The sequence below is a fragment of the Streptomyces sp. XM4193 genome (assembly GCF_023072595.1).
Classification (GTDB): domain Bacteria; phylum Actinomycetota; class Actinomycetes; order Streptomycetales; family Streptomycetaceae; genus Streptomyces.
In genome coordinates this window covers 1-230,686 of record NZ_JALLGK010000002.1, presented here as the reverse complement: position 1 = coordinate 230,686, position 230,686 = coordinate 1, and the positions used below count along the sequence as shown (strand labels likewise).

The 230,686-nt window shown below is 71.8% G+C and carries 187 protein-coding genes, 4 tRNA genes, 2 pseudogenes and 1 riboswitch (1 of these 194 cut by a window edge); of the genes and pseudogenes, 79 read left to right on the top strand and 114 right to left on the bottom strand.

What is annotated here, in order from left to right; all coding sequences use genetic code 11:
- The 3 genes from MTQ01_RS08260 to MTQ01_RS08250 all read left to right on the top strand — a co-directional run.
- Positions 1-508 carry the final stretch of a hypothetical protein gene (locus tag MTQ01_RS08260; protein WP_247488152.1) on the top strand. Its footprint begins 590 nt before the window's first position, so the window shows 508 of its 1,098 coding nt (coding positions 591-1,098); its start codon lies beyond the left edge, outside the window; it ends in the stop codon at positions 506-508.
- Positions 509-839: 331 nt separating this feature from the next.
- Positions 840-1,061 carry a hypothetical protein gene (locus tag MTQ01_RS08255; protein WP_247488151.1) on the top strand — a complete coding sequence of 74 codons (222 nt, stop codon included), beginning with the start codon at positions 840-842 and terminating at the stop codon, positions 1,059-1,061.
- An 86-nt stretch (positions 1,062-1,147) separates the two neighbouring features.
- Positions 1,148-2,122 (top strand): sporulation protein, encoded by a 975-nt coding sequence (locus MTQ01_RS08250; protein WP_247488149.1) that lies wholly within the window; start codon positions 1,148-1,150, stop codon positions 2,120-2,122.
- A gap of 315 nt (positions 2,123-2,437) precedes the next feature.
- Here MTQ01_RS08250 and MTQ01_RS08245 read toward each other — a convergent pair whose 3' ends face one another.
- The 5 genes from MTQ01_RS08245 to ychF form a co-directional block, all read right to left on the bottom strand.
- Complete coding sequence (locus MTQ01_RS08245; protein WP_247488147.1) at positions 2,438-3,370, bottom strand: M56 family metallopeptidase; 933 nt, start codon at positions 3,368-3,370, stop codon at positions 2,438-2,440.
- A 3-nt stretch (positions 3,371-3,373) separates the two neighbouring features.
- A complete protein-coding gene (locus tag MTQ01_RS08240) occupies positions 3,374-3,769 on the bottom strand; it encodes a BlaI/MecI/CopY family transcriptional regulator (RefSeq protein ID WP_247488145.1) in 396 nt (131 codons plus the stop codon).
- Between the two features lie 374 nt (positions 3,770-4,143).
- Positions 4,144-4,560, bottom strand: coding sequence for a PIN domain nuclease (locus tag MTQ01_RS08235; RefSeq protein WP_247488143.1), 417 nt, complete (start codon positions 4,558-4,560; stop codon positions 4,144-4,146).
- Positions 4,557-4,808: a type II toxin-antitoxin system VapB family antitoxin gene (locus MTQ01_RS08230; RefSeq protein ID WP_247488141.1), complete on the bottom strand. Its 252-nt coding sequence runs from the start codon at positions 4,806-4,808 to the stop codon at positions 4,557-4,559. Before MTQ01_RS08230 ends, MTQ01_RS08235 begins: the two co-directional genes overlap by 4 nt.
- A gap of 495 nt (positions 4,809-5,303) precedes the next feature.
- Positions 5,304-6,395 carry a redox-regulated ATPase YchF gene (gene ychF / locus MTQ01_RS08225; RefSeq protein WP_247488139.1) on the bottom strand — a complete coding sequence of 364 codons (1,092 nt, stop codon included), beginning with the start codon at positions 6,393-6,395 and terminating at the stop codon, positions 5,304-5,306.
- A gap of 410 nt (positions 6,396-6,805) precedes the next feature.
- Here ychF and MTQ01_RS08220 point away from each other — a divergent pair, with 410 nt between their 5' ends.
- Positions 6,806-7,360 (top strand): DUF6542 domain-containing protein, encoded by a 555-nt coding sequence (locus tag MTQ01_RS08220; protein ID WP_247488137.1) that lies wholly within the window; start codon positions 6,806-6,808, stop codon positions 7,358-7,360.
- Between the two features lie 114 nt (positions 7,361-7,474).
- Here MTQ01_RS08220 and MTQ01_RS08215 read toward each other — a convergent pair whose 3' ends face one another.
- The gene (locus tag MTQ01_RS08215) at positions 7,475-8,575 is read right to left on the bottom strand and encodes a 4-hydroxy-3-methylbut-2-enyl diphosphate reductase (RefSeq protein ID WP_247488136.1); all 1,101 of its coding nucleotides are present in this window, start codon (positions 8,573-8,575) and stop codon (positions 7,475-7,477) included.
- Positions 8,576-8,819: 244 nt separating this feature from the next.
- Between MTQ01_RS08215 and xseA the strand changes: the two genes are divergently transcribed.
- The 3 genes from xseA (at position 8,820) to MTQ01_RS08200 (ending at position 11,262) form a co-directional block, all read left to right on the top strand.
- Entirely contained in the window at positions 8,820-10,028 is a 1,209-nt protein-coding gene (gene xseA, locus MTQ01_RS08210; RefSeq protein ID WP_247488134.1) for an exodeoxyribonuclease VII large subunit, read from the top strand.
- Between the two features lie 114 nt (positions 10,029-10,142).
- Entirely contained in the window at positions 10,143-10,457 is a 315-nt protein-coding gene (locus tag MTQ01_RS08205; RefSeq protein ID WP_247488133.1) for an exodeoxyribonuclease VII small subunit, read from the top strand.
- 211 nt (positions 10,458-10,668) lie between these two features.
- Positions 10,669-11,262, top strand: coding sequence for a malonic semialdehyde reductase (locus tag MTQ01_RS08200; protein WP_247488131.1), 594 nt, complete (start codon positions 10,669-10,671; stop codon positions 11,260-11,262).
- A gap of 285 nt (positions 11,263-11,547) precedes the next feature.
- On the opposite strand, the gene MTQ01_RS08195 is transcribed toward MTQ01_RS08200, so the two are convergent.
- A complete protein-coding gene (locus MTQ01_RS08195) occupies positions 11,548-12,447 on the bottom strand; it encodes a DUF4245 domain-containing protein (RefSeq protein ID WP_247488129.1) in 900 nt (299 codons plus the stop codon).
- Positions 12,448-12,627: 180 nt separating this feature from the next.
- Here MTQ01_RS08195 and glpX point away from each other — a divergent pair, with 180 nt between their 5' ends.
- Entirely contained in the window at positions 12,628-13,662 is a 1,035-nt protein-coding gene (gene glpX / locus MTQ01_RS08190; protein ID WP_247488127.1) for a class II fructose-bisphosphatase, read from the top strand.
- A 411-nt stretch (positions 13,663-14,073) separates the two neighbouring features.
- Here glpX and MTQ01_RS08185 read toward each other — a convergent pair whose 3' ends face one another.
- A complete protein-coding gene (locus tag MTQ01_RS08185; RefSeq protein ID WP_211040838.1) occupies positions 14,074-14,436 on the bottom strand; it encodes a WhiB family transcriptional regulator in 363 nt (120 codons plus the stop codon).
- A gap of 146 nt (positions 14,437-14,582) precedes the next feature.
- Entirely contained in the window at positions 14,583-15,218 is a 636-nt protein-coding gene (locus MTQ01_RS08180) for a DUF1707 domain-containing protein (RefSeq protein WP_247488125.1), read from the bottom strand.
- Between the two features lie 236 nt (positions 15,219-15,454).
- On the opposite strand from MTQ01_RS08180, the gene MTQ01_RS08175 reads away from it, so the two are divergent.
- The 5 genes from MTQ01_RS08175 (at position 15,455) to MTQ01_RS08155 (ending at position 22,369) form a co-directional block, all read left to right on the top strand.
- Entirely contained in the window at positions 15,455-17,173 is a 1,719-nt protein-coding gene (locus tag MTQ01_RS08175; RefSeq protein ID WP_247488123.1) for a fumarate hydratase, read from the top strand.
- Between the two features lie 113 nt (positions 17,174-17,286).
- Entirely contained in the window at positions 17,287-18,681 is a 1,395-nt protein-coding gene (locus tag MTQ01_RS08170) for an aspartate ammonia-lyase (protein ID WP_247488121.1), read from the top strand.
- A 130-nt stretch (positions 18,682-18,811) separates the two neighbouring features.
- On the top strand, positions 18,812-19,501 hold the full coding sequence (locus tag MTQ01_RS08165) for a DUF402 domain-containing protein (protein WP_247488119.1): 690 nt from the start codon (positions 18,812-18,814) through the stop codon (positions 19,499-19,501).
- Positions 19,502-19,665: 164 nt separating this feature from the next.
- Positions 19,666-20,343 (top strand): class I SAM-dependent methyltransferase, encoded by a 678-nt coding sequence (locus tag MTQ01_RS08160; protein WP_247488117.1) that lies wholly within the window; start codon positions 19,666-19,668, stop codon positions 20,341-20,343.
- 13 nt (positions 20,344-20,356) lie between these two features.
- Complete coding sequence (locus MTQ01_RS08155; protein WP_247488115.1) at positions 20,357-22,369, top strand: SpoIIE family protein phosphatase; 2,013 nt, start codon at positions 20,357-20,359, stop codon at positions 22,367-22,369.
- A gap of 267 nt (positions 22,370-22,636) precedes the next feature.
- Here MTQ01_RS08155 and MTQ01_RS08150 read toward each other — a convergent pair whose 3' ends face one another.
- Together MTQ01_RS08150 and MTQ01_RS08145 are read right to left on the bottom strand one after the other, a co-directional pair.
- Positions 22,637-23,170, bottom strand: a complete 534-nt coding sequence (locus MTQ01_RS08150) for an alkyl hydroperoxide reductase (RefSeq protein WP_247488113.1) — start codon at positions 23,168-23,170, stop codon at positions 22,637-22,639.
- A 36-nt stretch (positions 23,171-23,206) separates the two neighbouring features.
- Entirely contained in the window at positions 23,207-23,761 is a 555-nt protein-coding gene (locus MTQ01_RS08145) for a peroxiredoxin (RefSeq protein WP_247488111.1), read from the bottom strand.
- Positions 23,762-24,113: 352 nt separating this feature from the next.
- Between MTQ01_RS08145 and MTQ01_RS08140 the strand changes: the two genes are divergently transcribed.
- Positions 24,114-25,301, top strand: coding sequence for a hydrogen peroxide-inducible genes activator (locus MTQ01_RS08140; protein WP_247488110.1), 1,188 nt, complete (start codon positions 24,114-24,116; stop codon positions 25,299-25,301).
- Between the two features lie 81 nt (positions 25,302-25,382).
- Here the strand turns inward: MTQ01_RS08140 and MTQ01_RS08135 are convergent, their stop codons facing one another.
- The 6 genes from MTQ01_RS08135 to MTQ01_RS08110 form a co-directional block, all read right to left on the bottom strand.
- Complete coding sequence (locus MTQ01_RS08135; RefSeq protein WP_247488108.1) at positions 25,383-25,751, bottom strand: VOC family protein; 369 nt, start codon at positions 25,749-25,751, stop codon at positions 25,383-25,385.
- 211 nt (positions 25,752-25,962) lie between these two features.
- Positions 25,963-26,238 (bottom strand): hypothetical protein, encoded by a 276-nt coding sequence (locus tag MTQ01_RS08130; protein ID WP_247488106.1) that lies wholly within the window; start codon positions 26,236-26,238, stop codon positions 25,963-25,965.
- Entirely contained in the window at positions 26,235-27,224 is a 990-nt protein-coding gene (locus tag MTQ01_RS08125) for an SPFH domain-containing protein (RefSeq protein ID WP_374207651.1), read from the bottom strand. Before MTQ01_RS08125 ends, MTQ01_RS08130 begins: the two co-directional genes overlap by 4 nt.
- 190 nt (positions 27,225-27,414) lie before the next feature.
- Positions 27,415-29,796, bottom strand: a complete 2,382-nt coding sequence (locus tag MTQ01_RS08120) for an FtsX-like permease family protein (protein WP_247488104.1) — start codon at positions 29,794-29,796, stop codon at positions 27,415-27,417.
- Positions 29,793-30,506 carry an ABC transporter ATP-binding protein gene (locus MTQ01_RS08115; protein WP_247488102.1) on the bottom strand — a complete coding sequence of 238 codons (714 nt, stop codon included), beginning with the start codon at positions 30,504-30,506 and terminating at the stop codon, positions 29,793-29,795. The genes MTQ01_RS08120 and MTQ01_RS08115 overlap by 4 nt, the downstream gene beginning before the upstream one ends.
- Positions 30,503-31,027 (bottom strand): PadR family transcriptional regulator, encoded by a 525-nt coding sequence (locus MTQ01_RS08110; protein ID WP_247488100.1) that lies wholly within the window; start codon positions 31,025-31,027, stop codon positions 30,503-30,505. The genes MTQ01_RS08115 and MTQ01_RS08110 overlap by 4 nt, the downstream gene beginning before the upstream one ends.
- A gap of 414 nt (positions 31,028-31,441) precedes the next feature.
- Between MTQ01_RS08110 and MTQ01_RS08105 the strand changes: the two genes are divergently transcribed.
- A complete protein-coding gene (locus tag MTQ01_RS08105; protein ID WP_247488098.1) occupies positions 31,442-33,244 on the top strand; it encodes an alpha/beta-hydrolase family protein in 1,803 nt (600 codons plus the stop codon).
- A 213-nt stretch (positions 33,245-33,457) separates the two neighbouring features.
- Here MTQ01_RS08105 and MTQ01_RS08100 read toward each other — a convergent pair whose 3' ends face one another.
- From MTQ01_RS08100 to MTQ01_RS08085, 4 genes are all read right to left on the bottom strand, one after another.
- On the bottom strand, positions 33,458-34,885 hold the full coding sequence (locus MTQ01_RS08100) for an AI-2E family transporter (protein ID WP_247488096.1): 1,428 nt from the start codon (positions 34,883-34,885) through the stop codon (positions 33,458-33,460).
- Between the two features lie 226 nt (positions 34,886-35,111).
- Positions 35,112-35,837 carry a transglycosylase SLT domain-containing protein gene (locus MTQ01_RS08095; RefSeq protein ID WP_247488094.1) on the bottom strand — a complete coding sequence of 242 codons (726 nt, stop codon included), beginning with the start codon at positions 35,835-35,837 and terminating at the stop codon, positions 35,112-35,114.
- Positions 35,838-36,556: 719 nt separating this feature from the next.
- A complete protein-coding gene (locus tag MTQ01_RS08090; protein ID WP_247488092.1) occupies positions 36,557-37,879 on the bottom strand; it encodes a PhoH family protein in 1,323 nt (440 codons plus the stop codon).
- Positions 37,880-38,330: 451 nt separating this feature from the next.
- Entirely contained in the window at positions 38,331-39,098 is a 768-nt protein-coding gene (locus tag MTQ01_RS08085) for an isoprenyl transferase (RefSeq protein WP_247489129.1), read from the bottom strand.
- A gap of 113 nt (positions 39,099-39,211) precedes the next feature.
- Between MTQ01_RS08085 and mgrA the strand changes: the two genes are divergently transcribed.
- Complete coding sequence (gene mgrA / locus MTQ01_RS08080) at positions 39,212-40,291, top strand: L-glyceraldehyde 3-phosphate reductase (protein ID WP_282613406.1); 1,080 nt, start codon at positions 39,212-39,214, stop codon at positions 40,289-40,291.
- 388 nt (positions 40,292-40,679) lie between these two features.
- Here the strand turns inward: mgrA and MTQ01_RS08075 are convergent, their stop codons facing one another.
- Positions 40,680-41,411, bottom strand: a complete 732-nt coding sequence (locus MTQ01_RS08075; protein WP_247488090.1) for an A24 family peptidase — start codon at positions 41,409-41,411, stop codon at positions 40,680-40,682.
- Between the two features lie 278 nt (positions 41,412-41,689).
- On the opposite strand from MTQ01_RS08075, the gene MTQ01_RS08070 reads away from it, so the two are divergent.
- Entirely contained in the window at positions 41,690-42,022 is a 333-nt protein-coding gene (locus MTQ01_RS08070; protein ID WP_247489126.1) for a DUF192 domain-containing protein, read from the top strand.
- A 95-nt stretch (positions 42,023-42,117) separates the two neighbouring features.
- Here MTQ01_RS08070 and MTQ01_RS08065 read toward each other — a convergent pair whose 3' ends face one another.
- Entirely contained in the window at positions 42,118-42,546 is a 429-nt protein-coding gene (locus MTQ01_RS08065) for an OsmC family protein (protein ID WP_211043626.1), read from the bottom strand.
- A gap of 693 nt (positions 42,547-43,239) precedes the next feature.
- Here MTQ01_RS08065 and MTQ01_RS08060 point away from each other — a divergent pair.
- The 5 genes from MTQ01_RS08060 to MTQ01_RS08040 all read left to right on the top strand — a co-directional run bounded on the left by MTQ01_RS08060 (position 43,240) and on the right by MTQ01_RS08040 (position 52,541).
- On the top strand, positions 43,240-43,650 hold the full coding sequence (locus MTQ01_RS08060; RefSeq protein ID WP_247488088.1) for a hypothetical protein: 411 nt from the start codon (positions 43,240-43,242) through the stop codon (positions 43,648-43,650).
- A gap of 212 nt (positions 43,651-43,862) precedes the next feature.
- Positions 43,863-44,612: a hypothetical protein gene (locus MTQ01_RS08055; protein ID WP_247488086.1), complete on the top strand. Its 750-nt coding sequence runs from the start codon at positions 43,863-43,865 to the stop codon at positions 44,610-44,612.
- Between the two features lie 302 nt (positions 44,613-44,914).
- Positions 44,915-46,453, top strand: coding sequence for a DNA polymerase Y family protein (locus MTQ01_RS08050; protein WP_247488085.1), 1,539 nt, complete (start codon positions 44,915-44,917; stop codon positions 46,451-46,453).
- Positions 46,446-49,781 (top strand): error-prone DNA polymerase, encoded by a 3,336-nt coding sequence (locus MTQ01_RS08045; RefSeq protein ID WP_247488084.1) that lies wholly within the window; start codon positions 46,446-46,448, stop codon positions 49,779-49,781. The genes MTQ01_RS08050 and MTQ01_RS08045 overlap by 8 nt, the downstream gene beginning before the upstream one ends.
- Positions 49,782-49,973: 192 nt before the next feature.
- The gene (locus MTQ01_RS08040) at positions 49,974-52,541 is read left to right on the top strand and encodes a SpoIIE family protein phosphatase (RefSeq protein WP_247488083.1); all 2,568 of its coding nucleotides are present in this window, start codon (positions 49,974-49,976) and stop codon (positions 52,539-52,541) included.
- 114 nt (positions 52,542-52,655) lie between these two features.
- On the opposite strand, the gene MTQ01_RS08035 is transcribed toward MTQ01_RS08040, so the two are convergent.
- Complete coding sequence (locus MTQ01_RS08035) at positions 52,656-53,546, bottom strand: LysR family transcriptional regulator (RefSeq protein WP_247488081.1); 891 nt, start codon at positions 53,544-53,546, stop codon at positions 52,656-52,658.
- A 68-nt stretch (positions 53,547-53,614) separates the two neighbouring features.
- Here MTQ01_RS08035 and MTQ01_RS08030 point away from each other — a divergent pair, with 68 nt between their 5' ends.
- Entirely contained in the window at positions 53,615-54,610 is a 996-nt protein-coding gene (locus tag MTQ01_RS08030; protein WP_247488079.1) for a DMT family transporter, read from the top strand.
- 24 nt (positions 54,611-54,634) lie between these two features.
- Here MTQ01_RS08030 and MTQ01_RS08025 read toward each other — a convergent pair whose 3' ends face one another.
- The 4 genes from MTQ01_RS08025 to MTQ01_RS08010 form a co-directional block, all read right to left on the bottom strand.
- The gene (locus MTQ01_RS08025) at positions 54,635-55,096 is read right to left on the bottom strand and encodes a signal peptidase I (RefSeq protein WP_247488077.1); all 462 of its coding nucleotides are present in this window, start codon (positions 55,094-55,096) and stop codon (positions 54,635-54,637) included.
- Between the two features lie 165 nt (positions 55,097-55,261).
- Positions 55,262-56,104 (bottom strand): hypothetical protein, encoded by an 843-nt coding sequence (locus MTQ01_RS08020; RefSeq protein WP_247488075.1) that lies wholly within the window; start codon positions 56,102-56,104, stop codon positions 55,262-55,264.
- 254 nt (positions 56,105-56,358) lie between these two features.
- Positions 56,359-57,165 carry a VOC family protein gene (locus MTQ01_RS08015; RefSeq protein ID WP_247488073.1) on the bottom strand — a complete coding sequence of 269 codons (807 nt, stop codon included), beginning with the start codon at positions 57,163-57,165 and terminating at the stop codon, positions 56,359-56,361.
- Positions 57,166-57,356: 191 nt separating this feature from the next.
- Positions 57,357-58,592, bottom strand: a complete 1,236-nt coding sequence (locus MTQ01_RS08010) for a winged helix DNA-binding domain-containing protein (RefSeq protein ID WP_247488071.1) — start codon at positions 58,590-58,592, stop codon at positions 57,357-57,359.
- A 98-nt stretch (positions 58,593-58,690) separates the two neighbouring features.
- On the opposite strand from MTQ01_RS08010, the gene MTQ01_RS08005 reads away from it, so the two are divergent.
- The 3 genes from MTQ01_RS08005 (at position 58,691) to MTQ01_RS07995 (ending at position 63,919) form a co-directional block, all read left to right on the top strand.
- The gene (locus tag MTQ01_RS08005) at positions 58,691-59,920 is read left to right on the top strand and encodes a DUF1266 domain-containing protein (RefSeq protein WP_247488069.1); all 1,230 of its coding nucleotides are present in this window, start codon (positions 58,691-58,693) and stop codon (positions 59,918-59,920) included.
- Between the two features lie 442 nt (positions 59,921-60,362).
- Positions 60,363-62,474, top strand: coding sequence for a prolyl oligopeptidase family serine peptidase (locus tag MTQ01_RS08000; protein WP_247488067.1), 2,112 nt, complete (start codon positions 60,363-60,365; stop codon positions 62,472-62,474).
- A gap of 323 nt (positions 62,475-62,797) precedes the next feature.
- The gene (locus tag MTQ01_RS07995; protein WP_247489125.1) at positions 62,798-63,919 is read left to right on the top strand and encodes a DUF418 domain-containing protein; all 1,122 of its coding nucleotides are present in this window, start codon (positions 62,798-62,800) and stop codon (positions 63,917-63,919) included.
- Positions 63,920-64,028: 109 nt separating this feature from the next.
- Here MTQ01_RS07995 and MTQ01_RS07990 read toward each other — a convergent pair whose 3' ends face one another.
- Positions 64,029-64,304 (bottom strand): hypothetical protein, encoded by a 276-nt coding sequence (locus MTQ01_RS07990; RefSeq protein WP_247488065.1) that lies wholly within the window; start codon positions 64,302-64,304, stop codon positions 64,029-64,031.
- Positions 64,305-64,611: 307 nt separating this feature from the next.
- Here MTQ01_RS07990 and MTQ01_RS07985 point away from each other — a divergent pair, with 307 nt between their 5' ends.
- The 3 genes from MTQ01_RS07985 (at position 64,612) to MTQ01_RS07975 (ending at position 66,621) form a co-directional block, all read left to right on the top strand.
- A complete protein-coding gene (locus tag MTQ01_RS07985) occupies positions 64,612-65,502 on the top strand; it encodes a Scr1 family TA system antitoxin-like transcriptional regulator (RefSeq protein WP_374207650.1) in 891 nt (296 codons plus the stop codon).
- On the top strand, positions 65,499-65,717 hold the full coding sequence (locus MTQ01_RS07980; RefSeq protein ID WP_247488062.1) for a DUF397 domain-containing protein: 219 nt from the start codon (positions 65,499-65,501) through the stop codon (positions 65,715-65,717). The genes MTQ01_RS07985 and MTQ01_RS07980 overlap by 4 nt, the downstream gene beginning before the upstream one ends.
- A 79-nt stretch (positions 65,718-65,796) precedes the next feature.
- Complete coding sequence (locus tag MTQ01_RS07975) at positions 65,797-66,621, top strand: alpha/beta fold hydrolase (protein WP_247488060.1); 825 nt, start codon at positions 65,797-65,799, stop codon at positions 66,619-66,621.
- Positions 66,622-66,753: 132 nt separating this feature from the next.
- Here the strand turns inward: MTQ01_RS07975 and MTQ01_RS07970 are convergent, their stop codons facing one another.
- The 3 genes from MTQ01_RS07970 to MTQ01_RS07960 are packed head-to-tail and all read right to left on the bottom strand — an operon-like array spanning position 66,754 to position 69,460.
- Complete coding sequence (locus MTQ01_RS07970) at positions 66,754-67,185, bottom strand: protein-tyrosine phosphatase family protein (RefSeq protein ID WP_247488059.1); 432 nt, start codon at positions 67,183-67,185, stop codon at positions 66,754-66,756.
- Complete coding sequence (locus MTQ01_RS07965; protein ID WP_247488058.1) at positions 67,182-68,165, bottom strand: ATP-binding cassette domain-containing protein; 984 nt, start codon at positions 68,163-68,165, stop codon at positions 67,182-67,184. Before MTQ01_RS07965 ends, MTQ01_RS07970 begins: the two co-directional genes overlap by 4 nt.
- The gene (locus MTQ01_RS07960; protein WP_247488057.1) at positions 68,162-69,460 is read right to left on the bottom strand and encodes a hypothetical protein; all 1,299 of its coding nucleotides are present in this window, start codon (positions 69,458-69,460) and stop codon (positions 68,162-68,164) included. Before MTQ01_RS07960 ends, MTQ01_RS07965 begins: the two co-directional genes overlap by 4 nt.
- 496 nt (positions 69,461-69,956) lie before the next feature.
- Here MTQ01_RS07960 and MTQ01_RS07955 point away from each other — a divergent pair, with 496 nt between their 5' ends.
- Positions 69,957-70,514 (top strand): GNAT family N-acetyltransferase, encoded by a 558-nt coding sequence (locus MTQ01_RS07955; RefSeq protein WP_247488056.1) that lies wholly within the window; start codon positions 69,957-69,959, stop codon positions 70,512-70,514.
- Positions 70,515-70,654: 140 nt separating this feature from the next.
- Positions 70,655-71,830 carry a S8 family peptidase gene (locus tag MTQ01_RS07950; protein WP_247488055.1) on the top strand — a complete coding sequence of 392 codons (1,176 nt, stop codon included), beginning with the start codon at positions 70,655-70,657 and terminating at the stop codon, positions 71,828-71,830.
- Positions 71,831-71,947: 117 nt separating this feature from the next.
- Here the strand turns inward: MTQ01_RS07950 and MTQ01_RS07945 are convergent, their stop codons facing one another.
- Together MTQ01_RS07945 and cutA are read right to left on the bottom strand one after the other, a co-directional pair.
- Positions 71,948-72,430 carry a gamma-glutamylcyclotransferase family protein gene (locus tag MTQ01_RS07945; RefSeq protein WP_247488053.1) on the bottom strand — a complete coding sequence of 161 codons (483 nt, stop codon included), beginning with the start codon at positions 72,428-72,430 and terminating at the stop codon, positions 71,948-71,950.
- Positions 72,427-72,744 (bottom strand): divalent-cation tolerance protein CutA, encoded by a 318-nt coding sequence (gene cutA / locus MTQ01_RS07940; RefSeq protein ID WP_247488051.1) that lies wholly within the window; start codon positions 72,742-72,744, stop codon positions 72,427-72,429. The genes MTQ01_RS07945 and cutA overlap by 4 nt, the downstream gene beginning before the upstream one ends.
- Before the next feature lie 140 nt (positions 72,745-72,884).
- Between cutA and MTQ01_RS07935 the strand changes: the two are divergent.
- Positions 72,885-73,491 (top strand): annotated as a pseudogene (locus tag MTQ01_RS07935) (vancomycin high temperature exclusion protein).
- Positions 73,492-73,561: 70 nt separating this feature from the next.
- Positions 73,562-74,020, top strand: a complete 459-nt coding sequence (locus MTQ01_RS07930) for a nitroreductase/quinone reductase family protein (protein WP_247488049.1) — start codon at positions 73,562-73,564, stop codon at positions 74,018-74,020.
- Positions 74,021-74,258: 238 nt separating this feature from the next.
- Here MTQ01_RS07930 and MTQ01_RS07925 read toward each other — a convergent pair whose 3' ends face one another.
- Genes MTQ01_RS07925 through MTQ01_RS07915 form a run of 3 tightly spaced genes read right to left on the bottom strand, consistent with a single transcriptional unit; the run spans position 74,259 to position 77,874 of the window.
- Positions 74,259-76,361 (bottom strand): xanthine dehydrogenase family protein molybdopterin-binding subunit, encoded by a 2,103-nt coding sequence (locus MTQ01_RS07925; RefSeq protein WP_247488047.1) that lies wholly within the window; start codon positions 76,359-76,361, stop codon positions 74,259-74,261.
- Positions 76,358-77,371: a xanthine dehydrogenase family protein subunit M gene (locus MTQ01_RS07920; protein ID WP_247488045.1), complete on the bottom strand. Its 1,014-nt coding sequence runs from the start codon at positions 77,369-77,371 to the stop codon at positions 76,358-76,360. The genes MTQ01_RS07925 and MTQ01_RS07920 overlap by 4 nt, the downstream gene beginning before the upstream one ends.
- The gene (locus MTQ01_RS07915; RefSeq protein WP_247488043.1) at positions 77,368-77,874 is read right to left on the bottom strand and encodes a (2Fe-2S)-binding protein; all 507 of its coding nucleotides are present in this window, start codon (positions 77,872-77,874) and stop codon (positions 77,368-77,370) included. The genes MTQ01_RS07920 and MTQ01_RS07915 overlap by 4 nt, the downstream gene beginning before the upstream one ends.
- Before the next feature lie 326 nt (positions 77,875-78,200).
- Here MTQ01_RS07915 and MTQ01_RS07910 point away from each other — a divergent pair, with 326 nt between their 5' ends.
- Positions 78,201-78,572 carry a VOC family protein gene (locus MTQ01_RS07910; RefSeq protein WP_247489124.1) on the top strand — a complete coding sequence of 124 codons (372 nt, stop codon included), beginning with the start codon at positions 78,201-78,203 and terminating at the stop codon, positions 78,570-78,572.
- Positions 78,573-78,753: 181 nt separating this feature from the next.
- Here the strand turns inward: MTQ01_RS07910 and MTQ01_RS07905 are convergent, their stop codons facing one another.
- Positions 78,754-79,515, bottom strand: coding sequence for a helix-turn-helix transcriptional regulator (locus MTQ01_RS07905; protein WP_247488041.1), 762 nt, complete (start codon positions 79,513-79,515; stop codon positions 78,754-78,756).
- Positions 79,516-79,891: 376 nt separating this feature from the next.
- Between MTQ01_RS07905 and MTQ01_RS25265 the strand changes: the two genes are divergently transcribed.
- The 10 genes from MTQ01_RS25265 (at position 79,892) to MTQ01_RS07855 (ending at position 93,016) form a co-directional block, all read left to right on the top strand.
- Entirely contained in the window at positions 79,892-81,997 is a 2,106-nt protein-coding gene (locus MTQ01_RS25265; protein ID WP_374207649.1) for an ATP-binding protein, read from the top strand.
- Complete coding sequence (locus tag MTQ01_RS07895; RefSeq protein ID WP_211041207.1) at positions 81,994-82,440, top strand: roadblock/LC7 domain-containing protein; 447 nt, start codon at positions 81,994-81,996, stop codon at positions 82,438-82,440. Before MTQ01_RS25265 ends, MTQ01_RS07895 begins: the two co-directional genes overlap by 4 nt.
- Positions 82,437-82,793, top strand: a complete 357-nt coding sequence (locus tag MTQ01_RS07890; protein ID WP_247488039.1) for a DUF742 domain-containing protein — start codon at positions 82,437-82,439, stop codon at positions 82,791-82,793. The genes MTQ01_RS07895 and MTQ01_RS07890 overlap by 4 nt, the downstream gene beginning before the upstream one ends.
- Positions 82,794-82,887: 94 nt before the next feature.
- A complete protein-coding gene (locus tag MTQ01_RS07885) occupies positions 82,888-83,568 on the top strand; it encodes an ATP/GTP-binding protein (RefSeq protein WP_247488037.1) in 681 nt (226 codons plus the stop codon).
- Complete coding sequence (locus MTQ01_RS07880) at positions 83,565-84,941, top strand: cytochrome P450 (RefSeq protein WP_247488035.1); 1,377 nt, start codon at positions 83,565-83,567, stop codon at positions 84,939-84,941. The genes MTQ01_RS07885 and MTQ01_RS07880 overlap by 4 nt, the downstream gene beginning before the upstream one ends.
- Entirely contained in the window at positions 84,938-86,188 is a 1,251-nt protein-coding gene (locus MTQ01_RS07875) for a cytochrome P450 (protein ID WP_247488033.1), read from the top strand. The genes MTQ01_RS07880 and MTQ01_RS07875 overlap by 4 nt, the downstream gene beginning before the upstream one ends.
- A 358-nt stretch (positions 86,189-86,546) precedes the next feature.
- Entirely contained in the window at positions 86,547-89,228 is a 2,682-nt protein-coding gene (nirB, locus tag MTQ01_RS07870; RefSeq protein ID WP_374207647.1) for a nitrite reductase large subunit NirB, read from the top strand.
- 116 nt (positions 89,229-89,344) lie between these two features.
- A complete protein-coding gene (gene nirD, locus MTQ01_RS07865) occupies positions 89,345-89,725 on the top strand; it encodes a nitrite reductase small subunit NirD (RefSeq protein WP_374207694.1) in 381 nt (126 codons plus the stop codon).
- Between the two features lie 553 nt (positions 89,726-90,278).
- Positions 90,279-90,457: riboswitch (cyclic di-AMP (ydaO/yuaA leader) on the top strand.
- A 2-nt stretch (positions 90,458-90,459) separates the two neighbouring features.
- Positions 90,460-91,677 (top strand): peptidoglycan DD-metalloendopeptidase family protein, encoded by a 1,218-nt coding sequence (locus MTQ01_RS07860; RefSeq protein WP_247488029.1) that lies wholly within the window; start codon positions 90,460-90,462, stop codon positions 91,675-91,677.
- A 178-nt stretch (positions 91,678-91,855) separates the two neighbouring features.
- Positions 91,856-93,016, top strand: a complete 1,161-nt coding sequence (locus tag MTQ01_RS07855) for an alkaline phosphatase PhoX (protein ID WP_247488027.1) — start codon at positions 91,856-91,858, stop codon at positions 93,014-93,016.
- Between the two features lie 218 nt (positions 93,017-93,234).
- On the opposite strand, the gene ppdK is transcribed toward MTQ01_RS07855, so the two are convergent.
- The 6 genes from ppdK to MTQ01_RS07825 form a co-directional block, all read right to left on the bottom strand.
- Positions 93,235-95,970 carry a pyruvate, phosphate dikinase gene (gene ppdK, locus MTQ01_RS07850; RefSeq protein ID WP_247488025.1) on the bottom strand — a complete coding sequence of 912 codons (2,736 nt, stop codon included), beginning with the start codon at positions 95,968-95,970 and terminating at the stop codon, positions 93,235-93,237.
- Between the two features lie 503 nt (positions 95,971-96,473).
- The gene (dusB, locus tag MTQ01_RS07845; RefSeq protein ID WP_247488023.1) at positions 96,474-97,610 is read right to left on the bottom strand and encodes a tRNA dihydrouridine synthase DusB; all 1,137 of its coding nucleotides are present in this window, start codon (positions 97,608-97,610) and stop codon (positions 96,474-96,476) included.
- A gap of 150 nt (positions 97,611-97,760) precedes the next feature.
- Positions 97,761-98,192, bottom strand: coding sequence for a transcriptional repressor (locus MTQ01_RS07840; protein ID WP_308294384.1), 432 nt, complete (start codon positions 98,190-98,192; stop codon positions 97,761-97,763).
- A gap of 88 nt (positions 98,193-98,280) precedes the next feature.
- Positions 98,281-99,186, bottom strand: a complete 906-nt coding sequence (locus MTQ01_RS07835; protein ID WP_247488019.1) for a metal ABC transporter permease — start codon at positions 99,184-99,186, stop codon at positions 98,281-98,283.
- Positions 99,183-99,959, bottom strand: a complete 777-nt coding sequence (locus MTQ01_RS07830; protein ID WP_247488018.1) for a metal ABC transporter ATP-binding protein — start codon at positions 99,957-99,959, stop codon at positions 99,183-99,185. The genes MTQ01_RS07835 and MTQ01_RS07830 overlap by 4 nt, the downstream gene beginning before the upstream one ends.
- Before the next feature lie 88 nt (positions 99,960-100,047).
- Positions 100,048-101,073 (bottom strand): metal ABC transporter substrate-binding protein, encoded by a 1,026-nt coding sequence (locus MTQ01_RS07825; protein ID WP_374207646.1) that lies wholly within the window; start codon positions 101,071-101,073, stop codon positions 100,048-100,050.
- Between the two features lie 164 nt (positions 101,074-101,237).
- Between MTQ01_RS07825 and MTQ01_RS07820 the strand changes: the two genes are divergently transcribed.
- Positions 101,238-102,620 carry a glycine--tRNA ligase gene (locus tag MTQ01_RS07820; RefSeq protein WP_247488014.1) on the top strand — a complete coding sequence of 461 codons (1,383 nt, stop codon included), beginning with the start codon at positions 101,238-101,240 and terminating at the stop codon, positions 102,618-102,620.
- A 127-nt stretch (positions 102,621-102,747) separates the two neighbouring features.
- Here the strand turns inward: MTQ01_RS07820 and MTQ01_RS07815 are convergent, their stop codons facing one another.
- The 3 genes from MTQ01_RS07815 to MTQ01_RS07805 all read right to left on the bottom strand — a co-directional run bounded on the left by MTQ01_RS07815 (position 102,748) and on the right by MTQ01_RS07805 (position 104,745).
- The gene (locus tag MTQ01_RS07815) at positions 102,748-103,584 is read right to left on the bottom strand and encodes an isoprenyl transferase (protein WP_247488011.1); all 837 of its coding nucleotides are present in this window, start codon (positions 103,582-103,584) and stop codon (positions 102,748-102,750) included.
- A gap of 89 nt (positions 103,585-103,673) precedes the next feature.
- Complete coding sequence (gene recO, locus MTQ01_RS07810; protein WP_247488010.1) at positions 103,674-104,423, bottom strand: DNA repair protein RecO; 750 nt, start codon at positions 104,421-104,423, stop codon at positions 103,674-103,676.
- A 43-nt stretch (positions 104,424-104,466) separates the two neighbouring features.
- The gene (locus MTQ01_RS07805; RefSeq protein ID WP_247488008.1) at positions 104,467-104,745 is read right to left on the bottom strand and encodes a protealysin inhibitor emfourin; all 279 of its coding nucleotides are present in this window, start codon (positions 104,743-104,745) and stop codon (positions 104,467-104,469) included.
- Between the two features lie 249 nt (positions 104,746-104,994).
- On the opposite strand from MTQ01_RS07805, the gene leuA reads away from it, so the two are divergent.
- Positions 104,995-106,767: a 2-isopropylmalate synthase gene (gene leuA, locus MTQ01_RS07800; RefSeq protein WP_247488006.1), complete on the top strand. Its 1,773-nt coding sequence runs from the start codon at positions 104,995-104,997 to the stop codon at positions 106,765-106,767.
- Between the two features lie 181 nt (positions 106,768-106,948).
- Complete coding sequence (locus tag MTQ01_RS07795) at positions 106,949-107,635, top strand: zinc ribbon domain-containing protein (protein ID WP_247488004.1); 687 nt, start codon at positions 106,949-106,951, stop codon at positions 107,633-107,635.
- Between the two features lie 91 nt (positions 107,636-107,726).
- Here MTQ01_RS07795 and era read toward each other — a convergent pair whose 3' ends face one another.
- From era to MTQ01_RS07760, 7 genes are all read right to left on the bottom strand, one after another.
- The gene (gene era, locus MTQ01_RS07790) at positions 107,727-108,665 is read right to left on the bottom strand and encodes a GTPase Era (protein WP_247488002.1); all 939 of its coding nucleotides are present in this window, start codon (positions 108,663-108,665) and stop codon (positions 107,727-107,729) included.
- A gap of 229 nt (positions 108,666-108,894) precedes the next feature.
- Positions 108,895-109,248 (bottom strand): cytidine deaminase, encoded by a 354-nt coding sequence (locus MTQ01_RS07785; protein WP_247488000.1) that lies wholly within the window; start codon positions 109,246-109,248, stop codon positions 108,895-108,897.
- Positions 109,241-110,047, bottom strand: coding sequence for a hypothetical protein (locus tag MTQ01_RS07780; protein WP_247487998.1), 807 nt, complete (start codon positions 110,045-110,047; stop codon positions 109,241-109,243). The genes MTQ01_RS07785 and MTQ01_RS07780 overlap by 8 nt, the downstream gene beginning before the upstream one ends.
- Positions 110,048-110,252: 205 nt before the next feature.
- A complete protein-coding gene (locus tag MTQ01_RS07775; protein WP_247487995.1) occupies positions 110,253-111,566 on the bottom strand; it encodes a hemolysin family protein in 1,314 nt (437 codons plus the stop codon).
- Positions 111,567-111,579: 13 nt separating this feature from the next.
- Positions 111,580-112,077, bottom strand: coding sequence for an rRNA maturation RNase YbeY (gene ybeY, locus MTQ01_RS07770; RefSeq protein ID WP_247487993.1), 498 nt, complete (start codon positions 112,075-112,077; stop codon positions 111,580-111,582).
- Positions 112,078-112,088: 11 nt separating this feature from the next.
- Positions 112,089-113,132 (bottom strand): PhoH family protein, encoded by a 1,044-nt coding sequence (locus MTQ01_RS07765; RefSeq protein WP_247487991.1) that lies wholly within the window; start codon positions 113,130-113,132, stop codon positions 112,089-112,091.
- A 177-nt stretch (positions 113,133-113,309) separates the two neighbouring features.
- A complete protein-coding gene (locus MTQ01_RS07760; protein WP_247487988.1) occupies positions 113,310-114,386 on the bottom strand; it encodes a carbohydrate kinase family protein in 1,077 nt (358 codons plus the stop codon).
- 334 nt (positions 114,387-114,720) lie between these two features.
- Between MTQ01_RS07760 and MTQ01_RS07755 the strand changes: the two genes are divergently transcribed.
- Positions 114,721-116,061: a 6-phospho-beta-glucosidase gene (locus MTQ01_RS07755; protein WP_247487986.1), complete on the top strand. Its 1,341-nt coding sequence runs from the start codon at positions 114,721-114,723 to the stop codon at positions 116,059-116,061.
- 256 nt (positions 116,062-116,317) lie between these two features.
- On the opposite strand, the gene MTQ01_RS07750 is transcribed toward MTQ01_RS07755, so the two are convergent.
- The 6 genes from MTQ01_RS07750 to hrcA all read right to left on the bottom strand — a co-directional run bounded on the left by MTQ01_RS07750 (position 116,318) and on the right by hrcA (position 121,840).
- Complete coding sequence (locus tag MTQ01_RS07750; protein ID WP_247487985.1) at positions 116,318-117,223, bottom strand: ribonuclease Z; 906 nt, start codon at positions 117,221-117,223, stop codon at positions 116,318-116,320.
- 3 nt (positions 117,224-117,226) lie between these two features.
- Positions 117,227-117,580: a histidine triad nucleotide-binding protein gene (locus MTQ01_RS07745; protein ID WP_247487983.1), complete on the bottom strand. Its 354-nt coding sequence runs from the start codon at positions 117,578-117,580 to the stop codon at positions 117,227-117,229.
- Between the two features lie 37 nt (positions 117,581-117,617).
- Positions 117,618-118,367, bottom strand: a complete 750-nt coding sequence (locus tag MTQ01_RS07740; protein ID WP_247487981.1) for a 16S rRNA (uracil(1498)-N(3))-methyltransferase — start codon at positions 118,365-118,367, stop codon at positions 117,618-117,620.
- Positions 118,364-119,545 (bottom strand): nitronate monooxygenase, encoded by a 1,182-nt coding sequence (locus MTQ01_RS07735; protein WP_282613403.1) that lies wholly within the window; start codon positions 119,543-119,545, stop codon positions 118,364-118,366. Before MTQ01_RS07735 ends, MTQ01_RS07740 begins: the two co-directional genes overlap by 4 nt.
- Before the next feature lie 153 nt (positions 119,546-119,698).
- A complete protein-coding gene (dnaJ, locus tag MTQ01_RS07730) occupies positions 119,699-120,823 on the bottom strand; it encodes a molecular chaperone DnaJ (RefSeq protein ID WP_247487980.1) in 1,125 nt (374 codons plus the stop codon).
- Positions 120,824-121,840 (bottom strand): heat-inducible transcriptional repressor HrcA, encoded by a 1,017-nt coding sequence (gene hrcA, locus MTQ01_RS07725; protein WP_247487978.1) that lies wholly within the window; start codon positions 121,838-121,840, stop codon positions 120,824-120,826.
- Positions 121,841-122,189: 349 nt separating this feature from the next.
- Between hrcA and MTQ01_RS07720 the strand changes: the two genes are divergently transcribed.
- From MTQ01_RS07720 to hemW, 3 genes are read left to right on the top strand one after another with little or no spacing between them, the layout of a single operon-like run.
- The gene (locus tag MTQ01_RS07720; protein ID WP_247487976.1) at positions 122,190-122,891 is read left to right on the top strand and encodes an MBL fold metallo-hydrolase; all 702 of its coding nucleotides are present in this window, start codon (positions 122,190-122,192) and stop codon (positions 122,889-122,891) included.
- Positions 122,892-122,930: 39 nt separating this feature from the next.
- The gene (locus MTQ01_RS07715; protein ID WP_247487975.1) at positions 122,931-123,761 is read left to right on the top strand and encodes a DUF3097 domain-containing protein; all 831 of its coding nucleotides are present in this window, start codon (positions 122,931-122,933) and stop codon (positions 123,759-123,761) included.
- Between the two features lie 56 nt (positions 123,762-123,817).
- The gene (hemW, locus tag MTQ01_RS07710) at positions 123,818-125,050 is read left to right on the top strand and encodes a radical SAM family heme chaperone HemW (RefSeq protein WP_247487973.1); all 1,233 of its coding nucleotides are present in this window, start codon (positions 123,818-123,820) and stop codon (positions 125,048-125,050) included.
- Between the two features lie 250 nt (positions 125,051-125,300).
- On the opposite strand, the gene MTQ01_RS07705 is transcribed toward hemW, so the two are convergent.
- Together MTQ01_RS07705 and lepA are read right to left on the bottom strand one after the other, a co-directional pair.
- The gene (locus MTQ01_RS07705; RefSeq protein ID WP_247487972.1) at positions 125,301-127,187 is read right to left on the bottom strand and encodes an AMP-dependent synthetase/ligase; all 1,887 of its coding nucleotides are present in this window, start codon (positions 127,185-127,187) and stop codon (positions 125,301-125,303) included.
- A 541-nt stretch (positions 127,188-127,728) separates the two neighbouring features.
- Positions 127,729-129,600: a translation elongation factor 4 gene (lepA, locus tag MTQ01_RS07700; protein WP_247487970.1), complete on the bottom strand. Its 1,872-nt coding sequence runs from the start codon at positions 129,598-129,600 to the stop codon at positions 127,729-127,731.
- A gap of 317 nt (positions 129,601-129,917) precedes the next feature.
- On the opposite strand from lepA, the gene rpsT reads away from it, so the two are divergent.
- Together rpsT and MTQ01_RS07690 are read left to right on the top strand one after the other, a co-directional pair.
- Positions 129,918-130,184, top strand: a complete 267-nt coding sequence (rpsT, locus tag MTQ01_RS07695; protein WP_247487968.1) for a 30S ribosomal protein S20 — start codon at positions 129,918-129,920, stop codon at positions 130,182-130,184.
- Positions 130,185-130,801: 617 nt separating this feature from the next.
- A complete protein-coding gene (locus MTQ01_RS07690; protein WP_247487966.1) occupies positions 130,802-131,917 on the top strand; it encodes a hypothetical protein in 1,116 nt (371 codons plus the stop codon).
- 285 nt (positions 131,918-132,202) lie between these two features.
- Here the strand turns inward: MTQ01_RS07690 and holA are convergent, their stop codons facing one another.
- Entirely contained in the window at positions 132,203-133,219 is a 1,017-nt protein-coding gene (gene holA, locus MTQ01_RS07685; protein ID WP_247487964.1) for a DNA polymerase III subunit delta, read from the bottom strand.
- A 243-nt stretch (positions 133,220-133,462) separates the two neighbouring features.
- On the opposite strand from holA, the gene MTQ01_RS07680 reads away from it, so the two are divergent.
- Both MTQ01_RS07680 and MTQ01_RS07675 read left to right on the top strand, forming a co-directional pair.
- Entirely contained in the window at positions 133,463-133,684 is a 222-nt protein-coding gene (locus MTQ01_RS07680) for a hypothetical protein (RefSeq protein WP_247489118.1), read from the top strand.
- A 298-nt stretch (positions 133,685-133,982) separates the two neighbouring features.
- On the top strand, positions 133,983-134,441 hold the full coding sequence (locus tag MTQ01_RS07675; protein ID WP_247487962.1) for a pyridoxamine 5'-phosphate oxidase family protein: 459 nt from the start codon (positions 133,983-133,985) through the stop codon (positions 134,439-134,441).
- Between the two features lie 699 nt (positions 134,442-135,140).
- Here the strand turns inward: MTQ01_RS07675 and MTQ01_RS25155 are convergent.
- The 7 genes and pseudogenes from MTQ01_RS25155 to MTQ01_RS07640 all read right to left on the bottom strand — a co-directional run.
- Positions 135,141-136,181: pseudogene (locus tag MTQ01_RS25155) on the bottom strand (ComEC/Rec2 family competence protein); the annotation flags it as partial.
- A gap of 1,031 nt (positions 136,182-137,212) precedes the next feature.
- Positions 137,213-137,962 carry a ComEA family DNA-binding protein gene (locus tag MTQ01_RS07665; RefSeq protein ID WP_247487960.1) on the bottom strand — a complete coding sequence of 250 codons (750 nt, stop codon included), beginning with the start codon at positions 137,960-137,962 and terminating at the stop codon, positions 137,213-137,215.
- A 1,357-nt stretch (positions 137,963-139,319) separates the two neighbouring features.
- On the bottom strand, positions 139,320-140,174 hold the full coding sequence (locus tag MTQ01_RS07660) for a DegV family protein (RefSeq protein ID WP_247487958.1): 855 nt from the start codon (positions 140,172-140,174) through the stop codon (positions 139,320-139,322).
- A 159-nt stretch (positions 140,175-140,333) separates the two neighbouring features.
- Positions 140,334-141,188 carry a hypothetical protein gene (locus MTQ01_RS07655; RefSeq protein ID WP_247487956.1) on the bottom strand — a complete coding sequence of 285 codons (855 nt, stop codon included), beginning with the start codon at positions 141,186-141,188 and terminating at the stop codon, positions 140,334-140,336.
- Positions 141,189-141,396: 208 nt separating this feature from the next.
- A complete protein-coding gene (gene leuS, locus MTQ01_RS07650; protein ID WP_247487954.1) occupies positions 141,397-144,273 on the bottom strand; it encodes a leucine--tRNA ligase in 2,877 nt (958 codons plus the stop codon).
- A gap of 242 nt (positions 144,274-144,515) precedes the next feature.
- Positions 144,516-144,588: transfer RNA gene (locus tag MTQ01_RS07645), tRNA-Ala, on the bottom strand.
- A gap of 345 nt (positions 144,589-144,933) precedes the next feature.
- On the bottom strand, positions 144,934-145,167 hold the full coding sequence (locus MTQ01_RS07640) for a hypothetical protein (RefSeq protein ID WP_211038499.1): 234 nt from the start codon (positions 145,165-145,167) through the stop codon (positions 144,934-144,936).
- A gap of 491 nt (positions 145,168-145,658) precedes the next feature.
- Here MTQ01_RS07640 and rraA point away from each other — a divergent pair, with 491 nt between their 5' ends.
- Positions 145,659-146,168 (top strand): ribonuclease E activity regulator RraA, encoded by a 510-nt coding sequence (gene rraA, locus MTQ01_RS07635; protein WP_247487952.1) that lies wholly within the window; start codon positions 145,659-145,661, stop codon positions 146,166-146,168.
- 791 nt (positions 146,169-146,959) lie between these two features.
- Here the strand turns inward: rraA and MTQ01_RS07625 are convergent.
- A complete protein-coding gene (locus MTQ01_RS07625; RefSeq protein ID WP_247487950.1) occupies positions 146,960-147,685 on the bottom strand; it encodes a helix-turn-helix transcriptional regulator in 726 nt (241 codons plus the stop codon).
- A 65-nt stretch (positions 147,686-147,750) separates the two neighbouring features.
- On the opposite strand from MTQ01_RS07625, the gene MTQ01_RS07620 reads away from it, so the two are divergent.
- The 3 genes from MTQ01_RS07620 (at position 147,751) to MTQ01_RS07610 (ending at position 149,952) form a co-directional block, all read left to right on the top strand.
- Positions 147,751-148,206, top strand: coding sequence for an OsmC family protein (locus MTQ01_RS07620; protein ID WP_247487948.1), 456 nt, complete (start codon positions 147,751-147,753; stop codon positions 148,204-148,206).
- Entirely contained in the window at positions 148,203-148,607 is a 405-nt protein-coding gene (locus tag MTQ01_RS07615) for a hypothetical protein (RefSeq protein ID WP_247487946.1), read from the top strand. The genes MTQ01_RS07620 and MTQ01_RS07615 overlap by 4 nt, the downstream gene beginning before the upstream one ends.
- A gap of 556 nt (positions 148,608-149,163) precedes the next feature.
- Entirely contained in the window at positions 149,164-149,952 is a 789-nt protein-coding gene (locus MTQ01_RS07610) for an aminotransferase class IV (RefSeq protein ID WP_247487944.1), read from the top strand.
- A gap of 315 nt (positions 149,953-150,267) precedes the next feature.
- Here MTQ01_RS07610 and MTQ01_RS07605 read toward each other — a convergent pair.
- The 6 genes from MTQ01_RS07605 to MTQ01_RS07580 all read right to left on the bottom strand — a co-directional run bounded on the left by MTQ01_RS07605 (position 150,268) and on the right by MTQ01_RS07580 (position 154,672).
- Positions 150,268-150,340 (bottom strand) — tRNA-Ala (locus tag MTQ01_RS07605).
- Positions 150,341-150,462: 122 nt separating this feature from the next.
- Positions 150,463-151,101, bottom strand: a complete 639-nt coding sequence (locus tag MTQ01_RS07600; RefSeq protein WP_247487941.1) for a histidine phosphatase family protein — start codon at positions 151,099-151,101, stop codon at positions 150,463-150,465.
- Positions 151,098-151,526: a ribosome silencing factor gene (rsfS, locus tag MTQ01_RS07595; protein ID WP_247487939.1), complete on the bottom strand. Its 429-nt coding sequence runs from the start codon at positions 151,524-151,526 to the stop codon at positions 151,098-151,100. Before rsfS ends, MTQ01_RS07600 begins: the two co-directional genes overlap by 4 nt.
- Before the next feature lie 66 nt (positions 151,527-151,592).
- Entirely contained in the window at positions 151,593-153,389 is a 1,797-nt protein-coding gene (locus MTQ01_RS07590) for an LCP family protein (protein ID WP_282613437.1), read from the bottom strand.
- Between the two features lie 453 nt (positions 153,390-153,842).
- A complete protein-coding gene (gene nadD / locus MTQ01_RS07585) occupies positions 153,843-154,472 on the bottom strand; it encodes a nicotinate-nucleotide adenylyltransferase (protein WP_247487935.1) in 630 nt (209 codons plus the stop codon).
- A gap of 41 nt (positions 154,473-154,513) precedes the next feature.
- Positions 154,514-154,672 carry a hypothetical protein gene (locus tag MTQ01_RS07580; RefSeq protein WP_247487933.1) on the bottom strand — a complete coding sequence of 53 codons (159 nt, stop codon included), beginning with the start codon at positions 154,670-154,672 and terminating at the stop codon, positions 154,514-154,516.
- Positions 154,673-154,849: 177 nt separating this feature from the next.
- Here MTQ01_RS07580 and MTQ01_RS07575 point away from each other — a divergent pair, with 177 nt between their 5' ends.
- On the top strand, positions 154,850-155,980 hold the full coding sequence (locus MTQ01_RS07575; protein ID WP_247487931.1) for a M48 family metallopeptidase: 1,131 nt from the start codon (positions 154,850-154,852) through the stop codon (positions 155,978-155,980).
- A gap of 186 nt (positions 155,981-156,166) precedes the next feature.
- Here MTQ01_RS07575 and MTQ01_RS07570 read toward each other — a convergent pair whose 3' ends face one another.
- From MTQ01_RS07570 to proB, 5 genes are all read right to left on the bottom strand, one after another.
- Positions 156,167-157,294, bottom strand: coding sequence for a hypothetical protein (locus MTQ01_RS07570; protein ID WP_247487930.1), 1,128 nt, complete (start codon positions 157,292-157,294; stop codon positions 156,167-156,169).
- A gap of 115 nt (positions 157,295-157,409) precedes the next feature.
- Complete coding sequence (locus MTQ01_RS07565; RefSeq protein ID WP_247487929.1) at positions 157,410-157,991, bottom strand: hypothetical protein; 582 nt, start codon at positions 157,989-157,991, stop codon at positions 157,410-157,412.
- Between the two features lie 217 nt (positions 157,992-158,208).
- On the bottom strand, positions 158,209-159,474 hold the full coding sequence (locus MTQ01_RS07560; protein WP_247487927.1) for a glutamate-5-semialdehyde dehydrogenase: 1,266 nt from the start codon (positions 159,472-159,474) through the stop codon (positions 158,209-158,211).
- A 215-nt stretch (positions 159,475-159,689) separates the two neighbouring features.
- Positions 159,690-160,133: a hypothetical protein gene (locus tag MTQ01_RS07555; RefSeq protein ID WP_247487924.1), complete on the bottom strand. Its 444-nt coding sequence runs from the start codon at positions 160,131-160,133 to the stop codon at positions 159,690-159,692.
- A 254-nt stretch (positions 160,134-160,387) separates the two neighbouring features.
- Entirely contained in the window at positions 160,388-161,473 is a 1,086-nt protein-coding gene (proB, locus tag MTQ01_RS07550) for a glutamate 5-kinase (protein ID WP_247487922.1), read from the bottom strand.
- A 681-nt stretch (positions 161,474-162,154) separates the two neighbouring features.
- Here proB and MTQ01_RS07545 point away from each other — a divergent pair.
- On the top strand, positions 162,155-164,368 hold the full coding sequence (locus MTQ01_RS07545) for a hypothetical protein (RefSeq protein ID WP_247487921.1): 2,214 nt from the start codon (positions 162,155-162,157) through the stop codon (positions 164,366-164,368).
- 240 nt (positions 164,369-164,608) lie between these two features.
- On the opposite strand, the gene obgE is transcribed toward MTQ01_RS07545, so the two are convergent.
- The 16 genes from obgE to MTQ01_RS07465 all read right to left on the bottom strand — a co-directional run bounded on the left by obgE (position 164,609) and on the right by MTQ01_RS07465 (position 185,117).
- Positions 164,609-166,054 (bottom strand): GTPase ObgE, encoded by a 1,446-nt coding sequence (obgE, locus tag MTQ01_RS07540; RefSeq protein ID WP_247487919.1) that lies wholly within the window; start codon positions 166,052-166,054, stop codon positions 164,609-164,611.
- A gap of 206 nt (positions 166,055-166,260) precedes the next feature.
- Positions 166,261-166,521, bottom strand: a complete 261-nt coding sequence (gene rpmA, locus MTQ01_RS07535) for a 50S ribosomal protein L27 (protein ID WP_211038514.1) — start codon at positions 166,519-166,521, stop codon at positions 166,261-166,263.
- A 14-nt stretch (positions 166,522-166,535) separates the two neighbouring features.
- Entirely contained in the window at positions 166,536-166,856 is a 321-nt protein-coding gene (gene rplU, locus MTQ01_RS07530) for a 50S ribosomal protein L21 (RefSeq protein ID WP_211038516.1), read from the bottom strand.
- A gap of 255 nt (positions 166,857-167,111) precedes the next feature.
- Positions 167,112-171,035, bottom strand: a complete 3,924-nt coding sequence (locus MTQ01_RS07525) for a ribonuclease E/G (protein WP_247487917.1) — start codon at positions 171,033-171,035, stop codon at positions 167,112-167,114.
- A 238-nt stretch (positions 171,036-171,273) separates the two neighbouring features.
- Complete coding sequence (locus MTQ01_RS07520) at positions 171,274-172,032, bottom strand: TIGR03936 family radical SAM-associated protein (protein WP_247487915.1); 759 nt, start codon at positions 172,030-172,032, stop codon at positions 171,274-171,276.
- Between the two features lie 89 nt (positions 172,033-172,121).
- A complete protein-coding gene (locus MTQ01_RS07515; RefSeq protein WP_247487912.1) occupies positions 172,122-172,664 on the bottom strand; it encodes a GNAT family N-acetyltransferase in 543 nt (180 codons plus the stop codon).
- Between the two features lie 38 nt (positions 172,665-172,702).
- Positions 172,703-173,869, bottom strand: coding sequence for a PP2C family protein-serine/threonine phosphatase (locus MTQ01_RS07510; protein ID WP_247487910.1), 1,167 nt, complete (start codon positions 173,867-173,869; stop codon positions 172,703-172,705).
- Between the two features lie 186 nt (positions 173,870-174,055).
- Positions 174,056-176,008 (bottom strand): TIGR03960 family B12-binding radical SAM protein, encoded by a 1,953-nt coding sequence (locus MTQ01_RS07505; protein ID WP_247487908.1) that lies wholly within the window; start codon positions 176,006-176,008, stop codon positions 174,056-174,058.
- A gap of 177 nt (positions 176,009-176,185) precedes the next feature.
- Complete coding sequence (gene rodA / locus MTQ01_RS07500; RefSeq protein WP_247487906.1) at positions 176,186-177,376, bottom strand: rod shape-determining protein RodA; 1,191 nt, start codon at positions 177,374-177,376, stop codon at positions 176,186-176,188.
- Positions 177,373-179,514, bottom strand: coding sequence for a penicillin-binding protein 2 (mrdA, locus tag MTQ01_RS07495; RefSeq protein WP_247487904.1), 2,142 nt, complete (start codon positions 179,512-179,514; stop codon positions 177,373-177,375). The genes rodA and mrdA overlap by 4 nt, the downstream gene beginning before the upstream one ends.
- 13 nt (positions 179,515-179,527) lie before the next feature.
- Positions 179,528-180,241, bottom strand: a complete 714-nt coding sequence (gene mreD, locus MTQ01_RS07490) for a rod shape-determining protein MreD (RefSeq protein ID WP_247489116.1) — start codon at positions 180,239-180,241, stop codon at positions 179,528-179,530.
- A 9-nt stretch (positions 180,242-180,250) separates the two neighbouring features.
- Positions 180,251-181,240 (bottom strand): rod shape-determining protein MreC, encoded by a 990-nt coding sequence (gene mreC / locus MTQ01_RS07485; protein WP_247487901.1) that lies wholly within the window; start codon positions 181,238-181,240, stop codon positions 180,251-180,253.
- A gap of 165 nt (positions 181,241-181,405) precedes the next feature.
- Positions 181,406-182,425 carry a rod shape-determining protein gene (locus MTQ01_RS07480; protein ID WP_247489113.1) on the bottom strand — a complete coding sequence of 340 codons (1,020 nt, stop codon included), beginning with the start codon at positions 182,423-182,425 and terminating at the stop codon, positions 181,406-181,408.
- A 296-nt stretch (positions 182,426-182,721) separates the two neighbouring features.
- Entirely contained in the window at positions 182,722-183,135 is a 414-nt protein-coding gene (gene ndk / locus MTQ01_RS07475) for a nucleoside-diphosphate kinase (protein WP_247487899.1), read from the bottom strand.
- 99 nt (positions 183,136-183,234) lie between these two features.
- A complete protein-coding gene (locus MTQ01_RS07470; RefSeq protein WP_247487897.1) occupies positions 183,235-183,570 on the bottom strand; it encodes a DUF4233 domain-containing protein in 336 nt (111 codons plus the stop codon).
- The gene (locus tag MTQ01_RS07465) at positions 183,570-185,117 is read right to left on the bottom strand and encodes a folylpolyglutamate synthase/dihydrofolate synthase family protein (RefSeq protein WP_374207645.1); all 1,548 of its coding nucleotides are present in this window, start codon (positions 185,115-185,117) and stop codon (positions 183,570-183,572) included. Before MTQ01_RS07465 ends, MTQ01_RS07470 begins: the two co-directional genes overlap by 1 nt.
- A 102-nt stretch (positions 185,118-185,219) precedes the next feature.
- Between MTQ01_RS07465 and MTQ01_RS07460 the strand changes: the two genes are divergently transcribed.
- Entirely contained in the window at positions 185,220-185,708 is a 489-nt protein-coding gene (locus tag MTQ01_RS07460) for a ribose-5-phosphate isomerase (protein WP_247487895.1), read from the top strand.
- Positions 185,709-185,941: 233 nt separating this feature from the next.
- The gene (locus MTQ01_RS07455) at positions 185,942-186,799 is read left to right on the top strand and encodes a DNA-formamidopyrimidine glycosylase family protein (protein ID WP_247487893.1); all 858 of its coding nucleotides are present in this window, start codon (positions 185,942-185,944) and stop codon (positions 186,797-186,799) included.
- Between the two features lie 64 nt (positions 186,800-186,863).
- Here MTQ01_RS07455 and MTQ01_RS07450 read toward each other — a convergent pair whose 3' ends face one another.
- Positions 186,864-188,087, bottom strand: a complete 1,224-nt coding sequence (locus MTQ01_RS07450) for a GNAT family N-acetyltransferase (protein ID WP_247487891.1) — start codon at positions 188,085-188,087, stop codon at positions 186,864-186,866.
- A gap of 112 nt (positions 188,088-188,199) precedes the next feature.
- Between MTQ01_RS07450 and MTQ01_RS07445 the strand changes: the two genes are divergently transcribed.
- Complete coding sequence (locus MTQ01_RS07445) at positions 188,200-189,354, top strand: PP2C family protein-serine/threonine phosphatase (protein WP_247487888.1); 1,155 nt, start codon at positions 188,200-188,202, stop codon at positions 189,352-189,354.
- A 207-nt stretch (positions 189,355-189,561) separates the two neighbouring features.
- Here the strand turns inward: MTQ01_RS07445 and MTQ01_RS07440 are convergent, their stop codons facing one another.
- A complete protein-coding gene (locus MTQ01_RS07440) occupies positions 189,562-190,737 on the bottom strand; it encodes an acyltransferase family protein (RefSeq protein ID WP_247487886.1) in 1,176 nt (391 codons plus the stop codon).
- Between the two features lie 566 nt (positions 190,738-191,303).
- Here MTQ01_RS07440 and MTQ01_RS07435 point away from each other — a divergent pair.
- The gene (locus tag MTQ01_RS07435; protein ID WP_247487884.1) at positions 191,304-191,498 is read left to right on the top strand and encodes a hypothetical protein; all 195 of its coding nucleotides are present in this window, start codon (positions 191,304-191,306) and stop codon (positions 191,496-191,498) included.
- A gap of 427 nt (positions 191,499-191,925) precedes the next feature.
- Here the strand turns inward: MTQ01_RS07435 and MTQ01_RS07430 are convergent.
- Positions 191,926-191,999: transfer RNA gene (locus MTQ01_RS07430), tRNA-Gly, on the bottom strand.
- 129 nt (positions 192,000-192,128) lie between these two features.
- Here MTQ01_RS07430 and MTQ01_RS07425 point away from each other — a divergent pair.
- The 3 genes from MTQ01_RS07425 to clpX all read left to right on the top strand — a co-directional run bounded on the left by MTQ01_RS07425 (position 192,129) and on the right by clpX (position 195,458).
- Positions 192,129-192,205 (top strand) — tRNA-Pro (locus MTQ01_RS07425).
- A gap of 157 nt (positions 192,206-192,362) precedes the next feature.
- A complete protein-coding gene (gene tig / locus MTQ01_RS07420) occupies positions 192,363-193,778 on the top strand; it encodes a trigger factor (protein ID WP_247487883.1) in 1,416 nt (471 codons plus the stop codon).
- A gap of 393 nt (positions 193,779-194,171) precedes the next feature.
- Positions 194,172-195,458, top strand: coding sequence for an ATP-dependent Clp protease ATP-binding subunit ClpX (gene clpX, locus MTQ01_RS07415; RefSeq protein ID WP_247487881.1), 1,287 nt, complete (start codon positions 194,172-194,174; stop codon positions 195,456-195,458).
- Positions 195,459-195,839: 381 nt separating this feature from the next.
- On the opposite strand, the gene MTQ01_RS07410 is transcribed toward clpX, so the two are convergent.
- The 4 genes from MTQ01_RS07410 to MTQ01_RS07395 all read right to left on the bottom strand — a co-directional run bounded on the left by MTQ01_RS07410 (position 195,840) and on the right by MTQ01_RS07395 (position 199,626).
- Positions 195,840-196,520 carry an ATP-dependent Clp protease proteolytic subunit gene (locus tag MTQ01_RS07410; RefSeq protein WP_282613401.1) on the bottom strand — a complete coding sequence of 227 codons (681 nt, stop codon included), beginning with the start codon at positions 196,518-196,520 and terminating at the stop codon, positions 195,840-195,842.
- A gap of 68 nt (positions 196,521-196,588) precedes the next feature.
- Positions 196,589-197,197, bottom strand: coding sequence for an ATP-dependent Clp protease proteolytic subunit (locus tag MTQ01_RS07405; protein WP_211040781.1), 609 nt, complete (start codon positions 197,195-197,197; stop codon positions 196,589-196,591).
- Between the two features lie 343 nt (positions 197,198-197,540).
- Positions 197,541-198,560: a hypothetical protein gene (locus MTQ01_RS07400; RefSeq protein WP_247487878.1), complete on the bottom strand. Its 1,020-nt coding sequence runs from the start codon at positions 198,558-198,560 to the stop codon at positions 197,541-197,543.
- A 94-nt stretch (positions 198,561-198,654) separates the two neighbouring features.
- Positions 198,655-199,626, bottom strand: a complete 972-nt coding sequence (locus MTQ01_RS07395) for a hypothetical protein (protein WP_247487876.1) — start codon at positions 199,624-199,626, stop codon at positions 198,655-198,657.
- Positions 199,627-199,852: 226 nt separating this feature from the next.
- On the opposite strand from MTQ01_RS07395, the gene MTQ01_RS07390 reads away from it, so the two are divergent.
- A complete protein-coding gene (locus MTQ01_RS07390; RefSeq protein WP_247487874.1) occupies positions 199,853-202,486 on the top strand; it encodes a valine--tRNA ligase in 2,634 nt (877 codons plus the stop codon).
- Positions 202,487-202,686: 200 nt separating this feature from the next.
- Here the strand turns inward: MTQ01_RS07390 and MTQ01_RS07385 are convergent, their stop codons facing one another.
- Positions 202,687-203,298, bottom strand: a complete 612-nt coding sequence (locus MTQ01_RS07385; RefSeq protein ID WP_247487872.1) for a biotin transporter BioY — start codon at positions 203,296-203,298, stop codon at positions 202,687-202,689.
- A 411-nt stretch (positions 203,299-203,709) separates the two neighbouring features.
- Here MTQ01_RS07385 and MTQ01_RS07380 point away from each other — a divergent pair, with 411 nt between their 5' ends.
- Together MTQ01_RS07380 and MTQ01_RS07375 are read left to right on the top strand one after the other, a co-directional pair.
- On the top strand, positions 203,710-205,206 hold the full coding sequence (locus MTQ01_RS07380) for an amino acid permease (protein WP_247487870.1): 1,497 nt from the start codon (positions 203,710-203,712) through the stop codon (positions 205,204-205,206).
- A gap of 182 nt (positions 205,207-205,388) precedes the next feature.
- Positions 205,389-206,030, top strand: a complete 642-nt coding sequence (locus MTQ01_RS07375) for a superoxide dismutase (RefSeq protein ID WP_247487868.1) — start codon at positions 205,389-205,391, stop codon at positions 206,028-206,030.
- Positions 206,031-206,416: 386 nt separating this feature from the next.
- On the opposite strand, the gene MTQ01_RS07370 is transcribed toward MTQ01_RS07375, so the two are convergent.
- A complete protein-coding gene (locus MTQ01_RS07370; protein WP_374207644.1) occupies positions 206,417-207,091 on the bottom strand; it encodes a disulfide bond formation protein DsbA in 675 nt (224 codons plus the stop codon).
- A gap of 263 nt (positions 207,092-207,354) precedes the next feature.
- Between MTQ01_RS07370 and pepN (MTQ01_RS07365) the strand changes: the two genes are divergently transcribed.
- Positions 207,355-209,973 carry an aminopeptidase N gene (gene pepN / locus MTQ01_RS07365; RefSeq protein ID WP_247487866.1) on the top strand — a complete coding sequence of 873 codons (2,619 nt, stop codon included), beginning with the start codon at positions 207,355-207,357 and terminating at the stop codon, positions 209,971-209,973.
- A 220-nt stretch (positions 209,974-210,193) separates the two neighbouring features.
- Complete coding sequence (locus MTQ01_RS07360) at positions 210,194-211,204, top strand: hypothetical protein (protein ID WP_247487864.1); 1,011 nt, start codon at positions 210,194-210,196, stop codon at positions 211,202-211,204.
- Between the two features lie 110 nt (positions 211,205-211,314).
- Here the strand turns inward: MTQ01_RS07360 and MTQ01_RS07355 are convergent, their stop codons facing one another.
- On the bottom strand, positions 211,315-213,036 hold the full coding sequence (locus MTQ01_RS07355) for a TIGR03767 family metallophosphoesterase (protein ID WP_247487863.1): 1,722 nt from the start codon (positions 213,034-213,036) through the stop codon (positions 211,315-211,317).
- Between the two features lie 377 nt (positions 213,037-213,413).
- On the opposite strand from MTQ01_RS07355, the gene pepN (MTQ01_RS07350) reads away from it, so the two are divergent.
- Positions 213,414-215,999: an aminopeptidase N gene (pepN, locus tag MTQ01_RS07350; RefSeq protein ID WP_247487861.1), complete on the top strand. Its 2,586-nt coding sequence runs from the start codon at positions 213,414-213,416 to the stop codon at positions 215,997-215,999.
- Positions 216,000-216,378: 379 nt separating this feature from the next.
- On the opposite strand, the gene MTQ01_RS07345 is transcribed toward pepN (MTQ01_RS07350), so the two are convergent.
- From MTQ01_RS07345 to MTQ01_RS07320, 6 genes are all read right to left on the bottom strand, one after another.
- On the bottom strand, positions 216,379-216,558 hold the full coding sequence (locus MTQ01_RS07345; RefSeq protein ID WP_236073981.1) for a hypothetical protein: 180 nt from the start codon (positions 216,556-216,558) through the stop codon (positions 216,379-216,381).
- A gap of 347 nt (positions 216,559-216,905) precedes the next feature.
- On the bottom strand, positions 216,906-217,208 hold the full coding sequence (locus tag MTQ01_RS07340; RefSeq protein WP_247487859.1) for a hypothetical protein: 303 nt from the start codon (positions 217,206-217,208) through the stop codon (positions 216,906-216,908).
- A 357-nt stretch (positions 217,209-217,565) separates the two neighbouring features.
- On the bottom strand, positions 217,566-218,150 hold the full coding sequence (locus MTQ01_RS07335; protein WP_247487857.1) for a hypothetical protein: 585 nt from the start codon (positions 218,148-218,150) through the stop codon (positions 217,566-217,568).
- Positions 218,151-218,334: 184 nt separating this feature from the next.
- On the bottom strand, positions 218,335-219,363 hold the full coding sequence (locus tag MTQ01_RS07330) for a BadF/BadG/BcrA/BcrD ATPase family protein (protein ID WP_247489106.1): 1,029 nt from the start codon (positions 219,361-219,363) through the stop codon (positions 218,335-218,337).
- Positions 219,364-219,446: 83 nt separating this feature from the next.
- The gene (locus MTQ01_RS07325) at positions 219,447-220,730 is read right to left on the bottom strand and encodes a 6-phospho-beta-glucosidase (protein ID WP_247487855.1); all 1,284 of its coding nucleotides are present in this window, start codon (positions 220,728-220,730) and stop codon (positions 219,447-219,449) included.
- Positions 220,731-220,930: 200 nt separating this feature from the next.
- Entirely contained in the window at positions 220,931-221,854 is a 924-nt protein-coding gene (locus MTQ01_RS07320) for a mechanosensitive ion channel family protein (protein ID WP_247489104.1), read from the bottom strand.
- A 234-nt stretch (positions 221,855-222,088) separates the two neighbouring features.
- Between MTQ01_RS07320 and MTQ01_RS07315 the strand changes: the two genes are divergently transcribed.
- The 5 genes from MTQ01_RS07315 (at position 222,089) to MTQ01_RS07295 (ending at position 230,019) form a co-directional block, all read left to right on the top strand.
- Positions 222,089-222,628 (top strand): HNH endonuclease, encoded by a 540-nt coding sequence (locus tag MTQ01_RS07315; RefSeq protein ID WP_216815005.1) that lies wholly within the window; start codon positions 222,089-222,091, stop codon positions 222,626-222,628.
- Positions 222,629-223,172: 544 nt separating this feature from the next.
- Entirely contained in the window at positions 223,173-224,579 is a 1,407-nt protein-coding gene (locus MTQ01_RS07310; protein WP_247489236.1) for a hypothetical protein, read from the top strand.
- 11 nt (positions 224,580-224,590) lie between these two features.
- Positions 224,591-225,655, top strand: a complete 1,065-nt coding sequence (locus tag MTQ01_RS07305) for a glutamate ABC transporter substrate-binding protein (protein WP_247487853.1) — start codon at positions 224,591-224,593, stop codon at positions 225,653-225,655.
- 126 nt (positions 225,656-225,781) lie between these two features.
- Complete coding sequence (locus tag MTQ01_RS07300) at positions 225,782-227,068, top strand: hypothetical protein (protein WP_247487850.1); 1,287 nt, start codon at positions 225,782-225,784, stop codon at positions 227,066-227,068.
- On the top strand, positions 227,068-230,019 hold the full coding sequence (locus tag MTQ01_RS07295; RefSeq protein WP_247487847.1) for a serine/threonine-protein kinase: 2,952 nt from the start codon (positions 227,068-227,070) through the stop codon (positions 230,017-230,019). Before MTQ01_RS07300 ends, MTQ01_RS07295 begins: the two co-directional genes overlap by 1 nt.
- Positions 230,020-230,686: the final 667 nt, after the last annotated feature.

The window sequence follows — 230,686 nt, the reverse complement described above, 5'->3', positions numbered from 1 at the left end:
CGAGGACCCCGGTTACCTCACCCCGTGGGGCTGGACCGTCGCCTACGTCCTCGCCGTCGCAGGGCTCACGTGGGTCGCCCTCCGGGTGCTGCCGCGGCGCCGGCGACGCGAGGTGGTGCGGCAGGACCGGCGGGCTCCGCACCCGATGGTGGTCGGCTTCGTCTCGCTCTATCTGACGATGGCGTTCCTGACCACGCTGCTGCCCCTCGGACTCGGCGACGAACTGATGCTCGTCGACGCGATGTCGCAGGAGTTCATGCTGATCGCGGGGGCCATGACGGCGATCCCGTTCGGCTGGGTCGCACACCGCTGGCGGCTGTCGGGCAACTGGACCGACACCCACCGGCTGTGGCTCGTCGGCGGCATCCTCGTCTCCCACACGGCGTTCATGATGCCCGGCTCACTGCTCAGCGCGGCGATCGGACTGATCACCATCTGTCTGGAACTGCTCGCTCTCAGAGCACTCGCCCGCCACCTTCGGAAGCGCACCGCAGCACCCGTCCACTGACCCCGGCGCCATCGGCGGCCCGCCACCCCACCCGGGGCGGCGGGCCGCCGTGCTGCCGTGCTGCGGTGGCCGTGGGCGGGGACGGGCCGGGGCTGCTGCGGACTGCGCAGGCCGGCACGAAGTCCCGTACTCCGTACGGAACATGACGCCGCATCAGCCCCCGGGCCCGCCGTCCGCACGGAACGCGGCCTGTTTCCTCCCACACAGTTTCGGACAATTCCCGCGAGCAACCCCGGGAAGCGACCGGGGCAGTTGATCGCGACCTATGCTTCTACACGCGTGTAGATCACGCGGCAGGAACCACCCACCACTCCCCTCGCAGGAGGACTTCATGGCCTCGATCGACCTGGCCAAAGTGCTGGACAAGGCATGGGCGGACAAGAGTCTCCCGGAGATTCTCGACGCCCCGGTCGGAGCCCTCAAGGGCGTCTCGGACCGTGACGGCGAATTACTCCAGGAGGCCTTCGGCATCAAGACCGTTCGCGACTTCGCCGAGCTGAAGTACGTCCGCTGGGCGCAGGCCCTGGCTGCTCTGGACACGACGGCCAAGTAGGCACGAACCGGTGGGTTGCCACTCTCTGGGGTGTGGCAACCCACGACTCGAACCACCACTCAACATCCGAAGGAGAGAACGCCACCATGGTGTTCAAGAAGCTGCTCGGGGCGCTCGGCGTGGGCGGCCCCACCCTGGACACGGTCCTGGAAGGCGGCCCGGTCCTGCCCGGCGGAACGCTGCACGGACAGGTCCATCTCGTCGGCGGCAAAGCCGACTACGACATCGAGCAGATCACCCTGGAACTCGTCGCCCGCGTCGAGGCGGAGCACGACGGCGGCGAGAGCGAAGGAACGGTCTCCTTCGAACGCTTCGCCGTCGGGGGCGGCTTCCGGCTGGCCGAGGGCGAGCGCCGGAGCATCCCCTTCGAAGTCGCGGTGCCCTGGGAGACGCCGGTCACCGAGGTCCACGGCCAGCCGCTCGGCGTAGTGCTGGGCGTACGCAGTGAACTCGCCGTCTCGGGCAGCAAGGACAAGGGCGATCTGGACCCGCTGACCGTACGCCCGCTGCCCGTGCAGCAGGCCGTCCTGGAGGCGTTCGGCCGGCTCGGCTTCGACTTCAAGTCCGCGGACCTGGAGTACGGGCACATCGGCGGCACCGGGCAGCAACTGCCGTTCTACCAGGAGGTCGAGCTCACGCCGGCCCCGCAGTACGCGCACGCGATGCGCGAGGTCGAGGTCACCTTCCTGGCCAACCCGGGCGGTATGGAGGTGGTGCTCGAGGCGGACAAGCGCGGCGGCCTCTTCTCCGCCGGCCACGACGCCGTCAACCGCTTCACCGTCAGCCACGAAGGCGTCGAGGGGCGCGACTGGGACGCCGAAGTCGAAGGCTGGGTGCGCCAGTTGGTCGCGGGCCAGGGTGTGTACACCTCCCCCGCTCCCTACGGCCACGAGTACGGCGAACAGCACCACCCCGAAGGCGGGCAGCGCTCCGGTCCGGGCATGGGAACCGTCGTCGCGGCCGGAGCGGCAGGTCTGGCCGTCGGCGTGGTCGGCGGCCTGGTCGCCGCCGAGGTCATCGACGAGGTGGGCGACGCCTTCGAGGACGACGACGAGGGCTGAGCACCCCCGAAACCCGTCGCCCTCCGGGCACTTGAGGGAAGCGGCTGTCGCACAGGAGAAGTGCGTCAGGCGGTTCGCGAACCGAAGAACCGTGGGCCTGTGGCACTGCACCGCCGCAGGCCCACCGGCACGCCCGGCCGGTGCGCGCACACCGAGGGCCACCCACCCCCGGCTGTGCGGATCGAGGGACCCACCGCCGAGAAAGCACGGCCGCCTCGCCAACAGTCCGCTCGACGACGGGCGGCAGACACGACACGGGGAAACGGCGTCCCCCGCCGATGGCGTGACCCATGTGCGACGCCCCCGCAGACCGCCTCAGCCGTACGTCGCCGACTCCAGCACCAGGAACAGCGCGATCGCCGCGTTGATCGCGGAGAGCGTGGACGCGGCCGTACCCGCTGCGGCGACGAGCGCGGCAAGACCGGCCGTGGTGAGCGCCGGCGGCCAGCCACCGGCCGACGGAACGGGCCCCAGCAACGCGGCAACCCGACGCGGCACCGGACCTGCCTCGGCGAAAGCGGCCAGACCGGGCACCGCCGCGCGGCGGGAGATCAACGCCGCCCTGCCGACCGCACGGGCCGTCGTACGGCGGTCGCCGGTCACCCGGGCGGCTTCCTCGTCGGCCCAGCGCTCCGTGCAGTAACCCACCGCCGAACGGAGCGGACGCAGCAGCGGGTTGGCACAACCGGCGAGCTGAACCGTCAGCAGCAGGCGGTGGTGCTTCCCGGCCAGATGAGCACGCTCGTGCGCGAGCAGCGCGCCCCGCTCCGCCTCGTCGAGCCCGTTCAGCATTCCCGTGGAGACCAGCACCCGGCCGGGAGAGCCAGGCAGGGCGTACGCGTACGGCACCTCGTCGGCGAGCACGGCGACCTCCGAACGGTCGGGATGCGCGGCCAGCGCCCGATGGGCACGGGCCCGGAAGCCGAAGTGCCGCCCCAGCGTCAGCGCACACGTCGCGAACACGACGACGAGAGCAACGATCGACAGCTTGCCCGCCACCTCGTCGTACGGCACGGCCTCCCGCACCTCCTCGTCGGACCAACTGGCGGGCAGCGGACTGCCCGGCAGCTGCGCCGTACCGACGACCATCACGAGCCCGAGGCACAACGTGCTGCACGCGGCGAGCGTCGCGCCCACCCAGGTCAGCAGCAACGCGGCGTTGCGCGGATGCAGATGCTGTGCGGCCAGTCGTGCGATCGGCAGAGCGGTCAACGGCAGGATCAGAGGCAGGTAGACGAAGACGCCCATCGATCACCGCTCCGGATCGTCGGCTTCACAGAGGAGGGAGCGCAGAAGCTGTTCGTCGTGCGTGGAGAGCGACGACACGAAGCTGGAGAGCACCGCGCCGCGGTCCTCCTGGTTGTCGAGCAGCTTGCGCATACGCATCGCCACCAGACCGGCCCCGTCCGCCACCGGCGTCCACTCGAAGGACCGGCCGACCCTGGAACGCGACACCGCCCGCTTCGCGTACAGCCTGGTCAGGATCGTCATGACCGTGGTGTACGCCAGATCACCGCCGAGCTGCTCCTGCACCCAGCCGGCCGTCACCGGCCCCGGCGCCGAACCGAGCACCGCCAGCACCTGCGTCTCCAACTCGCCCTGACGCCTGCGCCCGCCCGGCCTCTCGTTCCCCGTGCCGTCGACCACGCGCGGCCACCTCCCGTCCCACCGCCCCAACCCGTACGAGCGACAAGCCGCATCGTACTGGCCAAACCCCATGCGCACCGCCGCCGTTCACCCCTCCCCCACCTCCCCACCCACACCACCCGCCACCCCAGCCACCCACGCAGCGGCGCTCTGCCCGGAAGCGCTCCTGGGGGGTGGGGAGCCGAAAGGCGGGGAGTCGCCGGTGCGCTCCAGGTCAGCGGGGCGACGTCGAGGCCGGCCATGGGTGAACTGCTGACCCCGCTCCAGCGTGAGTTTCATCCACAGTCCCCGCACCACACCGCCGAGCGGATCCACAATGATCGACTGACGGCACGCGGACCCCCACTCGTCGAGGAACGACGTGCGTTGCCGGCTCAGTCGGCGGTGCCGGGCCCAACGACCCACTCAGCTTGCAGCGTGCTCACCGAAGCAATCATGTCGAAGTCGCCGTCGTAATGCAGGAGCGTGGCACGATGCCGCTCGGCGGTTGCCGCGATCAGGACGTCGGCCAGCGACAGCGCCCGGTGAAAGCCGGCGTTCAGGGCCAGGGCCTGGATCTCGAGCGCTCGCTCGAACTCCTCATCGTTGCAGGGCAGGTAGTCGAATCCACGGAGCAGAGTGCGCAGCCGCAGCGCTTCGGGCTTTCCGCGCGCCGAGTAGAGGACCTCGTACTCGGTCGGGGCACACACCGCCAGGAGCCCGTCGCGGTCCAGCGCGTCCAGCCTCGCCCGCACCGCCGGTTTGCCCCGGCGGGCCAGTGCCGACTTGTCGATGAGGTAGCGCCCCTTCACGCCGCCGAGGCCCCGCCTTCACGCTTCAGCGTGCCGTCCGGATTCCGCGGACCCGTCTGCGCCCGGATTTCCGCGAACGCATCCTCGAACTCGCCCTCGTCAATGGCATCGAACAGCTCTCGACGCAGTCGCAGCCTCACCCCCTCCTCCATGGCAGCCCGCACTGCGGCGGCCTTCGTCTTCACCCCGTACACCCGCATCGCCTGTTCGACGATTTCCTCATCCAGATCGATCACAGTCCTGGCCATCAGTCATCCCTCCACAGCCGACGACACAACGATATCAATCCCGATTCAAAAATGACATCGAGATGCGGTGGACTCAAGGGCAACCACCCTCACCGAAGCGCGTTCAGCCCGGTTCGACCGCCTCACCCGGGGCACGAAGGCAGACACGCTGAGCGACTCCGCGTAGAGCACGCCCGCACCGGTTCTCGTCATGGAGCGGACGTGGATGAAGATCAGAACGGGTACCAGGCTCCGGTTTGCATACCGCACAGACACCGCCCCGGGCAGCAGAAAAAGGGCGCACCCTCTGCATAACCATTTCCCGACGTCCCTTGCAGTGAAAGCTGCACGTCAAGCTCTGCGCCCTGGTCAGTCCGAGCACTGCCGACGCTTCCCGCTCGGGGTGAACGAGGTGGCAGCAGTCAGCTGCCCGGCACGGAACGGCCAGGGGCCCGACTCCGGAGAGTCGGGCCCCTGGTGACGTGCGTGTTCAACGGATCGACGCTGGGTCAACCGCTAGACGTTGAAGCGGAATTCGACGACGTCGCCGTCCTGCATGACGTAGTCCTTGCCTTCCATGCGGGCCTTGCCCTTGGCGCGGACGTCGGCGACGGAGCCGGCGTCGACGAGGTCGTCGAAGGAGATGACCTCGGCCTTGATGAAGCCGCGCTGGAAGTCGGTGTGGATGACGCCGGCGGCCTCCGGGGCGGTGGCGCCCTTGGGGATCGTCCAGGCGCGGGACTCCTTGGGGCCTGCGGTGAGGTAGGTCTGCAGGCCGAGGGTGCGGAAGCCGACGGTGGCGAGGGTGGCGAGGCCGGGCTCGTCCTGGCCGACGGACTGGAGGAGTTCGAGGGCCTCGGCGTCGTCGTCGAGCTCGACGAGGTCGGCCTCCAGCTTGGCGTTGAGGAAGATCGCCTCGGCGGGGGCGACCAGGGCGCGCTGTTCGTCCTTGAACGCCTCGTCGGTGAGCTCGTCCTCGTCGACGTTGAAGACGTAGAGGAACGGCTTGGTGGTCAGCAGGTGCAGCTCGTGCAGCGGCTCGGCGGCATCGGTGCCCTGGGCGATGCCGGCGGAGAAGAGCGTACGGCCCTCCTCCAGCAGGGCCTTCGCCTCCTGGACGGCCTTGACCTGCGGCAGCTTGTCCTTCTTGATCCGCGATTCCTTCTCCAGGCGCGGCAGGACCTTCTCGATGGTCTGGAGGTCGGCGAGGATCAGCTCGGTGTTGATCGTCTCGATGTCGTCCTTGGGCGAGACCTTGCCGTCGACGTGGACGACGTTCTCGTCCTGGAAGGCGCGGATGACCTGGCAGATGGCGTCCGACTCGCGGATGTTGGCGAGGAACTTGTTGCCCAGGCCCTCGCCCTCGCTGGCGCCGCGCACGATGCCGGCGATGTCGACGAAGTCGACGGTGGCCGGGAGCACCTTCTCGGAGCCGAAGATCTCGGCGAGCTTGTCCAGCCTCGGGTCGGGCACGCCGACGACACCGACGTTGGGCTCGATGGTGGCGAACGGGTAGTTGGCCGCGAGCACGTCGTTCTTGGTCAGGGCGTTGAACAGGGTCGACTTGCCGACGTTGGGCAGACCGACGATTCCGATCGTGAGCGACACGTGACGAACTTCCCGTAGCGAGGCGGTTGGGTGCGACGGCCCCGCGCACGGGAACCAGTCCACCAGTCTACGGCTGCCGCCGGGCGGCCGAGGACGGGTGCCCGGGGACGCGGGCCCCCGGCGGGATCGCGCGCGGAGGGCGGACGTCGGCGACGTCGGCTTCCGGGACGGACGGCCGTGTCCCGGCGAGGTGACGGGCGTGTCCGGGCGGGGTGGCGGACGGGCGGTTCTACGTTGGTGCGGTGGAGCAACGCAGGAGTGAGCCCAGACGTCGGACGGCACAGCGGCAGGCGGCGCACCGGCCCGCCGTGGAGCCCGGGGCCGGGCAGCCGGGACCGTCGATCGCCGGGCGGGGTGCGCCCGTTGAACCTCACCGCCGGACGTCGGCGCCCGGAGACCGTCGGCCGGGGATGCCCGGCGTCGCGGAGTCGAGGGCCGCGGAGTCGAGGGCCGGGCTGCCCGGGACGGCGCAGTCCGGGACGGCGCAGTCCAGGGGACGCGGTGGCCGGGCGGCGGTCTCGGGGAACGGCGCCGGACGGTCCGCCGGGCTTCCGGCGCTGCTGGCACGGGTGCCCCGGCCGCGGTTGACCGCACTCGGCGGCGGGCTGCTCGCCGTGGTGGTGATGCTGTGCGCGGGGCTGTTCGCCTCGCTGCTGCTCGACGACTCGATGACTTTCTACGGCGTCTGCTTCGTCGTGCTGAGCGCGGCCTGCGCGCTGTGGGTGCGGGTGGCGGAGGCGCTGACCGCGCCGGTCGCCGTACCGATCGCCTTCACCTTCGGGCTGATCCCGATCACCGGCGAGGACGGGGTCGGCGCCTGGTTCATCGAGCTGGCGACGACCCTGGCCGTCAACGCCGGTTGGCTGTACGGCGGGACACTGGTCGCGGTGGCGATCGTGCTGGTGCGGCGCGGCCTGTACGCGGCGCGACGGCGGCGGAGCCGGTCGGCCGCCCGTACGCGCTGACGCACGGAATACCGGACGCCGGCTCCCGCCGGGCCGCGCCGAGGGTGCGGCCCGGGCACCCAAGCGGTGCGCGCGGGCCGCCGGGTCAGGGCCTGGTGGAGTCCGCCGCCGGAGTCAGGATCCGGTGGAGTCCGCGACGGCGGCCTTCGCCTCCGCACGCAGATCGCGGCGCAGCTCCTTGGGCAGCGAGAACTGGATGTGCTCCTCCACCGGCTGCACCACCTCCACATCCGACCAGCCGCGCTCGGCCAGCCACTGGATGACGCCCTCCACCAGCACGTCGGGGACCGAGGCGCCGGAGGAGAGGCCGACCGTGGTGACTCCCTCCAGCCAGGCCTCGTCCAGCTCGCTCGCGTTGTCGACGAGGTGGCCGGCCTTGGCGCCGTGAACCAGGGCGGTCTCGACCAGGCGCACGGAGTTGGAGGAGTTCTTTGAGCCGACGATCAGCACCAGGTCGGACTCGGCCGCGACCTGCTTGATGGCGGTCTGGCGGTTCTGGGTGGCGTAGCAGATGTCGTCGCTGGGGGGCGAGATGAGCTGGGGGAACTTCTCCTTCAGCGCATCGACGGTCTCCATCGTCTCGTCCACCGACAGCGTGGTCTGGGAGAGCCACACGACCTTGGAGGGGTCCTTGACCTCGACACTCGCGACGTCCTTGGGGCCGTCGACGAGGGTGATGTGCTCGGGCGCCTCGCCGCTGGTGCCGATGACCTCCTCGTGGCCCTCGTGGCCGATCAGAAGGATGTCGTAGTCGTCCTTGGCGAACCGGACCGCTTCCTTGTGGACCTTGGTGACCAGCGGGCAGGTCGCGTCGATGGTGGCCAACTGCCCCCGCTTCGCCTCGTCGTGGACGACCGGAGCGACACCGTGGGCGGAGAAGATCACGATCTCGCCGGGCGGCACCTCGGCGGTCTCCTCGACGAAGATGGCCCCCTTCTTGCGGAGGGTCTCCACGACGTACTTGTTGTGGACGATCTCGTGGCGGACGTAGATGGGCGCGCCGTACTGCTCCAGGGCCTGCTCCACGGCTATGACCGCGCGGTCGACGCCGGCGCAGTAGCCGCGCGGAGCGGCGAGGAGGACTCTTCTGCCCTCGCCGGACCTGCTCTCCCCGTGCACGGTCTCTGCGGGGGCGCTCTCCTCGCGTGCGGTGCGCTCGGGCGCGAGGTCTGCACTGTCGGTGGCGGCGGTCGACGGGCGGGACGCAGAAGTCATGCGCCCATCGTAAAGCTCATCGGCGTCGTGTCGGAGGGCGCACTTGATCGGCGGGACGGCGTGCGGAGGGCGCGCGTCCGCCGGGCCCGGACGCTCCGTCCGGGCGCACGAGCACGGGTGCCTCGTACGGGCCGTACGGGCTGGTCGCGGGGACGGCTGCGGAGGGCGGCCGCGGGGGCTGCGGGCTCGTGCGCGGACGGGACGGCCGAGGGGATTGTCAGTGGGGGCGGTTAGCCTCGCGGTCATGGCAATGCAGACGTCTCCCGAATCGCCGATTCCGGTCGGCGAGGTGTCGCGGCTGATCGGCGGCTGGATCGACCGACTCGGCCCGGTGTGGGTCGAGGGGCAGATCGCCCAGCTCAGCCGGCGGCCGGGTGCGGGCGTGGTGTTCATGACCCTGCGCGACCCCTCGCACGAGATCTCGCTCACCGTGACGTGCTACCGCCAGGTCTTCGACCAGGTGGCGGACGTGGTGAGCGAGGGCGCGCGGATCGTGGTGCACGGCAAGCCCTCCTGGTACGCCGCGCGCGGTCAGCTGTCGCTGAGGGCGGCGGAGATACGCCCGGTCGGCATGGGCGAACTGCTGGTGCGCCTGGAGCAGTTGAAGCGCAGGCTCACCGCCGAGGGCCTCTTCGAGGCGCACCACAAGCGCCCGCTGCCGTTTCTGCCGCGCCGGGTGGGGCTGGTGACCGGCCGGGCCTCGGCAGCCGAGCGGGATGTGCTGGAGACGGCGCGGCATCGCTGGCCGGCGGTCCGGTTCACCGTGCGCAACGTCGCCGTCCAGGGGGTGCGGGCGGTGCCGCAGGTGGTGGCGGCGGTCCGGGAGTTGGACGCCGACCGCGAGGTGGATGTGATCGTGGTCGCGCGCGGCGGCGGCAGCGTGGAGGATCTGCTGCCGTTCTCCGACGAGGAGTTGGTGCGGGCGGTGGCCGCCTGCCGTACGCCGGTGGTCTCCGCGATCGGCCACGAGCCGGACAATCCGCTGCTCGATCTGGTCGCCGATCTGCGGTCGCGCACTCCGACCCACGCCGCCAAGGACGTGGTTCCCGACGTCGGCGAGGAGCACGAGCGGGTGGCGCAGTTGCGCGGACGCGCTCAGCGCTGTGTGACGGGTTATCTGGCACAGCAGGAGCGCGGGCTCTCGGACTGGATGAGCAGACCTTCCATGACGTATCCGCACCGCTTGCTGGAGAGCAGAGAGGACGAGGTGGCGGAGCTGGCCGGCCGCGCCCGTCGCACCTTCGGCCATGCGCTGGACCGGGCGGAGGCCGATCTGGAGCACACCAGGGCCAGGGTTGTGGCGCTCTCACCCGCGGCGACGCTGCGCAGGGGTTACGCGGTGCTGCAGCGCGGGAGCGGCGAGGCGGTGCGCGCGAGCAGCGAAGTGGCACCCGGCGAGCAGTTGCGCGCCCGGGTCGCCGAGGGCGAGTTCAGGGTGACGGTCCGGGAGTGAGCAGGCCCCGCGGTGGTCACGGTCGCCGGAGGTCGCCGTGAGGGTGCGGCGGTCGCGGGAAGGAGCGGTCGCGGTGGGTCCGGAGAGAGTTCTGGCGAGATCTAGGGTGGAGACATGACGGAGACGGAGCCCACGGGGCCCGCCGCTGCGGCGGATGGACCGGAGTCGGCCGAGGAGCCGGCGCTCAGCTACGAGCAGGCGCGGGACGAGCTGGTCGAGGTCGTGCGGCGGCTGGAGGCCGGCGGGGCGACGCTGGAGGAGTCCCTGGCGCTGTGGGAGCGCGGTGAGCAACTCGCCGGCGTCTGCCGGGAGTTCCTCGCCGGCGCGCGGGCACGTCTGGACGCGGCGCTCGCCGAGCCCGAGGCCGCCGAAGGGGCCGCAGAGCCCGAGAGAGCGGCGAGAGCGGGCGGAGAGCAGGGCGACGCGTAGCCCCGAGCGGGCCGGCTCCGCGCCGGGCGGCGAGACGCTGCCCGTGGCCAGTCGGCGCTCGGCGGTGTGCCCGCGCGCGCGGCGGTGGCCCGGGGCACGTCGGGCGGTCCCGCAGACGCTGTGGCGCATCACACGGCGGGAGCGCGAGCCGAGCTCGTGGATCTTCCGTAGGCTGGTAGTTCAATTCCGAACTACTTGGATGGGACGACCGATGGCTCTTGCTCTCGACGACGCCGCGCAGAACCTGCTTTTCCGCGAGGCCCACACCGCGCAGACCTTCGCCGACACCCCGGTCAGCGACGAGCAGATCCACGCCGTGTACGACCTGATCAAGCTGGCGCCCACCGCGTTCAACCTCTCCCCGCTCCGGCTCACCCTGGTGCGCACCCCCGAGGCCCGCGAGCGCCTGGTCCAGCACATGTCCGAGGGCAACAAGCAGAAGACCCGCACCGCGCCGCTGACCGCGATCCTCTCGACCGACCTGGACTTCCACGAGCGGCTGCCGGAGCTCTTCCCGGCCGTTCCGGGACTCAAGGACTCACTCTTCGCCGAGCTCGAGACCCGCGAGCAGCACGGACGGTTCAACGCGGCGCTCCAGGCGGGCTACTTCCTGCTCGGCGTACGGGCCGCCGGCCTGGCTGCGGGCCCGATGACCGGACTCGACGCGGACGCCGTGGACAAGGAGTTCTTCGGCGACGGCAAGCAGCGCACGCTGCTGGTGGTCAACATCGGCCTGCCCGGCGAGGACGCGTTCCGCCCGCGCGCCCCGAGGCTGGCAGCCGCGGAAGCGGTCACCACCGTCTGAGGTCGGGAGCGGCGGCGCGGGCCGGGCACCACCCGGCGGACGGGCCCCGGTACGGCCGGGGCGGAGCGGGAGCGGGGCGGGGCGGGAGCGGGCGGAAGCCACGAGCCCGGCACCGGCGCTCACCGAGCCATCGGCCCGTCCGCCGGGCCCGTCCGCCGGGCCCGAACAGCCCGCGCTGCCCGGCACGACCCCGCACGGCCCGCACGCCCCCGCACGGACGGTGTCGGGCCGACCGGCGGTGGGCCGACCGGCACGGTCGCCGCGGGAGGGGGCTGGGTCGGCGGATCAGTTGCCGGCGGTCTGCGGAGGCTCCAGCGAGGCGGCCAGCTTCTTCAGCGAGGCGTACGAAGCGGTGCCGGTCACGACCGTGGTGACCTCGCCGTCCTGCTGCGAACCGCCGGAGGAGTTCCCGCGGTCCGAGGCGTCGGCGTCGCGCTTGAGCACCAGGGCGTTGTACTTCTCCCCCGTGTAGCGCACCCACTCCTCGCCGTTGACGGTCTCCGTCGTCTCCGTCTCGCTCGCGCCCTGGGTGACCTCGTGCACGAACTTCCGCTCGTCGCCGTTGCCCTGCTCGACGGCCGCGTACTCGTCGGAGGGGTTCATGAACCCCAGGTGCCAGACCGAACCGTGATCGCTGTTGGCCTTGTAACTGACCGAGGTGGCACGCCACTTGTCGCCGAGCCCCTCGGGCGAGAGCAGCTCGTACGGTGCCGCGCGGCCCGCGGTGGCGAGCTCGGCCTCGTAGGTGATCTCGTAGACCGGGTCCTGGCTCTCGTCGTTGGGCAGCGTGGAGTAGAGCAGGAGCGCGCCGAGGCCGATGACGGCCATCGACAGCACCATGTCGCGTACGGACTTCAGGCCCTTCTTCTCCGACTTCGCGGCACCGTCGACGCCCGCGGTCGGCTGCTCGTCCGGCTCATCGGACCCGGACTGCACGGGCCCGGCCTCGACCTGGTCGGTACCGGACTGCACGGAACCGGACTGCTCGCGCCCGGCTTCGACCTGCTCCGGAGCCGCAGCCGCCTCGGCGGCCGCGGTCGAGCCGGTGTCCGGAGCGGATCCGTCGTCGCCACCGTCTGCCGGCCCGTTCGCCGCCCGGGCGTCGGCCGCGGACTCGGGCGTGCCGTCCTCGCCGGCCGTACGGGTCGTACCGGTTTCGTCGGTGCTGTCGCGCTGCTCTCCCACGGCCCCATCATCGCCCACCGCTCCCGACGCCTCGTACATGGGGGCCGGAGGTCCGCCGCGGCCGCTCATCCGAGGGGTCCACTGCTCACTTTGTCGACGTGCCGATAAGGTCGGAAGCACCCTCAACCCTCAACTGTCCGTGCCGCGGCTCCCAGCGGACGTGCAGAAAGGTGTCTCCAGATGACCGAGAACCACCACCTTCCGTCCCAGCTAGAGGTGAGTCCCGAGGCTCCGGACCGCAACCTCGCGCTGGAGCTCGTACGCGTCACCGAGGCCGGTGCGATGGCCTCCGGCCGCTGGGTGGGCCGCGGTGACAAGAACGGCGCCGACGGCGCAGCGGTCAAGGCCATGCGGGCGCTCGTCTCCACCGTCTCGATGAACGGCGTCGTCGTCATCGGCGAGGGCGAGAAGGACGAGGCGCCGATGCTCTACAACGGGGAGCGGGTCGGTGACGGCACGGGCGCCGAGTGCGATGTGGCGGTAGACCCGGTGGACGGTACGACGCTGACGGCCAAGGGCATGGGCAACGCCGTCTCCGTCCTGGCGGTGGCCGAACGCGGTGCGATGTTCGACCCCTCGGCGGTCTTCTACATGGACAAGCTCGTCACCGGCCCGGAGGCGGCCGAGTACGTCGACATCAACGCGCCCGCCTCGGTGAACGTCCGCAGGGTCGCCAAGGCCAAGGGCACCGCGCCCGAGGACGTCACCGTCGTCATCCTGGACCGGCCGCGGCACGACGGCATCGTCAAGGAGGTCCGGGAGGCCGGCGCCCGGATCAAGTTCATCAGCGACGGCGACGTGGCGGGCGCGATCATGGCAGTTCGCGAAGGCACCGGCGTGGACCTGCTGCTCGGCGTGGGCGGTACGCCCGAGGGCATCATCTCGGCCTGTGCCATCAAGTGCCTGGGCGGCGTGATCCAGGGCAAGCTCTGGCCGAAGGACGACGAGGAGCGGCAGAAGGCACTCGACGCGGGCCACGATCTGGACCTGGTGCTCACCACGGACGATCTGGTGCGCGGCGACAACGTCTTCTTCGTCGCCACCGGGATCACGGACGGCGATCTCCTGCGCGGCGTGCACTATCGCTCGGAGCGGGCGTACACCCAGTCGCTGGTGATGCGTTCGAAGTCCGGCACGATCCGGCAGATCGAGTCGACCCACAAGCTGGAGAAGCTGCGCGCCTACAGTGCGGTGGACTTCGACCGGGCGCGCTGAGCGCACAGCCGCTGCGGGACCGGACGCACCCGGGGCCCGCACCTCGAAGGAGAGCGGCGCAACCGGTACGTACGAGACGATCGCGCGCCCGGACCGGCCCGCCCCTCACGAGGGGCGGGCTTCGCGCCTTCTCGGGATCACAACTCCCGCGCCGGGCAGGCCCACACGCGCAACTCACGAACGAACCCGTCAGCCCGACCCTGCCGACCAGACCGGGCGACTCGACGGCGGCCCGCCTCGGAAAGCCCGAGCCCCGCGCCCGGCCCACGCACGACACCCGAACCACGGCCGACACCGGAACCACGCACGGCGCCCGAACCACGGACGGCATCCGAGCCCCGAACCACCGACAGCCCCGGAGCGTCAACGATCAGCCGCGGGCCGCTCCCCCGCGCTCCGCTGCTGCACGGCTCAGGCTATGCGCCGGCCGGCCGCCGGCGTGGTGTCGCGGCGACGGCGACGGGCGAGGACCACACGGCGCTCCGCGGCGGTCAAGCCGCCCCAGACGCCGTACGGCTCGGGCTGGAGCAGCGCGTGCTCCCGGCAGTCGGCGAGCACCGGGCAGCCGGCGCACACCTGCTTGGCCGCCTGCTCGCGGCTGAGCCGGGAGGCGGTGGGCTCCTTGGAGGGCGCGAAGAAGAGGCCGACCTCGTCCCTGCGGCACGCGGCGTCGGCGTGCCAGGGATCGTCGGGACTGCTCGCTCGCTGCTGTGCGGCGGAGCGCTGCTGGGGTACGACAGCGGCCTGGAGGTGCTGATGCGGCGATCGCAGCACGGTCTACTCCCTGACTACGGCGATGGAGTCTCAGCTGTTCGGTCCGACCTGGTGCCCTCAACCGCCCCCGCGCGCACGGAAGTTCACCGGGGGCCGTGCAAGGAGGCGATGCACCAGCTCTACCCGCTGTACGCGCGCTTATGCGCTCAGTCGCGAAGCGCGCGTAGATCCCGGATCCGACGGCCCTTCCGGCCCTTGGCCTCCGCGCCCGCGAAGAGCGCGAAACCGTGGACGACGACCACCGGGGCTCGCGGGTCGCTCGCTTCCTGCTCCGTGACGTCGAAGCCGCCGAGCACGCCGTGGTGGCCCGCCCCGCGCAGGGTGACGTTCTCCGGGACGAGGATGTCCACTCCGCCGAAGAGAGCGGTGACGTGGATGTCCACCCGCGGGTAGTCGTACAGCGCTTCGGTCAGGTCGACCTCGACGCCGCCGAAGCAGGCGAGGACGTTGATCCGGCCGCCCGCGCGCCAGCGGCCCTTGCGGGCCGCCCCGCCGAAGACGGCCACGAGGTTGGTGGTGGTGCGCGTCGGGAGGGGGCGCGGGCCGGGCGCGGGCGCTCTGCGCCCCACCGGCAGATCCACCAGGAGGGACTCCAACTGGCCGGCGGTCTTCGCCGCGTACGCCGACTCGACGCGCTCGGCGTACTCCTCGCCGTTGAGCCGGCCCTCGCTCAGGGCCAGGCGCAGCAGATGCGCGACGCGGTCGCGGTCCGCGTCGGAGACCCGCACCTCGGGGCCGGTGGCCGAACCGGCGGGCTGCTTGCTGAGCGAGATCTCATCCACGGGGCCAGCTTGCCAGACGCGATAGGTCGCGACCAGAGGCAGTTGCCCGGTCACCGAACGCAACTGAGCCTTACCTCACCTGATTTCGGAGGCGCGCGCGTTCTACGCTGCGAGGGAGGCCGGAGCTCCGTCCCGCACCGCAGTGAGCACGGCGCGGCGCGCGGGCACCGGTCGCGCGTCAGAGCCGGGTCAGGGTCAGGGCCGGGTGAGGGTCAAGAGGAGAAGTGAGTCGTCCGATGGCAAGTGCACGCCCGGCCGGTAAGTCGTACCCCGAGTTCTCGCACACCGAGCTGCTGCCGCTCGGCGAGGACGAGACCCCCTACCGTCTCGTCACCGCCGAGGGCGTGAGCACCTTCGAGGCGGACGGCCGGACCTTCCTCAAGGTCGAGCCGGAGGCGCTGCGCACTCTCGCGGCCGAGGCGCTGCACGACATCTCGCACTATCTGCGCCCGGAGCACCTCGCGCAGCTGCGCCGCATCCTGGACGACCCGGAGGCCAGCGCCAACGACAAGTTCGTCGCGCTGGACCTGCTGAAGAACGCGAACATCGCCGCGGCGGGCGTGCTGCCGATGTGCCAGGACACCGGTACCGCGATCGTGATGGGCAAGCGCGGCCAGCAGGTGCTCACCGGGGGCGGCGACGAGGCGGCGCTCTCGCACGGCGTGTACGACGCGTACACCCAACTCAACCTGCGCTACTCGCAGATGGCCCCGGTGACCATGTGGGAGGAGCGCAACACCGGCACCAACCTCCCCGCCCAGATCGAGCTGTACGCGACCGACGGCGACGCCTACAAGTTCCTCTTCATGGCCAAGGGCGGCGGCAGCGCGAACAAGTCCTTCCTCTACCAGGAGACGAAGGCGGTGCTGAACGAGGCCTCCATGATGAAGTTCCTGGAGGAGAAGATCCGTTCGCTGGGCACCGCGGCCTGCCCGCCGTACCACCTGGCGATCGTCGTCGGCGGCACGAGCGCCGAGTACGCGCTGAAGACCGCCAAGTACGCCTCGGCGCACTACCTGGACGAGCTGCCCGAGGAGGGCTCGGCCGCAGGCCACGGCTTCCGGGACAAGGACCTGGAGGAGAAGGTCTTCGAGCTGACGCAGAAGATCGGCATCGGCGCCCAGTTCGGCGGCAAGTACTTCTGCCACGACGTGCGCGTGGTGCGGCTGCCGCGGCACGGTGCGTCCTGCCCGGTGGCGATCGCGGTGTCCTGCTCTGCGGACCGGCAGGCCAAGGCGAAGATCACGGCCGAGGGCGTCTTCCTGGAGGAGCTGGAGCGCGACCCGGCACGCTTCCTGCCGGAGACCACCGACGAGGACCTGGAGGCCAGGGCGGCGGACGAACTGTCCGGCGGCGACTCGGTGGTGCGCATCGACCTCAACCGGCCGATGGAGGAGATCCTGGCGGAGCTGACCAAGCACCCGGTCAAGACCCGGCTGTCGCTGACCGGTCCGCTGGTGGTGGCGCGCGACATCGCGCACGCCAAGATCAAGGAGCGGCTGGACGCGGGCGAGGCGATGCCGCAGTACCTGCGCGACCACGCGGTCTACTACGCGGGTCCGGCCAAGACGCCCGAGGGCTACGCCTCCGGCTCGTTCGGTCCGACGACGGCGGGCCGGATGGACGCCTATGTCGAGCAGTTCCAGGCGGCCGGCGGGTCGAAGGTGATGCTCGCCAAGGGCAACCGCAGCAAGCAGGTCACCGACGCCTGCGGCACGCACGGCGGCTTCTACCTCGGCTCGATCGGCGGCCCGGCGGCGCGGCTGGCCCAGGACTGCATCAGGTCGGTGGAGGTCCTGGAGTACCAGGAGCTGGGCATGGAAGCGGTCTGGAAGATCGAGGTCGAGGACTTCCCGGCGTTCGTCGTCGTGGACGACAAGGGCAACGACTTCTTCACCGACCCGGGGCCCTCTCAGCCCTTCGTCACGAGCATCCCGGTGCGCCCGGGCGCGTAGCGCAGTGGCCGAACTCCCCGGTCGCGGCCGGGGAGTTCGGCACCCCCGCGCCCCCGCTCGCCCCTTCCCGCGCGCTTCCGACCACTTGCGCACGGTTAACTTAGGGTTGCCTTATGAGCGATGAAGGCAACTTCAGGATCGAGCACGACTCCATGGGCGAGGTACGGGTGCCCGCCGACGCCAAATGGCGTGCGCAGACCCAGCGCGCGGTGGAGAACTTCCCCGTCTCGGGACAGCGGCTGGAACGCGCGCACATCAGGGCCCTCGCCCAGATCAAGGCCGCCGCGGCCGTCGTCAACGCCCGACTCGGCGTACTGGACCAGGAGATGGCGGCGGCGATCGGCTCCGCCGCCGAGGAGGTCGCAGACGGCCACTGGGACGAGCACTTCCCCGTCGACGTCTTCCAGACCGGCTCGGGCACATCCTCGAACATGAACATGAACGAGGTCGTCGCCACCCTCGCCGGCGAACGGCTCGGGCGCCCGGTCCACCCCAACGACCACGTCAACGCCAGCCAGTCCTCCAACGACGTCTTCCCCTCCTCCATCCACATCGCCGCCACCGCGGCGGTCACCGCCGATCTGGTCCCGGCGCTGCGGCACCTGGCCGCGGCGCTGGAGCGCAAGGCCGAGGAGTTCGCCCCGGTGGTGAAGTCCGGACGCACCCATCTGATGGACGCCACCCCGGTCACCCTCGGCCAGGAGTTCGCGGGCTACGCGGCGCAGATGCGGTACGGCGTGGAGCGTCTGGAATCGGCGCTGCCGCGGCTGGCCGAACTCCCGCTGGGGGGAACGGCCGTGGGCACCGGGATCAACACCCCGGAGGGCTTCTCCGCCGCGGTGATCGCCGAGGTCGCGCGCGCCAGCGGCCTGCCGCTGACCGAGGCGCGGGACCACTTCGAGGCGCAGGGCGCACGCGACGCGCTGGTGGAGACCTCCGGCCAACTGCGGACCGTGGCGGTCGGCCTCACCAAGATCGCCAACGATCTGCGCTGGATGGCCTCCGGACCGCGCACCGGTCTCGCCGAGATCAACCTGCCCGATCTCCAGCCCGGCTCCTCGATCATGCCGGGCAAGGTCAACCCGGTGATCCCGGAGGCGGTGCTGATGGTGGCCGCACAGGTCGTCGGCAACGACGCCACCGTCACCGCGGCGGGCTCCGCCGGCAACTTCGAACTCAACGTGATGCTGCCGGTGCTGGCCAGGAACGTGCTGGAGTCCGTGCGCCTGCTCGCCGCCGCCTCCACCCTGCTCGCCGACCGCACCGTGGACGGCATCACCGCCAACGAGGAGCGCGCCCGGGAGTACGCCGAGTCCTCCCCCTCGGTGGTCACTCCTTTGAACAAGTACATCGGCTACGAGGCCGCCGCCAAGGTCGCCAAGGCCGCGCTCGCCGAGCGCCGCACGATCCGCGAGGCGGTCCTGGACGGCGGCTACGTGGAGCGCGGCGAACTGACCCTCGCCCAGCTCGACGAGGCACTGGACGTCCTGCGCATGACCCGGCCCTGACCCGCTCGGGGCCGCCCGCGCCCTCCGAGCCCCGCGGGGCGCCGCGCTCGGGACCACCGGTCCGGCGTGCGGCGCCCCGCGTACGTTGGTACGCCCACCCACCGACACGACCCGCGGGTAGGATCCGTGGATGACAGCGGACATCCAGCACCCCCGGGACACCCGGCCGGTACGGGGCCGTTGGGCACCCGGTACGCCCATCCTCTGGCGCTACCGGGCGAACGGCCGCTCCGAACCCCACATCTGCCGCCCCGTGACGGTCATCCAGGACACCCCGCAGCTGCTGGCGACGTGGATGGCCTCGGGCACCCCCTGCGTCAAGCCGCAGCTGGCGGACGGCACTCCGGTGCACCTCGAACCGCTGGCCACGCGCTACACCAAGCCCCGTACGACGGTGCGCTCGCGCTGGTACGGCCCCGGAGTGGTGATGCTCGCGCAGCCCGGTGCGCCGTGGTCGGTGTGGCTGTTCTGGGACCGCGGCTGGAAGTTCAGGAACTGGTACGTGAACCTGGAGGAGCCGCTGGCCCGCTGGTCGGGCGGTGTCGACTCCGAGGACCACTTCCTCGACCTGGAGGTCTACCCCGACCGCAGCTGGATCTGGCGCGACGAGGACGAGTTCCAGGAGGCCCAGCGGGCCGGTCTGCTCGACGCCGGACAGGCCGAACGGGTGAGAGCGGCGGGGCGGGAGGCGCTCGCGGTGGTACAGCAGTGGGGGCCGCCGTTCGACGGGCGCTGGGAGGACTGGCGGCCGGACCCGCGGTGGCCGGTACCCGACCTGCCGGAGGACTGGGACCGCCATCATCGGGCGTGCACCCCTTGATCGACCCCGGGCCGGTGACCGTAGGATCAGCCCGCGTGGCTCGCGCAGAGGTACGCGGAAGCAACTCCACCGCACTGCACAGGACTTGACCCATCATCGTCAACCGCGAGGCGAGGCCGGCACAGCCGTCGAGGCGGCTGGCCAGTCGCAGAAGGAGCCACGACGTGAGCAGCACGGACGCACCGGGCGCGTACGAGTCGTACGACCGGTCCCGTATCGACAGGGGAGGCCAGGCCGAGGCGTTCGACGCGATCGGCGACCGCTACGACGAGGCCTTCCCGCACAAGGAGGGCCAGTTGGTCAGCGGCGGCTGGCTCGCCGGCTCGCTGCCCGAGGGCTCCCGGGTGCTGGACATCGGCTGCGGCACCGGCCTTCCGACCGCGCGTCAACTGGCCGAGGCCGGGCACTCGGTGCTCGGTGTCGACCTCTCGGACGAGATGGTGCGGATCGCCTCCGCCGAGGTGCCGCAGGCGGAGTTCCGGGTGATGGATCTGGCCGACCTGGAGTCGGCCGGCCTCGGCACCTTCGACGGCGTCGCGGCCTTCTTCTCGCTGCTGATGCTGCCCAAGGACGAGATCCCGGTCGCGCTGCGGATGGTGCACGGGCTGCTGCGCCCCGGCGGACTGCTCGCGCTGTCCATGGTGGAGGCCGACGTGGACGACTGTACGATCCCGTTCCTCGGCAATTCGATCCGGGTATCGGGCTATCTGCGGGAGGAGCTGCGCGCGCTGGTGGAGGAGGCGGGCCTCGAGGTCGAGACGGAGGATGCCTATTCCTTCGCGCCCGCCACCTCGGATGTCGCCCCTGAGATCCAGCTCTTCCTCAACTGCCGACGACCATGACGACTCCACGCGGATGGATGCCCTGCACGTGACGGAGTACCCGACCACCCCTCAGCAACCCGACGCCGCGACCCGCTCAGCGGCCCAGCCGGGCGGCGGCGCGATACCGCACGCCCGCGCGGGAACGACGGACGGTCACTCGGGAGGTGCGCACCCCGGCGCGCGTCCCGAAACGGAGCCCGGTGCGCCCGCGGAGCACGGGCGCACCCCGGACAGCGGCGCGGGGGTCTCGCGACCCGCGGTCGGCGGGGGCATCGGGGACAGTGGCGGCGGCAGCGGCAACAGCAGCGGAGGTACGGGAGTGGGCGGCACGGGCGTGGGAGTGGAGTCCGGGGGTGAGCGGCTGCGTTTCGTGGGCGCCGCGACCCGGCGGATCGCTCGTGGTGTCGATCTCGACGAGACCGTGCTGGGGCTGTGCCGGGCGACGGTGCCCGCCTTCGCTGACGCGATCCTGGTCTATCTGCGCGATCCCCTGCCGGTCGGTGACGAGCGTCCGACCGGTCCGCTGCGGCTGCGGCTGCGCCGTTCGGACCGGCTGCCCGACCACCTCGGCGAGGGCGGCACCGGGACCGGCCCCCGGCTCGCCCCGTTCGTGGACCGCCCCTCCGGCGGTGCGTCGGAGCTGACCGAGGTTCCCAACGGCGGTGCGCTCGCCGAAGTGCTGCGCGGCGTACGTCCGTTGTTCGGCGACTCGCCGGCCTCGGGCGGCGCGCTGCAGGAGCTGCTCGGCGGCGACCGGGACGTGCCGGACGGCCAGCGCTCGATCCTCGCCCCGCTGCGCGGCCGGCGTCGGGTGATCGGTGCGGCGGTGTTCCTGCGCAGGCCCGAGCGCGAGTCCTTCGCCGCCGACGATCTGCTGGTCGCCGCGCAGTTGGCGACGCACACCGCGCTCGGCGTCGACAAGGCGGCCCTCTACGGGCGCGAGGCGTACATCGCCGACGAGCTCCAGCGCACCATGCTCCCGGACACCCTTCCGCAGCCCACCGGCGTCCAGTTGGCCAGCCGCTATCTGCCGGCCGCCGAGTCGGCCCGGGTGGGCGGCGACTGGTACGACGCCATCCCGCTGCCCGGCAGCCGGGTCGCGCTGGTGGTGGGCGACGTGATGGGTCACTCCATGACCTCGGCCGCGATCATGGGCCAGCTGCGCACCACCGCGCAGACGCTGGCCCAGCTCGATCTGCCGCCCCAGGAGGTGCTGCACCACCTCGACGAGCAGGCCCAGCGGCTCGGCCGGGACCGGATGGCGACCTGCCTCTACGCCGTCTACGACCCGGTCGCGCACCGGATGGTGGTGGCCAACGCGGGCCATCCGCCACCGGTGATGCTGCACCGCGGCGGACGTGCGGAGGTGCTGCGCATTCCGGCCGGCGCACCGATCGGCGTGGGCGGTGTGGACTTCCAGGCCGTCGAGCTGGACGCGCCCGCCGGTGCGACGCTGGTGCTGTACACCGACGGGCTGGTCGAGTCGCGCCACCGCGATGTGTGGACCGGGATCGAGCAGCTGCGCGAGAAGCTGGTGGAGACCGCCCAGTTGACGCGTCAGGACACCCCGGCGCCGCTGGAGCCGCTCTGCGACGAGGTGCTGGACATCCTCGGGCCGGGCGACCGGGACGACGACATAGCGCTGCTCGCCGCCCGTTTCGACGGCATCGCGCCGAGCGACGTCGCGTACTGGTTCCTCGACCCGCGGGCGCAGACCGCCTCGCAGGCACGCAGGCTGGCCCGCCGGGCGCTGGCGCGCTGGGGCCTGGAGGACCTGTCGGACACGGTGGAGCTGCTGGTCAGCGAGGTGGTCACCAACGCGGTGCGGTACGCCGAACGCCCCATCACCCTGCGGCTGTTGCGCACCGACCGGCTCCGCTGCGAGGTCGGCGACGACGTGCCGCAGCTGCCGAGGCTGCGGCAGGCACGGGCGACCGACGAGGGCGGCCGGGGCCTGTTCCTGGTCAACCGCCTCGCGCGCCGCTGGGGCGCGACCCGGCTCTCGACCGGCAAGGTCGTCTGGTTCGAACTCCCGCTGCCCTAGCGGAGACCGCGACGCGGCCGGGGCAGACCCGGCACACGGGGGCGGCTCCGGGCGGCAGAAGCTGACCGGAGCCGCCCCCGTACGTTCCCCGGGACGCCCGGACGCACCCCACGCACGCCACGCACCGCCGCCCGACGCACGCCACGTACCGCCGCCCCACGCACGCCACGCACTGCCGCCCGACGCCGTCACGCACCGGGCCCGACGCACCGCGCCCCGGCACGGCCAGTGACCGGTACCGGGGCGCGGTGGCGCAAGCGGCGGGGATCAGGGGGCCAGTACGGCCTCCGCGTCGAGGGTCGCGCCCACGGCCTGGAGCACCGAGGCGATCTTGAACGCCTCCTGGATCGTCTCGCGGTCGACCCCGGCCTTGCGAAGCACCTGCTCGTGGGAGTCGAGGCACATTCCGCAGCCGTTGATGGCGGAGACCGCGAGCGACCAGAGCTCGAAGTCGACCTTCTCCACGCCCGGGTTGCCGATGACGTTCATCCGCAGACCGGCGCGGAGGTTGCCGTACTCCGGGTCGGACAGCAGGTGCCGGGTCCGGTAGTAGACGTTGTTCATCGCCATGATCGCCGCGGCGGACTTGGCCGCGGTGTACGCCTCGGGCGAGAGCTGCGCCTTCGCCTCCGGCTCCAACTCGGCCAGCACCTTCGGCGACCGCGAGGCGATCGCGCAGGCGAGCACCGTGCCCCACAGCTGCTGGGCCGGGAGGTCGGAGTTGCCGATCACGGAACCGAGGTTGAGCTTCAGGTCCTTGGCGTAGTCGGGCAGAGCCGACTTCAGTTCGTCCAGTGCCATGGTGGATCTCTCCGCTTTCCGCTTTGGTCGGTCAGTTCACTCGCCGGCGAGCAGCTTGACCGGGTCCAGGGTGTCCTCGCCCTTGCTCCAGTTGCAGGGGCACAGCTCGTCGGTCTGCAGGGCGTCGAGCACCCGCAGGACCTCCTTGGGGTTACGGCCGACGGAACCGGCGGTCACCATGCTGAACTGGATCTCGTTGTTCGGGTCGACGATGAAGACGGCACGCTGGGCGAAGCCGTCCTCGCCCCTGACGCCGCAGTCGCTCATCAGCTCGTGCTTGGAGTCGGCGAGCATCGGGAAGGGCAGGTCGCGCAGGTCGTCGTGGTCCTTGCGCCAGGCGTGGTGGACGAACTCGGAGTCGCCGGAGACGCCGAGGATCTGCGCGTCGCGGTCGGCGAAGTCCTCGTCGAGCTTGCCGAAGGCGGCGATCTCGGTCGGGCAGACGAAGGTGAAGTCCTTGGGCCAGAAGAAGACGACCTTCCACTTGCCCTCGTAGGTCTTGTGGTCGATCTGCTGGAACTCCTCGCCCTTCTCCAGCGAGACGCAGGCGGTCAGGTCGAAGGTGGGGAACTGGTCACCAACAGTGAGCACGTGCTCTCCTTGATCACGAAGGAGCGCCCGAAGCGCCGCACAGACGCAGGTCAGGGCACCCCTGAGGGTTGGACGGAGCGCCAGCCTCCCACAGCGGTCATTGATCAAAGAAATAGCTAGACTGTCACCCGTTGATCGGGGTCGCCTATCACCGGGTCCGCGGTCGGCACAACCCCTGTGCACCACCTTCCGGCACCTGCCCGCGCCCGCGGGACGAGGGGCCCCGCATCGCCGGGCGGAGGTGCGTTCGACCGTTTGCATTCCTTTGCACGACACCGCCCCGACCGCTCCTCGCACAAGCAGTGAACTGCACTGCCCCGTACTGCGCTGCACAACCGATCGGAACCCGAGCATGTCCCCCACCTCCCATCCGGGCCCCGGCCCCGAGAGCCGCGGGCCCCGACGGGCCGACCACCGCGCGAGCACCGCCCCGGACCGTCGCGCCGCACCCGGTCCGCAGCACCGGTCCGGGCACCGCGCGCCGGGTCAGGGCGAGCCCGGGGGCGCCCGCATCCCGCACAGCCGCGTCGGTCGCAGGCCCGCCGCGGCCGGTCCGCGCCAGCCGAGCCTGGCCCAGCTGCGCGCTTTCGCGGCGGTCGCCGAGCATCTGCACTTCAGGGCAGCGGCCGCGGAGATCGGAATGAGCCAACCAGCGCTGTCCGGCGCGGTGTCGGCGCTGGAGGAGAGCCTGGGAGTGCAGCTCCTGGAGCGCACGACCCGCAAGGTGCTGCTCTCGCCCGCCGGTGAGCGGCTGGCCGCGCGCGCCCGCACGGTGCTGGACGCGGTCGCCGAGCTGGTCGAGGAGGCGGAGGCGGTCCGGGCTCCGTTCACCGGGACGCTGCGGCTCGGCGTGATCCCGACCTGCGCGCCGTATCTGCTCCCCACGGTGCTGCGGCTGGTGCACGACCGCTATCCCGAGCTGGACCTCCAGGTCCACGAGGAGCAGACGGCATCCCTGCTGGACGGTCTCTCCTCCGGCCGCCTCGACCTGTTGCTGCTCGCGGTGCCGCTGGACACCGCGCGCGGAGCCGGTGCGGTGCACTGCCTGCCCCTGTTCGACGAGGACTTCGTGCTGGTCCTGCCGCGCGACCACGAGTTGGCCGGCCGGGCTGACATAGCACGCGAGCGCCTGCGGCAGCTGCCGCTGCTGCTGCTCGACGAGGGTCACTGCCTTCGCGACCACGCCCTGGACGTCTGCCGGGAGGCGGGGCGCACCGACGGACCGCCGGTGACCACCACCGCCGCCGGACTGTCCACTCTGGTCCAGCTGGTCGCCGGCGGAATGGGCGTGACTCTGCTGCCCCGTACGGCACTTCGGGTCGAGACCGCGCGCAACGACCGCCTCACCACGGGCACTTTCTCCGACCCGGCGCCCACCCGCAGGGTCGCGCTGGCGATGCGCACCGGCACCGCCAGACAGCAGGAGTTCGAGGGTTTCGCGGACGCGCTGCGCAAGGCTCTCGCCCAGCTGCCGGTGCGCCCCGTACAGCCGGACGATCCGGCTCCGACCGCAACCGCCTGCGGTACGGCAGCGGACTGACCCCGGGCGCGGGACGGCCGAGGGGCCGCCTCCCAGATGTCGGGAGGCGGCCCCTCGGCCGTGTCGCAGGCGCCGGCCCGCTCAGCTCGCGGGCTGCGCCGGCGGCTGGTGCAGGCCGAACGGCGAGCCCTGGTTGTCCACACACAGCTTGAACCTGCCGTACTTGGCGACGGACTCCTCGTCCCCGCCGAGGTCGGCCTCCTGGACGGTGCCGCCGAGCTGCTGCACCCGCAGCAGCGCCCAGTCCATGTCGTCGACCTGGAAGAAGATGTACGGGCTCGCCCCGGAGTCGCCTCCGTGCACGCCGCCGGGGATGGTGGGGGTGTTGATCCGGTACCCGCCCTCGGAGGGGCCGGGCGGCAGATTCCAGCCGAACAGGTCGCCGTAGAAGGAACGCGCCTTGTCCGCGTCCTCCACCCCGAGCTCGAAGAATGACGGTGCGCCGTTCATGGGTCTTCCCTTCGTCCGCGGACTGCCCGCAGCAGGGGTCGCACGAGCGGCCCCTCCGAAGCCTAGGGGCTCCCGCGCGTCGTCGCCCAGGGTGATTGCGACGCCCACCAAGGTTTTCCGCGATGGTCACCCGAAGGGCAAAATCTCCACGATTGCCGCCACTGCCATCGTCTGTCGCCTCTCACTCCCCACAACCGCCGGCCGCGGCCCGCTACTCCGGGTCGCCATCGGCATCCGGACCACCGGCATCCGGGCCACCGGCGTCCTCGGGTGCGGGCTCCCGCGGCGGTCTTCCGCGCCGGGGGTGGGGCCGGGCGTCCTTCGGCCGTCGACCGGCGTCGGCGAGCGCCTTGCGCAGCAGGAAGTCGATCTGCGCGTTGGTGCTGCGCAGCTCGTCCGCCGCCCACCGCGCGAGCGCGTCGTGGACGGCGGGGTCGAGCCGCAGCAGCACCTGTTTGCGGGCCGGGCGGCTGGGCCGCTCGGTCACTGGTACAGCGAGCCCGAGTTGACGACCGGCTGGGGCGCGCGGTCGCCGCACAGGACGACCAGCAGGTTGGAGACCATCGCCGCCTTGCGCTCCTCGTCCAGCTCGACGAAGTCCTGCGCGGTGATACGGGCGATGGCCTGCTCCACCATGCCGCAGGCACCCTCGACGATCAGCTCGCGGGCCGCGATGATCGCGCCCGCCTGCTGGCGCTGGAGCATCGCGGCGGCGATCTCGGGCGCATAGGCGAGGTGGGTGAACCGGGACTCGATCACCTTCACACCGGCGGCCTTCACCCTGGCCTCGACCTCGGCGGAGAGCTGGTCGGTGATGCTCTCCGCGTTGTCCCGCAGCGAGAGCTCGCTGTCATCGGCCTCATACGGGTAGTGGGTGGTGATGTGGCGCAGCGCGGTCTCGGTCTGGGTGGTGACGAACTCCTCGTAGTCGTCCACCGCGAAGACGGCCTGCGCGGTGTCCTCGACCTGCCAGACCACGACGGCGGCGATCTCGATCGGGTTGCCCTTGGCGTCGTTGACCTTGAGCGTGGCGGTCTCGTGGTTGCGGACCCTGGTGGAGATCCTGGCGGCGCTGGTCAGCGGGTTGACCCAGCGCAGCCCGTCCTCGCGGACGGTGCCGACGTAGCGGCCGAAGAGCTGGATGACGCGGGCCTCGCCCGGGGCGACCATCTTCACGCCGTTCCACGCGACGAGGGACCCGACGAACAGCAGCGCACCGAGGACGATCAGCGGTACGCCGACCGCGGGTGTGACGTTCGCGGTGAGCACTCCGCCCGCGATCACCACGGCGGCGCCGATCAGCGGACCGAAGATGGAGATCAGCAGCCCCACCACGCCCGAGACGCTGTGCGCGGCGTGCTCCCTTACGGGCGCCTTGGGCATCTCCAGCCCCTCGGACGTCAGAGCCTCGCCCGTGTGGGCCGTCCCGCCGCTCTCGGCCGCGTCCCGGATGTTGTCTTCGTGCTTGGTCATGGAGCCCCCGTTCGGTGCTTTCAAAGTGATATCACTTTAACCCGAAGGAGTGATTCCGCGCCACCCTCGTCGCCGGGCGGAACGCCTCCGGCCCGGCGTCCGTCGTGACGACGGACACCGGGCCGGGAGTGGAGAGCGCGTCAGTTCCCTTACCGGGCACGACAGTTGACGGCTCCGGTGCGGGCCGGACTCACTCGGTGCGAAGCCCGTCGGGGCGCATCATGCGCCACAGTGCGGGCAGACTCGCGAGCGTGACCAGGCCGATCATGGCCAGGCCCAGGCCCACCAGCGGCAGGAACGCCCACCAGTCGACCACCCCGCCGCCGACCATCCGCAGCAGCAGCAGCCCCAGGCCCACTCCTCCGGCCGTCGCCAGCGTCAGCCCGAGGCCGACGGGGATCGCCGTCTGCCAGAGCACCGAGGCGCCGAGCGTGGAGCGCTTGGTGCCGAAGGCGACCAGTACGGACAACTGCCTTCTGCGCTCCCTCAGTTGCTCCAGCGTGGAGACGACCATCGAGCCGCCGATCAGCAGCATCACCAGCACGGCGCCCGCCATCAGCGCGTTGCTGAGCGCGGTGAACTCGTCCGACTGGGCCTTCGACTGAAGCTCCTGCACCGAGAAGTTCGGATCGGTGACGGGGGCGAGGTTGCGGATGCGCTCCAAGCCGTCCGCCCGCTCCTTGCCCTCGGCGACCATACGCACCTGCACGTGTGCCGCCGCCTGCTCTCCTAGCCGTTCGGGCGCCAGCGCCGAGGGCGTGGTGTACAGGCCGTACGGCGCCTGGGAGCCGGAGGCGTCCTTGCCGACCCGGGCCTGCTCGACCTTCCCGCGGACCGTCCACCAGTCCGGGTTCTGCGACCGGGCCTTCTCGGGGTCGGCCCGCAGGTCGTACCGGTCCCCGGCTTCCGGGACCTTCGGCCTCTCGTCCTTGGGCAGGTTCGGGTCGGCGGCGAACCAGGTGCTTCCGTCCGTGCAGGAGTCGATGTCCAGCAGATAGCGCAGGGTCGGGCAGTCCGCGACGGTGAAGGTCACCGACTCGCGCACGTCCCACTCGTTCACCCTGGTGTGCTCGTGGACCGCCTCGCCGGTGAGGTAGCCGTGGGCGGAGCGCACACCGTCGACCCCGCGGATCTGCCCGGCCAGCCGCTCCCCGTCCGAACCGCCCTCGACGCCGGAGTACACCATGACGTCGGCCTGCGTGGTGTCCATGCCCGTGTCCTGGGCGTCGTCGCGCTGCACGGAGCCGTAGAGCATCTGGAGCGCCACCGCGCCGGCCACCGCGAGCGTGACGCCACTGACCGCGCGGGCGGCGAGCCCGCTGTTCAACTGGAGCCTGCGGGTGGCCAGTTGCCAGGAGAGCGAACCTCCCGGCAGCCGGTCCACGACCCTCTCCACCAGCCAAGGAAGCAGTGAGGTCACTCCGACGAGGGTGAGCAGCACCGAGCCGGCGAGCAGCCAGACGTCCACTCCGCCACCGCTGAAGCGCGGCCCGAGGGCGAACAGCAGGACGGCTCCGAGCAGCAGGGTCGCCAGCCGCCACCACAGCCGTCTGCCCCGGTCGACGCCCTCGCGCGCCACTCCGAGCGGGCTGATCACGACCTTGCGCAGTGCGAGCTGGGTCACGCCGACCGCGCAGACCGGCACGAGCACCACGATCAGCAGCGTGAGCAGGAAGCCGGGTGCGATGTCGGAGGGGAAGAGGCCGATGCCGTAGAGGTCGACCGACCGGGCCTGGGAGCGCCCCAGCAGAAAGAGCCAACTGCCCAGCACCAGGCCGAAGACGGCCCCCACCAGGGACTCCCCCGCGGCGACCCGGCGCGTCATGCCGTTGTCGGCGCCCACCAGGCGCAGCGCGGCCAGCCGCTGGTCGCGGCGCTCACCGCCGAAGCGCACGGCCGTGGCGATGAACGCGGCGATCGGCAGCAGCAGCACCACCAGCATCACCACGACCAGCGCCACCAGCGCGACCCCGAGCGGATCGTTGGGCTCGCTGTGGCCGAAGCCCGACACCCGCCAGACGTGGCCGGACTCGGCGTCCAACTTGTCGCTGCCGGAGTAGAAGAGCAGCTCGGAGGGGCCCGACAGCCCCTGGTCGCCGATGGTTCCGGTGATCGTCAGCGAGTCGAAGCGGGGCTGGAGGTGCTTCTTGCCGTCCTCGGTCTCCAGCAGGTCCCGCAGCGCGGGCGAGACCAGTGCCTCGCCGGGCGCGGGCAGCTTGTCCACTCCCGGCGGGAGCACCGCCTTCGCGGGGTCGCCCTCGGCCTGGAGCTCTCTGCCCGAGACGGTCTCGTCCCGGAAGTCGGTGTAGACCCAGGAGAGCAGGACGGTGTGCTCCGCCTTCTTCACGCCTTCCGACGACGTCCAGTCCCGGTCGTTCTTGCGGATGTCGCCGGCGGTCAGCGCGGTCGGTACCGAGGCGGCGAGCAGCAGCACCGCGACACCCAGGCCCACACCGAGCGAGGTGAGCAGCGTACGGGTCCAGCCGGCGCGTCCGCCGCTGACCGCGAAGCGCGCGCCGAGCAGCAGTTCGCGCGTCCACTGGCCGAGCGGCACACGGCTGCCCGCGCTCACGCGACGCCCGCCATGCCGGCCACGTCCCTGGCCTTGCCGTCCCGTACGACGACGTCGCGGTCGGAGTAGGCGGCGACCCGGGTCTCGTGGGTCACCAGCACCACCGCGGCGCCGGTGTCCCGGGCGGCGGCGGTCAACAGCTCCATGACGCGCTCGCCGTTCAGGGAGTCGAGTGCGCCGGTCGGTTCGTCCGCGAAGATCACACGGGGCGTGGCGACCAGCGCGCGGGCGATGGCGACCCGCTGCCCCTGGCCACCGGACGCCTGGCCCGGTCGCTTCCGCGCGACGTCCGCGACCTCCAGGCGCTCCAGCCACTCGGCCGCCCTGCTCTCGGCGGTCTTCCGGTCGACACCGGTCAGCCGCAGCGGCAGCGCGACGTTCTCCACACAGCTCAGCTCGGGCACCAACTGACCGAACTGGAAGACGAAGCCGAAGGCCCCGCGCCGCAGTGCGCTGCGCTCGGCGTCCGACAGGCCCGACAACTCCTGGCCCTGGTAGTGCACTTGGCCCTCGTCCGGCGGAACGATCCCGGCCAGGCAGTGCAGCAGCGTGGACTTGCCGGAGCCGGAGGGCCCCATCACCGCGACGATCTCGCCGGCCCGGATCTGGAAGTCCGCGCCGTCCAGGGCGGCGGTGGTGCCGTACGTCTTGCGGAGCGCGGTGGCGGACAGCAGTGCGCCCGTGGCCCCCGTGGTGGTCGTGCCGGTCATGCGCTTACCTCTTTGGCGAGCTTGTCGAGGCGTGCCGCGGCCAGCTCCAGCCAGCGCAGATCGGCCTCGAGGTGGAACAGGGCGTGGTCGCAGATGAGTTGGTCGGCCAGATCTCCACCGGTCTTGCGGCGGGTGAGCTCGCGCATCAGGCGCAGATGCTCGGCCCGCTGGCTGTCGAGCAGCTCGGCGGCGTCCCGCCCGGTCAGCAGCGCCAGGACGATCTTGGTGTAGAGCGTGCTCTGGAGGTAGGGCTCGGGCTTCTCGGGGGTGGCGAGCCACTGCCCGACATCGGTGATGCCGGCGTCGGTGATGGCGTACCGCTTGCGCTCGGGCCCGCCGCCCGCCTCGACGCCGTCGACCTCCACGAGGCCGTTCTTCAGCAGCCGCGACATCGTCGAGTAGACCTGGCCGTAGTGCAGGGACCGGTCGTGGCCGAAGCGCTCGTCGAACGCCTTCTTGAGGTCGTATCCGTGGCGGGGCCCCGACTCCAGGAGGCCGAGCAACGTGTGACTGATGGACATGGCGAGGACTATACACGAGACGTATACACCTGATGTATAGCCGAGGTGTATACACCGCGTTCATCGCTGCTGAGCTGCGGCTTTTTCTCGATTCGGGAAGAGACGACACCTTGGCGGGGACCAGGCGGACGCTTCCCGTCCGCCCCACCCCGACCACCGCAGAAATGCGGCAGAGCAGCTCTCCGCGGAGTCCGGCAGGCTCGACAGGCGCGGGCGGAACGGAGCGGTGGCCCGGGCCGGTGCGAGGCCGCTCGCCCAACTCCCCGCCCGACACCCGCACACCAGTGCGTGGCCGCACCAAGGACCCCGCTCCGTCTCAACCCGTGGCAGGGGGTCCGCGTCCTTATCGACGGCCCGCGATCCTTTACGGTGAGGCCAGATGTCAGACACTGACAGGCCGGGGAGAACACGTCGATGCTGGAGACCGAGGGGGGCAGCACCCGGGCGCCCCACCCCGAACCCCCGCCCGAGCGCCCCTTGACGACCCTCGCCCGGCGTACGGGCGGACACCTCGTCAGGATCGCGCGCAAGCCCTACTGGGACCGTCCCGATGCCGGCTGGCTGGTGCGCCGCTGGCCCGACCTGACGGCCACCATCACCGCGACCGTCTTCTTCTGGCTCTCCCTCACTCCCTCGCTGGTGCCCCGGCCCTGGTATCTGCAGGGCGTCGTGGGCGGCATCACCGCCGGGATCGGCTACGCGCTGGGCGCGCTCATCAGCTGGGGCGCCTCGGCGGTGGTGCGCCGTCGCACCACGCGCGCGACCCGCGACCGCATGCGCACCCGGGCCTGGCAGACGTACTTCGTGCTGGGCGCGGCGCTGACGGTGCTGCTGCTGAACCAGAGCGCCGACATGCAGCGCCAGTTGCGCAAGCTCCAGGGGCTGCCGCCCACGCTGACCTGGCACTCGCTGATGATCGCGCTGCTCGCCGTCGCACTGTGCGCGCTGATCCTGCTGATCGCCCGCGCCGTACGGCTGGGCACCCGTTCACTCATTCGGGTACTGCTGCGCTTCGTCCCCAAACCGGTCGCGGTGGTGGCGGGCCTGATGATCAGCGCGGTGGTGGTGCTCTTCGGCGCCAAGGACGTGGTCTTCGAACGAGGGGTGGTGGACATCGCCGCACGGATCGCGGCCAACACCGACAAGAGCACCAAGGACGGGATCGTCCAGTCCGGTTCGCCCCACGTCTCCGGCAGCCCCGATTCGCTGATCGACTGGGAGGACCTCGGCTTCCAGGGCCGCAACTTCACCGGCAGCGTGCTGACCAAGGAGCAGATCTCCAGCTTCAGCGGACGCGAGGCGATGGACCCCGTACGCGTCTACGTCGGACGCTCCAGCGGTGCCGACCACACCGAGCAGGCCGAGCTGGCCGTCGCCGAGCTCGACCGCACCGGCGGATTCGACCGCGAGGTGCTGGCCGTGGCGGGCACCACCGGCAGCGGCTGGATCGACGCCCGCACCGCCGAACCGCTGGAGTACCTGCACAACGGCAACACCGCGATCGTCGCGCTCCAGTACTCCTATCTGCCGAGCTGGGTCTCCTTCCTGGTCGACCGCGAGGAGGCGGGCCGCGCCACCGCGGCTCTGGTAGCCGCCGTACGGGAGCGGCTGGACAGCATGCCCCCGGCCGAGCGGCCGAAGCTGGTCGTCTTCGGCGAGAGCCTCGGTGCGAGCGCCGTCGAGGACTCCTTCGACGGGCTGGAGGACCTGCTGGAGAACACCGACGGGGCCCTGCTGGTCGGCCCGCCCAACTACAGCCCGATCTGGCGGTCCGTCACCGAGAACCGCGACGCCGGCAGCCCCGTCTGGCGCCCGGTGTACGACGGAGGCAGGAACGTACGGTTCGCCCAGTTCCCGCAGCGCGACCTCGGTATGCCGAGCGGGCAGGAGTGGGAACATCCGCGGGTGGTCTACCTGCAGAACGCGTCCGACCCGATCGTGTGGTTCTCGCCCGATCTCGCGGTCAGCCGACCGGAGTTCCTGGAGAAGCCGACCGGCCCGGACGTCGCGGGCGACGTCGGCTGGTTCCCGTTCGTCACCTTCTGGCAGACCGCGATCGACATGGCGATGTCGTACGGCGTCGAGGCACCGCACGGGCACCGTTACGGCACCAACGCCGTCGAGGGGTGGGCCGCCGTCGTTCCGCCCGCGGACTGGACCGACAGCGACACCCTGCGGCTGAAGGCGTTCAGCGAGGCCCACGAGTCCCCCTACTGAGTCCGCGGGCTCACGGGCTCCGAAGCCGCGAGTCCCGCGACGGAGCACCCAAGCGGCGGGCCCGCCGGGGGCGTTCACGGCGGACCGCACGAGGGCGCAGCCACGGCACGGGGAACACGCGGTCACGGCAGCGGCCCGGTACCCGATCACGGGGTGCCGGGCCGCTGCCGTGACCGGGTGCGTGCCGCTCGTCTCTGCGACGAGCCGCCGCGCTCAGCTCCTCGGGCCGCCGTCCTGCGGTGGCGGTCCGGTCTCCCCCGGCGGCGCCGGGTCCGCCGGGGACGCGTCCGACGGGGCGTCGGAGAGCGCGGTGGCCGGGGCCGTGCCGGGCTGTTCGCCGGCGAGCAACGGCGGTACGGCCGGGGAGACTTCTGTGATCGTGGCTCCGTGGTGCGCCTGGTGGTCGGGGTTCTGCTGTTCGGCGTAGGACCGCAGATAGCCGACGACCGTGTTGGTGACCGCGACCAGCGGCACGGCGACGACGGCACCCGGAATGCCCGCGAGCAGGGTTCCCGCGGTGACCGCGAGCACCACACCGAGCGCGTGCACCTGGACCAGCCGGCCGAGGATGAACGGCTGGAGGATGTTGCCCTCGATCTGCTGAACCAGCAGTACGACACCGAGCACCAGCAGCGCCGTACCGATGCCGTTGGTCACGAAGGCGACCACGACGGCCAGCGAGCCGGAGACCAGCGCTCCCACGATGGGCACGAAGGCGAAGATGAAGACGATCACCGCGAGGGGGACGGCCATCGGCACGCCGAGGAAATAGATGCCGATGCCGATGCCGACCGCGTCGATGAAGGCGACTATCACCGTCCCGCGCACATAGCCGGTCAGCGTGACCCAGGCCCGCGGTCCCGCGCCCCCCACGGCCTCGCGGGCGACCGAGGGAACGAACTTCAGGCACCACTCCCAGATCCGCCGGCCGTCGTAGAGCAGGAAGAGGGTGACGAACGCGGCGAGCGCCGCGCCGGTCAGGAACTCCACGATGTAGGAGGCGCCTTCGAGGCCCGCGGAGGTCAGCTCCTGGCTGTGCTCTCCGATCCAGGAGTTCAAGTTGTCGGCGAGGTCGTTGAGTTGCTCGTCGGTGACCTGGAACGGGCTGTCCAGGATCCAGGTCCGCAGCTCGTCCACACCGCTCTGGATCTGCTTGACCAGGTCTTCCTGGTTCTCCATGACCTGCCAGACGACGAACCAGCCGATCAGGCCCAACGCGCCGAATCCACCGCTGAACACGGTGGCGGTGGCGAGCCCTCGGGCCAGCCCCCAGCGCCGGAGACGGGCGACGGTCGGCTGCAGCAGCGCGGTGAGCAGCAGTCCCGCGGAGAACGCGATGACCAGCATGCTGATCGCCCCGATGACCTGGATCAGCACCCAGACCACACCGGCCAGCACCAGCAGCCGCCAGCCGGCCTCCGCCGCGACCCTCAGGCCCCACGGCACGACGGTGGGCGGCTCGGGGTTCTTCGGCGGCACGGGGGCAGGCGGAGGCGGCGGGGGCGGCGGGTGCTGCGCCTCGTCCTTGGCCCGGCGGCGTTCCTCCCGCTCCTCGCGCTCGTTCTCAGCGCGGCGCCGGTAGTCCGCCATACGTGCGCCGAAGCGCGTCGCACCGGCCTTCAGCCGGTCGATTCTGGACATCGTGTTCCTTAGCCCCCGGGATGTGTAGGTCAGCTGCTCCCACCGAGGGACGACGTTACCGCTGTTGACGGTTGCTTCTGAAGTCGTTCCCGACGGGGATGTGTGCGCCCGGCACGGCACTCGGCAGCGCGCTCGGCTCCGCACTCGGCAGCGGGAACGTGAGAGCGCCTCCGACCTGACTTCGGTCGGAGGCGCTCTCACACAGCCGGGTACGTGGTGGTGTGACTCAGTACCAGTGGTTGGCCTGCCAGAACTCCCAGGCGCCGCAGGGGCTGCCGTAGCGGTCGTTCATGTAGTTGACGCCCCATTTGATCTGGGTGGCGGGGTTGGTCCGCCAGTCGGCACCCGCGGAGGCCATCTTGGTGCCGGGCAGAGCCTGGACCAGTCCGTACGCACCGGAACTCGGGTTGGACGCCTGGTAGTTCCAGGTGCTCTCACGCTGAACGATGTTCGAGAAGCACTGGAACTGGCCGCCGCCGACGATCTGCTGGGCCATCGCCTTGACCTCGGCGACCGAGTAGGAGGCCTGCTGCGGGAAGTCGCCGCCACCGGGCGTGGTGCGCTCGGAGCTGCGGCTCGCGGCCAGCTCCTTCTCGCGCTCCTCGGCGGCCTTCTTCTCCAGCTCCTCGGCCTTCTTGGCGTCGGCTGCCTTCTTCTTGTCCGCCGCGTCCTGCGCAGCCTGCTTGCGCGCGTCCTCCTCGGCCGCCTTCTTGGCGGCGGCGTTGGCAGCTTCGGACTGGCTGTCCGCCTGCTGGCTGAGGGAGGTCGTCTGGGTCTCGGTGTTGCCACCGACCGGTATGTCTGCGAGGAGCGTCGCGTCTGCGGCAGCGAGCTCAGCCGGTTCGGCCGTTCCCTGCTGACCGCCCGAGGCCACTCCGACGACAGCGCCGACGGTGGTGACCGCGGTGGCGGACGCCACGGCGAATCCCCGGACCGAAATCCGAGTAGTCACACGGTTTCCTTCCACAATGCCCGCTTAGGTGACCTCGCGGACGCAATCGTGCCCCTGGCACAGACCTCCGTGTTGCACGGTCACTTGGAGGTACGGGCCCGGTGGGGTCTCCGGCAGAGCTGGAGAATCCGCGTGGTTCCTCGGGCGGCATACGGCAGAACCTGTTGAGTTGTCGTGGTGCCACAACCCCTGACGGAGTTGTGAAGGCCGTATGCGGGGCCTGACAGGATCCACACCCTAGCCGGACGGCTGAGGGTTGAGGCAATTCTCGGCAGAGTGGGATAGGTCACACACTGTTTGAGCTGGATCCGCCGCGGAAACGCGTGCGCGTTGCCCCCGGACCCGACTAGGGTGCCCGGCCGCCGAGTTGGGCACGGTGCGAGCCAGGACCGTTTATACACTTCCGGGTGATTCGCGAACCGGTTGGCGAACTGACACCGCACCAACTACCGGCACAAAACGGAAGTTCGGCACGGCCGACGGGCACAGACCGACCAGGACGGCGGAAGGCGTGCGCGGGCGGCTTCGACGAGCCGGCGCACCCGGCGCTGCCCCGTGGCCGCCCCTGCCGAACGCGACACAGAACACACCCCCGAAACGGCCGGAAGCGGGGCGCCCACCTCCCGGTGGACACCCCGCTCCGCTGCTTCCCGGCCGGCGGACCGGACGCCGGAGACGGCCCTCGGACCGGACTCCGGAGCGCCCGCAGGCCCGTATCCCTAGAGCCGGCCCTCCTCCAGCATCTCCGTCACCATCGCGGCGATCGGCGAACGCTCGGAGCGGGTCAGGGTGATGTGGGCGAAGAGCGGATGGCCCTTGAGCTTCTCGACCACCGCCACCACGCCGTCGTAACGGCCCACCCGCAGGTTGTCGCGCTGGGCGACGTCGTGGGTGAGCACCACCCGCGATCCCTGCCCGATCCGGGAGAGCACCGTCAACAGGACGTTGCGCTCCAGTGATTGGGCCTCGTCGACGATCACGAAGGCGTCGTGCAGGGAACGGCCCCTGATGTGGGTGAGCGGCAGCACCTCCAACATGCCGCGGGCCACCACCTCTTCGATGACGTCCCGGCTGGTGACCGCCGAGAGCGTGTCGAAGACCGCCTGCGCCCAGGGGTTCATCTTCTCGTCGGCCGTGCCCGGGAGATAGCCCAGATCCTGGCCGCCGACCGCGTACAGCGGGCGGAACACCATCACCTTGCGGTGCTGGCGCCGCTCCAGCACCGCTTCCAGTCCCGCGCACAGCGCCAGCGCCGATTTGCCCGTGCCCGCCCTGCCGCCCATCGAGAGGATGCCGACGTCGGGATCGAGCAACAGATCCAGGGCGATGCGCTGCTCGGCGCTGCGGCCGTGGATGCCGAACGCCTCGCGGTCGCCGCGCACGAGCCTGACCCGGCCGTCCGCGGTCACCCGGCCGAGCGCCTTGCCCTTCTCCGACTGGAGCACCAGCCCGGTGTGGACCGGCAGTTCGTCGGCCTCCGGAGTGGAGAGCGTCTCCGCCGCGAAGAGCTCGTCGATGTCCTCGCCCGGCAGCGTCAGCTCCCGGATACCGGTCCATCCGCTCTCCGTGATGGCGAGCTCGGCCCGGTACTCCTCCGCCAGCAGTCCGATCGAGGACGCCTTGATGCGCAGCGGCAGGTCCTTGGAGACGACGGTGACGTCGTATCCCTGCGCCTGGAGGTTGCGCGCCACGGCGAGGATGCGCGAGTCGTTGTCACCGAGGCGGAAACCGGCGGGCAGCACCCCGGGGTCCGTGTTGTTCAGCTCGACCCGCAGTGTCCCGCCCACCTCCCCCAGCGGGATCGGCTCGTCGAGCCGGCCGAAGCGGACGCGGTACTCGTCGAGCGTGCGCAGGGCCTGCCGTGCGAAGTAGCCCAGCTCCGGATGGTGGCGCTTGGCCTCCAACTCTGTGATCACGATGACGGGCAGCACCACTTCGTGCTCGTCGAAGCGCAGCATTGCCGCGGGATCGGCGAGCAGGACGCTGGTGTCGATGACATACGTGCGCCGGTCGTTGTCGCGGCGCTTCTTGCTGTTCACCACGGAAGGACGAACCCCCTCGGATGAGGTCGGGACGCGATGAGCTCGCGGAGAGCTGACACGGACGTTGCGGCCGGGCCCGGCCCTTCTTGCAGGGGCCGGACTCCGGCCCTCCCCGTCCACCGCACCGGTGTGCGGCATTCCGTGGTGCGCAAAGGGCCTCCCGCCTGGCCGGCGCCCCTGGTCGACGCGTCGGCCTGGGAGGGGTATTCCCGTTAACTCCTGCGACCATGCGGACAGGCGGTCCCCCTCCTCCATGTGCCACAGGCATGGCCGACGCCCGCACGGCGGTCGCCGGGCGGGCGCGGGGCGGGTGGCGCGGGGTCAGAGGGCGGGAGGGAGCGCGGGTTGGCCGGGCGTCCGCCCGGGCGCGGCGGGTGAGCGGCGCGCGGAGCCGGTGAGCGGCGTCGGGCGTACGGAGCCGGGTGTGCGCAGCCGTACGTGCCGCGCTCGCTCAGGAGCCGTAGCGGCGGTGGCGCACGGCGTAGTCGCGCAGCGCGCGCAGGAAGTCCACCTTGCGGAAGGCGGGCCAGAAGACGTCGCAGAAGTAGTACTCGGAGTGGGCGCTCTGCCAGAGCATGAAGCCCGAGAGCCGCTGCTCGCCGCTGGTGCGGATCACGAGGTCGGGGTCGGGCTGGCCGCTGGTGTAGAGGTGCTGGGCGATGTCCCGGACCTCCAGGGTCTCGGCGAGCTCGTCCAGCGTCGCGCCCTGCGCCGCGCGTTCGGCCAGCAGGGAGCGCACGGCGTCGGCGATCTCCTGGCGTCCGCCGTAGCCCACCGCGACGTTGACCAGGATGCCCTCGCGGTCGCCCGCCTGCTCCTCGGCCTCCTTGATCACCCGCTGGGTGTGGTCCGGCAGCAGGTCCAGGGTGCCCACGTGGTGCACCCGCCAGCGGCCGTCGTTCGCCAGATCGCGGACCGTGTCCTCGATGATGCCGAGCAGCGGGGTCAGCTCCTCGGCGGGGCGGTCGAAGTTGTCGGTGGACAGCAGCCAGAGCGTGACGACCCGGACGTCGGTCTCCGCGCACCAGGTCAGCAGCTCCTGGATCTTCTCGGCGCCCGCCCGGTGCCCCTGCTCGGTCGTACCGCCCGAGGCCTTGGCCCAGCGGCGGTTGCCGTCCAGGATGACGCCGATGTGGGCGGGGACGTGGGTGTGATCGAGCCGCCCCTCCACCCTGCGGGAGTAGGCACGAACCACGAGATCGCGCAGCTTCGCCTTCAACAAGTCGTCCGCCTTTCCCTGCCCCCGTCCTGCTCAAACCCACAGCAGCCTAACGGCATTCGGGCAGGCGAACCGACCCAGAAGTGTCACAGGTCCGTGATACTCACGAAGGTATGAGCGAATCCTCTGCCGATCACCCGCACTACCGCGCCGACGACTCACGCTACGGCGCCTTCGAGAACCCGGACAGTCCGGGCATGACCTACCGCCGCAGCGGGCGCAGCGGCCTGCTGCTCCCGAAGATCTCCCTGGGACTGTGGCACAACTTCGGTGACGACCGCGCGCTGGCCGGGCAGCGCGCGATTCTGCGCCGCGCCTTCGACCTGGGCGTCACCCACTTCGACCTGGCGAACAACTACGGCCCGCCGGCCGGTTCGGCCGAGCGGAACTTCGGCCAGATCTTCGCCCAGGACTTCCGCGGCTACCGCGACGAGATCGTGGTCTCCACCAAGGCCGGCTATCTGATGCACCCCGGCCCGTACGGCGAGTGGGGCTCGCGCAAGTACCTGCTCTCCTCGCTGGACGCCTCGCTGGAGCGGATGGGCCTGGATTACGTCGACATCTTCTACTCCCACCGCTTCGACCCCGACACCCCGCTGGAGGAGACGATGGGGGCGCTCGCCTCCGCCGTCCAGCAGGGCAAGGCGCTGTACGTGGGTCTGTCCTCGTACAACTCCCAGCGCACCGCCGAGGCCGCGGCGCTGCTGCGGGAGATGGGGGTGCGTCCGCTGATCCACCAGCCCTCGTACTCCATGCTCAACCGCTGGATCGAGGACGACGGCCTGCTGGACACGCTCCAGGAGGAGGGCATGGGCTGCATCTGCTTCGCTCCGCTCGCCCAGGGTCTGCTGACCGACCGTTATCTGCAGGGCGTTCCCGAGGGTTCCAGGGCCAGCCAGGGCAAGTCCCTCGACCCCGGGCTGCTGACCGAGTCGGTGGTGGGCCAGCTGCGCGGGCTCAACGCGCTCGCCGAGCGGCGCGGTCAGTCCCTCGCACAGCTCGCGCTGAGCTGGGTGCTGCGGGACGAGCGGGTCACCTCGGCCCTCATCGGCGCCAGCAGCGTGGGTCAACTGGAGGCGAACGTCGAGGCGTTGGCCGGTCCGCCGCTCACCGACGAGGAGCTGGCGGAGATCGACGGCTTCGCGGTGTCCACGCCGGGCGCGAACATCTGGGCCCGCAGCAGCGAGGACTGATCGGGCCGGAGCCGGACGGAGACCCGGGGGGCGGAGCGCCGCGAGACCCCGGTCCCGTCCGGCTGCGTCCGGGGGTGAGCCGGTGGTCGGGTCCGGCCTCGATGTCCGTGGCCGGTTTCCGGCGTGAGGTCTGTGGGCGGACCCGGCGTGCGGTCCGTGGGCGGACCCGGCGTGCGTGCGGGCCGTGGCGACCCGGCGTGTGCTTCGTGGGCGGACCCGGCGTGCGGTCCGGCTGAGTCCGTCCGGGGCCGAGCGCCCCCTGGCGCCCCCTGGTGGACCGGCCCGGGACACAAAGCGGGCCGGTCCGTGGGGGGGGTTACGGACCGGCCCGAGGGGGGTTTCCCACCATAGCCCCTGCGGCGGCGTGCTCGGTGCAACAGGCGCGAGTTCAACCGGCGAGTCCCCCGAGCGCGACCCCGGCCAGCGCGCCCAGCAGCATGAACGGGCCGAACGGCAGCGGCGTCCGCCGATGGGCCCTGCCTGCGACGATCAGCGCCGCCCCGTACAGCGCGCCGAGCAGGAACCCGGCGAAGGCGCCGAGGAAGAGGACGGCCCAGCCGTACCACCCAAGAGTGAATCCCAGCGTCAACGCCAGCTTGACGTCACCGAATCCCATCCCCCTCGGGTGGATGAGGAAGAGCAGCAGATAGGCCCCGCCGAGCGCCAGCCCTCCGAGCAGGGCGGAGCGCCAGCTCCCCGCGGCGTCCGGCAGCAGCGAGGCAAGGCCCAGCAGCGCTGCGGTGCCGGCTGCGGCCGGCAGCGTGAGGAGATCGGGGAGCCGGTGCACTCGTACGTCCACCAGCGCGAGCAGCAGCAGCACGGGTACCAGCAGCAGCCAGACGGTGAGTTCGGGCCTGGGGCCCACGGTGACGGTGAGCAGCACGCACACCGTCGCGCTGAAGGCGGCGATCGGCGCGGGCGACGGGCCGTGGGGCCGACCGGGGCCGCACCGGGCACAGCTGCCCGCCCCGAGCAGCCCGGCGGGCAGCGGGTGTCCGTCGGGGCAGGTCGTCCGCCACGGTTGGTCGGCGGGGACGGCGAGCCGGTGGACGGGGCGGGGCAGCAGCAGCCCGGCGGCCACTCCGTATCCGGCGGCGATCACGCTCAGCAGCACAAGCACAGCCAGAGCCTACGGACCGCACGGGGCAGTTCGGCCCGGACGCGAAGGGGGCAGGACGCGGAGGGCAGGAGCGAACGGCGCGCAGGTCCCACCGGGCCAACTCCCGCACTACCGTGGGGCGGAGAGTCGAGGAGGACGCGGTGGCCAGGGACGGCAGTGGCGGTACGGGGTGGGCACGCGGCCGATGGTGCGACGGCAGCGCGGTGCTGTGGATCGACGCCGCCGACACCTCCGGCACCACTGGCACCACTGACACCGCCGAGCCACCGGCAGACACCGTGACGGCGGTGGCGCTGGAGATCGCGGCGTCCTACCGCGCCCGCACCCGGGGCCTGCTGGGGCGGGACGGGATCGAGGGCGCGATGCTGCTGACGCCGGCCAGCGGGGTGCACACCTTCCGGATGGGCTTCGCGATCGATGTCGCCCATCTGGACAGGGAGTTGCGGGTGCTGGCCGTGACGACGATGCGTCCGGGCCGGCTCGGGCGGGTACGGCCGAGGGCCCGCTGCGTACTGGAGGCGGAGGCGGGCGCGATGGCCCGCTGGGGGCTGCGCCGCGGGTCCCGGGTGCGGATCGGTACGCCGGAGGAAGGCCCGTACGGGACGGGGTGAACGCCGCCCCGTACGGACGTGCTCGTACGGCCCTTTCGGGCGTGCTCGTACGGGCTGCCCTTCGGGCGCGGCTCGTGACCGCGCCCGAAGCAGGCTCAGACCAGCTGGGCGTCGAGCGTGATGTTCTTGACGCCGGAAAGCGCCTGGCTCACGGGGCAGTTCGCCTTGGCGTCGGCGGCCGCGGCCTGGAAGTCCTCCTCGGAGAGGCCCGGGACGGAGGCCCGCACGGTGAGGGCGATACCGGTGATGCCCTCGCCGGGCTGGAAGGTCACATCGGCCTTGGTGTCCAGGGACTCGACGGTGTAGCCCTTGCCGTGCAGGCCGTGGGAGAAGGCCATGGAGTAGCAGGAGGAGTGCGCGGCGGCGATGAGCTCCTCGGGGCTGGTGGTGCCGTTCGGCTGCTCGGAGCGAGCGGGCCAATTGACGTCGAAGGTGCCGATGTTGGAGCTGGCGAGGGCGACGGTCCCCTTGCCCTCGAGGAGGTTGCCCTCCCAGTGGGTCTGCGCGGTACGAGTGGTGGCCATGCGGTGGTGGTCCTTCCTGGCTGTGCGGGCGCTTGCTGATCACCATCCTTCACGCCGAGTACGGAGTGTGTCGAGCCGTCCCGGTGAGCGCCACCCCGCGGGCGTACGACGGGCCGACGGTCGCCGGGCCGCACCCGACCCCCGCGAGCAGGGGCATATTCACCAACGCAGCGACTTGCACACGGCCGGAGCTGCCTCGTTCGGAGACGGCCGGGCATGCGTCGCGGAATCGGCACAGTCGCCGGGCCGGTACAGGAATCACCTCAACCCCCGCAGGGAATAGAGGGGTTGAGGCGAGGCGAATCCCGCAGGAGGGGGACGACCACCGCACGGCCCGAGGCGTCCGGTGACCCGGCAGACCGTCCTGTCCGGCGTTCACCATCGCTTGCGCAAAGCATCTTCCGTCACTTTTGCACCAGCCACCCCACACACCCGGCGTTCGGCTGCACGCAGCCGCGCCCGGTCTCCGGCAAGTCCGGATTCCGGCGACGCCCGAACCCGGCGACCCGAGTTCGCGCCCGGCGGCCCGAGCCCGGAGATCCGGCGGGCCCCGAGGCCGAGCCCTGCCCGACAGAGCATCGGCACCGCACGGCCGGGCACGTCCTCGCGCGCGGCACCGCACGGCCATCGTTCGACGCAGCACCCGGCACGACGTTCGGCAACACCCAGGCGATCCCGACCCAGGGGGAAACAGTGGGATACCGGCACAGTCAGCAGGATTCACATGTCGAGGAGGACTCCGGGCACCCGCACGAGAGCGGGCTGGCGGACGCGAGACGCGAGGCGGCCAGGCTCGCCGACTACCTCCAGTCGGGACCGCCGCGCGCGACGGCCGACAGAGAGCCCGAACCGCCGCAGCTGCTTCTGCGCAACTGCCCCATCCCGTCGCACACGCTCTCCGTGTACGCGATAGGGCAGGCCGTGGTGCTGCGCGGAATCTTCACCCAGGCCGACCTCCTGGCACTGCGCCGGGCCTTCCCCGGCCAGCTGGTCACCCTGGACGACGACTCGGCGCACCACACGCTGGTGGTGTGGCCGCCCCGCCCGCAGGGGCCGGGCACGGCGCGGGCCTCCGCGGACCCCGGGAGCCCCGCCGCGGGGTGAGCCGACGGCCGCGGGCACGGCGCGACCTGCACTGGAACCCGCACCCCATGAGCCGACCCGAGGTGTGACCTCGATCACGCCGACCCGCACCGGGGGCTCACGGAGGAGGTTCATCTGCCGTTCGGCATACGGCAGATGGGGTTCTTGATCTTGCCTTTCGGCCGGGGGATCGATGACTTGCCGAATTCGAACCCGCGTTCGAGACTTGAGTCATGTGGGCCATGCAGACCGTTGACCAGGCAAACCGCGCCGAACCGCGAGGGTTGGGCACGGCGCTGCCCGGAGGCGGTCTGCGTCCTGGGACCGCGGCCGGCACCTGTGGAGACCTGCCACTGCTGCTGGCTCTGGCCGCGGAGGCGACGGGGACGGTCGGGGCCGAGCGCGGCGGCGCATGGGCCGTGGTCGGGCTGCCGCAGCTCGGCGCGCTCGCCGCGGCCGACGCCGGCCTCGACCTGGGCGCGGGGATGTGGGTGGACCATCCCGGACGCCGCTGGCCGGAGGTGGTGGCCACCGCGGTGGAGGCGGTCCCGGTGGTGCTGCTCGGGCTGCCCGCCGGCGTGCGGGGAGTGGGCCGCGCGGCCGGCCCCGCGACCGTGCCGGACCGGACCGTACGGCGCGTCGGGGCGCTGCTCAGGCGCAGCGGCTCGGTGCTGCTGGTGGCCGGCCACTGGCCGGGGGCCGAGGTGCGGCTGCGGGTGAGCCGGGCCGTCTGGCAGGGCGTCGACGGCGAGGGGTACGGGCTGCTGCGCGGTCGACGCACCCGGGTGGCCGTCGGCGGGCGGGGCGCGGGCGGCGTGGAGCGCGCGGTGGAGCTGTGGCTCCCCGGACCGCAGGGAGCTGTCGAGCCGTACGGGGCGGAGCCGGCGCGCGGACCGGTGCTCCTGCCCCCGGAAGGGTCGGCGGACGGGTCCGGGTCCGGCGCCGAGGGCCGCCGCCGGGGCTCACTGCGCGTGGTGGGCTGAGGTGAGCGGCGTTGAGCCGGGTGTTGGTGCTGTGGTGTCCGGACTGGCCGGTGGTGTCCAGCCGTGGCGTTCCCCTCGTCTCCGGCCCGCGGGCACGGAGCGCGGCGGCCGGAGCTCCCGGGACGGCCGTGTCGGCGGGGACGGCCGGGACGGTCGTGTCGGCCGGGACGGTCGCGGCAGGAGGAGCAGGAAGGGCAGGGGCGGGAACGTCGGGCGCGGGGATCTCCGCGGGCAGGGCCGCGGTCGAAGCGGCGGGGGCCGGGCGAACGGGCACGTTCCCGGCGGACGTTGAGGTGGCACCGGTGGCGGTGGTGGCTCAGGGGCGGGTCGTGGCCTGTTCGGCGGAGGCCCGGGCACTGGGCGTCCGCCGGCGGATGCGGCTGCGGGAGGCGCAGCAGCGCTGTCCCGGCCTGCGGGTGGTGGAGCGCGATCTCGCCGCGGAGACACGGGACTTCGAGCCGCTGGCGGCCCGGATCGAGCAGCGGGTCGTACCCCGGCTGGAGGTGCTGCGTCCCGGACTGCTGGCCTTCCCCGCACGGGGTGCGGCGCGGTACTGGGGCGGCGAGGAGGCGTTGGCTGAGAAGGTTCTCGAAGTGGTGGCGGAGACCGGCGTGGAGGGGCGCACGGGAGTGGCGGACACTCTGTTCGCCGCCGCGCTGGCCGCTCGTTCGGGCCGGCCGACCCGGTCGGTGCCGGTGGACGGGGCGGCGGGCTTCCTGGCGCCGTACCCGGTCGGAGTGCTGGGGCACCGGGAGTTGACCCAGCTGCTGACCCGGCTGGGGCTCACCACGCTCGGGGACTTCGCCGCGCTGCCCGCGGACCGGGTGCTGGCTCGGTTCGGGCCCCCGGGCGCCGCCGCGCACCGTACCGCGCGGGGGCTGGAGGCCCGGGTGCCGCACACCCGGGTGGCAGGCACGGACCGTTCGGCGTCGGTGGAGTTCGAGCCCGCGGAACGCGCGGTGGAGCCTGTGGTGTTCCGGGCCAAGGCGTTGGCCGAGGAGCTGCACGGGACGCTCCGCCGGGCGGGTCTGGCCTGTTCGCGGGTGGAGGTTGCCGTCCGGCTCACCGACGGCCGGCGGCAGGCCAGGATGTGGCGGCACGAGGGGCTCTCCGCTCTCGCGGTGGCCGAACGGGTCCGGTGGCAGCTGGCCGCCTGGCAGCAGACCGACGGCGTTCCCTCACCGGGCGGCGAGGGGGAGGACGAGCCGCTCGGGGAGCCGACTCCCGCGGGCGGCAGCGGAGTTGAGCCGACCGGGATCACGGGTCTGACCCTGACTCCGGACGGGCTGCACGCGGAGGAGGGCCGACAGGGCGAGCTGTTCGACTCCGGGGCGGCGACCCGCGAGGAGGTCGAACGGGCAGCCGGGCGGCTCCAGGCGATGCTGGGCCACGGCGCGGTCACCCGGGTCGAGTTGGGCGGCGGACGGGGGCCGGGCGAGCAGGTGCTCCGCATCCCGTTCGGGGAGCCGGACGAGACCGCCGCGGGTTCCGGCACCGCGGGCGGGCGCACGGAGGCGCGCTGGGTGGGGCGGCTGCCGGCGCCGCACCCGGCGGTGGTCTACCGCGAGCCGCTGCCCGCCCGTCTGTGGGACGCCGCGGGGGTGCTGGTGGAGGTTTCGGGACGGGCGGTGCTGTCCGCCCCGCCCGCCCGGCTGGAGGTCGTGGGGCGGGGTGCGCTCGAAGTGACGGGGTGGGCCGGGCCGTGGCCGGTGCTCGAACAGTGGTGGGACCCGTCCCGGGACCGGAGGTTGGCCCGGTTGCAGATCGCGACGGCGGACGGGCGGGCGTGGCTGGTCCAGGTCGCCGCGGGCCGCTGGCGGGTGGAGGCCTGCTATGGCTGACCGCGACCGACGACCGGGCCGCCGACCGGACTTGAGGATGCTCCCGGGCGGCACCACCCCGAACGCCCCCACCCCGCCGGGCCCGTCCGTACCGGCCGGAGGAGAACCCGCACCGCCCGTACCGCCCGCACCGCCCGTACCGCTCGGAGTGCCCGGCGGCGCCGAGCCGCACTGGGCCGAGCTGCACGTCCACACCGGCTTCTCCTTCCTCCGGGGTGCGTCCGACCCCGCGGAGCTGGTCGCCGAGGCGGCCCGGCTCGGTGTCCGTACGCTCGCGGTGACCGATCGGGACGGGCTGTACGCCGCGCGGCGGCTGGAGGAGGCCGCGGCCGCGGCGGGCGTCCGTACCGTCTTCGGCGCCGAACTCTCCCTTTCCGCACAGGGGTTGGGGACGCCGGTGGTGCTGGCCCGGACACTGGACGGCTATCGGCGGCTCTCCGCCGAGCTCACCCGCGCCCAGCTGGCGGGCTCCAAGGGCGCACCGGTCTACGACCTCTCGGCGCTGGCGAGAGCGGCGGACCACGGCGACTGGGCGGTGCTCACCGGGTGCCCCCGGCGGGAGCCGACGGACGGGGACGTGGACAGCGCGGTGCGCGAACTCTGGGAGCTGGCCGAGGTGTTCGGGCACGGCCGGCTGCACGCGGAGCTGATCGACCACCGCCTCCCCGAGGACACGCTGCGCAACCACACCCTGTTCGCCGCCGCCCGGCGCACCGGGGTGAAGGTGGTGGCGTCCGGTGCGGTGCACTACGCCGCTCCCGGCCAGGCCAGGCTCGCGCAGGCGTTGACCGCGCTGCGGCGGCGGGAGGACCTGCGGAGCGCGGCGGGCCATCTGCATCCGGCGCCCACCGCCCATCTGCGCTCGGGCGGCGAGATGGCGTCGTGGCTGGGCCGCTTCCCCGGCGTGCGGGAGGCCACCCTCGCACTGGGCGAGGAGTGCGCACTGCCGCTGGGCGAGCTGCAGCCCCAGCTCCCGGGCTTCCCGGTTCCGGTGGGGCACAGCGAGAACTCCTGGCTGCGCCGGCTCGTCCACGACGCCGCCACCGAGCGGTACGGCCCCTCCCCCGGCGGCAGTGCCGGTTCGGCGTCCGGGCGGGCCTGGCGTCAGCTCGAACACGAGCTGGGCATCATCAACGGGCTGGGCATGGCGGGGTACTTCCTGATCGTCCAGGACATCGTCGCGTTCGCCCGGCGGGCGGACATCTGGTGCCAGGGGCGGGGTTCGGCGGCGTCGTCGCTGGTGTGCTTCGTGCTCGGGATCACCGGCGTCGACCCGCTGCGCCACGGGCTGCTCTTCGAGCGGTTCCTGTCCGCGGAGCGGTCCGAACCCCCGGACATCGACATCGACTTCGAGCACCGCCGGCGCGAGGAGGTCATCTCCTACGTCTACGAGCGGTACGGCCGTCGACACGCCGCCCAGGTCGCCAACATCATCACCTACCGCCCCCGGCTCGCCGTCCGGGACGCGGCTCGGGCGCTCGGCTATCCGGCCGGGCGGGTGGACGAGATGAGCCGGCAGGTCCACCATCATCAGCCGCCGGACGCCGACGCCGAAGTGCCGCAGGACGTAAGGGAGTTGGCCGGCCGACTGGACCGACTGCCGCGGCATCTGGGAATCCACTCGGCGGGCATGGTGCTCACCCGGCAGCCGGTCGGCGAGTTCATCCCGGTGGAGTGGGCGACCGCGGAGGGCCGGAGCGTGCTCCAGGGCGACAAGGACGACGTGGAGGCGGCGGGGCTGGTCAAGATCGACCTGCTCGCGCTCGGCATGCTCTCCGCGCTGCACGACGCCTGCGACCTCGTCGCCCGCCACCACGGGGCGCGTTACGACCTGTCCACCATCCCGCAGGACGACCCCGAGGTGTACGCGATGATCGCCCGCGCGGACACCGTGGGGGTCTTCCAGGTGGAGTCCAGGGCGCAGATGTCCACGCTGCCCCGGCTGCGGCCCCGGAGTTTCGAGGATCTGGTGGTGGCGGTGTCCCTGATCAGGCCGGGTCCGATCCAGGGCGGCAGCGTGCACCCGTACATGCGGCGCAGGGCGGGGCGGGAGAGGGTGACCTATCCGCACCCGCTCACCGAACGGGCGCTGAAACGTTCCCTCGGAGTGCCGCTGTGGCAGGAGCAGATGATGGAACTCGCCATGGACTGCGCCGGGTTCAGCCCCGCGGAAGCCGATCAGCTCCGGAAGGCGCTCAGTTCCAAACGGTCCGCGGAGCGGGTCGGGCGGCTGCGCGGAAAACTGCTGCGGGGCATGACGGCCCACGGCATCGGGGCGAACACGGCCGAGAAGATCTACACCATGATCGCCGGCTTCAGCGACTACGGGTTTCCGCAGAGCCATGCGCAGTCGATGGCACATCTGGTGTACGCCAGCGCCTGGCTCAAGCGGTACCACCCGGCGGCGTTCACGGCGGCGCTGCTGCGGAACCAGCCGATGGGCTTCTACTCCCCGCTCTCCCTGATCGGCGACGCCCGCCGGCACGGAGTGGAGGTGCGCCCGGTGGACGTGAGCCGGTCGGGGGTGCGGGACGAGCTGGAGCCGGCCGCCCGACCGGACCCCGACTCCGCGGACGCCCCCGGCCCGGTGCACACCGCGGATACGACGAGCGGCGCGGCCGAGAACCCGGTACCCGAGCAGCCGGCGATCCGGCTGGGCCTGTCCCATCTGCGAGGGCTGAGCGAGAAGGCCGCCCGCACCATCGTCGAGGGCCGCCCCTACAGCGGACCGGCGGACTTCGCCCGGCGCACCGGGCTGCCGTCCGGGCTGCTGGAGACCCTCGCCACCGCGGGCGCGTTCGAGAGCCTGGGCATGGAGCGCCGGGAGGCGGTGTGGGCGGTCGGCCCGCTCTCCCGCGCGGACGAGCGGACCCTGCCGGGCACCACCCCGACGCCGGCCGCGCCGGAGCTTCCCGCGATGAGCGTCGTCGAGGAGACGTTCAGCGACCTGTGGGCCACCGGCACCTCCGCCGAGCACCACCCCATCGAGCATCTGCGGGAGCAGCTGCGCAGCTACGGCGCCCTCCCCACCGTCGAGCTCTTCGGGCTGCGGGACCGTACGGAGGTGGTCGTCGGCGGCCTGGTCACCCACCGCCAGCGTCCCCCCACCGCGAAGGGAGTGGTCTTCCTGACGCTGGAGGACGAGACCGGGATGACCAACGTGATCGTGCTGCCCCCGGTGTGGAACCGGTGTGCGAAGGCGGCTCTGGACCACGCGGCGGTACTCGTCCACGGACGGGTCGAGCGCGCCGACGGCGCCACCAACCTGCTGGCGTCCCGGCTGGCCCCGCTGCCGACCCTCACCGCCTTCGCCGACGGCGGCCGCTGACCGACGCGCCGGCCCGCCGCCGGCCTCCCCTCCGCCCGGCCGTGCCACCGCCGGGCGGTACGTGCGCTGCGGCCACCGGCGGGAGGGGGGACCATGGCCTGACACCGGACACCAGGCCCGGTCTCCGGTTCGGGACTCGCGGCCGACCACCGCGGACACCCGCCGCCGGGTATCGATCGAGAGGGACGGCCCATGGGGACAGGGCGGCGCGAACCCCCGGCCGCGGGCGCTCACGACCACCGCCCCCGGCCCGCGGGACCCCCTGGGCTGCTGGACGCGGCCCGCCTTCTCTGCAGCGCAGACCTCGAAGAGCTCCTGGACACCGGTCTGGAGCTGGCACTGCGGATCACCGCGAGGGGGCCGCTTCCCTCGACTCCCCGCAGAGCCTTCCTCTACCAGCTGCGTCCGGACGACTGGCTCCAGCTCACCCAGCGGCTCGACCTCACGGACGACGACCTCAGTCCCTACCGGCTGGTCCCCTGGCACGCCGAGCTGCCGATCGCGCGCGCCGCCCGGGAGAACCGGGCGGTGGTCAACGTCCTCGACCACACCGCCGTCCCCTACCCCGGGAGCCTGTACGCCACCGCTCCCGCGCAGTACTGGACCCAGCCCCTGTACCTCGACGGCCGCTGTCTGGGCGGGGTCATCTTCTGCCTCCCGCTGGACGCCTCGCTGGGCGACGAGGAGCAGACCCTGCTGACCGCGCTGGCCGAACTGTTCGCCGAACGGCTGCAGCTGCTGTGCTCCGCCGACCTCCACCCGGACAGCGCCCCGCCGACGGACGCCGCGACCGACCCGACCGGGGCGACCCGGCCGGCCGATGCCGCACCGGCGGCCGGCCCCGCCGACTCCGACGCTCCCGTACGGCCGGACGGGAGCGACCGTCCGACGCCGGGCACCGCGACCGGTCGCGACGGAACCGACGCGGACACCGACACGGACGGCCGGTCCGAGGCGGACAGCGGGCCGCCCGCCTCGAACCACCCGGAGCACCCGGAGCAGGCCGAGCGGGCGGTGCCGCCGACCGGGCCCCACACGATGCGGCGCCGCGGCCCGCTGGAGCGCTTCCCCAGCCCGTTGGAGCAGCTCATCCACACCGGCCAGGAGCAGCTGCGGAGCAACCTCGACCCGATGGTCGACATGGCCCTGTCCAACACCGGGATCGGTTCCTTCGACTGGGACTTCCCCAGCGGCCGGCTCATCTGGGACGAGCGCCTCTCCCGCCTCCACGGGATCGAGCCCGAGGAGTTCGACGGCAGGATCGAGACGTTCTTCGAGTGCGTCCACCCCGAGGACATCCAGCGCGTGCACGACACGGTCAAGGAGAGCCACCGGACCGGTTTCTACAAGTGCCAGTACCGCGTGATCATGCCGGACGACACCGTGCGGCACATGGAGTCCGAGAGCCGGGTGATCTTCAGCCCGGAGGGCTTCCCGTACGGCATGGTCGGCATCGCCAGGGACCGTACGGCCGAGGTCCGGCGCGCGGAACGCAACCGGCGACGCCAGGAGTTCGTGATGCAGGTGACCGGCCGCTTCACCGCCGCCTCCTCCACCGCGCAGATCGTCTCCCTGATGGCGGACACCGTGATGCCCACCATCTCGGCGAGCAAGATGGCCATCCTGCTGCGGGAGCCCGACCAGCCGCCCCGGCTGGTGGGACTGCGCGGTTTCCGGGAGGAGCACGCCACCGGGCTGATGGCGGCCGTGCGGCGGCTGCACACGGTGCCGGGCCCCATCCGGCGCGGGCGGACCCTGATGCTGGAGAACCGCGAGCAGTTCGACACCGTCTTCGACGGGGAGGACCTGCGTCCGCCCGCCGACGAACGGGCCTGGCTGATCCTGCCGCTCTCCACCGCCGACGGGCTGATGGGCACCTGTGTGCTGAGCTTCGAGGAGGAGCAGCGGTTCAGCGCGGAGGACGAGGCGATCACCACGGCGGTAGGCGGCATCCTCGCCCAGTCACTGGCCAGGACCCGGCTGTTCGACGAACGCCGTTCCCAGCTGACCGAGTTGCAGCAGCTGATGCTCCCCCGGCGCATCCCCGCGCTGCCCGGGCTGGAGGTGGCGGTCGGCTACCGTCCGGGCTCGCGCGGTCTGATGGTCGGCGGGGACTGGTACGACGCGCTGGTCATGCCCGACGGCACCGTCTCCGTGATCATCGGCGATGTGCAGGGGCACAACGTCAAGGCGGCCGCCGTCATGGGGCAACTCCGCACGGTCATGCGGGTGTTCGCGGCCGAGGGCGACCGTCTGGACGCCCTGCTGGCCCGCGGCAACCGTGCGCTGTACCAGATGGACACCGACCTCTTCGCCACCTGCGCCATCGTCGAGATCGACCCGAAGGCGGGTGTGGTGCAGATGGCCCGGGCCGGGCACCCCTATCCGCTGCTGGTGGACAGCGTCGGTTCGGTCTACGAGGCGGAGGCCGACGGCGGAATGCCCCTGGGCTGCTTCCCGGAGGACGACTACCCGGTCTCCGATCTGCCGCTGCCCAAGGGCGGAACGCTGCTGCTCTTCACCGACGGGCTGGTGGAGAACACCGGCATGGAGTACGGACTGGCGGTCGAGGCGATCACCGGCACGCTCAGCCGCTGGGTCCAGCGCAACAACGACTGGCACGCCGGCGGGCAGCACGGCGGCCGGCGCTCGGGCGGCCAGCGCGATCTGGAGCTGCTCGCCGAGGAGATCGTCAGCCTGCCGGTGGACAAGCCGCATCTGGACGATGTCGCGGTGCTGCTGGTCCGGCGACCCGGCTGAGCGCCACCGCGGTCCGGCTGAGCGCCGCCGCGGTACGGCGACCGGGTGCGCACGTTCCGACCGGGCCGGGGGCGGGTGTGCCGCGGGCCGCTCGGTGGTCCGGGCTGGTGCGGGTCACAGGCGCTGCGAGCCGGCTTCGGGACTCATGACCCGGCGGGCGAGCGCGGCGAGTCGGCCCACCAGCGGATGAGCGGGCGGATCGAGCCAGCCCAGTACGAGCGGCAGCGCCGGGGCGTCGGTGAGCGGGAGGTAGGTCACGCCCGGGTGCGGGCGGAGTCCGGCGGTCGAGTCGACGGTCACCCCCACCGCCCTGCCCGCTGCGATGATGGCCAACCAGTCGTCGGTGTTGGCCACTTCGACCCGGCGCTCGGGACGACCGCCCGCCGGCCACAGTCGCGGCGTGGTGGTGCCGGAGACCGTGTTGACCGCGATCGGGCGGTCGGCCAGCTCCGCGAGGGTCACCTCCTCCCGCGCCGCCAGCGGGTCGCCGTCGGGCACCGCCGCCACTCTCGGCTCGGTGAGCAACCACTCGGTGCGCAGCGGGAGTTCGAGGAGCGCCAAGTCGGCGGGCTCGCCCCGCAGCAGCGCCGCGTCCACCCGCCCCCGGGCCAGTCCGGCGGAACGGTCGTCGATGCGCAGCAGCTCCAGCGCGGTGTCCGGATGGGCGGCTTCCCAGGCCCGCAGCAGTGCGACAGTCCGCCCACCCGCGGCGGACCAGGCGTGACCGAGCCGCAGCGGCCGACGGCCGAGCCGCACCGGGTCGAGCACCGCCTCCGCGGCGGCGAGCGCGCTGGCGGCCCGCGGCAGCAGCGCCGTGCCCTCGGCGGTGAGGTGGAGATGGTGGGTCGAGCGGTCCACCAGCCGTACGCCCAGATGCTCTTCGAGCTGCCGCAGCGTACGGGAGAGGGCGGGCTGGCCGATGCCGAGCCGGACCGATGCCCCGGTGACGGTGCCCTCCTCCGCGATGGTGACGAAGGCGCGCAGATGACGGAGTTCGACGGTCATGCCGCGTGAGCATAAGCGCTCCTCCTCGCGCATTTCACAGTGCGCGCCGCGCCTCGTACGGTCAGGGGGTGGGCGAGACACGGACAGCACGGACGGCCGGACCACCGGCGCGCGACGGCGGGGCGGGCACCGACGGACGCACCCAGCCGCCGGGGTCGGCCCGACACGGCACCGCGCTGCTGCTGCCGGTGCTGCTGGTGGCGGGCGGGCTGTTCTCCCAGCAGTTCGGTGCCGCGGTGGCCGCGCTGCTCTTCCCCCAGGCGGGCGCGGCGGGCATGGTCTCGCTGCGGCTGGCACTGTCGGCGCTGGTGCTGCTGGCGTTCTGCCGTCCGGCGATCCGCGGCTACCGTCGCGAGGACTGGTTGGTCGTCGCCGGCTTCGGGCTGGCGCTCGGCCTCATGAACATGTCCTTCTACCAGGCCATCGACCGCATCCCGCTGGGCGCCGCGGTCACTCTCGAAGTGCTCGGCCCGCTCGCCCTGGCGGTGGTGGCGGCACGGCGCCGGATCGCCTGGCTCTGGGCGGGACTGGCGCTGGCCGGCGTGACGCTGCTGGGTCGGGCCGGTTTCGGCGAACTCAACTTCGCCGGTGTGGCGTTCGCCCTGGGCGCGGCGGCGATGTGGGCGGCGTACATCCTCTTCTCGGCGCGGGCCGGCAGCCGCTTCCCCAAGATCGACGGACTGGCGCTGGCGATGGCGCTGGGCGCGCTGATCAGTCTGCCGTTCGGAGTGGCGGAGGCGGGCGCCACCCTGGTCCAGCCCCACATTCTGGCGCTCGGCGCGGGAGTGGCCCTGCTCTCCTCCGTGCTGCCCTACTCGCTCGAACTGCTGGCACTGCGGCGGATGCCGGCCGCGACCTTCGCGGTGCTGCTGAGCCTGGCGCCCGCGATCGCCGCCACCGCGGGCTTCCTGGTGCTCGGCCAGAGCATGAACCTGCTGGAGGTGCTGGCCATCGCCCTGGTCGTGACCGCGAGCGCCGGCGCGGTGCGCACCTCGGAGCGACGTCCGGCCACCGGCACGCAGCGCGGCGCGCAGACCGCGCCCCGCACGGAACCGGAGGTCTGAGACCGGCCCGCGCGCCCTCGCCCCTCAGCCGTCCGCGGCGGACGGGTCGGCGGGCGCGGACGGATCGGCGGGCGCAGTCGGGTCGGCGGACGGGTCGGCGGGCGCGGGTCGGTCGGCCGGGTCCGGGACGCGGTAGCCGGCGACCGAGGGCCAGCGCACCGTGAGCACGACGGATTCGGTCTCCGCGCGCCAGGAGTGGTCAACGCCCCGGCCCCACACGACGTAGTCGCCCTGCTGCTCCAACAGCACGCTGCGGCCCGGCAGTTCGACCCGGAAACGTCCGCTGATCAGCACCAGCAGAGCCGTGCGGCGTTCACCGGTGACCCAGTGCGCGCGTTCGTCGCCCGGCGGGTGCACTCCCCATTTGATCTCGACGTCCGTGCTGTGCCTCGGGTCGTCCGGTTCCTTGAAGTGGCCGAGCAGCCACCCGCGGTCGAGCGCCGCGTCCTTGCCCGCGTTGCCCACGTACACGTCGTCGTCCTGCATGGGAGGACGCTACAGCGCCCGCGGCGGCACCGGCCCGGCCGGTGGTCTCCGCACCCGGCTCACCGGCCGGGCCGCGGACTTGAGCGGTGCGGCGGACCGGCTGTCGGGTCATCGGTCCGCCGGACGGCCCGGCAGGCGCCGGACGGGACTTCGGGACGGACGGCGTCAGCCGAGCTTGGCGGTCTGGACAGCGGTGACCGCCTCGGGGATGACGGCCTTCTCCGGCTGCATCAGGTTCATGGCGTAGAAGACGGCGACCGTCGAGTCGGTGCGGATCACGTTGAAGAGGATCGGCATCCGCCGGCCGTCCGCGTCGGCGTCGAGCTGGAAGGCGAGGGCGTCGTCCGCCCCGTCGAGCTTGGGCTTGTCCAGCTCCTTGGCCGCCTTGTACGTGCCCATGCCCTCGTGGCCCTTGGCGGTGGTCTCGAAGCCGTCGGCGCAGTCCTTCAGCGCTTTGCGCAGTCCGGACAGCAGCTTGTCGGCGGAATCGCCGTCGTAGGCGGCGAGGGTCTCGAAGAGCACGAGTCCGCTGGGGTCCTCCTCGTCCGGCTCGGCCATGATGTTGCGGTAGACCGACGCTGCCGGTGCCGGCTGGGGCGTACCGGCCATGAGGCCGCCCAGCGGTCGGCACTCGGCCTGCTTGGCCTTCTCGTCGCCCATCCCCTCCAGCTCGGATCGGGACGGGATGCGCACCTTGAAGCCGGGAACGTCGCCCTGCCCCAGCGCGTAGGAGCCCAGCTCCTCCTCCGACAGCTCGCCCTCGGCCGGACCCTTCGGCCAGCCCTCGGTGCTGCCCGGCTCCGGGGACGGGCCGCCCTTGCCGGAGTCCTCCCGGTCGCCGTTCTTGCCGTCCCCGCTTCCCCCGGCGGACGAGCCGCCCTCGGAAGCGCCCTCGGAAGCGCCGGAGCCGGCGTCCGGGGAGCCCGAACCTCCCGAGCACGCCGCCGTCAGGCCCAGCGCCAACAGCGCCGCGGCGGCGGGCAGATACCGGGCACGACGGAACTTCATGATCGCAACGCTCCACGGGTGGCGTGTGCAGGGCCGGGCGGCTCCTGCCGGCGGGCGGCCAGTCTGGCACGCGGCGCCGTCCGTGCGCGATGGCCTCCGGCGCCCGCCGGGCCGCACCTGCCCGCCCCGCACGTCGTCGCACGTCGTCGCACGTCGTCGCACGTCGTCGCCGTGCCGCGGTTCCGCCTCACGCGCGGCCGGCAGCGCGCGGCTCCCGCAGGACGAAGCGCCGGTGGCGCCGCGAAGGGTGCGCCTCAGCCGTCGGCGGGTGAGGGGTCGAGCACCACGAACTCCGCGCCGAACGGGTCGGCGACCACCGCCAGGCGTCCCACGCCCTCCGCCTCTTCCGGGCCCATCTGCAGGGTTCCGCCGGCCGAGGTGACGCGCTCGACGGCGGCGTCGCAGTCCTCGGTCGCGAAGACCGGGTGCCAGTACGGCTTGCCGTTCCGCAGCTCCAACGCCTCCGGCGGCACTTCGACGACTCCGCCGTGCATCCGCTCCTCGGGCTGCCCCTCGGCGGTGACCAGCTCGTAGGCGCCGCCCGCCTCCCCCGGCATCGGCACGTCCTGGCCCGTCCAGCCGAAGAGACCGCGGTAGAAGTCGTCCGCCCGTGCGCGGTCGGTGGTCATCAGCTCCACCCAGCAGAGCGCCCCCGGCACATCGGCCGTCTCGAAGCCCTTCCGTCCGCCGGGCTGGAAGACCGCGAACTCGGCGCCCTGCGGGTCCGTCGCCTGCGCCATCGTGCCCGCTCCCCCGGCGTCGAACGGCGGCACCCGCACCGTGCCGCCCAGCTCCCGCACGGCGTCCGCGCAGGCCCGGACGTCCGCGGCCATGAAGTAGATCATCCAGGATGATCTGGCGCCCTCCTCGCCGAGCGGACCGAGGGCGCCCACCGCACGCCCCTCGTGGCGGAGCAGCCCGTACCCCTGCTCGTCGTCCGCGGTGAGGGGCTCCAGCTCCCAGCCGAAGACCGACCGGTAGAAGTCCGCGGCCGCTCTCCCGTCCGGAACGCCCAGGTCGATCCAGCAGGGAGCGCCGGGCACGAAGTCTGTGGTGATCATGGGATTCCCTTTCGACGACCCCCGGGCCCGCCTCAGCTTGGCACCGCCCACCGGCAGCCGCGCGTCGTGCCCGTACCGGCCCTGGAAACCCGCCGCCCGCCGCCCGTCGGAGAAGCGCCGCGGGGTTCCTGCGCTCGGGCGGGCCCGGGCCGGCCGGGCGCGCTCGCAACCCGGAGGAACCGGGACAGAACCTAGGCGTGCGGGCCGACGGTGATCTCTCCGATGCGGAAGTCCAGCGCCGTCGCCTCCAGCGCGACCGCGACCCGTTCCGCCTGCTCCTCCACCGCGCTCCGTACGGTGCCGGGCAGGCGGCGCAGCGGCTCGACGGCCAGTTGCAGGCGCCGGCCCGAGCGGCGGTGGTGCCAGACTCCGGCGACCTCGCCCTCCACCAGCAGCACCGGGTAGTTGCCCGCCCGGCCCCGGGACAGCGCACGGGTGGCCGCGGCACCGGGGAAGAGCAGGTCACGGGGGTGGCTGCCCACCGCGAACGCGTCGAAGTAGGGCAGCAGCCTTACGCCGACGGGGTGTTCGTCCGCCAGCTCGTCGCCGGCGAGCTGCCGGCAGGGCACGCCGTTCAGCCGTACGGGCTCGATCTCCTCGCCCAGCGCGTCGAACACCGCCTCGGCCCAGGGTTTCGGGGCGGCCAGCCACCGGGCGAACTCCGCCGGCGTCGCGGGGCCGTACGACCAGAGGTAGTGGCGGGCCAACTCCCGTACGGCCGCGGCGCCTTCGAGCGGTTCGAAACCCGGCGACCACCGCTGCGGGCTGGTGTAGGCGACCCGGCGCCCCTTGTCCGGCGCGAAGCAGAGCGCTCCGCGGTGGGCGAGCAGCGCGGTGGCCCAGCGCCAGCGCGGCCAGTGGCCCTGGAACGCCTCCATCACCGGATCGCCCGCCCAGGGACCGACGGCCTCGACCAGGGCCTCGGTGAGTTCGTCGGTGGTGAGCTCGTCGTCGGCGAGGATCACCTCCAGCGCGGCGGCGAGGGCGTCGATCTGTCCGCCGGTCAGCAGCCTCGGCCCCGCACCGGTCCCGACCTCCTCGCCGAGCGCGGCCAACGCTCCGCACCACAGCGGCAGTTCGGCGGTGGGCAGCAGATGGACGGTGCCCCGCGCGCCGTAGGTCTTCACCAGTTCGCGGTCTTCCCACAGTGCGCGGCGCACATCCCTTCGGTCGGCGGTGCCGCCGGTCGAAGCGTCGGAGGTCGAGGCGTCGGGGGCCGGGCCTCCCCCGGCTCCGCCCAACCGCAGCGCCAGGGAGAGTTCGGCCGCGCTCAGCACCTGCACGTGCGCACCGCAGATCGCTCCGGCGACCGCCGCGACGTCGGAGGAACCGGCGCCCGCCTCGGCCTCCAGCAGCCGGTGCCTGCGCAGCCGGCGGGCGTTCACGGCCCGCCACGTCGACTCGGGGCCCTGCGGTGTCTCTCCCATCCGCGGAACTCTAGGCCGCCACCTGGCGGTTCGAGCCCGTTCGGGCCCTTCGGAATCCGCGGGTCGACGGTTGGGCGGGGCCGCTAGGCTCGATGCCCATGGGGTACGTCGACACCAGTGGCACACGGGTGCGCAACGGTCCTGACCGGGCCGCGCAGACCGTCATCGAGCGCCGACTGCACGAGGCCAAGGTCCGCGGGGACGTCGAGGGCTACATACGCATCCTCGCCGGGACGCACCTATACCACCTCGCCTCGAAGGACCACTTCCGAACGCACCCCGGCCGGGTCGGCTACGCGACCCCGCGCGATCCCGCACCCCACCGCGGGCGCCGGACCCTCTACGTCCGGACCCAGGGCGATCTGCCGGGGCGGCCCCGGGACCCGGACGAGGTCCAGCACCGGGTGCGCTTCGGCCAGTTGGTGGAGCGGGACAGCCATCAGGAGGACCTGGTGATCGAGGTCAACCCCGGTTCGGTGAGCGGGATGCGCTTCCCCTTCCGGGACCGCTCCCGCTTCGAGCGCATGCCGTGGGACCGCGCGCTGTGGGAGCAGATCGCCGACGAGGTGCCCCCGCCCTCGCACGGCGACGATCTGCTGCTCACCGACCGCAGCGGGCCGCTGCGCGGGGAGTTGGCGCACGGGCTGGCCTGCGGCGCCCATCTGGCCGTGCACCGCCGGGTCATCTGGAACCGCTTCGGCGACATCGACACGGGCTACCTCAACGACCGCGAGACCCTGGAGCGGGACTGGGGCGTCACCAGCACCTCCGGGGGCAGGGAGCAGCTGCGCGCGCTCCTCGCCCACCGCAACAGCCCGGCGGCGCCTGAGATCGCCCTGAAGTGCCGCAACGCTCTGAGCGAGCGCGAGGGCGGCGGCGACGTCGACCCCGAGCGCTGGCGGGAGTTCGCCCAGGAGGTCGCGGATCGCAACGAACTCCCGCCGGGGCTGCGGAAGTTGATCGAGGACACCGTCGAGCGGGTGCCGGTGTACGAGCAGCGGTTCCGCGCGGACGGGCTGCTGCCGCCGGGAGGCTTCGTACGCACCCTCGCGGGCTACGACTACGGCCGTGCGGTCAACTTCGCCCGCTGGGTCGTCTCCGCGCGCTACTTCGAGCCGGAGGACCTGGTCGGCACCGCGTCGACGGTCGGCTCACTGGTGCAGGCGGCGTACGAATCCTGGGAGGACTTCTCGGCCGGCTACACGCTGGGGCGCGTACTGCGGTTCGACGACGGGCGGTTCGGCCACTGGTACGAGTCCGCCCTGATACCTCACCGGTTGCTCGTGCAGGACCCGGAGAGCCCCTGGCGGACCATCCCCTTCCGCTGAGCCCCTCCTGAGCGCCCCCGCCTCGCCCGTGGCTGGCACCGCCTCCGAGCCGGCACCCGCCTACGTACCGGCACCGCCTCCGTACCGGCACCCGCTCCGGCGCGAGCTCCGTCGAAGCCTCGGCGGCGGGCGGTCGCGCGTGAGAGAATGCCGCAGCGGTATCGCTCCACCTCCCGCCGGCGTACGCGGGTTCCGGGCTCCAGACGACATGTTCTGGAGCCTTTTGTCGTGTTCGGAGCAGCCGCCGCCGTTCACGCCCGCCGGTGGCGAAAGCACCCCGGCGGCACGAGGACCCCGCACCCCGCGCCCGTGCCCCGCACCTCTCGTCCCGTCCGCCCTCTCGTCCGTCCGCCCCTGCTCCCTCCCGCTCGACCCGCATTGCGCACGATCGCCCCCGTACCCGTTGCCCACGCACCCATCGCCACCCGTCAGGAGCCGGCCCGTGCCCGAACCGTCCGAACCCTCCGCGTCCTCGGAACTCACCGTGTTTCCCGATCTGTTCGGCCGCACCCGGCGCTTCTCGCTGGGCGCGCCGCGCTCGGTCACCGTCTCGCCCGACGGCGACCGGGTGCTCTATCTGCGCTCCGCCGGCCCCACCGATCCGCGCACCGCCCTGTGGTGCCAGCACCCCGACGGCGGCGAACGGGCGCTCACCGCACCGGAGGTGGGCAGCTACGCGACCGACCGCGCGGTGGAACGGGTCGCGTTCAGCGCGGGCGACACCCTGTGGACGTTCCGGCTCGGCGACGGTGAGCCGCCGCGCAGACTGCCCACACCTGTGGGTGTGGCGGTGCACGACCCGGTGCCGTCCCCCGACGGCGACCTGGTGGCGTACCTGTCCGCCGGCGGGCTCCGCCTGACCGCCTGCGACGGGACCGGCGACCGAGCGCTCGCCGACTGCCCGGACCCACAGGTCACGTACGGCCACACCGACCACACCGCGCACGAGTCCATCGGCCGGCAGCGCGCGTACTGGTGGGCGCCCGACGGCCGCGCGCTGCTGGTCGCCCGGGTGGACCTCACCCCGGTCGCCCGCCACCACCTGCACGACCCGACCCACCCCGGACGGCCGCCGCGCGTGCTGCCCTATCCGGCCACCGGTACGGCCAACTCCCTGACCACACTGGACCTTTGGGATCTGGACGGCGGCCGGGTGCCGGTGGCCCTGCCCGCCGAGGTGCCGGCCGGGGAGGCGCCCGAGGGTTCCTGGGGCCGCGCCCTGGAGTACCTGGTGAACGTGGACTGGTCGGGCGAGGCACCGCTGGTCGTGGTGCAGTCGCGGGATCAGCAGACCCTGTGGCTGCTGCGCGTCGACCCGGAGAGCGGCGCCTGCACGGTGCTGGACCGGGTGAGCGATCCGTACTGGGTCGAGCCGGTGCCGGGCCTGCCGGGCCGCACCGCCTCCGGCACACCGGTGTTCCAGGCGGTCCGCGGCGATGTGACGACCCTGCGGGTCGGCGAATCGCAGGGACCGTCGGACCTCCATGTGCGCGAGTTCCTCGGCACCATCGGGGAACGGGTGCTGTTCAGCGCCACCGACCCGGCCGAGCCGACCTCGACCCACGTCTGGTCCCTGGACACCGCCGCGGGTCCGCACGCGGCGCCGGTCCGGCTCAGCCGGGAGCCGGGTGTCCACTTCGGAACGGTCGGCGGCCGGACCCACGTCCTGGACAGCCTCACCGACCGCGGCCCCGTCGTCGCCGTCCACCGCCGACACCGTCCCGCGTCGGCACTGCGGTCGGTGGCCGCCGACATCCCGATGGCCGCGAGCCCCCGGATGCTCACCCTCGGCCGCCGCGCTCTGCGTGCGCGGCTGCACCTCCCCGCCCAATACAGGCCCGGCACCGGACCGCTGCCGGTGCTGCTCGCCCCGTACGGCGGGCCGGGCATGCAGATCGTCACGCACGCGACCGGCGACCGCGGACCCGCGGTGTGCCAGTGGTACGCGGAGCACGGTTTCGCCGTTCTCAGTGTCGACGGCCGCGGCACTCCCGGGCGCGGACTGCGGTGGCTGCGCGCCATCCACGGCGACCGGCTGACGCCCGTGCTGGAGGACCAGATCGACGCGCTGCACGCCGCCGCCGAACTGCTCCCGGACACGCTCGACCTGGGCCGGGTGGGGATCTACGGCTGGTCCTTCGGCGGCTATCTCGCTGCGGGGGCGGTGCTGCACCACCCCGAGACCTTCCACGTCGCCGTCGCGGGCGCGCCGCCCACCGACCACCGGCTGTACGACACGTACTGGAACGAGCGCCATCTCGGCCACCCCGCGCTGCACCCCGAGGGATACGCCCGCAGCGATCTGATCCCGCACGCCCACCGGCTCGTCCGACCGCTGATGCTGATCCACGGGCTGGCCGACGACAACGTCCTGCCGGTGCACACCCTGCGGCTCTCCGCCGCGCTCCAGGCCGCGGGCCGCCCGCACACCGTGCATCTGCTGCCCGACACCGCGCACCATCCGGGCACCCCGGAGCTGGCCGCGGACCTGCTGCGCCTCCAACTCTCCTTCCTCACCGGCCACTTGCACCCCACCGGCCCGGAGAAGCACTGACGGCACCGGAGGGTCGGCGCCGTCCTCCTGCGGTGCCGACCTCCAACGCCGCGCTGCATCTTTCGTCGTACGTCGAAGTCGTCGCAGCTCAGGACGTACATCGCCGAGGGCCGCCGGAGGATGGACGCATGACCGACTCCCCCGCCGACGCAGACCGGCGAGCCACGGGCCCCACCGCCGTCGACGCGTCGAACGGCGCCGACGCCGACGACGCCGACGACGCGTCGGCCGTGGACCGTCCCGACCCGAAAGCCCCCGGCTCGGCAGCGCCCGGCTCCGGGACGCCCGGCTCGGCAGCGCCCGGCTCCGGGCGGCGGATCGCGATGCTGGACGTACTGCGCGGCGTCGCCATCCTCGGCACCCTGATGACCAATGTCTGGATCTTCACCACCCCGGGCGGCGAGTGGGGAGTGCTGACGGGCGAGGTGGGCGAGCAGCGCTGGGGCAGCCTCGCCGAGACCGTCTCGACCGTCTTCCAACTCCTGGCCAACGGCAAGGGGTTGGCGATGCTGACCGTCCTCTTCGGGGTCGGGCTCGCCATCCAGTACGACTCGGCCGTCCGGCACGGCAGGCCGTGGCCCGGGCGCTACCGGCTGCGGGCGCTCTTCCTCTTCGCCGAGGGCACGGTGCACTTCGTCCTCGTCTTCGCCTGGGACGTGCTGATGGGGTACGCGGTGGTCTCCCTGCTGGTCGCCTGGTTGCTGACCCGCGGCGAACGCAGCCGTCGCCGCCTGCAGCGCTGGGCGGCCGGTCTCCACCTGCTGCTGATGACGCTCCTCACCGCCGCGCTGGTGACGAGCGAGGACTCCGCGGGCTCCGACAGCTCGACCTCCTCCGAGGTCGTCGACCTCTACGCCCACGGCAGCTACCTCGACCAGGTCCTCTTCCGGCTGGAGAACGCCCTCGCCCTGCGCGCCGAGCCCCTGCTCTCCTTCGGTCTGCTGCTCTTCCTCTTCCTGCTCGGAGTGCGTCTGCACCGCGCGGGCGCGTTCGGGTCCGACGGGACCGGCCGACGGCTGCGCACCCGAATGACCGCCTGGGGACTGGGACTCGGCGTCCCGCTGTCGGCCCTCGCCGCGGCGTGCGGCACCGACCTCGTCCTCGTCAACCGCTACGTCACCGCGCCGCTGGTGGCCGTCGGCTACCTCGGCCTGATCGGCATCCTCGTCGAACGCACCCGCAGGCCCGGCCCGTTGACCGCCGGACTGACGGCGGTCGGCCGTACCGCGCTGAGCTGCTACGTGCTGCAGAACGTGCTCTGCGCCCTGCTCGCGTACGGCTTCGGCGCGGGTCTGGCCGCCCGGTTCGCCGACAGCGGCCCCTGGTGGGTGATGGGCCTGTGGGCCGCCGTCTGCCTGGTACTGGTCGCCTTCGCCGTGCTCTGGCTCCGCCGCCACGACCACGGACCGCTGGAAGCACTCCAACGCCACGCCCTCCGCCGCTGATTCGCACGGATCGCAGCGGTGTGCGCCGCCGACGGCCCGGTGGGGCACGACCCGCCGCGGACGAACAGGTACGTCCGGCGGCGGGCCGGGTCGGGCACTCCCCGGGGGGCTACTCGATGCGGGCCACGTACACGTGATCCTCGTACCGGCGGGCGAAGAGCCGGTGTCCGGCGCGTGCCGCGTGCCGCAGCGCCCACAGTTGCGCGGCTCCGGGGTCGCCGAGCGGGCCGGATGCCGCTCCGCAGCCCACCGTGCGGCACGTCAACTCCGCGGTGACCCCGCCCTCTTCGACATGCTCGATGCGGTGTCGGAGTCGACTCAGCGCCACGGGCGCCGTGCGACGGTCCCGCTCTCCCTGTGCGGTGGCGGACTGCCGCCCAGCCACCGCACCGCCGTCCGCGTCCGGGCAGACGGCCCTCCCGCACCGGCACGGCGGGAAGGCGACGCTGCCGAGGGGTACGGGATCACAACGACCTTCCACCGGGCGGCCGTTCACAAGTTTGAACACCGCTGCCACCCCTCTGTGGTCTGTGCCCGCGCGGGGCGCGTCTGCTGTACTGGCATTGCCTGCTCCCTCCAAGGATCGGGTGGACCCGCTCCCGGTTGGGGGTAATCCCGGCAAGGTGTTTCCCTACCGGGAGCGGGCATCGAGGTGCCTCTCTGTCGCACCTGAGTCACCGTGTGTTCCCACCATGCTTCGAGTCGACGTACTCTCGCTACAGCGATGGTGTTTCCAACCCATCTGGAAAGCTGAGGGTTTGCCGGTGGCCCGAACCGCCCCTGAACCGTCCGACGGTCTCCAGTACTTCGGCAGGGAAGTGCGTCTCGCAAGAGAGCACCACGGAGCGACTCAGGCAGCATTGGCCGAGGCCACGACATACAAGGCGCCGTATGTGAGCAAGGTCGAGAACGGTCAGCAGCTCCCTTCCGATTTGTTCGCACAGAATTGCGACGTCTTCTTCAACACCCCTGGCTACTTCGCCCGACTGCGGCGCCGCGTGAGTCAGCACGGACACCCGGAGTGGTTCGTCCCCTATCTCAAGCTGGAAGAACGGGCCAGGGAGATCCTCGACTTCAGTTCGTTCCTCGTATTGGGCATGCTCCAGACTCCCGACTACGCGCAGGCTCTGTTCCGGGCCTCGAACCCGAGAGACACGTCGGAACAAACAAGGACGCGCGTGAAAAGCCGACTCGAACGCAGAGCTGTGATCGAGCAGAGTGACCCGCCCCTGCTCTGGGTCGTGCTTGACGAATCCTGTTTGCGGCGGATGGTCGGCAGCCCTGAAGTGATGCGCGACCAGATCGAGCACCTCCTGATGCGTGCCGGCGGTCCTCACGTCACGTTGCAGGTGCTGCCGTTCCGAACCGGTGCGCCGCCTGCTTCGGAATCGTTCACCCTGCTGCGGTTCGACGAGGACGCGCCTGCTCTCTACACGGAAGCGCAGAACATGGGCCGTCTGATCGACGCACCGAGCAGAGTCCGGGCGGCGACGGAGCAGTTCGAGCGCTTGCGCGCCGACGCTCTCTCGCCGCAGGATTCGGTGACGATGCTCCGTTCCGTGATGGGAGACTTCACCCGATGAGCACACGCCCTGACATGTCGCGGCTGACGTGGGTCAAGTCCAGTTACAGCGGGGGCGGCGGCGGTCAGTGCGTTGAGTACAGCCGCGGCCTGCTTCCGTACGGCTCGGTCCCCGTACGGGACAGCAAGTGCCCCTCGGGGCCTGCTGTCGTCTTCAGCGCCGGCGCCTTCGCCGCGTTCGTCGCAGCCGTGCGCAGCGAGTCGCTCGGTCGCTGACGCCCCTGCCGGGACAGGGCCGACTCCCGCCGCCGACAACGACGTTCACGGGCGCGGGGCGGCGCATAGGCTGGCGGGCATGGCAGCGGAATGCGGCGTGAACGGTGCGACTCTCCACCACGAGCAGTACGGGCCGCACGAGGGCCCACCGGTGCTCCTCGTGCACGGACACCCCTTCGACCACACGCTCTGGGAGCCCCAGGCCCGTGCGCTCGCCGGCGCCGGACACCGGGTGATCGTGCCGGATCTGCGCGGCTACGGGCGCAGCGCGCTGCCCGCCGGCGCGGAACGCACCCACCTCTCGGACTTCGCCGACGATCTGGTGGCGCTGCTGGACCGGCTCGGGGTGTCGGACGCGGTGGTGGGCGGCGTCTCCATGGGCGGCCAGATCGCCATGGACCTCGCCGTCCGACACCCGGGCCGCGTACGGGCGTTGGTGCTCTCCGACACTTCGCCGGTCGCCGAGTCCCAGGAGGGCAAGGCCTTCCGCAACCGTCTGGCCGACCGGCTGCTGGCCGAGGGGATGGACGGTTTCGCGCAGGAGGTGATCGACCGCATGATCGCGCCGTACAACGTCACGGACCAGCCGGAGGTGGCGGACCACGTACTGCGGATGATGCGCGGCACGGACCCCCGCGCGGCGGCAGCGGCTCTGCGCGGCCGGGCCGAACGCCCCGACTACCGCGAGGGGTTGGCCGCGCTGGAGGTGCCGGTCCTGGTCGTGGTCGGTGCCGACGACGGGTACACCCCGGTCGCGGACGCCCGCGCCCTGCACGAGCTGCTGCGCCGCGCCTCGCTGACGGTGATCGAACGCGCGGGCCATCTGCCCGGTCTGGAGCAGCCGGACGCCTTCAACGCCGCCCTGCTGTCCTTCCTCGACTCGGTTGCGCCGAGCGGGAGTTGACCGCCGCGCCGAAGCACGGAGAGTCGGTCGACGGTCGACGGGAGGCCCGCTGCCGACGGGAGGCAGACGGTCGACGGGAGGCAGACGGTCGACGGGAGGCAGACGTCGACGGGCCGGCGGCCGGCGCCGGTGTCAGCCGAAGCGGGTGACGAAGCGGCGCTGCCACGGGGTCTCGACGGCGCGCGGGCGGTATTCACGCCGTACGTACGCCACCGCCCGGTCGCCCGGCACCCCGTCGAGGACGGCGAGGCAGGCCAGCGCCGTGCCGGTGCGGCCGAAGCCGCCGCCGCAGGCGATCTCCACCCGCTGGTGCGCGGACCGCTCCAGCAGATCGGCGAGCACGACGGCGAACCGCTGCTTGTCCGTGGGCAGTCGAAAGTCGCGCCACGGGACCCACTCCCCCGGCCAGTCGAACTCCGGTGGGCGTCGCCCCTGGAGGTAGATCCCGAACTCCGGCAGGGGGCCGGGCGGCAGTGGGTCGCGCAGCCCCCGACCGCGCACCAGCCGCCCCGAGGGCAGTTGCATCACCCCGGCGGCGTCCGCCGCCCAACTCGCTTCGTTCATCGGTCGGTTCCCTCCGCCCCGTCCGGCCCGGATTCCTCCGCGCCGTCCCTGCCGGAACCGTGCCCGTCCGGCCCGACCCCGCGCCCGGCATCACGTCCGGCGTCGCGCCCGGCGTCACGCCCGGCGTCACGTCCGGAGCCGTGCCCGCCGTCCGCCGCGGGGTCGCGTACGCCGTCGCGTGCGCCGTCGCGTGCGCCGTCCCGTCCGGAGCCGGGCGCCGTGCCCAGTACGGCGGCCAGGGCTGCGGCGGGTGCCCGGCCCCGGGCGGTCCCCTTGGGGGCCCGGGAGAGGAAGTCCTCGGCGGTACCGCTGTACAGCGGCGCGCTCTCGTCCTGGTCGGTGTCCAGGACGGCGACGGTGTTCACGGTGTCCGCGGCGCCGTCGGTCGCCAGAGCCGGCAGGGCGGCCGGGTCGGCGGTGGCCAGGAGCGCCCGCAGCTCGCCCTCGTCGACCAGTTCGCGGAGCACGTCCTGGAAGACCTCCCGGTGGTGGAGGTGGAGTCCGGCGGTCGGTTCGTCCAGCAGGAGCACACGGGCGTCGTGGACCAGACCGGTGGCCAGGCCGAGGAGGGCGAGGCCGTCGGGCGCCAGGCGGCTGGTCCTGCTGCCCGCGTGCTCGGTGAGCCGTACGCGTTCGAGCGCCCGCCCGGCGGCCCGCCACGCCTTGCCGCGGCGCATGCCCTTGAGCCAGCCGACATAGGCGACGAACTCGCGCGCGGTCAGCCCGGTCATCGGCATCACGCCGTCCGGCATCCAGCCGACCGCGCGCCGGTAGGAGGCGCTGCCTGCGGGTTCGCCGTCGAGGGCTACGGTGCCGGAGTCGGGGGTGAGCTCGGAGGCGGCGATCCCCAACAGCGTGCTCTTGCCCGCCCCTTCGGGACCGAGCAGCAGTGTGAGGCCGTCCGGCAGCTCCCAGTGGAAGTCCCGCAGCACGGACAGGCCGCCGCGGGCGTGTCCGCAGCCGCTCAGTACGAGAGTCATCGGTCCCCTCCGCCCACCGTGCAGGCCTGGGTGAGAGTGGTGCGGTACCAGCGCTTCTGGTCCTCGGCGGACTGGCCCAGCACGGTGCCGAGCGAACTCGCGATCTCCTCGCGCCGGGTGGAGTCGAGGTACGGGTCCTCGGCCAGGACCCGGGCGAAGGACTCCGACTGGCCGGCCTTGTCCGCCGCCCAGCCCAGCGCCAGACGCCGGCTCATCGGGTCCGGTTCGGCGCAGGGGAAGCGCACGGCGGCCCGGACGACCTGGTAGCCGAGGTCCCCGCGGCGCTCCGCGTCGGTCAGCGGCAGCTCCCAGCGGGAGCCGGAAATCGTCGTTCCGTCGCCGCGTCCGAGACTGTCCCGGACTGCTGTCGCGCCGTGGTCGACCCCGGCCCTGTCCAACTTGCCGAGTGTGCCGACGACTTCGGCCCGTACGCCCGGCAGCGCGTCGGCGGTCGGCTCGGGCATGCAGACGCGGGGGTTCTCGCCGGCGCAGCGCACCGGGATGTCGACGTGCGCGACGGGCGGGTCCGCGCCCCAGTCCTTGACCAGCGCGTACGCACCGCCCAGTCCGGCCGCGGCGACGGCGGCGGCCAGACCCAGCCGGACCGCCGGTCCGAGGCGCGGCGGCAGACGGCGCACCGGGAGCCACAGCAACGCCGCGGCGAGCGCGAACGCGCAGGTCGGCAACGCGTGCGCGGCCATCGAGGGCCAGCCGGCGACCTCGCCGAACTCCGGGATGTAGGGGTAGCGCCCGACCAGGTGTCGCCACCAGTTGATCTGGAGCGCGACCGCCGTGGCGACCATCAGGAAGACGACCACGGCCAGCACCGGCGCCGCGATCACATCGGGCAGTCGCAGGCCGACCGCGAAGCCGATGACGGCGTACGCGGCGCAGACCAGCAGTCCGACCGCCAGCGGGCGCAGGCTCGCCGCGGTGGGTGCGACGCCCTGCTGCACCAGCGCGATCACCACCGGCAGCGTCAGCATCAGCCAGCCGAGCAGCACCGCCGGCCACAGTGCGTCCAGGGCGATGCGCGGCCGGGAGCGGTTGGGCGTCAGCCGCCAGACGGGCACCCGGCTGAGCCGGTTGCCCTCCCAGGCGCCGAGGGCGGCCGTCAGCGCGTAGGCGAACGCGTACATCGGGGAGAGCGGCCCCGCCACCAGCGTGGGTGCGTACCCGTACGAATCGGCGGCCGGTTCCGCGCTCACCGTGTGGTACACGAGGAGCGTCAGTGCCACCGCGAGGGGCGCGGCCCACAACGCGCTGTGGGCTCGCAGCCGGGTACGAAGTCTCACCGTCTCACCAGTTCAGCCGCCGGGTTCGGCGCACCCGGGACCGGGCCGCCGAGGAACGGGACGACCGGTCGGCGTACGGGCGTCCGGGATCCGAACCACCCTAACGAACCGGCCGAGTCCGGCGGAGGGCCCCTCGAAGCCGGGCGGAACGGGACCGGCGGCGACACTCGCGGCGACCGCGGCACGGGGCGCGACGGGGCGGGGCGTCGGGGCCGGCAGGGCGGGGCAGGGCGGGGCAGCAGGACGGGACGAAGCCGAGCCGGGCGGAACGCGGCGGACCGGGCTGATCCGAACGGACCGGACGAACCCGAGCCGACGGGGCGGGGCGCCGTACCGGTCCGGAGCCCGCGCGCCCGGTGGGCTCCGGGGCCGTCGCGGTAGCCTGCTTCCGCGGTGAGAGCGTGCCGCCACCACGCCCGCGCCCCGCCGCCCAGTCGGCCCGGTCCGGGCGCGTCAGGCCGCCGGAGCAGTCGGCGGCCCGTACCCGAGGAGCCCGATGTACGCGATCACCGTCGGCGACCAGGGCGAGGAACTGCGCCCGCTGGAGCCCTGGCACGCCGCGCAGTTCCTGGCGCACATCGACCGGGGCCGCGAACTCATCGGCCGGCATGTGCGGATGGCCGACTCCGTACCCGATCTGGCCGCCTCGCGCGCCCTGTTGCAGCGTTTCGCCGAGAAGGCGGCGGCCGACACCGGGCGCATCTTCGGCATCTGGCGCGGCGAGGAGGTGGTGGGCGGGGTGCTCTTCCCGATGCTCGACGCCGAGCACGGCCTCGCCGAGGCGGGCTGCTGGCTGGAGCCCTCGGCGGTGGGCAGGGGGCTGGTCACCCGCGCCTGCCGCGTCATCATCGACTGGGCGGTCGAGGAGCGCGGCATCCAGCGCGTGGAGTGGATCGTGCCCAGCGAGAACGCCCCCAGCATCGCCGTCGCCCGCCGACTGGGCATGACCTTCGAGGGGACCCGGCGCAGCGCGGCCGTCCACCGCGGCGTGCGCCAGGACCTCCAGACCTGGTCCGTGCTGGCCGACGAGTGGCGTGCCGCGCGCGAACGGTGACGCGCGTCCGCGGTGACGCGCACGCAGCCGTACGGGCGGAGTGGGTTCACCGCTCACGCGAGCTGGGGAATCGGCACCGCTGGTGTCATGCTCATGGAGGCTTGTTCGCGCACGTTGATCGACGCGAGAGGACCCCTCACATGGCAGCAGGGAAACGGGCACACAGACGCACGCTGACGACCGCGGTCGTCGCAGCGCTGGGAGCACTGAGCCTGGGCTTCACCACGGCACCCGCGCAGGAGGCACAGCAGCAGGCGAGCAGCGGCTGGATCGTGGTGCTCCACGACGGCGAGCTCAGCACCGCCACCGACTCGGCACGCACCGTGCGCGGTCACGGCGCACGGATCGAGACCACCTACCGCACCGCGCTCAACGGGTACGCGGTGCAAGCGACTTCGACCCAGGCCGCGAAGCTCGCCGCCGACCCGGCGGTGCGCGCCGTCGTGCCGGACACACAGGTCCGGGCGCACGCCGTGCAGGACAACGCACCCTGGCACCTGGACCGGCTGGACGACGGCAACGGCCCCTCCGACGGCTCCTACGAGTACCCGGACTCCGCCGGCGAGGGCGTGACCGCGTACGTACTGGACACCGGAGTGCGCATCACCCACCAGGAGTTCGGCGGCCGGGCGAGCTACGGCTACGACGCGGTCGGCGACGGCGACCAGGCCCCGGACGACAACGGCCACGGCACCCACGTCGCCGGAATCATCGCCGGCGAGGAGTACGGCGTGGCGAAGAAGGCCGAGGTCAAGGCCGTACGGGTGCTGGACGGCAACGGCGCGGGCACCGTCTCGGACGTCATCGAGGGCATCGACTGGGTAACCGCCAACGCGCAGAAGCCGGCGGTCGCCGTGATGAGCCTGGGCGGTTCGGCGAACCAGGCGCTGGACGAGGCGGTGCGCAACTCCATCGCGTCCGGTGTGACGTACTCGGTCGCCGCCGGCGGATCGGCGGCCGACGCGGGCAACTTCTCACCCGCTCGGGTCGAGGAGGCGCTGACGGTCAGCTCCACGGGAACCGACGACAACCGGGCCGGCTTCGCCAACTACGGCTCGGTCGTCGACCTCTTCGCCCCGGGAGTGGACATCACCGCGGCCTGGAACACCTCCGACACCGCGCTCAACACCCTTTCGGGCACGTCGAGTTCGGCGGCGATCGTGGCCGGGCTGGTCGCGGTGGAGCTGGGCGAGACCGGCGACAACGCGCCGGCGGCCGTGGCCGAGGCGCTGAAGTCGTACGCGGCAAAGGACGCCGTCGGTTCGCCCGGTACGGGCACACCGAACCTGCTGGCCCAGGTCAGGCCGGTCGGCTGAGCCTCGCGGCAACCCGGTTCGACCTCGGCGGCCGTCCGGATCGGCGACGACCCGGACGGCCGCCGAGCCCGTCGCCGCGGCACGGACGCACCCTCGCCGAGGCCGCGGGTCAGCGGGTCAGCGGGTCCGGACGGCGGGGTCGGTGGAGTCGCGGACCCAGTCGCCGCTGGGGATCGGCGTGCCGGACCTCCTCAGCCGGTCGGCGAGCGGTTCGGCGGCGAGGTAGACCCAGGCGCGTGCGGCGCCGCCGGTGTCCAGGGTGACCTCGGTGGCGATCCGCTCGTAGACGTTGTCCGCGCCTCCCGGCGAGTAGTCCTCCAACCGGTCCAGCACAGCGAGGACTTCGGCGTAGTGGGCGCGCCGGGGCAGCACCAGTTCGCCCCGCACCGTACGGGCGGGATCGACTCCGGCGACCGCGTACGGGTAGCCGGGGCCCTCGTACAGCATCAGACCGGCCAGGCTCGCGGGCTCCTCGGAGGCGGTGCGCCCGCGCAACGCCCACTCGTAGTGGCGCTGGCCCGGGCGCAGGGTGCCGTAGAGGAAGAAGGGGAGTCTGGGCCCGTCCTCGGGTGCGGTGTGCGGATGGGGCAGGGCCGTCACGCGGTCTCCTCCCGCACCCAGCGCAGATAGTCCTCGCTGCCGTGGGTGACCGGGGAGGCGATGATCTCCGGTACCTCATAGGGGTGTTCGCGCCTGAGGTGCGCCTCCAGCTCCGGGTAGCGCGCGACTGTCGTCTTCAGCAGCACCTGCCACTCCGGCTCGGCCTCGACAGCGCCCTCCCAGCGGTACACCGAGGTCACGGGCCCGTTCACCTGCGCGCAGGCGGCGAGCCGGGCGCCGACGGCGGACCGGGCGAGGGCGGCGGCACCGTCCGCGCTGTCGGCGGTGGTCAGTACGGTCAGGATGTCGCTCATACCCGCACGCTAGCCCGCGAGGCCGATGCGGAAACCGGCGAACCGGCAACCCGCGGACGGCCGTCGGCGTCTGTGGCGGTGTGAGGCGAGCGCGCAGACCCTGGAGCACGGCCGTGAAGCGGCGCACCGTGCAGCTGACGATGGTCCTCGCGGTGCTGGCGCTGCTGCCCGCGACCTGGGTGCGGCTGAGCACGGAGGGCAGGCACAGCGGTGCGGACGAAGCGCCGGCCGCACCGGTGGCTGTGGTCTTCGGCGCCGGTCTGTGGGACGAGGAGCCGTCCCCGCACCTGGCCCAACGGCTGGACACCGCCGCGCGGTTGTACACCCGGGGGCAGGGTGCGCGCCCTGCTGGTGACCGGCGACAACAGCCGCGAGGAGTACGACGAGCCCGGGACGATGCGCCGCTACCTGGTCGAACGCGGCGTCCCGGCGAACCGGATCGTGGCCGACTACGCGGGGTTCGACACCTGGGACTCCTGCACCCGTGCCAAGCGGATCTTCGGGGTGGACCGCGCGCTGCTGGTCAGCCAGGGTTTCCACGTCCCGCGCGCGGTCGCGCTGTGCAGGGCGGCCGGGGTGCACGCGCACGGCGTACGGGCTCCCGAGCCCTCGGGCGCAGGCCGATACGTGGACCGGGCACGCGAGTTGGCGGCGGCGGTGAAGGCCGGGTTCGAAGCGGCACTCACCCCCGACCCGCGCTTCCTCGGGCCGCGTGAGCACGGTGTGAGCCGAGCGCTGCGGGACTGAGCGCACACTTCGGTGGCCGTCCCTCGTCCGGGCTGCTGCAAATGTCACGGGTGATGTTTAGGCTCGCCGCATGAACCGGCACGAAGCGATGTCATTCAACAGCCAGGTCGTCGACCGCTTCCGGGCCCAGCAGGGTTCTGGGCCGCTCGGTGACGATCTGCCGTTCAACGCCGACGCGTTGCTGCTGCTCACCCACACGGGAGCGCGCACCGGAACGGTGCGCACCAACCCGCTGGGCTTCATGGACCTGGGCGGCGGACGGCTCTTCGTCGTCGCCTCCGCCATGGGTTCGCCGAGCCACCCGGACTGGTACCACAACGTAATCGCGCACCCCGGGGTGACGGTGGAGATCGGCGACGAGCGCTTTCCCGCGGAGGCGGTGGCCGCCTCGGAGGAGGAGTACGAGGAGCTGTTCGCGCAGGCGCTGGAGCAGTGGCCGTTCCTCGCCGACCACCGGGAGCGGGCCGGGCGGCGCATACCGCTGGTGGAGTTGCGCCCGCTGCCCGACTCGGCCGCCCCCGAGGCGTAGCACGGCCTCGGCGCCCGCGGCTCGGCGCCCGCGGCTCGGCGCGCCCCGACACACGGCGCCCGCCCACCCGACGCCGGAACCGCACGGACGCGGCGCAGCCGCTGAGCGGACGCGGCACGGGACGACACGCGGCGCGCCGCCGCGCCCGGCCCCGGAGACGATCCGAGCGGCCCGGGCGCGGCGGCGACAGCGGCGTCGGCGGCAGGCATGGCCGGCAGGCGTCGGCCGGCAGCTCCGCTCAGGGCAGGAAGTGGTCCGGGGTGAGCGGGAGTTGGCGGATGCGCAGGCCGGTGGCGTCGTAGGTGGCGTTGGCGACCGCGGCGGCCGCGCCCACGATGCCGATCTCGCCGATGCCGCGCGCTCCGACGGGTGTGTAGGCGGGGTCCGTCTCCTCCAGCCAGCGGGCTCTGAGGTCACCGACGTCGGCGTGCGAGGCGACGTGGTAGCCGGCGAGGTCGCGGGCGGCCAGGGCACCGTCGTGGTCGACCACGTTCTCCTCGTGCAGCGCCGCCGACACACCCATGATCATCCCGCCGACGAACTGCGAGCGGGCCGTGACCGGGTTGATGATCCGGCCGACGGAGAAGACGCTGCGCATGCGCGGTACGCGGACCTCGCCGGTGTCGGCGTCGATCCGCACCTCGACGAAGTGCGCCCCGAAGGAGTGGATCGCGTACTGCTCGCGCTCGGGGTGCTCCTCCGGTCCGGCCAGCGTACGGGCGCCCGTACGCGGGTCGTTGCCGTGCTCGGCGCGGAACGCCCCGGCCGCGCCGACGATCGCCGAGCCCCAGCACGCCGTACCGGTCGATCCGCCGGCGACCGAGGCGCGGGGCAGCCGGCTGTCGCCGATCTCCAGCGCGATCCGCTCCAGCGGGCAGTCCAGTGCGTCCGCGGCGATCTGGGCCAGGACCGTCCAGGCGCCCGTGCCGAGGTCGACGGCGCCGGTGCGGACCGCGTACCGGCCGTCGCCGAGCCGTTCGATCTCCACCTCGGTGCCCGGGATGTAGAGCCCGGGGTAGGTCGCGGCGGCGACTCCGTGGCCGACTCGCCAGCGGCCCTCGCGACGCAGCCGGGGGGCGTGGTGCGGCTCCCAGCCGAACCACTCGGCCCCCTCCCGCAGGCAGTCGACCAGCCTTCGGGAGGACCAGGGCCTGCCCGTCTCCGGATCGTGCGGGGGCTCGTTGCGGACCCGCAGCTCGATCGGGTCGACGCCGACCAGCTCCGCGAGTTCGTCGACCGCGACCTCCAGCGCGTACGACCCCGGCGCCTCGCCGGGGGCCCGCATCCAGGTCGGCACGGGGACGTCCAGCGGCAGCAGCCGGTGTGACGTTCCGCGGTGCTCGGCGCTGTACATCATGCGGCTGATCGCCGCGGTCTGCTCGGCGAACTCCTTGATGCGCGAGGTGTGTTCCCACGCCTCGTGGCTGAGTGCGCGAATCCGGCCCCCGGCGTCGGCACCGATGCGCAGGCGCTGCACGGTGGGGGTGCGGTGGCCGCCGAGGGTGAAGGTCTGCTGCCGGGTCAGCGGCAGCCGCACCGCCCGGCCGGGCACGGCCCTGGCCGCGAGGACCGCGGCGACGACGTTCGCGTGCGGCAGCCCCTTGGAGCCGAAGCCGCCGCCGACGTAGGGCGCGACGCAGCGGATCGCGTCGGCGGGCAGCCCCAGAACGGTGGCGAGGGTTCTGCGCACCCCGTGCGGGTTCTGGGTGGAGTCGTACAGCGTCAGCGAGGGGTGGCCGCCGCCCTCGCGCCACAGCGCGGTGGTGGTGTGCGGCTCCATCGCGGCCTGGTGCTGCATGGGCGTGCGGTAGGTCGCGTCGAGCAGATGGTCGGAGGCCGAGAGCAGCCCCTCCACCTCCGCGTCGGGGGTGTCGCTGCGGTGTCCGCCGTTGACGGACTCCGGGCAGTAGGCGGCGTCGGATTCCGGGTCGAGCCCGGTGTGCGCGGTGGACTCCTCGTACTCGACGTCGACCAGCCGGGCGGCCTCGCGGGCGGTCTCGGCGTCCTCCGCCACGACCAGGGCCACGATCTGGCCGCGGAAGCCGACCTCGTCCGACTGGAGCACCGCGAACTCCGCGTCCGAGGTGTCGGCGAGCGAGGGCGCGTCGAGATGGCTGAGGACGGCCAGCACGCCGGGCAGCGCCCGTGCGGCGTCGGTGTGCAGGGCGCTGATGCGGCCGCGGGCGACGGCGGAGGTGACCAGATGCCCGTACGCCGGGTCGGTCACGGGGTGTTCGAAGGCGTACGGCGCGCTGCCGGTCACCTTGGCCGGGCCGTCGTGGCGCGGTTCGGCGGTCCCGATGGAGGCCCGGCGGTCGGCGGGCTGCGAAAGCTCGGTCACGGCTGGTCCCTCCGACCCGCCGGCGACGGGTCCTGGGTGAGTTGGCGGAGCACGGAGACGGCGGTGGAGCGGGCCATCGGGATCTTGAAGGCGTTGTCCTCCCGCGGGCTCGCCTGCGCGAGCTCCGCCAACAGCGCCTCGCGGTACGCCTCTTCGGTGGCCGGTCCGCCGACCAGCGCCTCCTCGGCGACGCTCGCGCGCCAGGGCACCGTCCCGACGCCGCCGAGGGCGAGCCGCACACCGGCGACGCGCCCGTCGCGCACGTCCAGCGCTGCGGCGACGGAGACCAGGGCGAAGGCGTAGGAGGCGCGGTCGCGCACCTTGCGGTAGGCGGAGCGGTCGGCGTACGGCAGCGGGGGGACCTCGACCGCGGTGACCAACTCGCCGTGTTCCAGGACCGTTTCGAGGTCGGGGCGGTCGTCCGGCAGCCGGTGGAAGTGCGTCAGCGGCACCCGCCGCTCGCCCTCCCGGCCCTGTACGACGACCACCGCGTCCAGCGCGGCGAGGGCGACGGCCATGTCGGAGGGGTGGGCCGCCAGGCAGTGCTCGGAGGTGCCGAGGATCGCGTGGTAGCGCGTCCAGCCCTCCTGCGCCGCGCAACCGGCGCCCGGCCTGCGCTTGTTGCAGCGGGCGTCCGGGTCCTGGAAGTAGCCGCAGCGGGTGCGCTGGAGCAGGTTGCCCGCGGTGGTGGCGACATTGCGGATCTGCCCGCTCGCCCCGGCGAGGAGCGCGCGGGCGAGCAGCGGACAGTGGCGCCGCACGTACGGGTGGGCGGCGAGGTCGCTGTTGCGGGCGGTGGCGCCGATGCGCAGCCCGCCGTCCGGTGTCGGCTCCACCTCGTCCAGCGGCAGCCGGGAGACGTCGACGAGCGAACCCGGTGTGGCGACACCGAGCTTGAGATGGTCGACGAGGTTGGTGCCGCCGGCGAGATAGACGGCGTCCGGGTCCTGTGCGACGGCCGCGACGGCCGCCTCCGCGCTGTCGGGGCGCGTGTAGCTGAATTCCTTCACTTCCGGGCCGCCTCTTCGAGTGCGTCGATAATGCCGGGGTGGGCGCCGCAGCGGCAGAGGTTGCCGCTCATCCGCTCCTTGAGCTCCTCGCGGTCCGGTGCGACCGGGGCGGTGAGGTCCTCGGTGACATGGCTGGGCTCGTCCCGCGCCATCTCCGCGAGCACACCGACGCCGGAGCAGATCTGGCCGGGGGTGCAGTAGCCGCACTGGTAGCCGTCGTGGTCCAGGAACGCCTGCTGGACCGGGTGCGGTTCACCGCCCGGCGCGAGTCCGGCGGCCGTGACGACCTCGGTCTCGGACGCCTGGGCGGCGAGCAGCAGGCAGCTGAGCGTGCGGCGGCCGTCGACCAGCACCGTGCAGGCGCCGCACTGGCCGTGGTCGCAGCCCTTCTTGGGGGACATGTTGCCGAGCCGGTCCCGCAGCAGGTCGAGCAGTGTGGTGCGGGTGTCGACTCGTACGGCGTGGGTCTCTCGATCGACCCTGAGCTCGATGTCGCGGTCCATCTGATCCTCGCTGGGGCAGGGGGTGGTCCGCCCCGACACTAGGGCCGGGCCGGCGGAATCTCGCCGATGCGGGGGCGTGCCGCGCGGGTCCCCCCGGATGTCCGAATCGTTCAAGACGACCGCCGCCGCGCGCTCGTAGCGTGCCCCTCATGGACACGAACCGCACGAACACCAGCACCACCGACACGGCCGGCGCGACGGCCGGCGCAAGAGGCACGACGGGCACGAGCACGACAGCCACCGCGGATGCCGGTGGGACGGCAGCGAACGTCGCGGCGCCGGGCGGCGGCGAGGCAGGGACCGCGGGAGCGGCACCGCGACTGGACATGATCGGCATGGTCACCGGTGACATGGCTGCGGCGCTCGCCTTCTACCGGCGGCTCGGACTGGACGTCCCGGAGGGAGTCGAGGACCAGGACCACGTCGAGGCGGTGGGCCCGGGCGGGGTGCGAGTGGCCTGGGACAGCGAGGAGTTGATCGCCTCGATCACACCGGACGGCGAGCCCTCGGGCGAGGGCCGGGTGAGCCTGGCTTTCCTCTGCGACGGCCCGGAGGGCGTGGACCGCACCTACGCCGAGCTGACAGCCGCCGGGCACCCGGGCGAGAAGGAACCGTGGGACGCCTTCTGGGGCCAGCGGTATGCGCTCGTCCGGGACCCGGACGGCAACACGGTCTCGCTCTTCGCCCCGCTGGGGTGAGCGCACCGGCGCACCGGCGCCCCGGGCCGGGCGGGGTTCGGGCCGGGGCCGGGATCCGGGCCGCGGTCGGGATTCGGTCCGCGGGCGCCGCCCGGCTGCGCGTCGCGCCCGGCCTCCGCGACCTGCGCGGCGGGCCGCCGCACCTCGCACCGCCGCACCGGCCCGCGCGGTGCGGCTCGGGTCAGGGCGCGCGGCGGGACGGGGGCCCGGCGCGGTCCGCGTCCCGGACGGCGAGCAGCGCCGTGGGCGGGAGGCCGGTCAGGGCTCTGACGTCCCGGGTGAGGTGCGGCTGGTCCGCGTAGCCGGCCTCGTGCGCCACCTCGGCCAGAGGTGATCCGGCGGCGGCGAGCGAGAGCGCGCGCTGGAACCGCAGGATCCGGCCGAGAGTGCCCAGCCCGTAGCCGAAGGCGTCCAACGACCGGCGGTGCAGCTGGCGTTCGCCGAGCCCGCAGTGGCGGGCCAGGTCGGCGACCGAGCACTGCCGGTTCAGCCCCTCGACCAGCTCGGGGCAGAGCGGGTCGGCGGCGGACGCGTCCTCGCCGAGGCGCAGCGCCACCCCTTCCAGTGCCGCTGCGGGCGAGGAGGCTCCGGCGATCCGTCCGGTGAGCCGGCGGACCCGCTCGGCGGGGAGCAGCGCGTCCAGCGGCACCAGCCGGTTCCGGAGCCGGTGGGCGGGGACCTTGAAGAGCGCGGGCGCGGCGCCGGGCGCGAAACGCACCCCCGCCCAGCCCGTGCCCGGCACCGCCGCACCGGTGGGCCGGGCCCGCGCGTCCGGCCCGGCGACGTACAGGGCCTCGGCGGCCTCGTGCCAGATGAGGTCCATGCAGCCGTCCGGCAGCACCAGGCCGGGGCTGCCACCCCCGGCGCTGCTCCACAGGACCGCTCCGCCCCCGTAGCGGGACGGGCGTTCCCGGTACTGCCGGGTGCGGTCCTGCGGCGACACGGTGCACTCTCCCTGAGCGAGACGGCGGAGCCGCCGGGTCCGTGGTCGACCCCGGCTGCCGCTTCCTGCTTCTCCAGATTAGGCCCGGCGGCCACGGGTACGCGCGGTGACAGCCGGACGCCCTGTCCGCGGCCCGACAACCGCCCACAGCGGCGGTGTTCACGCAGGTCAGGGCCAACTCCGGTGACTGCGGGGCAACTTGGTCCCGCTGACGAATGTCACGAGCGGGGTGTACTCCGATGCGCGCGCCACCGATAGTTGTCGAACTGTAGCCCTAAGTTCGTATGTTGCTTTTAGGATCGGAACGCCCGCGTCCGTGTCGGGGGCGGTCGCGTCCACCCTGGAAGGGAGCCACGTCCCAGTGCTGAGTCGGCTGTTGGCAAACCGGGGAAGGTGGTGGCTCCTTACCGGTGTCCTCGCCATCGGCTGCGCGGCGGCGGCGGTCTTCGCTGCCGGCGGCGGGCTCGCGGGAGGTCTGGCGGGAGGGTGTGCCGCGCTCGCGGCGCTCCTCCTCGGCTGGGCACTGCGGCTGCGCGAAACCGCCCGCGGGACCGTTCAGCGCGAGGAGCGCGCCGCGGCACTCGCGGCGGCACGCGCGAGCGAGCTGCGGCATCTCGCGTCCGTACGGATGCCGGAGATCTCCCGGCGGGTGCGCGGAGGCCGCCGACTGGACGGCGTACCCGGGCAGTTGACGCCGCCGGCAGTCGTCGGTGAAGACTTCAGCCAGGCGCTGGCCACCGTCGTCGACGCGCTCGGCTCGGACGAGGCGGTGCGCCGCGAGCGCGCGTTGCGCGACTCCGTGCAGGCGGCCTTCGAGTCGGTCGCCCGCAACATGCACGCGATGGCCACCGTCCAACTCCAGGTGCTGGACAGCGTCGAGAAGATCATCAGCGATCCGAGGCTGATGACCGAGGTCATGCGCGCCGACCACGCGGCGGCGCAGATGACCCGAAAGGCGCAGACGCTTCTGGTCATGTGCGGCATCTGGCCCGCCCGGCGCGAGTCGCGACCGGTATCGCTCTACGACTGCGTGCGCGGCGCCCAGTCGCGGATCGTCGAGTTCGGCCGGGTGGAGGTGCACGGCGGCCAGACACTGCACGCGGTGCCCCCGGCCGTCGAGGGCATGATGCACGCCATCGCCGAACTCCTGGAGAACGCCACGGTGTTCTCCCCCTCCAGCACCCAGGTCGTGGTGACGGTGCGCGAGGTCGGCGCCGGCGCGGTCGTCGAGATCGACGACGCCGGCCTCGGCATGCCGCCGGACACGCTCCAACTGGCCGTCGGCCAGCTGCGCGACGATGTGGACCTGGCGACGCTGGGCGCGGTGCCGCGACTGGGCCTGGCCTGCGTCGGACGCTGGTCGCGCGAGCTGGGTCTGAACGTGGAGCTGACCGGCGCCTCGGCGTACGGAGGCACCCGCGCCGTGGTGTTCGTACCGCACCGGCTGCTCACCGAGCCACTGTCCCGCGAGCCCCGCCGGGAGGAGAACCCGCAGGCCCACCAGGGCGGTTCGCCCCACAGCGGCTCCGCGCCCGCCGGCTCGCCCCTCGACGGTCCGGCCCCCGGCGGCTCCTCGCTCGGCGGTCGCCACGAGGAGCCCGCGCGCGAGCGCACCGGCTCCCACCCGCACCCGCGCGAGGAGGCTCCGCGCCCGCCGGCCGAACCGTCCCCGTACGCCGAACCGTCCCCGTACGCCGAGCCGTCGCCGTACGACCGGCAGCCGCGTCCCGCCGACCCGTACGCCGGGCCGGGAGCGGCCCGACCCGAGCCGCCCGCCCACCGTCGGCCCGAACCCGCCGCGTACGCCGACCCCGCCGGCCCGCGCACCGAACCCGACCCGTACGCCGGCAGCTCCGCGCCGGACTCCGGACAGGCACCGGCCGCCCCCTACCTCCCGGTGCGCCAGCGCGCCTCGACCTCCGCACCGCTGCCGCCCGCCCGACCCGACGCGCTGCCCTCGCGGTCCGCCCGTCCGCAGCCCGACCACCTCCGCCAGGACGAGGCCGGCGGGGCACCGGGCCCGGACGGCGAACAGACCGCCACCTCCAGCGGACTGCCCAAGCGGCGCAGCCGTCGCCGGGAGCCCGGTTCGGAGCCGCGCCCGGTGCCCGGCCGGATGCCGCGGCCCACCAGCGCGTTCGACGCCTTCGGTCCGCCGCAGCCGCCTCCGCCGCAGGACGACTGGACCCCGGAGGCGGCCCGTGCCTCGGTGGCCAGCGTGCTCTCCGGCACCCGGCGCGGTCGCGCCGAGCTGGCGGAGCCCCGCGGCGGCGAGCTCGCGGTGCCCGAGAGCCGCACCGCCGAGCGGAACCGCCCGGCCCAACCCCCGCAGATCCCGCACCGCCCGGAGAGCGAGCCGCCCCAGCCCACCCCCGATCCCTACGCACCGCCCTCCCGGCGGGCTGCGGCACCGAGGGTGCCACCGAACCCGCACCCTCCCCTCCCTGACCACTCCCCGCACCCCTACGGAGACCAACCGTGAGCGGAATCATTACCCGGCTTCCCGATCTGGGCTGGATGCTGCGCCCGCTGACCGAGATACCCGGCGTGAGACACGCGGTGGTCGTGTCCGAGGACGGCCTACGGCTGGGGCACGCCTCGGCGCAGGGGCTGACCGGCTCGGTCGCCGATCTGAGCGTCGCGGAGGCCGAGTCGCTCTCCGCCGCCTGCGCGGCGATGACGATGACCGGGCGCTCCACGGTGGGGCTGCTCTTCGGAGAGGGCGCGGGCGTACGGCAGTTGATGCTGGAGTCCGAGTACGGATTCGTCCTCTTCACCTCCGCCGGAGTCGGCGCGCACCTGGGGGTGGCCACCGATCTGGAGGCCGATGTGGCGCTGGTGGCGCAGCAGATGCAGTTGCTGGTGGCGAAGATCGGCAGCCATCTGAGCAGTGAGCCCCGGGATGCGCTACCGCAGTCGTCATGAGCGGCTGGGAGGAGCAGACCAGTTCCGCCGTCCGTCCGTACGTCATCACCGGCGGCCGGGCGGGGGCGAAGGGTGAGGTGCTGCCCTGGGAGTCGTTGGTGACGGCTTCCGAGGTGCCGCCCCCGCCGACGCTGCAACCCGAGTACCGCAGGATCCTGCGGCACTGCCAGGGCATGCTCTCCGTCGCCGAGGTCTCGGCCCACCTGGGCCAACCCCCTTCCGTCGTACAGGTGTTGCTCGCGGACCTGGTGGAGTGGGGGCTCGCGCTGGTGCGTCCGCCCGCCGCTCCCACCGCCCGCAACGATGTAGTGCTGCTGAGAAAGGTTCTCGATGGGCTCGAAAGCCGCCTGTGACACTCCGGGCGACGGCCGGTCCGGCGCGCCCGGCTCACGGACCGAGCCCACGCCCTGGACCCGCCCCGCCGCACCGGCACCGGAGGTCGCCGCAATGTCCCGCACCGCGCCGTCCGAACCGCTCGCCGAGCACCCCGGGGGCCGGCACGCCGCGCGCCCCGCAGGCCCGGCGGACCCCGGCCCGGCGCACACCGCCGCACCGGCCGCCGAGCAGTACGTCCGCCCCACCGTCACCGGTGCCGCGAAGATCCTCGTCGTGGGACCGCTGGGAGTCGGCAAGACCACGCTGATCGGCACGGTCTCCGAGATCAGGCCGCTCTCCACCGAGGCGACCATGACCAAGGCGGGCGCCCGGGTGGACACCGCGGCCTCGCACAAGAAGACCACCACGGTGGCACTCGACTTCGGCCGGATGACGCTCGGCGACGAACTCGTCCTCTATCTCTTCGGCACCCCCGGCCAGCAGCGGTTCCTGCCCGCCTGGCGGGACTTGGCCAAGGGCGCACTCGGCGCGCTCGCACTCATCGACACCCGGGACCTGGAGGCTTCCTTCGACGCACTGGGTCATCTGGAGGATCTGGACCTGCCGTTCGCGGTCGCCGTCAACCACTTCCCCAACAGCCCCCTGCACGCGTACGAGGATCTCCACGACGCCCTCGACCTGCTCCCCCACACGCCGGTGGTGAACTGCGACGCACGGGACCACACCTCCTCGGTGCAGGCCCTGATCGCTCTCGTGCGCCACCTCATCGAGTCCGCCACGGAGTCGTCATGACGAGCCCGCCCCCGCAGTGGACCGCCCCCCAGGGCGGCCGGCAAGCCCGCTGCCCCGCGACCCCGCTCTACGGTCCGCACCTGGGCGGCGACGACATGCCCGAGCTGTACGAGGAGCTGCGCCGCACCCACGGGCCGGTCGCCCCGGTGACGATGGCGCCGGGAGTGGAGGCGTGGCTGGTGCTCGGCCACCGCGAACTGCTCCGACTCACCAGGGACGAACAGGACTTCAGCCACGACCCGCGCCGCTGGACACTGCTGCGCGAGGGGCGCATCCCGCCCGACTCCCCCATCATGCCGATGGTGGGCTGGCGTCCCGCGCTGCTCTTCCTCGACGGCCAGCAGCACCGCAGGATGCGCAGCGCGGTCTCCGACGCGCTCACCCGGATCAACGGCCACGAGCTGCGCCGCACCGTACAGGCCACCTGTGACCGGCTGATCGACGGATTCGTCGAGCGCCGGGAGGCCGACCTCGTACCGCACTACGCGCGCAAACTGCCCATGCAGGTCATCACCCAGCTGCTCGGCCTGGACGAACGCACCGCGCTCCAGCTGGTGCAGGCCATCGCGGGGCTGGTCGCGGCCAACGCGGACTCGGCCAACGCCAGCCAGCGGATGGCCAAGATCCTGCTCACCCTGATCGAGGAGAAGCGCCGCCGTCCCGGCCCCGACGTCACCTCCGCGCTGCTCAACCACCCCGCGCGGCTGACCGACGAAGAAGTGCTGCACAACATGACGGTCATGTTCGTGGCGGGCAACCAGACCACGACCAACTGGATCGCCACCACACTGCGCATCCTGCTGACCGACCCGCAGTTCCGCTCCTCGCTGGCCGGCGGCCACCTGACCGTGGACGACGCGCTGGACCTGGTGCTGTGGCGCTTCCCCCCGACGCAGAACTTCCCCGCCCGGTACGCCACCCGCGACCTGGAGTTCGGCGGCCAGCAGATCCGCGCCGGCGACATGCTCATCCTCGGACTCGCGGCGGCCAACGCCGACCCGGAGGTGCTGCCGCACGGCACCCCCGTCATCGGCAACCGCTCCCACCTCGCGTTCAGCGCGGGCCCGCACACCTGCCCCGCGCAGGATCCGGCACGGCTGATCACCAGGACCGCCGTGGACACCATCAGGCACCGACTGCCCGACATGGAACTGGCGGTCGCCGAGAGCGATCTGGCCTGGGTCAAGAGCCCGTGGTCCAAGGGACTCGCCGCGCTCCCGGTCAGGTTCTCGGTGCCGGACACCACCCACCGGCCCGCCCCGGGCACCTCCGGAGGCGGAGCCGGACAGCAGGAATCAGCTCAGCCCGTGTGGGGCGGCGGTCCCCAGGGACCCGCCCCCGCCCACGCCCACCACCGAGGAGAGCCGCGATGAACACGCCACACCGTATGGACCCCCAGGGCGGCTGCCCGCACGCGGCCAACGCCAGGCTGCTGGCCCGCGGCCCGGTCGCCGAGGTCATCCTGCCGGGCGAGGTCGAGGGCATGGCGGTGCTCGGACACGAGGAGCTCAAGGAGTTCCTGACCCACGAGGACGTCGCCAAGAACGCCGAGCACTTCACCGCGCTTCAGGAGGGCCGGATCCCCGAGGGCTGGCCGCTGCACACCTTCACCACGGTGGCGGGGATGACGACCGCCGACGGCGCCGACCACCGGCGGCTGCGCTCGCTGGTCAGCCGGGCGTTCACCCAGCGCCGGGTGGAGGCGCTGCGTCCGCGGGTCGAGGAGCTGACCGGCTCGCTGCTGGACAACCTCGCCGCCGCGGCCGAGGCGAACGACGGAGTGGCGGACCTGCGCCGCAACTTCGCCTTCCCGCTGCCGATGAGCGTCATCTGCGAGCTGCTCGGTGTCGACCCCGGCAACGCGGACAAGCTGCACTCGCTCACCACGCACGTGGTCAGCACCAGCATCACTCCGGAGGAGGTCATCGCCTCCAACAAGGAGATGGTGGGGATGCTCGCCCAGCACGCGGCGGCCCGGGTCGCCGACCCGAAGGACGACCTCACCAACGCGCTGATCACTGCCCGCGAGGAGGACGGCGACCGGCTCAGCGAGAGCGAACTGATCGGCACCCTGCTGCTGTTGATCATCGCCGGCCACGAGACGACGCTGAACCTGGTCACCAACGCCGTCCGCGCGCTCTGCGCCCACCGCGACCAGCTGGAGCTGGTGCTGCGCGGCGAGGCGACGTGGCTGGACGTCGTCGAGGAGACGCTGCGCTACGACGCCCCGGTGGCGTACTTCCCCTTCCGCTACCCCACCCGCGACCTGGAGATCGGCGGCACCGTGATCCCGCAGGGCACCCCGGTGCTGGCGGGCTACGCGGCGGCCGGCCGCGACGAGCGGGCGCACGGCGAGCGGGCCGACACCTTCGACGTCACCCGCGAGGACAGCCGCAACCTCTCCCTCGGCCACGGCCCGCACTACTGCCTGGGCGCCCCGCTGGCCCGGATGGAGGCGACGATCGCCCTGGAGCGGCTGTTCACACGCTTCCCGGACCTGGACGTGGCCGAGGCGGAGAAGGTCGAGCCGCGACGCGGCAGTTTCGTCGGCAACAGCGTGGTCGTGCTGCCGGTCCGGCTCGGGGAGGACCGGCTCACAGCAGCCGCCCAGGCGCGCTGAGCCGACCGTTCCGCCCGGGTAACGAGGCGGATGCCGCGGGGAAACAGCCACCGAGCACCCTGGCGGGCATGACGGAGACAGCAGCGGTGGCGAACGGCGAGCGGTGCCCGGCGGACGTACGGGTGCCGCTCGCCGTCGTCGTGTCCGAACCCGCCCGAGGCACCCGCCCACACCCGCCGGGAGCGCGCCCCGACCGGTGCGCCCGCGCGAGCGCCGGCACCTGCGCCGGCGGCCGAGCCTGCACATCGCCACGCGGCCGAGCCTGCACGTCGCCACGCGGCAGCGCCGGCAACCGCGCCCGCGCGAGCGCCGGTTGCCGCCCGGCCCGCCGTGCCCACGCACCCGCCGGAGGCAGCCGATGACCGCGACGACGCCCGCACCGCCGGGGCACCGGCCGCGCCCGACCGGAGGGGCGTCCCCCTCGCGCGGCGACCGCCGCACCCTCGTACTCGTCGGCCACGGCATGGTCGGCCAGCGCTGCCTCCAGGCCCTGGCCGATCGCGGGCTCACCCGCGGCACCCGCATCGTGGTGCTCTGCGAGGAGCCCCGCGCCGCGTACGACAGAGTCGCGCTCAGCTCGTACTTCTCCGGTACGTCCCCCGACGAACTCTCCCTGCTGGACGCCGGGTTCGCGGCCGAGCACGGGATCGAGCTGCACCTGGCCGACCCGGCCGTGCGCATCGACCGCCGGGAGCGGGTGGTCACCGCGCGCTCGGGCCTGCGGGTGCGCTACGACGCGCTGGTGCTGGCGACCGGCTCCGCCCCGTTCGTCCCACCGGTGCCCGGACGCGAAGCGCGCGGCTGCTTCGTCTACCGCACGATCGAGGACCTGCTGGCGATCGAGGAGTACGCGGCGCGCTCGCGCTCCGGCGCGGTGGTCGGCGGCGGACTGCTCGGACTGGAGGCGGCCGGGGCGCTCAGGAGCCTGGAACTGCGCACCCACGTCGTCGAGTCGGGCGAACGGCTGATGGCGCTCCAGGTCGACGCCGGCGGCGGCGCCGCGCTGCGCCGCACCGTGGAGGGCCTGGGTGTCGAGGTGCACACCGGTGTGTCCGCCCGGGAGATCACCGTCGACGACGAGGGCGCCGTGGCCGGCACGGTGCTCTCCGACGGAACGCGGCTGGAGACCGATCTGGTCGTCTTCGCCGCCGGAATACGCCCGCGCGACGAACTCGCCCGGGAGTGCGGGCTGTCGGTGGGCGAGCGCGGTGGTGTGGTGGTCGACGAGCGCTGCCGCACCGACGACCGTCACGTCTACGCGGTCGGCGAGTGCGCCAGGGCGGCGGACGGCACCGTCTACGGGCTGGTCGCACCGGGCTACGAGATGGCCGAGACCGCCGCGCAGGACCTCGCCCGCCGCTGGGCGCCGGGACGGGACGCCGTCGAACCGAGGCTGTTCACCGGCGCGGACACCTCGACCAGGCTCAAGCTGCTCGGCGTGGACGTCGCCTCCTTCGGCGACGCGCTGGCCCGCGGCGAGGACCGCCACGAGGTGGTCTACGCCGACGCGGGCGCCGGCATCCACCGGAAGCTGGTGGTCGGTACGGACGGCACCCTGCTCGGCGGCGTTCTGGTCGGGGACGCGGAGTCGTACGCCGCGCTGCGCGCACTCACCGGCACGGTGCCCTCCGTACCGCCCGGCACCCTGGTGCTGCCCGCGGGCGCCGCACCCGCCGGCACGTCCGGGCCCCCCGCGCTGCCGCCGCAGGCGGTGGTCTGCAGCTGCCACCACGTCACCGGGGCCGAGGTGCGGAACGCCGTCGCCGAGCAGGGCTGCGGCACGGTCGCCGAGGTGAAGAAGTGCACCGGCGCCGGTACGAGCTGCGGGAGTTGCGTACCGCTGCTCGGGCAGCTCGTGAACGAGGAGCTGACCGCACGGGGCGTGGTGGTCGATCCGGGGCTGTGCGGCTGCTTCGGCCAGACCCGGCAGGAGCTGTACGAGATCGTGCGGACGCTGCGGATCACCTCCTACCGGGTGCTGCTGGACAGCCACGGCCGCAAGGACGCCGCGGGCGGCGAGGGCTGCGAGGTGTGCAAGCCGACGGTCGCCTCGATCATCGCCTCGCTCGCGCCGGCGATCGGCGCCGAGCCGCATGTGCTGGCGGGCGAGCAGTCCGCGCTCCAGGACACCAACGACCACTTCCTGGCCAACCTCCAGCGCAACGGCTCGTACTCGGTCGTGCCCCGGGTGCCGGGCGGCGAGATCACCCCGGAGAAGCTGATCCTGATCGGCGAGGTGGCGCGGGACTTCGGGCTGTACACCAAGATCACCGGTGGCCAGCGCATCGACATGTTCGGCGCCCGGGTCGACCAACTCCCCGGCATCTGGGCCCGGTTGGTGGAGGCCGGGTTCGAGTCCGGCCATGCGTACGGCAAGTCGCTGCGCACGGTGAAGTCCTGCGTCGGGCAGACCTGGTGCCGGTACGGCGTACAGGACTCGGTGCGGCTGGCCATCGACCTGGAGCTGCGCTACCGGGGCCTGCGGGCCCCGCACAAACTGAAGTCCGCGGTCTCCGGCTGCCGGCGCGAGTGTGCCGAGGCCCGGTCCAAGGACTTCGGGATCATCGCCACCGCCGACGGCTGGAACCTCTGGGTGGGCGGCAACGGCGGCGCCGCACCGCGGCACGCGGACCTGCTGGCGCAGGACCTGGACGAGGCGGAACTGATCAGGCTCATCGACCGGTTCCTGATGTTCTACATCCGCACCGCCGACCGTCTGGAACGCACCTCGGTGTGGCTGGAGCGCATCGAGGGCGGCCTCGACCACGTGCGACGGGTGGTGGTGGAGGACTCGCTCGGCATCGGCGACGAACTGGAGCGGCTGATGGCCGAGCATGTGTCGCACTACCGGGACGAATGGGCACAGACACTCTCCGACCCGGACAAGCTTGAGCGGTTCACCTCCTTCATCAACGCCCCCTCCACCCCCGACCCCTCGGTGGCCTTCCTCCCGGAGCGCGACCAGGTCAAGCCGGACCTCACCCTGCTCTCCGGACCCGAGATCCCCGTCCGCCCCCTCCAAGGAGCCGGCCCCCGATGAACCGTCCCGCCCCACCGACCTCCGCACCCGCACCCGCAGGCGCGTCCGAACCGGCACCCGCACCCCGTCCGGACCGGGGCGGCGGTCAACCCGGGCCCGACGAACACCCGTCGGGCCTGGTCGAGGTCCGTTTCGACGTGGCGTGGACGCAGGTGTGCGCACTGGCGCGGCTCATCCCCGGCCGCGGACGTGCGGCGCTGCTGCCGGACGGCCGCCAGATCGCGGTCTTCCTCGACCGGACCGGAAGGGTGTACGCCATCGGCAACCGCGACCCCTTCACCGGAGCCCAGGTGCTCGCGCGCGGACTGCTCGGCTCGGCGCAGGGGCGGCCCTTCGTCGCCTCGCCACTGCTCAAGCAGCGCTTCGACCTGACCGACGGCCACTGCCTGGACGAGCCCGGCACCCGCGTACCGACCCACCCGGCCAGAGTCCGCCGGCCCCAGCCGCCGGAGACACAGGGGCCGCAGGGACCGCAGGAGCCACCGGCGACCCTCTGAGCGAGACACCACCGCACTCGCCCGATATGGCCGACTTGGGCGCCTTTGCGTCGAGGCCGCCACCCCGAATCACCACTTCATCGATCAGCAGAACCCATCAATAGCCGCAAGGCGGACAGTTCGCCCCGCGTCACCAAAGACACAGAACGGACATAGCAGTACTCATCACAACCATCGCCCGCGCGCGCGGACTGACGGCGACTCATCCACCACGTGCCCGAATTGACGGGATACGCGGGCTTCGTCATCCAGCTCGTGACCGGACTCACAGAACCCACCGGAAGTGCAATTGCACTCCGGCGCACTTTTCCCCACGCGTCGTCAACTCGGCTGCTCATCGGGCCGGTTCGTGTACAGCACAAGATCACCGTTCTCACGCAGCGACAGAGATCCAGTGCGGACAGTCGCCGAAATGAGTCATGGACGTTCCGCTCGTCCGTTATCGGGGTCTTCGCTGCTTGTCTGCGGGAAATCGTTGTGTTTACCGTTCCTCCGCCACCGCATCACATGTGGAGGTCTCTCAGCCGGGAACGCCGAGTCCTGCCGCCCGGCTCGAGGGAAAGCGCCCAAACGAAGTGGCAGGAGCGGGGGAACCAGGTAAGTGCCGCGCCGCAGTTCGCTGCGTCCGGCTTGGGGTGAAGCCACACCCGGTGCGTACTGGCACCGGTCGGTGGCCGGGCATCTCCAGCCCGAATCCGACAGCTCACCTCGTAGGCGTGGGAGAGGAAACTTCTATGTCTCGTGGCCGTCATCGCCGCCAGCGCATCAACCGCATTACCCGCAACGTCACCCGCGTCTCCCTCGCCATCACCGCCGGTGGTGCGGGGATCGCGCTGCCCATGGTCGGAGCGAGCACCGCGAGTGCCGCCCCGGTCTCCGTCTGGGACAAGGTCGCCGAGTGCGAGAGCGGCGGCAACTGGTCCATCAACACCGGAAACGGTTTCTTCGGTGGCCTCCAGTTCCAGCAGTCCAGCTGGGCCGCCGCCGGCGGCACCCAGTACGCCGAGCGTGCCGACCTGGCCACCAAGGACCAGCAGATAGCCGCCGCCGAGAAGCTGCTCGAAATGCAGGGCCCCGGTGCCTGGCCGGTCTGCGGCGCCCGCGCCGGCCTGTCCGCCGGAAGCGGTGCTCCGGACATCAACCCCGGCGGCGAGAAGAAGCAGGAGACCCCCGAGAAGGAGACTCCCGCCGAGGCCAAGCCCGAGCCGAAGCCCCAGGGCGAGACCCCCAAGGCCGAGAAGCCCGCCCCGAAGAAGGACAGCGGAGCTGCCTCGTACACCGTCGTCGACGGTGACACCCTGCACAACATCGCGGTCGCCAAGCAGGTCGACGGCGGCTGGGAGTCCCTGTACGAGGGCAACAAGGAGACCGTCGGCGACAACCCCGACCTGATCTTCCCGGGTCAGAAGCTCTCCGTGGACGGCACCTCGCAGGACGCCCCCGCCAAGCCGAAGGCCGAGGCCCCGAAGGCCGACGCGCCGAAGCAGGAGGCGCCGAAGCAGGGCAAGGCCGAGAAGCCCGCCGAGCAGACCGCCACCCAGACCGGTTCGGGCTTCTCCGCCCCGGTCGACGCCGCCCTCTCCACCCCCTACCGGGCCTCCGGTGGCATGTGGTCCAGCGGTTACCACACCGGCGCCGACTTCTCCGCCTCGACCGGCACCCCGGTCAAGAGCGTGACCACCGGCACCGTGGTCTCCGCCGGCTGGTCCGGCTCCTACGGCAACGAGGTCGTCATCAAGCACGACGACGGCCGCTACAGCCAGTACGCCCACCTCTCCTCGCTGTCGGTCAGCTCCGGCCAGCAGGTCACCGGTGGTCAGCAGATCGGTCTCGTCGGTTCCACCGGCAACAGCACGGGCCCGCACCTGCACTTCGAGGTCCGCAGCGGTCAGGGCTACGGCTCGGACATCGACCCGATCGCGTACCTGCGCGGCAACGGCGTCAACCTCTGAGGACGCCACCAGGGCCGCACCGGCCCCGGTAATCACTGATGTGAACCGGCCATGCCAACAACGGCATGGCCGGTTCACTCGTTGTTGGAGCGCCCTCCACCCGGAAGTCCTAGCCTCCGAGGGACGATCTCCGGCCGCCGCTGGGCACCGGAGCACTACGACCCGGGTGAGGTTTCAGGTGGAACGTCGTACCTTTCTGCGCGGCGCGGTGATCGGCGGCACGGCCATGGCATTCGGCGGGACCCTGATGCGCGGAGCCGCACAAGCGGCCCCCGCCCAGCCCGGTGTCGGCCCGTACGGACCGCTCGGCGCCGCCGACAGCAACGGCATCCGGCTCCCCGAGGGCTTCACCAGCCGGCTGCTGGCCTCCACCGGCCAGGTCGTGCCCGGCACTTCGTACACCTGGCACCGGGCTCCCGACGGCGGTGCCTGCTTCGCCGACGGCGAGGGCTGGATCTACGTCTCCAACTGCGAGATCAACCCCGGCGGCGGCGCCGGCGCACTGCGCTTCGCCCCCGACGGCACCGTCACCGACGCGTACCCCGTCCTCACCGACACCCGCCAGAACTGTGCCGGCGGCGCCACTCCGTGGCAGACCTGGCTCTCCTGCGAGGAGGTCGACCGCGGCTTCGTCTACGAGACCGACCCGCGGGGCGAGCGGGAAGCCGTGCGCCGCGACGCGATGGGGCGCTTCAAGCACGAGGCCGCCGCGGCCGACCCGCAGCGCGAGGTCGTCTACCTCACCGAGGACGAGGGCGACGGCTGCTTCTACCGCTTCGTGCCGGACAGTTGGGGCGACCTGTCCGCCGGCACCCTCCAGGTGCTCACCGCCGGGCCGGGCACCAGCGGCACCTTCGACTGGGCCGACGTGCCCCGGCCGGACGCTCCGGTGGTGCGCACCCGCCACCAGGTCGGCGACGCCAAGCACTTCGACGGCGGCGAGGGCTGTCACTACGCCAACGACACCGTCTGGTTCACCACCAAGGGCGACAACCGCGTCTGGCGCCTCAACACGGCGGAGAGCACCTTCGAGCTGACCTACGACGCCGACCTCGTCGAGGAGGGCGACGCACCGCTGACCGGCGTCGACAACATCACCGGCTCCTCCTCCGGCGACCTCTTCGTCGCCGAGGACGGCGGCAACATGGAGATCTGCCTGCTCACCCCGGACGACGTGGTCGCACCCTTCCTGCGCATCGAGGGCCAGTCCGGCTCCGAGATCTGCGGTCCGGCCTTCTCCCCGGACGGCACCAGGCTCTACCTCTCCAGCCAGCGCGGCACCAGCGGCAGTTCCTCGGGCGGGCTGACGTACGAGATCACCGGCCCGTTCCGCGGCTGACCGGCGGGCGCCGCCCGCGCCGCGCACCGCACCCACCCGTCCCGGACCCGCCGAGCCATACGAGCCGTACCACCCGTACCACCGAAGACGGGCCGGCGGGCGCACCGCACATGCGCCCACCGACCCGCCTTCTGCAACCCGGGCCCACCGCCGACGTCGAGGGTCGGGGTGTCGGCAACGGTCCCGGAGGTATCACCGCACGGCGCGCACCGCGGCCCTCAGACCGCCCCGCGCGCCGCCGCCCGGCCGGCCTCCAGCCGTGCCACCGGGATCCGGAAGGGCGAGCACGAGACGTAGTCGAGACCGACCTCGTGGAAGAAGTGCACCGACTCGGGGTCGCCCCCGTGCTCGCCGCAGACCCCGAGCTTCAGATCGGGCCGGGTGGCCCGTCCGTCCGCCACGGCGTCCTTGACCAGCTTGCCGACGCCGTCCTTGTCGATGGTCTCGAACGGGGAGACCCCGAAGATCCCCTTCTCCAGGTAGGCGGTGAAGAAGCTCGCCTCCACGTCGTCCCGGCTGAAGCCCCAGACGGTCTGCGTCAGATCGTTGGTGCCGAAGGAGAAGAAGTCCGCCGACTCGGCGATCTGCCCCGCAGTCAGCGCGGCCCTGGGCAGCTCGATCATGGTGCCGAGAGTCAGCTTCAGGTCGACGCCGGCGGCCTTCTCGACCTCCGCGATGACCTGCTCCGCCTCGTCCCGCACGATCTCCAGCTCCTGCACGGTCCCGACCAGCGGAATCATGATCTCCGCACGCGGGTCGCCCTTGGCCGCCCTGCGCTCGGCCGCGGCCTCGGCGATCGCCCGCACCTGCATGGTGAACAGGCCCGGGATGACCAGGCCCAGCCGTACGCCCCGCAGACCCAGCATCGGGTTCTGCTCGTGCAGCCGGTGCACGGCCTGGAGCAGCCGCAGATCGTTCTCGTTGTGGTCCTTGCGCGACTCGGCCAGCGCCACCCGTACGGACAGCTCGGTGATGTCCGGCAGGAACTCGTGCAGCGGCGGGTCCAACAGCCGCACCGTGACCGGGAGTCCGTCCATCGCCTCGAAGAGCTCCTTGAAGTCGCCCTTCTGCAACGGCAGGAGCGCCGTCAGCGCCTCCTCCCGTTCCCGCTCGGCGTCGGCGAGGATCAACCGCTCGACCAGCTCGCGCCGTTCGCCGAGGAACATGTGCTCGGTGCGGCACAGCCCGATGCCCTGCGCGCCGAACCGGCGTGCGCGGGAGGCGTCCTCGGCGTTGTCGGCGTTGGCCCGCACCCGCAGCCGGCGGACCCGGTCGGAGTAGGCCATGATCCGGTGGACGGCCTGGACCAGCTCGTCGGCGTCCTCCGCCCCGGCGTGCACCCGGCCCTCGAAGAACTCCACCACCGGCGAGGGCACGACCGGCACCTCGCCGCGGTAGACCTTGCCGGTGGAGCCGTCGATCGAGACGACATCGCCCTCGTCGATCACCAGGCTGCCCCGCCCGTCGGCTCCGGGCACGGTCAACTGCCTGCGCTTGGTGTCGACTTCGAGGTCCTCCGCGCCGCAGACGCAGGTCTTGCCCATGCCCCGGGCGACCACGGCGGCGTGCGAGGTCTTGCCGCCCCGCGAGGTCAGGATGCCCTCGGCCGCGATCATCCCGTCCAGATCGTCGGGGTTGGTCTCCCGGCGGATCAGAATGACCTTCTCGCCCGAACGCGACCACTTGATCGCGGTGTAGGAGTCGAAGACCGCCTTGCCGACCGCGGCGCCCGGCGAGGCGGCGATGCCGCGCCCGATCTGCTCGGCCTCGGCGTCGAGGTCGAAGCGCGGGAACATCAGCTGGGCGAGCTGCGCGCCGTTGACGCGCTGGAGCGCCTCGGCCTCGTCGATCAGCCCCTGGTCCACCAGCTGGGTCGCGATCCGGAACGCGGCTGCCGCGGTCCGCTTGCCCACCCGGGTCTGGAGCATCCACAGCTTGCCGCGCTCGATGGTGAACTCGATGTCGCACAAGTCCTTGTAGTGCGTTTCGAGCGTCTCCATGATCTGCATCAGCTCGTCGTAGGACTTCTTGTCGAGCCCTTCGAGCTCGGCGAGCGCCACGGTGTTGCGGATGCCCGCGACGACGTCCTCGCCCTGCGCGTTCTGCAGGTAGTCGCCGTACACGCCCTGCTGGCCGCTGGCCGGGTCGCGGGTGAAGGCGACGCCGGTGCCGGAGTCCGGGCCGAGGTTGCCGAAGACCATCGAGCAGACGTTGACGGCCGTGCCGAGGTCGTGCGGGATGCGCTCCTGGCGCCGGTAGAGCTTGGCGCGGTCGCCGTTCCACGAGTCGAAGACCGCGCGGATCGCCAGGTCCATCTGCTCGCGGGCGTCCTGGGGGAAGTCGCGGCCGGTCTCCCGGGAGACGATGCTCTTGAACTCCTCGACCAGGGACCGCAGATCGGCGGCGTCCAGCTCGACGTCCGTGACCACGCCCTTGGCCTTCTTGGACTCCTCCAGGGACTCCTCGAAGAGCTCGCCGTCGACGCCGAGCACGGTCTTGCCGAACATCTGGATCAGTCGCCGGTAGGAGTCCCAGGCGAACCGCTCGTCGCCGGCCTGCGCGGCCAGTCCCACCACGGACTCGTCGGAGAGTCCGATGTTGAGGACGGTGTCCATCATGCCCGGCATCGAGAACTTCGCCCCGGACCGCACCGAGACCAGCAACGGGTCGTCGGCCTGGCCGAGTTGCTTGCCCATCCGGCGCTCCAGGGCGTCGAGATGGGCACCGACCTCCTCGCGCAGAGCGGCGGGCTCCGTGCCGGAGTCGAGGTAGACCTTGCATGCCTCGGTCGTGATGGTGAAACCCGGGGGCACGGGGAGGCCGAGATTGGTCATCTCGGCGAGGTTGGCTCCCTTCCCGCCGAGGAGGCCCTTCAGCTCCTTGTTGCCCTCCGTGAAGGCGTACACGAACTTCGATGCGTTCGCGGTTACGTGTGGATCTTTGTTTTCCGACACGGGACTCGTCTCCTCGTGGACGGCTGCCCTGACGGCGGGGAGCGTACCCAGATCGAAGGCTGGTGAGCACGGACAGCCGCACGTCAGCTGGTCTGAACCACCCGTCCGCCAGGACATCGAAAGCAAAGGCTCGTTCAAGTCGCCATCGCGGGTGTTTTCAGTTCTTGAATCCACCACTGCGGAACGTCACTTGAGCCGCCGCGAGCGAAGGCGCAGAGCAACTTCGATCTTCACTCCCCGGAGACAAACCACCTGGCACTCGGTGCCGCTCGTTGGAGAGCCATAACCCCCAGAGGAGCGCTCACCTGAGCGCATGCCTGATCAGTCGTGGCGAGAATCACCCCTTGACGGCCCTTCAGTCCCATCATCCGGACCCGATCCGCACGACAGAGCGACCGGAGGCCGACAACCGAGCGACAACCACCGACGCCGCCGGAACCCACCCCTGGCACGCAGTGCAGCGGCCACCTCCAGGGCGGCAGTCACTCTCCGTTGCCGGAGTCTCAGCCGCCGGAGGTGTCCAGCTCCGCGTCGGCGGCGACGGCCGTGCGCTCGTAGGGGTCTTTCAGCCAACCATCGGGCAGGACCACCCTGTTGCGCCCCGAAGTGCGTCCCCGCGGCCCGTCGGCACCGCTCGGCCACTGCTGGTCGAGGTCCAACTCGTCCAGCAGGGAGCGCAGTTCCTCCAGGGAACCCGACACCGCGAGCCTGCGGCGCATCTGCGATCCGACCGAGAACCCCTTGGTGTACCAGGCGACGTGCTTGCGGAAGTCGATCACTCCGCGGGCCTCGTCGCCCAACCACTCCCCCAGCAGCCGCGCGTGCCGCACCATGACGTCGGCGACCTCCCGCAGCGTCGGCCGCGCGTAACCGGCCTCGCCCCGACCGTCGAAGGCGGCCACCAGATCGCCGAAGAGCCACGGCCGCCCCAGGCAGCCCCGACCGACCACGACACCGTCGCAGCCGGTCTCGCGCATCATCCGCACGCCGTCGTCGGCGGACCAGATGTCGCCGTTGCCCAGGACCGGAATCTCCGGCACCGACTCCTTGAGCCGTGCGATGGCGTCCCAGTCCGCGGTGCCGCCGTAGTGCTGCGCCGCCGTACGACCGTGCAGGGCGATCGCGTCGACGCCCTCCGCCACCGCGATGCGGCCGGCGTCCAGATAGGTCAGATGGTCGTCGTCGATGCCCTTGCGCATCTTCATCGTCACCGGCAGCCCGCCCGCTCCCGCCACCGCCTCCCGCAGGATGTCGCGCAGCAGATTGCGCTTGTACGGGAGCGCGGAGCCGCCGCCCTTGCGGGTCACCTTCGGCACCGGGCAGCCGAAGTTGAGGTCGATGTGGTCGGCCAGGTCCTCCTCCGCGATCATCCGCGCGGCCTTGCCGACGGTGGCCGGGTCGACGCCGTAGAGCTGGATGGAGCGAGGGCTCTCACCGGCGTCGAAGTGGACGAGTTGCATCGTCTTCTCGTTCCGCTCCACCAGCGCCCTGGTGGTGATCATCTCGCTGACGAACAGCCCCCTGCCGCCGCTGAACTCGCGGCACAGCGTACGGAACGGCGCGTTGGTGATCCCGGCCATCGGCGCGAGGACGACCGGCGGCGAAACGGTGTGCGGGCCGATGCTGAGCTGCTGCGACATGGGGTGTGAGTCCTGGGGTGCGGAAGAGGCGGCGTAGGCGGTCGAGGCCCGCGAAACGGGCCGACCTCCCATTGTCCCCCACCCGCCGACCGGCCCCGCCCGCCCGGGCGGCGACGCAGCGCCCGGCCCGGCGCGCTGCTCGGCCACGACTCAGCGGCGGCGCTTCTTGACCTCGTCCTTCGCGCAGTCACCACAGGTGCCGAAGATCTCCACCGTGTGCGCGACATCGACGAAACCGTGCTCGGAGGCGATGGAGTCCGCCCACTTCTCCACCGCCGGCCCTTCGACCTCGACGGCCCGACCGCAGCGGCGGCAGACCAGATGATGGTGGTGGTCGTCGGTGCTGCACCGCCGGTAGACCGACTCGCCCTCGTCGGTGCGCAGCACATCGACCTCGCCGGCGTCCGCGAGCGACTGCAGGGTGCGGTAGACCGTTGTCAGACCGACCGAATCGCCGCGGTGCTTGAGCATGTCGTGCAGTTCCTGCGCGCTGCGGAACTCCTCGACCTCGCTGAGCGCCGCGGACACCGCGGCACGCTGCTTGGTCGCACGGCCTCGGACGGGTGGACCTGCGGTCGCCACCATTGCCTCCTTCGGACACGTAACCCTGCGCTGAAGCTCGCCTGGACGCGCCATTGTGCCAGGTGCGCGGCGCTCGGCCGCCCCCGTCTCACGGCGCGCTGGGCGTGCTCCCGCTCGCCGTCTTCTCCAGCACGACGCCGTCGGCCGGCTCGGCGCTCTCCTGCCGGGCAGCGATCCTGGCGCGGCGTCTGGTCAACGGTACGGCTGCCAGCGTCACCAGCGCGAACACCGCGATGGCCAGCAGCACGATGCTCGCTCCCGGAGGCACGTCGGCGTGGTACGAGACCACCGTCCCGGAGAGCGCGACCGCCACGCCGACGCCGATCGAGGCCGCGAGTGTCGCCGCGAACCCGCGGGTGACCTGCTGGGCGGCGGCGACCGGGATCACCATCAGCGCACTGATCAGCAGCAGTCCCACGACCCGCATCGACACCGTCACGGTGACCGCCGCGGTGACGGCGAGCAGCAGGTTCAGCAGCCGCACCGGAAGGCCGGTGACACGGGCGAACTCCTCGTCCTGGCAGACCGCGAACAGCTGCCGTCGCAGCCCGAGGCAGACCGCGAGGACGAACATCGACAGGACCACGATCGCCCCGAGGTCCTCCACCGAGACGGTGGTGATGGAGCCGAAGAGGAAGGTGGTCAGCTTCGCGGTGGAACCGCCCGGCGCCATGTTGATGATCATCACGCCGCCGGCCATGCCGCCGTAGAAGAGCATCGCCAGCGCGATGTCGCCGCGCGCCTTGCCGTACCAGCGCACCAGCTCCATGGCGACGGCGCCGAGCGAGGAGACCAGTACGGCCGTCCACACCGGGTTGCTGCTCAGCAGGAAGCCGAGCGCCACACCGGTCAGTGCCACATGGCCGATTCCGTCGCCCATGATGGCCTGCCGGCGCTGCACCAGGTAGATGCCGACCGCGGGAGCGGCGACGCCCACCAGCAGCGCGGCCAGCAGCGCACGCTGCATGAACGGGTAGTCGAGGAGTTCGATCATGTCAGCAGGCCCGTCTCGATCTTGGGGGCCTCCGCGGCGCCCGGCAGCCGGCCCGCCGCGTCCAGCGGATGGCAGGCCAGGTCGTGCAGCTGCTCGGGGTGCTCGACCCGCTCCACGCGCCCCGAGCGCAGGACGACCGTGCGGTCGATCACCGGGGCGAGCGGGCCGAGTTCGTGCAAGACCAGCAGTACCGAGCTGCCCCTGGAGACCTCTTCGCTCAGCGCGTCGGCGAGGATCCGCTGGCTGGCGAGGTCGACGCCGGCCAACGGCTCGTCCATGATCAGGAGTTCGGGTTCGCCGGCGAGCGCACGGGCGATCAGCACCCGCTGGTGCTGGCCGCCGGAGAGCTCGTCGACGGAGTCGCCGGCGCGGTCCGCGAGGCCCACGAGGTCCAGCGCCCGGGCCACCGCGGTCCGGTCGGCCCGACCGAGCGGACGCAGTCCGCGCCGTGCGAGACGCCCCGCGGAGACGACCTCCCGCACCGTCGCGGGCACCCCGGCGGTGGCGGTCGAGCGCTGCGGTACGTAGCCGACCCTGCGCCACTGCCGGAAGCGGCGCAGCGGCTTGCCGAAGAGCTCCAACTCGCCGCCGGTCAGCGGCACCTGCCCGACCGCGGCACGCACCGTGGTCGACTTCCCGGAGCCGTTGGCCCCCAGGAGCGCGACGACCTCGCCGCCGGCCACCTCCAGGTCGATCCCGCGCAGCACGGGGCGGGCGCCGAGCGCGGCGCACACACCGCGCAGCGCCATCACCGGTTCACCGGTCGCACTCATCGCTGCCTCCTTGTCCGGGTCTCGCTTCTCCGGGTCTCGCTTCTCCGGCTCTCGCTTCTCCGGCTCTCGCGGCCCGTGGGGAGCCGGCTCATTCCGCGCCGAGCGCCTTCTGCAGCGCGGCGAGGTTGGCGCGCATGACCTCCAGGTAGTTCTTTCCCCTGGACTCCTTGGTGATCCCCTCGACGGGGTCGAGGACGTCCGTCTTCAGCTTCAGGTCGCCGGCGAGCGACTTGACCGTCCGGTCGCTGGCGATCTGCTCGAAGAAGACGGTGTTGACCTTCTCCGCGCGCACGATGCCGTGCAGCTCCTTCATCCGGGCCGGACTCGGCTCCGACTCGGGGTCCAGGCCCGCCACGGACTCCTCGTCCAGCCCGTAGCGGTCGGCGAGGTACCCGAAGGCGGAGTGGGTGGTGATGAAGGTGCTGGTGCTGGTCTTCTTCAGGCCGTCGCTGAACTCCTTGTCCAGAGTGCGGAGTTCCTTCGCGAGCGCGCTGGTGTTGTCGGCGTAGTCGTCGGCGTTGTCCGGGTCGGCCTCGGCCATGGCCTTGCCGACGCCCTCGGCCACCTCCGCGTACTTCACCGGGTCGAGCCAGAGGTGCGGGTCGAGCGGACCGTGGTCGTGGCCCTCGTGGCCGCCCTCGTCGCCGTGGTCGTGGTCCTCGTCGCCGTGGTCGTGGCCCTCGTGATCACCGTGGTCGTCGCCGTGATCGTGGTCGTGGTCGTCGCCGGACTCGGAGAGCTCGGTGTGCTCGGTCGCCTCGACGACGTGCTCCGCGCCGGACTGGTCTATCGCCTCGTCGACGGCGGGCTGCAGCCCCTTGAGGTAGACGATCATGCCGGCCTCGCTCAGCCGGCCCGTCTGCTTCGCGTTCAGCTCCAGGTCGTGGGGCTCGACACCGGGCTCGGTGAGCGTCTCGACGGAGACGTGGTCCCCGCCTATGCGCTCGGCGAGGAACTGCATCGGATAGAAGGAGGCGACCACGCTCATCCTGCCGTCCTCGGTCGTACCGCTGCCCCCCTCCCCGCAGGCGGCCAGGGAGAGGACGCCGAGAGCTGTTGCTCCGGCGACCGTGGCGGATATGAGAGGGCGGCGGCGAGCGTTCATGACAGTCATTTTCAGCGCAAATGGAAACGGTTGTCAACTTTGCCTGTCGGGCCACCCCTCCCCGGCGGACCGCCCCCGGACTACCCGACGGACCGCCCCCGGAACCGATTTGGTCCACGCCCCTCACACGCCGGTAATCTGGAGTATTCCGTCGTCGTACTGAAGAGAGCACCGTGGCCGCCGACAAGATCGACACCATCGTCAGCCTCAGCAAGCGCCGTGGCTTCGTCTACCCCTGCAGTGAGATCTACGGCGGCCAGCGCGCCGCCTGGGACTACGGTCCGCTGGGGGTGGAGCTGAAGGAGAACATCAAGCGCCAGTGGTGGCGCTCGATGGTCACCTCCCGCGAGGACGTGGTCGGCATCGACTCCTCGGTGATCCTGGCGTCCGAGGTCTGGCAGGCATCCGGGCACGTCGCCACGTTCACCGATCCGCTCACCGAGTGCACCTCCTGCCACAAGCGGTTCCGCGCGGACCACCTGGAGGAGGCGTACGAGGCCAAGCACGGCCGTCTCCCGGAGAACGGCCTGGCCGAGATCAACTGCCCGCACTGCGGCAACAAGGGCACCTTCACCGAGCCCAAGCAGTTCTCCGGCCTGCTGTCCACGCACCTCGGGCCGACCCAGGACTCCGGCGCCGTCGCCTACCTGCGTCCCGAGACCGCCCAGGGCATCTTCACCAACTTCGCCCAGGTGCAGCAGACTTCGCGCAAGAAGCCGCCGTTCGGCATCGCCCAGATGGGCAAGTCCTTCCGGAACGAGATCACTCCGGGCAACTTCATCTTCCGGACCCGCGAGTTCGAGCAGATGGAGATGGAGTTCTTCGTCAAGCCGGGCGAGGACGAGCAGTGGCACGAGTACTGGATGGAGCAGCGCTGGAACTGGTACCGCGACCTCGGTATCCAGGAGGCGAACATCCGCTGGTACGAGCACCCCAAGGAGAAGCTCTCCCACTACTCCAAGCGCACCGCCGACATCGAGTACCGCTTCAGCTTCGGCGGCAGCGAGTGGGGCGAGCTCGAGGGCGTCGCCAACCGCACCGACTACGACCTCACCTCGCACTCCAAGGCGTCCGGCCACGACCTGGCCTACCTCGACCAGGAGGCCGGCGAGCGCTGGACCCCGTACGTCATCGAGCCGGCGGCCGGCGTCGGGCGCGCGATGCTGGCGTTCCTGCTGGACGCCTACATCGAGGACGAGGCGCCGAACGCCAAGGGCAAGCTGGAGAAGCGCACCGTGCTCCGCCTCGACCCGCGGCTCTCCCCGGTGAAGGTCGCCGTACTGCCGCTCTCCCGCAACGAGCGTCTGTCGCCGAAGGCTCGCGGGCTGGCCCAGGCGCTGCGCCGGCACTGGAACGTCGACTTCGACGACGCCGGCGCGATCGGCCGCCGCTACCGCCGCCAGGACGAGATCGGCACGCCGTTCTGCGTGACCGTCGACTTCGACACCCTGGACGACAACGCGGTCACCGTGCGCGAGCGCGACACCATGAAGCAGGAGCGCGTCTCGCTCGACCAGATCGAGGGCTACCTGGCCGGTCGTCTGATCGGCTGCTGAGCACCGGCCGTCCGGGCCGATCGAGAGCGGCCCGGACGGCAAGCCACGGCCAAGGGGCCGGTGCGGACCGCGAGTTCGGGTCCGCACCGGCCCCTTCGCCGTGCCCGAGGGCCGGCGGCTCAGCCGCTCAGCCGCGGGACTGCACCGACTGGGCCACCTCGTTGGGCACCGCACCCCCGAAGCGGCGGTCGCGCGAGGCGTACTCCACACAGGCGCGCCACAGATCGCGCCGGTCGAAGTCCGGCCAGAGCACGTCCTGGAAGACCATCTCGGCGTAAGCGGTCTGCCAGAGCAGGTAGTTGGAGGTCCGCCGCTCGCCGGAGGGCCGCACGAAGAGGTCGACGTCCGGCATGTCCGGGTAGTAGAGGTAGCGCGCGAAGGTCTTCTCGTCGACCTTGTCGGGGTTCAGTCGCCCCGCGCGCACATCGGCGGCGAGCGCCGCGGCGGCGTCGGCGATCTCCGCGCGACCGCCGTAGTTGACGCAGAAGTACAGCGTCATCCCGGTGTTGTGCTTGGTCTGCTCCTGTGCCACCTGGAGCTCCTTGACCACGGACTTCCAGAGCCTGGGCATCCGGCCGACCCAGCGGATGCGGACGCCCATCGCGTCCATCTCGTCGCGACGGCGGCGGATGACGTCCCGGTTGAAGTTCATCAGGAAGCGCACCTCGTCCGGCGAGCGCTTCCAGTTCTCGGTGGAGAAGGCGTAGAGCGAGAGGTTCTTGACGCCCAGCTCCAGGCAGCCCTTGAGGACGTCGAGGACGACCGCCTCGCCCATCTTGTGGCCCTCGGTGCGAGCCAGCCCGCGTTCCTTGGCCCAGCGGCCGTTGCCGTCCATCACGATCGCCACGTGCTCCGGCACCAGCTCGGCGGGCAGCTCGGGCGGACGGGCACCCGAGGGGTGCGGTTCGGGGACGACGTAACCGTCCGTCGCGCCTTTCGAGGCGGTGGTTCCGCGACGGGCCATGCGGTTCATCAACTCCATTGAGTGAGGCGGGGGCACCGCACGGCGGCTGCCGGTCGGTGCGGTGGGAGGGAGAAGCCGAGACTAGCCGGTCAGCCGTTCTCGACGTACCGCAGGGAGCGCAGCCCCCGCTCCAGATGCCAGTGGAGGTAGGCCGAGACGAGCCCGCTGCCCTCGCGCACATGTCGGGGCTCGGCCGCGTCGGCGGCGGGCCAGTCGCCGGTCAGCAGGGCGCCCAGCAGCCGCACCGCCTCGGCGGAGGGGACGACGCTGCCCGGCACCCGGCACTGTGCGCACACCACACCGCCCGCGGCGACCGAGAAGAACCGGTTGGGCCCGGGCATCCCGCAGCGGGCGCAGGCGTCGAAGCTGGGCGCGTAGCCGCCGACGGCCAGCGAACGCAGCAGGAAGGCGTCCAGCACCAGCCCGGGGGCGTGCTCGCCGGCGGCGAGCGTGCGCAGCCCGCCGACCAGCAGCAGGTACTGCTGGACGTTCGGCTCGCCCTCCTGGTCGGTGAAGCGCTCCGCGGTCTCCAGCATCGCCGTACCGGCCGTGTACCGCGCGTAGTCGCTGACGATGCCGCGGCCGTACGGCGCGATGGTCTCGGTCTGGGTGCACAACGGCAGCCCGCGGCCCACCAGTTCGCTGCCCCGCGCGAAGAACTGCACGTCCACGTGGGAGAACGGCTCCAGCCGGGCGCCGAACTTCGACTTCGTGCGCCGCACCCCGCGCGCCACCGCACGCACCCGGCCGTGACCGCGGGTGAGCAGCGTGATGATGCGGTCGGCCTCGCCCAGCTTCTGGGTGCGCAGCACGATGCCGTCGTCGCGGTACAGGCTCATGCCGCCATTGTCCCGTGCCGCCGCCGGGCCCCTCGGCGAGCCCCTACGGCCGTCGGTCCACGGGGAGCTGTCTGCCCTCCTTGAGCACTCTGGCGACGACGGTCTGCTGGGCGTCGGTGAGCCGGGGGTCGGCGCAGTAGCGGGCGGTGCCCTCGGCCTCGATCTCGTAGTGGAAGCCGTCCGGCACCCCGATCGGGCGCTCCGCACGGCCCTCTGCGAGCGCGGTGCGGACCAGCGCGGCGAGTTCGCCCTCCTCGGTCTCCAGCTCCGCACGGCGTGCGATTCCGCCGAAGCCGCCGGTCCGCATGACTGAGATACGCATACCGGCCTCCTTCCCTCCGGGCGGCGGGCGACCCGTCCCCCGAGCGGCAGGAATTCCACGGTCTCGCATACTGATACGTACGCCGCGTCCCACCGGCCACTGGGCTACTCTGCCGACATCATGCGATTCGGGCTGCTTCTCCTTAGCCGCCGCGGCGAGGGCCTGTAGACACGGCCGACCCCCTCCCCGCGGAGTTCGGTGCTGCCGCCGTCGGCCGGTGACGCAACCTCCGCGACAGGAGCACCGCAGATGACCAGCGAGCCCGTGCACGGCCCCGTATCCCGCCGTACCCCGCTGACCGCGAGCACCACCCGCCAGCGCCCCTCCGGCATGCCGATCCACCGCTACACGCCGTACGAGGCCGTGGAGATCCCCGACCGCACCTGGCCGGACCGGCGCATCACCAAAGCGCCGCGCTGGCTGTCGACCGACCTGCGGGACGGCAACCAGGCCCTGATCGACCCCATGTCGCCCGCGCGCAAGCGCCGGATGTTCGATCTGCTGGTGCGGATGGGCTACAAGGAGATCGAGGTCGGCTTCCCCTCCTCCGGCCAGACCGACTTCGACTTCGTTCGCTCCATCATCGAAGAGGACGCGATCCCCGAGGACGTCACCATCTCGGTGCTCACCCAGGCCCGCGAGGAGCTGATCGAGCGGACGGTGGAGTCGATCGTCGGCGCCCACCGGGCCACGGTGCACCTGTACAACGCAACGGCCCCGACCTTCCGCCGGGTGGTTTTCCGCGGCAGCAGGGACGAGGTGCGGCAGATCGCGGTGGACGGCACCCGCCTGGTCACCGACTACGCGCAGAAGCTGCTGGACGACCGCACCGCCTTCGGCTACCAGTACAGCCCGGAGATCTTCACCGACACCGAGCTGGACTTCGCCCTGGAGGTCTGCGAGTCGGTGATGGACGTCTGGCAGCCCGAGGACGGCCGCGAGATCATCCTGAACCTGCCCGCCACCGTGGAACGTTCCACCCCCTCCACGCACGCGGACCGCTTCGAGTGGATGTCGCGCCGGCTGAGCAGGCGCGAGCACGTGTGCCTGTCGGTCCACCCGCACAACGACCGCGGCACCGCGGTGGCCGCCGCGGAGCTGGCGGTGATGGCGGGCGCGGACCGGGTCGAGGGCTGCCTCTTCGGCCAGGGCGAGCGCACCGGCAACGTCGACCTGCTGACGCTCGGGATGAACCTGTTCTCCCAGGGCGTCGACCCGGAGATCGACTTCTCGCAGATCGACGAGGTCCGCCGCACCGCCGAGTACTGCAACCAGATGGAGGTCCACCCGCGCCACCCCTACGCCGGCGACCTCGTCTACACCGCCTTCTCCGGCTCCCACCAGGACGCCATCAAGAAGGGCTTCGACGCCCTGCAGGCCGACGCGGAGAAGCAGGGCAGGCCGGTGGAGGACGTCACCTGGGAGGTGCCGTACCTGCCCATCGACCCGAAGGACGTGGGCCGCTCCTACGAGGCGGTCATCCGGGTCAACTCCCAGTCCGGCAAGGGCGGTGTGGCCTACGTGCTGAAGACCGAGCACAGCCTGGACCTGCCGCGGCGGATGCAGGTGGAGTTCTCCCGCACGATCCAGGCCCGCACCGACGCCGAGGGCGGCGAGGTGGACGCCGGCCAGATCTGGGAGATCTTCCGCGACGAGTACCTGCCCAACCCGGACAACCCCTGGGGCCGGATCACGCTGCGCTCCGCTCAGGCGGAGACCACCAGCGAGGGCCACGACACCCTCACGGTGGAGGCGGTGGTGGACGGCGCGGAGACCGTGCTCCAGGGCACCGGCAACGGCCCGATCTCCGCGTTCTTCAACGCCCTGGCCGGCAACGGCATCGACGTGCGGCTGCTGGACTACGTCGAGCACACCCTGAGCGAGGGCGCCAGCGCCCAGGCCGCCTCGTACATCGAGTGCGCCATAGACGGCCAGGTGCTGTGGGGTGTCGGCATCGACGCCAACACCACCCGCGCGTCGATCAAGGCGGTCGTCTCGGCCGTCAACCGCGCGAACCGGTGAGGTGAACGCGCTGAGCCGCGCCGAATGACAACGTCGCAGCTCACAGCCGATGCGGTGGCCCCGTTCCGTCGTCAACGACGGGCGGGGCCACCGCATTTGTGCGCCCACGGTGCTGACGCGCTCTCACGTCTGTGGTTAACATCACGTCGGCAATGGTGCCGGGCGTTACGGAGGTGCGGGCGTGAGCAGGGTGCGCGTGGCGGGAGTGCGTACAGCGTGGACGACCGTGGAGGACGGCGAGTTCTTCTGCCCTGCCTGCGGAGGCGATCGCAACTACGAACTCCGCACCGGGCGCCGGAGGTTGACCGTGCTGCGGGTGCCGCTGCTGCCCAGGGGCACGACCGGACCGACGGTGGTGTGCAGCTCCTGCGAGGGCCACTTCGAGCCGTCCGCGCTCCAGCAGCCCACCACCACACAGCTGGGTTCGCTGCTGCGGGACGCGGTGCACGCCGTGGCCCTCTCGGTGCTCGGCGCCGGCGGCGCGGGCTCGCGCACGGCGCGTGACGCGGCGGTCGGCTGGCTGCGGAACAGCGGCTTCGCCAGCTGCGACGAGGAGCAGCTGCTGACCCTCCTGGCCGCCCTGGACGCCGACCGGGCAGAGCCGGAGCACATCACCGAGCGCCGGGCCGCGCCGTACGCCACCGGGCTCACCAGCGAGCGGGAGCTGCGCGCCGTGCTGGCGCCGCTGGCACCGCATCTGGAGAGCGGCGGCCGGGAGGGCCTGCTGCTGGAGGGCGCGTGCATCGCGCTCGCCGACGGGCCGTACGAGGACGCGGAGTTGGCGGTGCTGGCCGTGGTCGGCGACGCGCTGCGGATTCCCGCCGAGGACGTCGACCGACTGCTCGCCGCCGCCCCCGAGCGAAGCTGAACCCGCCCCGGGGCCGCCGCCGGGCGCCCCCGGGCGTCCGGGGAGGGGCGCCGGCCTCTCGGAAGGGCGTCCCGGGATGGGCGCCGGCCTCTCAGAAGCCCAGGCGGCGCAGCTGCTTGGGGTCTCGCTGCCAGTCCTTGGCGACCTTCACATGGAGGTCGAGATAGACGGGCGTGCCGAGCAGCGCCTCGATGTGCTTGCGGGAGCGCGAACCCACCTCCTTGAGCCGGCTTCCCTTGGGGCCGATCACGATGCCCTTCTGGCTGGGCCGCTCGATGTAGAGATAGGCGTGGATGTCCAGCAGCGGCTTGTCCTGGGGACGGCCCTCCCGGGGCAGCATCTCTTCGACGACCACGGCGATGGAGTGCGGCAGCTCGTCGCGCACGCCCTCCAGCGCGGCCTCCCGGATCAGTTCGGCGACCATGACCTGCTCGGGCTCGTCGGTGAGGTCGCCGTCCGGGTAGAGCGGCGGGGACTCGGGCAGCAGCGGCACCAGGAGGTCGCCCAGCAGCTGGACCTGCTCTCCGTTGACCGCCGACACCGGCACGATCTCGGCCCACTCCACACCGACGTCGCGGCCCAGCTTGTCGACCGCGATGAGCTGCTCGGCCAGCGCCTTGGAGTCGACGAGGTCGGTCTTGGTGACCACCGCGATCTTCGGGGTGCGCTTCTTCAGCTTGGCCAGCTCGGCCGCGATGAACCGGTCGCCGGGCCCGATCTTCTGGTCGGCGGGCAGGCAGAAGCCGACCACGTCGACCTCCGCCCACGTGGTGCGGACCACGTCGTTGAGCCGCTCGCCCAGGAGCGTACGGGGCTTGTGCAGCCCGGGGGTGTCCACCAGAACGAGCTGGGCCTCCGGTCGGTGGACGATCCCGCGCACCGTGTGCCGGGTCGTTTGCGGACGGTTGGAGGTGATCGCGACCTTCGTCCCCACCAGTGCGTTGGTCAGGGTCGACTTTCCCGCGTTGGGACGGCCGACGAAACAGGCGAAGCCAGCGCGGTGCGGTGCTGTGGAGGAGGGAGCGCTCATGCCCTCATTCTCACCGATGTTCCGGACCGCTCCGACCGCCGCCCGTCGATCCGGCCCGCTCGCCGGAGCCGCACGGCGGTCGGGCCGGGGTCGGGCCGGGCAGGGCACTCGGACGGGCCGCAGGTCGGGCCGGGGTCGCGCGAGTTTCGGGCGGCGGCGCGAGCGGTCGAACCGCCGTCGGGGGTCGGCCGAAGAGGCGCGAAGTCAGCCGGCGGTGGGACGGGCGCAGTCAGTCGGCGGTGAGGCGGGCGCGCAGCTCGCCGTCCGTACCGGCCAGCAGCACCGGCGTACCGGCACCGCCCAGTTCGCCGACGGCCGCCAGGTCGGTCGCCGCCACCGCGTCCGCCTCGGAGACCACCGCGGCGGCCTCCAGCGAGGTCGCGCCGGAGGCGACGGCCATGGCGACCGCCGTCTGGAGCGCGCTCAGCGGCAGCGAGGCGAGCGCGACCGTGCCCGCCACGTACGTACGCCCGGTCTCGTCCCGGACCGCTGCCCCCTCCGGAACGGAGTTGCGGGCCCGGGCGCTGCGCGCCAGGGTGACGATCTTCCGGTCTTCCGGGTCCAGGTCCTGCGCGTCAGTCATGCCGACGAGGATACGGGTCGCCGTTGAGCCGGGTGACGTCCGGGAAGCTCCCGGTGGGCTCCGGGGTGCCGTCCGAGACGACCTCGTCCAGCTTGTCCACGGCCGTGCGCACCAGCGGTCCGATCCCGGTGGCGTCCTCGTCGTCCACGCCGGCCTGTGCCAGGTGCACGCCGGCCGCGCCGAGCCGTACCGAGACCACGTCGGCCAGCACCGTGGTCTCCTCGTCGCCCGGGCCCTCCCGCACGAAGCGCAGGGCGACGCTCTCGTCCCCGAGTTCGGGCATCCGCAGCCGCTCCGCCGTGTAGCCGACCCGGGTCCGGTCGTGCGACGGGCCCTCCTCGACCTCGAAGCTCTCGCACTCCTCGGCGGCCTCCCGGAACTCCTCCAGCGCCTTCTCGGCCGCCTCCGCGTTCTGCCAGCTGTGGGCTCTGGCGACGACGAACGGGCCGACCTCGGTGCGCGCGAAGCGGTTCTCGGCCCACTCGTCGGAGGGCTTGTCGAAGAGCGAACCGCACTGCCGCCCGTCCGGTTCGGGCACACCGATGCCGCGCTCCTCCGCCGCCTTCGCGGTGTCGGGGGCCCAGCCGGACGGCAGGTCGCCGATGTCCAGCAGCGCGAGTTCGAGGTCGTCCCGGCCCAGGCGCTCGGCCGCACCGAGTGCCGGGCTCCCGGTCTCCGCCGCTCGCCCCGGCCCGGTGTCCGCGACGGGCCCGACCGTCCCGCTGCCGCAGCCGGCGGCCAGCAGGCCGAGCGCGACGGCGGTGGCGAGAAGGGCTGCGTTGCGCGGCGTGGTGTTCATCCCCTCATGGGGCCACCGGGCGCCGGGCGGGGCTACCGCCGTGCGACTGCTCGGGTGAACCCGGCCCGCTTCGTCCCCCGCCGCTCCCGCAACGTCCCCGGCCGTTCACAGCACGGCTCTGCACGCGGGCGCGCCCCTGCTGTACGCGCGGCGCCCCGAGCGCACGTACGGGCGTACGGCCCTGCGGGGCGCTGCCCCCGGTGGCTCAGCTCTGCGGCTCGGGGTCCGGGACGGGGGTGGCCGGCTCCACCAGAACGCGGTCGATCTTGTTCCGGCGGCCGGCCGGGCTCTCGGCCGTGAGCCGGAGCGCCGCGAGGTCGGCACCGCGGTGCTCCTCGGCGAGCTCGACGGTGGCGGCCGCACCGGCCAGGGGCACCCTGCCCAGATGCTTGGCGAGCAGCCCGCCGACGGTCTCCACGTCCTCGTCGTCGAAGTCGTCCAGGCCGTAGAGCTCGCCCAGATCGCCGATGTCCAGCCGGGCGGTGACCCGGAAGCGGCCCTCCCCCAGCTCCTCGACGGGCGGCAGCTCGCGGTCGTACTCGTCGGTGATCTCGCCGACGATCTCCTCCAGGATGTCCTCGATCGTGACGATGCCGGCGGTGCCGCCGTACTCGTCGATCGCGACCGCGACGTGGGTGCGATCGCGCTGCATCTCGCGCAGCAGCTCACCGGCGTTCTTGGTGTCCGGCACGAACGCGGCGGGCCGCATCGCGGCCGTCACCGGGTCGCTCTCCGCCTCTCGGCTGATGTGCACCCGGCGCACCAGGTCCTTGAGGTAGACGACGCCGACCACGTCGTCCTCGCTCTCGCCGGTCACCGGGATGCGGGAGAACCCGGAACGCAGCGCCAGGGTGAGCGCCGCCCGCAGGGACTTGTGGCGCTCGACGGTGACCAGGTCCGTGCGCGGCACCATCACCTCGCGCACCAGGGTCTCGCCGAGCTCGAAGACGGAGTGCACCATCCGGCGCTCCTCGTCCTCGATCAGCGACTGCGACTGGGCGATGTCGACCATCGCGCGCAGCTCGGACTCGGAGGCGAACGGACCCTGGCGGAAGCCCTTTCCGGGCGTCAGCGCGTTGCCGAGCAGGATCAGCAGCCGGGGCACCGGGCCGAGCACCCGGGCCAGCGGCACCAGGACGTACGCCGCCGCGGTGGCGGTGGCGGTCGGGTGCTGGATGCCGATGGTGCGAGGCGAGACACCGACCGCGACGAACGACACCACCACCATCACCGCGATCGCCACCGCCAGCGCCTGCCAGGTCATGTCGAAGGCGCGCAGACAGGCGTAGGTGACCAGCACACCGGCCGCCATCTCGCTGGCGATGCGGATGAGCAGGGCCAGGTTGAGGTACCGGCCGGGGTCGGCGGCGACCTGGGCCAGCTTGGCCGCGCCGCGCCCGCCGTTGGCGGAGTCCTCGGAGTGGAAGCTGACCGCCCGGGTCAGCCCCGCCTCGGCGCAGGCGGCGAGCCAGGCCACCACCACGAGCAGCAGCGCGTACGCGAGGAACGGAAGCGTCATCTGCCCCTGCCCGTCAGGTGATGGTGGGCGCGGGCGACGGGCCCTCCAGCCCGCGCTCGGCGCGCCAGCCGTCCACGATGTCCTTCTGGAGGCCGAACATCTCGGTCTTCTCCGCGAGCTCCTCGTGGTCGTACCCCAGCAGGTGCAGCACCCCGTGCACGGTGAGCAGCTGGAGCTCCTCGTCCATGGAGTGCTGGGTGGGCGCCGCCTGCCCCTGGCTCGCGGCGACCTCGGGGCAGAGCACGATGTCGCCGAGCAGCCCGGACGGGGGCTCCTCGTCGTCCTTGACCGGCGGTCTGAGCTCGTCCATCGGGAAGGACATGACGTCGGTCGGGCCGGGGAGGTCCATCCACTGCAGATGGAGCTGCTCCATCGCCGAGGTGTCGACCACGATCACCGACAGCTCGGCCAGTGGGTGGATGCGCATCCGGGCCAGGGCGAAGCGGGCGATGTCGAGGATCGACTGCTCGTCGATCTCCTCGCCGGACTCGTTGTTGATGTCGATCGACATGGTGCGCGCGCTTACCTTCGCTTGCCGTTGCGGTCGTCGCGGCTCTCGCCGTTGCGCTCGCCGTTGCGGTCGTCGTAGCGCTCGTAGGCGTCGACGATACGGCCGACGAGCTTGTGGCGTACGACGTCGCTGCTGGTGAGCCGGGAGAAGTGGACGTCCTCCACGCCGTCCAGGATCTCCTGCACCTGGCGCAGCCCGCTCTTGCCGCCGCCGCCCGGCAGGTCGACCTGGGTGACGTCGCCGGTGATGACGATCTTGGACTCGAAGCCGAGCCGGGTCAGGAACATCTTCATCTGCTCGGGGCTGGTGTTCTGCGCCTCGTCGAGAATGATGAAGGCGTCGTTCAGCGTCCGGCCGCGCATGTACGCCAGCGGCGCCACCTCGATCGTCCCGGCCGCCATCAGTCGCGGGATGGAGTCCGGGTCGAGCATGTCGTGCAGGGCGTCGTAGAGCGGGCGCAGATAGGGGTCGATCTTCTCGTAGAGGGTGCCGGGCAGAAAGCCGAGGCGCTCTCCGGCCTCGACCGCCGGCCTGGTCAGAATGATGCGGTTGACCTGCTTGGACTGAAGCGCCTGAACCGCCTTGGCCATCGCCAGATAGGTCTTGCCGGTGCCGGCGGGGCCGATCCCGAAGACCACCGTGTGCCGGTCTATGGCGTCGACGTAGCGCTTCTGGTTCACCGTCTTGGGACGGATGGTGCGGCCACGGTTGGAGAGGATGTTCTGGGTGAGGACCTCCGCGGGGGTCTCCTTCTCGCCCCCGCCGCCGTCCGCCGTGCGGAGCATCGCGATGGAGCGCTCCACCGCGTCCTCCGTCATCGGCTGGCCGGTGCGCAGCACCAGCATCATCTCGTCGAAGAGCCGCTGGATCAGGGCGACTTCGCCCTTGTCCCCGGTCGCGCTGATCTCGTTGCCCCGCACGTGGATGTCGGTGCGCGGAAACGCCTGCTCGATGACTCGCAGGAGGGAGTCGCCCGAACCGAGCACCGTCACCATCGGGTGCTTCGCCGGAACGGTGAAGCGAGCACTTGCCTGGTCTGTGGATGTCTGCGTCATGGGCCGGCGCTGTGGCCTGCTCTTCCCTCTCTGTGGCGGTGACCGGGGCGGTTGGTCTCGCCCGGAGTACCAGAGTACGTCGGGGCGCCGACAACCCCGAGTGCTTTTCTGCCCGTTCACCGCACGCGCAACCGGCGCCCCTCGCGCACCACGGGGCACCGGAGGCGCGTACGACTCTCAGGGCTGCCGGAAGCCGACCGTGGGCAGGGCTCTGCGCAGCGGCCACGGCCGGTCGGTCCGCCGCAGCAGGTCCCACAGGAAGCCGTAGCGGCACTGCTCGGCCCGGGTGTCGGGCCCCATCCCGCAGGGGGTGTGCACCCGGCGGCACCAGTCGGCGATCTCCGCCCAGCCCGGCGCCGACAACGAGCCGCCGAACTCCTTCACCGAGAGCGCCGCCGCCAGCGAGGCGAACGCCAGCCGGTCGGACAGGGGCCAACCCGCGAGGGTGGCCGTCACGAAGCCCGCCGTGAACACGTCGCCGGCGCCCGTGGGGTCCAGCGCCTCCACCGCGACGCCCGGCACCTCGGCGGTCTCCCCGGTGCGCCCGTCCGCGGCGCACACGCCCTGGGCACCCATCGTGACGACGGCCAACGGCACGTGCTCGGCCAGCGCCCTCGCCGCTGCCTGCGGGGTGTCGCGGCCGGTGTAGCGCATCGCCTCGCCCGCGTTGGGCAGGAAGGCGTCGCAGTGTCGCAGGTCCGGCAGCCCGCCCAGGTCCCAGCGGCCGCTGTCGTCCCAGCCGACGTCGGCGAAGACCAGACTGCCCCGCTCGGCGGCCCGGCCGATCCAGGGCTGCTCGGCGCCCGGCAGCAGCGAGGCCACCGCGGCGAGCGAGGGCGGCGGCTCCACCACGGCCGCCTCCTCCAACGGCGCCTCGTGACCGTGGGTGACCATGGTGCGTTCGCCCTCGTAGGCCATCGAGACCGTCACCGGCGAGTGCCAGCCGGGCACGGTCCGGGAGAGCGAGAGGTCGACGCCCTCGCCCTCGCTCAGCGCCTCCCAGCAGTACGCCCCGTACACGTCGTCGCCGAACGCCGCGGCGAGGTGGGTGCGCAGACCGAGCCGGGCGAGCGCGGTGGCCATGTTGGCGACGCCGCCGGGGCTGGAGCCCATCCCGCGGGCCCAGCTCTCGGTGCCGCGCACGGGCGCGGAGTCGAGCCCGGTGAAGACGATGTCGAGGAAGACCGTGCCCGTGAGGTACACGTCGCAGCGCGGGTCCTCGTCGCTGCGGATCGGGGCGAGTGGGTCGTACATGGCCACAGTGTGCCGGATCGCTCCGGCCGGGCGTCGCGACGGCTCTGCACGTCCGCCGGAGGTCGCGCACCGCGCGCGGCAGGCGGGGACGGGCGGGGCGCGGCACGCAGGGCGTACGGGCCCGAAGTCCGGGGCCGGTGGACCCGAAGTCCGGGGCGGCGTACGGAGCCTGGGCGGGTGGGACCCGAAGTGCGGGGCGGGGCACGGGGCTTGGGCGGGCGTACGGAGCGTGGACGGGCGTGCGGAGCCCGGGTGGTCGTGCGGGTGCGGGCGGCGGCCGTGTGGGGCTGTCGGTCGCGGACGGTTGTCGGTGGGTCGCGGTACGGTCACCGACATGCGACTTTCCCTGCTCGGCGGCGGCGGGTTCCGCGTGCCGCTGGTGTACTCCGCGCTCGCCGAAGGCGGTCGGTCCGGCGGCCTGATCGACGAGTTGACGCTCCACGACACCGACCGGCGGCGGCTGGACGTCGTCGCCTCGGTCATCGACCAACTCCCGCCGGGGCCGCGGGTGCGCACCACCACCGACCTCGACGAGGCGCTGGCCGGCGCCGACTTCGTCTTCTCCGCGATCCGGGTGGGCGGCACCGAGGGCAGAGTCGGGGACGAGCGACTGCCGCTGGCCGAAGGGCTCCTGGGCCAGGAGACCGTGGGCCCGGGCGGCATCCTCTACGGGCTGCGCACGGTGCCGGTCGCACGCGCCGTGGCCGAGCGGGTCCGCGCGCTCGCACCGCGCGCCTGGGTCGTCAACTTCACCAACCCCGCGGGTCTGGTGACCGAGGCGATGGCCGAGGTGCTCGGCGACCGGGTCATCGGCATCTGCGACTCCCCCGTGGGCCTGGTGCGGCGCGCGGCCGCGGCGGCGGGTGTCCCCGCGGGCGAGGTCGGCTACGACTACCTGGGGCTCAATCACCTGGGCTGGCTGCGTTCGTTGCGCTGGCGGGGCGAGGAACTGCTGCCGGGGCTGCTGGCCTCCGACGAGGCGCTCGCCTCCTTCGAGGAGGGCCGGCTCTTCGGCGGCGAGCTGCTGCGTGCGCTGGGTTCGCTGCCCAACGAGTACCTGCACTACTACTACTTCGCCCGGGAGACCCTGGAGGCGGTGCGGACCGCTCAGGAGACCAGGGGCGAGTTCCTCCGGCGCCAGCAGGAGGAGTTCTTCGCCGGTGCGGCGGCGGACCCGCAGCGGGCGCTCGAGCTGTGGCAGCGGGTGCGCCGGGAGCGGGAGGAGACCTACCTCGCCGACTCCCGCGCGGCGGGCGGCGGTTGGGAGCGGGGGGCGAGCGATCTGGAGGGCGGCGGATACGAGCAGGTCGCGCTCTCCCTGATGCGGGCACTCGCCGGGGCCGACCCCTCGCCCGCTCCGCCCCGGCTGATTCTCAACGTCGCGGGGCGCGGGGCGATTCCGTCGCTGCCGGACGACGCCGTGGTCGAGACGGTCTGCGCGGTGGACACCGAAGGTGCGCATCCGCTGCCCGTGGCGCCGCTGGGCGGCGCGGAGCTGGGGCTGGTCGGCCAGGTGAAGGCGGCCGAGCGCGCGACCGTCGCGGCGGCACGCAGCGGCGAGTGGAACGCCGCGCTGCGTGCGCTGGTCGCCCACCCGCTGGTCGACTCCGCGGCGGCGGCCGGTCGGATGCTGCGCGCCGCGGGCTGGCAGGACGACAGCGGGGACGGCTCGTAGGCCGGCAGTCCGGATGCGTCCGGGTGCGTCCGGATGCGTCCGGTCCGCGGCGGGGCGGCCCCGGCCGTCCGCAGCGCCGAGCGGCACCCGCCGACCGCCGGAGAGCGTCGTATGCCGTGCCGGTGCCGGCCGCGGTGCCGCACCCGGTCCCGGCCCGCACCGTGCTGGTGCCGGGCCGCCGGTGTGCCGGTGTGCCGGTGCCGGGCCGCGGTCCGGAGGCGGGTTGCCGGTCCGTGTTGCCGGGGCTGCGGCCGGGTCAGCGCCCGCGCGGGGGGACCGGCACTCTCAACAGGTCCTCGGCGACGGTGATTTCGCCGGTGAAGCCGGCCCCCGCGGCCTGCTCGGCGAAGACCGTCGGATCGGTGTACCGCTGGGAGAAGTGGGTGAGCACCAGATGCCGCACCCCGCTCTCGGCCGCGACCCGGCCCGCCTGGCCCGCGGTGAGATGGCCGTGGTCGCGGGCCAGTTCATGGTCCTCGTCGGTGAAGGTGGATTCGATGACGAGCATGTCGCAGCCCTCGGCGAGCGCGTACACGCCGTCGCAGAGCCTGGTGTCCATGACGAAGGCGAACCGCTGCCCGCGCCGCGGCTCGCTCACCGACTCCAGGCTCACGCCGCGCAGTTCACCGGCGCGCTGGAGGAGGCCGATGTCCGGGCCGCGGATGCCGCGTTCGGCCAGCAGCCGGGGCAGCATCCGCCTGCTGTCCGGTTCGACGAGGCGGTAGCCGAAGGACTGCACCGGATGCGAGAGCTCCCGTGCCACCAGGGTGAACTCCGGTGTGCGCGCGAGCACCTGGCCGTCCTCGTGCACCGGTTCGACGACCAGGTGGACGGTCTCGCGGTAGGCGGTGGCGTAGCGCAGCCGGTCGAAGAAGCGCTGTCCGCTCGCCGGGAAGTGGGCGGTCACCGGGTGCGGGACCCGGTCGAGGTTGATGCGCTGGACGACCCCGGCCAGGCCCAGGCTGTGGTCACCGTGGAAGTGGGTGACGCAGAGCCTGTCGAGGTCGTGGGCGGCGACGCCGGCGCGCAGCATCTGCCGCTGGGACCCCTCGCCGGGGTCGAAGAGCAGTCCGTGACCGTCCCAGCGGAGCACGTACCCGTTGTGGTTGCGGTGCCTGGTCGGCACCTGGCTGGCCGTGCCCAGCACGATCAGTTCGCGCATCGCTCAGCCCGGGGGCCATTCGAGTCCGCGCCCGGCCAGCACATGGGCGTGCGCGTGGAAGACGGTCTGCCCGGCGGCGGCACCGGTGTTGAAGACGAGCCGGTAGGACTCGGCCTTCTCCTGTGCGGCGACCTCACCGACCTCGCGCAGGACGTCGGCGGCGAGCTCGGGCGCCCGGGCGGCCAGTTCGGCGGCGCTCGGGTGGTGGGCCTTGGGGATCACCAGCACATGGGTGGGCGCCTGCGGGTTGATGTCGCGAAAGGCGAGCGTCGTCTCGGTCTCGCGCACGACGGTCGCCGGCACCGCTCCCGCGACGATCTTGCAGAAAAGGCAGTCAGCCTGCGGTTCTCCAGCCATGGGCCGGATGCTACCCCCTGGACCGTACGCGGTGGGCTCAGGACCAGCGTCCGCTGCGGCCGAGCAGCAGTGCCGCGGCGGCGGTACCGGCGGTCGAGGTGCGCAGCACACTCGGGCCCAGCCTGTGGGGCCGCGCGCCCGACTCGGCGAAGAGCTCCAACTCCCGTTCGCTGACGCCGCCTTCGGGGCCGACGACCAGCACCACCGTCCCGGTGGCGGGCAGCGCGGCGGTGGCCAGCGGGGTGCTGCCCTCCTCGTGCAGCACGGCGGCCAGCTCGGCCTCCGCCAGCAGCGGCGCCAGCTCCGCGGTGGAGGCGAGCGCGCGCACCTCGGGGAACCTCCGCCGACGGGACTGCTTGCCCGCCTCCCTGGCCGTGGCGCGCCATTTGGCGAGGGACTTCTCCCCGCGCGGGCCCCTCCACTGGGTGACGCAGCGGGAGGCGGCCCAGGGCACGATGACGTCCACGCCCGTCTCGGTCATGGTCTCGACCGCGAGCTCGCCGCGGTCGCCCTTGGGCAGGGCCTGGACCACCACCAGCCGCGGGTCCCCCGGTGCCTCGTGGCTCAACCGCCCGAGGTTCACGTGCAGTTGGTCCTTGCCCTCGGCGGCCGCGACCACGCCCTCGGCCGAGGTGCCGGCGCCGTCGGTGAGCGTCACCGCCTCGCCGGCGCGCAACCGGCGCACCGAGACCGCGTGACGACCCTCGGCGCCCTCCAGCAGCAGCTCGCCCGCGGCGGCCCCGGCCTCCAGCGCCTGTGTGTCGACGACGAACAGCGGTGCGGTCATGACTCCTGTCCTCCCAGCAACTCGGCACGAGCCGCCTCGACTTCCTCGGCCAGCAGCGCCACCAGCTCGGCGGCCGGCAGCGTACGGGCCAGCCGGTGGCCCTGGCCCGCCCAGAGCGCCATGCCCTGGGCGTCGCCCGCTGCGGCGGCAGCCCTGCGGATGCCGGCCGTCAGATGGTGCACCTGCGGATAGGCGGCCGGCGCGTACGGGCCGTGCTCACGCATGAATCGGTTCACCAGACCGCGTGCCGGACGGCCGCTGAACGCCCTGGTCAGCTCGGTGCGGGCGAAGAGCGGATCAGTCAGCGACTGCTTGTGCAGCGGGTGCGCGCCCGACTCCGGGCACGGCAGGAAGGCCGTGCCGAGCTGCGCGGCGGCGGCACCGGCCGCAAGCGCGGCGGCGATCTGCCCGCCGCGCATCAGCCCGCCCGCCGCGACCAGCGGAAGCGGCACGCTCTCGTGCACCTGCCCGATCAGCGCGAGGAGCCCGACCCCGGCTCCGTCGGCGTACGGGTCGTCGTGGTGGGTGCTCTGGTGACCGCCCGCCTCGATGCCCTGGACGCACAGCGCGTCCGCCCCGGCCCGCTGCGCCGCCCGCGCCTCGGCGACCGAGGTGACCGTGACGACGGTGAGCGTGCCCCGCTCGGACAGGCTGCGCAGCGTCCGCGCGGAGGGGCAGCCGAAGGCGAACGACACCACCGGCACCGGGTGTTCGCGCAGCACCGCGAGCTTGCCGTCGTACGCGTCGTCGGTGCCCTGCTCCGGGTCGCCGAGCGCGGTGTCGTACCAGCGCGCCTCCCCGGCCAGCTGCGCCCGGTACACCTCGACCGCGGCCGGTGTCTCACCGCCGTGCTCGGAGGGGTGGGGCGAGGCGGGCGGCACGAAGACGTTCACTCCGAACGGCCGCCGGGTCAGCCTGCGCACCGCCCGGATCTGCTCGTACATCGCCTCGGGCGTCTTGTAACCGGCGGCGAGGAAGCCCAGACCACCGGCCCCGCTCACCGCGGCGGCGAGCTCGGGAGTGGCCGCGCCGCCGGCCATCGGCGCCTGGACGACCGGGAGTCGGAGCAGTGCGCGCAGTGAACGGGGGCCGGGGCTCGCGGAGTTGCCGGACTGCTCGGCACTCGGAGCGCTCGCGGATCCCCCGGGAGCCGGCTCCTCGGGAAGTGCAGCGGACATGACCACATCCTGTCACGCGGCGCACACACAGCAGTCGGCGGTACGCACGGAGTGTGCGCACCGCCGACTGCTGAGAAGTGCTGACCGGGCCCCAGGACCGCTCGGCGCGGAGCCCCCGGACCGCTCGGCGCGGGGGCGGGGAGCCGGCCGGGATCAACGGCCGTTGAAGGCGTCCTTCAGACGGGAGAACAGGCCCTGCTGCCCGGGCTGGAACTGCCCGGTGGGCCGCTCCTCGCCGCGCAGCGCCGCGAGCCGGCGGAGCAGGTCCTCCTGCTCCGCGTCGAGCTTGCCGGGCGTCTGGACCTCGACGTGGACGATCAGGTCGCCGCGCCCGCTGCCGCGCAGATGTGTGACGCCTCTGCCGTGCAGCGGAATCGACTGGCCGGACTGTGTGCCCGGGCGCACATCGATGTCCTCGACGCCGTCCAACGTCTCCAGCGGACATTTGGTGCCCAGCGCCGCGGCCGTCATCGGGATCGTCACGGTGCAGTGCAGATCGTCGCCCCGCCGCTGGAAGACCGCGTGCGGATTCTCGTGGATCTCCACGTAGAGGTCGCCCGCCGGGCCGCCGCCGGGGCCGACCTCGCCCTCGCCCGCGAGGGCGATGCGGGTGCCGTTGTCCACGCCGGCGGGGATCTTCACCGTCAGGCTGCGGCGCGAACGGATCCGGCCGTCGCCCGCGCACTCCTGGCAGGGGGTCGGTACGACCGTGCCGAAGCCCTGGCACTGCGGGCACGGCCGGGAGGTCATGACCTGGCCGAGGAAGGAACGGGTGACCTGGGAGACCTCACCGCGACCGCGGCACATGTCGCAGGTCTGCGCCGAGGTGCCCGGCGCCGCCCCCTCGCCGCTGCAGGTGCCGCACACCGTGGCGGTGTCCACCTGGATCTCCTTGGTGGTGCCGAACGCGGCCTCCTCCAGATCAATGTCCAGGCGGATCATCGCGTCCTGGCCGCGCCGGGTGCGCGAGCGGGGCCCGCGCTGGGAGGCCTGGCCGAAGAAGGCGTCCATGATGTCGGAGAAGTTGCCGAAGCCGCCCCCTCCGAAGCCCGCGGCGCCGCCGCCGTTGGGGTCGCCGCCGAGGTCGTAGACCTGCTTCTTCTGCGGATCGGACAACACCTCGTACGCGGTGTTGATCTCCTTGAACCGCTCCTGCGTCTTCGGGTCCGGGTTCACGTCGGGGTGCAGCTCGCGCGCGAGGCGGCGGAAGGCCTTCTTGATCTCCTCCGCCGAGGCGTCGCGCTGAACACCGAGGACCGCGTAGTAGTCCGTCGCCACTTATGACTCCGCGAGGATCTGTCCGACGTAACGTGCCACTGCGCGTACCGCTCCCATCGTTCCCGGATAGTCCATGCGGGTCGGTCCGACCACGCCGAGCTTGGCTACTGCCTCACCGCCGGAACCGTAACCGACGGAGACGACTGAGGTGGAACTGAGGCCTTCGTGAGCATTCTCATGACCGATGCGCACCGTCATGCCCGAATCATGCGATTCGCCCAACAACTTGAGCAGAACGACCTGCTCCTCCAGGGCTTCGAGCACCGGACCGATCGTCAGCGGGAAATCGTGCCCGAAGCGGGTGAGGTTGGAGGTGCCGCCGATCATCAGCCGCTCCTCGGTCTCCTCGACCAGGGTCTCCAGCAGCGCCGACAGCACCGCCGAGACCGCTCCGCGATCCTCGACCTCGAAGGATTCGGGCAGGTCCTGCACCAACCGCGGCACATCCGCGAACCGCTGGGTGACCACCCGGCTGTTCAGCCGGGCGCGCAGATCGGCGACCGACTCCTCACCGATCGGGCTCGGGCAGTCCACCAGACGCTGCTCGACCCTGCCGGTGTCGGTGATCAGCACCAGCATCAGCCGGGCCGGCGCCATGGCGAGCAGCTCCACGTGCCGCACCGTGGAGCGCGTCAGCGAGGGGTACTGCACGACGGCGACCTGCCTGGTCAGCTGCGCCAGCAGCCGGACCGTACGGCCGACGACGTCGTCCAGATCGACCGCGCCGTCCAGGAAGTTCTGGATGGCGCGGCGCTCGGCGGAGCTGAGCGGCTTGACCCCGGCCAGCTTGTCGACGAAGAGCCGATAGCCCTTGTCCGTCGGCACCCGGCCCGCGCTGGTGTGCGGCTGGGCGATGAACCCGTCGTCCTCCAGCACGGCCATGTCGTTGCGCACCGTCGCCGGGGAGACGTTGAGGTTGTGCCGCTCGGTCAACGCCTTGGAGCCGACGGGCTCCTCCGTACCGACGTAGTCCTGGACGATCGCCCGGAGGACCTCCAGCCTGCGTTCGCTGAGCACTTCGGCGCACCTCCCGTCCCGGCCGCGATCGAACGTCACATTTCTGGCACTCTGTCCCGCTGAGTGCCAAGTCCCAGGCAAGTGTACGGCCGGGTACCACAGCCAGGGCAAGGGCGGACGCAAGAAGGTATCGCGGGAGCATCCCTCACACACGCTGCGACGACACCCCGGGCACGCTGCGCCCCACACGTGGCCTTCGCAGCGCCGCCGCCGACACCCTGGCCGGGCGCCACCGGCGGGCGCGACTCCCGGGCCGCCGAATCCGGCCGCCGAATCGGGCCGCCGAATCCGGGGCCGGTGCCGGGAGCCTCCGGCGTGTGATCCCCGTCGGAGGCTCTAACGTCGGGGCATGAGCCAGGACTGGGAAGAGTTGGCCCCCGGCGTGCTGCGTCGGCGGATGCCGGGTTGGGACGAGACCGTCGGCGCGGTCGTCGGCAGCGAGACGACCCTCGTCGTGGACACCGGGCCCGGGCTCCCGGCGGGCGCCGAGATCCGCCGCGACCTGGAGGAACGCTCCACGAGTCCGGTCGGTTTCGTCGCTCTCACCCACCCGCACTTCGACCATGTGCTCGGCACCGCCGCGTTCTCCGGGGTGCGGGTCTACGCCGCGGTCGGCGCCGGAGCGCTGCTGCGGCAGGGGGCGGACGGACTGCGGGCCGACGCCGTCCGGCACGGGGCCGACCCGCGCGAAGCGGCGGAGGCCGTGGACGTCCTGGTGGTGCCGCAGCACGAGGTGAGCGGCGAACAGGTTCTGCGGCTCGGCGGGCGGGAGGCGGTACTGGTCAACGTCGGCCCCGGGCACACCGCACACGATCTGGTGGTACTGGTGCCCGGCTCGCCCGATGTGGTGTTCTGCGGCGATCTGGTCGAGGAGTCCGGGCAGCCGCAGGCGGGCCCCGACGCCCACCCCCTGCGCTGGCCCGCCGCGCTCGACCGGCTGCTCGACCTCGGCGGCGAGCGAGCACGGTACGTACCCGGGCACGGAGCGGTGGTGGACGCCGCCTACGTACGGGCCCAACGGGACGAGCTGGCACGGCGGTTCGGTACCTGAGCCCGGCCGCCGGGACGTCGGCGCGGCACAATGAGCGGCATGCGCAGTTACAGCCCCGACCTCACTCCACCGTGGAAGCGGAAGAAGGCCGTTCCCGAGGTGCCCGCCGACATCGGCCTCGTGGTCGAGGACGCCGGCACCGGTTTCTGCGGGGCGGTGGTGCGCTGCGAGAAGACCGCGGGCGGGCCGACCGTCACCCTGGAGGACCGGTTCGGCAAGCACCGGGTCTTCCCGATGGACCCGGCCGCGTTCCTGCTGGACGGGGAGCCGGTCACGCTCGTACGGGCCCGTACCGCCGCACCCCGCGGGCCCCGGCTGACCGCTTCCGGCTCGATCGCCGTGCCGGACGCGAAGGCGCGGGTGGCGCGGGCGGGCCGGATCTACGTCGAGGGCCGCCACGACGCGGAGCTGGTCGAACGCGTCTGGGGCGACGATCTGCGCATCGAGGGCGTGGTGGTGGAGTACCTGGAGGGGGTTGACGATCTCCCGGCGATCGTCCAGGAGTTCGGGCCGACACCGGAGGCGAGGCTGGGTGTCCTGGTCGACCATCTGGTGCCGGGCTCCAAGGAGTCGCGGATCGCCGCCGCGGTCACCGACGAGAACGTGCTGATCGTCGGCCACCCCTTCGTGGACGTGTGGGAGGCGGTGAAGCCGGAGTCGGTCGGAATCCGGGCCTGGCCGGTCGTACCGCGCGGACAGGACTGGAAGACCGGGGTGTGCCGCTCGCTCGGGTGGCCGGAGAACACCGGCGCCGCCTGGCAGCGCATCCTCGGCTCCGTGCACAGCTTCCGGGATCTGCGCCCGGAGCTGCTCGGCGCGGTCGAGCACCTGATCGACCACGTCACCGTCGAGGGCGCCGACAGCCGCTGAGGCACCGCCTCGGGGGCCGTACGCATCCACCCGCCCGATGGCGGACAATGGCAACCATGCCCTCCGCACTGCCCGACGGCGAAGCCGTGCCCGAGGACGGTTCGCTGCCTGCCTCCGCCCTGCACGGCGCGGCCGACCGCCCCCTCGGCTTCTATCTCCATGTGCCCTACTGCGCCTCGCGCTGCGGCTACTGCGACTTCAACACCTACACGGCCACCGAGCTGCGGGGCAGCGGCGGAGTGCTGGCCTCGAGGGACAACTACGCGGGGACCCTCGTGGAGGAGGTGCGTCTGGCCCGCAAGGTGCTGGGCGGCGACGAGCGGCGGGTGGAGAGCGTCTTCGTCGGCGGCGGCACCCCCACGCTGCTCCCCGCGGCGGACCTGGGGCGGATGCTGGCCGCGGTCCGCGAGGAGTTCGGGCTGACCCGGGACGCGGAGATCACCACCGAGGCGAACCCGGAGTCGGTGGACCCGCGCTATCTGTCGGAGCTGCGGGAGGCCGGGTTCAACCGGATCTCCTTCGGCATGCAGAGCGCGCGCGAGCACGTCCTGCGGGTGCTGGACCGCGGCCACACTCCCGGGCGCCCCGAGGCGTGCGTGGCCGAGGCGCGCGCCGCGGGCTTCGAGCACGTCAACCTGGACCTGATCTACGGCACTCCGGGCGAGAGCGACGACGACTGGCGCGCCACTCTGGACGCCGCCCTCGGCGCGGGGCCGGACCACATCTCGGCGTACGCCCTCATCGTCGAGGAGGGCACCGGGCTCGCACGGCGCATCCGGCGCGGCGAGGTGCCGATGACCGACGACGACGTGCACGCCGACCGCTATCTGATCGCCGAGGAGGCGCTCTCCGCGGCCGGGTACCACTGGTACGAGGTCTCCAACTGGGCCACCACCGAGCGCGGACGCTGCCGGCACAACGAGCTGTACTGGACCGGCGCGGACTGGTGGGGTGCCGGGCCCGGCGCACACAGCCACGTCGGCGGGGTCCGCTGGTGGAACGTCAAGCACCCGGGCGCCTACGCCGCCGCCCTCGCGCGCGGCCACTCCCCCGGCGCGGGCCGCGAGCTGCTGAGCGCGGAGGACAGGCGGGTGGAGCGGATCCTCCTGGAGCTGCGGCTGGTGGCCGGCTGCCCGCTGGAGCTGCTCGCCCCCGCGGGCGCACGCGCCGCCCGTGAGGCGGTCGCCGGCGGCCTCCTGCGGGCGCCGGAGTACGAGGCGGGGTACGCCGCACTCACCCTGCGCGGACGGCTGTTGGCGGACGCCGTCGTACGGGACCTGGTCGACTGACGCGCCGCCCGACCCGGGAGCACCGGAGTTGGGGAGCACCGAGGTTGGGAGCGCCGAGGCTCGGGAGCACCGAGGTTGGGAGCGCCGGGCCTCAGGGGCGCGGCGCACGGTGCGCCTCCGTACGCGCGAGGGCGGTCGTGCCCTGCCCGTGCGCCCCGGGAACCACCGGAGACACTCGGGCCGGGCACGACCGCCGTAAACCGCGTCTGTCGGCGCCGGCCCGGATCGAGCCGGGCCGGACCGGACTGCGTCAGGCCTCGCGGGCGCCCGCGTACATCTCCTCCAGCAGATCCTTGAACTCCCGCTCCACCACAGGGCGCTTGAGCTTCAGGCTCGGCGTCAGATCGCCGTGCTCCACGTCCAGATCGCGCGGCAGCACCCGGAACTGCTTGATCGTCTGCCAGCGCTGCAGCCCGGAGTTGAGCTGCTCGACGTAGCCGCCGATCAGCTCGCGCACCTCCTCGGAGGCGAGCAGCTCCTCGTAGCTCCTGCCCTCCAGCCCGTTGCCGGCCGCCCACCCGGTGAGCGCGATCTCGTCGAGCGCGATCAGTGCGGTGCAGTAGTTGCGGTCCGCGCCGTGCACCACGATCGTCGACACGTACGGGCAGACGGCCTTGAACTGGCCCTCGATCTCGGCCGGCGCCACGTACTTGCCGCCCGAGGTCTTGAAGATGTCCTTCTTGCGGTCGGTGATCCGCAGATAGCCGTCGTCGGAGAGCTCGCCGATGTCACCGGTGTGGAACCAGCCGTCGGACTCCAGGACCTCGGCGGTCTTGTCGGGCAGGTTGTGGTAGCCCTGCATGACCCCGGGGCCGCGCAGCAGGATCTCGCCGTCCTCGGCGATCCGCACCTCGCAGCCGGGCAGCGGCTTGCCCACCGTGCCGGTGCGGTATGCCTCGCCCGGGTTCACGAAGCTCGCGGCGCTGGTCTCGGTCAGGCCGTAGCCCTCGAGGATGTGGATGCCGGCGCCCGCGAAGAAGTAGCCGATGTCCGGCGCCAGGGCCGCCGAACCGGAGATGCAGGCGCGCAGCCTGCCGCCGAAGGCCGCACGGAGCTTGCTGTAGACGAGCTTGTCGGCGACCGCGTGCTTGGCCTTGAGCCCAGCCGGGGCCGAGGCGACCCCGGTGCGACGGAAGTTGTCCTGGGTGACCTTGGCGTACTCGCGGGCGACCTCGGCCGCCCACTGGAAGATCTTGTACTTGGAGCCGCCACCGGCCTTCGCCTTGGAGGCGACACCGTTGTAGACCTTCTCGAAGATGCGCGGCACCGCGGCCATGTAGGTCGGCTGCACGACCGGCAGATTCTCGATGATCTTGTCGATACGGCCGTCGACCGCGGTGACATGGCCGACCTCCACCTGGCCCGCGGTCAGCACCTTGCCGAAGACGTGTGCGAGGGGCAGCCAGAGGTACTGGACGTCGTCCCTGGTCGCGAGTCCGGTCTCGGCGATGGCCTTGGCCATGTAGGACCAGCAGTCGTGCGGCAGGCGCACACCCTTGGGGCGACCGGTGGTGCCGGAGGTGTAGATCAGGGTCGCCAACTGGTCCGCGCGGATCGCGGAGATGGCGTCCTTGACCGCGTTCGGCTGCTTCTCCAGGTGGGCCCTGCCGCGCTCCATGAGCTGGTCCAGCGTGAGCACAAACCCCTCGGGCTCGCCGTCGAGGGCCTTCGCCTCGCCGTCGATGAGCACGATGTGGTGCAGCTGCGGAAGCTCCGAGCGGCGCTCGCGCACCTTGTCGAGCTGTGCGGCGTCCTCCGCGATCAGCACCCGGCTGTCGGAGTCGGCCAGGATGTAGGCCGTCTCCTCGGCGTTGGTGCTCGGGTAGACGGTCGTGGTGGCGGCTCCCGCGCACAGCACGCCGAGGTCGCTCAGGATCCAGTCGACCCTGGTGCTGGAGGCGATGGCCACCCGCTGCTCGGCCTCGACACCGAGGTCCATCAGACCTGCCGCGATGGCGAAGACCCGCTCCGCCGCCTCCGTCCAGGTGTAGGACTTCCAGGCGTCCGGGCCGCCGCCGTTCGCGGACGGCACGGGGTAACGGTAGGCCTCGGCCTGAGGTGTGGCCTCGATACGTTCAAGAAGAAGCACCGCCACGGAGGGCGGACGGTTTTCAAGCTGGGACTGCGTGTCGCTCACGACATCCTCCGGGGCCCGCTGCGTTGCTGGGGGGTGACTCACGAGTAACTCGGCGGGGATCAGAGTAAGCGCCGCAGCCGCGACATGTAAGGGGCTGCGACAGAGCCATTTTCCGAGCTCTTTGGAATTCACAGAGTAGTGGATCAACTACACAGCGCGCACAGGGGGATTGCGATCGCAACCCGGTGGGTGACGGGTCGTCGCGGCGCACCTCGTACGACGACCACCGACCGGCCGGTGTGCTGCGACCGGCGACCGGCACCCGAGGACCGGCGGCGCAACATTCGAAGCCGAGCAGACGACATGAGCACCGCCCCGGCCTCGACTCGAGCCGCGCGGACCCGAACAGTGCGCTCCGGCCGTGCACTTGAGCCCTGGCTCGGACCTGCAACCCCGACTCGGCCGTGCGCCCTGGCTCGGCCCTGCGCTCTCGCTCGGCCCTGCGGCCGGGCAGAGGCTCGCGCGGCCTACGGAAGCAGGACCGGGCCGGGGACAGGGCCGGTGAGGCGGGCCGGACACGACCGGCCCGCCAACTGCCCGACTACTTCTTTGGCTTGCTCTCCCCGGAGTCGTCACTGGACAGAGCGGCGATGAATGCCTCCTGCGGGACCTCCACCCGGCCCACGACCTTCATCCGCTTCTTGCCCTCCTTCTGCTTCTCCAGCAGCTTCCGCTTGCGGGAGATGTCACCGCCGTAGCACTTGGCGAGCACGTCCTTGCGGATAGCCCGCACCGTCTCGCGGGCGATGACCCGGGACCCGATCGCCGCCTGGATCGGCACCTCGAACTGCTGCCGGGGGATCAACTCCCGCAGCTTGGAGGCCATGCGCACGCCGTACGCGTACGCCTTGTCCTTGTGCACGATCGCCGAGAAGGCGTCGACCTTGTCGCCGTGCAGCAGGATGTCGACCTTCACCAGCGCGGCCGACTGCTCGCCCGTCGGCTCGTAGTCCAGCGAGGCGTAGCCGCGGGTCTTGGACTTCAGGGCATCGAAGAAGTCGAAGACGATCTCGGCCAGCGGCAGGGTGTAGCGCAGCTCGACCCGGTCCTCGGAGAGGTAGTCCATCCCGAGCAGCGAGCCGCGGCGCGTCTGGCACAGCTCCATGATCGCGCCGATGAACTCGCTCGGCGCCAGCAGCGTCGCCCGCACCACCGGCTCGTGGACCTCGGCGATCTTGCCGGTGGGGAACTCGCTGGGGTTGGTGACGATCGGCTCCTCGCCGTCCTCCATCACCACGCGGTAGACCACGTTCGGCGCGGTGGCGATGAGCGCGAGACCGAACTCCCGCTCCAGCCGCTCCCGGATGACCTCCAGGTGCAGCAGGCCGAGGAAGCCCACGCGGAAACCGAAGCCCAGCGCCGCGGAGGTCTCCGGCTCGTACACCAGGGCCGCGTCGTTGAGCTGGAGCTTGTCCAGGGCGTCCCGCAGCTCCGGGTAGTCCGAACCGTCCAGCGGGTAGAGCCCCGAGAAGACCATCGGCTTGGGGTCCTTGTACCCGGGCAGCGCCTCGGTCGCCCCCTTGTGCAGGAGCGTGATCGTGTCACCGACCTTGGACTGCCGCACGTCCTTGACCCCGGTGATCAGGTAGCCGACCTCGCCGACCGCCAGACCGTCGGAAGGCGTCATCTCCGGGGAGTTGGCACCGATCTCCAGCAGTTCGTGCGTGGCACCGGTGGAGAGCATCTTGATGCGCTCGCGCTTGTTCAGCTTGCCGTCGACGACCTTCACGTACGTCACCACGCCCCGATAGGCGTCGTAGACCGAGTCGAAGATCATCGCGCGGGCGGGCGCTTCCTTGACGCCGACCGGCGCGGGAACGAGCTTGACCACCTCGTCGAGCAGCCGGTCCACCCCCTCGCCGGTCTTCGCCGAGACCTTCAGCACGTCCTCCACGTCGCAACCGATCAGATGTGCCAGCTCGGCGGCGAACTTCTCCGGCTGCGCCGCCGGCAGATCGATCTTGTTGAGGACCGGGATGATCGTGAGCTCGTTCTCCATCGCCAGGTACAGGTTGGCGAGGGTCTGGGCCTCGATGCCCTGGGCCGCGTCCACCAGCAGAATGCAGCCCTCACAGGCCGCCAGCGAACGGGAGACCTCATAGGTGAAGTCGACGTGGCCGGGGGTGTCGATCATGTTGAGGATGTGGGCGGTGCCCGCGTCCTCGCCCTCGGTGGGCGCCCACGGCATGCGCACCGCCTGGGACTTGATGGTGATACCGCGCTCGCGCTCGATGTCCATCCGGTCGAGGTACTGGGCACGCATCTGGCGCTGCTCGACGACTCCGGTCAGCTGGAGCATCCGGTCGGCGAGCGTCGACTTGCCGTGGTCGATGTGCGCGATGATGCAGAAGTTGCGGATCAGTGCCGGGTCCGTACGGCTCGGCTCGGGCACGTTCGATGGGGTCGCGGGCACGCGTGGTCCTGTCGGGGTATGGCTTCGAATCGCTACGTCCCCACCATGCTCCCACGAGAGCGGCCCCCGGCACTGATTGGGAGGGCCGGGGACGCTGCTGCTACGCTGAGCGACTGTGCCTTGTGGACACTGACGGCACCCGCTGTTTCAACACTGCGGGACGGCCGGGGTGGACACTCACCGATCGCCTTCGGCGGCCTTTTGGGGCCCGTTTCCGTCAGCTGCGATCTGTTGTGGCGATCGTCCACTTCTCTTGTTGTGGCAGTGATCCACCGGGCGCGGAATCAAGCATCTGTCGAACCTGAGAAGGCTCTTTCGTGGCGAACATCAAGTCCCAGCTCAAGCGCATCAAGACCAACGAGAAGGCGCGCCAGCGCAACAAGGCGGTCAAGTCCGAGCTCAAGACGGCCATCCGTCGCGTGCGCGAGGCCGTCGCCGCCGGCGACAACGAGAAGGCGACCGAGGCGGCCCGTACCGCTTCCCGCAAGCTCGACAAGGCCGCCAGCAAGGGTGTTCTGCACAAGAACAACGCTGCCAACAAGAAGTCGGCCATCGCGCAGAAGGTCGCTTCCCTCCAGAAGTGACCCGGGCCGGTGCGGCCCTGTCCGGCTGCCCCCTCTCGCTCCGCGCCCCAACTCCGGCGCGCGGCACCCGAGACGGAGAGGTGTGACGGACCCGTTCCGACCGGCGTGACGGCGCCCTCTACTGCCGTGCACCCGGGGAACTCGCACCAACCACCGCCGTACGCACCGTGTCGAGCCCTCTACCTCGACCGCGCACGGTGGCACACAACGTCGGCGCCCGACGGCCTCCGGTGACACCGGAAGTCCGAAGAGCGCCGCAGAAGATCGTGTTGTTCGCCACAGCACTGCTTGGGACGCCCCCGAGAGCCACGCGCTCACGGGGGCGTTTCGCTGCCCCCTGCCGGGCCGGGGGCGGGGTGCGTGCGTCGGCGGCGAACGTGGCGGTGAGCGGGCAGCGTCGGGCGGTCGTTGGACGGGTGGCCGGTCGGTGCGGCGAGGCGGGCGGGTGGGCGGTCGGGAGTCGCCGCAGGCGGGTGGGCGACGGGGCGCAGCCGGGCAGCTTCCGACCTCGGCACATGTGCGGACCGCGCACCGGCCGGCGGAATCCGGCCCGGGATGCGCGGTGCATGTCACGGGCGACGAGCTCCGATGGCGTGCGCACCGGTATCTTCTTCCCTATGTCCATACCGGGGGATCAGAGCAATCCGTACGCACACCCGCAGCAGCCGCAGCCCGGAGCGGGCGCACCACCGGGAGTTGGCGGGCAGCCGGGTGCCGGCGGGCCGGGAGCGACGAACCAGACCGGTGTGTACGGACCCGGCGGCACAGCCGGCGCCACCTCCGCGCCGGAGCTGACCGGCCAGTTTCCCGGACAGCAGACCACCGGCCACCCCGTACCGGGGGCGGCTGTTGGCCCCTCCCCCACGATGGGCGGCGGGTTCGTGCAGCCCGGAGGACCGACCGGCCCCGCGGGCACCGGTGGCCAGAAGGCGCGAGTGCCCGGCTGGGTCTGGGGAGTCGGCGGTGCCGTCATGGCCTCGGCGATCTGGGGCGCGGCGGTGATCGTCAACGGCGGCTTCCACTCGGAGCCCTCGGCCGACCTCGGCGGATACCACTTCCACCACGAGCTGTGCGAGGTCATGGACACCTCCGCCTTCACGGAGCACTACACATACGCGGAGGGAAGCGCCCAGGCCAGCAGGCACAGCGCCCAGAAGGCGCAGGACGTCAGTTCCTGCGGTCTCCAGTTCAAGCCCAGAGCCGAAGACGACTACGACGACGGGTACGACGACGGCTACGACGACTACAGGGCCCCGGACACGAGTCCTTATGTCCCCACCGTCTACGTGGACTTCAAGACGATCTGGCACAAGCAGACCGACCCCAGCACAGAGTTCGAGTCCGAGGTCAAGGGCGAGCACGACCTGCGCGACCGAGGCGACAAAGCCAAGTACGACATCGTCGAGATCGAGGAACTCGGCGAGGAGGCGTTCTACAGCACCGAGACCAGCGAAAAGGGCCCGCTGACCAGCGCCACACTCTCCATCCGCGACGGCTGGGTGACCGCGGAACTGCGCTGGTCCACCTTCCTCGACAGACGAGACGACGAGCACCTGGGCGCGGACGAGGTGAAGCAGATACTCCTCGACACCGCCAAGACCTCGCTGGCAGAGCTGCGCAAGCAGGAACCGGAGAACCAGTCGCCCGGCCCGGACGACTCCTCCGGACCGGACGAACCCGATTCGGACAACGGTGCGTCCGACCCGCCCAAGCGGGGCGACGGCGACATCTGACCCCGGACGTACGGCAGTTGCGTCTCGGGCTCAACGCCCTCACCAGAAGAATGGGGCCGCCACCCGCGGTTGGACGGCCCCACCAGTGAGCTGCTGCCGCAGAGCACCGCGCCGTTCCAGGAACGCGTAGTCGGGGCTCACGGACCTGAGAACAGACGAGTAGGCGCAGGTCGGGCAGGGAGCAATCGGGCATCGAAGCAATCGGGCATCGGCTCGGGCCGGCCCACCCCGCCGACCGGGCCCACCCCGCCGACCGGGCCCGCCCCGCCCCTCACGCACCGCGGATCAGCGGGAACGTGCAGCCCGTGCGATGGTGACGACGGCCTTCTCCAGCGCGTACGCCGGGTCGTAGCCACCGCCCTTGACCGCCGCATCCGCCTCGGCGACCGCCTGAAGTGCGTGCGCCACACCGTCCGCCGACCAACCGCGCATCTGTCTGCGCACTCGGTCGATCTTCCAGGGCGGCATACCCAGCTCGCGAGCCAGGTCACCCGGCCGCATCCCGCCGGGAGCCGAAGCCAACTTGCCGATGGACCGGACCCCTTGAGCGAGCGCGCTCGTCACCAGCACCGGAGCCACTCCGGTGGAGAGCGCCCAGCGCAGGGTTTCGAGCGCCTCGGCCGCCTGACCCTCGACCGCCTTGTCCGCAACCGCGAAGCTCGATGCCTCGGCGCGGCCCGTGTAGTAGCGCGCGACGACTCGCTCGTCGATCGCGCCCTCCACATCAGCGGTCAACTGCGCACAGGCCGAAGCCAGTTCACGAAGATCGCTGCCGATCGCGTCGACGAGTGCCTGGCAGGCCTCGCTTCCCACCGATCGTCCGAGCGCACGGAACTCGGCCCGCACGAAGGCCAGTCGGTCGGCCGGTTTGGTCATCTTCGCGCAGGCGATCTCCCGGGCGCCCACCTTGCGCGCGGCGTCCAGCAGCGCCTTGCCCTTCGCGCCACCGGCATGCAGCAGAACGAGCGTGATCTCCTCCGCCGGCGACGCGAGGTAGGCCTTGACCTCCTTCACCGTGTCCGCGCTCAGGTCCTGTGCCTGCCGGACCACCACGACCTTGTTCTCGGCGAAGAGCGAGGGACTCGTCAACTCCGCGAGCATTCCGGGCTGGAGCTCCCCGGGGCCGAGGTCGCGCACATCGGTGTCGGCGTCCGCGGCCCGAGCAGCCGCGACCACCTCTTGCACCGCCCGCTCGGCCAACAGCTCCTCCTGGCCCACCGCCAGGGTCACAGGGGCGAGCGGGTCGCCGGAAGCGGGCTTGCCCGCTGCGGATCTCGGGGTGTTCTCGATCTTGGGTGACATCGCCTCCCAGCATCCCACGAGGCACCGACACCGCTCCCCGGCCCGACCGGGCCACCTCGGCCGGGGCCGGGGGCCGGTACGGGCCGACGAGAGTCGGACCCGTGCGGACGTCTCAGCCCGCAGTCCGGGGCACGAACCCACCTGCCTCACAATGTCCGTATGAACGAACCCGCTCAGCACTCCGCGGAGGCCGACGCCCTGCCCGAGAACGACGCAGCGGGCAAGGAACGCTGGCAGGTGCTGGTGCTGCCCGACCGGGACAGTGCGGAAGAACTGGCCACCGAACTGGTCGAGGAGCACGGCATCGCCCAGGAGCCCCAGATCCTCAGGGAGGCTCTCGCGGGCGAGGACGACGCCGAGGACGCACAGTGGCTCGTGGTCCTCGACTCCGCCGCTTCCACGATCGATGTCCAGGCGCTGCAAGAGCTCGCCCACTCCTACGAGGGGTGGCTGGAGCGCGACTGACCGGCACGGCACGCCCGTACCCGGCCGGCATCCCTGCATCTCGCGAGGAACGCGGTTCCGCCGCCGCGACTCCACCTTCTCCGGGCCCTCCCGCCACCGTTGCAGGCTCCGGTGCCACCGCCTTTCCCGGCGCTGCGGCTTCCCCTCTCGCTCCGACCACCCGACGCCCGCCGGCTTCCGCGGGCACGCCCGCCTCCCGGAGCCGCGAGCGGAGATCGGCCGTGCACGTGACGTAGGACCTCGGGCTTACAGCCGTCGGCCGATGCGTCGGTGGCCCGTCGTCGCTTGACTGTGCGCCATGGCGAACGACGGGATGCCTCCGCGCGAGGCGAGCGAGCGCAAGCAGGACACTCTGCGACGTCTGCACCAGGACAAGGACGCATGGGTGGCCACGGCCTCGCCGCAGGGCGCACCGTGCATGGTGCCGCTGAGCTTCGTCCACCACCGGGGCGTGCTGCTGATGTGCACTCGTTACTCCACTCCCACTGCCCGCAACATCGGTGCGGGCAGCACGGCGACGATCGCGGTGGGCCCCACCCGCGACGTGGTTCTCATCAAGGCGGAGGCCGAACTTGTGCCGTCGACGGCGATGGGCGGGGAAGCAGGCGACACCTTCGCCGCGAAGCTGAACTGGGACCCCCGCAACAGACCGGCCTGGACTTTCCTGCGCTTCACGCCCCACACGCTGCTCGCGTGGCGGGAGGAGAACGAACTGGCCGACCGCCTCCTGATGAGCGACGGCGACTGGCTCGTCTGACGGCTTCCCGCACCTGCCGAGCCCACCGGGGTGCCTCGGCTGCCGGCCGTGATGCGGCCGGGTCCTCCGCTTTCGACGCCTCCGTCCCCGGCGTCCCGACACGGCGCGCCCGGACGCCGAACCGACCGGAACCGGTAGCCCTCGGCGAACCACCACGGCCAGGTCTCCGGCGGTGTCGGTACGCACCACATGTGCACCCTGCGACCGCAGCAGACGAAGCGTGGCGGGGGCAGGGTGCCCGTACCCGTTGTCCTGCCCGGCTGAGACCAGGGCGAGACGGGGTCGCAGGCGGCCCATCAACTCGGCGTCCTGATAGGCCGACCCGTGGTGCGCGACCTTCAGCACATCAACGCTGGGCAGCTCGGGATTCTCGCGCAACAGCCGCTGCTGGGCGAGGGGTTCGAGATCCCCCGGCAGGAATACGGACATCCCCCGCGTCTGTGCCAGAACCGCGATGCTCGCGTCGTTCGCGCCCAGGCCCGCGACCAGCGCAGGAGGCCAGAGCACCTGCCAACTCAACGGCCCGTGACGGCGACGCTCGCCCGGCCCGGGAACAGCCGTCGGCACCCCGGCCTCCCGTGCGACCCGCTCGACAAAGGCAGCCTGTCCCTCAGGCTCGCGCAGCGGCGAGGTCTGGATGAGGCCCACCGATCTGCCGCGCAACGCCCCGGGCAGGCCCGCCACATGATCTGCGTGGAAGTGGCTGAGAATCAGCAGCGGAATCCGGCGGACGTCGAGCCGCCGCAGACATTCGTCGATCGCCTCCGGCCGTTCGCCGACATCCACCACCACCGCGGAATCGGAACCCGTGGAGAGGACCAGAGCATCGCCCTGCCCCACATCGCACGCGACCACCCGCCACCCCGCGGGCGGCCAGCCGGTGAGAAATCTGTCCAGCGGTTGTGGACGCAGCACCGCGCACAGCAGTGTCAGCACGCAGAGAGCGGCCAGCCAGACCTGCCGCAGGGCGACGCGAACCACCAGCAGCACCAGCACCGTCACCGCGGCCAACAGGGCCGCTCCGGCCCAGCCGTCCGGCCAGCCGGTCTGCGCGCCCGGCAACGCCGCACCGGTGCGCGCCACTTGAGCAATCCACTGCGCCGGCCAGCCGGCCAGCCATCCGAAGCAGGCCGCGATTGGAAGGGAGATCGGCGCGATCGCCAACGCCAGGCAACCCAGGAGAGTCGCGGGAGCGAAGGCGATACCCGCCAGCAGGTTGCAGGGGACCGCGATCAGGCTCACGCGTGCGGCGAACACCACGACGACAGGAGCACAGACCGCCTGTGCGGCTGCCGTCACCGCCAGTGCCTCGGCAAGAGGCACCGGCAGTCCTCGTCGCTGCAGGGCGAGACTCCAGCCGGGAGCGAGGACCAGCAGTGCGCCCGTCGCCAGGACCGAGAGCAGGAAGCCGAAGGAACGTGCCAGCGCGGGATCGTAGAGGAGAAGCACCAGCACCGCCGCCGCCAGCGCGGGCAGAAGGGAGCGGCGCCGCCCGGTCGCGATGGCAACCAGGGTGATCGCCCCGCACACGGCCGCGCGCAGCACGCTTGGACCCGGGCGGCACACCACCACGAAGCACAGCAGCAACCCGCCCCCGAGCACAGCGGTGGTGCGCAACGGGACACCGAACCAGGCGGCCAGGCCACGGCGTTCGGCGCGCGAGGCGGTGCCTGGCGCTCCGATCAGCACCGCCAGCACGATCGAGACATGGGCACCGCTGACGACAATGACGTGGGTCATGTCCGTATCGCGCACGGCGTCCCAGAGGTCGGGAGGAATGCGCGAGTCGTCGCCCACGACGATTGCCGGGATCATCGCCCGCGCGTCGGTGGGTAGACCGTCGGTCGCTGCCAACAGACCCGCTCTCAGCTCGCCGGCCACCCGCTGTGCAAACGTCGGGCCACCCACCGTACGAGGGCTGCCGTCCGCGGTGACCCGCAGCACCGCGGCGACTTCCGCGCCGCGGTCGGGCAACGGAGGTGCGAGCCGGGCCCCCACTTCGACCCGCGTGGAGGGAAGCAGCTCCAACCAATCGTCGGCCTGTTCCGGGGGTGCGATCACCAGAACCGGGTTGCTGACCTCTGTCCTCTCGCCTGCCGCCGTACGCACCCAGCGCGCCTCTGCCGTCACCATGACCGGGGCGGGACCCCGCCCTGGCACCGCCCTCGCTCTGCGCGCATCACCGGTCAACTCCAACTCGGCGGTGACGTAGGCGTGTTGCTCGGCAAGCTGCGGCAGCGGTCCGTCCAGGGCGGCGGCGCGGTGCAGCGCAGCCACCGTGCCGCCGGCTGCGGCGCACAGCAGTGCCACCGCCACCGCGACCCATACTCCGCCGACCGGGGCGGCCCGCGAATCGCTGCCGGACCGTCGCATGCGGTGCCACCGGCCGACCACCGCGCTGACGGTGGCGGCAAGGCAGCAGCCGACCGCACCGAGGCCCACGGCGCCGGCGCTCAGCGCAGGAGCGAGTGCGGCACCCACCCATGCGCCGATCGCGGGCGGCAGCAGTCTGAGGTCGGCCGGCGACTCCGTGCGGGGCTGGGACGCGCCGAGCCGGTTACGGGAGTCGGCGTGGACCTCCGGGCGCGCCCGCGCCAGGCCCGCGACCGGCCCGCCCGTGAGCCGGGCCCCGACTTCCGACTCCTCAACCGCGCTCATTGAACGGACCGGTGTGCCGTCTCCTTCCTGTCGACGGCTCGGCGGCCGGGGATGTAGCTTTCGGCGGCTGCGACGTCGGCTGATCATCGGACGCGGGGTCGGATCGGGCCGGGTCATGGCCCGACCAGAGGACGCAGAGTCGCGTATCGATGGTCACCGATACCGCTCACCTGTCTGAGCTGCTCGACCGAGCTGAAGCCGCCCTGATTGGTGCGAAACTCGACGATCTGCTGAGCGAGCACGGGCCCGATGCCCGGCAGAGTCTCGAGCTGTTCCGCAGTGGCCGAGTTGAGACTCACCACTCCCCCGGCAGCCGGCGCCGACGGTGGTGACGGCCCACTGTCCCCACTGCCCGACGGCACTTGCTCACCCTGCTCGGCCACGACGATCTGCTCGCCGTCGGCCACAGGTCGTGCTCGGTTCAGGCCCTGCGCCGAAGCATCGGAGGTGACGCCGCCCGCGGCCCGCAGAGCGTCCTTGACACGTGATCCGGCGGGCAACCGATGCACTCCGGGCTTGCGCACCTCGCCGACGACGTCGACGAGCAGCGACTTGCCGGAAGCTCCCGTCCCGCCGCCCGCTGCGCCGTCGGAACCGGCGCTCGCGGTGGAGGGCGCCGGCGCGAGCGTGCTCGCTGCCTCGCCCGATTCCTCTTCCGCCGCCAGGCCCGGTGCGGCGATCGGCTCTGCCCTCCCGCTCCACAGGTGGTGCAGTGCGAGACCGATGGCCACGACCAGCACTACGGCCAGCGCCGCCAGCGCCTTGAGGTTGAGCCCGCACCGGGTGCGACACCACAGCGGGAGCCGCTCACGGAAGGCGGTCCGAAGACGCTCCGCCGGAGTCAACACGGGCTCTGGGACCATCGGTTGCGTGTCCGGCGGAGCGTCCGGCCGCTCGCGCCGTCCACGACCGTCACACCGACGAGCGGCGCCGGAGCCCTGCCCGCCGCCCCGCGGGCCGCCCGCTGCCACAACCGTTCGGGCGCCCCGGATCAAGACGGGCGCAGCTTCGGCCGCGGGCTCGTCTCCGGCAGCTTCGAGACGTGCCTGCACGGCACGGGCGGACGCCCACCGGCTGCGACGCACTGCAGCCCGAGCTTCCGCGATGGCCTCCGCCCTCGGGAGAATCCGGACTCCTCGCGTCGGGCCGGGCGAGGGCTGCAGCGCCGACGACGAGGAACGCACGATCACTCGGCACCCGCGAGACCCCGCGTGCAACATCGGCACGGCCCCCGGAGTGCGCGACCGCTCGCCCGAGCGGGCCGGCTTCCCGTGCGCCGGCGGTCCTGGCCGAGCGACCTCTGCGCCGCCGCGCACCGCTGTGTCGGCGCCGCCGGGCACCGTCGGGGTCTGGGCGAACAGAGCTGCGGCACGGGCCCTCGCCACGGCCTCGGCATCGCCGAGGCCGGCGGATCCGTCTCTCACCGCGGAAGTGCGCAGTACCCGCGGGCTCGAGGGCCTGCCACCGCTGTGACGCCGCTGAGCTCCCCTCTGTGCCCTCCGGGTACGGCCGGGTCCCGCCGAGTCCACCTGCGATCGAGAAGTCATGCGGCGGACGCTACGACGGATCCGCACATCCCGCTGATCTCACTCAAATCCTGTGGATAACTCGCAAGTTGTGCATAACTGCGTCACCCGTCCGACCTAAGACACCTCCAGCTTGGGCATACGGCGGACCACCTAGAGAGGCGTCAACCAACCAATCTGAGGAGCCCCGAAAGAGTGAGGGAGCGCCTGAGTCAGCTGCCCGGAAAAGCGCCCTCGAGCGGTCGTTCCCATGCCACTCCCAGTCGCCTCAGCTCCTGCTCAGCACGGGAGTCGGCGGTTCCGGAGACCTCAATGCGAGGAACCTCTAAGGCCCTCTCGATGGGAGATGAAGGCCCTTGCGCTCCCCCTCGACGAGAACAACCATGCGACGCAGACGACGACTTCACGGCGGACGACCTCGTCTGCTCCTCGCAACAGCCCTGCCGGCAAACGCCGTTCCCCTGCTGCGGCAGGTCCAACGCTTCGTCCCAGACCGCGCCGGCTACCGGCTTCGCGCACGGCACACTCACCGGCCCACTCACCGCGGAGCACCGCGGCTTCTGGAGCACTCATGCATCCACTCGTCCTGTCCCACGTCCAACCCATGACTGCCACACACATCAGCCCGTTCGACGACAGCACGCAGGGGCCGGCGGAACGCCGCACCGTCAGTGGCACTGAACACCCAGCACGGTCACTGCGCCGGAGTCACCACAGCTCCCAGCAGCCCGGGCCCGGTGTGGGCGCCGATGACGGCACCCACCTCACTCACATGCAGATTCACCAGATCACCGACCCGCTCACGCAGATTGTCGGCAAGAGCCTCGGCCCGCTCGGACGCGGCGAGATGGTGCACTGCGACCTCGACCGGCGCTTCCAGCGCAGCCGCTCTCGCCACGGTGAGCTCCTCGAGTCGCGCGATCGCCCTGCTGGCGGTGCGCACCTTCTCGAGCGGCTGGATACGCCCCTCCGTCAGCTCGAGCAGCGGCTTCACAGCGAGAGCCGACCCGAGCAGCGCCTGCGCAGTCCCGATCCGACCGCCGCGTCGCAGATAGTCCAGGGTGTCCACGTAGAAGAGCGCCGAGGTCCGCTCCGCACGTTGTCGAGCAGCGCGGACCACCGCGTCCAGGCCGCCCTCCTCCCGAGCGGTCCGGGCTGCGGCGAGGGCGCTGAATCCGAGTGCCATGGCGACCATCCCACTGTCCACCACCCTCACGGGCACCGGGGATCCGGCTGCGGCGAGCACTGCCGCGTCATAGGTGCCGGACACCTCGGCGGACAGATGCAGCGAGACGATGCCTTCTGCCCCCGCGTCGGCGGCCGCCCGATAGGCGGCGGCGAAAGCCTCGGGGCTCGGGCGTGATGTGGTCACCGGGCGGTGCTTCCTCAGCGCTTCGGCCAAGGAGGCAGCCGTGACGCCCTCGCCCTCCTCATGCGCCTCACCGTCCACCACCACCGTCAGGGGCACGGTGGTGATCTGCTCACTGAGCAACGCGGCAGGCGGCAGATACGCCGTGGAGTCAGTGATGATCGAGACAGGAGCGGACATGTGCCGGAGAGTACTGTGTGCGCCGCCTCAGCGGCAGGTCGGCCCCGGCTTCCGAGCAGGTCACGGGGCCAACAAAGCCTCTCAAGCGTCGGCTTCGCCCAAGTGGCGGCCCAACTCCGTTCTCCGGCACGGTACTTGGGTTCTCATCGCGCTGCGAGCTCAGCCGAGATCACGGCTGCGCTTGCGGCGGCCCAGGCCCGGCAGCTGGCTGCGCGCCTCCCAGAGGCCGCCGACATCCCACCGGGATGTTCTGGCCGTGGCGTCGGAGGCGCCGGTGTCGGAGTCCGAGGAAGCGCCGACAGCGGCCCGTCCCTGGGCGGCTGCAACCGGGCCGTCCCCGGAGGCGTCGCCGTCCGCGGCTTCGGAAGCGCCGGCCGCGCCCGAAGCGCTCGCACCGCTTGTGCCGGGTTGCTTGGACGATCCGGCGATCCTGCCGTCGGTGCCTGCTTCGGCAACGCCCGGGGGCGTCGCCGGAGCCCAGTGCCGCAGTGCACCGGACTCGATGTCGATCTGCTCGCGCAACGATGCGAGCCCGTCCGCGTCGTGGCGTCGTGCACGGTCCTGGGCGGCGAGGCGCAGCGAGTCCGCCGAGGACCTGATCTCCTGGGCCCGCTCCCGCACCTGCGGCAGTCGTGCAGCGATACGACGCCGATCGGGCTCGCGGTCCATGAGTCCGGCCAACTCCCGGTCCAGCACACGCGCGTGGTCGTGCAGCTGGTCGAGCAGCCCGAGGGCCTCCCGCAGTGAGGCGTCCTCCGCCGACCCTGCGGCAAGCTCACGCTTGGCCTGGTCCACCGAAGCCCGCAGCTCCAGCCGGAGGCGAGCGACCTGGCCGACCGGACCCGGCTGGGCAGCCTTGATCTTGATGGAGGTGTCGTCGATGCCGCGGCGGACCTGGCTGCTGGCGCGTTCCATTCCGCGGCTGACCGCTCTGGCCGCTCGCACCGCCGCGACGATCGCGAACGTCACGCAGAGCAGCATCAGTACGGTGAAGACGGCGGTGGCCACACCCATTCCGAACGCCCCTTACGAATCTCGGCCGCACACCTCGCAGCGGGCTGCTCGCTGCGCGGTGGGCACGGTCTCTGGTGACCACGCCTCGGGCCGGTCCTCCCAGAGTAAACGGCCCGGGAAGCGCTGCGGGGCGGCCCGATCCCCGAAGGAACCCGGACCGCCCCGTTCCGCACCCGTAGGGGCAGCGGAGCCCGGCGTCGCGCGAGATTCAGGCCGGCACGATGTTGACCAGCTTGGGCGCCTTGACGATCACCTTGCGGATGCCCCCACCACCGAGCGCCTCGACGACCGGCGGGGCAGCGAGCGCGAGAGCCTCGAGCTCCTGTTCCTCGATCGCCGGCGACACCTCCAGGCGCGCCTTGACCTTGCCCTTGATCTGAACCACGCAGGTCACGGCCTCGTCCACGACATACGCGGGGTCGGCCACCGGGAAGTCGCGCAGGGTGACGGAATCGTCGTGCCCGAGCTTGCGCCACAGCTCCTCGGCGATGTGCGGCGCCAGCGGCGCAAGCAGCAGTACCAGCCCCTCCGCGACCTCGCGCGGAACCTCCCGCACCTTGGTGACGTGGTTGTTCAGCTCAGTGATCTTGGCAATCGCAGTGTTGAACCGCAGATTGGTCAGGTCCTGACCGACGCCGTCGATCGCCTTGTGCAGAGCACGCAGGGTGTCCTCGCTCGGCGGACCTTCCGTGACGGACACCTCACCGCTCGCCTCGTCGACGACGTTCCGCCAGACCCGCTGGAGCAGCCGGTACTGGCCGATGACCGCCCGGGTGTCCCACGGGCGCGAGACATCGAGCGGCCCCATCGCCATCTCGTACAGGCGCAGAGTGTCCGCGCCGTAGTCGCGGCAGATCTCGTCCGGGGTCACGGCGTTCTTCAGGGACTTGCCCATCTTGCCGAGCTCACGCTTGACCGGCTTCCCGTCGTGGAAGTACCCGCCCTCGCGCTCCTCGACCTCGGCCGCGGGCACCGGGAAGCCACGGCTGTCCCGGTAGACGTAGGCCTGGATCATTCCCTGGTTGTAGAGCTTGTGGAACGGCTCGGCAGCAGAGACGTGGCCCAGGTCGTGCAGCACCTTGGACCAGAAGCGGGCGTACAGCAGGTGCAGCACGGCGTGCTCGCTGCCACCCACGTAGAGGTCGACTCCGCCCAGCGGCACGCCCTCGCGCGGCCCCATCCAGTACTGCTCGATCTCCGGGTCGACCAGCTGCCGGTCGTTGTGCGGGTCGAGGTAGCGCATCTCGTACCAGCAGGAACCTGCCCAGTTGGGCATGGTGTTGGTCTCGCGCCGGTACTTCTTCGGTCCGTCGCCCAGGTCCAGGGTGACATTGACCCAGTCCTCGTCCCGCGACAGCGGAGTCTCGGGGGACGTGTCCGCATCGTCGGGGTCGAACGTGCGGGGCGAGTAGTCGTCGACCTCGGGCAGAGTCAGGGGCAGCTGGGACTCCGGCAGCGAGTGGGCGATGCCTTCCTCGTCGTAGACGATCGGGAACGGCTCGCCCCAGTACCGCTGCCGGCTGAACAGCCAGTCGCGCAGCCGGTAGTTGACGGTGCCCTCGCCGATACCGTTCTCCGTCAGCCAGCGGTTCATCTCCGTCTTGGCTTCCGGCACGCTCAGGCCGTCCAGGGTCACGCCCTCGCCGGAGGAGTTGACGAGCTTCGCCTCGCCCGAGACGAAGGCCTCGTCCCAGGTCGAGGTGTCGGTGCTGCGGCCGTCTCCGGGTTCGACCACACAGCGCACGGGCAGTTCGAAGGCGCGGGCGAACGCGAAGTCGCGGTTGTCGTGGGCGGGTACGGCCATGATCGCGCCGGTGCCGTAGCCCATCAGCACATAGTCGGCGATGAAGACAGGGACCTGCTCACCGGTCACCGGGTTGGTGGCGTAGGCCCCGGTGAACACACCGGTCTTCTGCTTGGCGTCGGCCTGGCGCTCGACGTCGGACTTGGTCGCAGCCCGCTGCCGGTACTCGGCGACGGCGGCGGCGGGTTCGCCGTGACCGCCGGTCCACGCCTCGTGCGTCTGTTCCGGCCAGGCGGCCGGCACCAGCGAGTCCACCAGAGGATGCTCGGGGGCGAGCACCATGTAGGTGGCGCCGAAGAGGGTGTCCTGCCGTGTGGTGAAGACGGTGATCCCCTGGCCGTCGCCGACCGGGAAGTCCAGCCGCGCTCCCTCCGAGCGCCCGATCCAGTTCCGCTGCTGCAGCTTGATGGCCTCCGGCCAGTCCAGCGCGTCCAGGTCCCGGAGCAGGCGCTCCGCGTAAGCAGTGATGCGCATGTTCCACTGCCGGAGCTTGGCCTTGAAAACGGGGAAGTTGCCGCGTTCCGAGCGCCCCTCGGCGGTGACCTCCTCGTTCGCCAGCACGGTGCCCAGGCCCGGACACCAGTTGACCGGTGCGTCCGAGGCGTAGGCCAGCCGGTACTCGCCCAGCAGATCGGCACGTTCGGAGGCGTTCATCTCGCCCCAGGCCGCGGCTCCTTCGGGCGTCTCCCGCTCACCGGACTCGAACTCCGCGACGAGGGTGCTGATCGGCCGAGCCCGGTCCGCCCGCTCGTCGTACCAGGAGTTGAAGATCTGCACGAAGATCCACTGGGTCCAGCGGTAGTACTCCGGGTCGATCGTGGCGAAGCTGCGGCGCTTGTCGTGGCCCAACCCCAGCCTGCGCAGCTGGAGTTTCATGTTCTCCATGTTGGCCTCGGTGGAGATCCGAGGATGGGTGCCGGTCTGCACCGCGTACTGCTCGGCCGGCAGGCCGAAGGCGTCGAAGCCCAGGGTGTGCAGGACGTTGTAGCCGTTCATCCGCTGGAAGCGGGCGTAGACGTCCGTTGCGATGTACCCGAGCGGGTGGCCGACGTGCAGACCCGCGCCCGAGGGATACGGGAACATGTCCATCACGAACTGCCTCGGGCGCGCGGTGATTTCGGCCCGGTCGCCGCTCGCGGCGAGGTCGCCCGTCGGGTTGGGCGCCTCGTACGTGCCGTCCTTGTCCCAGAAGTCCTGCCAGCGTGCCTCGATCTCGGCGGCCAGAGCCGCGGTGTAGCGGTGCGGCGCCGCGTTCTCGGCAGGATTGGTGGTCTGGCTCATGTCCCTCAAAGCTCCATCAGTGGGTCTCTGCCTCCGGAAACGAAAAAACCCCTCGCACACGAGGGGTGGCCGCGCCGACTCCTGCCCGCTGTCCGGGGCAGGTACTCGTCAGCGCGGCTCGCTAAGCAGAAGGCGTACGGCACGCATGCGGTCAGGATAGCGCAGAGGCCAATCGCCCAGATAAGCACCGAGGGAGAGAAAACAAGAAGAGAGCCGTCTTGGTTGACGACTCTCATCTGCTGTGGAGCTAAGGAGAATTGAACTCCTGACCTCTTGCATGCCATGCAAGCGCTCTACCAACTGAGCTATAGCCCCGGGTTTGGTCCTCCGCGGGTTCTTCCCCCGCGGCGGCGAGGCCCACTTTACACGGACCACACCCGGCTTTGCCAAATCCGTTTCGGTCCAGCCGGATCAACCGGCATCAGGGTCGTGGACGGTCCGGATCGGAGGGCGAGAGCAGCGACGGGCGTTGATCGGCCGACTCGACGGTCACCGGCGCCGGTGACGACAGGAGGACGCGTCATGACCGGCTCCGAAGCGGGCGGCAACCGGTCCGGGATCGTTCGGATCAAGGCCTCCAGCGCGGGCCCACCGCCACCCCGACATCGACCCGGTCCCGACCCGAGCTTCAACATCTGCCGGGTGACGCAGCCCCTGCCTCTACGCCGTGACGAAGGAGTAGAACCGCTTGAGGGTGCAGTGCTCCTCCAGCAGTCGACCGTAGATCGGCTCGCCCTCCAGTTCGCGATACGTCTCGATCGGGTCGCCCTTTATGATCAGCGCTCGCGCGCACTCCACACACCAGTACTGGTAGCGGCTGTTGACCGGCTCCATGTCGCGGACGATCGGGGTGCCGCTTCCGCACCAGTCGCATTTCCTGCTGTGCGCGCCCATCTGCCCCTATCAGCTCCAGCTATGACGACAAGCCGTGCACACGTGCGTCGCCCCGCCGCCGTCCCCCAGCATCCGGGCCGAACCACGGGGCAGGCACCGCAGCACGGAACACTGTTGTGCCTGCACGGACATGTGCGGACGATTCCCTCCACCCGGGCCGGACGGCGCAAGCGGAGCCGGCGCATCGAACAGCCCGTGCGTCCGCACCGCGCACCCTCCCCTGCGTCGTCGCTCCACGAGAGATCCCGCCCCTGCGGTGCCACGATTCTGCCATGTCCGGCCGTGGTCAGGGAGACCGGCCAGGTGGTGAGCGCCACAGCGCGAGAGCCTTCCCGCGCTCTGTCCGGCGCGGCACAACGACCGCCCATATCTCCATTTGGCGGTTGAGTGTCGACGGGAACAGCAGCTCAGCGAGGCAACGCCGATGAGGGTTGCCTATCCTGCTTGGCAGACGCGCGCCACCGATACGACATCCTCATCCGGGAGTTGAGATGCCCCAGTCCTCCTCATCGACAGCCTCGTCCGCTGCGGCCGCCGTCACCACCGCCGACCTCTACGACGAGCACGGCGAAGCGCTGCAGTCCTGCGACACCCAGTTCCGCCAGTACGGCGGCCGGAGCAGCTTCGACGGGCCGATTTCGACCGTCCGCTGCTTCCAGGACAACGCGCTCCTGAAGGCAACCCTCGCCGAGCCCGGGGAGGGTCGGGTGCTCGTCGTGGACGGCGGCGCCTCGGTGCACACGGCGCTCATGGGCGATCTCATCGCCGCCTCGGCGGTCGCGAACGGCTGGGCCGGCGTCGTGATCAACGGTGCCGTGCGGGACACCGCGATCCTCGCGACCCTCGACCTGGGGGTGAAGGCACTCGGCTCGAACCCGCGCAAGAGTTCCAAGACTGGCGAGGGCGAGAGGGACGTCCCGGTGACCTTCGGCGGAACAACCTTCACCCCCGGCGCCCACCTTCACAGCGACAGCGACGGCGTAGTCGTCCTCGCCGACTGAGCTGCGCGGGCGGACCGCACAACCCCTCAGTGGCACATGCGGTCCGCCGGCCGGCAGTCGGCGGACCGCATGCAACCAGCGGAAGAACGCGGTCAATCGAGCCGTACGGCCACAGTGCCGAAAGTTGTGGACCGGCGACCGGGCCCTGCCACAGGCACAGGCACGAGTGCCGGCCGCCGTCAGCACGCGCCCCGGGGTTGCCGACCACCATCGCAGGACGGTCCGGGAATCGTCCTGCCGACCGTGTGACTGCTCCGTGGTCGTGTCGAGGGCGTGGATGTGGAGGTGGGGCTGGGCGATCCGATGGACGCCGAGTGGGAGCGGTCGCGGCCGTTCTTGCCGGTCAGCAACAGAAGTTGCGGCAGGTGGCAGGGTCACCGGCGGGGGCGGAATCACCGGCAGGTGACCGACCAGGATTCTGCGCCGAGTACGGACCGGCGTTCAGCGGCGTGAACTGCCCGAGCGGTTCGGGCCGTGGATGACGGGCCATGAACCCCACCGTCTGTGGTCGGCCGACGGACTTGCGCGTGACAGCACACGACGTCCCGCAGCCCGACAGCGGAACGCCTGCCGCAGTAGGTCCAGGCCGAGGCCCGACGCGGCCGGAGGCCGGACCGGGACATCTCACTCCACCGTCGTGCGGCGCATCAGCACGCCGCCGGTCCCCGTACCGAGCGTGCGGTGATCGGTGAACGGGCGACCATGCCCACCGTCGTTGGAAGGCGGCAGCGGACTGGGCTCGGCCCCTGGAAACCTGTACCGGAAATCGGTGAATGGGCGACAGCGCCCGCTCACCGGGCCCGTCCGGTCAGGTCGGTCAGGTCGGACGGATCGGTCAGGTCGATTCCCCAGGCTTCTCGCAGGAGATCGTGGCCGCTCCCGGTGACGTTCAGACCCCGCCCGGAGCTGTGCCGCACCACCCACCCGGCTTCGAGGAACCGTCTGCCGACTGCGGCACCCAGGGACCCGGCCAAGTGCGTCCGTCGTTCCGTCCAGTCCGGGCACGCCCGGGTGGTGGCGCGACGGGCCCGGATCGCACCGTCAACGTCGACCGACACTCCACGCAGCCCGTCAGCGCCGGCGTCGGTGAGGGTGAGCGACTCACGGTCGGCCAACCATCCCCGGCGTGTCCAGGCATCCGTCAGCGCGACGCCGAGCCGTCCGGCGATGTGGTCGTAGCAGAACCGCGCGGCGGCCAAGCGCTGCATCTGACGACTTCGTCGATACCCCGAGACAGGCATCGGCTCGGCGTGGACACCGAGCGCTTCCAGGGCGGCTGCGACCTGCGGGGCGGCGAGCGAGTAGTAGCGGCACCGCCCGCGCGCCTCGCACGTCACCAGACCGGCGTCCACGAGCACTGCCAGGTGCTCGGACGCGGTCGAGGCGCTCACTCCGGCGCTTCGGGCCAGCTCACCGGCCGGCCGTCTGGCGCCGTCCATGAGCAGGTTCAGGAACACCGAGCGCGCGGGCGCGGCAAGGGCTTTGCCCACGCTCGTGAAGTCCCGGTCCCTGCTCATGGTGGGGACGATACGACGATGACGCTTCGGCCGGTGCCGAAGCGTCCCGGATCTACGGTTCGATCATGAGCACACACGCCTACCGCACCCGTCTGCACTGGGACGGCTCCACCGCCGCCGGGGTCCGTGCCTACTCGCGCGACCACACCGCCGTCGCCCCGCCCGCCACCGGGCAGGTCGACCTGAGCGCGGACCCGGCCTTCCGCGGCAACCCTGACCGACTCAACCCGGAACAACTCGTGGTCATGGCCGCCTCGTCCTGCCAGATGCTGTCCTTCCTCGGCGCCGCAGCCCGCGCCGGAGTGGATGTCCTCGCCTACGACGACGAGGCCACGAGTCGGCTCGACCTGGCTGCCGAGCCCGCCCGGTTGGCTGCGATCCAGCTGCACGTGACCGTCAAGGTTGCCGCCGGGACGGACGAGACGAGGGTCCGAGAGCTGGCCGTGCGGGCCCACGACGAGTGCTACGTCGCCAACAGCCTGTCGGTCCCCGTCGAGGTCACCACCTCGGTGGCCTCGTGAGCGCCCGCCTGCAAGACCTCGAGGTCCACCTGCCGAACCGACCCGGCGCGCTGGCCGACCTCGGCCAAGCGCTCGGCAGCTCCGGGGTGAGCCTGGAGGGCGGTGGCATGTTCACCCATGACGGGCATGCCGTCGCGCACTACCTCGTCGACGACGGCCCGGTCGCCCTGGCCGTCGTCGCCGCAGCGGGGCTCGGCCCCGCCGTCGTGCGTGACGTCGCCATGACCCGGCTGGACCAGGAGACGCCCGGACAGCTCGGCGCGCTTGCCCGCGTGCTTGGTGACGCCGGTGTCAATGTCCTGGTCCAGTACAGCGATCACGCCGGAAATCTGGTCCTGCTCGTGCCGGACGAGCACACCGCCCTGTGCCGCGACGTCATCGAACGCTGGGAACAGGGCTGACCCGGCGGTTGGAAGACACGCGGCGTACGGCCACCCGGCTTCAACGACCCGCGGTACACGTGGCGCAGCATTGCCGAACGGGCGATCAAGCGGCTCAAACACACCGGAGCAGTGGCCGGCCGCTGCGCCGAATACGCCTCCACCTTCCTCGGAACCGCGGCCACCGCCCCTCGCCATCGGGCTCCGTGCACGATCGGCCGGACAAGTCCTGCACGGAATCAGCGATTTCCGCTCGCGATGGGGCGGGCCGCGAAAGCGAGCGGACGGCGTCAAGCGTCACAGAGACTGTGCATCCTGCTGCCAGGACTTCCGACACAGCAGTTGGACGCACACCCGAACCGGTTCACTTCTGCTCCAGGCTCCGCAGCCTCCGTTCGGGCCCGCAGCCACCCTGCCCTCCTCGCCCCCACGAGGGCTTCGGGTGCAAGAACCGGACCACCCGCAATCTGCCGGTTCATCGACGTCTGCACCCAACGGGCCAAACGACGACGACCAGTTGAGACGCTCGCAGTCAGACGGACTGACCCGCGCTCGAGGTCGACGAGTCGATCAGACCTTGGAGTCGCTCTCGGATGCCCACGAGTTCGGCGATACGGGAGTCGTAGCCGCGCAGGTGCTCCACGAGTACGGGCACCGCGCAGGGCTCCAAGCTTTCTGGATCATTGATGCAGTCGAGCAGTTCACCGATCACCCGAAGGGGGATCCCTGCGGCCAGCAGCATTCTGATCTGCCGAACCTGTACGACGACCGCGGCCTCGAACAGGCGCTGGCCCGAGCCGGAGCGCCGGGCCGCTTCATCACCTCACGGCCCGGCGAGTTCGCGCCCGCCGGTGAAAGGGACGAACTCGAGGTCCTCGTGAAGGTCACGGACCCAGTGCAGGCGCCGACCGGCCCGATCTCACTCGATGTCATCCGACACGAACGTCACCTTCCCGACATCAAGCACGTCGGGGAGATCAGCAAGACCCTTCTCCTGCGGCAAGCAAACGCGCGTGGATTCGACGATGCCGCTTTCCTGGACCGGGGCGGCCGGCTGAGCGAAGCGACGATCTGGAACCTCGCGTACTGGGACGGCGCATCGGTGATCTGGCCCGAAGCCGAGTATCTGCACGGAGTGACCATGCAGATCCTGGCTCGTCAGCTGCGCGCTCTCGGAGTGCCCCAGCAGACCCGCGCCGTCCGTCCAACCGAAATCGACGAGCGGTGGTCTGCCGCGGTGATGAACTCATGGACACCGGGCATCCCCGTGTCGAGAATCGGAGACCGGCAGTTGGTTCAGGAGCCGGCCTTCCCACGTCTCCTCCACCGGGCTTGGGCCAGAGACAGCCAGAATCAACTCGCTTGATCTCAGGCGCGGGTGCGACTTCTTCTGCACCCTGCGGGGGCGTCGCACACCGTCTGTCGCGGCATCAGGCTTTGAACCGCCTCGTCGGACGGACGCCAACCGTGCGCGTTCGGACGGGTCGCCGTCGACAGCGACCGAACCACCCTCGAGCCCGCCGGGGCGATCGCCGCTTCCCTCCGCCGCCCACTTCCAGCAGCACGATCGAGATGCTCGTCGGCGCAGCGGAGGGAGGTCGGGCCACGACGAGGTCGGACCACGAAAAGAACCTCGCCCCACAATCGTGCGGGACAAGGTTCAGATCGATCGATGTTTCTGTGGAGCTAAGGAGAATCGAACTCCTGACCTCTTGCATGCCATGCAAGCGCTCTACCAACTGAGCTATAGCCCCGCGTTGCCGTCCTGGTGGCGACCACCGGTCCGGAACGAGTGGAACTCTACCCCGTGACCAGCCGATAAGTGAAATCGCAGGTGACAGCGGGTAGAGGCGGGTGCGGACACCCTGGGAGGAGGTCAGTCGTCGTCGCCGAGCACCGGCTCGGGCAGGGTTCCGGCGTTGTGCTCCAGCAGCCTCCACCCTCGTACGCTGTCGCCGAGGACGGACCAACAGCAGTTGCTGAGACCGCCGAGGGCTTCCCAGGCGCCGGGGTCGAGCCCGATGAGCTTCCCGATCGTCGTGCGGATGGTGCCGCCGTGGCTGACGACCACCAGGATGCCGTCGTCCGGGAGCTTTTCGGCGGCGGCCTGTACGACGGGCGCGGCCCGGTCGGCGACCTCCGTCTCCAGCTCGCCGCCGCCTCTGCGCACCGGCTCGCCGCGTCGCCAGGCCGCGTACTGCTCGCCGTGCTGGTCGAGGATCTCCTGGTGGGTCAGCCCCTGCCAGACGCCGGCGTACGTTTCGCGCAGCGCCTCGTGGTGGGTGACCTCCAGCCCGACGAGCTCGGCGAGCTCAGCGGCGGTGGCGCGGGTGCGGATGAGATCGGAGGAGATGATCGCGTCCGGCTTGAGGCCCGCGAGCAGACGGGCGGAGCGCCGGGCCTGGTTCAGGCCCTCCGTGGTGAGCGGGATGTCCGTGGTGCCCTGGAAGCGGCGCTCCAGATTCCAGGCGGTCTGGCCGTGCCGCCACAGAACGATCCTGCGGCCGGAGCTCATGCCGGCTCTCCGCTCTCCGCGCTGTCGCCGGCGTGCTCTGCTCCCTTGCCCCTGGTCGCGACGGCGTCCTCGGGCAGGGCAAGCTCGGGGCAGTCCTTCCAGAGCCGCTCCAGGGCGTAGAAGACACGCTCCTCGCTGTGCTGCACGTGGACGACGATGTCGACGTAGTCCAGCAGCACCCAGCGGCCGTCCCGCTCGCCCTCCCTGCGCACCGGCTTGGCGCCGAGCTCCTTGAGCAGCTGCTCCTCGACACCGTCCACGATCGCCTTCACCTGGCGGTCGTTGGGGGCGGAGGCGAGCACGAAGGCGTCGGTGATGGCGAGCACGTCGCTGACGTCGTAGGCGACGATGTCGTGCGCGAGCTTGTCGGCGGCTGCCTGGGCAGCGGCGGCGACGAGTTCGAGGGAGTGGTCCGTGGCGGTCACAGGCGGAGCTTTCGGGTAGAGGGTCCGGTACCCGACAAGGGTCTCACGACCGCCACGGTGCCCCGGTCAGTCGCTGTAGTCCTTTCCGAGCACGATGGTGACGTCCGCGTTGGCGGCGCCCTCGCCCTTCTTGACGGCCTTCTCGCTCAGACCCAGTGTCTTGGCGGCCTCGACGGCCTGCTTCTGGTGGGCGGCGCCGCTGTAGGTGACGGTGCTGCGCTCCGCCGCCGCGTCCGCAGCGCCGGTGGAGACGACGGTGAAGCCGCCGTTGACCAGGGTCACCCCGGCGCCGTCCGCCGCACCGCGCTGCCCGGTGGCGTTGCGAACCGCCAGGCGGACCGCGTCCCCGGGTTCGGTGTTGCGCACCGAGCCGCCGAGCACCTCCTTGACCAGGCCCTGCGAAGTCTCCTCGGTGAGCGTGCCGTTCGCGGCGACGGGGAGCAGCTCGGTCTTGTGGTCACCGTCCTTGGCGAGCTTCGCGAGCGCGGCGAGCGCGGCGCCGAGTTCGGCCTCGGTGAGCGAGAAGTCCAGGATCTGGCCGAGCGACTCGACGGCGGTGGTCGCCTGTTCCTTGTCCGTCGAGACCTTGCCGAGGACGGCCTGCAGGACCTGGCCGAAGCGGGCGAGCTGCTTGGTCTGCGGTTCGGCGGCCTCGCGGTACGTCGCGTAGGCGACCGCTGCCCTGCCGTCCAACTCCTGGTCCGCGCCCTTCCGGACGAGGGCCTTCTCGCCCTTCTCGGTGCTCGGCACGGTGGCGTCGGAGTCGAGTGTGATGCCTCCGGCCAGCTCGACGAGGTTCTCCAGGTACGGGGTGTCCAGTCGCCAGGTGCCCTCGATGTTGGAGCCGAGGAGGTCGTTCAGTGAGTCTCGGGTGGCTCCGGCGCCCTCGGCGGCGAACGCCTTGCCGAGCGTGGTGGTCTCGCCCGACTCCCCCTTCAGAGCGAGGGAGTTGGGAAGCAGGACGGTGGTTCCGCGGCCGGCGGTCTCGTTGTTGACGAGGAGGGCGGTGGAGATGTCGCCGCTCTCGAGTTCGCGCAGGTGGATCACGATGACGTGCCGGGTGTCGGCTGCGGAGGCGGCCTGGTCGGTCTCCTCGGAGAGACCGGGCAGTTTGCCGGACTGCCACAGGTAGCCGAGCCCTCCGACGAGCGCCAGAGTCAGCACGACCACCAGGGCTATCACCCGGTTCCGGCCCCGTCGCCGCGCCTCCTCGCGCCGCTCGGTGCGGCTCTCGGTGAACTTCAGCCAGTCGATGACGTCCTCGGAGTTCTTCTCGTCCTCCTCGACGAAGGCGAACTCCTCGGTCTCGTAACCGACTTCGGGCTCTCCCGCGGGTCCGGGGCCCGCAGGGCGGCCCCTCTCCCCCGCGGGACGCTGCGGCGCTGCGGCATACCGGTCGGACGGTGTCTGCCCCTCCTCCAACGGCCGGCCGGGGCCTTCGGAGCCGGACCCGTCGGTACGGAGTCCGTCGGTTTGAGGCGGGCCGGCGTCACGGCTGCCCGTGCCGTACTGCTCCGCCGAGAACCGGTCGGAGGGCCGGCTCCCGACGCCGTACTCCCCGGCGCCGTACTCCTCGGTGTCGTACGGCTCCGGCCGGCCGGAGCCGTACCGGCCTCCGTCGGCCTGGCCCGGCAGGTGTCCGACGGTGCCCTGCCGTCCGCCGAACCGCCCGGGGTCGTACGGCGGGTTCCCGCTGTCGCCCACCGGCGGGTACTGGCCGGTGTCGTAGGAGCCGACGCCGTCCCGCACCGGCGGGTACTCCCCGGTGTCGTACGGGACGGGCGGGTGCTCCCCCGTGTCGTAGGAGCCGACGCCGTCCCGCACCGGCGGGTGCTGACCGGTGTCGTACTGGACAGGAGGCATCCGGCCGGTGTCGTACTGGACCGGCGGGATCTGGCCCGTGTCGTACTGAACGGGGGGCAGCTGGCCCGTGTCCCAGGACACCGGCGGCGTCTGACCCGTGTCGTGTCCGCCGTCGTACGGCCCCGATGCGCCACCGCCGGCGCCGTACTGCCCGCCGTCGTCGTACCGGCCGGTGCCGTACTGCCCGGCGTCGTACTGCCCGCCGTCGTACCGGCCACCGCCGTACTGCTCGCCGCCGTACTGCCCGGCACCGTGCTGTCCGGTGCCGTACTGCTCGCCGTACTGACCACCGCCGCCGTACCCGCCGTCGCCGTACGCGTCCGCGCCGGCCGCCCGGTGGTCACCGGACTGCCCCGCGTACGGATCGTGGTAGACGGGCTGACCATGGGCGTCATACCCGTAGAACTGCTCCCCCTGCGGATTCTGCCGGTCGTTCACGACTTTTCCGCCCCTCTAGGCTGTCGGCGCCTCAGCGTCCCGGTACAGCTGGCGCTTGTTGATGTAGCGCACAACACCGTCCGGCACCAGATACCAGACAGGGTCGCCCTGCGCCACCCGAGCGCGGCAGCCCGTGGAGGAGATCGCCAGGGCCGGCACCTCCACCAGGGAGACGCCACCGTCGGGGAGGCCGGGGTCCGCCAGGTGGTGCCCGGGTCTGGTGACTCCGATGAAGTGGGCGAGCGAGAAGAGCTCCTCGGCGTCCCGCCAGGTGAGAATCTGCGCGAGCGCGTCGGCGCCGGTGATGAAGAAGAGCTCCGCCTCGGGATGCTCCGCCCTCAACTCGCGCAGGGTGTCGATGGTGTACGTGCGGCCGCCGCGGTCGATGTCGATGCGACTCACGGAGAACTGCGGGTTGGACGCGGTCGCGATGACCGTCATCAGATAGCGGTCCTCCGCCGGCGAGACCTGCTGGTGGCTCTTCTGCCAGGGCTGGCCGGTCGGCACGAAGACGACCTCGTCGAGATCGAACCGCGCGGCCACCTCGCTCGCGGCGACCAGGTGCCCGTGGTGGACCGGATCGAAGGTGCCACCCATGACGCCGAGTCGCCGCTTGGCGCGGCTCGGCACTGTGTGCTCTCCCATGCGTGCAGACCCTAACCGCTCGAACGCGGCAGCCGGTCGGCTCAGCGGTCCCGGTTGAAGCGGGTGGTGATGAAGAGCAGCAGGAAGAGGACGCCGAGGCCGAAGCCACCGATGACGAACGGGTTGAAGCTGTGCTCGGAGGCGTGCTCACCGCCCTGGGCGAGCTGGGCGAGTGCGTACGCGGAACCGGCGAGATTCATCGTCAGGTCCTATCCGGGAAGCGGTCGGGCAGAGATTCGGGCAAAAGCTGCCCACATCGTAAGCGGACCGCTTCAGTGCAGCTCTGTCCGCCCACCCCGTAGGCTGGCCGAACAGCCAACAGCAGGCAGCCAGGGGGACGGGCACTCAGTCCGTAATGCCCGTAAAGGGGGCCATTCATGAACCACACCAACGACGCCGCCGAGCATCTTCCGAGCCGCGAACGCCGTCGCTTCCCGGGGATCTCCTCCCGAGCGTACGAGCACCCCGCCGACCGGTCGGCGCTGGTCGCACTGCGCAAGCTGACCGGTTTCGACACCGTCTTCAAGGCGCTCAGCTCCATGCTGCCCGAGCGCAGCCTGCGGCTGCTCTTCCTCTCGGACTCGGTGCGGGTCAGCGACGAGCAGTTCGCCCACCTCAACGACATGCTGCGGGACGCCTGTTACATCCTGGACCTGGAGAAGGTCCCGCCGATGTACGTCTCGCAGGACCCGCAGCCCAACGCCATGTGCATCGGCCTGGACGAGCCGATCATCGTGGTCACCACCGGCCTGATCGAGCTGCTCGACGAGGAGGAGATGCGGGCGGTCATCGGCCACGAGGTCGGGCACGCGCTCTCCGGCCACGCGGTCTACCGCACGATCCTGCTCTTCCTGACCAGCTTCGCCGTCAAGGTGGCCTGGATCCCGCTGGGCAACGTCGCGATCATGGCCCTGGTCACCGCGCTGCGCGAGTGGTTCCGCAAGTCCGAGCTGTCCGCCGACCGGGCCGGACTGCTGGTCGGCCAGGACATCCAGGCGTCGATGCGCGCGCTGATGAAGATCGCGGGCGGCAACCACCTGCACGAGATGAACGTCGACGCGTTCCTCGCGCAGGCCGAGGAGTACGAGGCCGGCGGCGATCTGCGCGACTCCGTGCTGAAGATCCTCAACGTGCTGCCGCGCACCCACCCGTTCACCACCGTGCGGGCGGCGGAGCTGAAGAAGTGGTCCGAGAGCCGCGACTTCCAGCGGCTGATGGACGGCCACTACGCCAAGCGCGAGGAGGACAAGGACACTTCGGTCCGCGATTCCATCAAGGAGTCCGCCGGCAGCTACGCGGACTCGGTGCGCAGCAGCAAGGACCCGCTGATGGGCCTGGTGCGCGATCTCGCGGGCGGTGCGGGCGACCTCGGCGGCAAGCTGCGGGACTTCGCCACCGGCGGCAACCGCGGCGCCGGCTCCTCCGACTCCTCGGCGGACGGCGGCAGCGGAAGCGACGGCGGCCAGGACGGCCCGGGAACCAACGGCACGGCGCCCGGCTCGAAGTAGCCCGCCGACCGAGCGGTTCAGCCGCACTCAGGGCTGCGCAGACCCCGACAGGGCCTTCGCAGCCCTGAGTTGTGTCCGCACCCGCTCCCGCAGCGGTCCGCGCTGCCGGCACCGACACCACACCGGCACCGGCACCGGCACCGACCGAGCAGCCCCCGCCGGGGCAGCGCCGGGTCGGTCGGCGGGTCAGTCCACCTTCGGCTGCGCGCTGCGCGCCAGCACTCCGCACAGCTCGGTGCGACGGATGTCGCCGGCGTACAGATCGGTGCCGGCCGAGGCGTCCGCACCGACGTCCTCGCCCGCCAGCAGCGGACGCAGCCAGTCGTGGGTGTCCTCGGCGCAGGGCAACGGGCCCGCCTGCACGGTGACTTGGGCGACCGTGCCGACGCCCGTGCGCAACTCGCCCCGGGTGAAGCGCATCCGCACCTCGCGCCGCGCCGTGAACAGCGAGGCGTCCGCCTTGCGCTCGCCCTCGACCGGGCGCAGCGCGTAGACGAGCACATGCTGCGCGGAAACCTCCAGCGCGCCGCTGTCGGTCTCCGCCACCGAGAAGGTGCCCCGCACCCGAACGTCGGAATCGGCCAACTTCGCCTCCTCCGGCTGGAATCGCATCAACCAGCCGGTCGCGCCGTAACGACCGTCATCGGCGGGGGCACGCATGCTTCGGTCGAACTGGTCGCGCTGGCCGTGGCTGAGCAACCTCCGTACGGGGCTGACGGTCCGCCCGGCGAGGACGTCCGGATTGAGGGCGGAGGCGATCACGTACTGCCGGGTGGTGGTCAGGGCCAGCCGGACCTGACGGAGGCTGAAATTGGTCGTTGACCGCGCCGACGGCAGCGTGACCGCGTTGGGACCGGCTTCGAGGCGGGCCGCCGGGCTGCTGCGGTAGAGCTCCTCGGCCTCGGCCCCCGGCACCGAGCCGCGCGGCACCAGCGGAACGATCGTCGTCCGCAGCGGTATTCGCGACTGGGCGTGCGCGGGATCCTCGTACGGGCTGCGGGCTCCCATGTAGATCGCGGCGCCGAAGGCGATCAGCACGACCAGCAGCAGTACGAGGAACTGCCCCGAGACCCCGCGCCTGCCACTGCCCACCGGCGGCGCGGCGCCCTCCCGGTCACCGGGCTGCGTGCGCTCGGCGGTGCGTGGGTCGGGCAGGTCGGCCACGGGCCGTTCCTGCTCGTCGAGACGCTCCCGGGCCGAGAACTCCCGCAGCTGCGCAGCGCGCACGAAGGACTCGTCGAACACCGTCGAACGGAACTCGTCGTCATCGTCGCCCGCAGGTCGCCCCTCGGGAGGGTCTGCACGCCCGGCCATGGGCCCCAGCGTAGGCGCCGAGGCAGGGAGCCAGGACGCCGGTCGGTGACGAGTTCACGCCATCTCCGCAACTCCGGGCGCCAAGGGCGGGGAACGGCGGGCGGACCGGCGACGACTAGCCGGGGCCCCCGGCGGGAGAGAGCAGCGCGGCGGCGTACCGCGGGCCGGTGCTCCCGACCCCGCTGTCCAGCCCGGTCGTCGCGGGAGGCGGCGTGGGCTCCTCGCGGCCGCCCGAACCTCCGCGCAGCGCCGCGAAGGCCATCGCGACGACGCCGACGCCCATCACCAGGGCGAGCAGCCAGGCGACCGGCCGGTGCCAGCGCCCCTGTCCGCCGCTGCGGTACCCCGGGGTGTCCTCGCTGTCGCGGAACTCCTGGTACGCCTCGTACTCGCGGTAGTCGTCCTCGTCGCGGAAGCTGGCGTACCCCTCGACCTCGAAGCCGCCGTACGCCGGCTCGCCCGGCTCCGGGCCCCAGCCGCCGGAGCCGTACGTCTCGTCCGCGGACTGCTCGCTCTCGGCGGCGCGCTGAGCGGCGGCCATCGTCCGCTCGGCGGCGGTCGGTTCGTGAAAGAGGGCGGCCCTCACGAAGGCCTCGTCGAACACCACGGAGCCGGATGCTTCGTCCGCTGCTCCGTGGTCGCGGTCCTCCGGCTCCTCGCCCTGACCGAACGGCTTTCCCGCACTGTCGTCCGCCACCGTCCCAGAGTAGACCGAATCGCCCGGACCGGGCAGGGAGAGGACGCTTTCGTCTCCTCCGTCCGAGCCCCTGGCCGGGCGGTCGGCGAACCACTCCTGCCTGCCGCCGCCCCGCGCGCGCTCGGCGCGGGGCGCCACACTCAGGTCCACGCGCCCAGAGCGCACGGGCACCCAGAGCACCCAGAACACACGGGCCCGCCGGCACACGGGCGTCGGGTCAGGGGCGTACGTGCCCGTCGCCGGTGACGACGTACTTCGTTGAGGTCAGCTCGGGCAGCCCCATCGGGCCGCGCGCGTGCAGTTTCTGGGTGGAGATGCCGATCTCCGCGCCGAAGCCGAACTCGCCGCCGTCGGTGAAGCGCGTGGAGGCGTTGACCATGACCGCTGTGGAGTCCACCAGAGCCACGAAGCGCCGGGCCGCGGCCGTGTCCCGGGTGACGATCGCCTCGGTGTGGCCGGAGCTCCAGCGCCGGATGTGTGCGACCGCGGCGTCCAGGTCGGGCACGACGGCCGCGGCCAGATCGTAGGAGAGGTACTCGGTGGCCCAGTCCTCCTCGTCGGCCGGGACGACCGATTCGCCGAGCTGCTGCCACTCCCGGTCGCCGTGGACGGTGACCCCGGCCTCGGCCAGCGCGCTCAGCGCACGCGGCAGGAACTCCGCGGCCACCGCCCGGTGCACCAGCACCGTCTCGGCGGCGTTGCAGACGCTGGGTCGATGGGCCTTGGAGTTCACCAGGATCTCCACGGCCATGTCGAGGTCGGCGGCCTCGTCGACGTAGACGTGGCAGTTGCCGGTGCCGGTCTCGATCACCGGGACCGTCGAGCCCTCCACCACGGTCTTGATCAGGGACGCACCGCCGCGCGGGATCAGCACATCGACCAGCCCTCTGGCCGTCATCAGCTCGTGCACGCTCTCCCGGCCCTCTCCGGGCACCAACTGCACGGCGTCCGCGGGGAGTCCGGCGGAGGCCACCGCGTCCCGCACCACCTCGACCAGTGCGGCGTTGGAGGCGTGGGCGGAGGAGGAGCCGCGCAGCAGCACGGCGTTGCCCGACTTCAGACAGAGCGCCGCGGCGTCCACGGTGACGTTCGGGCGGGCCTCGTAGATGATGCCGACGACGCCGAACGGCACCCGGATCTGCCGGAGTTCGAGTCCGTTGGCCAGGGTGGACCCGCGGACCACCTCGCCGACCGGATCGGGCAACCCGACCACCCGGCGCACATCGGCGGCGATGGCTGCCACCCGCTCCTCGGTGAGGGTGAGCCGGTCGACGATCGAGTCGGCGGTGCCGGCGGCACGGGCCCGCGCGATGTCCCGCGCGTTGGCGGCGGTGATCTCCGGCGCACGGGCGACCAGCGCGTCCGCGATGGCGAGCAGCGCTCCGTCACGGACGGTGCGGGGCTGCGGGGCCAGGAGAGCGGCTGCCTCCCGGGCACGGAGCGCGGTCTGGACGACGGGCGAGTTCTGCGTGGCGCTGGTCATCCCGGCAGCCTAGCCAGCGGCGGGCTCCTGGCGGCCCGGCGGTCCGGCCGCCGAGACGCCCGCGGCAGGTGGCCCGGACGCACGCAGCGCGGTGCCTCGTCCACCGCCCAGTGGCCGTGGAGCCGCTTGCCCGGCCGCCTCACGAACCTCCGGGCGACGCCTGCGCCGTCCCTGCCCTCCGCCCCGCTGCGCTCCTTCGAGCGCCACCGGCTTCGTCAGAAGGGGTGAACTCCGATCGGTGCCGCCGGCGGCGGGCCGTACCCCTCGGCCACCCTCTGGTGGTACGTGTCGCGGCCGATCACCTCCAGGCCGACGATCTCCCATGGAGGCAGCCCCGCCGAACCCCGGTGCTCGCCCCACAGCCGCAGCGCGACCGCCGCGGCGTCGTGGAGGTTGCTGGCCTCCTCCCAGTACCGGATCTCGGCGTGGTCGTTGGCGTAGCGGCTGGTGAGCAGGAACGGGTGGTCGTGGGCAAGGTGCTCCAGCGCGCGGCGGATGTCGGCCAGCGGCGTCTCCGCGCCGGCGACGCTGAGCGTCACGTGCCACATCCGGGAGGTCTGCGCCTGCGGCGGCGGTGCGGCACCGACGGGCCCGGTCGACTGCTCCTCGCCCTCGTCGTGCTGGACAGAACCCAGCCGTACGCTGGCCAGTCGTCTCATCGGGCGGCCTCCTGACTGCGGCATTTGACTTCACGTCCCCTCACACGAGCTGCCCCGTACGCGACGCGGTGCCCCGTGCCCGGTCGCCGCCGGTGAGGTTACGGCGACGCGCGGCACGAAGGTGCGCGGGTGGCGCTCCGGAACAAAGTTGACCAGCCCGAGGCCGATCGCGGGGCGGTTTTCCGGAACGGGTGGCCGGAAAGGCAGCACGTTGACAGCCGCGGCCCCGGCCAGGGGCACATTCATCCCAACTGTCAGAACAGCAGTACCAGATCGTCGCGGTGGACGATCTCGCGTTCGTAGGCCGGGCCGAGCTCCTTGGCCAGCTCGCGGGTGGAACGACCGAGCAGCCGGGGCAGTTCACGGGCGTCGAAGTTGACCAGCCCTCTGGCCACGGCACGGCCCGCACGGTCCCGCAGCTCCACCGGATCTCCGGCGGAGAACTCGCCCTCGACCCGGTCGACCCCGGCCGGGAGCAGCGATTTGCGTCCCTCCACCACCGCCCGCACCGCTCCGTCGTCCAGCACCAGCGCGCCCTGCGGGGTGGAGGCGTGGGCGAGCCACAGCAGCCGGTTCGCCGAGCGCCGTCCGGTGCGGTGGAAGTACGTGCCCGTGGGACGCCCCGCGAGCGCGTCCGCGGCCCGGCTCGCGGAGGTGAGCACCACGGGGATGCCGGCGCCCGCGGCGATCCTGGCCGCTTCGACCTTGGTCACCATGCCGCCGGTGCCGACCCCCGCCTGCCCGGCGCTGCCGATGGAGATCCCGTGCAGGTCGGCCGGTCCGCGCACTTCCTCGATCCTGGTGGTGCCGGGCGTGCTGGGGTCGCCGTCGTAGAGGCCGTCCACATCGGACAGCAGGATCAGGCGGTCGGCCCGTACGAGGTGCGCGACGAGGGCGGCGAGGCGGTCGTTGTCGCCGAAGCGGATCTCGTCGGTGGCGACGGTGTCGTTCTCGTTGACGATCGGGACGGCGCCCATGGACAGCAGTTGGTCAAGGGTGCGGTAGGCGTTGCGGTAGTGGCCTCTGCGGCTGGTGTCGTCGGAGGTGAGCAGCACCTGTCCCACTCGACGGCCGTAGCGGGCGAAGGAGGCCGTGTAGCGGGCCACCAGCAGCCCCTGACCGACGCTCGCCGCCGCCTGTTGCCGGGCGAGGTCGCGGGGGCGGCGCGGCAGACCCAGCGGAGCGAGCCCGGCCGCGATGGCTCCGGAGCTGACCAGGACCACTTCCTTGTCGGCGTGTGCGGCGAGCGCGTCGACCAGGGCGTCCACCCGGTCCGCGTCGAGTCCGCCGGCCGCTGTCGTGAGGGAGGACGAGCCCACCTTGACGACGATGCGGCGCACCTCCTCGGCCCGCGGACCGCGAGCCCGCGTGCGGGCCGCGCTCGACGGTCCCGGCTCCGCGCCTCCGCCTCCGGTCGCACTCGACGGGTCCGACACGGCCGATGGTCCCGGCAGGTCCGGCACGCCCGGCGGGGCCGGCTTCGCGGCGGCCTCTCGGCTCGGTTCCGTGCCGTGTTCCCGTTCTGCCGCTGACACCTGTGATCCCGTCCTCGAACCGTCCCTCGCGCGCACCGCGCCGACGCCGCGAATCTATCGTCCTCGCACGTCGTCGCGCGTCCCGCTTTCACCCTGCGGACTCGCCGCCGACCCGTTGCCGGACAGCGCACGCCCTCTCAACTACGCTGCGTCGCTGAACCGTTCTTGTACCGCCATCCCGCCGATGACAACTCCGCACCCGCGGCCCTCGACCGGCGCCGCACGGGGAATGCCGCGGAGGTCCTGCCGGAGCAGGGCACGCCGCGGCTCCCCGGAACCGGCCGAACAGCCGGTGAAAGCAGCGCATTCGCCCCGTATAAGGGGGCGTCGCGAGTGCACTCCGTCACCGCGAATTGTCACCTCGAACGGCTTCGTCATACCGTCAGGGGTCACCCCCGGTAGCCCCGTGGCGGCTCCCGTCACTATGCGTACCTGATTCAGCACACTCCGACCTCCGTCCGACCGACTCCTGCCAGGAGCCAATCCGTGCCCGTCGCCGGTCTTCTCTCCCGCCGAGCCGGACAGCTGTCCGCACTCCTCGCGATGCTGGTGTTCTTCGCCGCCCAGCTCACGGGTGCGCTGCTGCCCAACGCCCCGTTGTTCATCACCGCGTCCGCGGCGGGCTTCGTGCTCGACCTCTATCTGCACCACAAGCAGCCGGGGCTGTTGGCGCTGCTCAGCAGAGTGAGGTTCGACGTCCCCACCCGCCAGCTGCTGCGCGACATGCTGCTGGTGCTCGGCCTGGTCCAGACACCCGGTCTCGACCCGCTGGCCGAGACCCCGCTGGTGCTGTGCCTGCTCGGCTCCTACGCCGCGCACTTCGCCTGCCAGGCCGCCGCGGTGCTGGTGCGGCGCAACCGAACGCTGCCGGTCATCACCCGCAACATCGACGTCTCCGCGCTCGGCCTCACCGCGGCGCCGCCGAAGATCCTCGCCCGCCAACCCAGCCGCAGGCTGCTGCACTTCATGGTGCCGGCCACCTTCGGCCTGCTGATGACCGCGGCGACCGTCGAACCGCTGTGGGGCATCGCCGGTGTGGCCGGCTCGCTGCTCCTCTTCGGCGCGGGCACCGGATACATCGCGAGCTGGCTGCTGCCCGGCAAGCGCACTCCGAACGAGCAGAAGGTGCTGAACTGGCTCAACGAGTGGCTGACCGAGTACCGGCCGTCCGTCGCGATGTACTTCTCCGGCGGCACCTCCTCCGCGTACCAGGCCAACATGTGGCTCAGCACGCTCGACCAGCTCGACGGCAAACCGCTGATCGTCCTGCGCGAGCGCTTCATGGTGCAGAAGATCGAGTCCACCGACGTGCCGATCGTCTGCATCCCGAAGGTCGCGCATCTGATGACCCTGGAGCACTCGACGCTCAAGATGATGCTGCACCCGGCCAACTCCGGGAAGACCTCGCAGGTCCTGCGCATCCCCTCGATCAAGCACAGCTTCATCAACCACGGCGAGAGCGACAAGCTTTCCAGCTGCAACCCGTACGCCAAGGCGTACGACGAGGTCTGGGTGGCGGGTCCGGCGGCCCGCGAGCGCTACCAGCTCGCCGACATCGGGGTGGACGACCGCGACGTCGTCGAGGTCGGCAGGCCGCAGCTGGCGCCGATCCTGCCGTACGCCGGCGCACCGGCCGCCGACCGCCTCACCACCGTGCTGTACGCGCCGACCTGGGAGGGCTGGACCGACGACCCGGGCAACACCTCGGTCATCCTGGCCGGCGAGAACATCGTTCGCGAACTGCTCGCCGACGCCCGTGTCCGGCTGATCTACAAGCCGCACCCGATGACCGGCTCGGTCGACCCGCGAGCGGGCGCCGCCAACCAGCGCATCCAGCAGATGATCGCTGCCGCGAACGTGGAGCGGGCCGCCGTTCCGGGGCACACCCGCCCCGGTGCCGAGACGGCCGACGAGCTGGCCCGCCGTACCGTCGCACTCGACCAGCTGGCCACCTCCGCCTTCCGCCGCAGCGCCGACGAACTGGAGCGCATGGCGCTCCAGTCGGTGCCGGACGGCGGCCGGGCCGACGCGGTGACCGCCGCACGGGAGGCGTGGGAGGAGGCCTACTGGGCGTCCTACCCCGAGTGGGAACACCTGGTCATCACGGGCCCGCGTCCCGGCATCTACCCCTGCTTCAACCAGGCCGACCTGCTGATCAGCGACGTCTCCAGCGTCGTGTCGGACTACCTCAGCAGTGAGAAGCCGTACGCGGTGGCGAACACCAGCGGGCTCTCCGAGGACGAGTTCAGGTCCGGTTTCCCGACCGTGCGCGCGGCGACGATCCTCAGCCCGTCCGCGGCCGAGGTGCCCGAACTCCTCGCCTCCACCCGGAGTTCCGAGCCCGACGCGCTCGCCGACGAGCGGGCCGCGCTCAAGGAGCACCTGCTGGGCCCTGCCGACCCGCCGTCGATGGTCCGCTTCGAGCAGGCCGTCCGCGACCTCTGCGGCAAGGCCGACGCCCGCCGCGAGCGGGTGGCCCGCAGGTCCGCCGAGATGCCGCCGCAGCGCGAGCGGCACGCCAGGGCGGAGGCGGTGGCCGAGGAGAACCAGGCGGAGGCGGCACAGGCCGAGGAGACCGTGCGCACCGCCGAGTCGGTGGAGCCGATCGACGCCGAGGAGACCGGCGGGTCCACCGCGAAGTCGGCGGACGCGGCGAACGAGGACGCCGCCCGCGACGCGGGCACCTCCGCCGCACGCTGACCCGTACACCGCACGAACGCCGCACGAACACCGAAGAGGGCCGGCTCTCCACGAGCCGGCCCTCTTCGGTGTTCTGTGAGTCTCCCTCACCGCGATCCTGGCGCGCCCGCCTCGCCGCAGAGCCGGGCGCACCCGTACGCCGCCGCACGCCCGCGCCGCGGGCACCTCCCGCGGACGCCGCGCGTCAGACCCCGTACACGCCGCGCGCACGCCCTCGCGGGCGCACCCGCGGGCGCCGCCTCAGCCGAAGGGGTCGAACGCCTCGTACTCGGCGTCCGGGTCCTGCTCCGCGCGCGATGCCTCCCGGTCCCGCCTGCGCTGCGCAGCCGGGCGGGAGATGTCCATCCGGTGGTCCTCGCCGCGGCGTCCCAGCATCTCCGCGCCGGTGGCCATCGCGGGCTCGAAGTCGAAGACGACCGCGTTGTCCTCGGGGCCGATCGCGACGCCGTCGCCCTCGCGGGCGCCTGCCTTGACCAACTCGGCCTCCACGCCGAGTCGGTTGAGCCGGTCCGCGAGGTAGCCGACCGCCTCGTCGTTGTTGAAGTCGGTCTGGCGCACCCAGCGCTCGGGCTTCTCGCCGCGCACCCGGTAGAGGCTGTCGGCCTCCTCGGTGACGGTGAACCCGGAGTCGTCGACGGCCTTGGGGCGGATGACGACCCTGGTCGACTCCTGCTTGGGTTTCGCCGCACGGGACTCGTCCACCAGCCCGGCCAAGGTGAAGGACAGCTCCTTCAGGCCCTCCCTGGAGACCGCGGAGACCTCGTGGATCCGGTAGCCCCGGGCCTGGAGGTCGGGACGCACCATCTCGGCCAGGTCCTTGCCGTCCGGGATGTCGATCTTGTTCAGGACCACCAGGCGCGGACGGTCGGAGAGCCCGCCGTACTCGGCGAGTTCGGCCTCGATGATGTCCAGGTCGCTCAGCGGGTCGCGGTCGGACTCCAGCGTCGCGCAGTCCAGCACGTGAACCAGCACCGAGCAGCGCTCGACGTGGCGCAGGAACTCCAGCCCGAGGCCCTTGCCCTGACTCGCGCCCGGAATCAGCCCGGGCACGTCCGCGACCGTGTAGACCGACGAACCCGCCGTCACCACACCGAGGTTGGGGACGAGAGTGGTGAAGGGATAGTCGGCGATCTTGGGCTTGGCGGCGGAAAGCACGGAGATCAGCGAGGACTTGCCCGCCGACGGGTAGCCGACGAGCGCCACGTCCGCGACCGTCTTCAGCTCCAGCACCAGATCGCGCGCCTCGCCCGGCTCACCGAGCAGTGCGAAGCCGGGTGCCTTGCGGCGCGGCGAGGCCAGCGCGGCGTTGCCCAGCCCGCCACGACCGCCGCCGCCCGCGACGAAGGTGGTGCCCTGGCCGACCATGTCGGCGAGCACATTGCCCCGGCGGTCGGTGACGACCGTGCCGTCGGGCACCTCGAGCACGAGGTCCTTGCCGTGCGCGCCGTCGCGGTGGTCGCCTGCGCCGGGCTTGCCGTTGGTGGCGGTGCGGTGCGGCCTGTGGTGGTAGTCCAGGAGCGTGGTCACGTCCTGCTCCACCACCAGCACGACGTCGCCGCCGCGGCCCCCGTTGCCGCCGTCCGGGCCGCCGAGCGGCTTGAACTTCTCCCGGTGCACGGAGGCGCAGCCGTGGCCCCCGTTGCCCGCGGCGATGTGGAGCTCGACGCGGTCCACGAAGGTAGTCATGACGGAAAGCCTCCTGGCTGGTTCTGCGGGTGCGGTACTGCGTGCGGTGGGTGGACTCGGCGGGCTGCCGGCGCTGCGAGGGCCCGGAGGCCGAGCCGCGGAGCCGATGCCGCCTTCCGTACTAACACGCCGAGGGCGGAGCCGCCTTCCACAGGGGAAAGGCGGTCCGCCCTCGGGAAAATACTGGTGTCGCCTACCGCGGCTGATTACTCAGCGGCGGCGGGAACGATGTTGACGACCTTGCGGCCACGGTGGGTGCCGAACTTCACGGCGCCCGCGTCCAGCGCGAACAGGGTGTCGTCGCCGCCGCGGCCCACACCCGTGCCCGGGTGGAAGTGGGTGCCGCGCTGACGGACCAGGATCTCGCCGGCGGAGACGATCTGACCGCCGAAGCGCTTCACGCCGAGGCGCTGCGCGTTGGAGTCACGACCGTTCCGGGTGGACGATGCGCCCTTCTTGTGTGCCATCTTGTCTCAGTCCCTTACTTCGCCGGGGCGTCGATGCCGGTGATCTTCAGCGCGGTGTGCAGCTGACGGTGACCGATGCGCTTCTTGTAACCGGTCTTGTTCTTGTACTTCTGGATGTCGATCTTGGCACCCTTGTGGTGGTCGACAACCTCCGCCTGGACCTTCACACCGGCCAGCACCCACGGGTCACTGGTGACGGCGTCGCCGTCCACGAGGAGCACGGTGGAGAGCTCGACGCTGTCGCCGGGCTTGTTGACGGAAAGACGGTCGACCTCGATGGTGTCGCCGACAGAAACCTTCTGCTGACGACCGCCGGTGCGCACAATCGCGTACACGCGGAACTCTCTCTCGTTCGTAGACGGACTCCTGATGCCAGCCGCACAGCACGAGCCGAGGCCCGCGACGGTCCGAATGGATGAGCGGCCTCTCCCGGCGAAAGGGCCGGAAGGGATGTGCTCAGGAGTGCGGCGCGTCCATTGACACGCCGACGGCCAAGGTTACGGGGCCGCCCAACCCCCGGTCAAACCGAGGTCAACGGGCCGGGGCCGGGACTGTCGACGCCCGGCACCGGCCCGTTGTCCGCGTACCGCTCAGCTCTCGGCGGACTCGGAGGACGGCGCCGATTCCTCGGCCTTCTTCGCCGCCTTCTTCGCGGTGGACTTCTCCGCGGTCTTGTCCGCGGCCTTCTTGGTGGATGCCTTCTTCGCAGGCGCCTTCTTCGCCGCGGCCTTCTTCGCGGGTGCCTTCTTGGCCGTGGCCTTCTTCGCGGGTGCCTTCCTGGCCGCCGCCTTCCTGCCGCCGACCGCGTCCGACGCCGACTCTGCCTCCGCCGAGCCCGGAGCGTCCGACTCGCCCACCGCGGAGGTCCCGGGAGCGTCACCGACGCTCTCCGACTCCCCCGCGCCGGGCAGCACGATCGCTCCACCGTTCTCCGCGGGCGGGCCCGAGGGCGCCGAGACCCGGCGGCGCGGCCGTGCGGGCGCGGAGACGACCGGGGCCTCCTCCGCCGGAGCCTCGACGGGCGCCGGCTCGCTCTCGCTGCGCTCGGCTGCGACCACGACCACGGCTTCCGGCGCGGCGCTCTGCGGCGAACCGGCCGGTGCGGACGCCTTGCGGCTGACCCTGCGACGGGTGCGCGGCGCGGGCGCCTCGACCGGCTCGGCCGCCGACTCGACGACCGGCTGGGGCGCCGGCTCCGCCGGAGCGGAGGCCGGGACCTGCGCGGGCTCCTGCACCTCGCGGACCGGCGACTCGACAGGCTCCACGACCGTGGCGGCGCTCTCGTTCTTCGGCGGACCGGAGGGCGTCTCCACCCTGCGGCTCACCCGACGGCGACGCCCTCTGCCGCGGCCCGCGGCCTGCTCCGCCTCGGCGGCGCTGCTGTACAGCTCCTCGTCCGGGGTGAAGTCCGGCTCGGGCAGCGCCTTCGGCTCCCGACCCTCTCCGGACTCGGCACGGTCGGCGTGCGACTGGCCGCGGTCGTGGCCGGAGCCGTCGTGGCCGTGGTGCCCGTCGTCGTGCGCGGAGTGGTCGTGCCCGGAGTGGTCGTGGTGCGATCCGCTCGCGGACGCGCCGTCGCTCCCCGACCCCTGCTGGTTGTCGGGCTGGCTGCCGCCCTTGCCCTTCTTCTTGCTCCGCTTGCCGCCGCCACCGGTGCCCTGCGGCTGTTCCATGTGGACGATGACGCCGCGGCCGTTGCAGTGCACACAGGTCTCGGAGAAGGACTCCAGCAGACCCTGGCCGACCCGCTTGCGCGTCATCTGCACCAGCCCGAGCGAGGTGACCTCGGCGACCTGGTGCTTGGTGCGGTCGCGCCCCAGGCACTCCAGCAGTCGCCGCAGCACCAGGTCCCGGTTGTTCTCCAGCACCATGTCGATGAAGTCGATGACGATGATGCCGCCGAGGTCCCGCAGCCGCAGCTGACGGACGATCTCCTCGGCCGCCTCCAGGTTGTTCCTGGTGACGGTCTCCTCGAGGTTGCCGCCCTGGCCGGTGAACTTTCCGGTGTTGACGTCGACGACGATCATCGCCTCGGTCCGGTCGATCACCAGCGAACCGCCGCTGGGCAGCCACACCTTGCGGTCCAGCGCCTTCATCAGCTGCTCGTCGATGCGGTACGTCGCGAAGACGTCCACGTCCGACGTCCACTTGTTCAACCGCTCCACGAGGTCCGGGGCGACGTGCGAGACGTATCCGTGGACCGTGCTCCAGGCGTCCTCACCGCTGATGACGACCTTGGAGAAGTCCTCGTTGAAGATGTCGCGTACGACGCGCACGGTCATGTCCGGCTCGCCGTAGAGCAGCGTCGGCGCGTTGCCCTTCTGCGCCTTCTTCTTGATGTCCTCCCACTGCGCCTGGAGCCGCTGCACGTCCCTCGCAAGCTCGTCCTCGCTGGCTCCCTCGGCCGCGGTGCGAACGATCACACCCGCGTCCTCGGGGACGACCTTCTTCAGGATCTGCTTGAGCCGCGCCCGCTCGGTGTCCGGCAGCTTGCGGCTGATGCCGGTCATCGAGCCCTCGGGCACGTACACCAGGTAGCGCCCGGGGAGCGAGACCTGGCTGGTCAGCCGGGCGCCCTTGTGGCCGATCGGGTCCTTGGTCACCTGGACCAGCACGGACTGGCCGGACTTGAGCGCGTTCTCGATGCGACGCGGTCCGTTGGACAGGCCCAGCGCCTCGAAGTTGACCTCGCCCGCGTACAGCACGGCGTTGCGGCCCTTGCCGATGTCGACGAAGGCCGCCTCCATCGACGGCAGGACGTTCTGCACCTTGCCGAGGTAGACGTTGCCGACGTAGCTGGTGGACTGCTCCTTGTTGACGAAGTGCTCGACCAGCACATCGTCCTCGAGCACCGCGATCTGCGTACGCTCGCCGTGCTGGCGGACGATCATCTCGCGCTTGACCGCCTCGCGACGCGCCAGGAACTCCGCCTCGGTGATGATCGGCACCCTGCGGCGCCCCTGCTCACGACCCTCGCGGCGACGCTGCTTCTTGGCCTCGAGACGGGTGGAGCCCTTGATGGACTGCACCTCGTCCGAGCGCTCTTCCTTCTTCTTGCGCGGCTCGCGGATCTTGACGACCGTGCGCTCGGGGTCGTCGTCGGAGTCGTTCTTCTCGCCCGCGGCGCTGTCGCTCTCGCCCGAGCTGTCGCTCCGGCGCCGGCGACGGCGGCGACGGCGGGAGCTGCTGGTGGAGGGACCGTTGCCGGCGGAGTTGTCCTCGCGCTCCTCGGAGCTCTCCTCGTCGGAGTCCTCGTGCTCCTCGGAGTCCTTGCCGGACTTCTCGCCCTTGCCGGAGCGGGCGGGCTTCTCGCCCTTGTCCCGGCCGCCGCGCCGCCCCGACTTCTCGGGGGCGCCGGCGGCGTCGTCGTTGCGGTCGTCCTCGTCCTCGCCGTCGTCCTCGCCGTTCTCCTCGGCGAGCTCCGCACGACGGCGGCGACGGCCGCCCCGACGGCGACGACGCGAGGGACGGTCGCCCTCGGCGCTGTCGTCGTGGTCGACGTCACCGGTCGAGGTGTTCGACTCCTCGGCCTCGACCTCCTCCGGCTCCTCGTCCTCCTCCTCGGCCGCCTGGGCGGCCGCGGCGCTCTGCGGAGTCTGGAACATCGGCTCGGTGAACACCGGCGCCTGGAAGAGGCCCATGGTCGCGGCGGCCCTGGTCCGGCCGCGACCGCGGCTCGGGGGCGTCTCGGCGGGCGGCTCGCTCGTGGCGTCGGCGCCCTCCGACGGGTTTGCGTCGCCGTTCGCGCTCTGCGGCTCCGACGACTTCGCGGCCCCGGACGACTTCGCCGTCCGGGTCGTCGACTTCGTGGCGCGCCTGGACCTGCTGCGGGCCCCTCTGCCGCCGTTCTCCTCGCCGTCGCTCTCCCCGGTCGCGGGTTCGGCGGCCGGCCGCTCCTCGGCGGCGGTGCCCGAAGCCTGACCGGCGGCGGACTCCGCGGCGGGCTGTTCCTGGGCGGACGGCTCCGGGGCGGACTCGACGGAGGGGCTGCCCTCGGCCGAGGTGGCCTTGCGGGAGGCCCGTCGCCGGGTGCGCGTGGGCTTGGCCGGGGCGTCCTCCGACCGGTCCGGCTCGTCGGCTGCCTGCGGCTCCGCGGAGTCCTCGCGGGCCGCGGCCTTCTTCCGTCCGGACTTGCGCTCGGGCGCGGTCCGCCCGCTCGGCGCGGCCGACTCGTTCGATGCGGTGCCCTCGGCAGCGGCGGGCTGCTCCGTCGGTGCGGACTGCGCCGCCGACTCCGCGGGCGGGCCCGCGGGTGCGCTGGCCTTCCGGGTGGCGCGGCGCCGCGTCCGGACCGGCGCAGGGGCGTCGGCGGGCGGCTCGGACGACCCGTTCGGTGCGGGGTCCTGCTGAGGGGCTTGCGAGGCGGCGACCGTCACCGGTGCTTCACCGGCGGCGGCAGCAGCCGGTGGTCCCGCGGGGCGGGAGGCGGCTCGACGCCTGCGCGGGGGCAGGTTGTCGCTGGGGGTGTTGTTCTCGGCACTCTCCGCGGTCGCGGAGTCTGTGGGCTCGAGCATGCGGGCGGTTCTCCCGTCACGCCCCCGGGCGCCGCGCGTTCCGGGGCAGGTCCGCGCACTGGCGCGGTGAATCTGCCCGGAGCGCGAGCGCCTCACGGGAGCTTGTTGTCTCACTCGCCGGTTCCGGTCCCTTGGACACGGCTACGGCGAAAGTCTCCTGGTCCGTGGCGCCGGCCGTACGGCGGTACCCGGGTGGCTCCCTGGTGCCTGGCGCGTCGGCAGCGCGGTGACGCCGGCCTTACGCGGTGGACCCCGGCACCGTCGCGACGAGGGTTGCGTCGCGGTCGGGCGCCAGCGGGTCGGTCACCGTGCCGGTCTCCTCATCGAGCGGCCCCTGCGCCAGCCTGGTCACCGAAACCGGGACCGGCGGCGCCAGGTCAGCCGTAGCGCGGAGGCCGGACAGGACGTCGTCGGGTCGTACGGCAGGTGTCAGGTGCCGCACTACCAGGCGCAGTATCGCACAGGGTTGCTGCACCGGACCATCGGACCCGGGCTCGTGCCCTGCGTCGACACACTCCAGGGACGCCACGGCGGCCCGTGCGTCGAAGGTCCGCACACCCTTCTTGGTCTGCCGCTGGACCTCCACGCTGTCCTCCGCGAGGAAGACGCGCACCGCCTCCTCGGCCTCCTCGGTGCGCACGCCGTCGAGGCGCAGCTCCCAACAGGAGGCGAGCAGTCGGTCGGCGAAGCCGGAGGTGCCGGCCTCCACCGCGTCGACGATGTCCAGCCCGGTCGGCATCGAGAGGTCCAGCCGCTCGCGCAGCCAGTTCGGGTCGCAGCGCCGGGCGAGACCGATCTCCAGGTACTCCGCCTCGCTCGCGGTGCCCGTGGGGGCGGCGTTGGCGTACGACACCTTCGGGTGCGGCGAGAACCCCGCCGAGTACGCCATGGGAACCGCTGCCCTGCGCAGCGCACGCTCGAAGGCGCGCTGGAAGTCGCGGTGGCTGGTGAACCGGAGGCGGCCACGCTTGGTGTAGCGCAGACGTACGCGCTGCACCACGGGTGCCGGCGGCGGGCCTTCGGGCTGTCGCTTGCCCAGTGTCAGTCAGTCCTTCGAAGTTCGCGGGAGCGTCGTCGCCCCGGATTCTACGCCGGGGCCGTCGGCACCCAGTACCGGAGCTTCTTCCCGCGCCGGTCCTCCAGGTCTCCGCCGCAGCTCTCGATCACCTTGCGGGAGGCGACGTTGTCCGCGTCACAGGTGATCAGCACCCGGTCGAACCCGCGCTTGGCCGCGAAGGGCAGTGCGTCGCGCAGCATGGCGGTGGCGTGGCCGCGGCGCCGGGCGGTGGGACGGACCTCGTAGCCGATGAGTCCGCCCTGGTCCAGCAGATGACGGGTGTACTCGTGGCGCAGCGCGATGCGTCCGAGCCAGCGGGTGCCGTCCACGTACCACAGCACAGTGGCGGCGACCCAGTTGGCGGGGCGGCTCTCCTCCTGCGCGGCGGCCCGGACGTCGGCGACGTACTCCGCGAACCCCTCAGGCGTCGCCCAGCGCGCTCCGTACACGCGGACCTCCTCCGCGATCATCGAGTTGCCGCCGAGCCAGTCGCCCGCCTCCTCGCGGAACTCGTCCATCGCACCGAGGAAGGAGTCCCGGACCTCGACTGTGGGCCTTGTCAGCTGCGGCATGGCGGACAGCCTGCCAACTCGGCCTCGTTCGGCGCCACTCACTTCCCGTCAGTCACGCGCGCACCGGTCCCGCCGGCCGGGCCCTCCGCCGAGCGCACCGACGAACCGAGCCGGGGCTCGGGCTCGGCGACGGCGTGGGTGAGGACGAGCAGCGCCATGTCGTCCTGCCGCGCCCCGCCCGTCCACCGGCCCACCCGCTCGACCAGTACGTCGGCCAGCAGGACCGGATCGTCGGTCGCGGTCGGCGGCATGTGGAGTTCGGGGTCGAAGAAGCGGCGCTCGGCGTTCCTGGCCTCCGTCACCCCGTCCGTGAGCAGCAGCAGCGCCGTACCGGGCGGGAAGGGCACTTCCCGGGGCGGGCCGGCGGTACGGGGGTCGCCCAGCCCCGAACCGAGCGGCAGCCAGGACTCCCCCAGCGGCGCGCGGACCACCCGCTCCGCGGTGACCAGGTACGGCTCGGTGTGGCCGAAGTTCAGCAGCCGCGCGGTGTTCGTCGTGGTGTCGACCTCCACCAGCAGGACCGTGGAGAAGCCCTCCAACGCCGCGGTCTCCTCCATCCAGTGGTCCTCGCGCACCAGCGCCCGGTCGATGCGGGCGGCCAGCTCGGCCAGGGACTCGGCGTCCTCGGCGTGCTCCCGGAAGGCGCCGACCGCGACCGCCACGGCCGCGACCGCCTCCACGCCCTTGCCGCGCACGTCGCCGATCATGGCCCGCACTCCCGTGGGGGCGGCTGCGATGCCGTAGAAGTCGCCGCCCACCCGAGCCTCGCTGAGCGCCGGCCGGTAGCGGGCGTCGCACCGCAGCCGTCCGACGTGGGCCGGCGGTCTGGGCAGTACGGCGTTCTGGGCGAACTCGGCGATCCGTCGGGCCACCCCGAGGTCCGTCTCGCGCTGCCGCGCGACATGGGCGACCCACACGCCGATCGCGTTCACCAGTCCGACGGCGAGAATGTCCACCGTGGTCTCGACGAACGAACGCCCTCGCGCCACGTCCAGGACGGTCACCACCACCAGGCAGATCCCGGCCGTCACCGCACCCGCCCGCGGCGAGAAGAAGGTCGCGACGATCAGCGGGGTCGCGGCGAAGAGGGGAAGCCCGAGGTCGGGCACGGACTCCATGGTGTTGAGCAGGACCGCAAGGGGCAGCATGACCACCGGCAACAGCCGTATGAGCCAGTCAAGTCGCCGACCGCCACGCGCCACCACGTAGACCTCCTCGTGGTACCCGGCGGTTGAGCCGCCCCGTCCGCACCTCGTGCCGCACCACCGAGGTGCGGCCCGTCGTCTCCACGTTACGGTTCTCGCCGCCACCGCGCAGCGACAGCGCCGCCACCCGGCGACGGCGAAGCCCGGCCGGGCTGCAGGAGCCGGGCCGGGCGTTCACCTGCGGATTCAGGCCGGGGCGTTCCCGTCGGCCGAAGGAGTGGTGACCGTCAGCGGGAGGAGCTTCCGGCCGGTCGGGCCGATCTGGATCTCGGTGTCCATCTGCGGGCAGACACCGCAGTCGAAGCAGGGGGTCCAGCGGCAGTCCTCAACCTCGGTCTCGTCGAGGGCGTCCTGCCAGTCCTCCCAGAGCCAGTCCTTGTCCAGGCCCGAGTCCAGGTGGTCCCAGGGCAGCGCTTCCTCGTAGGAACGCTCGCGGGTGGTGTACCAGTCGACGTCGACTCCGTGCGCGGGCAGCGTCTTGGCGGCGGACTCCATCCACAGGTCGTAGCTGAAGTACTCCCGCCAGCCGTCGAACCGGCCGCCGGCCTCGTAGACCGCGCGGATCACGTCACCGATCCTGCGGTCTCCGCGGGAGAGCAGGCCCTCGACGATGCCCGGCTTGCCGTCGTGGTAGCGGAAACCGATGGAACGGCCGTACTTCTTGTCGCCGCGGATGCGGTCGCGCAGCTTCTCCAGCCGTGCGTCGGTCTCCTCGGACGACAGCTGCGGCGCCCACTGGAACGGCGTGTGGGGCTTGGGCACGAATCCGCCGATGGAGACGGTGCACCGGATGTCGTTGGACCCGGACACCTCGCGGCCCTTGGCGATCACACGGGTCGCCATGTCGGCGATCTGGAGCACGTCCTCGTCGGTCTCGGTCGGCAGCCCGCACATGAAGTAGAGCTTCACCTGGCGCCAGCCGTTGCCGTACGCGGTGGCGACGGTCCTGATGAGGTCGTCCTCGGAGACCATCTTGTTGATGACCTTGCGGATGCGCTCGCTGCCGCCCTCGGGCGCGAAGGTCAGTCCGGAGCGGCGACCGTTGCGGGTGAGTTCGTTGGCCAGGTCGATGTTGAAGGCGTCGACCCGGGTGGACGGCAGCGAGAGGCCGATCTTGTCCTCGGTGTAGCGGTCGGCCAGCCCCTTGGCCACATCGGCGATCTCACTGTGGTCGGCGGAGGACAGCGAGAGCAGGCCGACCTCTTCGAAGCCCGTGTTCTGCAGTCCCTTGTCGACCATCTCGCCGATGCCCGTGATCGAACGCTCCCGCACCGGCCTGGTGATCATGCCGGCCTGGCAGAAGCGGCAGCCGCGGGTGCAGCCGCGGAAGATCTCCACCGACATCCGCTCGTGCACCGTCTCGGCCAGCGGCACCAACGGCTGCTTGGGGTAGGGCCATTCGTCGAGGTCCATCACGGTGTGCTTGGAGACCCGCCACGGGACACCGGAGCGGTTGGGCACCACCCGGGCGATACGGCCGTCGGCCAGGTACTCGACGTCGTAGAAGCGCGGTACGTACACCCCGCCGGTCTTCGCCAGCCGCAGCAGCAGTTCGTCCCTGCCGCCCGGCCTGCCCTCGGCCTTCCACGCGCGGGAGATCTCGGTCATCTCCAGGACGGCCTGCTCGCCGTCGCCGATGACCGCGCAGTCGATGAAGTCCGCGATCGGCTCGGGGTTGAAGGCCGCGTGGCCACCGGCCACGACCACCGGGTGGTCGATGCCGCGGTCGGCCGACTCCAGCGGGATTCCCGCCAGATCGAGCGCGGTGAGCATGTTGGTGTAGCCCAGCTCGGTGGAGAAGGACAGACCGAAGAAGTCGAACGCGCCCACCGGTCGGTGCGCGTCGACGGTGAACTGCGGCACACCGTGCTCACGCATGAGCTTCTCCAGGTCCGGCCACACGCTGTAGGTGCGCTCGGCCAGGACGCCCTCGCGCTCGTTGAGCACCTCGTAGAGGATCATCACGCCCTGGTTGGGCAGGCCCACCTCGTACGCGTCCGGGTACATCAGCGACCAGCGGACCTGGCACTCGTCCCAGTCCTTGACGGTCGAGTTGAGCTCACCGCCGACGTACTGGATCGGCTTCTGAACATGCGGGAGGAGGGCTTCCAGCCGGGGGAAGACCGACTCGATGGGCATGAAGGAGTCCTGACGCGCGGGTGCGGGGGTACGGAACTGGCCGTCCAGCCTAACCCGATACGCACGCCCCGATTTCAGCCGCATGCGCCCGGGCGTGCGGAGCGGAGGACGACGGAGCGGGTCGGTCCCGCCGTGGTCGCTGCCACGGCGGGACCGACCCGCGGACGTACTGCTGTCCTAGGCGGACAGGGGGCGCTGTATCCGGATCGACTGGAGCAGCCCCACCGCGATCCAGACGGCGAACATGGAGGTGCCGCCGTAGGAGACGAAGGGCAGTGGCAGACCGGCGACCGGCATGATTCCCAGCGCCATGCCGATGTTCTCGAAGGACTGGAAGGCGAACCAGGCGGTGATTCCCGCGGCGACGATCGTGCTGTAGAGGTCGGTCGCCTCCATCGCGATGCGGCAGGCCCGCCACAGGACGACGCCGAGCAGCAGGATGATGAGGCCGCCGCCGAGGAAGCCGAGCTCCTCGCCGGCCACGGTGAAGATGAAGTCCGTCTGCTGCTCGGGCACGAACTGACCGGTGGTCTGGGTGCCCTCGAAGAGCCCCTTCCCGGAGATCCCGCCCGAACCGATCGCGATACGGGCCTGGTTGGTGTTGTAGCCGACTCCTGCCGGATCCAGCGCCGGGTTGGCGAACGCCGCGAACCGGTTGAGCTGGTACTCGTCCAGCAGATCGAGCATCCACACCGTCACGGCGCCCGCCACCGCGGCGGTGATCAGCCCGATCACCCAGCGGTTGGAGGCGCCGGAGGCGAGCAGCACACCGAGGACGATGACCGCGAGCACCATGACCTGGCCGAGGTCGGCCACCACCGCGATCGGCAGCGCGGCGAGCCCCAGCGCCTGGAGGACCGTCCGGTGGTCCGGGTGGACCCGGTCGCCCGCGTCCACCTTGGCCGCCAGCACCACCGCCATCGTCAGGATGACGGTGATCTTCACGAACTCAGAGGGCTGGAGGTAGAAACCGGCGCCGAGGTTGAGCCATGCCCGCTCGCCGTTGATGGTCGCGCCGAGCGGGGTGTAGACGAGCGCGACGAGGATGATCGACAACCCGTACAGCACCGGCATCAGCGACCGCAGCCTGCGGTGGCCCATCCACAGCACGCCGGCGGCGAGCGCGACACCGATCGCCGCGTTGAGCATGTGCTTGAAGAGGAAGGAATTGGGGTCGCCGCCGGTCAGCTCGGTGCGGTTGCGGGTGGCGGACCACACCAGCAGCGAACCGATCGCGCACAGGGCGAGCGAGGCGAGCAGCAGCGGCCAGTCGAGCCGCCGGGCCAGCGAGTCGCGGGCCCGCAACTTCTCCCAGGCGCTCTTGGGCTGCTGTCCGTACCGCCGGGTGTCGAAGGTGTGGATGCTCATGGAGTGAACCCCGCATCCCGCCAGCTCTCGACCATGGAGTCCTTCGTGCGCTGAGCCTTCACGTCGCCGTTCTCACCGACCTTGGGAAGATCCTTCTGCGGTTCGGGCAGCAGCGCCTTCTTCTTGTTGATCTTGCCGTCCTCCACGCCGTAGAGCGCGTTGTAGAGGTTGCGCACGGCGGGTCCGGAAGCGCCCGAACCGGTACCGGCCTGGGAGATCGTCATGATCACCGTGTAGTCGTCGGTGTAGGTCGCCAGCCACGAGGTGGTCTGCTTGCCCTGCACCTCCGCCGTACCGGTCTTGGCCCGGATGGGGATCTCGTCGTGCGGCCAGTCGGTGAACCGCCAGGCGGCGGTACCGGTCTTGGTGACGCCCTGAAGCGCCTTGTCCATCTGACGCAGCGTCTTGGCGGTGGCCGGGGCCTTGCCGGACTTCTCCGGCTCGATCTCTTCCACCTCCTTGCCGTCCGCGCTGATGATCGCCTTGCCGACGCTGGGCTTGTAGATGGTGCCGCCGTTGGCGATGGAGGAGTAGATGGAGGCCATCTGGATCGGGGTGACCAGGGTGTCGCCCTGGCCGATCGCGTAGATGATGCTGTCACCCGCGCGCAGGTTCATGCCCTCCACGCAGTTCTCCCGGGCGAGCTTGGTGACGTAGTCGTCGGACTTGCCCTTGCCCTGCTTGCACCAGGAGTCCTTGTTGGCCTGCCAGTAGTTCTGCTTCCACTCGCGGTCCGGGACACGGCCGCTGACCTCGTCCGGCAGGTCGATCCCGGTCACCTCTCCGAGACCGAAGCTCCTGGCCGCCTTGTAGAGGTACTCGTTGGGCTCGTTCTTCTTGGGGTTCAGACCGCCGTCCTTGCGCCACTCCTGGTGGCCGAGCGCGTAGAAGACGGTGTTGCAGGAGACCTCCAGCGCGCGGCCGAGGCTGATGGGCCCGTGGCCCGAGGACTCGAAGTTCTTGTAGGTCTGGCCGCCCATCGTGTAGGCGGAGCTGCAGTTGTAGTTGCCGTTGAACGGGTATCCGGCGTTGACCGCGCCCGCGGAAGAGACGACCTTGAAGATCGAGCCCGGCGCCGCCTGCCCCTGGATGGCCCGGTTGAGCAGCGGGAAGTTGGAGTCCTTGCCGGTGAGCTTGGCGTACTCCTTGCCGTCGATCCCGCCGACCCAGGCGTTGGGGTCGTACTTGGGGTTGGAGGCCATCGCGACGATGCGCCCCGTCCTGGACTCCATGACCACGGCGGCACCGGAGTCGGCCTCGTACGGCCGGCCGGTGATCTTGTCGACCTCCTTGCGGGCCGCCTTCATCGCCTGGTCGAGCTGCTTCTCCGTTATGGCCTGGACGCGGGAGTCGATGCTGGTGACGAGGGAGGCTCCGGCCACCGACTCGTCGTTGTCGGCCTCGCCGATGACCCTGCCGAGCTTGTCGACCTCGTACCTGGTCACCCCGGCGCTGCCGCGCAGCGCGGTGTCGTAGGTGCGCTCCAGACCGGAGCGGCCGACCTGGTCCGAGCGCAGCAGCGGGGACTTGGTGTCCTGCGCCTTCTCGACCTCCTCGTCGGTGACCGGCGAGAGATAGCCGAGCACCTGCGAGGTGCCGGCCTTGTACGGGGCCGGGTAGCGGCGCACGGCCGTCGGCTCGGCGGTGATGCCGGGGAAGTCCTCGGCACGCTCGCGGATCTGCAGCGCCTGCTGGGTGGTGGCCTCGTCGGTGATGGGGATCGGCTGGTACGGGGAGCCGTTCCAGCAGGGCTGCGGCGTCTCGGCGTCGCAGATCCGCACCTTCTCCGCGATGGCCTTGTAGGAGACGTCCAGGACCTCGGCGAGGCGGTTGAGCACCGCCTTCCCGTCGTCCTTCATCTTCATCAGCTCGGTGCGGCTGGCGGAGACGACCAGACGGGTCTCGTTGTCGGCGATCGGCACGCCCCTGGCGTCCAGGATCGCGCCGCGCGCGGCCGGCTGGACCACCTGCTGCACGTGGTTGCCGGCGGCTTCCTTCTCGTACTCGTCGCCGTTGCGGATCTGGAGGTACCACAGCCGCCCGCCGAGCGTCAGCAGCAGCGAGAACACCAGGATCTGGATGGCCACCAGCCTGATCGTGATCCGCGAAGTCCGCCCGGTCTCCGGGATGTTGCTCACAGCGCCCCCTGGTTCACAGCCGCTTGACGTCCTTGATTCGTCCTACCGAGGTCTTGCTCGTCGCCCGGCTGAGCATGCCGCCACCGCGCGCGCCCACCAGACCGCTGCCGCGTCGCGGCTTCATTCCGCCGCGGGCGAGCTTGCCGCCCGAACCGCCGCTGATCCAGCCGATGGCGTTGTCGCCGCCGGCCCCGGTCCCGCCGCTGGTGGTCTCGCTGAGCGGGTCGGGATCGGCGCGGCGGGCGATCGCCATGACGACCGGCACCGTGAAGGGCGCGAGCAGCAGGTCGTAGAGGGTCGCGGTCAACAGCAGCCCGACGATGCCGACATGGCGGGCGGCGGTGTCGCCGACAAGCGCGCCGACGCCGGCGTAGAGCAGTGTCGAGGAGACCGCGGCCACGGCGACCACCACCATGGGCGCGGTCGCGCTCCGGTGCTGGCCGCTCTCCGGCTTGGTCAGCCCGGCGGCGTACCCGATGACGCAGAGCACCAGCGCGTAGCGGCCCACGGCGTGGTCCGCGGGCGGTGCGAGGTCCGCGAGCAGTCCGGCGCCGAAACCGATGATCGCGCCGCTGGTGTGGCCGTAGACCAGCGCCAGGCCGAGGACCGTCAGCAGGAGCAGGTCCGGTGTGGCGCCCGGGAGTTGGAGTCTGGCGAGGACGCTGACCTGCAGGACCAGCGCGACGATCACCAGGGTGGTGGAGATAAGGATGCGGTTGAAGCGCAGCGGCATCGGTCAGTCCCCTTGTCCGTCGTCCGGGCCCGGGCCCGCGTTCTCGGACCCGTCGTCGGCCGGCGGCTCGCCGTCCTCGTCCTCCGCGCCGGGTGTCACCGTGACGGTGACCGTCGGGGTGGGCTTCTTCTTCGGCGGGTCGGGCAGCACGGTGTCGCGCGGGTCCTTGCGCGGGCCCTCCATGACGACGCCGACGATGTCGAGCTTGCTGAATCCCGCGTACGGCTTCACCCGGACCGTGCGCGTCAGGTCGCCGTCGAACGGGGTGACCTGCATGACCTCTCCGACCGGGACGCCCGGCACGAAGGGTCTGTCGTTGCTGGAGCCGAAGGTGACCATGCGGTCGCCCTTCTTCACCTTGGCCTTGGCGTTGAGGAGCTGCACCGTCAGCCAGTTGTCGCCGCGCCCGTTGGCGAAACCGAGCTCGCTGCTCTTCTCCAGCCGGGTGCCGACGGTGAAGTCGGGGTCGGTGGCGAGCAGCACGGTCGAGGTGCCGGGGCCCACCGTGGTGATCCGGCCGACCAGACCGTCTCCGTTGAGGACGGTCATGTCCTTCTTGATGCCGTCGCGGCTGCCCGCGTCGATGGTGATCGTCCAGGAGAAGCCCTGGGCGGCCCCGATCGAGATGACCTGGGCGCCCTTGACTCCGTACTGCCCGGAGGCCGCGGTCTTGAGCAGCTTGTCGAGCTCGCGGGCACGGGCACGGTTGCGGTCGTCGGAGCCGAGCTGGTGCTTCAGCTCGGCGTTCTCGCGCTCGAGGGCGGAGATCCGGTCGTGCCGCTTGCCCGAATCCCGCACCGCGGACACCGCGTTGCCGACCGGGTCGACCGCTCCGGCGACACCGTCCTGGACAGGACCGAAGACGGTCGCCGCCCCGCGCCGGGCGCTGTCGAGCGGCGACTGGTCACCGCTGCGGATGTCCACCGTGATCAGCGCGAACGCGATTGCCACCAGCAGTACGAGCAGAAGCCGGCTCTCTCGTGTGTCCCTCACGTGTGACGGCCGTACCTTCCCTTGTCCGTCCGGACGCCGGACTGGCGGTCGGCACCGGACGGTTCGTGGCGATTCAGATTTGTCGGACGGTCAGAAGCCTAGGTCGACCACACCGCCGGCGGCTGCGAACCGGAGTCCGGCCGCGTGGCGTTGGACCGTGCGGGACTATCTGCGCGGCTGCGAGTCCAGGACCTGCTGCAGCGCCTCGAACTCCTCGACGCACTTGCCCGAGCCGAGCGCCACGGAGTCCAGCGGGTCCTCCGCGATGTGGATCGGCATGCCGGTCTCCTGACGCAGTCGCTCGTCCAGACCGCGCAGCAGCGCACCGCCGCCGGTGAGAACGATGCCGCGGTCCATGATGTCGCCGGAGAGCTCGGGCGGGCACTTGTCGAGGGTCGTCTTCACCGCGTCCACGATGGAGTTGACCGGCTCCTCGATCGCCTTGCGCACCTCCGAGGCGGAGATGACGACGGTCTTGGGCAGGCCGGTCACCAGGTCGCGGCCCCGGATCTCGGTGTGCTCGTCGTCCTCGAGGTCGTACGCGCTGCCGATCGTGATCTTGATGCTCTCGGCGCTGCGCTCCCCGAGGAGGAGGCTGTACTCCTTCTTGATGTGCTGGATGATCGCGTTGTCCAGCTCGTCGCCCGCGACCCGGATGGACTGCGCCGTGACGATGCCGCCCAGGGAGATGACCGCGACCTCGGTGGTGCCGCCGCCGATGTCGACCACCATGTTGCCGGTGGCCTCGTGGACCGGCAGACCGGAACCGATGGCCGCGGCCATGGGCTCCTCGATGATGTGCACCTGGCGGGCGCCGGCCTGGGTCGACGCCTCGATGACCGCCCTGCGTTCGACGCCCGTGATGCCGGACGGAACGCAGACGACGACGCGGGGGCGTGCGAGGTAGCGGCGCTTGTGGATCTTCAGGATGAAGTAGCGCAGCATCCGCTCGGTGATCTCGAAGTCGGCGATGACGCCGTCCTTGAGCGGTCGCACCGCCACGATGTTGCCCGGGGTGCGGCCGATCATCTTCTTGGCCTCGGCGCCCACCGCGAGAATGCCCCCGGTGTTCGTGTTGATGGCGACGACCGACGGCTCGTTGAGGACGATGCCACGACCTCTGACGTACACCAGCGTGTTGGCGGTCCCGAGGTCGACAGCCATGTCACGGCCGATGAACGACATGTTGTTCGCCATGAGGATACGTCTGGCCTTCCAGCAGAAGCGGTGGGGTGGGGAGGAGGGCAGGTTGTGCCGGAGGTCGCGGAGAGTCCGACCTGAGAAGCCTCCATGGTAGTCGCGTTCGAACGAAGACGATGCGAGGGTCCACCGCCATTGTCAGCCGAACATTCACGGGCTCCTTCTCCATGGACGTCGTGTCCGGGTGATTCGTTCCCGCAACGTTCATCTGCACACGTGGGGGCGAACAGGTTTCCCCGTTCGCCCCCACGTCGTAGCACGCCTTCACGGCTGAGTCGTCGTCACTTCCCGGCGGAAAAGAAAATCTTGATCTCGCGTTCGGCCGATTCCTCGGAGTCCGAGGCGTGGATCAGGTTCTCGCGGACGATCGAACCGAAATCCCCCCGGATGGAGCCGGGCGCGGCCTGGATCGGGTCGGTGGGCCCGGCCAGAGCGCGTACGCCCTCGATGACGCGCTCTCCCTCGACGATCAGCGCGACGGAGGGGCCGGAGGCCATGAACTCGACCAGCGGCTCGTAGAACGGCCGACCCTCGTGCTCGGCGTAGTGCTGCTCCAGGGTGGGACGGTCCAGGGTGCGCAGCTCCAGCGCGGTGATCTGCCAACCCGCCTTGCTCTCCAGACGGCCGATGATCTCGCCGATCAGCCCACGGCGGACCGTGTCGGGCTTGAGCAGGACAAGGGTGCGCTGGCTCATGCGATGTTCTCCTAGACCGAAAGAGTGGAACGACGCGCCGAGGCTACAGGGGCCTGCGCCCCGGCCGGTGCACGGGCCGGGGCGCAGGCCGAGGCACCGTCACTGCTCCTGCGCCGCGAACCTGGCCTTCGCCTCGTCGATCTGACGGCCGAAGTGGATCGAGGCCCACCACAGACCGGCGAAGGACGCACCGAGGAAGAACATCGTCGGGATCACGAAACCCGAGAGGATCAGCGCGCCCTGCAGCACCCAGCCGAGCTCGATGCCGCCGCGTCGCCCGATCATGCCGCACAGCAGCAGGCAGCACAGCATCGCCGTACCGCTGACGATCCAGACGGTGGTCGCCGAGAAGTCGCTGAGCTGCATGGCCACCAGGCCGGCGAAGCCGATGACCATGAACTCGCCGATCAGGGTCGACGCGCACAGAGTCCGCATCAGCCCTCCCTCCCCAGCAGCATCCGCGCCTCGCCGACCGTGATCACCGAACCGGTGACCAGCACTCCGGCGCCGGCGTACTCGTCCTCCTCCTCCGCGAGGGTGATCGCGGCCTCCAGCGCGTCGTCCAACCGCGGTTCCACGCGTACGCGTTCCTCGCCGTAGACCTCGACGGCGAGTGCGGCGAGTTCGTCGACGTCCATCGCGCGCGGGGTGGTGTTGCGGGTGACGACGATCTCCGCGAACAGCGGCTCCAACGCCTCCAGCAGTCCGCGCACGTCCTTGTTGCCGCTCGGCCCGACGACACCGATCAGCCTGCTGAAGCCGAACGCCTCGGTGACCGCCGCCGCCGTCGCCTGCGCGCCGGCCGGGTTGTGGGCGGCGTCCAGCAGCACCGACGGGCTGGCCCGCACCAGCTCCAGCCGCCCGGGCGAGGTGACCGCCGCGAACGCGCCGCGCACCACCTCCAGATCGAGGGTCCGGTCGTGGACCGAGCCGATGCCGAAGAACGCCTCGACGGCGGCGAGCGCCACGGCGGCGTTGTGCGCCATGTGGGCACCGTGCAGCGGCAGGAAGACGTCCGGGTACTCACCGCCGAGCCCGCGCAGCGTCAGCAACTGGCCGCCCACCGCGATCTCCCGGCTGACGACACCGAACTCCATGCCCTCCCTGGCGACCGTGGCGTCCACCTCGACGGCCTTCTTCAGCAGCACCGAGGCGGCCTCGACCGGCTGTTGGGAGAGCACCACGGTGGCGCCCTGCTTGATGATCCCGGCCTTCTCCACGGCGATCTTCTCCGCGGTGTCGCCGAGTCGGTCGGTGTGGTCGAGCGAGATCGGAGTGACCACCGCGACCTGGGCGTCGACGACGTTGGTCGCGTCCCAGGTGCCGCCCATCCCGACCTCGACGACGCCGACCTCCACCGGCGCGTCGGCGAAGGCGGCGTACGCCATGCCCGTCATCGCCTCGAAGAAGGAGAGCCGGTGGCCCTGCTGCTGGTCGACGAGGTCCACGAACGGCTTGAGGTCCTGCCAGGTCTCGATGAACTTCTCGGCCGACAGCGGCTCGCCGTCCACGCTGATGCGCTCGGTGATCGACTGCACGTGCGGACTGCTGTACCGGCCGGCGCGCAGCTCGAACGCGCCGAACAGCGCCTCGATCATGCGCGCGGTGGTGGTCTTGCCGTTGGTGCCGGTGATGTGGACCGTGGGGTACGCGCGCTGCGGCTCGCCGAGCACGTCCATCAGCGCGGTCATCCGGTCGAGCGACGGGTCGATCCTGGTTTCGGGCCAGCGGCCGATCAGATCGGCCTCGACCTCTCGCAGCGCCCGGTCCACCTCCGGGTCGGTCGGGCGGGAGGGAACACCGTCGCCGCGGGGCGGCCCCGCCTGTGTGCGCAGGGTCCGGCTGCCCGCCTCGATGACCGCCAGGTCGGGGTCACGGCTGGTCTCCTCGCCGACGATCTCCTCGAAACCGTCGAGTCCGCCGAAGTCCTCCGGCTCGGGGTCGGGGTCGGCTGGTCCGGGGGTGCTGGGGCTGTCGCTCACACCGGCCAGTCTACGGAGGGCGCCCCCGGGCTCCGCCCCCTCCCCGGTCCTCGCCGCGGACCCCGGGACGGCCCGCCCTCCGACGCGTGCCACACTCGTCGCATGCGCGTCTACCTCGGCTCCGATCACGCCGGTTACGAACTGAAGAACCACCTCGTGGAGTGGCTCAGGGCCCACGGCCACGACCCGGTCGACTGCGGCCCGCACATCTACGACGCGGTCGACGACTACCCGCCCTTCTGCCTCCGCGCGGCCGAGCGCACCGCGGCGGACAAGGAGAGCCTGGGCGTCGTGATCGGCGGTTCCGGGAACGGCGAACAGATCGCCGCGAACAAGGTCAAGGGCGTACGGGCCATCCTGGCCTGGAGCGAGCAGACGGCAGCGCTGGGCAAGGAGCACAACGACGCCAACGTGCTCAGCGTCGGCGGCCGGATGCACAGCGAGGCCGAGGTCGAGCGCTTCCTGGAGATCTTCCTGTCCACTCCGTTCACCGGCGAGGAGCGCCACGCACGCCGGATCGGGATGCTCTCGGACTACGAGGTGACCGGCGAGCTGCCGCCCATCCCGGCGAACCACCCGCAGCAGGACTGACCCCGGTCCGCGGGCCCGCGCACCGGGCGCCCGACTCCGCCCGACTTCGCTCCGCCCCGGGCGGTACGGGCCGGCGCACGGCTTCCGGCACCCGGCGCCCCTGCGTTCGCAGCGGGTCGCGGGGGCGGCGCGGGTCGCCGTACGGGCCCGGGCGCTACGGGCAGTTGGGGCCGTTGCGGCGGTTGGGGCCGCTGCGGGGCTGAGTGTCGGAGAGCGCCGGGAGAGGGAGCAGCGTGCCCGAGGGCCACACGATTCACCGACTTGCCGCCGATCACCGCGAGCGCTTCCGCGGGGAGCGGCTGGAGGTCTCCAGCCCGCAGGGCAGGTTCGCCGAGTCCGCGGCGCTGCTGGACGGCCGGACGCTGGAGACCGCCGAGGCCGTCGGCAAGCACCTCTTCCTCGGCTTCTCCGGCTCCCGGGACTCCTCCGGATCCACCACCGAACCGGCGCCGGTGGCGGACTGGGTCCACATCCATCTGGGACTGTTCGGCCGGCTCGACTTCGGTGTGCCGCCCGTGCCCGAGCCGGCCGACACCGTACGGCTGCGGCTGGTGGGCTCCGGGGCGTACGCCGACCTGCGCGGGCCGACGCGCTGCGCGCTGGTCACGGACGCCGAGAAGCGGGCTGCCGGCGACCGGCTGGGCCCCGATCCGTTGCGCGGGGACGCGGACGGCTCCCGTGCCTGGGAGCGGCTCTCGCGCAGCCGTACGTCGATAGCCGCGCTGCTGCTGGACCAGAAGGTGCTGGCCGGGGTCGGCAACGTCTACCGCGCCGAGGTGCTGTTCCGGCACGGCGTCGACCCCTACCGCGCCGGCCGCACCCTTCGGCGGCACGAGTGGGACGCGCTGTGGGCGGACCTGGTGGACCTGATGCGGATCGGGGTTCGGGAGAACCGCATCGACACCGTACGGCCCGAGCACACCCCCGAGGCGATGGGGCGCCCACCGCGCGTGGACGACCACGGCGGCGAGGTCTATGTGTACCGCCGCACCGGCCTGCCGTGCCTGGTTTGCTCAACTCCCGTGCGCACGGCGGAACTCGGCGCCCGGAACCTCTTCTGGTGTCCGCGCTGCCAGCCGCCCGCCGGCTGAGCGCCGACCGCCGGCCCGCTGCGGCCGGGACCGGGCCGGGGCCCGTCGCAGGGACACCGCACGCTCAGAAGCCGTGCGGCAGGAAAGGTGCACGGGCGGCGCCGAAGGCGACCGAGACCGGGTCGAGCGCGCCGGCACGCAGCTCCTGCACCCGCCCGGCGTCGGCCAGCGAGCGCAGTGATGTGCCGCCGAGATAGGCCGCGCCCAACTCGACGACGGACAGGGAGAGTTCGGCGGCGTCCTCGGTGCGCTCGCAGACCGCCCCGGCGGAGTCGCCGCTGAGCCGCCAACGACCGGTGTTCCAGGGGCAGAAGTCGTCCGTGACCTGCAACACCGTGTCCAGCGGCAGCTGGTAGGTACGGGCGGCGAGCGCCGGCCCGAGCTCCACCGGACGCACGAAGAGGCTGTCCCGCAGCCTCAGCCGGGCCCGTCGCACGTCCGAGACCAGATGGGCGACCGGGTCGTCCGGCGGGCGCTTGTCGGCGGTGACCTCCGAGGTCAGGTCGATCCCGGCGAGGTGCTGCCAGAGCGCGGCACCGGTCGCGGCGTCGTCGGCCTCCAACTCCCGCACTCTCACCCGGCCCTCGGCGTTGGAGTGGACCCAGTGGCCCTGGACCGAGTAGCGGGCGTATCCGACCGTGCGTCCGTCCCGCTCGGCCAGGACGCACTGCAGCTCGGTGCCGCCCGCCCGCTCCCCCGGCGGATCGTGGAGCTGGATGCGGGCCCACTCCTCGCTGCGCTCCAGCCGGCCCGGGCGAGTGGGCAGCGCACGGGCGTACACCGCCTCGCACTCGGCGAGCGCCTCGGTCGGATCCACCAGTCGCAGTCGCAGACCGGCCGCCTCCGGGGGCACCGCGACGCGGACCCGTCCGGTGTCGACGGACACCGTGAGCCAGTGACTTGCCAGTCCGTAGCCGAAACGGCCGTAGATGCCGGGCTCGGACGCGGTCAGGGCCGCCAGCGGTTCGCCGCGGCGGCGGGTGTCGTCCAGCTGCCACCGCAGCATGTCCCGCAGCAGCCCGCGGCGGCGGTGGGTGGGCGCGACGCTGACCATGCTCAGGCCCCCGGTGGGCACCGAGGCTCCGCCGGGCACCGTGGTGCGCAGCGAGTAGCTGTTGGAGGTGCCGACCAGGTCGGGCCCGTCCCATGCGCACAGCGCGCGGTCGAACTCCGTCACCGGGCGCCAGAGGTCGATCCCCTCCGACTCCGAGGTCGCGAACGCCCGCGCCAGCGTGCGGTGCCAGGAACTCCACTCGACGGGCTTCAGCAACCTCAATTCCGGCGTCATACTCCATAGGTACCAGGCAACCCGGACGCATGCGATCGGTTTCGAACAGGGTTGGCCCGGTGTGACGTTGGGAATCGACGGGCCCTGTCCCACCCGACTAAGGTCCTGGAACATGGCAGGTCGTACGGGTAGCACACCCTCCGCGACCCGGGCGCGCCGACTGCACAAGTCCGTGCACCGGGTCCGTACGCAACTGCGCCGCACGGGAGTCGACTACTTCCGCGGCCACGGGTCGGACTGGGTTGTCCTGACCGTGCTGCTGCTCAGCGTTCCCGCCCTGGCGTGGGCGACGCTGAGCCAGCCGATCTGGGCCGCTCCCGAGGCACTGGTCCTGCCGCTGATCGCGGGCGGGCTGCTGCTGCGCCCGTTCAGCATGACGCTCGTCTACGCCGCTGCCGCCGCCGCGCTGACCGTGGAGGCCCTCGTTCTGGGGCACTACGGCGCCGGTGCCGGGCGGGTCACTCCCGGCACCGTGCTGGTGGTCTTCGCGGTCGGCCTCGTGGGACTGCTCATCGCACAGTTCAGGATGCGCGTCGGTGTGCCGTGGACCGGCGGCGGCACCATGCTCTTCGACCTCCGCGAACGGCTGCGGGTGCAGAGCAAGTTGCCGCTGCTGCCCAAGGGCTGGCACCGCGAGATGTCGCTGCGCCCGGCCGGCGGGCAGTCCTTCTCCGGCGACTTCGTGGTCGCGGCCCGCACGGGTCCGAACCGGCGCACCCTGGAAGTGGTGCTCACCGACGTGTCCGGGAAGGGCATGGACGCCGGCTCGCGCGCGCTGCTCCTGTCGGGCGCCTTCGGCGGACTGCTCGGTTCGCTGGCGCCGCACTCCTTCCTGCCCGCGGCCAACGCGTATCTGCTGCGCCAGGACTGGGAGGAGGGCTTCGCGACCTCCGTCCACCTCGTCCTGGACCTCGACACCGGGGACTACGAGCTGTTCTCGGCCGGTCATCTGCCCGCGCTCCAGCTGTGCGGCGGAAGCGGCAAGTGGGAGCAGAAGGAGGCGGACGGCGCGCTGCTCGGGGTGTACGAGGGCGTCGAGTTCCACCCGGTCAAGGGCCGCCTCGACCGCGGGGACGTGCTGATGCTCTTCACCGACGGCCTGGTGGAGACCTCGGACCGCGAGCTGGCCGACGGGATCGACCGACTCAGCGGAGCGGCCGAGGGGTACGTCGCCACCCGGTTCCGCGGCGCCGCCTGGCACCTCATCGAGAAGGTCGCCAAAGACGTCAACGACGACCGGGCGCTGCTCCTCATCACCCGCAGCTGAGCGTCCGGCCCCGGGCGCCGCTGCCCTCCCCGCGGCACGCCGGCCGGGCTCTCCGCACGCCGTACGGGCGCCGGCCGGGCGCCGCCGACGGCACATGCGGCTCGTACGGGCAGGGCGCGGCTCGTGCGCACGGGCCCGCAGGTGTTGTGCGGGCCCGTGCGTCGGCGTGCAAGCCCCGCGTCAGCTGCCGGCTCGCGCCGGTCCGGGCTACTTGCCGGCCTGCTGGCGCTTGCGCGCCTGGTCCACCGCGTCGGTGCGGAACGCCCAGGTCATCTTGGGCTCCATCACGAAGCGGAAGACCCGTACCACCAGGGGCGCGCACAGGACGGTCATCATGGTGGCCGCGAGCACCGTGACCACGATCCGGCCGAGCGGCGAGTCGACCCAGGGCAGGTCGTACCAGTCGAAGAGCCGGGACATCTGGATCGGGTAGACGTGCAGCAGATAGGCGCAGATCGTGCCGGCCCCCAGCACCGTGAACCAGGTGTGGCGGTGCGGGATCCAGGCGTAGAAGCAGGCGGTCAGCACCAGCGCGCACCCGAACAGTGCGAGCGTCATCACCGGGCCCACCCACCAGGGCACCCCGAGCTCCTGGGCCGCGTTGTTCCGCAGGAACCACTCCTTGTTCATCCGCGGAACGGCCCAGTAGGCGAAGAAGAGCGCGACGGCGAAGACCGGCAGCGTCGCGAGCCGGGCGCCGCGTCGCCGCAGCTGTTCGAAGTGCTCCGGGCGCAGCCGGAGTCCGAGGACGAAGAACGGCAGGAACTGGAGCACCCGCTGGAGGTTCAGCTCACCGCCGACGCCGGGGCCGGTGGTGGCGAGCGCCGCGATGCCCAGCGCGATCGGCACGGGCCAGCGCAGCACCTTCCAGAAGGGCGCGGTCAGCCGCCAGATGAAGAGCGCGACCAGGAACCACAGTGCGTAGCCGGGGCTGAGCAGGGTGAACGGCCGCTCGGGGTCGTCCGCCCAGCGCATGAAGAAGGTGTACGCGATCTCGAAGACGAGGTACGGCACGGCGATACCGGTGATCAGCCGCTTCAGCTGGCCCGGGCGCCCCTCGAAGGTGCGCGAGAGATAGCCGGAGATGATGATGAAGGCCGGCATGTGGAAGGTGTAGAGGACGAAGTACAGCGCCTCTGCGGTGCGGCTGTCGTTGCGCAGCGGCTCCCAGGCGTGACCTATGCCCACCAGCACGATCGTCATGTACTTGGCGTTGTCGAACCAGGGATCTCGCGCCTTCGCCCTGGACGTTCCCTTCGGCTCCACGGGCTTCTGCGGCGACTTCGCGGATTCTTCCGCGGCGGTCGCCGTCACCGGGCCGTCGGGGCGAGCTGGGGGGAGGGGCGCTCGCTCATAACCAGCTGGGAACATCTGCCGCACCATAGTGGCGAAACCTGTCAGACGTAAATTCCCGCGGCCCGGTTGCCTGTCGCGGGTGGGTTTTCTCGTCTTGACTTCTTCCGCACGAGAGGTCCGCGGTCCTCGCCTCGACGGCGCAGAGCGCAGAGAGTGTCCGGGTTGGGCTGCGTTTGGTGGACATCAACTCCCCATAAGGTCGATGCTCTTCCGCTCCCGAGTCCAGATCCGAGCCTACGAGCACCTACCCGAACCGGCCACCTGTGAACATCCTCACGGTGGTCGGTCCGCCGGAGGGCGCGCGCCGACCGCCCGACCGGCGGGCGCACGCTCCGCGGCGAGTCGCCGCGGCCCCGATTCCCGGGCCGCACGGGCGGGTTGGCGACGGCGAGGGCCCAACTCCCGCACCGGGGCGGGGAACCGCCGGTGCGTCCGACGACACCGCGGGGAACCGTCGGGGCAGGTCGGTCCGTCGGTGAACTCGACGTCATCTCCCTGCGGCGGATTCGGAGTTGGTGGCACGATGGGCCCACCAGTCGTATCCGTCAGGTCCAGCCGGTGGCGAGGCGTTCCGACCGAAGGTGTGATCAACCGTGGCCATTTCGCTCTCCGTAGTTCTGCTGCTCGCGATCATCCTCGTCGTGATGATTCGCAGCGGTTCCATCAAGCCGCTGCCCGCACTCGTCGCCGCGCTCTTCGGCTTCTTCCTGGCCTCCACCGGAATGGCCCCGACGATCCAGCGCTTCATGGACTCGCTGGCGGAGACCATCAACAAGATCAATTTCTGAGGCGGCGCCGCACCGCTCCCCCGCCGTCCCCTCCGGCGGTCGCGGTCGCGCTCAGAGGTCGCACGAGGGGCAGCGGCGGACCCGCCCCGCCTCCGTTCGCCGACGGACCCCTCTGAGCGCCTCGCCCCAACTCGCGGCTCCCGGACGGCCGATGGCGCCCGGAACCGACAGCCCGGGGGCGCACGCACCCGCGCACACGAGCACGGAAGCGCACGGTCGCGCGGGATCGACGGACCCCGACAGGAACAGCGGACAGCCGCGGCGGGCGCCCGGCCCGCACCGAAAGCCTCAGGGCGGACACATCACGCCGGGCACGGAAGCCTCCCGGCCCGGGCCGAGCGGGGCCGGACCGGCAAGGACCGGGTGGGCGAACGACGGAAGGGCCCGACCCGGGAGCACAAGCTCCCCGACCGGACCCTTCCGTCCGTGGAGCGGGCGACGGGAATCGAACCCGCGTAGCCAGTTTGGAAGACTGGGGCTCTACCATTGAGCTACGCCCGCAATGCGCCTCATCCGGCGTCCGGGACGCGGCGCGGCCCGCTGATCATAGACCAGCTCCGAGCGCCGATATGCCCCGCACCTGGCGGCACGAGCAGCATCGTACGGCATGTACGCTTCTTCTCGCACTGACGGGGTGTGGCGCAGCTTGGTAGCGCGTCCGCTTTGGGAGCGGAAGGTCGTCGGTTCGAATCCGGCCACCCCGACCACGTACTATTGACGCCGCGCGTGCCTGTGTCGTGTCCGCACTGTCCGAGTCGCATACGGGGCCGCTGCGATGCCCTCCCGAGCGCTTGCAGGTGTTCGACCACGTGAGGACGTCGTGAACGTCCAGCAAACCAGATGTCAGCCCCAAGGAGACCGACCGTGAAGAGCGCCGTGGAGAACCTGAACCCGACCCGGGTTCGGCTCACTGTCGAGGTGCCCTTCGAGGAGCTCAAGGCCAGCCTCGACGCGGCGTACAAGAAGATCAACCAGCAGATCCAGGTGCCCGGCTTCCGCAAGGGCAAGGTTCCGGCGCGGGTCATCGACCAGCGCTTCGGCCGTGGCGCCGTGCTGGAGGAAGCCGTCAACGACGCGCTGCCGAAGCTGTACCAGAGCGCGATCGAAGAGGGCGAGCTCAACCCGCTCGGCCAGCCCGAGGTCGACATCACCGAGCTGAAGGACAACGAGCAGCTGACCTTCACCGCCGAGGTCGACATTCGCCCCGAGCTGGAGATCCCGGACTACACGGGTATCGAGGTCGAGGTCGAGGCCGCCGAGGTCAGCGACGCGGATGTCGACGAGGCCGTCGAGCAGCTGCGTGAGCGCTTCGCCACCACCAGCGTCGTGGAGCGCGCCGCCGCCGAGGGCGACGTGGTCAAGGTCGACCTGGAGGCCAAGGTCGACGGCGAGGTGCTCGCCGACGGCGTGGCCGAGGGCATCGACTACACCATCGGCTCCGGCGAGCTGCTGGAGGGCATCGACGAGGCCGTCAAGGGTCTGTCCGCCGACGAGTCCGCCACCTTCACCTCCGAGCTGAAGGGCGGCTCCGCCGCCGGCAAGGAGGCCGAGGTCTCGGTCAAGGTCAACACCGTCTCCTCCCGCGAACTGCCCGAGCTGGACGACGACTTCGCCCAGCTGGCGAGCGAGTTCGACACCATCGCCGAGCTGCGCGAGGACAGCCGCAAGCGGCTGGAGCAGTCCAAGAAGTACGAGCAGGCCACCAAGGCCCAGGAGAGCGTCCTGGAGAAGCTCATCGAGCTGACCGAGGTGCCGATCCCCGAGAAGCTCCTCGAGGACGAGATCCAGACCCGCAAGCACAACCTGGTCAACCACCAGCTGGGCCAGATGGGCATGGACCTCGCCACCTACCTGCAGATGCAGGACAAGACCGAGGAGGAGTTCGACGCCGAGCTCAAGGAGCAGGCGGAGAAGGGCATCCGGACCCAATTCATCCTCGACGAGCTGGTCTCCCGCGAGAAGCTCAACGTCAACCAGGAAGAGCTCACCGAGCACCTGATGCGGCGTGCGCAGTCCTCGGGCATGAGCCCGGACCAGTTCGCCCAGGCGGTCGTCGAGGGCGGCCAGGTGCCGATGCTGGTGGGCGAGGTCGCCCGCGGCAAGGCTCTGGCGCTGGTCGTGGAGTCCGCCACCGTCAAGGACACCAATGGTGAGCTCGTCGACCTCGACGACGAGGAGGACGAGGAGGAGGGCGCCGCCGAGGCGGACGCCGCCGCCGAGTCCGAGGGCGCCGAGTCCAAGGACGCGGAGAAGGCGGACGACAAGAAGTCCGACGCCTGATCCACCGATCGTCGGCGGGCCCGTACGTCATCACGCGTGCGGGCCCGTTCGCGTACGGCGGCCGAACCGGCCCCGTGCTCGGGCCGCGCCGGTCTCCGGACCCGGCCCACCAGCTCGAACGCACCCTGCGCTGACAGCGAACAGTTCCCGGGGTGCTCGCCACGTACCGCCCGTCGGCCGTTAGGGTCCGCGGTACGTACAGATCAACTCCATCCGCAAGTGCCCTGTCGGACAACGGAGATCGAGGCCCGCGAGTCCCTCCCGGAGCTTGTCGCCCAGCGGCGAACAAGCGCGAGAGGGGCCCACCAAAGGGCCTCGGCACGGTACCGTCGGAGGGCAAGGACCAGGCACCGCCGCCGGCCGGCGGTGCGGCAGGCGAAGGGGAAGCACCTCGTGGCACGCATCGGTGATGGCGGCGACCTGCTCAAGTGCTCGTTCTGCGGGAAGAGTCAGAAGCAGGTCAAGAAGCTCATCGCAGGCCCTGGCGTGTACATCTGTGATGAGTGCATCGACCTCTGCAACGAGATCATCGAGGAGGAGCTGGCCGACTCCTCGGAAGTCCGCTTCGAGGAGCTGCCGAAGCCGCGCGAGATCTCGGAGTTCCTCGAGGGGTACGTGGTCGGCCAGGAAGCCGCGAAGAAGGCACTGTCGGTCGCGGTGTACAACCACTACAAGCGCGTGCAGGCCGGCGAGAACGGCGGCGCGCAGGGCCGGGACGACGGCATCGAGCTGGCGAAGTCCAACATCCTGCTGCTCGGTCCCACCGGCTCCGGCAAGACCCTGCTCGCCCAGACGCTGGCGCGCATGCTCAACGTCCCGTTCGCGATTGCCGACGCCACCGCGCTCACCGAGGCCGGGTACGTGGGCGAGGACGTCGAGAACATCCTGCTGAAGCTGATCCAGGCGGCCGACTACGACGTCAAGAAGGCCGAGACCGGGATCATCTACATCGACGAGATCGACAAGGTCGCCCGCAAGAGCGAGAACCCGTCGATCACCCGGGACGTCTCAGGCGAGGGCGTGCAGCAGGCCCTGCTGAAGATCCTGGAGGGCACCACCGCCTCCGTGCCTCCGCAGGGCGGGCGCAAGCACCCGCACCAGGAGTTCATCCAGATCGACACGACGAACGTGCTCTTCATCGTGGGCGGCGCCTTCGCCGGTCTGGAGAAGATCATCGAGTCCCGGTCGGGCGCCAAGGGCATCGGCTTCGGAGCCAACATCCGCTCCAAGCGCGAGCTCCAGGCCACCAACCTCTTCCAGGAGATCATGCCGGAGGACCTGGTGAAGTTCGGGATGATCCCGGAGTTCATCGGCCGCCTCCCGGTGATCACCTCGGTGCACAACCTGGACCGCGAAGCGCTCCTGAAGATCCTGGTCGAGCCGAGGAACGCACTGGTGAAGCAGTACCAGCGCCTCTTCGAACTCGACAACGTCGAGCTGGAGTTCGACCGGTCCGCGCTGGAGGCCATCGCGGACCAGGCGATCCTGCGCGGCACCGGAGCCCGCGGTCTGCGGGCGATCCTGGAGGAGGTGCTGATGTCGGTGATGTACGAGGTGCCCTCCCGCAAGGACGTCGCCCGGGTCGTCATCACCGACGAGGTGGTCCGCTCCAACGTCAATCCCACGCTCGTACCGCGCTCGAAGGGCTCCGAGTCGGGGCCGCACGAGAAGAGCGCCTAGGGGCCGCGGCCACGGCCGCACCCCGGGAATCGTCAACAGCCGCTCCGACCCGCCGGGTTGGGGCGGCTGTCGCGTGTGCGGGACCTCTCCGGCGGGCGCGCGCGGGCGCGGCCCGTGGGGGCGCGGCCGGTGGGGGCGCGGCCGGTGTGCGAAAGGGCTCGTCGTGGCGTCTCGTCGTGGCGTCTCGGCGTGCGACGGGCGGCGCGTACGGCGCTGCGGGGGGCGTACGGCGCTGCGGGCACGTACCGCGACACCGGCGCGCACGGCGGTGCGACTGCCGGGCGCGGGACGGCACGGCGCCGCCCCCGGCGGGTTCACCTCGGTGAACGGTGCCGGGGGCGGCGTGGGCCCTGTCTGGGCGTTGCTCGGCGGGACGGACGCTCAGCGGGGAGCGTTGTCCAGCTTGCGGGTGCTCACGATCTGGTCGACCAGGCCGTAGGCGAGCGCGTCCTCGGCGGTGAGGATCTTGTCGCGCTCGATGTCCTCGCTGACCTGCGCCACCGTCTTGCTGGAGTGGCGGGCGAGCAGCTCCTCCAGCTGGGTGCGCAGCCGCAGGATCTCGTTGGCGGCGATCTCCAGGTCGGAGAGCTGCTCACGGCCGGTCTGGGTGGACGGCTGGTGAATCAGCACACGGGCGTTGGGCAGCGCCATCCGCTTGCCGGGCGTACCGGCGGCGAGCAGCACGGCCGCGGCGGAGGCCGCCTGGCCCATGCAGACCGTCTGCACATCGGGCTTCACGAACTGCATCGTGTCGTAGATGGCGGTGAGCGCCGTCATCGAGCCGCCGGGGCTGTTGATGTAGATCGAGATGTCGCGGTCGGGGTCCATCGACTCCAGGCACAGCAGCTGCGCCATCACGTCGTTGGCCGAGGCGTCGTCGATCTGGACGCCCAGGAAGATCACGCGCTCCTCGAAGAGCTTGGCGTACGGGTCGTACTCGCGCACGCCCTGCGAGGTGCGCTCGACGAAGCGCGGGACCACGTAGCGGTTGTCGACCTGGGGTCCGGTGTAGAGGCCTGACGCGGAAGCGCCCGGGAAGTTGTTCATGGGGAGGTTCACCATCCTGGTGGCGTTCGAGTGGGCTGTGGCGGGAGCTCGGCCGGGGCCGGCGGTCGGGCCTCGGTCGGGCCTCAGGAGGCGCCGGTGCCGCCGCCGCCCGGGACACCGGAGGCTGCGGAGATGATCTCGTCGAGCAGGCCGTACTCCTTGGCCTCCTCCGAGGTGAACCAGCGGTCCCGGTCACCGTCGCGGATGATCGTCTCCACGGTCTGGCCCGTGTGCCGTGCGGTGATCTCGGCCATGCGCTTCTTGGTGCGCAGCAGGTACTCGGCCTGGATCTTGATGTCCGAGGCGGTACCGCCCACGCCCGCCGAGCCCTGGTGCATCAGGATGTCGGTGTGCGGAAGCGCGAAGCGCTTGCCCGGCGTACCGCCCGTCAGCAGGAACTGGCCCATGGAGGCCGCCATGCCCATGCCGATGGTCACGACGTCGTTGGGGATGTACTGCATGGTGTCGTAGACGGCCATGCCGGCCGACACCGAGCCGCCGGGGCTGTTGATGTAGAGGTAGACGTCCTTGCTCGGGTCGGCGGCGAGAAGCAGCATCTGAGCAGTGATCTTGTTGGCGATCTCGTCGTCCACCTGCTGCCCAAGGAAGATGATCCGCTCGCCGAGCAGTCGGCTGTAGACCTGGTCGCCGAGGCCACCACCGATGAACGGCTCGCCGGCGGCGGAAGGCATCAGATTCGTCACGTATCCACCTGCTCGTCTCTGACGGCAACGCGCGCCGTCTCAGCGTCTGTCGCGGGCCGGGGGCCTCTGTGGTTGCGTCCGCTTCTCGCGGTGAACCGGGCTCCCCCGCCCTCGTCATTATGGTTATGGACCCTAACGCGCAGGGGGGCGAGAGCAATCCCGGACCGGTAGCTGTTCGCTGTGAGCGCAGGTCGCACAGGGTGGGCGGGAAGGGGATCGGACCGGTCCCGCGGGCCCTGTCCGCCGCGGCTCCCGGGGGCCGGGCGCCCGACGTGCCGGACGCCCGGGGCGCAGGCTCCCGGGCGTCCGGCGGCGAGGGCTCGGGACGGGGTCAGTCGGCCTTGACCCGTGCCGCCTTGCGCAGGTCGGCGGCGTTCTTCGCGGCGTCCTCCGCCGTCACGTCGCCGACGCCGCGGAACGGAGCGACCATGCCGATGGTGCTCTTGTCGCCCCAGACACAGAACTGGGTGCGCTGGACGTTGCCCGAGCCCATCGGATCGGTGTCCATCGCCTGGCACTTCATCACCGCACCGCCGAGGCCGGCCGGAGTGGCCTTCTGCGGACCGCCGATGATCTTGTCGTTGGCGCCGGCGGCCTTCTCGGCCTCCTTGACCCGCAGGTCGAGCAGTTTGTCGACCGCGGCCTCGGGATCGGCGATGGTGCCCCAGGCCCCGCGGAAGATCAGCCCGTGGGCCTGCGCGAGCTTGCTCGGGTCGACGTTCTGCGGGTCGGACATGCCCTCCGACTGGTAGAAGCCCGCGGCGAACTGCGCGTTCTGCACGCCGGACTGCTTGACGGTGTCCTCGAAGTTGTCGCTCGGACCGCCGAACCGGGACTCCCCCTGCGGGCTGCGCGTCAACTCGCCCAGGGTGGTGGGCGGTTCCAGCTTGTGCGGACCGTCGTCCACCGCAGCCGCGTCGGCGTCCTTGGAACCGTCCGACCCGTCCGCGCCCGCCGAGTTGCCGGACTCCGCCTTGTTCCCGTCGTCCGATCCGTCCTTGCCGCCGGTGGCGATGACGGCGCCGGCGACGATCGCCGCGACCACCGCGACGGCGCCGACCGCGATGGCTATCGCCTTGCCGTTACCGCCGGACTTCGGCGGCGGGAAGTCGCCCTGCGGCGGCTGGCCGTACGGGCCGGGCGCCTGCGGCTGCTGCGGGTAGCCGTACCCCGGCTGCCCCGGTGCGCCCGCCTGCGGCTGCTGACCGTACGGACCGGGCTGACCCGGCTGACCCTGCGGCGGACCGGGCGGACCGGGCTGGCCCTGCGGCGGACCGTACGGGCCGGGCTGACCCGGCTGACCCGGCTGCTGCCCGTACGGGCCCTGTGGCGGCGGGGAGTTGAAGCTCATGAGGTGACTGCTCTCTGCGCAGGCGTCGGCGACGCGCTGCCGCACGACGCGTCTGGTCGCGTCATCGTTGCGGACGGGATCGGTCGGGGTTCGTTCACTGCTTGACGCGAGCGGCCTTGCGCAGCTCGGCTGCGTGCTTGGCCGCCTCGTCCTGTGTGACGGCGCCGGAGGGCTTGACCACGACAACCTGGCCGAGGGTGCTCTTGTCGGCCCACCCGCACATCACGGCCTTGCCGCCGCCGGCCTGGGCGACGTTGACGGTCTGGCACTTCATCAGGGCGCCGTCCAGACCTGCCGGGGTGACGTCCTCAGGACTTCCTTCCAGGTCGACCCCCTGCTTCTGCGCGGTCGACTGGTCGAAGAGCTTGTCCAGGGTCGAGGACGGGTTGTCGATCTCGCCCCAGGCCCCGGCCATCGTCACCACCGTCATGCTCGCGGCGGATCCCGGGTCCGTGGGGTCCGCGTCCGAGAAGGAGCCCTCGGCCCCCTGCGCGCCCTTGACTCCGATCTTCTCGGCCTCGGCACGCACGGATTCGGTGCCGTTCTGGCCGCCGGCACCCGGCTGCTGCTTGAACTCCCCGAAGGACTGCGGAATTTCCAGCTTGTGCGCGCCGTCGTCCTTGACCGCGCTGCTGCCGCCGCTGCCGCCCTCGTCGTCGCCGCCGGTGGCGAGCACGATGCCGCCGATGATGGCGCCGACCACGACCACGGCGCCGATCACGATGCCGATCGTCTTGCCCTTGCCCCCGCCCGAGGGCGGCGGCGTCGGGGCGCCGGGCTGACCGTACTGGCCGGGCTGACCGTACGGACCGGGCTGCTGACCGTAGGGCTGCTGGCCGTACGGTCCCGGCTGCTGCTGGTAGCCGGGGCCGGGCTGCTGCTGGCCGTACGGGCCGGGCTGCTGGCCGTAACCGCCCTGCGGCTGCTGGCCGTAACCGCCCTGCGGCTGCTGGCCGTACGGGCCGGGGGCCTGCGGCTGCTGCGGGTAGCCGTACCCCGGCTGCCCCGGTGCGCCTCCCTGCGGCTGCTGACCGTACGGACCCGGCGGCGGCTGGTTGAAACTCATGGCGCTTCCCTCCCTGGGCATGCAGCGGGGCATGCGTGTCCACGACGCGCGCGCACGCCGTCGTCTGTGATGCGGATGTCGATGGTCGGAACTTCCCTGCGGAACGAGCCGCGCGATGACGCGTACACGGCTGCCTCCGCACATCCTTCCGGACGACGGCTCAACGTCCTACACCGGGCACCAAACCGATTCGAGACTGCTACATCCACGCCATTACACTGCCGTCGTGACCGACGAGACTCAGCAGCGCCCCCAGGGCGCCAACAGCGACCCCGCAGATCTGCCGACCCAGTACGCGCCGGCCGAGGTAGAGGGGAAGCTGTACGAACGCTGGGTGGAGCGCGGCTACTTCGAGGCCGACGCCACGAGCAGCAAGCCGCCGTACACCGTCGTCATCCCCCCGCCGAACGTCACCGGCAGCCTGCACCTGGGCCACGCCTTCGAGCACACGCTGATCGACGCGCTCACCCGCCGCAAGCGGATGCAGGGGTACGAGACGCTGTGGCAGCCCGGTATGGACCACGCGGGCATCGCCACCCAGAACGTGGTGGAGCGGGAGCTGGCCAAGGAGGGCACCTCGCGCCACGATCTGGGCCGCGAGGCGTTCGTCGAGCGCGTCTGGCAGTGGAAGGCGGAGTCCGGCGGGCAGATCTCCGGGCAGATGCGCCGCCTCGGCGACGGCGTCGACTGGTCGCGCGAGCGCTTCACCATGGACGAGGGGCTCTCCAAGTCCGTCCAGACCATCTTCAAGCGGCTCTTCGACGACGGTCTGATCTACCGCGCCGAGCGCATCATCAACTGGTGCCCGCGCTGCCTGACCGCGATCTCCGACATCGAGGTCGAGTACGCCGACGAGGACGGCGAGCTGGTCTCCATCCGGTACGGCGAGGGCGACGACTCGCTGGTCGTCGCCACCACCCGGGCCGAGACGATGCTCGGCGACACCGCCGTCGCGGTCCACCCCGACGACGAGCGGTACGCCCATCTCGTCGGCAGGACCGTCAAGTTGCCGCTGACCGACCGCTCCATCCCGGTCGTGGCGGACAGCCACGTCGACCCGGAGTTCGGCACCGGCGCGGTCAAGGTGACCCCGGCGCACGACCCGAACGACTTCGAGATCGGCCGCCGGCACGGCCTGCCGAACCTGACCGTCATGGACGAGCGCGCGGTGATCACCGCGCCCGGCCCGTTCCAGGGCCAGGACCGGCTGGAGGCGCGCTCGGCGATCGTCGCCGCGCTGCGCGCCGAGGGCCGGATCGTCGCGGAGAAGCGCCCGTACAGCCACTCGGTGGGCCACTGCTCGCGGTGCAAGACGACCATCGAGCCGCGGCTCTCGCTCCAGTGGTGGGTGAAGACCGGCCCGCTGGCGCAGGCTGCGGGCGACGCGGTGCGCGACGGCCGCGTCGCGATCCACCCCAAGGAGATGGAGTCCCGCTACTTCGGCTGGGTCGACAACCTCCACGACTGGTGCATCTCGCGGCAGTTGTGGTGGGGCCACCGGATCCCGGTCTGGTACGGGCCCGGCGGCGAGGTCGTCTGCGTCGGTCCGGACGAGGAGCCGCCGAGCGGTGAGGGCTGGTACCAGGACAGCGATGTGCTGGACACCTGGTTCTCCTCCGGGCTGTGGCCGTTCTCCACGCTCGGCTGGCCGGAGCAGACCGACAGCCTCGGCCGCTTCTATCCGAACTCGGTCCTGGTCACCGGCTACGACATCCTCTTCTTCTGGGTCGCCCGGATGATGATGTTCGGCCTGTACGCGATGGACGGCACTCCGCCGTTCCACACGATCGTGCTGCACGGCATGGTCCGCGACCAGTTCGGCAAAAAGATGTCCAAGTCCTTCGGCAACGCGGTCAACCCGCTGGACTGGATGGACAGTTACGGTTCCGACGCGCTGCGCTTCACGCTGGCGCGCGGCGCCAACCCCGGCGTCGACGTGCCGATCGGCGAGGACTGGGTCCAGGCTTCGCGCAACTTCGCCAACAAGGTCTGGAACGCCACCCGATTCGCGCTGATCAACGGCGCCACCGTGGACGGGCCGCTGCCCGCGCCCGAGGAGATGTCGGCCGCGGACCGCTGGATCCTGTCCAGGCTGAACACGGTCGTCGCCGAGACGGACGCGCAGTACGAGGACTACCAGTTCGCCAAACTCTCCGACGCCCTCTACCACTTCGCCTGGGACGAGGTCTTCGACTGGTACGTCGAGCTGTCCAAGACGACCTTCTTCGCCGGCGGCCGGCCGGCGGAGGTCTCCGGGCGGGTCCTGGGCGAGGTCCTGGACGTGCTGCTGAGGCTGCTGCACCCGGTCATGCCGTTCGTCACCGAGACCCTCTGGACAACGCTGACCGGCGGTGAGTCCCTGGTGATCGCCGACTGGCCCAAGGACAGCGGCTTCCGGGACAAGGAGGCGGAGCAGGAGCTCGCGGACGTCCAGGAGGCGGTCACCGAGGTGCGTCGCTTCCGCGCGGACCAGGGCCTCCAGCCCGGCCAGCGGGTGCCGGCCCGGATGACGCTGGAGGGTACGGCGCTGGCGGCGCACGAGGAGGCCATCCGCTCACTGCTGCGGCTCCAGCCGGCCGGTGAGGACTTCTCGGTGACGGCCTCGCTGCCGGTCGCCAAGGCCCTGGTCGAGCTGGACCTCTCCGGCGCGATCGACTTCGCCGCCGAGCGCAAGCGGCTGGAGAAGGACCTGGCCGCCGCGGAGAAGGAGCTGAAGCAGACCACCGCGAAGCTCAGCAACGAGGGCTTCCTCGGCAAGGCGCCCGAGCAGGTCGTCGACAAGATCCGCGACCGGCAGGCCGCCGCGGGCGCCGACATCACACGCATCCAGACCCAGCTGGAGAACATGCCCAGGGGCTGAGCGGGGGCAGGGCCCGACGAAGGCCGGTACGACGGGAGTTGCCGTCGTACCGGCCTTCGTGTGTCGCACGCTTCCCGCCGGCCCGCGGATGCTCCCCGGTCCGCGGAGGCGGCGTGCGCGGGTGCGGCGTACGGGCGCGGCGTGCGCGGGAGCGGACGGGTGCGTACGGGCGCGGCGTGCGCGGGAGCGTACGGGCGCGGTCAGCCGCGGTCGCCGAGCAGCTTCCAGGCGGTCGGCAGCACGCCCATCGCCAGCGCGGCCTTCAGCACATCGCCGATCAGGAACGGCACCAGGCCCGCGGCGAGCGCCTCGGTCAGCCCCATACCGGTCGCCAGCGCCAGGTAGGGAACGCCGACGCTGTAGATGATCGCCGTACCGACCGCCATCGTGCCGACCGTGCGCAGCATGCTGCGGTCGCCTCCGCGCCGGGCCAGCGAACCGACCACGGCGGCGGCGAGCAGCATGCCGAGCAGATAGCCGAAGGACGGCATCGCGGCACCGTGCGACATCTCGGCGAACCACGGCATCCCGGCGACACCGGCGACGACGTAGAGCGAGAGGGAGGCGACGGCGCGGCTGGTGCCGAGTCCGGCGCCGAGCAGCAGTGCGGCGAAGGTCTGGCCGGTCACCGGCACCGGAGAGCCGGGGATGGGCAGTGCGATCTGGGCGGCGGCGCCGGTGAGGGCAGCACCGCCGACGACCAGCGCGACGTTCCGCAGCATGGTGCGGGACGAGGTGGTCGCGGGAAGCAGGTCGGCGAGTACGGCTCCGGGCCGTATCGGTGCTGCGGTCGTCAGGGCGCTGGCGCTCATGAGGGGCTCCGAGGATTTCGGTTGCGGTCGGTGGCCGGGCCGGCCCACCCGGTGGTTCGGGTACGTGCGGGGGCGGACCGGTCGGATCGTGACCGACGCTAGCGGGTCGGGCGCGCGGACGGAGCGCGGGTCCCCGACAAAGCGCGGGCGCTCGCGTTATCGGATGACCTGCGGCGCAGCGGCGAGGCACACCGTGCGAGCGACGTTTCGGGGCTGCCGGGAGCGCGGCGGCAGGTGCGGGGCAGCACCGACGGGTCGCGGCGGGCCGCGCGTTCGGAGCGTGCCGGCGCGGTCCGTGCGGGACAGTGAGCTGTGTCATTGATAGGTGGCCCCCTCTCTGCCCACACTGATCGGTGATCCGGAGTCATTGCCTCCGCCTCACCTCCCCCCTCCCGCGCCTCCCCCACTTGGATGTCCATGTCTCCCTCGCAGGCCCGGAGTCGGAACGGCTCCACCGGCCCTGACGGCACTCCGGCCCAAGGCAACGAAGCGGGCGACCCGTCCGCGCTCACCCACGGACTCAAGCAGCGCCATCTTTCGATGATCGCGCTGGGCGGCGTGATCGGCGCCGGGCTGTTCGTCGGGTCCGGCGCCGGCATCGCGGCGGCCGGCCCCTCGATCGTGCTGGCCTTCGCCGCCTCCGGGCTGCTGGTCATGCTCGTGATGCGGATGCTCGGCGAGATGTCCGCCGCCCATCCGGCCTCCGGCTCCTTCTCGGTGCACGCCGAACGCGCTCTCGGACCGTGGGCGGGCTTCACCGCGGGCTGGATCTTCTGGATGCTGCTGTGCGTCGCCGTCGCCGTGGAGGCGATCGGAGCGGCCGACATCATGCAGACGTGGTTCCCGGACACCGCCTCCTGGATGTGGGTGGCGCTGTTCATGGCGGTCTTCTGCGCGACCAACCTCGCCTCGGTCCGCAACTTCGGTGAGTACGAGTTCTGGTTCGCCGCGCTGAAGGTCTTCGCGATCGTCTCGTTCCTGGTGCTCGGGGTGCTGGCCATCGCGGGTCTGCTGCCGGGCACCGACTCCCCCGGCAGCAACAACCTCACCGGGCAGGGCGGCTTCTTCCCCAACGGAACCGACGGCCTGATCGTCGGTCTGCTGGCGTCGATCTTCGCCTACGGCGGTCTGGAGACCGTCACCATCGCCGCGGCCGAGTCCGAGAACCCGGTGCGCGGTGTCGCCAAGGCGGTGCGCACCGCGATGTGGCGCATCGCCGTCTTCTACGTCGGTTCGATGCTGGTCATCGTGAGCCTGATCCCGTGGGACGACGCCTCCGTGCTGGAGGGTCCGTACGCCGCGGTGCTGGACCACCTCGACATCCCGGCGGCCGGCGAGATCATGAAGGTCGTGGTGCTGATCGCCCTGCTGTCCGCGATGAACGCCAACATCTACGGCGCCTCCCGGATGTCGTACTCGCTGGTCACCCGCGGCGAGGGTCCGGCCTTCCTGGGGCGGATCACCGGCGGGGTGCCGCGGCGCACGGTCGTGGCGTCCTCCGCCTTCGGTTTCTTCGCGGTACTGCTCAGCTACTGGTGGCCGGAGACGGTCTTCAGCTGGCTGCTCAACATGGTCGGTGCCGCGGTGCTGGTCGTGTGGGGCTTCATCGCCTTCTCCCAACTGCGCACCCGGCGGCGGCTGGAGCGCGAGGCGCCGGAGAAGCTGGTGGTGCGCATGTGGGCGTTCCCGGTACTGACCTGGGTGGCGATCGCCGGTATGGCCGGCGTGCTGCTGCTGATGCTCCGCGACGGCGAGACCCGGGTGCAGCTCTTCTGCACCGCGGGCCTGACGGTCGCACTCGCCGTGGCGGGCTGGGTGCGCCAGCGCCGCGCCGGCCTCACACCGACCGCCGGGGCCGCGGAGGTGCGGGCCGACGAGGAGCCGCGGACCCCGCGGGAGCGGGACTGACACCCGCGTCCGCGCGGCGGCCAACTCGCCCGCACACGCGCGCAGTAGACCGTTCGGGCTGACTGACCGCCCGGTTGACGGGGCGACACCTCACGGAGGGGTCGCCCCGCTGCTGTCGGCGTTGCTGCTGATAACGTCGCCCTGCAAGCGATGTGCAATAACGTTCGGAGGGGAACAAGCGCATGGCCACCTATTCGCTGCCCGAGCTCCCGTATGACTACTCCTCCTTGGAGCCGGTCATCACCGGAGAGATCATCGAGCTCCACCACGACAAGCACCACGCCGCCTATGTGAAGGGTGCCAACGACACCCTGGAGCAGCTGGCGGAGGCCCGGGACAAGGAGTCCTGGGGCGCGATCAACGGCCTGGAGAAGAACCTGGCCTTCCACCTCTCCGGTCATATCCTGCACTCCATCTACTGGCAGAACATGACCGGCGACGGCGGCGGCGAGCCGCTGGACAAGGACGGCACGGGCGAGCTGGCCGACGCCATCGCCGAGTCGTTCGGCTCCTTCGCCAAGTTCAAGGCCCAGCTGACCAAGGCCTCCGCCACCACGCAGGGTTCGGGCTGGGGCGTTCTCGCCTACGAGCCGGTCAGCGGCCGTCTCATCGTCGAGCAGGTCTACGACCACCAGGGCAACGTCGGCCAGGGCTCGGTCCCGATCCTGGTCTTCGACGCCTGGGAGCACGCCTTCTACCTCCAGTACCGGAACCAGAAGGTGGACTTCATCGACGCGATGTGGGCCGTCGTCAACTGGCAGGACGTCTCCGCCCGTTACACCGCGGCGAAGCAGCGCGCCAACAGCCTGATCATCGCGCCGTAACACCGTGCGCGACGGCGCTTCCCGTCTGTCGGGGCTGGGCGTGGCCCACGGCTGACGGGGCGCCGCACGGTGCGGGCGTCCGCGGACACCGAGCGGAACGGGCGAACGCCTCGACCGCCGTGACCGGAACACACGAAGGGGACCTCCGGAAAGCTCCGGAGGTCCCCTTCGTCGTGCCCCGACCGGGGCGCCGCCGGGCGGGGCGTGAACGCTCGCCGCGGGCTTTGCGCTTTTCGCGAGCGACCGGTTTCGAGCCGCCGCGATCACTCTGCGGGCACGCGTGAAGCCCGGCTCGCGGCGAAGACGGAACGCACCCCCTCACAGGCACGTGCCGCCTCCCCGCGGGCCGGGCGGGCCCCGCCCCGCGGGCGGACCGGTTCGCGGACTCAGTCGAAGGACGGCTCCGCGTCCCGGGTGCGCTTGAGCTCGTAGAAGCCAGGGGTACCGGCGACCAGCAGGGTGCCGTCCCACAGCCGGGCCGCCGCCTCGCCGCGCGGCGCGGGTGTGACGACCGGCCCGAAGAACGCGAGCTGCTCACCGTCCGCGCCCGGCACCGCGATCACCGGGGTGCCGACGTCCTGGCCGACCAGCTCGATACCGCGGCGGTGGGACTCGCGCAGCGCCGCGTCGTACTCGGTCGACTCCATCGCCTCGACCAGCTCCGGGTCCAGGCCCACGTCCTGCAGGGCGCCGGCGACCATCTCCCGGCCGCGGCCCTCGCCCTTGAGGTGGATGCGGGTGCCGAGCGCGGTGTACAGCGGGCCGAGGACCTCGCTGCCGTACTTCTGCTCGGCGGCGATGCACACCCGCACCGGGCCCCAGCCCTCGGCCATCAGGGCGCGGTAGCGCTCGGGCATCTCCTCCAGCCGGTCCTCGTTGAGCACGGACAGGCTCATCACGTGCCAGCGCACCTCGACCGGGCGGACCTGCTCCACCTCCAGCATCCACCGGGAGGTCAGCCAGGCCCACGGACACAGGGGGTCGAACCAGAAGTCCGCGGGGACCTTGCCGGCCTCGGCCGAACCGGCTGCGCTCTCGGCGCCGACTGCACTCTGGACCACGATCTCTCCTTCGGAGGGAACATCACGAAGACTCGGACTCGTCACGGCTGTCTCACAACAGTTGTACGACTAACAACCGCCGTCCGCACGGTCATTCCCGCCGCACGGCAGATATCCGCCGCCACCGCCGAAGAGAGGTGCGAACACCCTTGAACGACCCCCGCGCCGGCCCGGCCGCGCGCGTTCAAGGCCACCTCGGCAGCGGTCGGACGCCATGACATGCTGGCCCCGGATGTTCGCGATGCGAGACGAGGAGCCCCGTTGTGCCCGGAGAGAACCTGACCCGTGACGAGGCCCGGGAGCGGGCCGAGCTGCTGAGTGTGGACGGGTACGAGGTGGTGCTCGACCTGGGCGCCGCCGTGGCGCCGCCGCCGGCCGAGGGCCCGCGGACTTTCCGTTCGACGACCACGATCCGGTTCCGCAGCGCGCTGCCCGGTGCCTCCAGTTTCGTCGATCTGGTCGCTCCCCATGTCCACTCGGCGACGCTCAACGGCAAGTCGCTCAACGTCGACCGGGACTTCGACGGGACCCGGCTCCGGCTGCACGACCTCGCCGCGGTCAACGAGCTGACGGTGGACGCCCGTTGCGCCTACAGCCGCACCGGCGAGGGCCTGCACCACTTCGTCGACCCGGAGGACGGCGAGACCTACCTCTACACCCAGTACGAACCGGCCGACGCCCGCCGGGTTTTCGCCAGCTTCGAGCAGCCCGACCTCAAGGCGCCGTTCGACTTCACCGTGATCGCGCCCCGGCACTGGACCGTGCTCAGCAACAGCGAGCGGGTGGGCGAGCCGGAGCCCCTGGACGGCGGCGACAACGGGGACATCGCACGCTGGACCTTCGGCACGACCCAGCCGATCTCGACCTACATCACCGCCGTGGTCGCCGGCCCGTACCACCGGGTCACCGACAGCTACAAGCGCTCCCTGCCCGACGGCAGCACGCTGGAGATCCCGCTCGGCGCGCTCTGCCGCAAGGGCCTGGCCAAGCACTTCGACCACGAGGAGATCTTCGAGGTCACCAAGCAGGGCCTGGACTTCTTCCACGACCACTTCGACTACCCGTACCCCTTCGGGAAGTACGACCAGGCGTTCGTGCCGGAGTACAACATCGGCGCCATGGAGAACCCGGGCTGTGTCACCTTCCGCGAGGAGTTCGTCTTCCGCGGCAAGGTCACCCAGGCCTCCTACGAGAGCCGGGCGAACGTCATCCTGCACGAGATGGCGCACATGTGGTTCGGCGATCTGGTCACCATGGCCTGGTGGGACGACCTGTGGCTCAAGGAGTCCTTCGCCGACTTCATGGGCGCCTTCGCCCTGGTCGGCGCCACCCGCTTCAACAACGGCTGGGTGACCTTCGCCAACAACCGCAAGGCGTGGGCCTACCGCGCCGACCAGCTGCCCTCCACCCATCCGATCACCGCCGACATCACCGATCTGGAGGCGGCCAAGCTCAACTTCGACGGCATCACCTACGCCAAGGGCGCCTCGGTGCTCAAGCAGCTGGTGGCCTACGTCGGCGAGGAGGCGTTCCTGGAGGGCGCCCGGCGCTACTTCAAGCGGCACGCCTGGGGCAACACCCGGCTCACCGATCTGCTCTCGGCGCTCACCGAGACCTCGGGCCGCGATCTGGAGGAGTGGTCCCGCGCCTGGCTCCAGACCGCCGGCGTCAACACCCTGACCCCGGAGGTCTCCTGCGACTCCGAGGGTCGGATCACCGAGCTGGCCGTGCTCCAGGCGCCCGCCGAGGGCGAGGCCATGGACCCGGTGCTGCGTCCGCACCGCGTCCAGGTCGGGCTCTACCGCACCGAGGACGGGGCGCTGGTGCGGTACGCACGCGCCGGGGTCGACGTCGTCGGCGCGCGTACGGCGGTGGCGGAGCTGGTCGGCGCCGAGCGCCCCGAGCTGGTCCTGGTCAACGACGAGGACCTCACCTACGCCAAGACCAGGCTGGACGAGGTCTCGCTGGCGACGCTGGTGGACCGGTTGGGCTCGGTGAGCGACCCGCTGGCCCGTGCGCTGTGCTGGTCGGCGCTGTGGAACCTCACCAGGGACGGGCTGATGCCGGCCCGCGAGTTCCTCGGCTTCGTGCTGCGTTTCGGCGGTCGGGAGAGCGACATCGGGGTGCTCCAGATGCTGCACGCCTGGGCCCGCACCGCGCTCGGCCACTACACGGCCCAGGAGCACCGGGGCACGGCCGAGCGGCAGCTCTCCGAGGGCGCGCTGCGGCTGCTGCGCGAGGCCGACCCCGGCAGCGGCCACCAGCTCGCCTGGGCCAGGTTCTTCGCCTCGGTGGCGAGCGGTCCGGAGGAACTGCGCCTGCTGCGCGGGCTGTTGGACGGCAGGGAGAAGGTGGCGGGGCTGAAGGTCGACCAGGAGCTGCGGTGGGCGTTCCTGAGCCCGCTGGTAGCCGAGGGTGCGGCCGGGGAGGCGGAGATCGCCGCCGAGCTGGCCCGCGACGACACCGCTTCCGGCAAGCGGCACCAGGTGCGCTGTCTGGCGGCGCGGCCGTCCGCGGAGGTCAAGGAGCAGGCGTGGTCGGCGGTCGTCGACTCCGACGCGCTGTCCAACGCGCTGGTCGGCGCGACCATCGCCGGCTTCGACCCGGGTGGCCAGCGGGAGCTGTTGACGCCCTTCGTGCCGCGGTACTTCGCGGCGCTGGAGAAGGTGTGGGCGGAGCGTTCCATCGAGATCGCGATGGCCGTCGTGCGCGGCATGTTCCCGATGGCGCAGGGCGACGAGGCGACGCTCGCGGCGACGGACGCCTGGCTGCGGGAGACCGAGGGCAGTGCGGCGCCGGCACTTCGCAGGCTGGTCTGGGAGTCGCGGGACGATCTGGCGCGTGCACTGCGCGCCCGGCGGTGCGACGCCGCGGCCGGCTGACGCCGCTCCGTTCGGCGGCCCGGCGGCGGAGCGTCCGGTGCGCGAAAGCGGGCGGCCTGCTGATCATCCGCTCAACTCCCGTACGTGCGTACGGGAGTTGAGTGCTTTCGGCCGATGGTCGGGGCTTGTTCCGGACGGCTTGAGGACAGCGGGGTCCGGGTTCGTTGACGAATCTGTAACAGCGCGAGAGGGCCGGTGTCCGCGCGGGCATCGCACAGTCATGGCCCACGAGACCCCGCTCCCTCCCCGCTCCGCGAACCGGACCCGCGGCGACGACACGACCGTCGTCACCGCGGCCGTGCTCCGCGCCCAGGGCGTCAGCGCCGCCGCCGTGCGCGACCTCTGCCGCGCCGGCGGCCCGTGGCAGGCGCCGCTGCCCGGCGTCTACCTCCTGCACCCGGACGAACCCACCGAACAGGAGCGGCTGCGCGCGGTACTGCTCTACGCGGCCGGTGACGGCTCGCGGGTGCCGGAGCAGGGCGGGCGGCCGGTCCTCAGCGGTCTCGCCGCCCTCTCGCTGTACGGCTTCCGCTCGGCGCCGCCGATCGCCGCGCTGGAGCGCATCGAGGTGCTGGTGCCGCGCAGCAGGCGCACACGCTCGTCGGGATGGGCACGGATCGTCCGCGTGCCCCACCTGCCACCGGCCCAAGAGGTGGAGGGGCTGCCCCTCGCCCCGGTGGCCAGGGCCCTGGCCGACGCGGTCGCCGGGCTCACCGAGCCGGCCGAGGTGCACCGGCTGCTCGCCGAGGCGGTGCGCGCGCGACACTGCGAATCGGCCGAGATCGTACGGGAGTTGCGCCGCGGCCGACTGCTGGCGCGGCCCCAGGTGGTGGACGCCGTGGACACCCTGCTGGCCGAGGGCCGCGCGGTGGCGGAGAGCCGGCTGTACGCGCTGGTGCGGGAGGGGGCGCTGCCGCAGCCGTGTTGGAACGTGGAGCTGCGGCAGCCCGGCGGCCCCTCGCTGGGCGCGTTCGACGCGTACTGGCCGGAGCACCGGGTGGCGGTGGAGCTCGACGCCTGCGGTCCCGCCCGCGACCGGGCCGGCAGCGCGCTGTGGCCGCCGAGCGCGCGCCGGCGCACGACGGCGGCGGAGCTGGGTGTCACGGTGCTCGCCCTGACGCCCGAGCGGCTGCGCGAGGAGCCGAGGCAGCTCGCCGCCGTGGTGCGCACCGCGCTCATGACGGCACACGAGCGCGGGGGCCCCGCGGAGGTGCTGGTGCTGCCCCGCTGACCGGGCCCGCCGGGCGCGCCTGCCGGGCGGGGTGGGGTGGCCGGCGGACCGGCGGTGTCTGGAGGGCGGGTGGTCGCGCCGCTGTCGGAGACGTACGGCCCGGGCGGCTGTCAGCCGTCGCGGCGGACCAGGAGTTCGGTGTTGCGGTCGGTGGCGCCGCCGGCGAGGGTTCTGCGTGCGCCGGGGGCGTTGTGCGCCAACTCGCGGTAGAGCGAGGCGAGTTCGACGCGGTCGAAGGAGCCGGTCGCGGAACCGGCGGGCGCGGCGGACTCGATGAGCGTGGTGAACAGCGAGTAGCTCCCGTCGCGGTTGTCGGTGACCTCCACGACCCGCGCGAGCTGGGGAAAGTCGACGTGCGAGGCGGTGGAGACCTCCCAGAAGCCGCGGTGCGCGGTGACGGCGTTCTTGTGGCTGTGGCCGTTGATCCAGGCCAGCACGTTCGGATGGCGTCCCAGGACCTCCAGGAGCTGGTCGCCGCCGTCCGGGGTGCTGGCGCTGGTGTGGTGGCTGAAGACCAGCGCCGGGGTGTCGCGGTGCGCGCGCAACTCGCGTTCCAGCCAGCGGAGTTGGGCCGCGCCGACAGCACCGGTGTAGTGGCCGCCGGGGCGGGTGGTGTCCAGGCTGATGCCGACCAGGTCGTCGCTGATCCGGAAGGTGTAGTAGAGCCGGTCCTCGGCGAGGTTGGCCTCGGTGTAGCCGTGTCCGCGCGGCCCCGCGCCGGTGTACCGGCTGCGCAGATGGGCGCGTACGTACTCGGCGGGCGTGAAGGGGGCCCGCGCCGGATCGGGGGTCACCGTACGGGCGTTGCGGGCGTACTCCTTGAGGAGTGCGGTGAACTGCTCGCCGCGCGGGTCGCCGCCCTCCCGCACCCGGCGCCAGAGCGTGGCGCTGACCTCCCGCGGCAGTTCCATCAACTTGCGGTCGCCGACGGCGAGATCGGCGAAGAAGCTGTCCCCCGAGGCGTAGCAACCGCCCGGCAGGGTGTCGTGGTTGCCGACCGTGGAGTACCAGGGGATGTTCAGTCCGGGGCTGGTCAGCCGGCGGGTCGCGGCGGTCAGCAGCCCGTCGACGCGGGGATAGCCGAGCTTCTTGTCCGCGTCCCTCAGGGTGCTCTCGGGGTGCCAGTAGAGCGGCAGGCCGGAGTTCTGGACGCCTTCGTAGCCGCGCGGGTCGCCGGTGTTGGGGGTGATGCGACCGCCGCTCATCGCGGTGAGGTACCAGTCGAGCTCGGCGCGGGAGTTGTTGTCCGTGTTGTCGCCCGTGGTCACCACGCAGGCCAACGGCGCGCCGGTGGCGGGCCCGTGGCGGAGCGCGTTGACCCGGTCGATCAGCGAGAGGGTTCCGTGCACCGAGAGGGTCTCCTGCGGGCGCCAGGCGCTCGCGGTCTCGGCGCGCAGGTACTCGTGCCGCAGCGGGTGCTGGGTGTCGACGATGTGCAGGTCGGTGAATTGCACGAAGGCGCCAAGGGTCCTGCGCCGCTCCTCGCGCCCGCCGACCGCCGGGGCGAGCTCTTCGCGCACCTCCCGGGCCCAGCCCGGTCCCTCGGTGAGCTTGCGGTAGCTGCCGTCCTGCCGGGCGCCGTCCGCGACCGCGACCGACTCCAGCGTCGTTCCGGCCGGCGTGGGGGCGATCGGGGCGGGCCGGGCCGGGGTGCTCCGTTGCGGGGCGGCGGACGCCGGCGACGCCGGGACGTCGGCGGGGGCACCGCTGGCGACGGCGTCTCGGGAGCGGAGCAGATGGATCGCGCCGGTCGCTGTGGCCGCGACCGCCGCGCCGGCGGTCAGCAGGGTGCGTCGGTTCAGGGGCTCTGGGCTGTTCTGGCTGCGAGGCATGTCGCTCTCCGGTACGAAGCGGCAGCTGGCAGAGGGCTGTTGCCCCCCCTTTTCGCATGCTTGGCTTCGGCGGTGGCGCTGCGTTGAACTCGGCGGGAACGTCAGCGTGCCATCTGTCTGCGCCGCCCGGCGGCCGGCTGGCACCGGGCGACCGCGGTCTGCGTACGCGCTGCCCACGGCCCTGCCGCCCGCCTGTCCGCGGGGCCGGCCGGGCCCCGCGGACACGGGGAGACACGGCGCGACGGGCGGGCGCGGCGAGGGCGGCAGCGAACGGGACTGCACAGATGTGCCTGTGGCACTGGCAAGGACCGTTCGAGGGGGTGGCGTGGAAGGATGGCCGGCACCGCTGGCAACCGCCCGAAGGATGGAGACACCACGTGCCTGGCACCAATCTGACCCGCGACGAGGCCCGCGAGCGCGCCCGGTTGCTGACCGTGGACGCGTACGAGATCGAGCTGGACCTCTCCGGCGCGCAGGAGGGCGGCACGTTCCGCTCGGTGACGCGGGTCCGGTTCGAGGCCAGCGAGAGCGCCGACACTTTCATCGACCTGGTCGCGCCCTCGGTGCGCGAGGTCGTGCTCAACGGAGCGACGCTGGACGCGGACACCGTCTTCGCCGACTCCCGGATCGCGCTGCCGTCCGTGCAGGCGGGGCCCAACGAGCTGACGGTCGTGGCCGACTGCGCGTACACCAACACGGGCGAGGGGCTGCACCGGTTCGTCGACCCGGTGGACCAGCAGGCTTATCTGTACACCCAGTTCGAGGTGCCGGACGCCCGCCGGGTCTTCGCCAACTTCGAGCAGCCCGACCTCAAGGCGACGTTCCGCTTCACCGTCACCGCGCCCGAGGGCTGGACGGTGATCTCCAACTCGCCGACGCCCGAACCGGTCGACCGCGTCTGGTCCTTCGCGCCCACCCCGCGGATCTCCAGCTACATCACCGCACTGATCCTCGGCCCGTACCACTCGGTGCACAGCAGCTGGGAGGCGTCCGACGGCAGCGGACGCAGCGTGCCGCTGGCGATCTACTGCCGTCCCTCGCTCGCCGAGTTCCTGGACTCCGAGGCGATCTTCGACGTCACCCGGCAGGGCTTCGACTGGTTCGAGGAGAAGTTCGACTTCCCCTACCCCTTCGAGAAGTACGACCAGCTCTTCGTCCCCGAGTTCAACGCGGGCGCCATGGAGAACGCGGGCGCGGTGACCATCCGCGACCAGTACGTCTTCCGGTCCAAGGTGACCGACGCCGCCTACGAGGTGCGCGCCGAGACCATCCTGCACGAGCTGGCGCACATGTGGTTCGGCGATCTGGTCACCATGGAGTGGTGGAACGACCTGTGGCTGAACGAGTCGTTCGCCACCTACACCTCCATCGCCTGCCAGGCGTACGCACCCGGCAGCCGCTGGCCGGACGCCTGGACCAGCTTCGCCAACCAGATGAAGACCTGGGCCTACCGGCAGGACCAACTGCCCTCCACACACCCGATCATGGCCGAGATCCGCGATCTGGACGATGTGCTGGTCAACTTCGACGGCATCACCTACGCCAAGGGCGCCTCGGTGCTCAAGCAGCTGGTGGCCTACGTCGGCACGGACGAGTTCTTCCGCGGCGTGCAGACCTACTTCAAGCGGCACGCCTGGGGCAACACCCGGCTGAACGACCTGCTGGTCGCGCTGGAGGAGACCTCCGGCCGCGATCTGTCGGCCTGGTCCAAGGCGTGGCTGGAGACCGCCGGCATCAACGTGCTGCGGCCCCGGATCGAGACCGCCGCGGACGGCACCATCACCTCCTTCACGGTCCAGCAGGAGGCGCCCGCGCTGCCCGAGGGCGCCAAGGGCACCCCGACGCTGCGCCCGCACCGCATCGCCGTGGGCCTCTACGAGCTCCGGGACGGCAGCCTGGTGCGCACCGACCGGATCGAGCTGGACGTGGACGGCGAGTCCACCGAGGTGCCGCAGCTGGTGGGCCGCGCCCGCCCCGCGGTCGTACTGCTCAACGACGACGACCTCTCGTACGCCAAGGTCCGCCTGGACGCGGATTCGTTGGCAGTGGTCACCGAGCACCTCGGCGACTTCGCCGAGTCCCTGCCGCGCGCGCTGTGCTGGGCGTCCGCCTGGGACATGACCCGGGACGGCGAACTCGCCACCCGGGACTACCTGGAGCTGGTGATCTCCGGTATCGCCAAGGAGACCGACATCGGTGTGGTGCAGACCCTGCTGCGGCAGGTCAAGCTCGCACTCGACCTGTACGCGGCGCCGGAGTGGCGCGAGGAGGGCCTGGCCCGCTGGAGCGCGGTGGCGCTCGACCAGCTGCGCGCGGCCTCCCCCGGCAGCGACCACCAGCTGGCCTGGGCCCGGGCGCTGTCGGCGACGGCACGCACCGACGAGCAGCTCGGCCTGCTCGCCGGCCTGCTCGACGGCAGCGAGAACCTCGACGGCCTGGCGGTCGACACCGACCTGCGGTGGACGCTCCTGATCCGGCTCGCGGCGACCGGACGCGCCGACGACGCGGCGATCGCCGCCGAACTGGAGCGGGACCCGACCTCGGCGGGTGAGCTGCACGCCGCGACCGCGAAGGCCGCACGTCCCACCGCCGAGGCCAAGGCCGAGGCCTGGGCGCAGGTCGTGGACTCCGACAAGCTGCCCAACTCGCTCCAGGAGGCGGTGATCGGCGGCTTCGTCCAGACCGACCAGCGCGAACTGCTGGCGCCGTACGCGGACCGGTACTTCGAGTCGCTGCGCGGAGTCTGGGAGTCGCGCAGCCACGAGATGGCCCAGCAGATCGCGGTGGGGCTCTACCCGACCGTCCAGGTGTCGCCGAGCACGCTGGAGGCGACGGACGAGTGGCTGCGCGCCCAGGGCGAGGCCAACGCGGGGCTGCGCAGGCTGGTCACCGAGTCGAGGGCCGGTGTGGAGCGGGCGCTGAAGGCACAGGCCGCCGACGCCGCGGCCGCCAACGGCGGCTGACCGCGAGTCCGGTGAGCGACGGGCGCGGTACGGGTCGGAGTTCCGGCCGGTGCCGCGCCCGTCGCGTTCCGGGCGCGGCACCGGGCGGACACGGCCGAGCGCCGGCCCGGACTGCGACCTGCTTCAGGGCGGCAGCGGGCAGCGGACGGGCGGACGACGGACGGGTGGGCAGCACAACGCGCGCCGACGCGGACCGTGAGGTCTGCGGGGCGCGCGAGGGATGACCTGTGCGGGCGACCGGGACACCGGAAACCGGCGACGGCTGCGTGGCCGACCGGCGTACGCGGCGGAGCGGCCGATCAGCCGCCCCTGGTGTCGGTCGGCGACGGCCGCGCACTGCCGGCCGGGACCGGCCGGCGGCGTCGGCGGGAGTGTGCGGTCAGCCGGTCTTCTTGCGGGACTTGTCACCGAGCATGGTGAGGCCCGCGATCAGCAGGAAGAGCAGCACGGGGGCCACGACGAACAGGCCGACCGTCTCGGCGATGCTCAGCCCGGCACCCGGGTCGTCGCCGTCGTCCGGCCTGGCGGCCAGGGCGGTGGGGGAAGACATCAGCAGCATCAGCGTCGTACCGACGGTGACGGCTCCGGCTCGCACAGCATTCTTGTTGACCACGGTTCCAAACTAGCGAACGCCCCTGGGCGCCGCACCGCCGGGGTACCCCTGGGACGGGCGTCGTTCGGGCGGAGCGGCGGCGCCCGCGGCAGGCGCCGGAGAAGCCGCGCACCGGCGGACGCCGGGCGGGGCGCCGGCGGGCGGGAGGCGGGGCGTCTGCGGGAGAGAGGCGGGGAGTCCGCGGACGGGAGGCGCGCAGACAACTGCGACCACCGCGTCCGGAGCTGCGGACGTGGTGGTCGCGAAGAGCGGAGGAGCAGCGGCGCGTACGCGGACGGGCGGCGCCTGCTGTCTCAGTAGGCGGCGTCCATGCTGCCGCGCCCGTCGGAGTAGAGGGCGGCGCCGGTCGGCTCGCTGGTGAGCGGAAGCTCGGCGATGGGCGACTCGCTGGTCAGCGGTGCCTCGTCGGCGAGCGGCGGCTCGGAGGTGAGGGGTGCGTCGACCCAGTCGCCGGAGGAGGTGCCCTCCAGGCCGGAGTCGTAGCTGGGGAGAAGCTCGGCGAGCAGGCGTTTGGAGGGGTCGCCGTCCTCGGCCTTGCCGGCCTGTTTCGGCAGCGGAACGACGGTGGAGACGAGGAGTTCGGCGGACGCGGCCACGGCGGGCCTCCGTTCGTTGACAGTGCAGGACAAGAGCTGACTACCCAATGCTCACCCGGTCATCCGCGATCCGGCGAATATCGGGACCGGAAGGTGTCATACGTCACAACTCCCTCCCCGGCGGCGAATTGCCGGTTCGAGCCGCCGAGAACCGTCGGAGCGTTCGGAAAACAGCGCTTCCACGCGAAGATTTTACGTGCTTCGACCATCGACCTCCTGCCCACCCAACAGCACCGGACGGTCACCGTGCGCAACCCCCTTGACAGAACAGGGGGTTGCGCCACCCGGAACGGAGTCGTCCGGCGACGGAAGGTGAAAGAACGCCCGGCCGTACCCCCGCGGAAAGGAACCGGCCAGTCACGGAGTGAAGGAGGTGTCACCGCCCGTATTGGCGATCATGCGCCGCAGCACCCGCAGGGTGAGCACGTACTCCTCGTCACTGACGCCCGCCCGGGCTTCGGCGAGAGTCGCCGGGACGACCTCGTCCATCAGCTTCGTGCGCAGCTCGCCGCCGCGGGCGGTGGGCACCAGCCGGCCCTCGACCTCCTCCAGCAGTCCGGCGGCCACGACCTCGTCGACCGCCGGGCCGAGCACGGCGTCGTCGAGGAACGGGCGGCTCTCGGCGATCACCCGCACGATCTCCTCGCGCGTGAGACCTCCTCGCTCCACCGCGCCCTCGGCGCCGGCCCGATAGAGGACCCACCAGTTGCGCTGGGCGAGACCGAACCGCCCGACGGCTCCGTTGATCCGGGCGACGATGGCCGCGGAGGCGGCCCCGCTCCAGTAGCCCATGGGCTGACTCAGCAGCTCGGCATCGGAGAAGGTCTCGGTGAACTCCCCTTCGGCGCCCGCGGAGCGGCGGCCGGCGGAGCCCTCCCCGGAGCCCGCCGCGGGCTTGACGGGGAATCCCCCGGCGACGGCCCCGGTGTTGACGGCGTTCATGGTCGCCCCTCTCGATCTGCGGCTCTCCCGCACTGCGGGGCCGCGGTGACTCGGTGGGTTTCCACGCTAGAAGTTCAACTTCGGTTGAAGTCAACTGCCGGACGGCGACGCCGGATTGGGGCGACTGCGCGCGCCCGGGACGCGGCGGAACGACACCGCCCCGGGCGCGACCGACGAGGCCGCTTCACGCCCCGCTTCCCACCCCCGCACCCGCCACGGCGTTCCCGGACGCGGTGCCGCCGGAGGCGGTGTCCTCGTACGCGGCCCGCAGCCGGCCGAGCGCGGCGGTCCCGGCGCCCGCCGCGTCCAGGGCGAGCAACCCGGCGCCGAGCACCGGAGGTGCGGTGACGACCCGGACCGCGGCGTGCGGGGCACGCTCGGCGAGCCGCTCCAACAGCGCGTCGTGCAGGAGCGGATGGCGCGCGGCGACGACGCTGCCGCCGAGCAGCACCGGAGTGGGCACCCCGCCCAGCTCCAACCTTTCCAGCGTCACCGTCACCAGCGCGACCAGCTCCTCGACCTGGCGCAGCACGATCCCGCGGGCGATCCGGTCGCCCCGCGCCGCGACGTCGAAGAGCACCGGCGTCGCCTCGTGCCGCCGCCCGGCGCCGAGGGCGCCGAGGTGGAAGGCGGCGATCAGCTCGGCCATCGTGGTCAGGCCGTAGTGCGCGGGCAGGGCGCGGGCGAGCTCGGTGTCCGCGCCCCGGCCGTCCTCGGCGCGGGCGGCGTGCCAGATCGCGGAGTCGGCGAGTCCGCCGCCTCCGCCCCAGTCGCCGGAGAGGGCACCGAGCGCCGCGAAACGGTGGACCGTGCCGTCGGCGCGCTGCCCCGCGCAGTTGATGCCGGCGCCGCAGACGACGGCGACGCCCTGCGGCGGGCGGCCGTCGTCGTCCAGCCCGGCGCGCAGGATCGCGAAGGTGTCGTTGGCGACCTCCGTACGCGCGCCCCAACCGCGTTCCGCCAGGGCGTCGCGCAGCGCGACCTCCTCCTGCGGCAGGTCGGCGTTGGCCAGGCAGGCGGTCACTCCCGCGACCGTGGGCCGGCCGGCGTCGGCCAGGGCGCGTTCCACGATGCCCTGGAGCACGTCGACGGCGGCCTCCGTGCCGACGGCCTGCGGACGGAACCCGCCGCCGCGGGCGCCCGCGAGCAGCGTCCCGTCCGCGGCAATCACGGCGGCGTCGGTCTTGGTGTTGCCCGCGTCCAGCGCGAGCACGGCCGGTGCCGCTGCCCGCGGGGCGACCGACTCGGAGGCCGCCGGTCGACCGGACCCGGAGGCCGACGCCGACGGCCGATCGCTCACAGCCACGGCAGGTGCTCCTTGTTGTGCGCGAGCAGCCGGTCGGTCAGGGTCTCGGCACGGTCGTACTGGCCGATCAGCGGATGGGAGAGCAGCGCGGCGAAGACCCGGTCGCGCCCGCCGCGCAGCGCGGCGTCCAGCGCCAGGTGCTCGTACGCCGTGACGGAGCTGATCAGCCCCGCGTACAGCGGGTCGATGTCCGGCGCGGGCAGCGGGACGACGCCGCGCGCGGACACCTCGGCCGGGACCTCGACGACGGCGTCGTCGGGCAGAAAGGGAAGGGTGCCGTTGTTGCGCACGTTGACGACCTGCACACCGGCGCCACCGTCCTGGGTGCCGAGCAGCGAGGCGGCCAGTGCGACCGCGGCCTCGGAGTAGAACGCACCGCCGCGCTTGGCGAGCAGTTCGGGCTTCTCGTCCAGCTCGGGGTCCGCGTACATCCGCAGCAACTCGGCCTCCATGGCGGCGACTTCGGCCGCCCGGGAGGGCTTGTCGTGCAGCTCGCGCACCACCGCGTCGTGGGAGTAGAAGTAGCGCAGATAGTAGGAGGGGACGACGCCCAGACGGTCCAGCAGCGGCCTGGGCAGCCGAAGGTCCTCGGCCAGCCACTCGCCGTGCGCGGCCAGCAGCTCGGGCAGTACGTCCCGGCCGCCGGCGCCGCCGTCCTCCGGGGCGAGCTCTACGCCGAACTCCCAGGTCAGATGGTTGAGTCCGTAGTGCGCGAGCCGGAGCCTCTCGGGGCCGACACCGAGCAGCCCGGCGAACTTGCGCTGGAGGCCGATCGCGACGTTGCACAGCCCGACGGCCTTGTGCCCCTCCTCCAGCAGCGCCCTGGTGACGATGCCGACGGGGTTGGTGAAGTCGATGATCCAGGCGTCCGGGTTGGCCCGCCGGACCCGCTCGGCGATGTCCAGCACCACCGGTACGGTGCGCAGCGCCTTGGCGAGCCCGCCCGCGCCCGTCGTCTCCTGCCCGACGCAGCCGCACTCCAGCGGCCAGCTCTCGTCCTGCTGCCGTGCGGCCTGGCCGCCGACGCGGAGTTGGAGGAGCACGGCGTCGGCATCGGCCACCGCGGCGTCCAGGTCGGTGGTGGTGCGGATGACTCCGGGGTGGTCCTGGCGGGCGAAGATGCGCCGGGCCAGTCCACCGACGAGCTCCAGTCGCTCCTCGTGCGGGTCGGTGAGGACGAGCTCGCTGATCGGCAGAGTGCCGCGCAGCCTGGCGAAGCCGTCGATCAGTTCCGGGGTGTAGGTGGACCCGCCGCCCACCACCGCGAGTTTCATGGGTACTTGGCTCCCGTCCGGGTACGGAGCGCGCCCGCCGCTGTCGAGCCGGGCCGTGGTCTCGCGCCGTACACAGAGCCCACCGCACCGCATCCGGGCCCCAGTTGTCTAGACCTTGTCCGGGCTGTGCCGCCGAGCGGCCGTCTCCTGCGCCCAGCGGCCGGGCCGACCCCTGCCGGGCAGCCGTGGCCGCCGCACGCTCAGCGGCCGTCCGCGCTCTCGTCGACCAGCTTGCGCAGCCGCACCGCCTCGCCGTCCACCACGCGTACGCCCTGCGCGTCCAGCGCGTGCTTGATGCGCCAGCGCAGCTCCCGCTCGACCGGCTTGACCTGGCCCGGCATGACCTTCGCCGAGACCCGGACGACCATGGAGTCGAGGGTGACCGACTCCAGCCCGAGCACCTCGACCCGGTCCCAGAGCTTCTCGTCCCACGGCGGGGAGGCGGCGAAATCGCGGCCGGCGGACTCGATCGTCTCGCGCACCTTCTCCAGCTGCTCCCCCGCGCCCACCTCCACGTCGACGGCTGCGGTCGACCAGCCCTGGCTGAGGTTTCCGACCCGCCGGATCTCGCCGTTGCGGACGTACCAGACCTCGCCGTCGTCGCCGCGGAGCTTGGTCACCCGCAGCCCGATCTCCAGAACGACGCCGGTGGCCTCACCCGCGTCGATCCGGTCGCCGACGCCGTACTGGTCCTCCAGCAGGATGAACATTCCGGTCAGCACGTCGGTGACCAGATTGCGCGCGCCGAAGCCGAGCGCGACACCGGCCACGCCCGCACTGGCCAGCAGCGGACCCAGGCTGATCTCGAAGACCGACAGCACGGTGAGCGCGGCCGTGCCGAGGATGAGGAAGGCGGAGACGCTGCGCAGGATGGAGCCGATCGCCTCCGAGCGCTGACGCCGGCGCTCGGCGTTGACCAGCAGACCGCCGAGCGTGTTCCCCGCGTTGTCGGCGGAGCGGTTCATCCGGGCGACGAGACGGGTGATCGTACGGCGGACGACCGTCTTCAGCACCAGCGCGATCACCACGATGAGCGCGATGCGCAGACCGGCCGCGAGCCAGCCCTCCCAGTTGTTCTGCACCCAGCCGGCGAAGTCGTTCGCGCGCACCTGGGCGTCCTCCATCGAGTTCACGCCGACACCCTAGGCCGGGGAAATGTGCCACAACCCCGGGGATGGTCGCGAGCTGGCCGGATTGCTGTGGGTTTGGCCGGAGATTTGACCGAGGGCCCGCTCCGTGTGTCCGAAAACACGCGAGGCCCATTACCTGATCGTGGTGGCCAGCGGGCCGACCTGGGGACACACTGGGGGAGATCGTCCCGGCGCGAGCCACGCGCCGCAGACGTACAAGGAGGCACCGTGCCGCATGTCCTGGTCCTCAACGCGTCGTACGAGCCGCTCGGCATCGTACCGCTCCGTCGCGCGCTCATCCTCATCCTCAACGACAAGGCGATCAGCCTGGAGGATTCGGGCGCCCTGATGCGCAGTACGAGCTGCGCCATCCCCGCACCCAGCGTGGTTCGGCTCAAGCGATTCGTACGGGTGCCGTTCCGCGGCCCCGTGCCACTGACCCGGCGGGCGCTGTTCGCCCGGGACGGCGGACGCTGCGCCTACTGCGGCGGGGCCGCCACCAGCGTCGACCACGTCATCCCGCGCAGCCGGGGCGGGCAGCACGCCTGGGAGAACGTCGTCGCCGCCTGCCGGGCGTGCAACCACGTCAAGGCGGACCACCACATCACCGAGCTGGGCTGGAGACTGCGCCATCAACCCGCGCAGCCCGCCGGCCTGGCGTGGCGCATCATCGGCACGGGCCACCGCGACCCGCGCTGGATGCCCTACCTGAGGCCCTACGGCGCGGACGACGCCCTGGCCCGGATCGACGGCAGAACACCTGCCTGAGACCGGGCCTTCGTCGTTCCGGGGCCGGCGCCGGTGTCCGTTCGGCCCTGCGTCGGCGTCCGTCAAGGCGTCGGCGTCGACGTCCGTTCGGCCCGGTCGGGCCCGGCCCGGTCCGACCGGGCCGCGCTGAGGCGTGGGGCCGCGCGGCACGGTGCCGGGGAGGCCGTGCCGCGCCCACGGCTGCCCCGGCACCGTCCGTCCCACCGCCCCGCCCGGCGGGAGCGGCCCGGCGGCGGAGCACGGCGCACGCCGGTGCGCGCCCGGCGGTCGCCGTCCCCCGCACGCTGCTGACGGACCGTCGGGGAACCGTCCGCCGTCGCCCGGCGTCATCCCGCACGGCAGCCGAACTCCTCCCCGCGCGCGACGACTTCGCGTCCGCCGGGGCGTGATCGCGTCAGGAGCGGAATTCCCGGCCGGGGGCAGTGTGATCGGGCACCCGGCACGCCATACTGCTGACAGGGGTTCACTCCAACTGCCGGACGAACAGCGGGAGTCTGCACGCAACCGAACATCGAGGGCGACAAGGGCGACAAGGGGGAGGGCCGTGTCGGTCACCGAGCAACAGACCGTGGAGCCGTCGACGACGACGGGAGCCGACGGGGTCGTCGCACGCTCGGAGCCCGGGGCGCGACCGCCCCGTCGATCGGACGCGGCGGAAGCCGTCGCCCGGCTCCGCGCCGCCTTCCACATCGAGCCCGGCAGACTGCGGCTGCTCGGGGCGGCGGCGGTGGCCGCGCTCCTGGCGTTCGGGCTGTCGGCGTCCTGGCAGGTGTCCGAACGCAGGGACAGCACGAGCGCGGTGATCGACGGAAGTCAGCCGCTGAGCATGCACGCCGCGCAGATCTACCGCTCGCTCGCGGACGCCAACACCACGGCCGCCAGCGGCTTCCTCGCCGGGGGAAACGAGAACCAGGACATACGGAACCGGTACAACCGGGAGATCGGGCTCGCCGCCGAATCCCTCTCCGAGGCCGCCGCCAACGGCAGGGCCTCCGAGGCGGCCAGGGCCAAGCTCACCGAACTCACCGAGCAACTCCCGGTCTACACCGGCCTGGTGGAGACCGCGCGCGCCAACAACCGGCAGGGCCTGCCGGTGGGCGGCGCCTATCTGCGGCACGCCGACAAGATGATGCGCGACGATCTGCTGCCCACCGCCGAGAAGCTCTACGAGGCGCAGTACGAGCAGCTCAAGCAGGAACACGAGAGCGCCCGGTCGCTTCCGTGGCTCACCCTGCTGTGGGGTGTCGCGGTCCTGGCGCTGCTGGTGTGGTTGCAGCGGCGCCACTTCCTGCGCACCAACCGCGTCTTCAACCGCGGCCTGGTAGCCGCGACCTCCGCCGCCGCGCTGCTGCTGGTCTGGGTGCTGGGCAGCGGACTGCTGGCCCAGCACCACCTCGACGAGGCCAACACCAACGGCACGCTCTCGCTGGACAGGCTCAACTCGGCGCTGGTGGCGGCCCTGAAGGCGCGCGGCAACGAGGGCATGGCGCTGGTCTCCCGAGGCGCCGGCGAACAGTACGTGAACGAGTACGAGAAGAACATGAAGGACCTGGCCGGCAGCAGCCCCGAGGACGGCGACGGCGGACTGCTGCGCGAGGCGGAGAAGTTGGCGGACGACGAGGCGGGCAGTGAGCCGGTCAGATCCGCGCTGCGGAACGCGGGTTCCTGGCACTACCGCAACGGCGAGGTGCGGAAGCTGGAGGCCCGCGGCGAGTACAGCCAGGCGGTCGCCATGGTCATAGGTTCACGCCGTACGACGGGTGAGACCTTCGACAAGGTCAACGACGGCCTGAGCAAGGCGATCGAGCACGAGCAGAAGCAGTTCACGGCCGCCGCGCAGCAGGGCAAGAACGCCCTGGGCTCGCTGCCGGTGGGCGCGGTGGTGCTGGTGCTGGTGGGCGCCGCGGGGGCGGTCGCCGGCATCGGCCGCAGGCTGGCCGAGTACCGGTGACAGGGGCGGACATGACAGACAGACGACGGTTCGGCGGCACCGACCCCGACTCCCGCGTGCGGGCACGCAGAATCGACCGGGGCTTCCTCGCCACGGCCGCGGCGGCACTGACCATGGTGTTCGCCGTGCTGCTGCACACCGTCTGGGCCCCCGCCCCGCGCGGCGGTACGGCCGAGGCACGCCAGGAGGAGACGGCCGCCCAGCCGCAGCGGCCCGCCGCGCCCGAGCAGCGCCCCGCCGCATCGGAGCGGGAGAAGGAGTGCGCGGACGGCAGCGACCCGGCGGCCAGCCTCAAGCCGGCCACCGCGACGGGCGAGGCCGTGCGCCGTATCGACGAGCGCGGCTTCCTCAAGGTCGGCGTCGACCAGAACAGCTACAACTGGAGCCACCGGGACCCCCAGAGCGGTGAGCTGGTGGGCTTCGACATCGATCTGGTGAAGGCCATCGCCGAGGACCTGCTGGGCCCCTCCGCGCGGATCGTCTACAAGGCGATCTCGACCGACCAGCGCGCCGAGGCCCTGGCGGGCAACGACGTCGATCTCGTCGTGCGCACCATGACCATCCTGTGCGAACACCTCGACAACGACGTCGCCTTCTCCACCGCCTACTTCGAGGCCGGCCAGCAGCTTCTGGTGCCCCACCGCTCCCGCATCACCGGGCTGAACTCCTCCGCCCGGGGCAAGAGACTCTGCACGGCCGGCTCGTCCACCGGCGAGAAGGAGCTGAGCGACGATGCCCACGGCGTCAAGATGATCCGGGTGCCCAACCAGCTCGACTGCCTGGTGCTGCTGCAACTCGGCCGGGCGGACGGCGTGGTGACCGACAACGCGCTCGCCGCGGGCCAGGCCGCGCAGGACCCGTCGGTCGGTCTGGTCGGCGAACCGCTCACCTCCGAGCTGTACGGGGTGGCGATGAGCCGGAAGGACGAGGACCTGGTGCGCCGTGTCAACCACGTGCTGGAGGAGTTCCGCGAGGGAGGTGAGTCAAGCCAGTGGCAGAAGTCCTACCGCAAGTGGCTCGACGAGGTGCTGGACGGCGAGTCGGCCACACCGCCGAAGCCGCTCTACCGGGACTGAACACCCCCGCCGCGCAGTGTCGTTGACCCTTCGGGGCGGCGAAGCCCGGCGACGTGTCCCGGCCGGCGGCCCGTACCCAGCACCAGCAGCCAGTGACCGCAGCCCGTACGAGCAGTGAGGTGATCGATGGGGTCCCCAGGACCCGCCGGCCCGGTGATGAACCGGGAGGAGGTGGACAGGACGCTCGCCCGTCTCGGCGCGGAGTGGGAGGCGATCGAGTCGTCCCTGTACTCCCTCCAGGACCACGCGGGGCGTCGGCTGCTGGAGGGCGCCGAGCTGAACGGCACCACCAGACACCGCTGGGCGACAGCCGAGCACACGATCTCGCTGCTGTGGACGCAGTTCGAGACGTACGGCCGGGCACTGACCGCGGCCAGGGAGATCCGCGGCAGACGGCGCTGGCCCAACCGCGAGGAGCTCCTCGAACTGACCGCGCTGCTGCGCGGCGAGGGTCTGACGGTCGGTGCCGGTGCGGCCTCCAACGGCAGGCTCGCCGAGCAGGTCAGCCTGGACCGGCTGGTGGAGCGGATGAACACCGGCTACGCCCGGGCGCTGGACGTCGTCGCCGCGGCGGACTCGGTGTGGTCGGCGCTGCCTGCCCGGATCGATCTGCTCGCCGCCGAGCTGCGCCGGGTGCACTCGCTGGCCGGCTCCGTCGGCGTGCGCGCGGGCGAGCATCCCGCCGGTGACGAGCTGGAGCAGATCACCGAGGAACTCGTCGCGCTGCGCCGGGAAGTGGTCACCGATCCGCTGGACTTCTGGCTGCCGACACAGGGCAGCAGCACACCCGGCAGCGGCCGTCCCGACACCGGGCGCTACGACCGTGCCGCTCGGGCGCTGGAGGACGTGCGCCGCGAGGTCGACGCCGTGCTGGCGGTGCGTCAGGACGCGGACGAGCGGTTGCACGGGGTGCGCGACACCCTCTCCCGGGCGGACCGGACACTGGCCGAGGCACGTACGGCGCGCGGCGAGGTGCTGGCGAAGATCGCGGCGTTCGAGGTGCCCGCGGTCAGCGGCCCCTCCACCGTGCTGCACGAGGAGCTCTCCACCGCGGTGGAGTACCGCAGGGCGGGCCGTTGGCACCGCTTGTCACCGCTGCTCGACGGGCTCGAGGAGCGCGCGGAGGAGGAGCTGTACCGGGCCCGGGCCGCGCTCTCGGACGTCACCGCGCCGCTGGCGGTGCGCGCGGAGCTGCGCGGCAGACTGGACGCGTACCAGGCGAAGGTCTCCCAACTCGGCCTGGCGGAGGAGCCGATGCTCATCGAGCCCTACGACGCGGCACGGCGGATGCTGTGGAGCGCACCCTGCGATCTGCGAGCGGCGGAGGCCGCGGTGGCCCGGTTCCAGCGGGCGGCGGCGGAGGCCGTCGCGGCGGGCTCGGGCGCGGGTGCCGGGACCGGGGAGGCAGGCTGATGAGCGCACCACCGACGGGTTGCCAGCAGCCCGACTGCGAGGGCTCCTACGAGGACTTCGGGGACGACGAGCAGTACTGCGACGTCTGCGGGTTCCCGCCCCCCGTCTCCGGTCTCGGCGCGCTCGGCTCCCCCGCGACCGGGGTGGTGGCGGAGGCCACCGGCCGGACCGGCTCCTCCGGGTCGACGGGCACCGGCCCCGGGTCCTCCTCGCACCGTTCGGTCTCGGGGCGGTTGTCGGGCTCCTCGAGCGGCGCGGGCTCCGTACCGGCGGTCTCGGCACGCGGCTCGCGCAGCACCACCGACGGCTCGTCCTCGGCGCGCAAACGGCTCGGCGCCGGGCTGGTGACCGTGCCGGAGGTGCCGGCTCCGGTCCCGACGACGGAGGTGATGGCCGATCCCGAGGTCCCCGAGCGCAAGCGCTTCTGCAGCAACGGCGAGTGCGGCAGCTCGGTGGGCCGGTCGCGCAAGGGCCGGCCGGGACGCACCGAGGGCTTCTGCACCAAGTGCGGCCAGCCGTACTCCTTCACCCCCAAACTGAACCGCGGCGATGTGATCAACGGGCAGTACGAGATCGCCGGTTGTCTGGCGCACGGCGGTCTCGGCTGGATCTACCTGGCCATCGACCGCCCGCTCAACGGCCGCTGGGTCGTGCTCAAGGGCCTGCTGGACACCGCCGACCAGGACGCCATGGCGGTCGCGATCTCCGAGCGCCGCTTCCTCTCGGAGATCGAGCACTCCAGCATCGTGCGGGTCTACAACTTCGTGGAGCACCACGATCCGCGCACCGGCAGCGTCGACGGCTACATCGTCATGGAGTACATCGGCGGCAAGTCCCTCAAACAGCTGGCCAACGAACGTCTCACCCCCGAGGGCCGCCGGGAGCCGCTGCCGGTGGAGCAGGCCTGCGCCTACGGCATCGACGCACTGGAGGCGCTCGGCTATCTGCACAGCCGCGGGCTGCTCTACTGCGACTTCAAGGTCGACAACGCGATCCAGCAGAACCACCAGCTCAAGCTGATCGACATGGGCGCGGTCCGGCGGATGGACGACGACGACAGCGCGATATACGGCACCGTCGGCTACCAGGCCCCCGAGGTCGCCGAGCAGGGCGCCTCGGTCGCCTCCGACCTCTACACCGTCGCCCGCACCCTGGCCGTGCTGACCTTCGACTTCCAGGGCTTCACCACCGTCTACCGCGACAGCCTGCCGCCGCCGGAGAGCATCGGGATCTTCCAGCAGTACGAGTCGTTCTACCGACTGCTGGCACGTGCCACCGACCCCGATCCCGGGCGCCGGTTCGCCTCCGCCGAGGAGATGGCCGACCAGCTGACCGGGGTGCTGCGCGAGGTCGTGGCCCTGCAGACCGGCAAGCCCAGGCCCACCGCCTCCCGGCTCTTCGGCCCCGAAGTGCGCCTGGTCGACACCGATCTGCTCAGTCCGCCCCGCGGGGACGCCTCGACGCTGGGCTCCCGGGTGCAGCGCTCCCGCCGCCGGTTCGGCTGGCGGCGGGCCGACCGCCCGCAGGCGGCGCAGGCGCCGGCGGCCCTGTCACCGGGCGGCGCGGCTTCCGCCGGGCCTGTCACCGGCGCTCTCCCGGCCGAGCGGACCGGTTCGCTGCCGGGGTCGGCCGAGCGGCCGGCGATCCCCGCGGGCGGTGTGCCGGCCCAGTCCCCCGAGCCGGCGACGGGCGCCGAGGTTTCCGGGCGCCGGGCCGGGCAGTCCGGCGGGGACGGCGATCGGCAGACGGGGGCGGCGGGCGAGCAGGCGCTCGCGCCGGCCGAACACCCGCCCGGCGCGCCCGAATCCGCCGCCCCACCGGCAGCGGCGCCCGGCGCTGTCGCACCCGGCACCGTCACGCACGGCACCGTCGCGCCCGGGACCGCCGAGGACCCGGCGACGTACTCCTACGGCCAGACCCCCGCCCATGTGCGCCTCCCGCACCAGCTCCGCGCCTCCTCGCCCGCCGTGCGGGAGCCGGTCGCGGGTGCGCCGTCCCTGGTGCCGCTGCGGATCCACGCCACCGCTCTCGCGCTGCCGGTGCCCCGCATCGACATGCGGGACCCCAGCGCCACCTTTGTGCTCGGGCTGCTGAACGCCGAACCGCACGACGTGCTCCCGGCGTTGGAGGAGGTCCCGGTCGAGTCCCTGGAGGTGCGGCTGCGCCGGCTGCGCGCCCGGCTCGAACTCGCCGACCGGGACCCGGAGTCCGCCACCGCGGTGAACGAGATCATGGCCGCTCTGGAGAGCGAGCACGGGGAGGACTGGCGGGTCGTGTGGTACCGCGGTCTGGTCGCCCTGACCAGGGGCGACCGAGACACCTCCGCGCACTCCTTCGACGCGGTCTACGACGCCTTTCCCGGCGAGCCGGCCCCCAAGCTCGCGCTCGCGGTCTGCGCCGAGATGCTGGGCCAGCTCGACAACGCCGCCGAGTACTACCGTCTGGTGTGGTCCGCCAACCGCAACTACGTGAGCAGCGCGTTCGGTTGGGCGCGGGTGCTGCTGGCCTCCGGCGACCGGCCGGGGGCCGTGGCCGCTCTGGAGTCGGTGCCGCAGACCTCCATCCACTATCTTTCTGCACGGGTCGCCGCCGTGGCCGCCAGGCTGCGCGAGCGCGACCCGCACGACGACCTGCTGCCCGATCTGTACGCGGCGGCGGAGCAGGTCGAGCAGTTGGACGCCCTCGGAGTGGACGCGCCCCGTCGGGAGCGGCTGACGACCGAGGTGCTGGGCAGTGCGCTTGACTGGGTTCTCGCAGGGCGACACGGCGCCCCGGCGAACCCGGGCCCCGGGCAGATCCGTTCTGTGCTGGGCTGCCCGCTGGAGGAGGAGGGGCTGCGGCTCGGACTGGAGAAGTCCTGCCGCACTCTCGCCCGGCTGGCGACAAGCGGTACCGAGAGGATCGAATGGGTGGAACGCGCCAACCGCTTCCGCCCCAGGACATGGGTGTGACGATGCCGCAGCTCGAACAAGTCTCCACCTGCCCCAGCTGCGCCGAGCCGTTCGAAGAGGGCGACCGCTTCTGCGGGGTGTGCGGCACCGACCTGACCGCGCCCCGCCCGGTCGCCCCCACGACGCCCGTTCCGCCAACCCCCGCCTCGGGTACGGCCGTTCCGCCGACTCCCGCCTCCGGCACCGCCGTTGCGCCGACTCCCGCCTCGGGGACGGCCGTTCCACCGGCCCCCGCCCCCGGGACGCCCCCGCAGACTCCGCCGCCTCCGCCCGGAGCGCGCCCCGCGCCCCAGCCGGAGACGCACCAACCGGGCGTCCCCACACCGACGTTGACGGATTTCTCGGTTCCGTCCGGGGCGCCGGGCGCTCCCCCGCAACCACCTCGTCCGAACGCGGCCCCGACCTCACCGCAGCAGCACCGGGCACCGCACCCGCAGCCCGGACAGCCCGGTGGACACGGGCCGACGGGCCGGCCGGCGGAGCAACACCCGCCCGCCCGCGGGCAGTCCGGCGGGTACGGTCCCGCGCCCGCCGCCGCGCCCGGTCGCACCGGCGGGCCGGTGCCGCCGCCACCACCGCCCCCGGGCGCCACTCCCCCGGCGGGCCCCGACCCGCAGGCGAAGCGTCCCCGGGAGTCCGGGGCCGTGCCACCGGCAGATCGGAAGAG

What these genes read in the sequence shown, in the direction of transcription:
- MTQ01_RS08230 (WP_247488141.1), bottom strand. Translation starts at nt 4,808, where the DNA reads ATGGCCAGGACTGTGATCGATCTGGATGAGGAAATCGTCGAACAGGCG.
- MTQ01_RS08035 (WP_247488081.1), bottom strand. Translation starts at nt 53,546, where the DNA reads ATGACCGTCGAACTCCGTCATCTGCGCGCCTTCGTCACCATCGCGGAG.
- MTQ01_RS07815 (WP_247488011.1), bottom strand. Translation starts at nt 103,584, where the DNA reads ATGGCCCGTCGCGGAACCACCGCCTCGAAAGGCGCGACGGACGGTTAC.
- MTQ01_RS07910 (WP_247489124.1), top strand. Translation starts at nt 78,201, where the DNA reads ATGATCGGCATGGTCACCGGTGACATGGCTGCGGCGCTCGCCTTCTAC.
- MTQ01_RS07880 (WP_247488035.1), top strand. Translation starts at nt 83,565, where the DNA reads ATGACGAGCCCGCCCCCGCAGTGGACCGCCCCCCAGGGCGGCCGGCAA.
- MTQ01_RS07970 (WP_247488059.1), bottom strand. Translation starts at nt 67,185, where the DNA reads ATGAACGAAGCGAGTTGGGCGGCGGACGCCGCCGGGGTGATGCAACTG.
- MTQ01_RS07395 (WP_247487876.1), bottom strand. Translation starts at nt 199,626, where the DNA reads ATGAGTTTCAACCAGCCGCCGCCGGGTCCGTACGGTCAGCAGCCGCAG.
- MTQ01_RS07375 (WP_247487868.1), top strand. Translation starts at nt 205,389, where the DNA reads ATGGCCACCTATTCGCTGCCCGAGCTCCCGTATGACTACTCCTCCTTG.
- MTQ01_RS08110 (WP_247488100.1), bottom strand. Translation starts at nt 31,027, where the DNA reads ATGTCCATCAGTCACACGTTGCTCGGCCTCCTGGAGTCGGGGCCCCGC.
- ndk (WP_247487899.1), bottom strand. Translation starts at nt 183,135, where the DNA reads ATGAGCCAGCGCACCCTTGTCCTGCTCAAGCCCGACACGGTCCGCCGT.
- MTQ01_RS07445 (WP_247487888.1), top strand. Translation starts at nt 188,200, where the DNA reads ATGGCAGGTCGTACGGGTAGCACACCCTCCGCGACCCGGGCGCGCCGA.
- MTQ01_RS07575 (WP_247487931.1), top strand. Translation starts at nt 154,850, where the DNA reads ATGAACCACACCAACGACGCCGCCGAGCATCTTCCGAGCCGCGAACGC.
- MTQ01_RS08140 (WP_247488110.1), top strand. Translation starts at nt 24,114, where the DNA reads ATGTCCCCCACCTCCCATCCGGGCCCCGGCCCCGAGAGCCGCGGGCCC.
- MTQ01_RS07760 (WP_247487988.1), bottom strand. Translation starts at nt 114,386, where the DNA reads ATGTACGACCCACTCGCCCCGATCCGCAGCGACGAGGACCCGCGCTGC.
- rpmA (WP_211038514.1), bottom strand. Translation starts at nt 166,521, where the DNA reads ATGGCACACAAGAAGGGCGCATCGTCCACCCGGAACGGTCGTGACTCC.
- leuS (WP_247487954.1), bottom strand. Translation starts at nt 144,273, where the DNA reads ATGAGCCAGACCACCAATCCTGCCGAGAACGCGGCGCCGCACCGCTAC.
- MTQ01_RS07555 (WP_247487924.1), bottom strand. Translation starts at nt 160,133, where the DNA reads ATGAGACGACTGGCCAGCGTACGGCTGGGTTCTGTCCAGCACGACGAG.
- MTQ01_RS08010 (WP_247488071.1), bottom strand. Translation starts at nt 58,592, where the DNA reads ATGGGAGAGACACCGCAGGGCCCCGAGTCGACGTGGCGGGCCGTGAAC.
- MTQ01_RS08155 (WP_247488115.1), top strand. Translation starts at nt 20,357, where the DNA reads ATGGATGCCCTGCACGTGACGGAGTACCCGACCACCCCTCAGCAACCC.
- ybeY (WP_247487993.1), bottom strand. Translation starts at nt 112,077, where the DNA reads ATGTCGATCGACATCAACAACGAGTCCGGCGAGGAGATCGACGAGCAG.
- MTQ01_RS07325 (WP_247487855.1), bottom strand. Translation starts at nt 220,730, where the DNA reads ATGAAACTCGCGGTGGTGGGCGGCGGGTCCACCTACACCCCGGAACTG.
- MTQ01_RS07345 (WP_236073981.1), bottom strand. Translation starts at nt 216,558, where the DNA reads ATGCTGCTGATGTCTTCCCCCACCGCCCTGGCCGCCAGGCCGGACGAC.
- holA (WP_247487964.1), bottom strand. Translation starts at nt 133,219, where the DNA reads ATGTCACCCAAGATCGAGAACACCCCGAGATCCGCAGCGGGCAAGCCC.
- MTQ01_RS08055 (WP_247488086.1), top strand. Translation starts at nt 43,863, where the DNA reads ATGTGGGCCATGCAGACCGTTGACCAGGCAAACCGCGCCGAACCGCGA.
- MTQ01_RS07975 (WP_247488060.1), top strand. Translation starts at nt 65,797, where the DNA reads ATGGCAGCGGAATGCGGCGTGAACGGTGCGACTCTCCACCACGAGCAG.
- era (WP_247488002.1), bottom strand. Translation starts at nt 108,665, where the DNA reads ATGAGCGCTCCCTCCTCCACAGCACCGCACCGCGCTGGCTTCGCCTGT.
- MTQ01_RS07785 (WP_247488000.1), bottom strand. Translation starts at nt 109,248, where the DNA reads ATGACTGACGCGCAGGACCTGGACCCGGAAGACCGGAAGATCGTCACC.
- MTQ01_RS07995 (WP_247489125.1), top strand. Translation starts at nt 62,798, where the DNA reads ATGCTGGACGTACTGCGCGGCGTCGCCATCCTCGGCACCCTGATGACC.
- MTQ01_RS07950 (WP_247488055.1), top strand. Translation starts at nt 70,655, where the DNA reads ATGGCAGCAGGGAAACGGGCACACAGACGCACGCTGACGACCGCGGTC.
- MTQ01_RS08015 (WP_247488073.1), bottom strand. Translation starts at nt 57,165, where the DNA reads ATGATCACCACAGACTTCGTGCCCGGCGCTCCCTGCTGGATCGACCTG.
- MTQ01_RS07525 (WP_247487917.1), bottom strand. Translation starts at nt 171,035, where the DNA reads ATGCTCGAGCCCACAGACTCCGCGACCGCGGAGAGTGCCGAGAACAAC.
- MTQ01_RS07715 (WP_247487975.1), top strand. Translation starts at nt 122,931, where the DNA reads ATGCGCAGTTACAGCCCCGACCTCACTCCACCGTGGAAGCGGAAGAAG.
- MTQ01_RS07665 (WP_247487960.1), bottom strand. Translation starts at nt 137,962, where the DNA reads ATGGTCCCAGAGCCCGTGTTGACTCCGGCGGAGCGTCTTCGGACCGCC.
- MTQ01_RS08215 (WP_247488136.1), bottom strand. Translation starts at nt 8,575, where the DNA reads ATGACTTCTGCGTCCCGCCCGTCGACCGCCGCCACCGACAGTGCAGAC.
- MTQ01_RS08135 (WP_247488108.1), bottom strand. Translation starts at nt 25,751, where the DNA reads ATGAACGGCGCACCGTCATTCTTCGAGCTCGGGGTGGAGGACGCGGAC.
- MTQ01_RS07750 (WP_247487985.1), bottom strand. Translation starts at nt 117,223, where the DNA reads ATGCGCGAACTGATCGTGCTGGGCACGGCCAGCCAGGTGCCGACCAGG.
- MTQ01_RS07775 (WP_247487995.1), bottom strand. Translation starts at nt 111,566, where the DNA reads ATGACGCTTCCGTTCCTCGCGTACGCGCTGCTGCTCGTGGTGGTGGCC.
- MTQ01_RS07690 (WP_247487966.1), top strand. Translation starts at nt 130,802, where the DNA reads ATGTCCATACCGGGGGATCAGAGCAATCCGTACGCACACCCGCAGCAG.
- MTQ01_RS07985 (WP_374207650.1), top strand. Translation starts at nt 64,612, where the DNA reads ATGCTTCGAGTCGACGTACTCTCGCTACAGCGATGGTGTTTCCAACCC.
- MTQ01_RS07860 (WP_247488029.1), top strand. Translation starts at nt 90,460, where the DNA reads ATGTCTCGTGGCCGTCATCGCCGCCAGCGCATCAACCGCATTACCCGC.
- MTQ01_RS07745 (WP_247487983.1), bottom strand. Translation starts at nt 117,580, where the DNA reads ATGGCTGGAGAACCGCAGGCTGACTGCCTTTTCTGCAAGATCGTCGCG.
- MTQ01_RS08040 (WP_247488083.1), top strand. Translation starts at nt 49,974, where the DNA reads ATGGGGACAGGGCGGCGCGAACCCCCGGCCGCGGGCGCTCACGACCAC.
- nirB (WP_374207647.1), top strand. Translation starts at nt 86,547, where the DNA reads ATGACCGCGACGACGCCCGCACCGCCGGGGCACCGGCCGCGCCCGACC.
- MTQ01_RS07675 (WP_247487962.1), top strand. Translation starts at nt 133,983, where the DNA reads ATGGCGAACGACGGGATGCCTCCGCGCGAGGCGAGCGAGCGCAAGCAG.
- MTQ01_RS07590 (WP_282613437.1), bottom strand. Translation starts at nt 153,389, where the DNA reads ATGCCTCCTGTCCAGTACGACACCGGTCAGCACCCGCCGGTGCGGGAC.
- MTQ01_RS07655 (WP_247487956.1), bottom strand. Translation starts at nt 141,188, where the DNA reads ATGGGTGTGGCCACCGCCGTCTTCACCGTACTGATGCTGCTCTGCGTG.
- MTQ01_RS07450 (WP_247487891.1), bottom strand. Translation starts at nt 188,087, where the DNA reads ATGACGCCGGAATTGAGGTTGCTGAAGCCCGTCGAGTGGAGTTCCTGG.
- MTQ01_RS07305 (WP_247487853.1), top strand. Translation starts at nt 224,591, where the DNA reads ATGACAGACAGACGACGGTTCGGCGGCACCGACCCCGACTCCCGCGTG.
- MTQ01_RS07620 (WP_247487948.1), top strand. Translation starts at nt 147,751, where the DNA reads ATGAGCACACACGCCTACCGCACCCGTCTGCACTGGGACGGCTCCACC.
- MTQ01_RS07915 (WP_247488043.1), bottom strand. Translation starts at nt 77,874, where the DNA reads ATGGACCGCGACATCGAGCTCAGGGTCGATCGAGAGACCCACGCCGTA.
- MTQ01_RS07355 (WP_247487863.1), bottom strand. Translation starts at nt 213,036, where the DNA reads ATGCCTCGCAGCCAGAACAGCCCAGAGCCCCTGAACCGACGCACCCTG.
- MTQ01_RS07440 (WP_247487886.1), bottom strand. Translation starts at nt 190,737, where the DNA reads ATGGTGCGGCAGATGTTCCCAGCTGGTTATGAGCGAGCGCCCCTCCCC.
- MTQ01_RS07400 (WP_247487878.1), bottom strand. Translation starts at nt 198,560, where the DNA reads ATGAGCTTCAACTCCCCGCCGCCACAGGGCCCGTACGGGCAGCAGCCG.
- MTQ01_RS08205 (WP_247488133.1), top strand. Translation starts at nt 10,143, where the DNA reads ATGACGGAGACGGAGCCCACGGGGCCCGCCGCTGCGGCGGATGGACCG.
- leuA (WP_247488006.1), top strand. Translation starts at nt 104,995, where the DNA reads ATGACCAGCGAGCCCGTGCACGGCCCCGTATCCCGCCGTACCCCGCTG.
- MTQ01_RS07885 (WP_247488037.1), top strand. Translation starts at nt 82,888, where the DNA reads ATGTCCCGCACCGCGCCGTCCGAACCGCTCGCCGAGCACCCCGGGGGC.
- MTQ01_RS07335 (WP_247487857.1), bottom strand. Translation starts at nt 218,150, where the DNA reads ATGAACGCCGTCAACACCGGGGCCGTCGCCGGGGGATTCCCCGTCAAG.
- MTQ01_RS07660 (WP_247487958.1), bottom strand. Translation starts at nt 140,174, where the DNA reads ATGTCCGCTCCTGTCTCGATCATCACTGACTCCACGGCGTATCTGCCG.
- MTQ01_RS07955 (WP_247488056.1), top strand. Translation starts at nt 69,957, where the DNA reads ATGTACGCGATCACCGTCGGCGACCAGGGCGAGGAACTGCGCCCGCTG.
- MTQ01_RS07735 (WP_282613403.1), bottom strand. Translation starts at nt 119,545, where the DNA reads ATGTCCGCTGCACTTCCCGAGGAGCCGGCTCCCGGGGGATCCGCGAGC.
- MTQ01_RS07515 (WP_247487912.1), bottom strand. Translation starts at nt 172,664, where the DNA reads ATGCCGCAGCTGACAAGGCCCACAGTCGAGGTCCGGGACTCCTTCCTC.
- MTQ01_RS07380 (WP_247487870.1), top strand. Translation starts at nt 203,710, where the DNA reads ATGTCCATGTCTCCCTCGCAGGCCCGGAGTCGGAACGGCTCCACCGGC.
- cutA (WP_247488051.1), bottom strand. Translation starts at nt 72,744, where the DNA reads ATGAGCGACATCCTGACCGTACTGACCACCGCCGACAGCGCGGACGGT.
- obgE (WP_247487919.1), bottom strand. Translation starts at nt 166,054, where the DNA reads ATGACTACCTTCGTGGACCGCGTCGAGCTCCACATCGCCGCGGGCAAC.
- MTQ01_RS07410 (WP_282613401.1), bottom strand. Translation starts at nt 196,520, where the DNA reads ATGGTGAACCTCCCCATGAACAACTTCCCGGGCGCTTCCGCGTCAGGC.
- MTQ01_RS07835 (WP_247488019.1), bottom strand. Translation starts at nt 99,186, where the DNA reads ATGATCGAACTCCTCGACTACCCGTTCATGCAGCGTGCGCTGCTGGCC.
- rodA (WP_247487906.1), bottom strand. Translation starts at nt 177,376, where the DNA reads ATGAGCATCCACACCTTCGACACCCGGCGGTACGGACAGCAGCCCAAG.
- MTQ01_RS07755 (WP_247487986.1), top strand. Translation starts at nt 114,721, where the DNA reads ATGCGACTTTCCCTGCTCGGCGGCGGCGGGTTCCGCGTGCCGCTGGTG.
- MTQ01_RS08065 (WP_211043626.1), bottom strand. Translation starts at nt 42,546, where the DNA reads ATGGCCACCACTCGTACCGCGCAGACCCACTGGGAGGGCAACCTCCTC.
- nadD (WP_247487935.1), bottom strand. Translation starts at nt 154,472, where the DNA reads ATGGGAGAGCACACAGTGCCGAGCCGCGCCAAGCGGCGACTCGGCGTC.
- MTQ01_RS07965 (WP_247488058.1), bottom strand. Translation starts at nt 68,165, where the DNA reads ATGACTCTCGTACTGAGCGGCTGCGGACACGCCCGCGGCGGCCTGTCC.
- MTQ01_RS07470 (WP_247487897.1), bottom strand. Translation starts at nt 183,570, where the DNA reads ATGCGGACTCTGTGCGCGTCGACCCTGATCGGCGAGTTCATGGTCATC.
- MTQ01_RS07875 (WP_247488033.1), top strand. Translation starts at nt 84,938, where the DNA reads ATGAACACGCCACACCGTATGGACCCCCAGGGCGGCTGCCCGCACGCG.
- MTQ01_RS08150 (WP_247488113.1), bottom strand. Translation starts at nt 23,170, where the DNA reads ATGGCACTGGACGAACTGAAGTCGGCTCTGCCCGACTACGCCAAGGAC.
- MTQ01_RS08200 (WP_247488131.1), top strand. Translation starts at nt 10,669, where the DNA reads ATGGCTCTTGCTCTCGACGACGCCGCGCAGAACCTGCTTTTCCGCGAG.
- MTQ01_RS08175 (WP_247488123.1), top strand. Translation starts at nt 15,455, where the DNA reads ATGGCAAGTGCACGCCCGGCCGGTAAGTCGTACCCCGAGTTCTCGCAC.
- MTQ01_RS08220 (WP_247488137.1), top strand. Translation starts at nt 6,806, where the DNA reads ATGCCCGGCGTCGCGGAGTCGAGGGCCGCGGAGTCGAGGGCCGGGCTG.
- MTQ01_RS07980 (WP_247488062.1), top strand. Translation starts at nt 65,499, where the DNA reads ATGAGCACACGCCCTGACATGTCGCGGCTGACGTGGGTCAAGTCCAGT.
- MTQ01_RS07890 (WP_247488039.1), top strand. Translation starts at nt 82,437, where the DNA reads ATGAGCGGCTGGGAGGAGCAGACCAGTTCCGCCGTCCGTCCGTACGTC.
- MTQ01_RS08045 (WP_247488084.1), top strand. Translation starts at nt 46,446, where the DNA reads ATGGCTGACCGCGACCGACGACCGGGCCGCCGACCGGACTTGAGGATG.
- MTQ01_RS07830 (WP_247488018.1), bottom strand. Translation starts at nt 99,959, where the DNA reads ATGAGTGCGACCGGTGAACCGGTGATGGCGCTGCGCGGTGTGTGCGCC.
- MTQ01_RS07720 (WP_247487976.1), top strand. Translation starts at nt 122,190, where the DNA reads ATGAGCCAGGACTGGGAAGAGTTGGCCCCCGGCGTGCTGCGTCGGCGG.
- MTQ01_RS08255 (WP_247488151.1), top strand. Translation starts at nt 840, where the DNA reads ATGGCCTCGATCGACCTGGCCAAAGTGCTGGACAAGGCATGGGCGGAC.
- MTQ01_RS08115 (WP_247488102.1), bottom strand. Translation starts at nt 30,506, where the DNA reads ATGACCGGCACGACCACCACGGGGGCCACGGGCGCACTGCTGTCCGCC.
- MTQ01_RS07385 (WP_247487872.1), bottom strand. Translation starts at nt 203,298, where the DNA reads ATGAGCGCCAGCGCCCTGACGACCGCAGCACCGATACGGCCCGGAGCC.
- MTQ01_RS08005 (WP_247488069.1), top strand. Translation starts at nt 58,691, where the DNA reads ATGGGGTACGTCGACACCAGTGGCACACGGGTGCGCAACGGTCCTGAC.
- MTQ01_RS07765 (WP_247487991.1), bottom strand. Translation starts at nt 113,132, where the DNA reads ATGACGCAGACATCCACAGACCAGGCAAGTGCTCGCTTCACCGTTCCG.
- rraA (WP_247487952.1), top strand. Translation starts at nt 145,659, where the DNA reads ATGCCCCAGTCCTCCTCATCGACAGCCTCGTCCGCTGCGGCCGCCGTC.
- MTQ01_RS07640 (WP_211038499.1), bottom strand. Translation starts at nt 145,167, where the DNA reads ATGGGCGCGCACAGCAGGAAATGCGACTGGTGCGGAAGCGGCACCCCG.
- MTQ01_RS08250 (WP_247488149.1), top strand. Translation starts at nt 1,148, where the DNA reads ATGGTGTTCAAGAAGCTGCTCGGGGCGCTCGGCGTGGGCGGCCCCACC.
- MTQ01_RS07300 (WP_247487850.1), top strand. Translation starts at nt 225,782, where the DNA reads ATGGGGTCCCCAGGACCCGCCGGCCCGGTGATGAACCGGGAGGAGGTG.
- MTQ01_RS08105 (WP_247488098.1), top strand. Translation starts at nt 31,442, where the DNA reads ATGCTGGAGACCGAGGGGGGCAGCACCCGGGCGCCCCACCCCGAACCC.
- MTQ01_RS07780 (WP_247487998.1), bottom strand. Translation starts at nt 110,047, where the DNA reads ATGAACACCACGCCGCGCAACGCAGCCCTTCTCGCCACCGCCGTCGCG.
- MTQ01_RS07505 (WP_247487908.1), bottom strand. Translation starts at nt 176,008, where the DNA reads ATGCCCATCGAGTCGGTCTTCCCCCGGCTGGAAGCCCTCCTCCCGCAT.
- mgrA (WP_282613406.1), top strand. Translation starts at nt 39,212, where the DNA reads ATGAGCGAATCCTCTGCCGATCACCCGCACTACCGCGCCGACGACTCA.
- MTQ01_RS07560 (WP_247487927.1), bottom strand. Translation starts at nt 159,474, where the DNA reads ATGACCAGCGCCACGCAGAACTCGCCCGTCGTCCAGACCGCGCTCCGT.
- MTQ01_RS08025 (WP_247488077.1), bottom strand. Translation starts at nt 55,096, where the DNA reads ATGCAGGACGACGACGTGTACGTGGGCAACGCGGGCAAGGACGCGGCG.
- MTQ01_RS08125 (WP_374207651.1), bottom strand. Translation starts at nt 27,224, where the DNA reads ATGACCAAGCACGAAGACAACATCCGGGACGCGGCCGAGAGCGGCGGG.
- hemW (WP_247487973.1), top strand. Translation starts at nt 123,818, where the DNA reads ATGCCCTCCGCACTGCCCGACGGCGAAGCCGTGCCCGAGGACGGTTCG.
- MTQ01_RS07320 (WP_247489104.1), bottom strand. Translation starts at nt 221,854, where the DNA reads ATGGAGGACGCCCAGGTGCGCGCGAACGACTTCGCCGGCTGGGTGCAG.
- recO (WP_247488010.1), bottom strand. Translation starts at nt 104,423, where the DNA reads ATGAGCCTGTACCGCGACGACGGCATCGTGCTGCGCACCCAGAAGCTG.
- MTQ01_RS07360 (WP_247487864.1), top strand. Translation starts at nt 210,194, where the DNA reads ATGGCCCACGAGACCCCGCTCCCTCCCCGCTCCGCGAACCGGACCCGC.
- MTQ01_RS08100 (WP_247488096.1), bottom strand. Translation starts at nt 34,885, where the DNA reads ATGTCCAGAATCGACCGGCTGAAGGCCGGTGCGACGCGCTTCGGCGCA.
- xseA (WP_247488134.1), top strand. Translation starts at nt 8,820, where the DNA reads ATGGCAATGCAGACGTCTCCCGAATCGCCGATTCCGGTCGGCGAGGTG.
- MTQ01_RS08245 (WP_247488147.1), bottom strand. Translation starts at nt 3,370, where the DNA reads ATGGGCGTCTTCGTCTACCTGCCTCTGATCCTGCCGTTGACCGCTCTG.
- MTQ01_RS07825 (WP_374207646.1), bottom strand. Translation starts at nt 101,073, where the DNA reads ATGACTGTCATGAACGCTCGCCGCCGCCCTCTCATATCCGCCACGGTC.
- MTQ01_RS07570 (WP_247487930.1), bottom strand. Translation starts at nt 157,294, where the DNA reads ATGGCCGGGCGTGCAGACCCTCCCGAGGGGCGACCTGCGGGCGACGAT.
- glpX (WP_247488127.1), top strand. Translation starts at nt 12,628, where the DNA reads ATGACCGAGAACCACCACCTTCCGTCCCAGCTAGAGGTGAGTCCCGAG.
- MTQ01_RS07480 (WP_247489113.1), bottom strand. Translation starts at nt 182,425, where the DNA reads ATGTCGTTCATCGGCCGTGACATGGCTGTCGACCTCGGGACCGCCAAC.
- MTQ01_RS07930 (WP_247488049.1), top strand. Translation starts at nt 73,562, where the DNA reads ATGAACCGGCACGAAGCGATGTCATTCAACAGCCAGGTCGTCGACCGC.
- MTQ01_RS07600 (WP_247487941.1), bottom strand. Translation starts at nt 151,101, where the DNA reads ATGAGCTCCGGCCGCAGGATCGTTCTGTGGCGGCACGGCCAGACCGCC.
- MTQ01_RS07805 (WP_247488008.1), bottom strand. Translation starts at nt 104,745, where the DNA reads ATGCGTATCTCAGTCATGCGGACCGGCGGCTTCGGCGGAATCGCACGC.
- MTQ01_RS07740 (WP_247487981.1), bottom strand. Translation starts at nt 118,367, where the DNA reads ATGACCGCACCGCTGTTCGTCGTCGACACACAGGCGCTGGAGGCCGGG.
- MTQ01_RS07405 (WP_211040781.1), bottom strand. Translation starts at nt 197,197, where the DNA reads ATGCCTTCCGCCGCCGGCGAGCCGTTCATCGGTGGTGGCCTCGGCGAC.
- MTQ01_RS08165 (WP_247488119.1), top strand. Translation starts at nt 18,812, where the DNA reads ATGACAGCGGACATCCAGCACCCCCGGGACACCCGGCCGGTACGGGGC.
- dusB (WP_247488023.1), bottom strand. Translation starts at nt 97,610, where the DNA reads ATGTCGCAGCAGCTCAGCATCGGCCCGCACACCGTTTCGCCGCCGGTC.
- MTQ01_RS07295 (WP_247487847.1), top strand. Translation starts at nt 227,068, where the DNA reads ATGAGCGCACCACCGACGGGTTGCCAGCAGCCCGACTGCGAGGGCTCC.
- MTQ01_RS07460 (WP_247487895.1), top strand. Translation starts at nt 185,220, where the DNA reads ATGCGCGTCTACCTCGGCTCCGATCACGCCGGTTACGAACTGAAGAAC.
- MTQ01_RS08020 (WP_247488075.1), bottom strand. Translation starts at nt 56,104, where the DNA reads ATGAAGTTCCGTCGTGCCCGGTATCTGCCCGCCGCCGCGGCGCTGTTG.
- MTQ01_RS07625 (WP_247487950.1), bottom strand. Translation starts at nt 147,685, where the DNA reads ATGAGCAGGGACCGGGACTTCACGAGCGTGGGCAAAGCCCTTGCCGCG.
- MTQ01_RS08170 (WP_247488121.1), top strand. Translation starts at nt 17,287, where the DNA reads ATGAGCGATGAAGGCAACTTCAGGATCGAGCACGACTCCATGGGCGAG.
- MTQ01_RS07580 (WP_247487933.1), bottom strand. Translation starts at nt 154,672, where the DNA reads ATGAATCTCGCCGGTTCCGCGTACGCACTCGCCCAGCTCGCCCAGGGC.